This is a genomic window from Bartonella sp. 11B, from assembly GCF_002022625.1.
Lineage (GTDB): Bacteria > Pseudomonadota > Alphaproteobacteria > Rhizobiales > Rhizobiaceae > Bartonella > Bartonella rochalimae.
Map to the genome: position 1 here is coordinate 887,571 of NZ_CP019783.1, position 230,686 is coordinate 1,118,256.

The following is a 230,686-nucleotide window of genomic DNA, read 5'->3' on the forward strand; positions in this document are numbered from 1 at the left end:
ATAGTTGTAATAAATGCTTCACGTATTTCTTCAGAAAACAGCTTTTCATGAGAACTCAAAGAGGGAAAGCTACGTTTTTTCCTAACAGCAATAGCAGCTAATGCAAGCGCTAAAGGAAATTGCGCTTCTCGCATATAGCCAAATAATGTCGTAATACCACGGTAAAATATATTAGCATCGTCAAGAGCGCTTTGTTCTGCTCTTGTGGCGTTATGACAACCTGAGGCTGCTGAAATTGTAAATGAAGCTTCAGCCTTTACTGTTTTTAACATTGACGTAATTGTATCTTTAAGGGAATTTTTTGTCCTATTTGTTTGATTCGTAATCATTTGACTAATTTCAGCATAAACACGTGCATTGCGTTTTTGAGCTTGTTCACCATTTTCAAGAACAAGAAAAACACCACCAGAGCCAGTAATTAATCCACCACCAGGGCATTTTTTACGGGACCAAACTGGTGTCCATTCACCACGTGTTAAAAGTCCTCCAAGCTCATGAGCTAACAGCATATCGTAGCTTTGTGCATTATAAGAGCCACCTACCAGTACGTGTGTGCTTTGTCCTGAGCGAATACGTGCAGCAGCAATTTGAATAGCAGAAAGTCCACTTCCTTCTTCACCCATAAATGTACGAGAAGAACCGGTTATTTTATGAACAATCGAAATATTCCCAGCTAGAAGATTTGATAGCTGCGATAAAAATAAAGTTGGCCGAAGCTCAGTCGAAAGGGCTAAATTTAACATAGGCTCATAATGAGTGATTGTACGGGCTTTTGCAAGAATTTGCGTATCAACAGTAATGTCACGTTCTCCTCCACTCGCTGCAACGATCATATCCATTGTTGATGTTAACTGGTGATCATTTTTCATATCTGCATCATCAAGAGCAAGACCAGCTGCATAGGTACCAAGGCGTTGCCATATTCCCATTTGTCGTTGGTCACTTCGCTTTGGGATTTGCAGATTCCAATCGACTTCTGTCAATTGATGAACAGCATAGGGTGCGAAAGTTGTACAATCAAGGTTCGGTTTAATTGCGGGGTTATTTAATTGATTCCAATGATGAACAACTCCTTCACCTAAAGAGCTTATAATTCCTATACCAGTAATGAATACAGCATGATTCTGCATAGCAAAAAATTAGTTAGCTTGTTTTAAAGCAATGAGTTCATCAATTTTTGTGCAAAGGTTTTTAAGAACAAAGTACTCTTCAGTTGCGACTGAACCTTCATTGATTTCTTGTGTCCACTGTTCTAGTGGGATTTTAATTCCGAAGGCTTTATCAATGGCAAAAACAATATCAAGAAAATCAAGACTATCAATTCCTAAATCATCAATTGTATGACTTTCGGGTGTAATCGTGCTCCGATCAATTTCACTGATTTCTGCAATAATATCAGCGACTTTGTCAAAAGTATAAGACAATGTATGATTCCTTATTATGTTAGTAGCTTTATAAAAGACTTCAGTTACGATTCTATCTAACCTTTTTTATCTTAAAAAAAAAGGCTTAATCCAAAATAGAATTGCCTTTTCAATATTGAAAATGAATTTACAATAAATTTAGCTTGGTTTCTAAAGTGTTTCTACAGGAGACTTTTAAGTTTTATCTACATGAGAATCTTTTGTTTTCATTTGTTTTATTGTAAGATTTTTTCTATTTGCAGCAAGGACTGCTAGAGCTGTCATGTTGACAACACCCCGTGAAGTTACTGAAGGTGTTAGAATGTGTGCGGGACGTGCAGCTCCAATCAAAATAGGGCCTACATGCAGTGCATTTGTTAAATTTTTTGCGATATTAAGCGTGATATTGGCTGCATCAAGTGTTGGAAAGACTAGCAAATTAGCTTCGCTTGTAAGGCGTGAAGCAGGGAAAACACGATCACGAAGAATTTTGGAAAGTGCAGAGTCACCATGCATTTCCCCATCTGCTTCCAAATTTGGATATAATTCAGCAAGGATTTCGGTAGCACGACGCATTTTGCGCGCGCTTGCTGTATTTTTGGAACCAAAATTTGAGTGTGATAATAAAGCTGCTTTTGGTTTTATACCAAATGCTTCAATTTCTTGCGCTGCTAGGATTGTCATTTCTGCTACTTCTTCCGCAGAAGGATTTTCATTAACGTAAGTATCCGTTAGAAAAAGAGTACCACGTGTAGAGATAAGGAGACTAACGGCAGAAAAATGATTAACATTTGGATTAAGCCCAATGATTTGTTCAATTAATTCAAGATTACGTTCGAAACGTCCTTCTAGACCACAAATCATTGCATCAGCTTCACCACGCATAACTGCAAGAGCTGCAATAGCTGTAGTTGATGTTCTTACGATTGTTTTCGCAACTTCAGGTGAAACTCCACATCTGCCTGTATAATGTAGAAATAAATTGACATAGTCACGAAAACGTGGATCATTTTCTGGATTTGTGATTTCAAAATCTATGCCGGGACGAATTTTTAAACCAAAGCGTTTTAATCTTGTTTCTACCACATGTGGACGACCAATAAGAAGAGGAATAGCTGTTTGTTCTTCAAGAACAATTTGTGCGGCACGAAGAACACGTTCATCTTCACCGTCAGCATAGATTACACGTTTACATCTTGCTGTTTTGGCTGCTGCAAAAACAGGCTTCATTATAAGACCAGAACGGAATACAAAACGATTAAGAGTATCATTATAGACCTCCATGTCTTCAATCGGCCGTACTGCCACACCCGATTCCATTGCTGCTTTGGCGACAGCAGGGGCAATGCGTAGTATTAAACGCGGATCGAAAGGCGAAGGAATGAGGTATTCAGGCCCAAAACTAGGTGGCTTTTTTGAATATGCACATGCTGCGACATCTGAAGATTCTTCACGGGCGAGGGCAGCAATCGCATGAACTGCGGCCATTTTCATTTCTTCATTAATTGCAGTTGCACCAACATCTAATGCACCACGAAAAATATAAGGAAAACAAAGGACATTATTAACCTGATTAGGATAATCGGAACGTCCTGTGCAGATCATCGCATCGGGTCGTACTGCACTTGCTTCTTCTGGCATAATTTCCGGTTTTGGGTTGGCAAGTGCTAGAATTAAAGGCTTTGAAGCCATCTTTTTTAAATATTCAGGTTTCAAAACTCCAGCTGCTGAAAGGCCTAAAAAGATATCTGCATTCTCTATGATGTCGGCTAGAGTTCTCGCATCAGTTTTTTGTGCGTAGTTAATTTTCCAACGATCCATAAGTGTTTTGCGACCCTTGTACACGACACCATCTAAATCGCTAAGCCAAATATTTTCTACTTTTGCTCCAAGACGGACTAAAAGGTTAATACAAGCCAAGGCAGCTGCGCCTGCACCTGAGGAAACTATTTTTGCATTTTCAATTTTTTTGTTAGCAAGACTTAAAGCGTTTAACACCGCTGCACAAACAATAATAGCAGTTCCATGTTGATCATCATGGAAAACCGGAATATTCATTTTAGCACGAAGTTGTTCTTCAATTTCAAAGCATTCTGGAGCTTTAATATCTTCAAGATTAATTCCACCAAATGTCGGTTCTAATGCAGATACAGTTTCTATCATTTTTGTGATATCGGGTGCATCAAGTTCGATATCAAAAACATCAATATTTGCAAATTTTTTAAATAGAACAGCTTTTCCTTCCATAACCGGTTTAGAGGCGAGTGGGCCAATATTTCCTAAGCCAAGAACGGCAGTTCCATTTGTTATAACAGCGACTAAGTTAGAACGAGAAGTATACTGAGATGCAAGTTTTGGATCATCGTAAATCGCAAGACATGGCGCAGCAACACCTGGAGAATAAGCAAGCGCTAGATCACGTTGATTATCTAAAGGCTTTGTTGCTTGTATCTCTAGTTTTCCAGGTTTCGTATGTTGGTGATAAAAAAGTGCTGCGCTTTCAAGTTCAGTTTGTTGCAGACGAGTATTGCTATTTTGTTTTTTAGACATTTTGATAATATCCGAGTTAGTCTATATTTATAGAAGCGTTGCTATTTATAATCAGTTTTATCCATTACAGGTTCTGATTTCTTTTCATATCACAAGGTAAGGGTAGGTTAATTTTTCCAGATTACGAAACCACTTTCTGAGAGTATATTAATTAATAGGTTCACTAATATTAGTAGTATTATTTTGTCCTTCTGACAGAATTTCTATAATTTTTACAATTTTAAATAGATTATGCTTTCAGTAAAAGTATAATATAATTATATATAATAGATAAAATTAAAAAGAAAAAAGGCGAAAAAGAAAAACTTTTTCACCTTTCTTTTTATTTTATTGAATTCGTCCACTTACATGAGCAAGCATAGTATAAACTTTTCCAGTATCTGATGTTAAATATTGGCGGGCTAAATGGGTATTTCCAGAATTGCGAGATATATCACGTAATAATTTTTCAAACTCTGAAATATACTGATTAACTGAATCTTTAAAATCTATATCATTTAGATATTTTTTTCTAATTGTTTCAAATATTATTTTTCCATTCGGTGTATAAAGATGTTCAGCTATGATATTTTTTTGTCCACGTTTATAACGATTCCATAACTCGACAGCAGCATTATGATTAATGGTTTGAACAATACTATTTACTAGTGAGTTCAGGGATTCATTCATAGAATCAGACTTTTCTTTTTCTGGTGAGGAAGAGAAATTATTATCTTTTTCTGAGTATAATATTTCTTCACGTGAGACTCTTTCTAAAAGGTCTGATACCCATTTGTTTTGTTTTGTTTTGTGTTGTCCTGATTGTACAATAGGCTGTGGTGGCACTATTTTTTTATTGACTCTAGAAGTTGCACTATTTGACATTAACGATGGGGATATTGTTGGTGTTGATTGTTCTTTTTCAGTATTGTACATAATATTCGTTAAGTCTTTTAGTGCTACAATTTGTTCACTTAAGGCATGTCGAATTGTCTGTGTTGTTTCTTTCGCTTTTTCTGGTAATTTTTGAATACTTTCATTAAAATCATTATTAACTTTTGAAAGTTCTGAGCGAATTTCATTGGCTGAAAAGCGTATATTTTCTGCAGCATCTGAAAAACGTGTTGAAGCTTCATTAATCAATTCATGAAGTGTTCGTTGCATTAAATGTGTCGAGTTACGTGTATTTTCATCAGCACGTTCAAATGTTAAGCTAAGAACATTTTCGTAATGTTTTATAAGTTGATTAACCTCATCAGATTTCGAAATAAGGGCATTGCTTAATACGGAAAGTGCATTTTGCTTTTCTTGGAGTGTTATATTAAGTGTGTTTTCTGATTGCTCAAGAACGCGAATAGCTTCAGAAAGCGTTTTAGCATGTTCACCAAAATTGTTTGTTATATGACTAATTTGTTCAAATGTATTTTGAGAAAGTCCTTGTAACGTCTCTACATTGCTATTGAGCTCTTGATTTGACGTTGATAAGTATTCTGCTACTTGATTGGTATTATGGAAGAAATTATTAGCAGTTTCATTCAACTGACCGTCAAGGCTTTGAACCGTTGATATCAAAATGTTACTGTTTTCATGAATATTATAAATGGATTGGTTCAATTGCTCGATGACACCTGACACATTCTTAATAAGATCTTCTTGTACAGTAGCCATAGTTTGAATAGTTTCGGAATTTTTTTGTGTAAGAGTATTCACTAAGGATTCATTTTGTGCATAAATTCTTTGTTCAACTTCTTGTGTTGAAAGCGAGAGCTGTTCACCAATTTGCTGGGTTAAGTTACTAACCGTTTCAGTTGTATTGTATACTGTTTGATTCAAATAATCTGTTAATTCTGTTAATTGTTCCATATGTCCTGAAATTTTCGCGGATGTTTCATCTTTTGCTTCTTCTAAGCGATTGTTTACATTAGCTAATTGATGACTTAAATTATTTTGAAAATCTAACATCGATTGATGAAGAACATTAGAACGTTCACTGAGTAATTGATTAACTGCTTCTGCTGAAGCATGAATTGTTTCATTAATCAATGCTTGCGCATTATTACTTACTGTTGTGAAGGCATTTGCAGTGTGAGCTGTCTGCTCAGTTAGAGCAGAAATGACTTTCTCACTAGTTTCATTGACCGTTTGTTCAACATTCAATGCAATACGGTTACTAGATTCTGAGATAATATTTGTTGCTTTGATAACAACATCAGCAAAAGATGAAATAAATTGATTACCAGCAGTAGCAAGAGAAGCCTCTGACTTTTCTGTTTCATTAGCTATTATTGATACTAATTTTTCAGAAATATTGGTAAACTTCTCTTGTACGTTATCTGTAACTGTATCAACAGAATTTTCTAATGAGAGACGTATGTTATCTGCGCTTTCTTCTAGTGCTTTTTGGATTGCTTGATTATGTTCATTATTAAGGACTATAGATTTTTTTAGGTTATTGGATCGTTCTTCAAAAGTAGATGTTTGCATGTCGATGGTTTCACATACTTTCTCAAGTTTTTCGGATAACGTTTCTTCCAATGTAGCGGCACGTTCAAAAACTTGACGTGCACGACTTTCCAAATTTTCGTCGAATAATCCTACGCGTGTCTGAAGAGTATCAAGGAATACATCATGTGATTGAGAAAGAGTGTTCTTAAGGAGATCAGTATGTCCTTCAAGATTTTTTATATGGTTTTGAACGGTTTCAGTAACGGCTTTGTTATTATTAGTAATTGCATTTTCGACTAAGTCTGCTTGTTGTTTTAATGCCATATCAACATGTATATCGCTTTTAGCGATGATATTATGAATTGTTTCCATACGTTGCTCAAGTGTGCGCGCTTGATCTGCAAGGACTTCATTAAGAGCAAAACTATTGATAGCTAAGGAATCACGAAGAGCATCGGCACGTATATCAATATTTTTAATTTGTTCTTCTAAAGCATTTTTAGTTGTATCACAGCTTTGTGTGATGGATTCTTGTAGTTTTTCTGTACACTGAATTATGTTATTAGCATGATCTTTAGCATGTTGATCAACAATTTGAATATTTTGACTCAACGTCTTTTCAACATCTGAAACATTTTTGGTCAATACATCAATTTGATCTTTTAATGTGTCAGCAATTTTATTGTTTTCGCTGTCCAACATGCTCGCCATGACATCTCTTTGATTAGCGATTTGTGTTTTGAAGTCTTGCGAGCGCTCATTTATTATGTCTATAATTGCATTATCGACATTTTTGATTTCTTCTTGTAAAACTTTTTTGCTTGCATCAACTGCAGAAAAAATCTGATCATGTCCGTTTGTAAATACATTACTAATATCAGTAGTTATTTCTTTAAGATTTACGTTGATTTGAGAGGCATGAGCTTCCAGAAAGTTACCAAGCTTTTCAGCGTTGTTTTCTAATTCTTTACTACGTGCAACGAAGGATTCGATAATGGTATCACTGTGTTCTTTAAGAGATAAGTCAACGTTTACTAGGCGATTTCCAAACGCTTCAATTGCTTCTGAGGTGATATTATCAAATTTAGAAGAGAGTTTATATGCTTGTTGATCAAGCTGCTTAATTTTTTCATCAAAATCTTGTAATGATTGATTATTACGGTCAATAATTGCTTCATCTAATGTTTTAAATTTCTCATCAACACTATATAAAGTTTGGTCTGTTGCAGTTTGTATACGCGTTGCAAGCTTAGCAATATGCAATTCAGCTTTAGCAGCTGTTTCATCGAAAGTTTTTTCTAATTGTTTTTCATTATTATCAAAACGCTCTGCAAAAGTATCAAAGGTTTTTCCTAATACATGAAAAAATTCTGTATTTTTCTGCTGAACTTGTAATGTTGTTTCATTAAATTGTTCAAAGAGTTGATTTGTTACACCATCACCTGCGTAAGAGAGCTTTTTAACAAGATCTTCCCCTTGTTGTTGTAAGGTTTGGGTAAGAGTTTGCGCAAGTTTCTCAACATTGGTTGCAATTTTGGAAGTAGCTAAGTCAAATTCATCACTCAGTTGCTCTTGTGTTCCTTTGATTACTGTTTGTACGCGATCAGCATGATTCAAGATTGCTGTACGTTCATTATTTAACTCCTTAATTAAGGTATAAATACGTGATTCATTTTCAGAATAGGCTCGTTCAAGATTATGAACTTCACTTTGAATGATAGCTTCGAGTTCAACAGCACGGCCGAGGGTGCGTTCGATTCCTTCATTCATCGCAGCTACTTCTTTACGAAGAGTTTGACTTATAGCAATTGCTTGTTTTTCAGAAATGTTCTGTGGTTCGCTAAGGCGTTGTGCAGCATTGGTCATAAGAATGGCAATATTACGCAATTCATTTGAACGTTTTATAAGTTGGGTAACTCCCCAAGACATAAGGATAGGAATTGTAGTTCCTGCCGCTACAGCTAATCCGAGGGGGGATGTAATAAAAGTAATTATATTTGCTAAAGAGCTTAGACCAGAAGGAGCTAGTTTATGAGCAATAAAAGCACCACCTGTTGCCCATAGAGCACTGAGAGCTGTCGTGCTCCAATAAATTCGAGAAGCACCATTTTGTTTTAATGATTTGAAATTGAAAGGTACTGTTATATCATCATTAGCAGGGAGAGGTTGTGTAGGTAATAGTGTATCACGTACAGTTCCACCTGAAAGCTCATGAATCGGTTTTTGACCAAAAAGTAATTCAGCAACTGATTCATCAACAACAGCATTATCATGAATATTAGATGAGGTGAGAACTGAAGTTTCATTTTCAGAAAGGATTTCTTCTTCTGAAGTTGCAATTTTTTGAATCAAATCATCTACATTAATTAGATTTTCAGAGTCACTTGATATTATTTCTTCGATCTCTGCGTTATCAAAGTCAAAGTTCATTGCTTTTTCAAGAGCTTCTTCGACTTCGATTTCAAATGTTTGCAATTTGGTTCTGCGTGCCATACTCGCCTCATACTCTTACAGATGGAAAAGGAATACGCCCTTATCCAGATATTTCTATATACTAACCGTTAATTGTTTAGAAAGGAATATGTTTAAGGAAAAATTTAAAAACTTATCAAGATAAAGTTAACGCGGCTTTTGTTTTATGCTCAAAAACAATAAAAAACATATTAAAAACAATATCATATAAAATTATAACTGTAATGGAACTATCTATAGATAATTTAAATTGATAGAAAATATTACAAATTTAGCGCATTTAATTGGGAGCAATTTAATAGAAATTGTATTTAAAATAATGTTCTAGAGATTGTTGCAAAATGTAATGAGTATGTCGATATACAAAAAATAATATTATAATGCGATATTTGTATTGAGGAGAAATTTCTGAAGCACATTAATTTCTTTTATAATAAGAAGACATAATCAAAGTACTATATTTCTAAATTAGATAGTCTAATCGTTTATTCCTTATAAAATAAACATGGTTGTTATTCTTTCAGTTAAAAAATATCGTATTTTTACTGAAAATTTTATTGAAAAATAGTAAAGTGAATCTTTAAATAATATTTATTAACGCCAAGTAAGTGCTAAAAAGTTATCATACTTTGTATCTGAATTTGCTAATATTTATGCTCATAATTCATAAATATTATATTCGATGTAATATAAGATAATATCTTATAAAATTTTTAGTACCGATACATTGACAAGTTAGTACTTTCAGTCAATATATATTAAAAAATATTGTGATAAATATTTATGCATTTCACAACACAAGGTGTAAAAATAATGGCAGAACGATCACAACACCTGCAAGATATTTTTTTAAATACAGTTTGTAAGCAAAAAATTTCTCTTACAATTTTTCTTGTAAATGGTGTTAAGCTGACAGGTATTGTTGCATCATTTGACAGCTTTTGTATCCTTCTACGCCGTGATGGGCATGTGCAGTTAGTCTATAAACATGCTATTTCTACAATTATGCCCGGGCAATCTGTACAGCTGTTCGAAAATGAAGATGATCAGTAAACAGCCTACAGTATTGTATATCTTTTATCCTTTTTATAATTTTTAAGTTGTCATGATATGTAAAAATAAGAAATCTGGGAAGTTTATTTCACAGATTGAGCAGCAGATGCGTGTTGCTATTTTTGTACCGATCTGTTCTGATGGATACAAGCAGAAAAAGACTTTCAATGAACGCTCAGTAGATTCTCGAATAAGAGAAGCGTTAGGATTAGCACGTGCTATTAAATTGAATGTTGTTCATTATGAAATTATCAATATTGCTAAGCCATGTTCTTCAACTTTGTTTAGGATAGGTAAGGCGAATGAATTTGCTCATTATATAAATGAGCATCATATTATGCTTTCGATTGTTGATCATTTTCTAACACCAGTGCAGCAGCGTAATTTGGAAAAATTATGGAATTGTAAGGTTATTGATAGAACAGCTTTGATTCTTGAAATTTTTGGTGATCGGGCGCGAACAAAGGAAGGGGTCCTACAAGTAGAATTGGCTCATTTATCTTATCAAAAAAGTAGGCTTGTTCGTAGTTGGACACATTTGGAGAGGCAACGTGGTGGTACTGGCTTTTTGGGTGGTCCTGGTGAAACTCAAATTGAAGCAGATAGACGTCTTTTGCAAAATAAAATTATTAGTATTCGTCGCGAATTAGAAACTGTTGTTAAAACACGTGCTCTTCACAGAGCTAAAAGAAAAAGGATACCTCATCCTGTTATTGCTTTGGTAGGATACACAAATGCGGGGAAGTCAACACTTTTTAACCATTTAAGTGATTCTAATGTATTGGCAGAGGATATGCTATTTGCAACTCTTGATCCCACTTTACGTAAAATTGTTCTACCTCATGGGCAAACAGTTCTTTTATCCGATACTGTAGGTTTTATATCTAATTTACCAACACATTTAATTGCAGCTTTTAGAGCAACCCTTGAAGAAGTGATAGAAGCTGATTTAATTCTTCATGTAAGAGATGTATCCGATCCTGATCATTACGCTCACGCTCAAGATGTTTTTGAAATACTTTCAGATCTTGGTGTTGATATTAATGACACGGATCATATCGTGGAAATTTGGAATAAAATTGATACGTTGGATCAACACGCATTGGGCGTTTTGCAGACAAATTCAAAAAAAATGTTAAATTCTGCACTGATGATATCAGCCCTTACTGGTAAAGGTTTAAGTCAATTGTTAGCACTTATTGAAAAGAAGATTTTTGGGGATATACAGAGTGTTGAGTTGATTTTAAAGCCTGATGAAATGAGGATTATTGATTGGTTCTATAAGAACTCTGGTCAAATAGAACAAAAAAGCAACGATGATGGCTCTATTACTATTAAAGCAATGCTTACTGCTGAGGCAAGAAAACGATTGAATTATATAAAACAAAATATGTACTAAAGTTATCGTAAATAAAAAGTTTTTATATTTTCTTATCTTGAACGAATATAGGCTGTAGTTAAGAGGAGTGTTCCTATTATCTCTTAAATAAAAGAGAGTAATATATTTTTCTGGTTAAAATAAAAATGAATCTTTAAATACGATAAAAAATTGTTAGTGCGCATAATGTAGCAAAAAACTCTTATTGCTTTTTTAATAACGATACATTGTGTATTGTGAATTTTGTTTATCCAAAACCTTACCAAGCAATATTAACATTTATATTATGCGCTTCTGATAGAATACTATTATCGATTATCGACTGATAAACAAAATAATATTATCCCATTACTATTTTCTCAACCGGTTTTTCTAAATTATTCAAGTTCTGATAGAATAATTTTCTATGATATAGACGTGAAAGAGTTTATAAAAATATCCAATTATTACGCGAAGGTGATTTTATTGATCTTTCTTTTGAAGCAAAACTGTTGAAGATACCTGACAGGGCTTAGAAACCTGATTTTCTAACTTTTCTGAAAAAATCATGAAGCGAGATCAAATACGATAAAAATACACTTTTCATATCTTAAAGACATTTCATTCATCTATTGTTTCTATTAAAATCATGTATCAACAAGAACAATCTCTATTATCTTTAATTTATAATGGATAATTCTGTTGTTATAGCTATAAAGACTAAACTTGATTTTTGAATACATAAGAAGCTCATATGGCTTTACAATTAGGCTTAATGGCTGCGTCAAATCAAGGTAATGATTGGTAGAAATAGAGGAACTTTTTGCTCAGTTAGAAAGTAAAATTTCCCAGATTGTTGATCAAATTCATTGGGATGGGATCATTGCAGAAAGCTTTAAAACACAGTTAAGAGAGAAAATTAATACTTTTGTGAAGGAGCAATCTCAATCCTTATCACTTGTGGAGAAGGGCTATTACTGCAAAAATATTCTGTAACAAAAAACACTTAGAGAAAGAAAGTTTTAAAAGCAATGGTAGTACCTTCTGATTTAAGGCAAAAAGAAGCTCTTAAATTTTGAGTGCAATAAAAAAATTATCAGTTTGCTTAAATTATGTGTTTCAACAGTTTTTTCAATCATCTGACCAGAAGTTGCAAGAATAGCAGAAAAACTATCTCTTCTTATCAAGGAATATAAAATAATCTTGTTGGTAGATATTTCTTGGCAACAAATAGAAAAAGCGATGAGCTCATGTTCAGGGGTGATGTTTTAAAAGAATGTCAGCAATTGCATGATGTTATTTATCGTGATTATGATACGGGAGTTGATATTTTTCCGTGGGGGACAATGAATTGCTGAGCGCGCAAAAAAAATTCAAATGCTACCCTTAATTATATTACAAGAACTTAAAAAAGATTATGATTTTATTATTTTAGAGATGACTGTTGAGCCTCAATATAGATTTGAAGAAATTGCAGAATTGACAGATTATTATGTTTGTGGTGTTCTACTTTGTAAACATAATTGGATAGTGCAGACGATATATAAATTCTCAAAGAATATTTATTGTATCAATTCATAGTTGTAATGTGCAAAAACAGCGCTAATTATATCTTATAGCAGGGCTTTGGTGTTTTATAGGGCATTTTTGTAGTTGTAGATAAACTGGAGATAATCAGAAATGACAATAAAAAGGTTGAATGACGTAGTTTTGACGCCACTACAAAAACAAAATCGAAAACAAATACAGATATGGCTTTATGCTATTTTATTGCTTTGTTTAGCGATTGTTTTAATAGGCGGAGCTACTCGTTTGACAGGATCTGGGTTATCAATAACTGAATGGAAGCCGATTTATGGTGTAATTCCACCGATTAGTGTAGAACAATGGCAGGAAGAGTTCTTAAAATATCAACAGATAGCACAGTATAAAGTACTCAATCGTGATATGACTTTAAATGCATTTAAAGTGATTTTTTGGTGGGAATGGGGTCATCGTTTTCTTGGTCGTTTGGTTGGTCTTTTAGCTTTGTGCGGTTTAATTTGGTTTTGGGCAACTAAGCGTATCGAAAAAAATATTCTTCTTCAGCTTGTATCCGTACCAGTTCTTATTGCTGTTCAAGGTGTTATTGGCTGGTGGATGGTAGCTTCTGGTTTAGGGTCAAGTAATTTAACAAGCGTTAGTCAATATCGTTTAGCGATTCATCTAATAACGGCATGCTTTGTGATTATTTTTGTTACTTATTTATCTCGAGGTCTTACAGAATATTCAGAACAACCGGCAGATCAAACTGTACAACGTTTTGCAGGTTGGCTTGTTTTTTGCATTTTAGTTGAGATTTATTTTGGTGCTTTAGTTGCAGGTCTTCATGCAGGCAAGGTTTATAATACATGGCCATTAATGGATGGACAAATTATACCTGATGGATTGCTGAACTATAGTCCCGTTTGGCTCAGTTTATTTGAAAATCCTTTAACAGTGCAATTTGTACATCGTTTTTTTGCTTATTTTTTATTTATTATGGCGATTATTCACGTTTTGTATGTAAGCAAAAGAAATCCTCACTCAACGCATGCTCGTCGTGCATTTTTGTTATTTGTTATCATAGTTTTTCAGGCATTTTTGGGTATTATTACATTGTTAAATGAAGTGCCAATTAGTTGGGGCCTTATTCATCAAAGTATTGCTTTAGCAGTATTGTGTTTTTCAGTTGTTCATTGGCGGGCTACAAAGGGGCCATATCTTGTTCTTAAATAAGAACTTTTAAAAAAAATTTCAGCCTGAAAGCATTAAATCAAGATTTTGAACAGCAGATCCGGATGCTCCTTTTCCGAGATTATCAAATATAGAGCAAAGATTGAAAATACCGTCATTGTCATTGCCAAAAACAAAAAGTTTCATACTATCTTTATGTGCTAAGGATTCTGGGTTTAGTTTGGTTAGTATTTCGGTTTCTTCTTGTGATGCAATAGATATTGTATTTTGTTTATTGTAATGAACATGAAAAATTTCACGAAGATCAGAACAGTTAACTGATTTTGTAAATAAGGTGCGATGTAGGGGAATATTAACAATCATTCCTTGAGGAAAACGGCCAACACTTGGCACAAAAATAGGTGTTTGGCTAATTTGCCCATGAATTTTGATTTCGGGAATATGTTTATGATTAAGATTTAGACCATAAATAAAATAGTTTTCTTTCAGAGAATCTTTTTTAGATTGATCTTCCATTTGAGCAATTAATTGTTTGCCACCGCCTGTGTAGCCAGATATAGCATTAATTGATATTGGGTAATCAGAGTCTATTAAACCTGCTTCACGTAATGGCCGAATCAAACTAATTGCGCCGGTTGGATAACATCCAGGATTTGCAACATAGTGCGCTTCTTGGATACGTTTTTTTTGTCCTGTTGTCATTTCAGGAAAGCCATAAACCCAGTCTGCAGCAGTGCGATGCGCTGTTGAGCTATCAATAATTCTAATTTTTTTATTATTTTTAAGGAGGTTAACAGTTTCCTGTGCGGCTTCATCTGGAAGGCATAAAATAACAATGTCAGCTTGATTAAGGTAGTCTTTTCGAGAATCAAGCTTATGGCGATCTTTGTGAGGGATAGATAGCAATTCTAAATCAGAACGTTTCGCCAATCGCTTTTGTATTTGCAGTCCGGTTGTTCCATGTTCACCATCAATAAAAATTTTTGTTGCCATCTATTATCCTTAAATTTAATTTTTACTGTTAGATCCCATTTTTAATATTCTATTCAATTAAATAATTGGATATTTTAGAACTGCAAGCTTATTATTTTCTTGTTTGAAAAGAGTATAATAACATTACGTAATATAAGTTTTAGAATGTAATTTGTTTGTCATTTATTTTTTTGAAGATAGGATTTTATTATTACAAAAATAAAGATATAGACTGAACTTTTGCTGTATTTACAGTTTTTGAAATTAAATTTAAAAGATTTTATCTATAAGATTTGCTGTGTTACCTTCTATTACTTTAATTTCTAATATTAGGACATGTTTATGACCAAGCAAGCAAATGATCTGCGGAAGTGTTTTTTTAATGATAGTTTACAAGTTACTGATTCTGTGGTTTTTGATGCAATCAGTGGTGAGCTTGGACGGCAGCGCCATGAGATTGAATTGATCGCCTCAGAAAATATTGTTTCAAGGGCAGTTCTTGAAGCTCAGGGATCAATTTTAACCAATAAGTATGCAGAAGGTTATCCAGGAAAGCGTTATTATGGTGGTTGTCATTTTGTTGATTTAGTTGAAGAATTAGCAATTGAGCGAGCAAAAAAGCTTTTTGGTGCAGCTTTTGTAAATGTGCAGCCTAATTCTGGTAGCCAAATGAATCAGGCTGTATTTTTAGCTCTGCTCCAGCCTGGTGATACATTTATGGGGCTGGATTTGAATTCTGGTGGCCATCTCACCCATGGTTCATCTGTTAATATGTCAGGCAAATGGTTTAATGTTGTTTCTTATGGTGTTCGTCAAGAAGATCAGCTTCTGGATATGGAGGAAATAGGGCGTTTAGCAAAAAAGCATAAACCAAAGCTTATTTTAGCAGGTGGCACAGCCTATTCACGCTTATGGAATTGGAAATTGTTCCGTGAAATTGCAGATGAAATTGGAGCGTATTTGATGGTTGATATGGCTCATATTGCAGGTTTAGTTGCTGGAAATGCTCATCCTTCACCTGTACCATATGCTCATGTTGTCACTACAACAACGCATAAATCGTTGCGTGGTCCCCGTGGTGGTATGATATTGACAAATGATGAAGCCTTAGCCAAAAAAATTAACATGGCAGTTTTTCCAGGTCTTCAAGGTGGCCCTTTAATGCATGTTATTGCAGCTAAGGCTGTTGCATTGGGAGAGGCTTTGCAACCTGCTTTTAAAGACTATATTGCTAATGTAGTTATTAATGCTAAAACTTTAGCAGAAAGCTTAAAAAATAATGGTTTTAATATTGTTTCTGGTGGTACAGATAATCATTTATTTTTAGTCGATTTGCGTTCTAAAAATATAACAGGAAAGAGTGCAGAACAAGCTTTGGGCCGTGCTAATATTATTTGCAACAAAAATAGTATTCCCTTTGATCCCGAGAAACCATCAATAACTTCAGGGATTCGTTTGGGTACACCTGCTGCAACAACACGTGGTTTTTCAGAACGTGAGTTTACTCAGATTGGAAATTTTATTGCAGAGGTTCTTGATAATCTTAGCTTGGCACGAAATGATGGAGAGAATACTTCAGTTGAAAGAGCTGTCAAAAAGAAGGTACATGATATGACAAGTGAATTTCCTCTTTATTCTTATTTGAGTTCTTGTTGAGGTATAAAAAAGATGCGGTGCCCTTATTGCCAATGTGAAAATACACAGGTTAAGGATTCACGTCCTACGGAAGAGGCAACAGTCATCCGTCGTCGGCGTGTATGTTCCGTTTGTGGTGGTCGTTTTACAACTTTTGAACGTGTCCAGCTACGTGAGCTTTTTGTTCTCAAAAAAAGTGGTCGGTGTGAGTTGTTCGATCGTGATAAATTAATGCGGTCGGTTAATCTAGCAATACGTAAACGTGATATTGATTCTGAGCATATTGAACAGGCAATTTCCGGTATCGTGCGACAGCTTGAGAGTTTAGGAGAACCTGAGATTTCTTCAGAAAAAATTGGTCATCTTGTACTGGAATCTTTAAAAGGTATTGATGATATCGCTTATATTCGTTTCGCTTCTGTATATCGTGATTTCCGTAACGCAAGTGATTTTCATAATGTGATAGATGAATTATCAAAAGACGCAACAGATATAGAATCTGGTTTTGATGAATAAAGCAGAACAAGATAAGCGATTTATGGCTGCTGCTATTCGTTTGGCAGAACGTCATATTGGTCTTACGGGTGAAAATCCTTCTGTCGGTGCGTTAATTGTACAAAATAAAGGGGCAGGTGCGTCTATTGTTGGTTATGGCGTAACTGCTATTCAGGGGAGACCTCATGCTGAAGTGCAAGCTTTACTTATGGCAGGCCCTTTGGCTTGTGGCGCGACTGCTTACGTTACTTTAGAGCCATGTTCACACTATGGAGAAACTTCACCATGTGTTAATGCACTTATTAATTCAGGTATTACTCGAGTTGTCATTGCTCTTTCTGATCCGGATCAGCGAGTTTATGGTTGTGGTATTGCTCTCTTACGTGCAGCAGGTATTGAAGTTGTTGAAGGGGTTTTAGCTGAAGAGGCTTTTGAAACATTAAGTGCTTATTTATGTGTAAAGAAGTTGCAGCGCTGTGAAGTTACTTTGAAAATGGCTATTTCTGCAGATAATGGCATAGGCAAAAAAGGGCAAGGGAGTGTAAGGGTTAGTGGAGAAATTTCTCGTACACAAACTCATATTTTGCGTGCCCAAAATAATGTTATTATGGTTGGTATTGGCACTATATTAGCAGATGATCCACAATTAGATTGTCGTTTGCCAGGACTTGAAATGCGTTCACCTATACGTGTTATTTTGGATAAAGATTTACGCATTCCTCTTGATGCGAAAGTCGTTCAAACAGCAGCGAATATCCCTACATGGGTTATTTGTAATACAGGTTCTTTGAAAAAAAGAAAAAAAATAGCTTTAGAACAATGTGGTATAACCATATGTTCAGTGGATACTAACAATAATTTGTTATCACCTTTTGCTATTTTACAGTTACTTTATCAGCGTAAAATCAATAGTGTTTTACTTGAGGGAGGAGCAAAGACAGGAAAAATATTTTTAGATGCCGGTTGTGTAGATTGTTTAATATGTTTTTATGCGCCGATTATTTTAGGGAAAGATCGAATTAAGGCTCCTCATTTTCAATCTTATCTTTCAGAATTTAATAAAGTTGAAATGAGAATGTTGGGGAATGATCGTTTGTATAAATGGAGACGTAAGATATTATGTTCACAGGGATCGTAACGGATGTTGGTTGCATTGAAGATATTCAACCTTTAAAACAGGGAATGCGTTTAAATATTTCTACTCATTATGATGTGGAGAGTTTAGAAATAGGTGCATCAATTGCATGTTCAGGTATTTGTTTAACAATTGTTGAACGCGCATTAAAACCTACAGATTCTCATTGGTTTATTGTTGAAGCATGGGAAGAGGCATTGCGTTTAACTAATCTTGCACAATGGACAAAAGGAACTCTTATTAATTTAGAGCGCTCACTACGACTTGGTGACGAAATGGGAGGACATTTAGTTTTTGGCCATATCGATGGCCTGGCTGAGATTATTGAGAAAAAAAATGAAGGTGGTGCAACTCGTTTTCGTTTGCAGGTTCCAATGCAATTAGCTTCATTTATTGCAGAAAAAGGTTCTATTGCACTTAACGGAACATCATTGACTGTTAATTATGTTGAAAATAATATTTTTGATGTTCTTATTATTCGTCATACACTTGAAATGACAACTTGGGGGCAAGCTGATGTTGGAGATCAGGTGAACTTGGAAGTTGATCAATTGGCTCGTTATGTAGCTAGACTTTCAGATTTTAAAATGAATAAGTCGTAAAATTGTTTTGTTTTTTTTTAAAACTTGAGATTACAATAATTTCAAGTTCCTTTGTTTTTCTGATAGGAGCCACATGACAAGAAATAGGCATAAAAAGTTGCGTGTTTTAATTGTTGAAGCGCGTTTTTATGATGAAATTTCCGATTCTCTTCTTGCGGGTGCGGTGAGTGTTTTGCAAAAAGCTGAAGTGAGTTATGATATCATAACAGTTCCTGGCGCATTAGAAATTCCTTGTGCAATAACTCTAGCTGAAAAAAATAATGAAATATACTACGATGGTTATATAGCGCTTGGTTGTGTTATTCGGGGAGAAACATATCATTTTGAAATCGTAGCTGATAATTCTTGTCGCGCATTGATGGATTTAACCGTTTATCAACAATTAGCTATTGGCAATGGAATTTTGACTGTTGAAAATGAATTACAAGCATGGGAACGTGTAAGAAATGATGAAAAAAATAAAGGTGGTTTTGCTGCTAAAGCCGCTTTATGTATGATTGCTCTAAAGAAAAAATTTGGAGATAATCATTAAATATGGATGATGTAAAAGGCAAGGACTCTCTACGCTTAGCTAATAAACGAGGGGCAGCAAGACTCGCTGCTGTACAAGCGCTTTATCAAATGGATATGGTTGGCATTGGTGCTATGGAAGTAATAGCTGAATATAAGGCTTATCGTTTAGGAAAAGATATTGACGGTAACCAATATCTTGATGCTGATTTTCAATGGTTTCGCTCTATTATTGTTGGAGTTGTAAGAGATCAAAAGCAACTTGATCCTATGCTTCATCAACAACTTTCTGAAGAATGGGCGCTTTCACGTCTTGATTCTACATTACGAGCAATTTTGCGTGCGGGTTTATGGGAATTAATCAACCGCAAAGGTGTGCCTATTGCTGTCATTCTGAATGAATATATTGATATAGCTAAGGCTTTCTTTGACAATGATGAACCAAGGCTTGTAAACGCAGTCCTTGACAGTATAGCAAAGGAAATGTGCCAATAAACTTGTCAAAAAATCCCGATATTATCGGGATTTTAATTGAACATTAAAAACTAGCGGTTAATAACTGGATCATCAGTAGGGTCTGGAGCACCCTTGATAAGTTGAATTAAAAATGGTTGATCATTACCACCAGTTGGTGTTGTTTGTGTGATAAAATCAAAAATTTTCCCATCTTGTAAACCGTAGTTAGCTATTTTTGTAACTTGACGATCTTTGTTAAAGTAGATTGCCAAAACTTTGCGATCAGTAATTTTGGTTTTCATAAATTGCATTTTTCGGTATCGAGTTTGTGAAATATAATAGAAAACTTCATTATTATATTGCGTTTTCAGAGAAGGAGATCCTAAAGCTAAAAGAACTTGCTCTTGACTTGAGCCAATAGAGATAGAATCAAGAGCATTTTGATCAAGAATATAACCTTCTTTATATATTTGGCTTGAATTAAGGGAATTATATATTTGACTTGAGTTTAAATAACTAAGTGGATTGCAACCTGCTATTCCCATTATACTTACTATTGAGAGGCTCATCAGTAATTTGCGTTTAGTGTTTACTATGTGGGGTATTTGAAACAATGATATCTCCATTTTACACTTAGTAATATATGATGAAAAGGTGATCTCAAGTCTTTCTTAAATTTTTGATTTAATGATTATTCACCATATCTTACGATGACTTTTCTTGATTATAATGCCATATAGAGTTTCTTTAGAAAAGAAAAAAATTCATAAAATATAATCTGGTCAAACAGAAGGTGCAGTATAATATATTCTTTTTTATATTTTGGAGTCGCTAATGACTATTTCAAATATTTCTCAAATGGAATTTGCTTTAACTTATCCAGTATCAGTGCGCTCATTACCTACAAAACTTACAAAAGGAATAAAAGTTCATATTTGTGCAGATCAGCAGGAATGTGCATCTTTAGCTAAGAATCACGGTTTAGTTGATGTAAAATTTTTTGAGGGAGAATTTTGTATTTTACCATGGAAAAAACGTGGAGTACGTGTAAAAGGTTTATTACAAGCACATATAATACAATCGTGCGTTATTACATTAGAGCCGCTAGAAGATATTATTCGTGAAAATATTAACATTGTTTTTGTTCCTGAAGACTCAAATTTAGTTAAGCCTAAAATATCAGAGGGTACGGGTGAATTATTTTTAGATGTGGAAGGATCAGATATACCAGAAGTGTTTTGTGGAGATAAAATTGATATTGGTGCAGTTATGGAAGAATTTTTAGAATTATCAATTAATCAATATCCACGTAAAAAAGGCGTTAATCTAGATACGATCAAAAATTTAGAAAAAATTAAACAAAATTCGTCACCATTTTTTGTTTTAAAAGAGTGGAAGTGATTGTAAACATATAAATTATCTGTTGTATACTTGTATAAAAACAGTATCTTCTGGAAAGAAATTGTAGCGATGATTTTTATAATTGTTAATAGCAAACCGTCGCAATTTAAATTTAAAGATATAGGGTAAACAAGCGTGATTAAAATTGCTGTGGATGTAATGGGTGGTGATTATGGTCCAGAAATTACTCTTGCAGGAGCTGCAATTGCTCAGAAATATTTGCCAAATATTCATTTTTTGTTTTATGGGATAGATAAAGTTGTTGAACCGATTTTAAAAAAATACCCTCATTTGGTTGCTGTGTCCTGTTTTTATCCTACGGAAGGTTATACGCGTATGGATGAAAAACCTAGCCAAGCACTTCGTAATGGGCGTGGGAAATCATCAATGTGGCATGCGATTGAGTCCGTAAAAAATGGCAAAGCTGATTCTTGCGTTTCTGCTGGTAATACTGGTGCTCTCATGGCAATGTCTTATTTTTGTTTAAAAATGATGGCAAAAGCTGAACGTCCTGGTATTGCTGGTATTTGGCCAACTCTTCGTAGTGAAAGTATTGTTTTGGACATTGGCGCAACAATTGGAGCATCTGCTAGTCAATTGGTTGATTTAGCAGTTATGGGTGCTGGAATGTTCCGTGCTTTATATCATATTGAAAAGCCAAGCGTTGGTTTATTAAATGTGGGGGTTGAAGAAGTCAAAGGCTTGGATGCAATAAAAAAAGCGGGGATGATGTTACGTAAAGTACAATTAGATAGTTTAGAATATAAGGGATTTGTTGAAGGAAATGATATTGGAAAAGGAATCGTTGATGTTGTTGTCACTGAGGGATTTTCCGGTAATATTGCTTTAAAAGTTGCAGAAGGAACTGCTCGGCAGATGGCTGAAACCTTAAATATTGCTATGCGTAGTTCTATTTTTTCATATATTGGGTATTTTTTATCACGAAGTGCTTTTCGTAAATTAAAACATAAAATGGATCCAAATAGGTTTAATGGTGGTGTCCTTTTAGGTTTAAATGGTGTTGTTATCAAAAGCCATGGTAGTGCTAATGCTAATGGTTTCGCTTCTGCTATTCGTGTTTGTTATGAAATGGTAAGTAATGGGCTCTTAAAAGAAATAGCTACGGATTTACGCCTCTTTCATGAAAGCAAAGAATTATTTTTAGGTAATGAAGGTGAAGCTGGGACAAATATGGAGGTAGTATGATAGATATTTGCAGTATAGAGGAGAAGGTTAAGGCAACATGATTCGATCAGTTCTGTGTAGTGTGGGAAGTGCCTTACCAAAAAAAAACGTATCGAATGATGAGATTACAAAGTTGGTTGAAACATCTGATTCGTGGATTGTTCAACGCACAGGAATTCGTCAACGTTATATTGCTGATAGTAATGAAACTACTGTTTCTTTAGGAGTACAAGCTGCACAAGACGCTTTGAAAAATGCTGGTATGACGGTGAAGGATATTGATTGTATTATTTTAGCAACTTCAACACCTAACCGTACTTTTCCTGCTTCTGCTGTTGAAATTCAGCATGCTTTGGGAATGAAACATGGCTTTGCTTTTGATATTCAAGCTGTTTGTTCTGGTTTTATTTTTGCATTGGTAACGGGAGATGCTTATTTGCGCTGTGGAGTAGCAAAAAGGATTTTGGTGATTGGATCTGACACATTTTCTCGAATTTTAGATTGGCAAGATCGTACAACATGTGTTTTATTTGGCGATGGTTCAGGTGCAGCTATTTTAGAAGCGCAAGAATTTGAAGGCACTTCCGCTGATTCTGGTATATTATCGGCTAAATTGCGTTCTGATGGTGAATATGTAGATAAGTTGTATGTTGATGGTGGCCCTTCAACAACACAAACAACAGGTTATTTACGCATGGATGGACGGGAAGTTTTTAAACATGCAGTTAGTATGATAACTGATGTAGTTGATGATTGTTTTGCAGCAGTTGGGATGAAACCTTCTCAATTAGATTGGTTTGTACCTCATCAAGCTAATAGACGTATTATTGAAGCATCAGCTAAAAAGCTAGGAATCACCAAAGATCAGATTGTTATTACTATTGATCAGCATGGTAATACATCTGCAGGATCGGTACCGTTAGCTTTAGCGACTGCTGTTCAAGATGGAAGGATTAAAAAAGGAGATCTTATTATGCTAGAGGCTATGGGTGGAGGTTTTACATGGGGAGCAATTCTTATCCGCTGGTAAGCTATAGCAGCTTGACGATATTTAAATGAAATGTATAAATTTCTTTGTAATTTTTAATATTTAATAGGTGAATAATGACAAGTAAGACAGTAACACGTGCAGATTTGGCTGGCGCGGTTTGCAGAAAAGTGGGCTTGTCACATACTGAATCAGCCGATTTAGTTGAGTTAGTCTTGGATGAAATATGCAATTCACTCGTCAGAGGTGAAATGGTTAAATTATCTTCTTTTGCAACTTTTCAAGTTCGTGATAAAAGTGAACGAGTTGGACGCAATCCAAAAACAGGCGTTGAAGCATCGATTCCACCACGGCGTGTGGTAACATTCAAGGCCGCAAATGTGCTCAAGAAAAGAATTTTGGATACGCATCGCGCAAAGAAAAAATAATTTTATATTAATAGACAATATTAAGATGTTTGTTCTTTGTTAAAGAGTTTTACATTTATTTAGACTCTTTTCTCTTATATTTTAAGCGAAGAGTTTCTTATTGGAGAGATTTTATATTGTGATTAGTCTCAGTATGAAGTTGATCAGTAACTGTAAAATATTGATATAATTTTAGGTGAGGTATTATAAAATGGATAAAAGCCCCGATGCTTTTCGCACAATTAGTGAAGTAGCTGATTTATTGGGGATTCCACAGCATGTATTAAGATTCTGGGAAACAAGGTTTCCTCAGATTAAACCATTGAAGCGTGGGGGGGGGCGTCGTTATTATCGCCCTAATGATATCGATTTGCTCAATGGTATAAAACAATTACTTTACGGACAAGGTTATACTATAAAAGGTGTGCAACGTATTTTAAAAGAGAAGGGGGCTTCTTTTGTTGTTGACCTTGGCAAAGGTGATCTTAATGCTATGAATATTTTAATAGAAAAAAAATGTGCAGAACAAGAATCTGAATCTGTGCCAGCTAAGCCAAAAAAAATAGCATTTGGGCTTTTGGGTTTTATGAAGAATGAGGGAGAATCTACTTTGGGGACTATAAATAATTATCGAGATAAAACTGATAAAGCCTTATTACAGGAAGTGCTCTTTGAGTTAATTGAGTGCAAACGTATTCTTGACAAAGCTCGATAATAACAACCTATTATATAGTATTTTTATTTTATGATATTAAGCGTTGATTAACAACGTAAATCTGGTGGTGTTGCTTCATCTAGCAATTGCGCAAATACTTTTTCTATAGGTAAAAAGGTTTGCTCTATACTTCCTAAACGGCGCATATTAACACTATTTGTTTGAGCTTCCTGTTTGCCACATACCAAAATTACAGGAACTTTTTGTAAAGAGTGTTCGCGTATTTTGTAGTTAATTTTCTCGTTGCGGGAATCTAGTTTTACTGAAAGACCAAGAGCTTTGAGTTTTTCTGTTATTTTTTTTGCATATTCATTCGCATCGGACGTAATCGTCGCCACAACAATCTGTTGAGGTGCAAGCCAGAATGGTATGTGACCAGCAAAGTTCTCAATTAATATACCTAGAAAACGCTCCATTGAACCAAAAATAGCTCGGTGGATCATAACAGGTTGGCGTTTTTCTGAATCCTTATCAATGTAAAATGCTCCAAAGCGTTCAGGTAGATTAAAATCTACTTGTGTCGTTCCACATTGCCACTCGCGGCCAATAGCATCTGTTAGTGTATATTCAAATTTGGGTCCATAAAATGCACCTTCACCAGGAAGAATGCTTATTTTAACACATCCTGAAGATTTTTCTTCAATAGTTTTAAGAACAGATGTCATGATATTTTCAGCATGGTCCCATAATTCATCTGAGCCAACACGTTTTTCTGGTCGCGTTGAGAGCTTAAGACTGATTTCTTTAAAACCAAAATCTGCGTAGGTTGATAAAATCAAATCATTGATACTAAGGCATTCATCAGCTAATTGTTCTTCAGTACAAAAAATATGTGCATCATCTTGTGTAAAACTACGTACTCGCATAAGTCCATGTAAAGAACCTGAAGGCTCGTAACGATGAACAAGGCCAAACTCAGCTAGTCTAACGGGTAAATCACGATAGGATTTTAAACCGTGTTTAAAGATCTGTACATGGCCGGGACAATTCATTGGTTTTAGAGCGTAAGTATATTCATCATTCCAGTCATCGGCAGCTGGAATTGTTTTAAACATATTTTCTTTATACCATCCCCAGTGACCTGATATTTCCCAGAGTGACTTATCAAGAACTTGTGGTGCCTGAACTTCAGCATATTTATGATTGTCGAGACGACGACGCATGTAACTGATCAAATTTTGGAACATTTTCCAACCTTTTGGGTGCCAAAAAATCATTCCTGGGCTTTCTTCCTGAAAGTGGAATAAATCCATTTCTCGTCCTAAACGGCGATGATCCCGTTTTTCGGCTTCTTCTAGCATATGAAGATAGGCTTTTAAGTCATTTTCATTAGTAAATGCTGTACCATAAATTCTCGTTAACATAGGATTATTGGCATCACCACGCCAATAAGCGCCTGCAACTTTCATCAATTTAAATGCATTACCAATTTGGCCAGTAGATTGCATATGGGGGCCACGGCAAAGATCAAACCAGTCGCCCTGATAATAGACTTTCAAATCTTGATCATCAGGGATAGCATCAATAAGCTCGACTTTATAGAGTTCATTTTTTTCAGAAAAGATCTTTTTAGCTTTTTCACGAGACCAAATTTCTTTTCTAAAAGGTTTATTGCGTTGAATAATTTCACGCATTTTTTTTTCAATAGTAGTCAGATCATCTAATGTAAAAGGTTGCTTACGTGCAAAATCATAATAAAAACCATTTTCAATAACAGGGCCGATTGTCACTTGTGTTTCCGGAAAAAGCTCTTGTACTGCTTCAGCTAAAACATGCGCGCAATCGTGGCGTATCAATTCAAGTGCGCGTGGATCATCGCGGGTGATGATTTCTACTTGTCCAGATTGTTCTAATGGGTCTGAAAGATCTCTAATAACTCCATTAAGACTATAAGCAACTGCTTTTTTTGCAAGAGACTTAGAAATAGATTCAGCTAATTCTAAACCAGTTGTTTCTGTTTGGTAATCGCGCTTTGAGCCATCAGGAAAAGAAAGAGAAATAGAGCGAGACATAAAGAACCCTTTTAATCCAATTCTGCTAACGAATGCAGATGGTTTCGTGAACATTTAGCAATAATCAATTAAAGCTAATAAGCTGATTTATCAATTCTTTTTTATGCATTATGCGTTAAAAAAGAAAGAATTATTTATTACGTTTAATAGAAATTTTCCAATAGTACCAAGGCTTGTAGGAATTTTCAATAGAGGTTGGTACTGGATCAAAGCCAGTTGTTCCAAAAGGACAACAACGTATAAGACGAAAAAGTCCCATCCATGCGCCTGCCCATAAACCATGGCGCGCAATTGCTTCGTAGGTATATTCTGAACAGGTTGGTCTGTGACGACAATGAATACCTATAAAGCTAGATAGAGTTATTTGGTAAAAACGTATGAGTCCAATACCAAGTAATCGTCCAGGTGTTTTCTGCCAAGGTCCTGTATAGTTTCTTGTGTGTTTTTTATTTGTTTTGACGTGTTGTTTAGCCATTCATTTTTTCTTCAATTTGTTTAATACAATCTATAACTGCATCAAAAGTAAGCATTACCGATGCATGACGTGTTTGATAGTTTTTAATAGGTTTTAAACAGGCAAATTCCTCAAATGGAGGTGAAGGGGGAGGGCCATCCTTTATTAACATATGCTGAATAATTTCATATAATATTTTAAGATCTTGCGTTTTTTGACCAATGATATGATTTGCGAGAATAGAAGATGAAGCTTGTCCAAGTACACATGCGCATATCTCATGAGAAAAATCTATGATGGTGCTATTTTCTACTTTTAGGTCTACGGTAACAGTCGATCCACAAAAGCGTGCATATTTTTTTGATGTTGCATCTGGATTGTTAAGGCGACCAATTCTGCTTATATGTGCAGCATGTTCAAGTATTTTATTACTATATATGTTGTCAATCATAAGCTATTATCTGACTTTCAAGAGTTATTGCTATTTAAACTTTTAATTCATTTATATAAAGATTATAAAAATACATATGTACATATATATGTCTTACTACGTAATAAGTTGGAGTTTTTAAATGTGTGATATCATAAAAGGAGGAGCAACTAATTCATTTTTCTCTGAGCAAAAAAAGCCTAGTGTTGAAGAAGTGGAAATGGCAATTCACACATTACTGTTATGGATAGGAGAAAATCCAAATCGAGAAGGGCTATTAGATACTCCAAGTCGTGTTGCTAAAGCATATCGTGAACTTTTTAGTGGTTATAACGAATCAGTTAAAGAAATTTTGGCTACAGTTTTTGAAGAAGTCTCAGGATATAGTGAACCAGTTATATTGAAGAATATCTCTTTTTATTCACATTGTGAACACCATATGCTTCCAATTATTGGTAAAGCTCATGTTGCTTATCTTCCTGATAAAAAAGTTGTTGGGCTTTCAAAAATTGCGCGTATTGTAGATGTTTTTTCTCGTCGTTTACAAACACAAGAAACCATGACAGCTCAAATAGTTGATGCTTTAAAGACACATCTAAAGCCTCGTGGTATTGCTGTAGTGATTGAGGCTGAACATATGTGCATGGGTATGAGAGGAATACGAAAGCAAGGTGCTACGACTATTACAACAAGTTTTCATGGGTATTATCAAACTAATCAAATGGCACAAGATAGTTTTATGTCATTGATACGCTAGGTAATATAGAAAATATGCATTTTAAGGATTTGCATTGTTAAATTGAAGTAGTGTAAAATAAATTACGGTGATATAAAAATAAACTTGTACCCTATTGTATGATTTGTTAAATGCGAAGACTGATGTATTTTCTTCTGTCGTGTGCGGTCGTGGCGGAATTGGTAGACGCGCAGCGTTGAGGTCGCTGTGGGGCAACTCGTGGAAGTTCGAGTCTTCTCGACCGCACCATTTATATTTTTTATGATTGGTATTTAAAGTAAGATAAAAGCTGTAATAGTAGGCATTCAATGCTTGTTTGCACATTTTAAAAATGTTTTATATAATAATTCCCTTTTTGCAGGTTATTAGAAACTGTATCTTATGTTATCATTATAGGTACGAAATATGAGTTCTTGTTTATCTGATAAGATTAGGTAGTGTTGCAGTGAGAAGTATGTTACTGTTGAGGCATTTAGTTCTTTTTATTTGTGCTATTTTGTTGGTTGCATGCGGTAGCTCGCGTGCTGTCCTTTGGCATGGAATACATGCGACACCGTCTATGGTTGCTACACAGCGAAAGGTTGAAGGGCAAATTCTTCCGAAAGCTATTATCCCAGTGTACGTTGCTACAAGTCGTATGATGCAGGATAATTATTCTCAACCTTATGGAGCAGAACGATCAAATACAGTACATTACAATCGTGTTGATGTAGGAATTCCTCAACAACATGTGAAAGGTATGGTTGAAACAAATGCCTATAAGCCTAGTCATGATAAATATTTTGCAGCAGTCGCTTTGCAAAAATATGATAATAAAGAACAGTTTAAACAGCAATTAAATGTTGCGTTAGCAAAAAAAGCAAAAGGAAAAAAAGAAATTTTCCTTTTTATCCATGGTTACAATAACAATTTTGCGGATGGCACATTCCGTACTGCTCAATTTGCTTACGATTATTCCTTGAATGTTGTTAATGTGCACTATTCATGGCCTTCGGCTGGTGCAATACCTCTTTATATTTATGATCGTGATAGCGCTAATTTTGCGCGTGATGGACTGATAGAACTTTTGATTACTATCAGTGAAACAGATGCTGAGAAGATTTCAATTATAGCTCACTCTATGGGTAATTTCGTTACGATGGAAGCATTTAGAACTCTAGCGTTACAAGGAAAATATAAAATAATTCAACGTAATACGAGTTTTTTAATGGCAGCACCTGATATTGACCTTGATGTATTTGAGCGTCAACTTAATGATATTAAAATATTACCTCAGCCAACAGCCATTTTGGTATCTCGTAAGGATAAAGCTCTTGCTGTTTCAAGTCGTCTTACAGGTGGACATCCTCGTGTAGGAGATGGTTCAAATATTGAAATATTGCGGAAGAATGGAATAGCTATTCTTGATTTATCTAATGTTGATGGTGGGACGCATAATGTATTTGCATCTTCTCCAACATTAATGGCTCTATCTCGAGAAGGATCTTTAGCTTCAACAATTATGCAAGAAACAGAATTATCACCTAGTGAGGCGATTCTTGCTGGTGGTAACAATATTTTAAAGAAAACAGCAAGTTTTATTCTTTATACGCCTATACGCCTCGTATCTCCATTAACTAATTATTAAATATAAAAAATCAAATATAATAATTTAATATTAATAAATTAGAAAAGAGATTTTTTTAGCACTTTTTTTAGAATAACTCTATAGGATTTGAAATGAATAGTGGAATAAATGTATACAACTAATCATTAGGTAGAGTTATAATGGTTCAACGAAAATACTATACTAAAACACTTACATTAGTTGATTATTTATCTTATTCTGCTGTTAGACTATTAAATATTTATGCTATGCTTTTGAAAATAAAAAAAGCTAATATAAATGGAGCACCGGATTTATTGCATAAAATTGATTCCACTAAACAGCAGTTAGATGAAATAAGTTATGCTCTTGTTTTAGAATATCGCAAACGTCAAGAAAACGAGCATTTTTTAAAACAAATTTTAATGTCAATTTCCGATCAAATTTTTTCACTTAATAATGGTTTTAAAGAAACTAGTCGCCTTTTATTTCAAGAAATACGAACGATTCAATCACAAATTCAGTATTTTTATGAAGGTGCAGAAAAACAAAATTCATTAACTGATAATCAGGAGATATCTTATTCTTCATCCAAAATTGATGATATTATTCAACGATTACAAAAAGCACGGCAGAATCTTGCTTTTGAGAGTCCGCATCTCTTTGAAAAATAATAATGCAGTTCAAAATACAAGCTAAAATTATGGTAATTTATAAATTTTATAAGTGGATTAAATTAGATAACATCACTAAAAAAAGAGACATAGATTTTCTGTACTTATTGTTAAATAATTTCATAAAAAAGAAAGAACATTTCATTTAACAAAAATAAGTATTAGGAGTTGATATTGTCGAAAAAATAATTCTAAAAAGATATTATTACCTTCTATTATATTTAAAGGTATTTTAATTTGATTCTTTAATTATAAAAATTTGAGGAAAAATTTATTGGATCCTAGACGAAATCATTAATATGGCTAAAAGTCTAATTTAGGATTGATTATGAAATCCAACTAAAATTTATATATTGGCTATTTTATATATTTAAAAGCTAAAAATATATTCAGTTTTTCTCTTTCTTTAAAATTCGCTTTAAGGCTAAATGAAATTCTTTATAATCATAAAGGATAAAAGGATTAGAAAAAAGCTTTTATCTATTCCTTTTATTTATTCTAAATTAGCAATATAAATAAGTTGTGATACTCATAAAAATATTAAAGTATATCACTTTAATCATTAAAGCTAATAATTCTATGAAGGCAAAAAATCTTCTGTAACAATCACATATATTTTAATTTAAACTAAGCTAAATTATTTTGATGGGAAATATTTTTCTACCAATGCGTAAATAATTGCTGCGGTCTCAATATCCAAAAGTCCATTATAGTTTTCTTGACGAAAATGGAGCTGAAACGCCATAATCAAATTTTTATACCCACTTTCAGTATTTGCACCTGAAGTATCGTATCCATACTTTTTCAGTTTAGCTACAACTTCTTCTTTTGCTTTTGCGAAAAATGAAGGATCTCTAGTAAACTCTTCTTGATAAAAATCTTTTTGTACGGCATCGTACCACGCTCCTATACCTGAATCATAAAGTTTTTTCCACGGAAAAGCTGCACCTGGATCCATTTTTCTCCCAGGAGCAATATCACTATGGCCAACAACATTAGTTGGTGAAATATCTGGATAACGTTGAAGAATGTTAAATGCAAGTTCTTTAATTGCATCAATTTGCTTTGGATGAAAAGGCGGGAATGTAAACTTCCCGTTGTTATCGGTTGCTAGATTAACTGTTTCAATTCCAATAGCTGTATCATTTAAATTATTACGTCCAGCCCATGAACTAATGCCAGCATGCCAGGCTCGCTCATTTTCATCAACCAAATTAAAAATGCGCATATCTTTAAAACCTGCATCAATGTATGTCTGTTCTGAAGGATCAGGAACAAGATAATGGGCGCTGACTGAAGGTCCTGTGAGAGTTATGACAGATGATTTAAAGTTGGCTGCAGTGTAATGCATTACTAGAAAGCGAACCCGACGATTAAAACCATTTACGGTACGATAGCTATTATAATCGATTTTATGCATAATACCCCCCCTTTATTTAATTTTTAATTATAGTATAACGATATTATATATTATTACAATAATTAATTTTATTTATTATAAAAAATAATAACTAAGACATATTATCTAATTAATAGAAAAAAGAAGAATACGATAGAAGTAATTTAATAATTATTTTTTAAAATATACCTATAATTGTCCAATATAATTATTAAAAATAAATCTTTTTTATTGCTATTATATACATTAAAAATCCATATGATAATATAGTTCATATTCATTTTGAGATCTAGAAAGTTCAGTTATTCTCTTTAGCAATATGTGTTTTAATTAGGAGGAGATCAAAAATAAGAATATTTATGGTACTGATATTGTTTGTATTTGATTTGGGAGTTATCTATAGAAGTCAACAGGTTGTTCACTTTCGAGATATTTGCGGATTAGGGATATTGGATGTAACAGGAGATATAGCCTTAAACGCTTATACCTTGTTTGTTAACTAACGTAAGGCTTTATAGTGGTTAACATATAAGTATAAGCTAATTTATTGAGACTAAATATTTCTGGTAAATTGCATTGTAATATTTAAGTTATATAAAATTAATAATTATTTTTATTGTAAATTATTACTACATATTATTCTTGATATCGCTTAATAAAACAAGATTTTAGATCATTTCAATAGAATATAAATTTCACTGATACAATAATCACTTCTTTTTCTAAAAGCTTTATAAATACTCTTATCATAAAATTACAAGATATATATAATACTCTAATTTATCAGCAGTTATTTTTACACTAGCTGCTATAAGTACCGTAATGAGAAACGCTATCGAAGTGATCAATGAGATTTGAAATTAGAATAAATTGAATGATACAAGTTATTATAGAAATATTTAATTATAAAAATTTTTTATAAGATCATCAAAATTCAGGTATAAAATTTTATATAATCTAAAGAGAGATATTCTTTAATCCATTTTCTTTTTTACCTTCTATATATTTAGCAAGAGTATCAGTTTCTTGTTTAGTAAAAAAAAGGCCAAGTTTTGAACGGCGCCATAATATGTCTTCACATGTTTTTGCCCATTCTTTTTCCATTAACCATTTCACTTCTATTTCATAAAGCCCATGTCCAAAATATTTCCCTTTATCCACATTCCCATTCGCAAATATTATAAATGTTTCTGAACCATAGGAACGAGCAAGCCTACGGCAAGTAAAAGCATCTAGATCTGGAAGTAAAACAGAAATTCTGTTTTCAATCATATCTAATCTATTATATGGAAAATCGCCTCCAGGAAGAACAGAGTTCAGTGTCCATGGTCCTTTCTTAGGACCAAGCGCTTTTTCAATAAATTTCATTACATCTTCAGCCAATGTGCGATAAGTCGTTATTTTTCCACCATACAGATTAAGAATTTTAGGTGTATTCTCTATTCCTATTTCTTTGAGGACATAATCACGTGTTATTTCTTGAGCCATTGAAGTACCATCATCATAAAGAGGACGAACACCCGAATAAGTCCATATAATGTTTTCACGCAATATCGGTTGTGTGAAATATTCGTTTGCTACTGCGCAAATATAATCGATTTCTTCATCACTAATAGATACATCAGTAGGATTACCTTGATAATCACAATCTGTTGTTCCGATTAATGTAAATTCTTCCTGATATGGAATAGCGAAAATAATACGATTATCGTTATTTTGTAAAATATAAGCGCGATTATGCATATCAAGTTTTGGAATCAAAATATGGGATCCCTTAACAAGCCGCATTGGAGGAAGTTCTGTAGAGTTTAAAACATTTTTTAAAACATGATTAATCCAAGGACCAACCATATTCGCAATATAAGAAGCGGTAACGCAGTATTTTTTATCATTTAATTTATCATGAAGAGTAATAAGCCATTTGCTCCCTTCTATTTTTAAGGATAGAACTTCTGTTCGTACTTTTATATCGGCTCCCCATTTTTCTGCATCTCGCGCATTAGCAATGACCAAGCGAGCATCATCTACTATCGCATCAGAATATTCGAAACCTTTATGATAATTTTTTTTAAGAGAAGTACAAAAATTTTTTGAAAAATTAATCATTTTGGTACGCTGAAATATTTGATTCCAACCGCCAAGATAATCATAAATAAAAAGTCCTAAACGTAATATCCAAGAAGACCGTAATTTTTTATGATAAGGTAGGATAAAGCGCATAGGATGTACAATGTGCGGAGCCATACGCCAAATAATTTCACGTTCTTTCAATGCTTTACGAACTAATCTAAATTCATAGTGTTCAAGATAACGAAGACCACCATGGATAAGCTTTGTTGATGCACTTGATGTACCGGATGCAAGATCATTCATTTCAGCTAAGCCAACATTAAATCCACGACCAGCTGCATCTCTGGCTACTCCGCACCCATTTATTCCACCACCAATAATAAATAGATCATAATGCACCATGGCTTTCATTGTTTTTTCTTTTTTCATATTAAGTTGGCCTACAGGAGTTAATGATGCCAATATTTGAGCGATTAAGGTAAATGCTTTATATCAAATATTTTGATATTTCTTTTAACAAAAAAATACGAAAATATGCATGAAAATATTCTGTTTATCAGATAATAGAGAACAGGTTATCTCCATAATTCGCTAAATTATATATTATAATTTAATTGGTTTGTTGCATAAATATGATACTTTATCATATAAGTTTATAAATACTTAAGCTAAATACAAAGACAGATAAATGATCGATCAAGCTCAACATTTAAAATTACCATTCATGAAAATTTTTTTAATGGCGTTTATTTTGAGCGTTTTTATGTATTTGTTTTTGTCATACGCGCAAACAAAAGAACAAACATCAAACCATCTAACCATAGAAAATCTTAAAATACAACTTTTAGAAGATTCTGATTTTTTGTCGAAGTTTAGCGAAAAAAGCACAAAAAGCATCAGTGATGATTATATTCGACAGATTATAAGAGACTATCTCCTTAATAATCCGGAGATTATGATTGAAATGCAATTTATCCTTCAAGAAAAATTTGAACAACGCCGTCAGCAGGAAGCTCAAAAGCAATCTGAAATCATTAAGTTATTAGAAAAGGAAATTTTTCAATCTCCTCATGATGCTATTTTAGGAAATCCAAATGGAAAAATAGTGCTTGTTGAATTTTTTGATTATAATTGTAGGTATTGTAAACGTTCCTATTCAGATTTAATAAGTCTAATACAAGAATATCCAGATCTACGAATAGTTATCAAAGATTTACCAATTTTAGGGCCTGATTCCGTAGAAACACATATTATTGCTTATGTTTTTAGAAAACTCTTTCCAGAGAAATATTTTCAGTTTCATAAAAAACTCTTAATGAGCCAAGGCCGTGCAAATGAAGCTAAAGCTATAAAAGTAGCAGTTTCTTTAGGAGCCAATGAAAAAGAGCTACGGAATGCAATCCAAAGCTCAAACTTACAGAAATTCTTTCAAGAAAATCTTAAAATCGCTTCTGCCTTGAATATTCTTGGTGCCCCCGCTTATATCATTGGAGATAAAATATTTAGTGGAGCTGTAGAAAAAAGTATTTTGCAAGCAGCAATAGAAGATGCACAATGAACTTCTCTTTTCTCAATGAGATTATTGAGAAATACACCAATATATTGATTCTTTGATTTTTTTGTTAACAGATTTATAAATGTGGATTTGTATTGCAGTTTAATTTAATGACAATGTGAACACAATGATTAGGGGAAACTTCATTAAAATTTAAAAGATATTTAGTCATAAGGATAGTAAGTATTAGAAATTTTATCGGTCAAGGAGTTAGGAATAAAATGGCAATAAAAAAAACAGATACTCAGCAGTGTACTGGGATTGATACAGCAATTATCCGCGACCTTGCTGAAATTTTGAATGATACAAATTTGACCAATATTGAAATTGAACAAGACGGATTTCGCATTTGTGTAGCGCGCCAAAACACTTCTTCTTCTGCACAAACAATTTATGCACCTATGTCTGGCTCTACAGTAGGTCCTTCTTCACTTCCGACAACTGAAGATTCTATAAAAAAAGAAAAATCAAAAAATGAGGTAGTATCTCCAATGGTTGGTACAGCATATCTTGCTCCTGCGCCAGGTGCACAACCTTTTGTAAAAGTAGGGCAAAATGTTTCTAAAGGCCAAACTTTACTGATTATTGAAGCAATGAAAACGATGAATCAAATTTTATCACCGCATTCAGGTACTGTGACTGCTATTTTAGTTACAGATGGTCAGCCAGTTGAATTTGATGAACCACTTATTATAGTGGAATAAAACGAGGGGCAGTCATGATACAAAAAATCCTCATTGCTAATCGAGGAGAAATTGCTCTTCGCATTTTGCGAGCGTGTAAAGAACTTGGAATTAAAACTGTAGCTATTCATTCAACTGCTGATGCTGATGCTATGCATGTTCGGCTTGCTGATGAAAGTGTGTGTATTGGTCCTCCACATTCTCGCGATTCTTATTTAAATATTTATCAAATTATTTCGGCGTGTGAAATTACAGGAGCGGATGCTGTTCATCCAGGTTATGGATTTCTCTCTGAAAATGCAAAGTTTGCAGATGTATTGGAAGCTCATAATATTACATTTATTGGTCCAACAGCAGCACATATTCGTATTATGGGTGATAAAATAGAAGCTAAAAAAACTGCTAAAAGCCTTGGTATTCCTGTTGTCCCAGGTTTTGATAACGCTATAGTTGAAGAAAAAGAAGCTCTGCGCATTGCTAATGAAATTGGCTATCCAGTTATTATTAAGGCTTCTGCAGGTGGTGGTGGACGGGGTATGAAAGTTGCTCATTCTGAGCAAAAACTTTTAGCAGCTTTCAAAACAGCACGTTCAGAAGCTAGTGCTGCTTTTAATGATGATTCAGTTTATATTGAAAAATATCTAGAAAAACCACGTCATATTGAAATTCAGATCATAGGTGATGGAGCTGGTAATGCTATACACTTAGGAGAACGTGATTGTTCACTTCAACGGCGCCACCAAAAAGTATGGGAAGAAGCGCATTCTCCTGTACTTAATGAAGCTGAGCGGAAAAAAATTGGTAATATTGTTGCAAATGCCTGTGCAAAACTTGGATACCGTGGGGCGGGTACCATTGAGTTTCTTTACGAAAATGGTGAATTCTATTTTATCGAGATGAATACACGTTTACAAGTTGAGCATCCTGTAACTGAAGCAATTACAGGTATAGATTTAGTTCATGAACAAATTCATATTGCATCTGGTTTAGGGCTTTCAGTTGCCCAAAAAGATATCCACTTTTCTGGCCATGCTATTGAATGCCGCATTAATGCTGAAGACCCAATTAGTTTTACACCATCTCCAGGACTTATTACCCATTTTCATACACCTGGAGGGCTAGGAGTTCGTGTTGATTCAGGGGCTTATTCAGGCTATCGTATTCCTTCCTATTATGATAGCTTAATCGGAAAACTGATTGTTCATGGTCGTACACGTTTGGAATGTATGATGCGTTTACGGCGTGCTTTAAGTGAGTTTGTGGTTGATGGTATCAAAACTACATTACCTTTATTTTGTGATCTTATTGACAATAAAGATATTGCTAATGGTGATTATGATATTCATTGGTTGGAAAAATATCTTTCTGATAAATCAGTCTCTTTCGATTTATAAGGAGTAAATTTATAAACAATACTTGTTTATCAATATAGGCATATTATAATACACATCCGATTAATTTGGCTTAGATATATCTTTCAATAGTAAATCACATTCATAATTTTTTATTTGCCTTTTTGTAAGTTTATGCTATTTCCAATATAATGTGCCCTTATAGCTCAGTTGGTAGAGCACCTGATTTGTAATCAGGGGGTCGGGAGTTCGAGTCTCTCTGGGGGCACCGTTTTTTGTATTTAACATATTGAAATATAATATTTTTCTTTGGAATGAATGCTAGAATTTTTTTTCCACACTACTTTATTTAATCTATATAGTTTTGATAATATCCTTTGAAGCATTGTGTTAGATATAAAAAGGCTTTTCATCAGCATAATTCTGGTTTTCATTTTGTATTCTATGATTTTACCTACCGTGCCAGTAAGCATATGAAAAAGTGATATTGGTGTGGTGGTGCTCTTTACATATTTTATATAAATAAAATTTTATGCATTATTAGATGTATCAAATTATAGATGTTTTCCAAAAAGTTAGATAGATTCTATTGAAAATAGTATTCTCAATTTTCACTTACAAAATCTTATAAATTAGAGATATTTTAAAATACTATATATTTTATGAAATATGTTGAATCATAACATTGAATTTTACTATTTAAGATATATTAGTTGATTAATGAGAAAAACTAGATATGCGGATATATATAGATTCAAAAATTATTTTAGAAAAAAGATAAATCATCAAATAAGAAGTTATATGTTTTATTTTTTCAGCAATGAGAGAGAATAAAATATCTATATGAGGAGGAGAGGAAGGGGAGGTTATTTGTTTGCTTAATAAGATAATAATAGAGATATATGAATAATATTCCTATGACATTTTATCATTCTCCACCATTAGTAAAATTTGCTGTGGCACCAATGTTGGGTTGGACAGATCGGCATTGCAGATTTTTTTATCGTCTTTTGACGAAAAAGGCGTTGCTTTATACTGAAATGTTCGTAGCTGATACTGTGATTTACGGTATCCGTAAAAAATTATTGGCTTTCAGTGATGAAGAACATCCAATTGCAATACAATTAGGAGGATCAGATCCAAAAAAATTGGCAGAAGCTGCACGTATTGCCGAAGACTTTGGTTATGACGAAATTAACTTAAATGTTGGTTGTCCATCAGATCGTGTTCAGGCAGGTATATTTGGTGCTTGTTTAATGTTGCATCCTGATATTGTAGCGCGAGCTGTAGAAGAGATGAAACGAACTGTTACTATAGCTGTGACTGTTAAATGTCGTATTGGTGTAGATGATCAGGATGAAAAATTGGCTTTAGACTTTTTAGCTGATCGTGTATGGAATGCTGGCTGTGATGCGCTATGGGTACATGCACGCAAAGCGTGGTTAAAAGGATTAAGTCCAAAAGAAAATCGTGATATTCCACCACTTAATTATAAAAGGGTTTATAATTTAAAGCGTAAATATAAAAATAATTTTATTGGATTAAATGGCGGAATAAAATCAATTAGTGAAATTAAAGAGCACTTAAGATCATGTGATGCCGCTATGGTTGGACGACAAGTTTATCATAATCCTATTTGGCTGAACCTTATTGATTCTGAAATATATGGTGAACCGCAGAATAATCTTAGTGATTATGATCTTATTAATGCTATGTGTGATTACACCGCCAAACATATAGCTTCAGGAGGACGTCTTTCTCATATTACACGACATATGATTGGTTTGTTTCAAGGGCGTGATGGTGCACGACGATGGCGACAAATATTATCACATAATGCAACAAAGACGGATGCTAATGTGCGTATTTTAAAAGAAGCTTTTGCTGCTATCAGTTAAGATAATTTGATCAATATTTTAATATTATATAATAAATTAAGTTATAATTTATGAATAATTATTAGAAAATTGCAGTTCTTCAAGAAAGAGATAAAATAAATATCTTAGTTGATCAGAGTTAATCTTTGTTAAAGGTTAAAAAATGTAAAAGTTTACTGCAATAATTGTATACAGCGATATATCAGTTTCATCTTTTAAAAGAGTTTCAACATTTGCTCTCTATCATCCTAGATACTTATTAAGTGGCGCATCTTACATTTGTAATATGAAAAAAAACAATAAATTATTTATATCCTATCTGTAAAAAAGTTCTAATTATATATTGTAGATTCGAAAAGGTATTTTCATGATTGCTAGGCCATTTGATGATTTTCGTGCTTTATTAATAAATTTACCTATTGCTGATGAATTTACAATAACTTTAGCAAAAAAACGGCAGGCACAATTAGTGAAAACAAAGGGTGCACTAGGAAAATTGGAAGATATTGCAGTTTGGTATGCGGGTTGGAGAGGAGAAGAAAAACCAATTATAATGAAGCCTCTAGTTGCTATTTTTTCTGGCAATCATGGGGTTACTGATGAGGGTGTTACACCATTTCCACAATCTATGACACAACAGATAGTACAAAATTTTACAACAGGTTGTGCTGCGATCAATCAGATTTGTGTAGCTTATGATCTTGGATTGAAAATATATGATTTGGCATTAGAATATCCAACAATGAATATTACAAAAGATGCGGCAATGGATGAGCGCAGTGCAGCCGCAACAATGGCATTTGGAATGGAATCAATAGCCGGAGGAACAGATCTCTTATGTGTTGGAGAGATGGGAATAGGCAATACGACTATAGCTTCAGCTTTATGTCTTGCTTTGTTTGGTGGAGAAGCTGAGGAATGGGTCGGATCTGGTATGGGAGCTGTAGGAGAATTTTATCAGCGCAAGGTTATGGCTGTAAAAACAGCAGTCTCTTTACACAAGAACTATTTAAATGATCCTTTTGAAATTATGCGTCGCTTAGGAGGGCGTGAGATTGCTGCTATGGTAGGGGCTATTTTAGCTGCAAGAATGGAAAAAATTCCAGTTATTTTAGATGGGTTTATAGCGACAGCAGCAGCAGCAGTGCTGTATAAAATAAATCCAAGTTCTCTTGATCATACACTTGTTGGGCATGTTTCTTCTGAAACAGCTCATCGTAAACTTTTAGAAAAAATTGGGAAAGAACCACTTTTGGATTTAGACATGTGTCTTGGTGAGGGAACAGGTGCAGCTATAGCAGCTGGTATTGTTAAAGCGGCCGTCTTAGTTCATACGCAAATGGGACCGTCTGAGTAGAAAAACTGAGTATTAAAAAGTAAGAATGTGATCATAAATATTAAACAACTTTAAAAATATAATTTTCTAGAAAATAAAAACTTTATTAAACTATAAAATTCAAGTTTCCTAAAATCGTTCATTTTTTCGCATAATATTTTGATGGTATAATTTTTAAAAATCGATATCTCAGATTACTTTTTTCATTTGAGTTAGTTGATTTGATATTTTTCAGTTTTTAAAAAGGATATCAAGACTGAATTGCAGATTTTATGATATCTAAACTTAGAACGTATCAGTTGGAGTTTTAGTGATTATTAATTATTTCAACATATGCTGAGTATATTAGCTTTACTAGTGGCTATTAATACAATTAGGTAATAATCTTATAGGTTATAAATTTCAAATCTTCTTTTAGTGAATTCATATTTAAGATTAGATGCTATTCAAATTAAATAATAGCATTTTAGTTAAGTAGAGCTTTTATTAACAATTTCACTGGGATATTAGATGTTACAATATTAGATAAAGAATGCTGCTTTATGCATGGTGAACTCAGCTCTATATTATAAAGCTATCATGATTAATTTATTATATTTGATATTGATAATTCCTTACATTGTTTATAGGGGCTATAAACTTTATTAAAGTTAACTAATTTGATAAAAAATTAATATACTATCAAATTCATAAGAATTTACGGACTAAACAGCGAAGATGTACAATAAGCTCATCATTAAACCATGGGTGTTTTTTTAACCAAAAAGTATTTCGCCATGATGGGTGGGGTAAAGGCATAACATTATATCCTCGAGGTTGACGTATGGATAGTATGTTTTTCCAATCACTGACGGTTTCCGAGACAGTTTTATATTTTAGGTTTGTGATATGCCATTTGTGCGCATAACTTCCAACAGCAAGAACAAGTTTTATTTGCGGCATAGCCTGAAATACTTTTTCATGCCATATTTCTTGACATTCATTTCTTGGAGGCAAATCAGATTTATTTGGGGCATAGCCAGGAAAACAAAATCCCATAGGAACAATAGCAAATAGAGATCTATTGTAAAATTCATCACTGGTTACACCGAGCCAATTACGTAATCTTACGCCAGAACGATCATTGAAAGGGATCAAACTTTCATGCACACGCAATCCTGGTGCTTGACCTGCAATTGCAATAGAAGCAGTATTAGATAAATAGACAACAGGCCTTGGTTCATGGGGAAGGGGAGGAAGATAATGTGGATGTTTGATACAAACACGGCAAGAATGAATATCTTTTTCTAATTTTATAATATGCTCACATTGTTTTTTATTCATAATAAATAAGAAATTAAAAAGATATTTTTATGGAATAAAGAGATTACTTTATTTTTTTATGCGGGGATGAGTTTTACGCCATTCTTGCGGATTTTGAAAACTTGACTGCCATATTCCTTTTTTTTGTCTTTTAGCTTTTTGTTCTTCTTTAGGATAGTTATAAAAACTGACAGCCCAACCATTGCGTACCATTGCTGCGTTAATGTTATTAACTTTTTTTGTTCTACATATGGCAAGAATACGATGATAGTTGTCTTTTTTAGACCAGTAACATGTAACAGATTGATGAGCTATAAGTTTTTCTAATTTTTTTTTTGCTTGCAAGCCGCATGCGTAGCGTTCTTTTTTTATGCCGCAAAATTGATTGAGTTCAGGAGCATCGATTCCTGCAAGTCGAATTATGTTATCAGAAATCTTAATTGAATCACCATCAATGACCAATGCCTTACCTTTTATAGATTTTTGGGGAACAGAAATTATGTTATTGATTTGTGCTGCAGTACATCTCGAATAAATTGTTCCATGAATAAGAACAATATTTATTATAACAATACTGAAAATAATAAGTTTTTTGCTAAAAATATTCGGATTAGAAGGAGAATTATTTATTTTCATGAGATAAAAATTGTAACAATATATTTATGGGATGAGTTAAGATAAAATACTGGTAATTTGTAATAACTGTTTCATTTTGAAAAATATTCATTATGCTCTATCTATAAATAAATATATACAATAGCAAGATGGTAGGGAAGACAGGCTGCTGTTTCTCATCTATGAATTTTATCCTATAGAAAGTTAATTAAATGATTATGTGATAGTAAAGGTGGAGTATTTGATAAAGTTTTATTTGTAGATCCAGCTCCTTTAAGCATAAATAAAAACTTATATAAGTCTTCTCTTGGGCATAAATATCAATCTGATCAGGTAGATTATTTATGTATTTTTGTTCATCGAACAAAGAGAAACAATTTGCGAATAGCGCAAATTTTACGTATATAGGCGCTTAAAATTCCTTCTGATAAAAGATCTAATATCATTTCCATCAGTCCATATACAATGTCCTTTTTTACCTATGATGATTGCTATTCTGATATATTGACACATAGAAAGAACTTCTTGAGAATATATTTGCCTTTAAGCAACAAATTTATCATTATAGGTAGCTTGAGGGTCTGAAAGAATACTTGCTAATTATTTTATATGACTAACACGTGGAAGATGATTGATATCGGAAAATGCAGCGTCAGTGAGAAGATTAAATAATTATTTTCCAATAATAATTAATTATGAGTACTTAGGTTTGTATTGATCAAGATAGTTTATATAACTAATGCACTTAGTAATATATCACTCTTTGAGACTGCTGTGAGTAATGAATTTTTGCAAAATAAAGGTTGAGACTTTAGCTAGAAAAGCTAGACATTTATCTTAAAAGAATACAATCACGTTCCCCTTTTTTATTAGGGGGTTAATAATAAAAGAGCTTTTGTAAAAAAGCCAAATTATCAAGAACACTGCAATATATTCTGCGTTTTTATTTACACGGCATTCTTAATTTTAATAATTTAAACGAAAGACTAATTATTTAATTTTTGTTTCTTTAAAATCAACATGCTTTTTAACAATTGGGTCATATTTGCGTTTACTCATTTTATCTGTCATTGTGCGGCTATTTTTCTTTGTTACATAGAAAAAGCCAGTATCTGCAGTTGATAAAAGCTTAATCTTAATAGTTGCTGCCTTAGCCATAATAAGAGTCCTATTATAGTAAAATAATATTACTTCGCTATCAAAATTTATTTTTGATGCAATTACATTTTATATATGACACTACGGATGTTCTACAAAAAGTCAAGAGTTGTTTGATTTTCTCATTAATTGAATAAGCACTAAAATAATATATAAGCTAAAAAAACAGGCAATTGCCAAAGAAAAACCAAATGGTTTTAAAATATCCATTGTTTGACCAATAATAGCTGGTCCAATCAGTATACCAATTCCATAGCAAAAAATAAAAGCAGAATTAGCTGCAGCAAGCTCTTGTCCTTTAAGGCATTCACCAAGTTGTGCTAGGCCAATTGTATAAAGACCTGCTGGTATTCCACCAAGGAAGAAAAGATCAATCATCAAAATCAGTTTATGTTCTGCTATCTGCGGTATAATGAGAGTTCCAATCAATCCTAAAATAGCGCATCCTATAAGAGAATAGCGCTTATCTTTTAAATAATCACTTATGAGGCTGATAGGAATTAAAAGGAGAATATTACCAAGAGCAAGAATTTCCATAAAATGTATGGTTTCATTTGTATTATATCCAATTGATAAGCTAAAAGGTGTTATAAGTGTTAACGTTCCCATTTGTATAGCGCCATAAATAAGTGCTGCTATTGTTGAGGTGGGAATACGTAAAATATGTGAAAAAAACGCCGTATTTTCCTTACTCTGAAATTTGGGGCTCAATTTCCAGGCAAAGAGAAGGGGTATGATAGCAATTATAATAAGAAGGCAGCCGGCACCAAAAGGTATAAAATTTTGTGTTCCTATTTTTTCTAGCAGCATTGGGCCTAAAATAAATCCAAGACCTAAAGTAATAGCATAGATAGAAATTACTAAACTGCGTCTGTGAGGTGGAGATGCATTATTAATCCAGAATTCTGATAGAATAAATATAATTGTCATAGCGAAATGTAGTGTAAATCGCAAAATAAACCAAATCCATATTGATTCAAAAAAATAGAATCCTAAAAAACTTAGAGAACCAATAATCATCATAAGCAATATTGATTCGACGACACCGAAATGTAAGGCGATTCGGGCAGTTAGAGCAGCTGCAATAATTGTTGCAATTCCTCCGACTCCTCCACTATAACCGATGATACTATTTGATAATCCTTTTTCAGTCATTAGCAACGAAATAAGTTGTGTTCCCATTCCTAATGCTACACCGACAGTACCGATGGTCGTAATCGAGGCAATAATTGCACGCAAAGAACTATTTGGGAAGTTGAAGGTTTTGTTCATCATGAGGGGAGTTTAATTAAAATTATAGTGTTATATTTGGATCATATGATTAGTAATAAATTTTGTTGAAAATAGAAAAAGAAAATTGCGATTAAAAAAATAGCATTTACAGCGTAGCACATAGTCTGTGGGGTAATTGTGTAGATTTTTAGATGATAAAAGGTAGATAAGTCTATATGTTGCATATTTTATGATATATTTAATGTAAAATTTTTTGACCTTTTCTTAATCAAAAGAGAATCATAGAAATTTATTATATAGAGCTAAAAAAAGAAATAGTATGCATCAAATAATAATAAAATGACAAGAGATTTTTAAATAATCCATTACTTTAAAAATGTTGGCTATATAGTTCTTCTTAAATTAAGACATCTTTTTAAAAAGATATTAAAAATGAAGATTTTTCTTAAATAACTTTTTGTATAATAAGCTTAAAATATTTGATACTAATGTTATCAACAATCAATTAGTTTTTAAAATTAAATATTATTATGGATTTATCATGGCTTTTAATCTTTGTGTGCAGAGATATAATTCTAATTTTGCGATCTTTTATTGAAGGTTATCTTTTTTTATCAGAAACATAATTGCGTTTTTTCACTATAGATTTATTTTTGTGGTAGGAGATAGGTAAAGAAGTTATGAGACGAGGTTTTGTTAACATTTCAAAACATAAAGCACCAGAAAAAGGTTGGACTTCTAAAATTTTTACTTCGACTACATCACCAAGTTGATAACATTTACGGCTACGTTTTCCTATAAGGGTATGCTGTACTTCGTCAAAATAGTAATAATCACTTTTAAGTGTAGAAATAGGCACAAAACCATCTGCATTTAATTTATCAAGTGCGATAAAAAGACCTGCTTTTGTAACTCCTGAAATACGGGCTGTAAATGAGTGTCCAATTTTATTAGCTAAATAATGTGCAACAAGTCGATCAACAGTTTCTCGTTCTGCCATCATTGCGCGGCGTTCGTATAAAGAAATTTGAGTGGCGATTTTTGCAAAATTTTTCTCTTGTTCATCTGTGAGCCCATCATTACCCAATTTCAGAGCTTTTATAAGCGCTCGATGAATAATTAAATCAGCATAACGGCGAATTGGTGAGGTAAAATGTGTATAGTTAGGCAGATTTAAACCAAAGTGGCCTATATTTTTAGGACTATATTCGGCTTGAGATTGTGAGCGCAAAATAATCTGATTTACTAACTCCTCTTGTTGCGTATTCATAGTTTTTGTAAGAATATTATTAAGCTGTGCTGATGTAAGTTCAGCTCCTCGTGCAAGTGAAATTCCTAGACTTTGAAGAAAGTTCTGGAGCATTTCCTGTTGTGCAAGAGATGGCTTACTATGAATACGATAAATGAGAGGTTGATGATGTCCTTTTAATGTTTCAGCAGCTGCAACATTCGCTTGTATCATGAACTCTTCAATTAATCGATGTGCTTCTAGATGAGATAACATCACAACATCTTGAATGTATCCATTTTGATCAAGAATAATCTTTTTGTCTGGTATTTCTAATTCTAATGGTTGTCGGTGATTGCGCGCAATTTTAAGGCAGGAATAAGCACCCCATAATGGTTGTAAAATGTTTTCAAGTAAGGGAGCTGTTTTTTTATTTGTCTTTCCTTCAATTGCACATTGTACTTCTTGATAGGATAATTTGGCTGCCGTACGCATTACAATACGATGGAAACTATGTTTACGTTTGTTTCCATTCGCATCAAAAATCATACGAACAGCTAGTGCAGGTCTATCTTTTCCTTCGTGCAATGAACAGCGATCATTAGAAATACATTCTGGAAGCATTGGTACGACACGATCAGGAAAATAAACAGAGTTTCCTCGTTTTAATGCTTCCTGATCTAGAATACTTCCTGTTTGTATATAGCAAGAAACATCCGCAATTGCGACAATGATAATCCAACCTCCGCTATTGGCAGGGCTTTCATCCTTTATTGCATAAACTGCATCATCATGGTCTTTTGCATCTGGGGGGTCAATTGTAATAAACGGTAATTGTCGCCAATCTTCGCGGTTAACAGCGTTATCAGGTTTTATATTTTCAGCTTGTTCAAGGACATCTGAGGGAAAAATATGAGGAATTTCTTTTGATATAAGGGCAATCATTGAAAGATTTGTTTCATTATCAATGTGCCCTAAAATATTTCTTACTTTTGCTTGTTTGAATCTGTAGTTAGTACTATTTTTAATTTCAATTTCGACAAGATCACCAGCTTTAATATCTATGTTCGTAGAAATATCAATAATAAGCTCGTTATTTTTACGTTCTATGGGATCTATATGCCATTCGCCATTTTCTAATTCTCTCACTATACCAAGCATATTTCTTTTTTTCTTATCAATCTTGCGGATGATTCGTCCTGTATAAGAAAGATTTTGCAAAACTTTATTTCGAAAAATTTTTACAAGGATGTGATCTCCAATACTAATGCTTGCTCCTCTTATGCGATGAGAAGAAGAAATTTGAATATTAGGCTTTGGATCATTGGGCCATTCAAGAGGTTCTGCAATAAAGTCACCATCTTTATCAAGAGCACTAACTTTGACTAAAGTAATTGATGGTAATCCCTTTTTGATGCTTAAATTTTTACGTTTTTTTGGTATTACATAGTTATCTTTTAAGTTACGCAATATATCTTTTAACCACATATGAGAATCACTATTCAAGTTAAAAGCTTTAGCAACTTTTCGTTTACTCGATTGGTTCGGATTATGAGTAATAAAGGATAAAATTTCTGATTTACTAGGTAGCTTCTTAGTATTAGATAGTTGAAAATATTTTGTTTTTTTCTCGCTTTTAGCCAAAATTTATGCTTTCTTTTTGCGGGGTGAGGATTTTTTTGGTGTTGCCTTCTTTTTTGAAGTAGCTTTTTGTTTTGTTTTTTTTATCGATGCTTTAGCTAATATAAGTTCTAATGCTTCTGCAAGTGTGACTGTAGCTGGATCTTTATCCTTTGGTAAGGTAGCATTAATTTTATTCCAGTTAACATATGGACCATAAAGACCATTACGTATAGTAATTAGTCCACCTTCTGGGTGATCTCCTAGTGTTGCCAGCGTAGCAGGTGTTATTTTACGTCGGTTTGTTGTACTCTCTTTTTTTTCAGCAAGTATTGTAACAGCGCGATTAATGCCGATATCAAAGACTTCATCTGTACTAAAAAGATTTGTGTATTGTCCATCATGAGCAAGATAAGGACCATATCGTCCAATTGCGGCTGTAATTATTTTTCCTGTTTCAGGATGAATGCCAACTTCACGAGGTAAAGACAGCAAAGCTAAAGCTTTATCAAAATCAATATTTTCTATGTGCCACCCTTTAGGCAAACTTGCACGCTTAATTTCTTTACCTTCGCCAAGTTGAATATATGGACCAAAGCGGCCATGACGAAGGGAAATATCTTTCCCTGTTTCAGGATCAATACCGAGCATAACAGGTTCATCATTGTGCACCGCTTTGCTTTGTTCTTCTGTATCTGAACCTAATTGGCATGTATATTTACATTCAGGATAATTAGAGCAACCAACGAATGCACCATAGCGCCCTAATTTTAATGATAATTGGCCATTTGTACAAAGGGGACAAGAGCGGCAATCACTTCCGTCTTCACGTGTCGGGAAAGCAAGAGGAGCTAACGTTACGTTTAAAACATCAAGAACGTTCATTATGCGGAGTTCTTGGATACTCGTAATAGATGCATTAAATTCATCCCAAAAATCGCGTAAAACATCTTTCCAGGAAAGTTTTCCATCGGATATAAGATCTAATTTTTCTTCAAGAGCTGCTGTAAAACCATATTCTACATAGCGATTAAAAAAATTTTCAAGAAAGGCTGTAACAATACGTCCTTTAACATCAGGGATAAGTTTGCGTTTATCGGTTATGATATATCCACGATCACAAAGTGTGCTTAATGTAGATGCATAAGTTGAAGGCCTACCAATTCCCAATTCTTCAAGTTTTTTAATTAATGCAGATTCAGAATAACGAGGAGGTGGTTCTGTCGTATGTTTGACCGATTCAACTTTTTCTTTTGTAAGTGATTCTCCAACATTAATCTGCGGAAGACGTGTTGATTCATCCTCATCACTATTTTCTTCTTCTTTTGGATCCGTATAAGCAGAAATGAAGCCATCAAAACGAATAACAGAGCCTGTTGCGCGTAAATGAGCGTGATTTTCTTCTTGAGATGCTTCAATTTCGACAGTTGTACGTTCAATTTCAGCAGAACACATTTGGCTGGCAATTGCGCGTTTCCATATTAATTCATAGAGTTTTGCTTGATCACTATCGAGAAAATTGCACACTTGATTAGGATGACGTGTAAAATCTGTAGGACGAATAGCTTCATGTGCTTCTTGTGCATTCTTAGCTTTTGTTGAATAAAAACGTGGTTTTTCAGGAAGATAATTTCTTCCAAAAGAATCAATAATCGCTTTTCGTGCTGCATCAATAGCTTCTGAAGCCATTTGCACTCCATCAGTACGCATATAAGTAATAAGTCCTGCTGTTTCACCATTGATTTCAACACCTTCATAAAGCTTTTGAGCAACTTGCATTGTGCGAGAAGCTGAAAAACCCAATTTTGAAGAAGCAGCTTGTTGTAATGTAGATGTTGTAAAGGGTGGAGAAGGATTCCTTTTTATAGGCTTGGCTTCAATACTTAACGTGCGATAATTTGCTTTTTCCAACATAGAGAGAATTTGATCAGCTTGTTCTTGGGATTGAATATCAAGCTTACCAAGTTTGTTATGGTTAAATTCTATTAACCGTGCATGAAAAATATTATTTTGGAGTGTTTTCAAGTATGTTGTAATTGACCAGTAGTCTTCTTTAATGAATTGCTCAATCTCTGATTCGCGATTGCAAATGATACGTAAAGCAACTGATTGAACACGACCAGCAGAACGAGCACCAGGTAATTTGCGCCATAAAACAGGTGAGAGAGTAAACCCAACCAGGTAGTCGAGAGCTCGACGTGCAAGATAGGCATCTACAAGCGATATATCAATATCGCGTGGATTTTTCATGGCATCAAGAACGGATTTTTTCGTGATTGCATTAAAAACAACTCGTTTAACACGTTGATCGTTTAAAACTTTTTTTTGTTTTAGAACATCAAGGATATGCCATGAAATAGCTTCTCCTTCACGATCAGGGTCTGTTGCTAAGATAAGGCTATCGGCTTCTTTGACTGCTTTTGCTATTTCATTCAAACGTTTTGCTGAAGCAGTATCAATATCCCACTTCATAGCAAAATCTTTATCAGGAAGAACAGAGCCATCTTTTGCAGATAAATCACGTACATGCCCAAATGATGCTATGACTTTGTATTGAGATCCAAGGTATTTATTGATTGTTTTTGCTTTTGCTGGAGATTCAACGATAACAATATCCATAATTTTATCCGAATGTTGAAACAAAATTCTCTTTATAAACTTCTTTCAAATGAATAGCTAATGACAATTGGTCAAGAGCACATAAAAAAAAACTATATTATACAACTTTTGATTGTTATTATTAAAAATACATCTTATAAAAGAAATCGTATAACTTATTTTCCACAGCCAATATAAAAAGCATACGGCAAAATACTAAGATAACATCTATTGAGAGGTGGGGAGAATGCTCAAGGATAAAAGATTATGTTTATAAATCACTTAAAGATTATCCACTATATTACAGATATGTCAAAACAAATGAGCCAGATGGCACGTCAAGCTCATAGTCCACTTTTAGCATTGCTTTTGGATATGGCAGCTGAAGAGGGGCAAAGCATTATTAATAGTTCTGAGGCTCTTGGAGAAGATCCTAAGTCGACAATGATACGTAACCGCCAGAGTGCCGAATAAGCTTTCCAGCAAGATCCAGTTCAATTAACAAGAGGTAGAGTTTTTGTAACGAAACACCTGAATAAATGCTGAGTGTATCTAAATCAATTGGAGTGCTTGATAGAGCCGAAAGGACAGCTTCACGTTCTATATCATCTCCAATCAAAGAAGTCTCATTCGTTATTTGCTTAGGGGGACTAGTATTTTCTTGTGGAAATTGAATTGAATATGTTTCTTCAAAAAAGCTAAGTTGAGGATCGGTTGTATTCGATGTTAATGGTGTGAGTGTTTCTATAATATCAGAGGGATGTGTAACCAGCAAAGCACCTTCTTTAATAAGATTATTTGTACCAATTGCTCTTGGATCAAGTGGAGAACCTGGAATAGCGAAAATCAATCGTCCCATTTCAACAGCTTGGCGTGCTGTAATTAAGGAGCCTGATCGCATGGCCGCTTCTACCACTAAAAGACCAAGCGATAGAGCTGCAATAATACGATTTCTTCTTGAGAAGTCGATAGCACGGGCTTTCCAACCAATGGGCATTTCACTAATAATTGCTCCACCATTAGCAAGAATATCATCATAGAGTTTTTGATTTTCGGGAGGGTAAATGTGATCAATACCACCAGCCATAACTGCAACTGTGCCTGTTAGCAAACTTGCTTGATGAGCAGTGCTATCAATTCCACGTGCAAGTCCAGAAATAATCGTAAAACCAGCATTACCAATAAAATGAGCAAACTGATTAGTTAATTTTTTGCCGACTGCAGAGGCATTTCGAGAACCAACAATCCCAACAGAAGGTTTTTGAAAAATCGAGCAATCACCTTTTATGGCAATAAGTGGAGGTGATGCTTCTACTATTTTGAGAAATGGTGGATAATCTGGTTCTCCTATACCGATAAACCTAATACCTTGTTTTTCAGCTTGTTGCATTTCTTTTTCGGCATCATCTAATGTCGCGATTCGAATAGGTTTACGAAGCCCTCCATTTTTACTAAGCTCAGGAAGCATAGCAAGAGCATTTTCTGCTGTTTTATAATGGTCAATCAAATTACGAAAAGTAACTGCTCCAATATTTTCGCTGCGTAATAACCGCAACCAATTTAATCGTTGCTGATCAGTAAGCAAAATTCCTTTATTTATTCCTATTTGTGGTATCAATTTTATTTTCTTCCCCTGCTAATAATCTGCGAATATTAGTATGATGTTTTATAATAACGAGTATGCTCATTATTATTACTATGCAAGCAACATAGAAAGAAGGGGAATGATAGTAAATAAAAATTGGAGTAATAATTACAGCCGCAAGTGCAGAAAATGAAGAATAGCGCGTTAATATAAACGCTCCTATCCAGACAATAATAAAAATAAGAGCTGCTAACCAATCAAAACCTAAGCAGACACCTAGATAAGTTGCAACTCCTTTACCTCCTTTGAATTTAAGCCATATGGGATAAATATGCCCTAAGAAAGCTAAAAATCCAGCCAGAAGAGCAATTTCTACAGTAGGAAATAGAAATTTTGTCACCCAAATAACAAAAGTGCCTTTTAATATATCGCATAGAAGAGTAAGAGTTGCGATTTTTTCATTTCCTGTTCGTAAAACATTTGTCGCTCCGATATTTCCAGAACCAATTGTTCTTATATCGCCAAGTTTATAAAATTTTGTAAAAAGTAATCCAAATGGTACAGAACCAATGAGATAAGATATCAGGAAAATAAGACATGTATTGAATTGCAAAAGTGTTTCTACTTCACTCATTAAGAATCTCATTTGCTTTGCTGATTAATTTTAAATACTGATTGTCCCTTTACAAAAGTTTGAAGAACACGTCCCTGAAAACGAGCATTTTCGAAGGGAGTATTTTTTGAACGTGAATGTAGCGTATCTACAGATAAGACCCATGGCTCATCTAAATCAACCAAAATAAGATCTGCATGAGCGCCTTTCATAAGCGTTCCAGCATTGAGACCAAAGAGTTTTGCAGGTGCTGTTGATAAAAGTTCAACTAATCGTACAAGAGGTACAGTTTCATTGTGATAAAGGCGTAAAGCCGCACTTAATAAAGTTTCCATGCCAATAGCACCTGGCGCAGCCTCTTGAAATGGCAAGCGTTTTCTATCAATGCTTTGAGGATTGTGAGAAGAAGAAATAATATCTATTGTCCTATCTTTTATTGCTTTAATCATTGCTATACGATCTTCTTCTGCACGTAATGGGGGCATTAAGCGGAAAAAAGTACGATATTCACCAATATCATTTTCATTTAAAGATAAGTGATTAATAGATACACCAGCTGAAATTTTTTCACTATTTTGTTTTGCTAAACGAATAGCGTCAGCAGACATAGCTGTCGATATCTGTGCTGCGTGGTAACGTGTTTGTGTTAGAATAGCTAGCCGTAAGTCTCTTTCGAGTGGAATGACTTCTGCCTCACGCGGAATTCCAGAAAAACCAAGCCAACTCGCTAATAAACCTTCATTCATAACGCCTTGATCAGAAAGATCGTGGTCTTGTGTTTCATGAATCAATGCAATATTGAAATCACGTGCATAAATCATTGCCCGCCGCATCACAGCTGAATTTTGGAGTGTCTTTTTTCCTTCACTAAAGGCAACTGCTCCTGCATCTTTCAATAAACCAAATTCAGTGATTTTTTGTCCTTGCAGACCTTGCGTGATAGCAGCAACTGGATAAATATTAACTAATGACGTTTCATGCGCTGTGCATGTAATAAATTTAATAAGAGCTACATTATCAATTATCGTCTGTGTATCAGGCATCATAAGAAATGAGGTAATACCACCGGCTGCTGCAGATTGGCTTGCTGAAGCAATAGTTTCAGGGTATTCAGCTCCTGGTTCTCCGATAAAGACTTGAGCATCAACAAGTCCAGGAAGAATTGCTTTATCTTGTGCATCAATGGTTTCTGCTCCTTCTGGTATTCCTTGATTCAAAGCTTCTTTTCCAGCGGCTACAATCAGTCCATTTTCAATGATAACTGTACCGATTTCATCAATTGCGCGTGAAGGATCAACAATGCGGGCGTTTTGAAAAACTATTGGTTTTGTCATTTCTTTTCTTTACTCCAGTTATGGCGCAAATCTAATAAAGCCTCCATGACCGCCATGCGCACAGCAATACCCATTTCTACTTGTGTGTGAATCATACTTTGTGTACTATCTGCTATATCAGAAGCAATTTCTACACCACGGTTTATTGGGCCAGGGTGCATGATAATGCAATCATTTTTAGCATACGCTAAATTTTCTTTATGCAAACCAAAATAATGGAAATATTCACGAATAGAAGGGATAAAAGCACTTGTCATACGCTCGCGTTGTAAGCGTAGCATCACGATAACATCAGCACCTTTTAGACCTTCTTTCATTGTATTAAATACTTCAACACTCATATTTGAGATTCCAGGAGGGAGAAGTGTTGATGGGGCAACAGCACGAACACGAGCTCCTAAAGCATTGAGGCTGATAATATTAGAACGGGCGACGCGTGAATGTAAAATATCACCACAAATTGCGACAGTTAATCCTTCAATATGACCTTTTATTCTTCTAATGGTTAGAGCATCTAATAAAGCTTGTGTTGGGTGTTCATGTGCACCATCACCTGCATTAACTACGCAACAATCAACTTTTTGTGCTAAAAGCGCTGCAGTTCCAGCACAGCTATGGCGAACAACGAGTATATCAGGTTTCATAGCATTAAGAGTTGTGGCTGTGTCAATTAATGTTTCTCCTTTTTTTACAGACGAATTACTAATAGCCATGTTCATCACGTCTGCCCCTAATCGTTTGCCAGCTAATTCAAACGAAGATTGAGTTCTTGTGGAAGCTTCAAAGAAGAGATTAATTTGTGTATACCCATGCAATATAGATTGTTTTTTATTAATTTTCTTGGAAAGAAGTACGTTCTCATCTGCGCGATCAAGTAATATATTAAGGTCTTGTACAGTGAGGTGTTTAATCCCTAAAAGATGTCGGTGAGGAAAAATTGGAAAAGTAGTATTATGAGTCATAGTATTCTTTTCTATAGATCTCTAAAGAGCGTAAATCAGCATTTGTTTAAATATAATAAATGTTTTTAGCTGTAAAAAGGCAAATAGTCTATGATGTGAGTGATTCTAATAATAGGAATATACTATATGAATGTTGTATTCACGCAGAATTTACAGCGAAAAAATGCATTTCTTAGTGATACGCTTATGTTTCGTATTGCGTCTACTTTACCTACTTCCTTGTTGGCAAGCTTTGAGGAAATAGGAACTTTTGTGGCTAGTGATGAGGCGTGGGATCTTGCACGTTTAGCTAACAGCCACCGGCCCCGGTTGCACTATAATAATCGATGGAAACAGTCAAAAGAAGAATTAGATATTCATCCTTCTTATCATACTCTTCAGAGGTATTCTAGACAAGCAGGTTTAGTTTCTTCGCTTTGGGAAAGTGCGACTTCAGAGAATGGAGTACGTTATCAGGCGCGTGCTATTCGCTTGGCTTTATTGGCCGGTTTGGAAACAGGACATTTGAATGAGATCACTGTAGCAAGTGCTGCTATTGCAGTTTTAATTGGTGATATTGAACTATTTAAAAAATGGCAAGATGCACTTTTATCACGTCAGTATGATTTATCTTCTAAGCCTATTGATAATAAAACAGGCGCCTCACTGACTTGTGCTTTTGATAATATTGAGGAAAATGAGAAATATACTTTCAATTTTCCAGCTGTTCAAAGGATTTCTTTTGATGAGAAAATGGGGCGTGATCTATACCGTTTAAACATTATAAAAACCAATGTTGTTAATCCGATGGCTGATGGATATATTGTAAGCGCAGAGATAGATGGCCTTTTAAGCTGCTTTTTAATTCCACGGTTGCAAGAAAATGGCTTATTAAATGGTACTATATTAATTCGTTATTTAATTCAGCGATCTGGAGAATGTTCAGCTCCAGAGGGAGTTATTGAATTCCGAGGTTGTTGTGGTTGGCTTTTGGGTAACGTAGGAGAAGGGGCTAAGGTGATTAAGGATATCGAAACGATGATGCGTTTCGATCAAGCTATAATATCTGCAGGTGTTTTGCGGTCTGCACTTCAATTTAGTATAGATTTTCTTCGGAAGAAAATGCCAAATCAACCCTTTCCACCATTAACAGAGCGTATTTTTGCTGATATTGCACTTGATATAGCTGCTTCGCAAGCATTGGTTATGCGTTTAGCCCGAGCATTTGATAATGCTGTAGATAATCGTTCTGAGGCAGCTTTTGCAAGAATTATGACACCTATTATTGCTTGTCATGTTAGTCAATTAGTGATTCCAATTGTTGGTGAAATTATTGCGCAGGTTGGTATAGAGAGTTTTACGGATAGTAATCCCTTGTTGCAAATATTGCGTGATAGTCCTGCACGAATAGTTAAAAATAGTGGTATGAATCAATTGGTAAGGGATGCAATTCTTATAGGAGATAAAGCACCTGGATTATTTCAGCAATTATTAGAAAAAATTGCAGCTGATATTGGACAAGCTGGTCCACGAGCGATTGAGATTATTAAATCCGCTGTGAATATGGCTTCAACGAATGAGGGAGCTGGTAGGTTTTTTGTTGAGCAGATGGCATATGCATCTGCTAGTGCTGCGTTACGTTATACAGAAGTAGAATATATTGTAAATGCTTACATGGAAAGCCGTCTTGGAGGACAATGGAGATCATCTTATGGTATGTTGATTGCACGATATAATCCAACGCAATTATTAGATATTCTCTATCCTACTGTTTGATGGCAGAGTCTTAATTCTATCGAGAGCACCTTGTAAAATGAAAGCAGCAGCAGCTGAATCAATACGTGATTTTCTCTTAGAGCGTGACATATCCATTTCTAAAAGAAGACGTTCTGCAGCGATTGTTGATAATCGTTCATCCCAAAAAGCAAAAGGAATTTCTGTATATGTTGCCATATTACTAACAAAAGTTTTAGTTGCTTGAACACGTGGGCCATTGCTTCCATTCATATTAAGAGGTAAGCCAATGATAATAGCCCCTACATTTTCATTGTTAAAAATCTGTATAAGCGTGAGAGCATCTAATGTGAATTTTTTTCGATAAATAACAGGTCGCGGATTTGAAAATGTTAAACTAATATCAGAAATAGCAATTCCAATTGTTTTGGTACCCAAATCTAAGCTTGCTATTGTCTGCCCAAGTGAAAGATGTGTCATAACTTCATTTATGCTGATAATGGCCATGTTTATATACTTAGAGTATCATAATATTTTCGTTAGTTGCTATAAAAATTGGGGTGTAAATATCAATATTCTTGTGCTTATAGATGTAGACTTGTATAGCCAAAAAATGAATAGGCTAATAATATTAGAGTAAATCAAGTAGGAAGGTATAATATGTCTGTTGAGAGTAAAACAGTCAAGCGGGTGGCAAAATTAGCACGTATTGCTATCCATAATGATGAAGTTGAACGTATAACAGAGGAGTTTAATACCGTTTTAGATTTTGTAAAACAACTTGACGAAGTTGATGTTGATGGAGTTGAGCCACTAACATCAGTAATTCCAATGACGTTACGAAAACGTGAGGATGAGGTTACGGATGGTAATAAGGTTGTGGATATTATAGCAAATGCGCCTTTAGCAGAAGAAAATTTTTTTCTTGTTCCAAAAGTAGTCGAATAATTTTTTATATTTTAAAACTCGAGAATCAACATGACCGATTTGATAACCTTAACAATTGCACAAGCTCGTGATGCTTTAAAAAAGGGAGACTTGAAAGCAATTGAACTAACAGAAGCTTATTTGAAAGCAATTGAATTGGCTAATCCAATTCTGAATGCTTATGTAGCAATAACTGCAGAACAAGCAACAAAAATGGCAGTTGAATCCGATATCCGTTTAGCGAAAGGAAAGGCTGGCATTTTAGAAGGTATTCCACTGGGAATTAAGGATCTCTTTGCAACACAAGATATACATACTCAGGCTTGTTCATATATTTTAGACGGTTTTAAACCAAAATATGAATCAACTGTAACTGCTAATTTATGGAAAGATGGAGCAGTTATGTTAGGTAAGCTGAATATGGATGAGTTTGCTATGGGATCATCTAATAAAACATCATGTTATGGCCCAACTATTAATCCATGGCGAAAAAAAGAATCAGATGAGAAGCTTGTGCCTGGTGGTTCATCAGGAGGTTCTGCTGCTGCTGTGGCAGCTCATCTTTGTGCGGGAGCAACAGCAACTGATACTGGTGGATCAATACGTCAGCCAGCAGCTTTTACTGGCACTGTAGGGATAAAACCAACTTATGGTCGGTGTTCGCGTTGGGGGATGATAGCTTATGCCTCATCACTGGATCAAGCGGGACCTATTGGACGAGATGTGCGTGATTGTGCAATTATGTTAAAATCAATGGCTTCCTTTGATAGTAAGGATTCAACTTCAGTTGATTTACCAGTACCTGATTATGAAAGCTATCTTGGTCAATCGATCAAAGGAATGAAAATTGGTATCCCAAAAGAATATTATATTGAAGGGATGTCTGAAGAAATTGTTGATCTTTGGCAAAAAGGAATGAATTGGCTAAAAGATGCAGGAGCAGAGATTATTGATATTTCTTTACCTCATACAAAGTATGCTTTGCCTACTTATTATATTTTAGCTCCTGCTGAAGCATCTTCTAATTTAGCACGTTATGATGGTGTTCGTTTTGGGCTTCGTATACCAGGAAAAGATGTCATTGAAATGTATGAAAATACCCGTTCAGCTGGCTTTGGTGATGAAGTCAGACGGCGTATTTTGATTGGAACTTATGTTCTCTCTGCGGGGTATTATGATGCTTATTATCTTAAAGCTCAGAAAGTACGAACTTTAATTAAACGTGATTTTGATCATTGTTTTGGGCTTGGTATTGATGCTATCCTAACTCCTGCAACGCCAACATCCGCTTTTAGTATTGCAGATGAAAAAATAAAGAATGATACAATAGCCATGTATCTTAATGATATTTTTACTGTGCCAGTTAATATGGCTGGCTTACCAGGGATTTCTGTTCCTGCAGGTTTATCATTAGATGGTTTGCCTCTAGGATTACAATTAATAGGTAGATCTTTTTCTGAGGAAGTGATTTTTAAAATAGCATATATTATAGAACAAGCAGCAGGAACATTAAATGCTGAAAAATGGTGGACATAAAAGATATAGTTTATAATTTTAATGCTAATAAAACTAATTATAAATAACAATTAAATATATGAAACTTATTCGTTTTAAAGCTATTTCTAATGAGTTATGAACAAAAAGAAGCTTTTAATTAACTTCATAATCATTAGAGTTAAATAATAAGGAATAGGCACTGTAATTTTTAATTGCCAAGATATGCATCTTTGACACGTGGATCGGAAAGCAAAGCTTTAGCTTCATCGTGAAATAATATTTTTCCTACTTCTAAAATATAAGCATAATTAGCAATGGAAAGTGCTGCAGATGCATTTTGTTCAATAAGAAGAACAGTTTTCCCCATATCATTAATTTTCTTTATAATCGAAAAGATTTCACGTACGAGAAGGGGCGCTAAACCGAGAGATGGCTCATCTAATATAACTATATCGGGATTACTCATAAGGGTGCGACCTACGGCTAACATTTGTTGTTCACCGCCTGACATTGTACCGCTCAGTTGCTGAGATCTTTCACGCAAGCGTGGAAATAAATCAAATATCCATTCGATATTGCGAGTAACAACAGTTTTATCATTACAGATATAAGCGCCTAGCTGAAGATTTTCTAAAACAGTAAAGTGAGGTATAATACGTCTTCCTTCAGGCGTTAAGGCAATACCTAATCGTAAAATTTCTTCCGGTTGTTTTTTTATGATAGATTTGCCTTTATATATAATTTCTCCGTGAATCGATCGATTGAGGCCTACAATAGAATGTACAGTGCTGCTTTTACCAGCTCCATTCGCTCCAATTAGAGTAACTATACTGCCTTTTTTTATAGACATAGAAAGGTCTTGAACAGCTTTAATTGCACCATAATGAACATGAAGATTTTTTATTTCAAGAATATTCATGATATATCTTCACCGAGATAAGCTTTAATAACTCTAGGATTATTGCGTATTTCATTGGGTGTGCCATTAGCAATACAACGACCATATTCTAATACACAAATATATTGACAAAGCTTCATAACAACTTTCATATCATGTTCAATCAAAAGGATTGTAAGATCAAATTCTTTTTTGATTTTTTCTATAAATTGCCTTAATTCATCGCTTTCTTGTGGATTCATACCGGCTGCGGGTTCATCAAGAAGAAGCAGTTTTGGTTTTGTTGCTAAAGCTCGAGCAATTTCTAAGCGTCGTTGTGCTCCATAGGAGAGGGTGGTTGCTTTTTGATGAGCGAGATGATCAAGCTGAAGCTTTTTAAGAAGTTCCATTGCATTGTTATGAATTTGTCTTTTCTCTTTAAGCGCACTTGGTAATAATAAAGCTGCATTAAACCATGGTTGTTTCTGTCGAATATGAGCACCTACCATAATATTTTGTAAGACTGTTAATCCTGAAAAAAGGCGTATGTTTTGAAACGTTCGTGCAATATGGAGCTTGCAGATAGTATAAGGTGGGAGGCCACAGATTTTTTTATTATCTAAAAGAATTTCTCCATTTGTTGGCGCATAAAAACCAGAAATCATATTAAAAATAGTTGTTTTTCCGGCACCATTTGGACCAATTAATCCAGTAATTGTTCCTCGTTTAATAGCCATATTAACATTGTTTACAGCAATTAATCCACCGAAATGCATTGTAAGATTATTGAGTGAGAGAATCGTACTATTCATGATTTTTTCTCATTTTGAAAAGATTTCTTCTTATTAAAAGATTGGAAATCCAATTCCATGAAAGTTCACGTTGGCCTAATAACCCTTTTTGCCAGTATAAGATAATTGCCAGCAATATAATTGAAAAAATAACCATTCGTAGGCCTGGTAATCCCGGAATATTTATAAAGCCTAGATTTAATGGATTTTCAACGATACGAAGCCACTCAAGCATTATTGTAATAATAATGCTGCTTATAACGCTTCCTGTAATAGAACCAAGACCACCAGCCACAACAATCATTAAAATATTAAAGGTTAGGATAAAATTGAACATTTTGGGATCGATAGTTGAAATAAGAGCGGCGGTTAATGCACCACCAATACCTGCAAAAAATGCACCAACCGTAAAAGAAAAACAGCGATAGAAAAAAGTATTTACTCCCATTATTTTCGCAGCGATTTCATCATCGCGAATAGCACGTAAAACATTACCTGTATTGCTTTGTAATAAAAGAGTAATGAAAATTGTTGTAAATGCTAACCACCCAAAATTCCACCATAACGTAGCATATTGAGGTATTCCTTTGATTCCTAATGAACCATTTGTTAAAGGTGTAGCATTGATAATGACAACACGAATAATTTCTGCAAAGCCTAGTGTTGCAATTCCAAGATAATCACCACCAAGGCGTAAAATAGGGAAAGCGATTAGCAAACCTATAATTGCAGCAGATAATCCGCTTATAATCACAGAAACAAAAAACGATAGTTGCAAATTTTTTAAGGGTTCAGCTATCGGTTCTAAAATCCACATCATTTCTTTTTGTTCAGGAGAGAGAAGAAAAATTGCGCATACATAAGCACCAATAGCCATAAAACCAGCATGTCCTAGGGAAAACATCCCTGTAAATCCATAAGTCAAATTGAGTGAAATTGCTAATATTGCATTGATAGCGATAAGATTAATAATACGCAGTGTATAGTCATTAAAATAGTTATCAGCATAAAATAAAAAGCTAATAAAAATTATAATGCTAACAAATGATAGAAAAATGTTTAATGATTTTGTCATTAAATTTTCTCCTGGTTTTTCTTACCCATTAAACCAGTTGGCATTATTAATAAGATAAGAATCAAGAGGATAAAAGCAAAGGCATCTCTATATCCAGATAAAGTTGGAGAGAAGGCAACAACCATAATTTCAATAAATCCTAATAGTAAGCCTCCAAGCATTGCTCCTGGAATTGAGCCTATACCTCCAATAACAGCTGCAATAAAAGCTTTTAATCCAGGAAGCAAACCCATATAAGGATGAATTTGAGGATAACGTAAAGACCACATAATACCCGCTATGGCACCTAATGCAGAACCTATACAAAATGTAAATGCAATAATCTTATTAACAGAAACACCCATTAAACGAGTTGTTTCAATATCATATGATATTGCACGCATAGCAAGACCAGGCTTTGTTTTGTTGATTATCCATAATAAAATAATAACAAGAATGAATGAAACAATAGGAACGATGAGAGACATGGGAGCAATTCGAATGATACTCTTTGCATCCTGTCCGAAAGACCATAAGATTGGTGTTACAAGAAAATCTGGTTGTTTTACAGCTTTTGGAATGCTGCTAAAAAACATGATTGCAAGACTTTCAATAAGAAAAGAAATGCCAATCGCGCTGATAAGCACTGAAATACGTGGAGCGTTACGCAAAGGTTTATAGGCTAACTGATCAACAAAAATTCCCACTGCACCGGTAATAAAAATGGAAAAACAAATAGCTAAAATCCAAACGGGTTTAAAATCTTGCAGAGAAATTTGTGAGTAATAAATAAGTCCTGAAACAAGAATAAAAAAGATAGAAATCCAATAAACTTTTTGTTGTTTCTGAAATCCAATAAAGATTGAATAATAAATAAAAACTGAGAACAATATAAGTAAAATAGCAACCCATGTAGGCATAAAGCTAATTGTAGAAAAGGAAAAAAAATATGCTCCCAACATTATGAGATCACCATGAGCAAAATTAATCAACCTCAGAACACCATAAACCATGGTATAACCGATTGCAATAAGCCCATAAAGTGATCCTAATGTCAGCGCATTAAAGAGATATTGAATGAACATTTCAGTGCTCATCTCTTATTCCTTATGTATTAATATGAAATATGATAGCTCTAAATAATTTAATCTTGGAATACATTAACTAAGCTTATAATTTTAATTGAGCAATTTATTAGTTTGCATTGTTTTTTGTAAGTCAGTAAACTGTATTTCGTGTAAATAAATACGCTTTCCATTTTTTATTTCAATTATACCAATAGAAGCTTGAGGATTATGATTTTCATCTATGGATATAGTTCCAAAAGGGGTTTGAAAATCTTTTAATTTACTCAATTCAGCTGTAATTTGCTCACGATCAGCACTGCCAGCATTTTCAATGGCTTGCATAAACATCATATATGCTGTGTACCCCAAAACTGAATTGATATTTGGTTGTTTATTGGGATAAGCAGTTTTCCATTGATTTGTAAATTCTTGTGCGGCTTTTGACATGTTTGGTATAGCTTCATTGTAAGGAAGTGTTGTATGCAAAAATCCTTCTGCAGCTAGTCCTGCAATGGCAATAGTTTCTGGATTATCCATAGCATCTCCACCCATAATGCGAAATTTTGCCCCCAATTCACGTGCTTGCTTTATAATTATGGCACCTTCAGCAAAATAAGATGGGATGAATAAGATATCAGGTTTTTGTGCTATGATTTGTATAAGAGCGGCTGAGAAATCTTGGTCTCCAGAGTTATAATTTAAATTTGAGATAATTTCACCGCCTAACTTTTTGAATGAACTGGTAAAGTAACGTGCAAGACCAATTGCATAATCGTTAGATATATCTTTTAAGATAGCTGCCTTTTTGGCATGTAAAATTTGGGTTGCATAAGTTGCAGCACCTATAGCTTGATAAGAGTCAGTGAAGCATGCACGAAAATAATACTTTTTGCCTTGTGTAACCAGTGCATTTGTTGATGAAGTTGCGATAGTAGGTGTTTTTGCTTTTTCAGATACTTCTCCACCTGCTAATGACAGTGAAGAACCATAGGTTCCAATGATTCCATTAACTTTGTCATTAGCGGTTAAATGCGCGACAGCATTGACTGATTCTACTTTATCAGATTTATTATCAATAACAATCAGCTCAACTTTGCGTCCTAGTATTTCTGGATTTTTTTTATGTGCTAATTGTATACCATCGAGTTCAAGTTTTCCTCCAAACGCATTTTGTCCAGTTAATGGAAGATAAACACCAATTTTAATAGGATTTTCTGCAGAGGCATTTGTCAGAAATGCACTTATTATAAAAGCTACGGTAAGGATCTTTCTCAATTGCATTACGCACTTTTCCTTATTGTCAGTTATAATTTTTATTATAAATTGTATACATTATCTTGAACTTTATTATCATGCAAGTTATACATCTTATAAAATTGATCAGTGTGTACGAGTGTGTGCAAAAAGTCTTCGAGATTACCATTATATTTATTTATGTGTGTAAACCTTCTTGGATGAAATTTTATGATTTATGAGCTGACATTACGAAGTAGATACGACAATATGGGGAAATCTTATCTTTGGTCTTGCTTGTTAATGTAACTACAATGTTTACTTACGCAGAAGAATCAATTTGTAGAATTCAAACCTACAGGATCACGTTTGGTTATGACAAGTAAGGATACATTAAAAGATTATTCTCCATCTGAAGATGGTCTCGATATTTGTGGTGAAATTATTGAAATTAGTGGTGTCATTAAATGGTTTGATGGCAGCAAGGGATACGGATTTATTATTCCTGATCTTCCCGGTCTTCCTGATATATTATTGCATGTGACAGTGATGCGGCGAGATGGTTTTCAAACAGCTTTAGAAGGAGCTAAAGTTATTTGTGTTGTAAAACAAACAGAGAGAGGGCTAAAATGTATCCAAGTTAAGTCTATTGACTGCTCATCAGCTACTCATCCTTCAGAAATTCCAGTGCGTACACATGTTGTGGTAACTCCTGAAAGTGGTTTAGAGCGTGCAATTGTTAAGTGGTTTAATCGCGAAAAAGGATTTGGTTTTCTTAGCCGGGGGCAAGGAACAGAGGATATTTTCATTCATATGGAGACATTACGTCGTTTTGGTTTAGCGGAACTCCGTTCTGGTCAGGTTGTCCTTGTGCGTTTTGGTAAGGGGGAAAAGGGCTTGATGACAGCAGAAATTTATCCTGATATAGCGCTTCCATTTGTTACAAATTAAATTTCTAATGTTATTAAGGAAAAATATCATCTCTGTTTTTTAAGTTGTGTAATTTATCTTAAAGAAAAATAGTAATGATGTAGGATAAGAGTTTTGAAATTCTTAAAGAGGAAACAAATTATTCAATTTATTCTATTTTTATGCGCTAATATTTCAAGTGCTGTTATAGCAGGAAAGCCTATAGAGATTCCTACTGATCCAAATTTTTTAATAATTAATACGGAACAGAATGCGATTTTTTATGAGGTAGAGATTGCATTTTTACAAACTCAAGCGAGCGCTGGTTTGATGTATCGTACTGATTTTCCTCGTAATCGTGCTATGTTATTCAAGAATTTTCTTGGTAGTATGCCAGAAGATAAACAAGAAATGTTTATGTGGATGTCTCATACATCTTTACCTTTAGATATAATTTTTTTAAATTCAAAGGGAGTTATTGTTTCAATTGTTGAAAATACTCTTCCATTTTCAAAAAATATAATTTCGTCAAAAGTACCTGCAGCTTTTGCTATAGAACTTAATGCCGGTGAGGTCGCTGATAAAAAGATACAGCAGGGTCAATGTGTGATGCATCCTGTTATTTATGAGAAATGTGAAAGTGATAAACTATGACAGCAGAAGAGATTCGCTTTTTTGAACATGATGGTTTGCGTTTTGCTTACTGTGAAGAAGGACAGGGTGCTCCTATTTTATTGATTCATGGTTTTGGATCTTCTGCGCGTATAAATTGGTATGCAACAGGTTGGTTTCGTACTCTCATTGCGGCAGGCTATCGTGTTATTGCTTTTGATAATCGTGGACATGGTGATTCGGATAAGATCTATGATCCTTTATTTTATACACCTCAAGCTATGGCTAGTGATGCGGTTAAATTGCTTCAACATTTAGAGTTATCCAAGGCCCATGTTATGGGATATTCTATGGGAGCTCGAATTAGCGCATTTATGGCTCTTTTGTATCCGACATATGTGCATAGTGTTATTTTTGGTGGTTTAGGAATTGGTATGGTAACGGGGGCAGGTGATTGGGAGCCTGTTGCTCAAGCTCTTTTAGAAAAAGATGTTTCAGCAATTACTGATCCTCGTGGTTTGATGTTCCGTAAATTTGCAGAACAAACTAAGAGCGATAGACGTGCTCTTGCTGCTTGCATCATGACATCAAAACAAGAATTAACAGAGCATGAAATTTATAAAATTAAGCAGCCTGCACTCGTTGCAGTTGGTTCATTAGATGAAATTAGTGGTGAAGCTGAGCCATTGGTGGCTTTATTGCCACATGGTGAGGCACTACAAATTCCTGGGCGTGATCATATGCTTGCTGTTGGAGATAAAGTTTATAAAAAAGGTGTTATCGATTTTCTTGCTCGTCATCCTATTGTTTAATTATTGTTTAAAAGATATTCGAGATATTAAAGAAATAATCTATTATTTTAAAAGTGCAGGTATTTTACGTGGAGAAAGAGTTGATAAGTTACTTGCAATATGCCTATCTAAATATTGTCCACATCGTTCAATAAGTTCTTCATTATATCCACTAAAAAAGTGGTTAGCTCCTTTTAGGATTTCTTGTGTAATAGTAATTCCTTTTTGCATTTTTAGTTTATCGACAAGATTTTGAACATCTTTCGAAGGCGCGACTTTGTCGATATCACCGTGAATGATTAAGCCGGATGAAGGACAAGGAGCAAGAAATGAAAAATCATAAATATTTGGTTGTGGAGCAACTGATATGAAGCTCTCAATTTCAGGTCTGCGCATGAGAAGTTGCATTCCAATCCAAGCACCAAACGAATAACCAGCTACCCAACAGTTTTTAGAATTAGGATGCTGTGTTTGCACCCAATCAAGAGCAGCGGCAGCATCTGAAAGTTCGCCTATACCATAATCAAATTCTCCTTGACTTCGACCAATGCCACGAAAATTGAAACGCAGTGTAGTAAAACCACGTTGTTGAAACATATAAAATAAATCATAAACAATTTTATTATTCATTGTTCCACCGAATTGAGGATGAGGATGTAGAACAATCGCAATTGGTGCATTTTTTTGTTGAGAAGGTTGATAACGTCCTTCAAGACGACCTGTGGGACCATTAAAAATGATTTCTGGCATTAAATGCTCCTTAAAAGCTATGAATGTTTTCATTGACCTTGGTCGAATTTTACAATAAAATCCACCTTGTTTAGGTATTTCCTTTAATTAATTACTAGATATCCTTTTTTGAAGGCGTTTTTCAAGAAAATTGCATTATTTTTTTTAAATCAATTTGTGGGATAGATAATTAGGATTTAAAATGGCTGTAAAACGCCGGTATCTTGATCATAATGCAACGACACCGCTCACAAAAATGGCACGAATGGCATTATTAGAATCTTTAGAGATATTTGGTAATCCATCATCTGTTCATACGGAAGGGCGTGCTGCTAAAGCACTTTTACAGAAATCCCGTAGACAAATTGCTGATAGACTTAAGGCAAATCCAGATAATGTTGTATTTACATCTGGTGCTAGTGAAGCAGCGATGACTCTGTTGACACCTTTTTATCATATTGGAAGGTCTGAAGTGCAGTTTTCGCATCTGTACATTGGTGCGAGTGAGCACCCGTCCATTGCAGAGGGAGGGCGTTTTTCTAAAGAATTGATTAGTATAATTGATGTTGATCAGCATGGTTTGATCCAGCAGGATAAGTTAAAATCTTTATTAATAGAACATGATAAAGCGAAAGGTTTACCGCTTATCGCTATTCAAGCTGCTAATAGCGAAACTGGTGTTATCCAAAACATTCAAGAAATAGCGTCTATTGTTCGGGATGCTGGAGGTACTCTCATTGTTGATTTAGTTCAATATATAGATAAATATCCCATTGATATTAATCATTTTGGAGGTGACTTTTTTATACTATCAGCTCATAAAATTGGAGGACCTAAAGGGGTTGGTGCATTTGTTTCATGTGGAGATCTTCTTATGCCTTCTCCTCTTATTACTGCTGGTGGACAAGAAAAAGGACACCGTGGAGGGACAGAAGCTTTACCGCTTATTGCTTCTTTTGGAGCAGCAATGGAAAATTGTTTTACTCAAGAAGAAATAAAAAAATTAATCTATTTACGTAACAAATTGGAAGATGGTTTACTAAAAATTAGTCATGATGTTATAATTTTTGGTAAGAACGTTCAACGTTTGCCAAATACTACTTATTTTACTGTACGGGGTATAAAAGCTGAAACAATGCAAATTGGTCTTGATTTAGCGGGATTTTCTGTATCAGCAGGTTCTGCTTGTTCTTCAGGAAAAGTAAAACAAAGCAAAGTTTTGGAAGCAATGGGATATCATATATCAAATGGTGCGATCCGTGTTTCAACAGGACGTTGTACAACTTCTAAAGATATTGATGATTTTTTATTGATTTTTGCTCAAATTATAGGTAACAAAAGGCAGCATTAATCAATTAAGAAATTAAGCATTATTCTTAAAAAATGGAGTAAGCTTGATTGGAATTTTCCTATTTTGCATATTAAAGTCACCTATTTTTATTTTGTGAAGTAAATAAGATATTTACCATTTATCACCGGTTTTTGACACCGAAAAAAATGGAGAAAACCGATGCCGGCAGTGCAGGAAACAATACGCCAGGTAAGTGAAATAGACGTTGATCAATATAAATATGGTTTTGAAACGAATATTGAAGTAGATAAGGCTCCAAAAGGGCTAAATGAAGATATTATTCGATTTATTTCCGCTAAAAAATGTGAACCTGAATGGATGTTGACATGGCGTTTGAAAGCTTTTCGCCGGTGGTCTAAAATGGAAGTACCTCGTTGGGCACGAATTAAATATCCAAAAATTAATTTTCAAGAACTTTATTATTACGCTGCTCCTAAAAATCATACGGGACCAAAATCTTTAGATGAGGTTGATCCTGAGTTATTAGCAACTTATGAAAAACTTGGTATTTCCTTAAAAGAGCAGGAAATTTTAGCTGGAGTAAAAAAACAGACGGATCTTTCTACATCTGATGATAATATCTACGCATCAGGACAAGTAGCTGTTGATGCTGTTTTTGATTCTGTTTCAGTTGTAACAACATTTAAAGAAGAATTAGCACGTGCCGGCGTCATTTTTTGTTCTATTTCAGAGGCTATCACTGAGCATCCTGCTTTTATTCAGGAATATTTAGGAGCAGTTGTACCAGCTGGTGATAATTATTACGCTGCCTTAAATGCTGCTGTCTTCACGGATGGCTCATTTGTTTATATTCCCAAAGGAGTGCGTTGTCCTATGGAACTCTCAACCTATTTTAGGATTAATGAACGCAATACAGGACAATTTGAGCGAACATTGATTATTGCAGATGAAGATTCGTATGTCTCTTATTTGGAAGGGTGTACTGCGCCCCAGCGTGATGAAAATCAGTTGCATGCAGCTGTTGTCGAGCTTATCGCTCTAAAAAATGCAGAAATTAAATATTCAACAGTACAAAATTGGTATCCTGGTGATAAGGAAGGAAAGGGGGGAATTTATAATTTTGTAACTAAACGAGGGGATTGTAGAGGAGATAATTCCAAAATTTCGTGGACACAAATTGAAACAGGTTCTGCGATTACTTGGAAATATCCATCTTGTTTATTACGGGGTAATAATTCACGCGGAGAGTTTTATTCTATTGCTGTTGCAAATGGTCACCAGCAAATTGATTCCGGTACAAAAATGATCCATTTAGGAGAAAATACATCAAGTCGTATTATCTCAAAGGGTATTTCTGCTGGTTTTTCGAATAATACTTATCGTGGACAAGTTACTGCACATAAAAAAGCTAAGAATGCACGTAATTTTACTCAATGCGATAGTTTGTTAATTGGTAATGATTGCGGTGCTCACACAGTACCTTATATTGAAGCAAAAAATGCAACAGCTCAGTTTGAACATGAGGCAACGACATCAAAGATCTCTGACGATCAACTTTTTTATGTTATGCAACGGGGGATTCCTGAGGAAGAAGCAATTGCATTAATCGTTAATGGATTTGTAAAAGAAGTTATTCAAAAATTACCAATGGAATTTGCTGTTGAAGCGCAGAAACTAATTGGCATTAGTTTAGAAGGCAGCGTAGGCTAATTGCGCATTGCATAAAATACAGCAAAAACAGGATTAAGCTATGTTAGAAATAAAAAATTTGCACGCCCGTATTTCTGAAACTAATACAGAAATCATTTGTGGTTTAAATTTGACCATTCAAGATGGTGAAGTCGCTGCTATTATGGGGCAAAATGGAGCAGGAAAATCTACTTTATCTTATTTGCTTTCTGGTCGTGATGACTATGAAGTAACAGAAGGTGATATTCTTTATAATGGACAATCAATTTTAGGAATGAGTCCAACAGAGCGTGCAGTAAGCGGTATTTTTTTAGCATTTCAATATCCAATGGAAATACCTGGTGTTGCAACAATGGAATTTTTAAAAGTTGCAATAAATTCTCAACGTAAAACTCGAGGTGACAAAGAACTTAAAATTTCTGAATTTATTCAGTATGTTAAGAAAACCGCTTCTGAACTTGAAATAGATATGGCTATGCTTAAACGTTCACTGAATGTTGGTTTTTCAGGTGGAGAAAAAAAGCGTACTGAAATTCTTCAAATGGCTCTGCTTGAACCAAAACTTTGCATTTTAGATGAAACGGATTCTGGTTTAGATATTGATGCTTTAAAAATTGTTGCAGATGGTGTTAACAAATTGCGTAATCAAGAACGTTCATTTTTGGTTATTACTCATTATCAACGTCTGCTTGATTATATTACGCCTGATACAGTGCATGTTCTTTATAAAGGTCGTATTATTAAAAGTGGCGATAAATCTTTAGCATTGTATTTAGAGCAAAATGGGTATGCTGATATTATCAGTAAAACTGCTTGAGGTTATTGAATATGAGCATAAACTCACAACAAAAATTGATTGCAGTTGAAGAAGATATTATCAGTAATTTTAATCAACGCATTGATCATTTACCCGGCGATGAAGCAGTGCAAGTTATCCGTAAGAAGGCGATTGAATTATTTCAAAAAACGCGTCTTCCTTCGCGCAAAGTAGAATATTGGCATTATACTGATTTACGCGTTTTATTAAAATCTGTCAGTGAGTTTTCAGAATTTAATGATGAACAAACGATTGATAAATTACTTCCAGAAAATATTGTTTTTTCTATTGAAAATGGTAAAGCGCTTACCTCAAATAAAATAGAGGGTGTTGAAGTAGAGAATCTTGTAACGGCATTAGATAAAAATAGTGCTAAACTAAATTCAATTATTTCTGATGAAAATTTTATTGGACAATTAAATACAGCCTTCGTTACAGATGGGTGGTTTTTCAAGATTTCTGATAATATTCAATTGGATGTGCCAATTGAATTGCAAAATATTCAAATGGGAGGGCAATCACATACTTTTTCAAGCATCAAAGTCGGAAAGAATAGTCAGGCTGTAATTATTGAACGCCAGATAGGCAATGATAAAGATACTTTCGTTAGTTCAGTCTTTTCATTAGATCTTGCTGCTAACAGTAATATAACATGGATTCTTATCCGTGATAGGGGAGAAAGTGCTACACAATTTAGCCAATTTCGTGCTGTGCTTGCTGAAAACGCTGAATTAACACTTTATGTGATTAATATAGGTAGTCAACTTAATCGTCAAGAAATTGATATTGAGTTGTTGGGAAAAGAGGCTAATTTTCAATTACGAGCAATAAATTTATTGTCTGGAAAAATGCACAGTGATCTTACGATGACTGTACGTCACGTTGAAGAAAAATCAATTTCGAAAGAAATTATACGTAATGTTATCACAGATAAAGCACGTGGTGCTTTTCAAGGGGTAATACGCGTTGCACAGAAAGCGCAAAAAACAGATGCCCGTATGGCTTGCAATAGCCTTATTCTTTCAGATGATGCAGAATTTGATGTAAAGCCTGAACTAGAAATTTTTGCAGATGATGTTGCTTGCGCCCATGGAGCAACAGTTGCTAAAATTAATCATGATCATCTTTTTTATCTAATGGCACGCGGTATCTCTTTTAAAACTGCCTGCGAACTTTTGGTAAAAGGGTTTATCTCAGAACTTATTGATGACATTAAGCAAGATAACATGCACACTCTTTTGAGTACTATCATTAATAAATGGTTAGTAACGAACATCTAAGGCAAAAAAATGGAAAATAAGGTAAAAACATTAAATTATAATGTAGAAGAAATTCGCCGTGATTTTCCTATTTTGCAAAATAGTATTTATGGTAAACGATTAGCTTATCTTGATAGCGGAGCATCTGCTCAAAAGCCGCTATCTGTCCTTAATATCATGGATAATTTTTACCGATATCATTATGCTAATGTGCATCGAGGAATGCATTTTTTATCAAATACAGCAACACAATTTTATGAAGATGCTCGTGAAACAGTTCGGGCTTTTTTAAACGCTCAAGTAGTTGAAGAAATTGTTTTTACGAAAAGTGCAACAGAAGCTATTAACACTGTAGCTTATGGTTGGGGGATGCCTAAATTAAAAGAAGGTGATGAAATTATTCTCACTATTATGGAGCATCATTCAAATATTATTCCTTGGCATTTTATTCGTGAACAAAAAGGTGTGAAACTTATTTTTGTACCAGTTGATAAAGATGGTGTTTTACATATTGAATCTTTTCAAAACGCTTTAAGTGATAGAACCCGTCTTGTTGCTATTACACATATGTCCAATATATTGGGAAGCATATCTCCTATAAAAGAAATTGTTAAGTTAGCACATCAAAATGCTATTCCTGTTTTGGTTGATGGTTCTCAAGGAGCGGCACATTTAACGGTGGATGTACAAGATCTCGATTGTGATTGGTATGTTTTTACTGGTCATAAAGTTTATGGTCCTACAGGTATTGGTGTTCTTTATGGTAAAAAGTGTCGGTTGGAAGAAATGCGTCCTTTTCAGGGCGGAGGACAAATGCTTGAAGAGGTGACACTTGATAAGGTTTCTTATAATTCTCCTCCATATCGTTTTGAAGCTGGTACACCTCCTATAGTTGAAGCTATTGGATTAGCGGCAGCTATTGATTATATACAAGAAAAGGATAGAAATGCGATTTATACACATGAAATGGCGCTTTTAAATTACGCTCATGAAAGACTTGAAACAGTTCAGTCATTACATATTTATGGACGTGCTTTGAATAAAGGTGCTATTATATCCTTTGAGCTTGAAGGTATCCATGCACATGATGTTGCTATGTTTGTTGATCGACAGGGAGTTGCTATACGTGCGGGAACACATTGTGCACAGCCTTTATTACAACATTTTGGTTTAACATCTATCTGTCGTGCGTCATTAGCAATGTATAGTAATCGGGAAGATATCGATCAATTGGTTGAAGCATTAGAAAAAGCAAGGATATTTTTTAATGGTTAGATTAATTAAAAAATGCTCTTCAGCTGAGCCTGTTGGTTTAGAAAGTGATAAGCAAGAGTCTTGTTTACCAGCAATTCCAGAATCTGAGATTAATCGTCTGACAAACGATATTATTGCTGCTCTTAAAACAGTCTACGATCCGGAAATACCTGCTGATATTTATGAGCTAGGATTGATTTATCGGATTGATATTGAAGATGATCGTTCGGTAAAAATTGAAATGACACTTACAGCTCCTGGATGTCCTGTCGCAGGTGAGATGCCAGGTTGGGTAGAAAATGCTGTAAGTGCAGTTGAAGGTGTTTTAAGTGTTGAAGTAATTATGACATTTGATCCTCCGTGGACACCTGAGTGTATGTCAGAAGAAGCACAAATTGCTGTTGGATGGTATTAAAAATAAAACAATAATAAAATATTGATTTTATTATTGTTTTATCTTATTTATCACTTTTTTGAGCTTTTTTATTGTTTCGATAAACTAGCTTTTTGCGATCAGCGTTCTTTGTATAAAGAACTGCTATGTTAGCAGCTAAAAATTTCTTTGAGTTGAAATACTATTGCATCTAAGTTTGCAGTTTTTGTTGCAGCTACTTTTCTTAAGCCATCAGTTAATTTCTAGTACTAGCAACAGTAATGGCAATAGAAGCTATCATTGATAAGATAGAACTGGAGATGGGGCTTTAGACAATAGCAAGACTGGGATTGATAATCATGAAAGTAGAGTTGGCTGTGAAAGTGATTTTTGTGGTTGTTGTGCACGCTTAAGAACAAAGAAAAAGTTTCTTGGAAAGAGTATGGTTAGTATTAGAAAAGGTGTTTATGTCCTTAGTCCTTATGCGGTTAGTGCCTATTGCTAAACGCTTGCAAGAGCAATGTTTGTGATCTTGTTGAGGAAAGAAATATTTTGTGGTGGTGATAGTGGTTTTAGAAGCTTTTTTGTAGCCTGAGTGAGGGCTCTTCGTTTTGGTAAGAAGACTAAACGGCAAAAATAAACAGCGACTATCATTAAGAGAGCAATAATATAGCTAGGGTTGTATTAGTTAGTATTGAATATATTTGGAGAAAAGCGATTTCATGGTCATTATCCCAAATTTAGTAAGGAAAATCTTTACAGCATAACAAACAAGGTGCTCATAATATGTAGGTGGAAAAGTGCATAAAAAATCGAATCGTAAAGAGAAGCTCAATGCTTTTGATACTTAACACAAACTAAAAATCACCTTGAAAGCAAGTTTTGATTTTTAATGCGTATAAAGGAAAATATAAAGTGCTATTCCCTAACCTTTATTTATCCCTAACCTTAAAAAAGATAAATAAAATCAGTATGTTACATTTGTCTATAAGAAACATGGTGGGCGATGAGAGACTCGAACTCCCGACATCCTCGGTGTAAACGAGGCGCTCTACCAGCTGAGCTAATCGCCCAATTTAATAATTCACAATTGGATGAGCACTTTATTAAGGAAAAAAAAAATTAAAGGCAAGAATAAAAAATGTTATTTATTAATGTTTTTTAGAGAATTGGATGAGTTTTTATTGTTTATTTAATTTTTTTTTTTAAATGTTTCATTTTTCTTGACAGAACCGAATGAACATCTTACACGACGATTGATACCATATTAATTGGTTCCAAGAAGTGCGCGGGTGTAGCTCAGTTGGTTAGAGTGCTGGCCTGTCACGCCGGAGGTCGCGGGTTCGAGCCCCGTCACTCGCGCCATTTCGATTTTTTATTTCCTAATTTCCTTAGCATGTGGTTTTTTGTGGGTTATAATAATTATAGCGCATCCTATAGAATTTTTAGCTGATGTTTAATTTTTCCTTTTTTATATAGTTTTATGAGAATAAGGGCTTGCGTCTTTCTTTTCTCTGCGGTACCTATAATAAAATAAATACTGCGCGGCATGCCCTTTAAGCTGTACGAGCGGAATTAGCGTGATGAGTGTTGTAATTTTATCTAGACAATATTAGATGATTACGCTAATTCAGAACCTCATTAAGGCGGAAAAGGATTATGATCCATTTATTGAACTCTTATTTACCGGTATTGATTTTCATTATTGTTTCAGTAATTATTGCTGGAGTTCTTTTAATCATACCTTATATTGTGGCTTATCGTGCTCCTGATCCTGAAAAACTATCGGCTTATGAATGTGGATTTAATTCATTTGATGATGCTCGAATGAAGTTTGATGTTCGATTTTATCTCGTTTCAATTTTATTCATTATTTTCGATCTTGAAGTTGCTTTTCTTTTTCCTTGGGCTGTTTCGTTTTCTTCAATAGGTATATTTGGTTTTTGGTCGATGATTGTATTCTTAGCGATCTTGACGATTGGATTTATATATGAATGGAAAAAGGGAGCTCTTGAATGGAATTAGCGTTTAATAATTCAACGGTTGTTGCTCCAAAAGCAAAAGGAATCATTGATCCAAATACAGGTAAGTTGGTAGGTTCTAATGATAAGTTTTTTAGTGATATTAATGCCGAATTAGGGGACAAGGGTTTTTTAGTAACTTCAGTAGATGCTTTGATCACTTGGGCCCGTACCGGTTCATTGATGTGGATGAGCTTTGGTTTGGCTTGTTGTGCTGTTGAGATGATACAATGCTCAATGCCTCATTATGATAATGAACGTTTTGGATATGCGCCGCGCGCTTCACCCCGTCAATCAGATGTCATGGTAGTTGCTGGTACTTTAACAAATAAAATGGCACCTGCTTTACGCAAAGTTTACGATCAGATGCCTGAACCGCGTTATGTGATTTCTATGGGTTCCTGTGCAAATGGTGGGGGGTATTATCATTATTCTTATTCCGTTGTGCGTGGATGTGATCGTATTGTCCCAGTGGATATTTATATTCCAGGATGTCCTCCTACAGCAGAGGCGTTGCTATATGGTATCTTACTATTGCAGAAAAAAATCCGTCGTACTGGGTCTATAGAGCGATAGGGACTTTAATAATAATGAGTGAAACATTAAGCGAGCTTTCTAGCTATTTGAAAGATAAATTGGGGGATAAGATAGAAGAAAGTATCCTTGCATTTGGCGAATTGACAGTTGTATCACGTCTTGATGCAATTACTGATGTTTTAATGTTTGTTCGCGATGACTCTCGTTGTCAATTTATTAGTATTACAGATATTAGTGGTGTAGATTATCCTTTTCGTGAAAAACGTTTTGATGTGTCTTATCAGTTATTATCTCCGCGACATAATTTACGTTTACGTGTAAAAGTGCGTACTGATGAGAATGTTGCTGTTGCTTCTGCTTGTTCGATTTATCCTGGAGCAGAATGGTATGAGCGTGAAGCCTACGATATGTATGGCATTTTATTTTCAGGGCACCCGGATTTACGACGTATTTTAACAGATTATGGATTTGAAGGGCACCCTTTGCGCAAAGATTTTCCTGTAACAGGGTTTGTCGAATGTCGTTATGATAATGAAGTCAAACGAGTTATTTATGAGCCTGTTGTTTTGCGACAGGAAATGCGTAATTTTGATTTTCTTTCGCCTTGGGAAGGTAATGAACATATTTCGCTATGTGGTAAAAAATCACATGTTGAAAAATAATACTATAATTGAAGATGTGGTAAAGATTGTAAGTTTTTAAAAATAATTAAGCCTTTTTAGTAAGAATAGTGTATAGAAAGTTGTAATTGTATATGAGTTAATTTTATTCGCAGTAAATAGTTATTTTGTGTCGTGCATCATAATAGCATAGCATTCTTTGTGTTCAGTTTTTAGGATGCATTGAGAGAAGTAAGGGGTTAATAGTGGCTGAGGTCAATGTCCGAAATTTTAATATTAATTTTGGTCCACAACATCCTGCTGCGCATGGTGTTCTGCGTATGGTTTTAGAATTGGATGGTGAAGTTGTTGAACGTGTGGATCCACATATTGGATTACTGCACCGCGGCACAGAAAAGTTAATGGAAACAAAAACTTATCTTCAGGCAGGACCTTATCTTGATCGTTTAGATTATGTTGCTCCTATGAATCAAGAGCATGCTTTTGTGCTTGCCATTGAAAAATTGTTGGGTGTTGAAGTTCCTAAACGAGGACAGTTAATTCGCGTTCTATTTTCTGAAATTGGGCGTATTCTTAATCATTTGCTTAATGTAACCACACAAGCAATGGATGTTGGTGCCTTAACACCGCCGCTTTGGGGATTTGAACAGCGTGAAAAATTGATGATTTTTTATGAGCGTGCATGTGGCGCGCGTCTTCATGCAAATTATTTCCGTCCTGGTGGTGTGCATCAGGATTTACCAGAAACTTTGATTGAAGATATTGGTAATTTTATTGACCCATTTCTTATTGCTCTTGATAAACTTGATGCACTTATAACACCTAATCGAATTTTTAAACAGCGGAATGTAGATATTGGTGTGGTAAATATTAACGAAGCTTGGGCTCGTGCTTTTTCTGGAGTGATGATTCGTGGAGCTGGTGTGCCGTGGGATCTGCGTAAAAGCCAACCTTATGAATGTTATGATGAAATGGAATTTGATATTCCTGTAGGTAAAAATAGCGATTGTTATGATCGTTACCTCATTCGTATGGAAGAAATGAGGCAATCAACAAAAATTATGCGGCAATGTGTGGACCGTTTGCTTTCTTCTGAAAAAAATGGACCAGTTTCAAGTTTGGATCGTAAGGTTGTGCCACCAAAACGCAGTGAAATGAAAAGTTCGATGGAAGCGCTGATTCATCATTTTAAACTTTATACAGAAGGTTTTCATACTCCTCCTGGTGAAGTTTATGTCGCTGTAGAAGCCCCAAAAGGTGAGTTTGGTGTTTACCTAGTTTCTGATGGAACCAATAAGCCTTATCGTATTAAATTACGTGCTCCTGGTTTTGCTCATCTTCAAGCTATGGACTTTCTAACTCGAGGTCATATGCTAGCAGATGCAACAGCTATTTTGGGTTCAATTGATATTGTTTTTGGGGAGATTGATCGTTAATGTCTGTACGTCGTCTTGCCGATGCTATCCATCAACCAGCAGAATTTTCTTTTACAAAAGAGAATCAAGTATGGGTGCAAAATACCATAAAGAAATATCCTGTAGGGCGTGAACAATCTGCTGTTATTCCCTTATTGATGCGTGCTCAAGAGCAGGAAGGTTGGGTAACGCGTGCTGCAATTGAACATATTGCTGAAATACTTTCTATGGCTTATATTCGAGTTTTAGAGGTTGCAACTTTTTATACTCAATTTCAACTAAAACCAGTTGGAACAAAGGCGCATATTCAGGTTTGTGGTACCACTCCTTGTATGCTACGTGGTTCTGGAGAATTGATCAAAGTTTGTCAAAAAAAGATTCATGATAAGCCTTTTGTTACTAATCAAAGTGGTACATTGTCATGGGAAGAAGTTGAGTGTCTTGGTGCTTGTGTTAATGCTCCGATGGTTATGATTTTCAAAGATACTTATGAAGATCTTACAGCTGAACGTCTTGAAGAAATTATTGATGCATTTGAAGCAGGTAAAGGTTCTAATATAGCTGTGGGACCACAAAATAATCGTAAATCATCAGAGCCTATTAGTGGTTTAACATCTTTAGTTGATGAAAATAAAAATAAAATGAAATCATTTAAATCTTCAAAGAAAAAGAGAAATGAAGGTGTGGAAGTTGAATGAATATTTCTTTGAGTTGAATAAAACATCTTAATATAAAAGAGAAGTTTTGGGAAAAATATTAAAAAATTGAATTAGGAAAATGCTAAAAATGCATTCAGTTATAGAAAAAAAGGTGGGGTATGCTGGCTGATAAGGATCGCATTTTCACCAATATTTATGGTTTTAAAGATAAATCATTGAAAGCTGCGGTATTGCGTGGACATTGGGATGGTACCAAAGCGATTATTGAAAAAGGCCGTGATTGGATTATTGATGAAATGAAAGCTTCAGGCTTACGTGGCCGTGGGGGTGCTGGCTTTCCTACTGGTATGAAATGGTCCTTTATGCCAAAACAAAGCGATGGTCGGCCTCATTATTTGGTTGTAAATGCAGATGAGTCGGAACCAGGAACATGCAAAGACCGTGATATTTTAAGACATGATCCTCATACTTTAATTGAAGGATGTGTTATTGCCACTTTTGCAATGGGAGCAAATATTGCTTTTATTTATGTTCGTGGTGAATATATTCGTGAGCGTGAAGCGCTTCAAGCTGCAATTGATGAGTGCTATGAAGCAGGGTTGCTTGGTAAAAAGACTAAATATGGTCATGCTTGTGATATTATTGTTCACCATGGTGCTGGGGCTTACATTTGCGGTGAAGAGACAGCTCTTCTTGAGAGCCTTGAGGGAAAAAAAGGTCAACCTCGATTAAAACCTCCATTCCCTGCAAATATGGGTGTTTATGGTTGTCCAACAACCGTTAACAATGTGGAATCTATTGCAGTTGTTCCTACGATTTTACGTCGAGGTGCTTCGTGGTTTTCATCGATTGGTCGGGCAAACAATGTTGGGACAAAATTGTTTATGGTTTCTGGACATGTTAATGCGCCTTGTACATTTGAAGATGCTCTAGGTGTTTCTTTTCGTGAATTGATTGAAAAACATACAGGTGGTATTCGCGGTGGATGGAATAATCTTTTAGCCGTTATTCCAGGGGGAGCTTCTTGTCCGATTGTTCGTGGAGAAGATATGATAAATGCCATTATGGATTTCGATGGGATGCGAGATGTTGGCTCTTCTTTTGGGACGGGTGGTATGATTGTTATGGATAAATCAACCGATATCATTAAGGCAATTTGGCGTATAGCAGCTTTTTTTAAACATGAAAGTTGCGGTCAATGTACGCCGTGTCGTGAAGGGACTGGGTGGATGATGCGTCTTTTGGGTCGTATGGTTGAAGGAAGGGCACAAAAACGCGAAATTGATCTTCTATTTGAAGTTTCTAAACAAGTTGAAGGGCATACTATTTGTGCACTTGGAGATGCTGCGGCATGGCCTATACAAGGATTAATCCGTAATTTTCGTTCAGAGATTGAACGAAGAATTGATGATTATACGCGAAGTGCAGTTCAAAGTAAAAATATTGCTTTGGAAACAATAAAATAAAGAGTTTTGTTTTTAAAAATAATGAAATACAAATGAGAAGTAGGTTATTCGCGAGCTGGATTGGTGATGATAAGTATTAAAGTTGATGGTAAAGAAATTGAAGTTCCTGACTATTACACATTGCTTCAAGCTGCTGAGGCTGCGGGTGCTGAGGTTCCACGTTTTTGTTTTCACGAAGCTTTATCAATTGCTGGGAATTGTCGTATGTGTTTGGTAGAGGTCAAAGGTGGGCCTCCAAAACCACAAGCTTCTTGTGCTATGGGAGTACGTGATTTACGATCAGGGCCAAATGGTGAAATGCCTGAAATATTTGTCAATACGGAAATGGTCAAAAAAGCCCGTGAAGGCGTTATGGAGTTTCTCCTCATTAACCATCCATTAGATTGTCCTGTATGTGATCAAGGTGGTGAATGTGATCTTCAAGATCAAGCAATTTTTTATGGGCGTGATTGTTCTCGTTATACAGAAGATAAACGTGCTGTTGAAGATAAGTATATTGGACCTCTTGTAAAAACTGTGATGACACGGTGTATTCATTGCACACGTTGTGTTCGTTTTACAACAGAGATTGCAGGTGTTTCAGATCTTGGTTTAATTGGCCGTGGTGAAGATGCTGAAATCACGACATATCTTGAAAGAGCAATGACATCTGAATTGCAAGGCAATGTTATTGATCTCTGTCCAGTAGGTGCTTTAACTTCAAGACCTTATGCGTTTTGTGCGCGTCCATGGGAATTAATTAAAACAGAGTCGATTGATGTGATGGATGCTCTTGGTAGTGCTATTCGCATTGACAGCCGAGGGCGCGAAGTTATGCGAATTATACCACGCGTTAATAAAGATATAAATGAGGAATGGATTTCAGATAAGACACGTTTTATTTGGGATGGATTGCGTACTCAAAGACTTAATAAACCGTATGTTCGAAAAGATGGAAAACTTCAGCCTGTAAGTTGGTCGGAAGCTTTTGAAAAAATTAAAACAGTTATATCTGAAACTTCAGCAAAAAAAATTGGAGCAATTGCTGGAGATCTTGTTTCTGTTGAGGAAATGTACGCTCTTAAATTATTATTGCTTTCATTGGGCTCAAAGGCATTTGACTGTCGTCAAAGGGGTATGGTTCTATCTGCTGAATTAGGCCGTTCGAGTTATATTTTTAATCCTACTATTGCAGGTATCGAACGTGCTGATGCAATATTAATTGTAGGATCTAATCCGCGTGTTGAGGCTGCTGTTTTAAATGCACGTATTTTAAAACATCAACGAGTAGGAAGAATTCCAATTGCATTAATTGGAGAACAGGTCGATTTGCGTTATCCGTATTCTTATCTTGGGGCTGGTACTGATTCATTAAATAAACTTATTAGTGGAGAGAATGCATTTTTTGATGTACTAAAAAAAGCTGAGAGACCGCTTATTCTTATTGGAGAAGGTGCTATTTCAGGTAAGGAAGGTTTATCTGTTTTAAAGAGTCTTGCAAAATTAGCGGACCTTGTTGGAGCTCTTAATGAAGAATGGAATGGATTTGGCATCCTTCATACTGCTGCATCAACTGTTGGAGGACTAGATATTGGTTTTACCCATAAATTGGGAGTTGAAAATATTGTAAAAACCTGTGAGGTTCTATTTTTGCTGAGCGCTGATGAAGTAGAATTAACCAATAACAAAGCCTTCGTAATTTATATTGGAAGCCACGGTGATAATGGTGCGCATGCTGCTGATGTGATTCTACCGGCATCTACTTATACTGAAAAATCAGGGCTTTATGTTAATACAGAAGGTCGTGTTCAGATGACAAATCGAGCTGGTTTTGCTCCAGGTGAAGCAAAAGAAGATTGGGCTATTTTACGTGCTTTATCCGATGTTTTAAATAAAAAGCTTCCTTTTGATTCATTATCTCAATTGAGACAAAGTTTATTTAATGATTTTCCACATCTTTGTGCCATTGATAATATAACGCCTTCATGTATTAGTGATCTTAAAACTCTGAGTTCACAAGTAATTGTTCTGAAGCCACACAAATTTACTTCTATGATTAAAGACTTTTATTTAACAAATCCAATAGCGCGTGCTTCTGCAATTATGGCAGAATGTTCGTCTCTTGCAAAAAGTCATGCTGCAGAAGCTATGAAGTAAGAACAAAGGGGAAAAGGAACAGTTATGTACGATTTCTTTATGGCTTGGCTATTGCCATTATTAATTATAGTGGGTAAAACACTTATTCTGTTAGTTGTTCTTTTGGTTTTAATTGCTTATTTGCTTTATGCAGACAGGAAAATTTGGGCAGCTGTCCAATTACGTCGTGGACCGAATGTTGTTGGTCCATGGGGGTTGTTGCAGTCTTTTGCAGACTTGATAAAATTTGCTGTTAAAGAACCGATTATCCCTGCTGGAGCTAATAAAGGTGTTTTTCTTCTTGCTCCTTTTGTTTCAGCGGCACTTGCATTATCGGCATGGGCAGTTGTTCCAGTTAATGAAGGCTGGGAAATTGCAAGTATTAATGTTGGTTTACTATATATACTGGCTATTTCATCTCTTGAAGTTTATGGTGTTATCATGGGAGGATGGGCCTCAAACTCGAAATATCCTTTTTTAGGAGCTCTTCGTTCAGCGGCACAAATGGTTTCTTATGAAGTTTCAATTGGTCTTGTTCTTGTTACAGTTGTTTTAGTAAGTGGTTCACTAGATCTTACAGCAATTGTTCTTAAACAGAATAGTGGTTTTGGAAAGAATATTGGCTTGCCATTCAGTAGTTTTCTTGATTGGAATTGGTTAGTTCTTTTTCCAATGTTTATTATATTTTTTATTTCTGCGCTTGCAGAGACAAATCGTCCTCCTTTTGATTTGGTAGAGGCAGAATCTGAGCTTGTTGCTGGACATATGGTTGAATATTCTTCAACTCCTTATATGCTTTTTTTTCTTGGTGAATACGTTGCAATTGTTTTAATGTGTGCATTAACAACTATTTTGTTTTTGGGTGGCTGGTTACCTCCTTTTGATGTATGGTGGCTTAATTGGATTCCTGGTGTCATTTGGTTTGTTCTGAAGGTTTGTTTTGTATTTTTTGGATTTGCTATGGTTAAAGCATTTGTACCCCGATATCGCTATGATCAGTTAATGCGCCTTGGTTGGAAGGTATTTCTTCCTATTTCATTGGCAATGGTTGTGATGACTGCTGCTGTTCTGCAATACACTGGTTTAGCTTAAGAGGAAAGCTTATATGTCAAGTCTTATTCAAGCAGCAAAATCACTTCTTTTATTAGAATTCATAAGTGCCTTTTTTTTAGCAATGCGTCAGTTTTTTTCTCCAAAACCTACAATTAATTATCCCTATGAAAAAGGTTGTGTTTCTCCACGTTTTCGTGGTGAACATGCTTTGCGTCGCTATCCAAATGGAGAAGAACGGTGTATCGCATGTAAATTATGTGAAGCAATTTGTCCCGCACAGGCTATTACGATTGAAGCTGGGCCTCGACGTAATGATGGTACACGTAGAACTATTCGCTATGATATTGATATGGTGAAGTGTATCTATTGTGGTTTTTGTCAAGAGGCTTGTCCAGTTGATGCTATTGTGGAAGGTCCGAATTTTGAGTTTGCAACAGAAATGCGTGAAGAACTCTATTATGATAAAGAAAAGCTTTTAAATAATGGAGATCGTTGGGAGCGGGAAATTGCTCGTAATATATTAATAGATTCACCTTATCGTTAGGTGTATTATTAAATGGAAAGTAGTTGGATAATGTATCCGATAAGGATAGTCTGGTATGAAAATTCATACCTATTGATTGATTGAGGGGAAGTCTATGCTAACAGGTCTAGCAGCGGCATTTTTCTATATTTTTGCTTTCATTATGCTTATAAGTGCGGTCATTGTTGTTGTCGCACGTAATCCTGTTCATTCAGTCTTATTTTTAATACTGGCATTTTTTAATGCCGCGGCTTTGTTTTTGCTTGCAGGAGCAGAATTTTTAGGACTTATCTTATTGGTTGTCTATGTTGGTGCTGTAGCAGTTTTATTTTTATTTGTAGTTATGATGCTTGATGTTGACTTTGCTGAATTAAAAAGTGGTACACTCAAATATGCTCCTATTGGTGCTTTTATTGGTATTATAATCGCTATAGAGCTTATTTTTGTTTTTATTAGCAACAGTTTTTTTCCAGTTTCAGGAGTTCATGCTACACAACCAACGCCAGATTTAACACAGCGAACAAATACTCAAGCACTAGGAGACATTCTCTATACAGATTATGTTTTCTACTTTCAAATCTCAGGATTAATTTTATTAGTTGCAATGATTGGCGCTATTGTTCTGACACTCCGTCACAGATCAGGAGTTAAACGACAGTCGATTGCAGTTCAAGTTGCGAGAACACCAGAAAGTGCAATTGAAATTAAAAAAGTTGAATCAGGTAAAGGTATTTAGCGGAAAGATTATTATGTACATTGATATTGTTCATTATCTCACTGTTTCTGTATTGATATTTACAATTGGCATTCTTGGTATTTTTTTAAATAGAAAGAATGTAATTGTTATTCTTATGTCAATTGAGCTTATATTGCTCTCGGTCAATCTTAATTTTGTTGCGTTTTCAGCTTTTCTTCATGATTTAGTTGGGCAAGTATTTTCTTTATTTATCTTGACAGTAGCAGCTGCTGAAGCAGCAATTGGTCTAGCAATTCTTGTTGTGTTTTTTCGTAATCGTGGTTCTATTGCGGTTGAAGATGTTAATGTGATGAAGGGCTGATACGTGATGTATTATATGATCGTTTTTCTTCCGCTTTTAGGTTTTTTAATTGCTGCAATAGGTGGAAAGACTATAGCTCCTCGTGCTAGTGAGCTGGTAACATCTAGCTTTATGATGATTGTTGCTGGGTTATCATGGATATCTTTTTTAAGTATGGCTTTTAATAATGCTTCAACAGTTGATATACCGCTATTGCAATGGGTAGTTATTGATAAATTAGTGTTTAATTGGTCTTTGCATGTCGATACATTGACAGCTGTTATGCTTGTTGTAGTGAATAGTGTCTCGGCATTAGTTCATATTTATTCAATTGGTTATATGCATCATGATCCTTCAAGGCCTCGTTTTTTTGCTTATCTTTCTTTATTTACATTTATGATGTTGATGTTGGTGACAGCCAATAATCTAATTCAAATGTTTTTTGGATGGGAAGGTGTTGGCCTTGTATCTTATTTGTTGATTGGTTTTTGGTTTCAGCGGGATTCTGCTAATAAGGCAGCAATGAAAGCTTTTGTAGTTAATCGTGTTGGGGATTTTGGTTTTCTATTAGGAATATTCAACATTTTTGTTTTATTTCAGTCAGTTAATTTTGTAGATATTTTTACAAAAGCTGCAGATAATAATTTTATAAAGGGTATGACGTTTTTAGGTGGTCATTTTGGGGGACAAACAGTAATTACTATTACATGTCTTCTTTTATTTGTTGGCGCTATGGGTAAATCAGCACAATTTCTTTTACATACGTGGCTTCCTGATGCGATGGAAGGACCAACTCCAGTATCTGCGCTCATTCATGCAGCTACAATGGTAACGGCTGGTGTTTTTATGATTGCGCGTATGTCACCGATTTTTGAACTTTCTCCGAATGCTTTAACAGTAATCATTATTATTGGGGCAACGACAGCATTTTTTGCTGCAACTGTGGGAGTCGTACAAAATGATATCAAGCGCGTTATTGCTTATTCTACTTGTTCACAGCTTGGTTATATGTTTGTTGGGTTAGGGGTTGGAGCATATGGAGCAGCCATTTTCCATCTTTTTACGCACGCTTTTTTTAAAGCCTTATTATTTCTCGGAGCAGGATCTGTAATTCATGCTGTTTCTGATGAACAAGATATGCGAAAAATGGGTGGATTATATAAACATATAAAAACAACTTATTGGATGATGTTTATAGGAACTATTGCCTTAACAGGCTTTGGAATTCCTGGAACTTTTTTTGGAACTGCAGGATTTTTTTCAAAAGATGCTATTATAGAATCTGCCTTTGCATCGCATAATATTGCGTCAGAATATGCTTTTTGGCTTCTTATTTTATCTGCTTTATTAACGAGTTTTTATTCTTGGCGGCTTATATTTATGACATTTCATGGCAAGACACGTGCAACCGTTGATGTTATGCATCATGTGCATGAATCAGCTCCAGTGATGTTAGTTCCATTATTTATTTTATCTATCGGAGCATTGTTTGCTGGTGTAATTTTCCAGCCTTATTTTTTTGGTGACTTTTATGATGCTTTTTGGAAAGGTGCATTATTTACGGGAAGTCATAATCATATTCTTCATGAAGCACACAATGTACCTGACTGGGTAAAATGGTCGCCATTTACAGCGATGATTCTTGGTTTTACCTTAGCGTATTTATTTTATATTCTAGTTCCTTCAATTCCTAAAAGAATTGCTGAATTTTTACCTATATTACACCGATTTCTTTATAATAAATGGTATTTTGATGAAGTTTATAATATTTTATTTGTTCGTTCTGCCTTGGGAATTGGTAACTTTTTTTGGAAAATAGGTGACAATAAGGTTATTGATGGTTTAGGCCCAAATGGCATTGCAGCACGTATTATTAACATCACAAATAAAGTTATTCGCATGCAAACAGGATATCTTTATCATTATGCATTTGCAATGCTGATTGGCGTGGCAACACTCATCACATGGATGATGATTAGGAGCTTAAATTGATGACCGACTGGCCTATTCTTTCTACTGTTACTTTTTTGCCGCTTGTTGGTGTGTTCCTGATTTTATTAATCAAGGATGATAGTGAAGCAGCAAAACGCAATATACGTAATGTAGCGTTTTTTACGACTGTGTTTGTTTTTATTATTTCTTTAGTTATTTGGGCAGGATTTGATACTACAAACTCTGATTTTCAGATGGTTGAGAAATTCCACTGGTTAGGTAGTGATATTAGTTATCATGTAGGTATCGATGGTATTTCTGTTCTTTTTGTTGTTCTTTCAGCTTTTCTTTTACCTTTCTGTATTTTAGCAAGTTGGAATACTATTCAAGATAGATTAAAAGATTACATGATTGCTTTTCTTCTTCTCGAAGTTGCAATTATTGGAGTTTTTTGTGCTCTTGATGCAATCTTATTCTATATCTTTTTTGAAGGTAGCCTTATTCCAATGTTTATTATTATTGGTGTTTGGGGTGGGGCGCGTCGTATTTATGCAAGTATGAAATTTTTCTTATATACTTTGCTTGGCTCAGTGCTCATGCTGGTTGCTATCATGGTTATGTATTGGGAAGCAGGAACACTTGATATACCAACTTTGTTAACCTACCAGTTTAATACACATATGCAGACGTGGTTGTGGCTTGCATTTTTTGCTTCTTTTGCTGTTAAAATGCCAATGTGGCCAGTTCATACATGGTTGCCTGATGCTCATGTGGAAGCACCAACAGCAGGCTCTGTTATTTTAGCTGGCGTATTACTTAAATTGGGCGGTTATGGTTTTATTCGTTTTTCATTACCAATGTTTCCTATTGCTTCAGCTGATTTTTCTTCTTTAGTTTTCACATTATCGCTAATTGCGATTATTTACACATCTTTAGTTGCACTTGTTCAAAGTGATATAAAGAAACTGATTGCTTATTCATCGGTGGCGCATATGGGATATGTAACGATGGGTATTTTTTCTGCTAATGAGCAAGGCATTCAAGGTGCTATTTATCAGATGCTATCGCATGGAATTGTTTCAGCGGCTTTATTTCTTTGTGTTGGAGTGATCTATAACCGCTTACATACACGTGAAATTTCAGCGTTTGGCGGTTTAGTAAATAATATGCCTAAATATGCTGTTGTTTTCTTGATTTTTACTATGGCAAATATTGGGTTACCTGGAAGTTCAGGATTTATCGGCGAGTTTTTAACTCTAATAGGTGTTTTCCAAGTTAATAAATTGGTTGCTGTTTTTGCTACAACTGGCGTTATTTTATCAGCAGCTTATGCACTTTATCTTTATCGGCGCATTGTTTTTGGCTCTTTAGAAAAAGAAAACTTGAAAGTTCTTCTTGATCTATCACCAATAGAGAAATTCACCCTTTATCCAATGGTTATTCTCACAATATTTTTTGGTGTTTATCCAACACCAATTTTTAAAACAACAATGTCTGCGGTAGAATCTTTGATCAACCAGCTGCACTAAATAAAAGATGAACGCTCATGCAAACTGAAATAATAACTCAATTAGTGTTAATTCTTCCTGAGATTTTAATTGCCTTGGGAGGAATAGCACTGCTCTTAATCGGCGTTTATTCTAGAGCGCATTCATATTTAACTGTTACAGGTTTAGCGATTGCTCTTCTTATTGCAACTATTATTATCGTGATGATCTTTCCAAAAAGCGGTTTTTTTTGCACAGATGCGCTCATCATTGATTCTTTTAGCCGCTATATGAAAATTTTAACGCTTATTGGCGCATTATTTGCTCTCATTATGTCTGTTTCTTTTACCTGTGCTCAAAAATTTGATATATTTGAATTTCCAGTATTGGTTCTGTTTGCAACCCTTGGTATGATGTTCATGATTTCAGCAGGTAATATGCTGTCTCTTTATATGGGGTTAGAGCTACAATCTTTATCTTTATATGTTTTAGCTGCTATTAATCGTAATAATGTTAAATCTTCTGAAGCAGGATTAAAATATTTTGTTTTAGGTGCATTGTCTTCAGGATTACTTCTTTATGGTATTTCATTACTTTATGGTTTTACTGGCCAAATTAGCTTTCATGAAATTGCATTGGCTTTAAAAGGTGAGGTTTTGCAGTTAGGTGTTATTTTTGGAATTGTGTTTATTTTAGCTGGTTTGGCTTTCAAAATTTCTGCAGTTCCATTTCATATGTGGACACCTGATGTTTACGAAGGCGCGCCAACACCTATTACAGCGTTTTTTGCTGGTGCCCCTAAAGTTGCAGCAATGGCGTTAATTATTCGTATAATTGTTGTTGCTTTTATTCCATTTGATAACGCTGATAACCTTATGCCTGCATGGCAGCAAATTATAGTATTTATAGCGATTGCATCAATGATATTAGGTGCATTTGCTGCAATTGGTCAAAGTAATATTAAGCGTCTAATGGCTTATTCATCGATTAGTCATATGGGATATGCTCTTGTTGGGTTAGCTGCAGGAAATGTACTTGGGGTAAAAGGTGTTATCATTTATATGACCATTTATCTTGTTATGACACTTGGTTCGTTTTCTTTCATTCTTAGTATGCGGTCGCATGATGGAAATGTTGAAAATATTTATGATCTTGCAGGATTGGCAAAAACAAATCCGTTTATGGCTATTATTATGACAATACATCTTTTTTCGTTAGCAAGTATACCACCTATGGCAGGTTTTTTTGGAAAGTGGTATACATTTTCTGCAGCTGTTCATGCAGGTCTTATTCCGCTTGCTGTCGTTGGTGTATTGGCTTCTGTGGTTAGTGCTTTTTATTATTTGCGTGTCATCAAAATTATGTGGTTTGATGATGCAAAAGCTGGCTTTATTTCTTTATCAAGCGAACTTAAGTTTTGTCTTACTTTTTCTGCATTGTTCATTTTATTTTATGTGTTTTTTGGAATTGTATTTTCTGAATTGGCAGAACAAGCAGCTGCAGCATTGTTTTAGTGAATATGGTTTATGTGTTGTCAGACTTTGCAAAAAAACAAGGGTATGATATTGAATCATATGAAAGTGTTGACTCAACAAATCTTGTTGCACAGCAAAAGGCACATTCTGGACATCACGGGTATCTTTGGATTGTTGCGAATGAACAAACACAAGGAAGAGCTAGAAGAGGAAGAATATGGAGTAGTCCAAAAGGAAATCTTTATTCTAGCCTTTTATTAATTGATGATATTATCCATCAGACTGCTGCTCAACTTAGTTTTGTTGCTGGAGTAAGTATGTTAGAGGCTGTCAAACAATTTATAAAGAATGAAAAGCAAGCTAACGACATTATTAGTTTAAAATGGCCGAATGATATTTTACTTAAAGGAGCTAAAAGCTGTGGGATTTTACTTGAACTTTTCAAACTAACTCCGCAAAAATATGCATTAGTTATTGGTATTGGTATGAATGTAGAATACCATTATGAAGATGCGCCGTATCCAACCTCAAGTATAAAGAATATTGGTTTAAATATTGATAAAGAACAATTGTTTACCGCTCTGACGCAATATTTTGCTGAAAATTATCTTCTTTGGAAACAACCCTATGGATGTGATACAATTCGTAAAAAATGGCTTTTATATTGTTCTCATCTTGGACAACACATTACAGTAAATAGCGATGAAAGGATCATTGAAGGTATTTTTGATGGTCTTGATTGTGATTTTAACTGTATTGTAAAACAAAAAAATGGTCAGCGGGCAATCATAACATCTGGAGATGTTCATTTTGGTTTAGCTGCTTCTGCTGATGTAGATTGTAATTGACTTATAAAGTTTTATTTCAGCATGAGTTATCTTAATAATTTAGGAGACATTTATGACTGTTGCCAATAAGAATGAATTGGTTTTTTTACCTTTAGGAGGAGTTGGAGAAATAGGAATGAATCTAGCTGCCTATGGATTTGGTCCTAAAGATTGTCGTGAATGGTTACTTGTTGATATGGGAGTTAGTTTTGCAGGTCCTGAATTACCTGGAGTAGATCTTATTTTGCCAGATATTCGTTTTTTAGAAAATGAAAAACATAATGTCTGTGGTCTTATTTTAACACATGCTCATGAAGATCATTATGGTGCTGTTCTTGATTTATGGCCAAAGCTTAAAATTCCAATTTATTGCACTTGTTTTACAGCTGGATTATTAGAGAGTAAAAGACAGTCAGATTTTGAATTTCATGAAATTCCAGTTAATATTTTTCAATCTGGCGATTGCTTTCAGGTTGGACCATTTTCAATCGAAGCTATTTCTGTTAATCATTCGATTCCAGAAGCAGTTTCTTTAGCTATTACAACATCTTTAGGAAATGTGATTCATACTGGGGATTGGAAAATTGATCATACGCCTTCACTTGGGCCTATAACAGATGAAGAACGGTTTCGGACTTTGGGGAATAAAGGTGTATTAGCCTTATTATGTGATTCCACTAATGCACTTCAAGATGGTATATCACCATCGGAACAACAAGTTCAGGAAAGTATTTCTGAAATTATTTTGAAAGCTAAAGGTCGAATTGCTATTACAACTTTTGCCTCTAATATTGGCCGTATACGCTCAATTGCTCTTGCTGCAGAATCTGTTGGACGTCAAGTTCTTTTGGTAGGACGTTCTTTAAAGCGTAGTGTTATGGTCGCACAAGAGCTTGGTTATATGGATGATATAGCACCATTTATAACAGAAGAAGATTATAGCCATATTCCACCCCAAAATATTGTTTTGGTAGTAACTGGTAGTCAAGGTGAACCACGTGCTGCATTAGCAAAACTCTCACGAAATGAAATGAAAAATATCACTCTCTCTCCTGGTGATACAATTATTTATTCATCACGTAATATTCCAGGTAATGAAAAAGCTATTATTGATATACAAAATCGTTTTATTGATCAGGGTATTAACATTATTACCAATCGAGATGCTCTTGTACATGTTTCAGGTCATCCCCGTCGTTCAGAACTTTTACAAATGTATGATTGGACAAAACCACAGATCCTTATTCCTGTACATGGTGAAGCGATACATCTTACAGCTCAAGAAACTTTAGCACAACAAGTTGGCATAAAAACTGTTGCTGGAATTAGAAATGGTGATATATTTCGTCTTGCACCAGAACCAGTAGAAATTATTGATCAAGTCGCTGTTGGTCGTATTTATAAAGATGGTTTTCTGCTTGGTAATGAAGATGAATTAGGAATTCGTGAGCGTTGCAAGTTAAGTTATGTTGGTCATGTTTCTGTTTCTCTTCACATGAATAGTAAGCATGATTTAATTGATGATATTGGTCTTATAATGTTTGGTCTTCCTAAAAGCGATAGGGCAGGGGAATTATTAGAAGATATTCTTCTAAATGTTATTGAAAATGCCATTAATAATATTCCGCGTGCAAAAAGAAAAGATAATGAACTTATCCGAGAAGCTGCGAGGCGTGCAGTAAGAGCAGCTGTTAATAAGATTTGGGGGAAAAAGCCTATTTGTGTAGTTTTTTTACATCGTTCAAAATAAAAGTATTTTAATATTCGATTATTTTTTATAAAAAGAAGATAAAACTATTTCAATTAGCTCATTGTACAAATACGGACTTCACACTTTTTATGTAAGTGCAGTTAAAGAAAAGATAGAAGATAATATTTCAATATTATTATCATATTTGCAAGCCTTCAGAATATAGCTATAAATACCACTTGTAAATTGCTGTAATTTGATAAGTCTAATTAGGAGTAATAGTTTTAATGCGTCTTTCTCAATATTTTCTGCCTATTTTAAAAGAGAGTCCTAAGGAAGCAGAAGTTATTTCACATCGATTTATGTTGCGAGCTGGTATGGTACGTCAACAGACATCAGGAATTTATTCTTGGTTACCATTAGGTAAAAAAGTTCTTGACAAGATTTGTAAGATTATTCGTGAAGAACAAGAACGAGCTGGAGCTTTAGAAATATTGATGCCAACGATTCAATCTGCTGATCTTTGGCGTGAAAGTGAGCGTTATAATGATTATGGTCTTGAAATGTTACGCATTAGAGATCGTCAAGATCGTGATTTACTCTATGGTCCGACTAATGAAGAGATGGTAACAGATATTTTCCGTTCATACGTTCGTTCTTATAAAGATCTTCCACTAAATCTCTATCATATTCAATGGAAATTTCGTGATGAAATTCGTCCACGTTTTGGTGTGATGCGCGCACGCGAATTCTTGATGAAAGATGCTTATTCTTTTGACCTTGATTATGCGAGTGCAAAAATATCCTATAATCGTATGTTTGTTGCTTATTTACGCACTTTTTCTCGTGTTGGCTTAAAAGCAATTCCTATGCGTGCTGATACAGGTCCAATTGGCGGTGAGCTTAGTCATGAATTTATTATTTTAGCCAAAACAGGTGAAAGTTCTATATTTTGTGACAAAAGATTTCTTGAATTTACAGTTCCATCTGTTTCAATTGATTTTACCGATAAGGATGTTTTAGCTGATATTGTTAGACAATGGACATCTTTATATGCTGCAACAGAAGAAATGCATAATGAAGAAGAGTGGAGTAAAGTCTCTGACAGTAATAAGCTCTCAGCGCGTGGTATTGAGGTAGGACATATTTTTCATTTTGGTACAAAATACTCTGCTCCAATGGGGGCAAAAGTTATGGGACAAGATGGAAAAGAGCACTTTGTTTCTATGGGATCTTATGGGATTGGACCTTCGCGTCTTGTAGCGGCAGTCATTGAGTCTTCTCATGATGAACATGGTATTATTTGGCCAAAATCAATCGCACCATTTGATTTTGGTATCATCAATATGAAACCAGATGATGAAAAATGTAGTTATATATGTGAAACTCTTTATCAGGGGCTTATACGTAGTGGTTTTGATCCACTGTTAGATGATACGAGTGAGCGTCCTGGATCGAAATTTGCAACAATGGATTTGATTGGTTTGCCGGTACAAATGATTATTGGTCCTAAAAATGCTACACAAAATGAAGTTGAAATTAAAGATCGAAAAACAGGTCTTAGAGAAGTTTTAACGGTTGAAGCTGTGCTAAACCGATTTTCGGTAATTTGATGGGCAATATCATGACTGTTTTGAGGAATAAAGGATTTTCATCTTATGAATGGATGATTGCTTTCCGTTATATGATTCCTAATAAAAAACATATGTTTACATCTATTATTTCAATTATTTCTTTAATTGGAATTATGTTAGGAGTTTTTGCTTTAGTTGTTGTTATGGCAGTTATGAATGGTTTTCGGACAGAACTCCTCAATCGTATTTTAGGAATGAATGGGCATCTTATTGTACAAACCATTGATTCCAATTTTACTGATTATAATACTCTTATTTCTTCTCTGGAATCTATCAAGGATATAAAATTAGTTCTTCCGATTATTGAAGGACAAGCTCTTGTCCAGGGTAATGTCGAAAGAGGAACTGGTGCTTTAGTTCGTGGTGTACGTCAAAAAGATTTGATGAAACTGAAAACAGTCGCTCAAAATATTATCTCAGGTACACTCGCTCAATTTGATAAAGAAGAAGGCATTGCAATTGGAAGTGGTTTGGCAGAAAAATTGGGTCTTACAGTTGGAAGTCATCTGCGCATCATTACACCAGATGGTGATGATACGCCCTTTGGAGTTACGCCACGTGTCAAAGCTTATAAAGTCGTTGCTATCTTTGAAGTTGGCATGTCAGAATATGATTCAATATTTGTTTTTATGCCTCTTCATGAAGCACAAATTTTCTTTAACTTAGAGGAAAAAATTCAATCTTTAGAGTTATTTCTTAATGATCCTGATGCTATTGATCAAGTAAAACCGGTGATAGAAAAAACAGTTAATCAACAAATTCATTTAATTGATTGGCGTACGCAAAATCAGTCTTTTTTTTCAGCATTACAAGTTGAACGAAATGTTATGTTTTTTATTCTCTCTCTTATTATTCTCGTTGCGGCTTTGAATATTATTTCAGGCTTAATAATGCTTGTAAAAGATAAAAGCCATGATATTGCAATTCTGCGTACAATGGGAGCGGATCAAAGTGCGATTATGCATATATTTATTACCACTGGCATGGTAATTGGACTTATTGGAACGATATTGGGTTTAATTTTAGGAATTATAGTTACTATAAATATTAATCATATTCAGGACTTTATATCTTGGCTGTTTAATGTCGATGTTTTTAATCCCCAGCTTTATTTTTTAGCAAAGTTGCCCGCTCGAATTGAGTGGGGACAGATTGCTATGGTAGTTATGATGTCTTTGTTTTTATCTTTTCTTGCGACTCTTATTCCAGCATGGCGTGCTGCTAAATTAGATCCTATACAAGCGTTAAGGTATGAATGATGTCTACTGTTTTAGAACTTGTTGAGATTGAGAAACATTTTGTTGATAATAACAAACCTTTAGTTATTTTGAATAAAGCCAATTTTGTTCTAAAACGTGGAGAAATTGTAGCACTTGTAGCACCATCTGGTTCTGGAAAATCAACATTTCTTCATATCGCAGGATTATTAGAAAGACCAACAGCTGGCGATATTTTGTTACGAGGTATTTCTTGTGCAAAACGTTCTGATGGTGAACGCACAGCAATCAGACGAAATGATATTGGTTTTGTCTATCAATTTCATCATTTACTACCAGAATTTACGGCTTTAGAAAATGTTATGATTCCTCAAATGATTGCAGGATTGAAAAAATCTATTGCAGAAGATCGTGCCTTTAAATTATTAAGCTATCTTCGCGTTGCTCACCGCGCTAAACACCGTCCATCAGAACTATCGGGGGGGGAGCAACAACGTGTTGCAATTGCGCGTGCTGTAGCAAATGCGCCTTCTGTACTTTTAGCTGATGAGCCTACAGGAAACCTTGATCCTACAACTTCAGCATATGTATTTCAAGCTCTATCAGTACTTGTGCGCCAATCTGGTCTTGCTGCCCTTGTTGCCACACACAATTATGGTTTAGCCAAACAGATGCATCGTCGAATTACAATTAAAGAAAAAAAAATTATTGAACTTCCTTAATATTGAGATACAAATTTATTCTAAAAAAATAACAGTGTAGTGTATGTTTATTTTTGTCTGTTAGGAGATTTTTATGACAAATTTAGCCATTGATGAAAATCGATTGGATTCACGTCGTCGCCGATTGATTTTTCGTGCATGGCACCGAGGTATTCGTGAAGTAGACTTGATTTTGGGCCAATATGTTGATGCACATATTGCCAAGATGAGTGATCAAACAGTTTCTGAACTTGAATATATTATGTCTTTTGAAGATCGTGATTTATTAGGGTGGATTACAAGAGAAGTTTCTATACCACCTGAGGTAGATAGTGCACTTTTTCGCGATATTATAAATTATTGCTCTCGTATAAATTTTAATTAAATCAAAATGGCTATATTAAAAAAAATTGTTATTCCTCCAAATACGCCTAGTGGTATGATTTTTGATGGTGTTGTTGATGGATTTGAAGCTTTTGCACTTGCTAAATTAAGTGCAGAAATTGCTCAAGATAAACCACTTGTTTATGTTGTTCGTGATGGAACAAAAATGGCTTATTTACAGCAAGCTTTAAATTTCATTGAACCTAATTTATCTGTTTTTCAGTTTCCGGCATGGGATTGTTTACCTTATGATCGCGTATCACCTGGAATAGCTATTACTGCACGTCGTCTTTCAGCTTTGGCTCATATGTCAGATCTGCGTAAAAATCCACGGTTTTCAATCATATTAACAACAGCTAATACAGTTATTCAAAAACTACCACCTTGTGCAATGATTGATGATCAAATTATCCATGTGCGTATTGGTCAATGTATGGATATGACATATTTAATTCATTATTTAGAACATAATGGCTTTGAACGTGTTGCAACTGTACGTGATATTGGTGAATTTGCTGTAAGGGGAGGAATTATTGATATTTTTTCTCCTAGTTATACGGAACCTTTTCGTCTTGATTTTTTTGGCCAAACTTTAGAAACCATTCGCGTATTTGATCCAGAGACGCAACGAACAATAGCGAATAAAACAGAATTATTTTTACAGCCGATGAGTGAAATTACTCTCACTCCTGAGTTTATTAGCCGATTTAAAAGCAATTATATTCGTTCTTTTGGGGTACCCAAAAAAAGTGACATGCTTTATGAGGCTATTTCTCAAGGGAGGCGTTTTTCAGGTATGGAGCATTGGCTCCCATTGTTTTATGAAAATCTCAATAGTTTTTTTGATCACTGTGGTAATCTGCCTGTTGTTTTTGAGCATCTCATAGAAGAAGCTCTCATTGAACGATATCGTCTTATTGTAGATTATTATAATGCGCGCAAAGAACGCGAAAATAATCAAGAGAATGATGTTTCTTATCATCCAATAGAGCCTAATCTTCTTTATTGGACACCCGAACAAGTTTTAACATGTGTAGAGCAGTGTGGTTTGCGTATTGATTTTACACCTTTTAATATTTCACGAACACTGAAACAGACAGTTATTCATACAAATGCTACACAGGGCTATGATTTTATAAAAGAACGTAATGCTCCAGATAAAAATGTTTTTTCAAGTGTAGTTGATCACATTGCTTCATTGCGATCTTCTGGTAAGAAAGTACTTTTGGCTTTTTGGAGTGAAGGATCTATGGATCGTTTACTGCAAGTTCTTGATGAACACGGTTTACAAAAAGTAGAAATTGCAAAATCATTGCAAACCGTAAAAGCAACACCGCGTGATCGGATTTTAGCTGCTGTTTTAATGATAGAGCATGGCTTTGAAATTGAAGATTTTGTTGTCATAGCGGAACAAGATATCCTTGGTGATCGATTAGTAAGATCACCAAAAAAGCGTAAAAGTAATGCGCATTTTATTTCTGAAATTGCTTCCTTAAATTCTGGTGATATCGTTGTACATGTTGATCATGGTATTGGACAGTTTATTGGTCTCAAAACTATCATGACAACAGGGATTTTACGTGATTGTTTAGAAATCAATTATGCTGGAGACGATCGGCTATTTTTACCCATTGAGAATATTGAACTTTTATCTCGTTATGGATCAGAAAGTACAAATGTCACGTTGGATAAATTAGGAAGTGTTGGATGGCAAACACGTAAAGCACGCCTTAAAAAGCATTTATTAAAAATTGCTGGTCAATTGATCTGTATAGCTGCAGAACGTGCGACGCGTTCAGCACCTACTCTAACTCCACCAGTAGGGCTCTTTGATGAATTTGTTGCATGCTTTCCTTATGAGGAAACAGATGATCAAATGGATGCTATTAATGCTGTTTTAGATGACTTAGCATCAGGAAAACCAATGGATCGTTTAATCTGTGGTGATGTAGGTTTTGGCAAAACAGAAGTTGCTATTCGCAGTGCTTTTGTTGCAGCATTAAATGGTTATCAAGTTGCTGTTGTTGTGCCTACAACTTTACTTTCACGACAACATTACAAAACTTTTCTTGCTCGTTTTCAAGGGCTACCGGTTAAGATTGCTCATTTGTCAAGGCTTGTAAAAGCGAGAGAATTGGCGCAAATTAAAAAAGGTATTTCAGAGGGTACGATCGACATTGTTATTGGAACACATGCATTACTCAATGATTCAGTGAGTTTTTCACGATTAGGACTTCTTATCATTGATGAAGAACAGCACTTTGGAGTAAAACATAAAGAGCGTCTAAAAGAATTAAAAAGTGATATTCATGTTCTTACACTTTCAGCGACTCCTATACCAAGAACATTAAGTCTTGCTTTATCGGGGCTACGTGAACTTTCATTAATTACAACCCCACCTATCGATAGAATGGCTGTACGTACTTTTATTTCACCTTTTGATTTGATGGTTATACGCGAAACATTATTACGTGAATATTATCGAGGTGGACAGAGTTTTTATGTGTGCCCGCGTATTTCTGATCTTTCTTATGTAGAAGAATATCTCAAAACGCATGTGCCTGAAATTAAATTTGTTATAGCACATGGACAAATGCCAGCTGGACAACTTGATGATATTATGAATGCGTTTTATGATGGGCAATATGATGTATTACTTTCAACTACTATCATTGAATCAGGTCTCGATATTCCAACAGCCAATACATTAATTGTACATCGTGCTGAAATGTTTGGTCTTTCTGCACTCTATCAGTTGCGTGGTAGAGTAGGGCGTTCAAAACAACGTGCTTATGCACTTTTTACTTTCCCTTCTGGTAAAGTTTTACTTCCTGCAGCAGATCGTCGTCTTAAAGTTTTGCAGTCCCTTGATACATTAGGTGCAGGTTTTCAACTGGCTAGTCATGATATGGACATTCGAGGTTCAGGTAATTTATTAGGTGAAGAACAATCAGGACACATCAAAGAAGTTGGGTTTGAACTCTACCAAAAAATGCTTGAAGAAGCCGTTGCTGAATTAAAAGATGGCCAACATGAGAGAGATAATCAGTGGTCACCTCAAATTTCTCTTGGTACAGCAGTGATCATACCAGAAAATTTTGTACCTGATTTATCATTGCGTATGGGGCTTTATCGTCGTTTAACAGAACTTGATAATATAGAACAAATTGATGAATTTGGAGCTGAATTAATTGATCGCTTTGGTCCTTTGCCACTTGAGGTTCAACACCTACTTAAAGTTTTTTACATCAAAATATTATGTCGAAAAGCACATGTGGAAAAAATAGATGCTGGACCAAAGGGGATTGTTATACAATTTCGCAATAATTACTTTGAAAATGGTATTGCTCTTGTTCAATGGGTTGAGAAACAAGGATCAATGGCAAAAATTCGACCAGATCAAAGCATTGTTTTTATTCGTGATTGGACTAAAGTAAATGAAAGACTTGTTGGTGTAGCAAATATTATGACACAGCTTGCAGAAATGGCAACAAAATGTTCTGCTTAATTTAAATTAAAAATTTTTTTATACTCATTTTACTTTACATATTATTCTAATAATATATTTATTATTTATATTGATGCTCTCATCAAGAGTTAAACCAGAAAGGGATTGCTTTAGGGATTGTTTTAGCGATTCTTTACTTAAAATAGCCTCAGCATAAGCATACTTTACTCTAAATATTATACTGAGTAACAAAAGAGCTATAATTAATAATTTTTTTGTAATAATCATATTATATTTATTTCTTTTTAAATTATTTAAGGAAATTATTACAATATTAAGAGATTCAAATATCTTATAGAGCAACAGAAAATTATTCAGAATGAAAATGATTCTCTTCAAAAAGAAAATGACTTTTTACGAATATAATTCGTGAAAAGAGAGCTAAAAATTCTCCTATACCTGAACATATTTTTGATGACAAAAATAAAGTTTTAAATAAAATAACTAATCTTTTATCAGAAAGTATGGTGATTTTTCATGAAATAGAGATTGTGCGCTCACTGTTAGAAAAGCGTGTTATAGCAAAAGAATATGTAACAGGAGAATATGAAGAAAAACAGATTAAAGCACTAAAATATTGGAACAAATTTCAGTCAGAAAAGATGACACAGGCGTTTTCTTATTTGGAGCTGTATCAGTCTGCCCTTGTGTGCAAAACACAAGAAGATGTATTAAAAAAAGTGATATAGGGCCTGTACTGCGTGAAAATTTCTCTTGGAAAGACGAAGACTTTAGTTGGGCAAAAGATGCGATCGCTTTAAGTCCCGCATTAAAAAATGAATTCAGGACTCTATATGAAGGTTTTCTTTCCTCTGATTTTAAAAAAGAAGTGCTGAGTACTATAAAAAAGTTCACTACAGGTGATGAATCTTGGTATTTTCAACACCTAAAAGAAATTCCTTCAGAGTGTAAAGCTTACAAAGAGATACACAATATAATGCTTCCAAACAAGAGAAAAAGTATTATACATCGCATATACTTTTATATTGATACTTTTATTTTGCAATATTTTTCATAGGCCGTTTTCATTTATATTTTTTTACTCACGCCACCAAGTTTGAAGACGATAGCCATATAATGATGTATAAGTAGGATGTTTAAGATATGACCATCTTGCTACCCATTGTTCAGGTAAATGATAAAGCGGTATATAATAACTGCCAGAAATCAAAATTCTATCTAAAGCACGTACAGCTGCAATAAATTCAGCATCTGAGCGTGCATCAAGTATTGCTGTTATCATAACATCTATAGCAGGATCAGAAGTTCCTGCAAAATTAAAACTTCCTTTCAAATTTCGAGAAATAGAAGCCCACCGATTTATTTGTTCATTGCCTGGCGACAGAGAATTTTTTAATTTGCCAATAATCATATCATAATCAAATGTTCCTAAGCGATTTTGATACTGACTATCATCAACAGTTCTTATCTCAACATCAATACCAAGCCGCGATAAAGTACTCTGAAATGCAAGGGCGACTTTCTCTTCTTCAAATGTTTGAGTCATAATCTCAAATTTAAAAGGTAAACCATCAGGAGTAATAGCTTTATTGTTTTTTCTAGTAAAACCTGCTTCTTGTAGAAGCGCCCAGGCTTTTTGAGCAGATTGACGCTCCATGCCTGATCCATCTGTTTTAGGAATATGCCAATGTCCGTTCATGACTTCAGGAAGAACAGCATCAGGGTAAGGTGCTAAAAGTTCTTTTTCTTTTTCACTTGCTGGTTTTCCAACAGATGAAAGAACAGACCCATCCCAATAACCTTCTGTTCTGGCATAGATATTATTAAAAAGGCGATTATTAATCCATTCAAAATCAAAAAGCATTGAAAGTGCTTGTCGTACTTTTCTATCTTTAAAAATGGAACGGCGTGTATTAAAAACAAAACCAATAAGATCGGCAGGTGTACCTTTCGAAAAATTTTCTTTTATAACTCGCCCTTCGCGAACAGCTGGAAAATTGTAAGAAAGCTGCCAGCGATTTGGATTGGTTTCAATGAAAATATCAATGAGACCTTTTTTAAAAGCTTCAAAGTGTGCAGTATCATTGCGGAAATACTCTATTTGAATGGTATCAAAATTATTTAGTCCTTTATTAACAGGAAGATCTTTGCCCCAATAGTCAGGATTGCGTTTGTAAATAATTCGTTCACCTGGATCAACATGCTCAATAATATAAGGGCCACTTCCAGGAATTTTAACTAAACCGTTTTTTTCAAAATCATCAACATTAATAGCGTGTTTTGGTAATATTGGCATTACACTTGCCAAAAGAAGTGGAAATTCACGATCTTTAGAGTTTGGAAAACGCATTTTAATACCATGAGAACCAATTTTTTCTATAGATTCTATGCGTTTCATATATCGATCAAAAGGTGGTCTTCCTTTATCTTTAAGCAGATTAACTGTGAATAAAACATCTTCGACTGTTATAGATTTTCCATCTGAAAAACGAGCTTTTGGATTAAGAAAGAAAGTAATTTCAGTACGTTCATCATTTAATTCAACTTTTTCTGCAAGAAGACTATATAGCGTAAAGGCCTCATCACGGGAACGTACCATCATTGTTTCATAGATAAGACCAGAAAATTGTTCATTAGCCACAAGACCTTGTGCAGTTGTACGAAAACTACGAATGACGAATGGATTTAGTCCATTAAATGTTCCAACAACTCCATAGGTAATTTTTCCTTTTTTATTTGCATTAGGATTAGCATAAGGAAAATAGTCAAAATTATCAGATAGTTTTGGTAATCCATGCATAGCAATACCATGTGCTATAGCATTATGACAACAAAAGAACATTACAAAGGTAAGAAAAAATTTAAGATAATGAGCGCTATAGCACGACATAGAATTTTATTTTCATTATAATTTAGCGATGATTCTTTAATATATTTCAAAGATTAGGATATTTTGTGTATTACTGTGAAAAAAAAGCCAATAAGATAAAAAATATGCTATATATAGTATATAAAAAGTTAATTAGTTATTCAATGAGCTTTACTTATTCTATATTTTAGTTTTTTCTTTGTGCTAAAGTAAGAAAATAGAGAAATACCATTCTATAATTTAATTATACTTTATTGAAAATTATATTTAATGTCCTATCTGGAAGTTATTATATTTTAGAAATTGTTCTGAAAGCGTATTGAAAGGATTAACTTAATCATGTCGCATAAAAATACTTACTTTTCTGTTTCAGTATTAGCTGGAGCTGTTGCTTTTTTTCTTACCATCCATACTCCAGCAAATGCACAGAGTTTATCCCAAGGATGGTATAAAGTTTGCAATAAACAGCATGATGTTGATATTTGTAATACGATGAATACAGTTGTAGCAGATACTGGTCAGCCTTTAACAGCTATTAATTTAGTTGAAATAAAAGGCAAACAAAATGAACGACGCATAGGCCTTCAAATACCTACAGGGCGTTTGTTACCAGAAGGCGTTCATATTCAAATTGGAAATGATTTCTCTAAAAAAATTCCTTATGTTGTTTGTAATTCAACCAGCTGTATTGCCAACGATGCTTTAGATGATAAGCTTATTTCTGCTATGAAATCTGGTTCAAAAATGGTTATAACTACTGTTAATGTGCGTGGAGCAGCTAATCCTGTAGAATTTTCTCTTAAGGGTTTTACTGCAGCATATACAGGCCCTGGTATGGATGAAAAAGCTTTCCAAGAAGAACAAGTAAAATTGCAGAAAGCTATTCAATCAAAGCAAAAAGAGATTGAAGATCGTATGAGAGCTGAACAAGAAAAAGCAAAAAAAACAGCGAACTAAAGAAGAAATTTTAAGTTATCTTTTAATATTTATCTGTTTAAACCGCTATAAAATATTTTATAGCGGTTTTTAATTAATTATTTTTTTGAGAAAAAACCTTTACGTTTCCACCAACCTACACGCTCAGTTTTTTTATTAGTTTCAACTTCTGATGATGTCACAACAGGCTCAGTGGGTGTTGTTACAACTGAAGAAGAAATATGTTCAACAATTTTTTCAATTACAGGTTCTTGTTCTGTCATTTCAGTTGTTTGCACAGATTTCTTAGTTGCTATTTTCTTTCGTATTTTCAGTGCTAACTTTTTTGTATTTGTAGAAATCACTTCATTTGCGATTTCACTTATTTCTTTTATTTTAGTTTTTCGATTAGACTTGGTAACTAATTTTTCCTCAACAAGTTCTGGTTTTGGTATTGTTACGTTTTTGTCATTTGTAAGGACTTGTTTATTTTGTAAAATTTCTGAAGTTTTTACATTACGCTTCTTAGATTTAATAGCAGTATGGGCCTCTCTAGTTTTATTTTTCTGTATACCGCTTAAATCGTTTTTATAATAGCTATCTTTACTAAATCCAACAGTTTCAGCAGCTGGAACATTATAATGCTGGCGATGTTCTGCTTTAATTTCTTCTAAAGCTTTCTTAGCAAAATCTCCAACAGGCTCTGCATAGGAGATACGAAACTGAGAGTTATTGCTCTGATTAGACCGACCTCCACGACGTCCACGACGACGCCCGCGGCGACGAGTATCTTCAGCATTGGGAGTATCATTTTTATGAGTAGCAGGAAAAATACTACCATTATTAGATTCCATCTGTTGATTTTTATGCTGACGTTGTTTGTTGTTGTCAACGGTTTTGCTTTTTATTAAGATAGAATTTTCAGTTTCTTTTGTATCATTATCCTCAATAACTGTTGAAGAAAGGGGGGCCTCTTTTGCTATTGAGCCTTTAGAAATAGTGAAATGTTGTGTTCCAACACTATCATCGGCTTCAATGTTAATACTGAGCCCAAAACGTGTTTCTAAATTAACAAGAATATGGCGTTTATGATTTAGTACATAGAGTGCTATTGTTACAGGAGTGCGTACAATAATATTATATTGCGAATTGTGGAGAAGATATTCTTCAATCGAACGCATCACATGTAAAGCGATCGATGATTCAGAGCGTATATTTCCAGTTCCAGCACAATGCGGGCAAGGTTGTGTAGTGCTTTCTAGAACGGATACACGAATCCGTTGACGACTCATTTCCATAAGGCCGAAATGTGAGATATGACCAACCTGAATACGAGCGCGATCGTGTTTTAAACAATCTTTTAACTTTTTTTCAACAAGCTTAATATTACGATTTTCTAGCATATCAATGAAATCAATTACAATTAAACCCGCAAGATCACGCAACCGCAATTGGCGTGCTACCTCTTCTGCAGCTTCAAGATTAGTTTGTAATGCTGTTTTTTCAACAGAATGCTCTTTAGTAGAACGACCAGAATTTACATCAATAGCGACAAGCGCTTCTGTTTGGTTAATAACCAAATAACCTCCAGATTTTAAACTAACCTGCGGGTGCAACATTTTATCAAGCTGAATTTCGATATCATTATGCGTAAAAATAGGAGTAGGATTACGATAAGGTTGAACAACTTTCGCATGACTTGGTATAAGCATGCGCATAAAATCTTTAGCTTCACGATATCCTTGATCTCCCGAAACAAGAATTTCATTAATATTTTTATTATAAAGATCACGAATAGAACGCTTTATAAGGTTACTTTCTTCGTGAATTAAACACGGGGCCGTTGATTTAAGTGTTAATGTGCGAATAGTATCCCATAGACGCATGAGGTATTCATAATCACGCTTAATTTCAGCTTTTGTTCTATTTGCTCCAGCTGTTCGTAAAATAACTCCCATGCCTTTTGGAACGTCTAGTTCTTTTACAATATCTTTAAGACGTTTGCGATCTTGTATATTGGTAATCTTTCGTGAAATACCGCCACCTCGAGCTGTATTAGGCATTAAAACAGAATAGCGACCCGCTAGAGATAAATAAGTCGTGAGTGCTGCACCTTTATTACCACGCTCCTCTTTAATTACTTGAACTAATAAAATTTGACGACGTTTAATGACTTCCTGAATTTTATATTTACGCCCCTGTTTACGGGGGTAGGCAGGTAATTCTTCAAGTACATCTTCTGCTCCAACCATTTCTATGTCATTATTAGAAAAGTCAAGTATTTCTCCAACATCATCAGCTATAACATCATTTTCAATATTCGTTGCTATAACATTATTACTTTTATTTTTTTTTAAGGATTTTTTATTTGAAGTTGTTTCCTCAATGGGAGCATCTTCATAATTTTCGTTAATAGCGGCTTTCTCCTCTTCAAGGAGAGCAAGTCGATCAGCAATAGGAATTTGGTAATAGTCGGGATGAATTTCTGCGAAGGTTAAAAAACCATGGCGATTACCACCATACTCAATAAAAGCAGCTTGAAGTGATGGTTCTATACGCGTAATACGCGCTAAATAAATATTACCTTTAAGTTGTTTTTTGTGTTCTGACTCAAAGTCAAGTTCTTCAATTTTATTGCCATGAACGACAACAACACGTGTTTCCTCTGGATGAGAGGCATCGATAAGCATTTTGTTTGACATAAGTTAAAATCCTGAAGGCGACATGTGTAACTTTATTAAAAAAAACAGTATAACTATTTGCAAAAATAAAGGACTGTCTGCCATAAAAAAGGGGGGCCGATATAACAAAACAGACTGCTATACGTAAACACATTATAGCATTTACTGTCATTACTCTTGTCTGTTTTATATGACTCATATTTTGAAGTCTCCGGCAAAACAATTTCGAAAACAGTTCGGATAACCAAACCAATGAATCTTAAATTACGTAATCCTACTGTATTGAGGAATAAAGACTTTTTACTTATAAAAAGCGCAAACGCATAATACGTGATAAACCTTTTAAAGACAACTTAATATGGATTATCAATAATTTTCTAATACCAGATGGTTACATTACCTAAGAATCTTAATATGCTCTTTTATGTTGATATTATGCTTTTGGCAAGTAATAATGTAACTTCTGAATATATAATACAATATAATAACTGTCTTGAGTTTGATTTTTTTGACATTTGTGGCTAAAAGATTCAACGCTTAAATTGGAAAATATAAATATATACTTTAAAATTAATAGCGAATACAAAAAAGCATTTCACTTATGATTAGACGATTTTTTAATAAAAAGCCAAAAATTGGTGGTTATGGGAATGTTTTTTTGCATTTTGCATGCTATTTACTATTTTTTTTAATGTTTCAGCCTCATATTAAAGCCGCTCATGCATTAAAATTTATTAATTTGCAAACCGTTAATATTAACTCATCTACACGTATTATTGCAGTTTTTAATGCTAAACCAAATTTTCATTTAGAGATTTTAAACAAACCCACACGTTTGGTGATTAATTTACCTATAGTTGATTTTTCAACGCAAAATAAATCTCCAAGCAAAAAAAATATTTTATCGGATATGCTATTAGATGTACATTATGATTTTTCTGATACGCAGGCTTCACGTATTATTCTTACGAGTAAAACTACTTTTTCTATAAAAAATAGTAGGGTGGAAAAATTAAATAATGGCTTATGGCAAATATTAATTGATATTACTCAAAGTTCACAAAAAGATTTTAACGAAGCACTGAAAAATCAACAAAAAATTCATCATGGTATAAAAACACGAATAAATCCAGAAAATCATTTTCGCGTTGTTCTTGATCCTGGTCATGGGGGAGTTGATAGTGGCGCACGAGGTATTACTGGAATTTTAGAAAAAAATATAACACTTATTTTTGCTCGTGCATTACGAGATGAATTAGAAAAAGACTCCAATATTCATGTTATCTTAACACGTGATTCTGACGAATTTTTAAGATTAAGCGAAAGAGTTAAAAAAACACAAGATTTTAATGCTGATCTTTTTATATCCATTCATGCAGATAGTATTAAGATTCGTTCTCTTCGTGGTGCTACAGTATATACTCTTTCTGAGAAAGCTTCTGATACAATTGCAAAGTCTTTAGCTGATCATGAAAACAAAGTAGATTTTCTTGATGGATTAATAGCAGAAGAAATACCTGAGGTTACAGATATTTTAATTGATCTTACTCGACGTGAAACTCAAATGTTCTCGATTGATTTCGCTGATCGTGTTATTTTAAACTTATTAAAAAGTAAAATCAATTTGATAAATAATCCTCATCGATATGCTGATTTTTTAGTTTTAAAAGCTTCAGATATTCCTTCTATTTTAATAGAAATAGGTTACTTATCTAATAAAGAGGATGAAAAATTATTAAATGATTCTCAATGGAGAGAAAAAATGGTTATTGCCATTGCAAATTCCATTCGCCAATTTGCGGCAGATCGACAGAAAACTATACAGTCTCTTTAAATATATGGAGAGATAGAGTAAACAACATTATTATCTTAACATGATTATCTTAACATGAAAAATAAATAATAGTCTTACATTTGTCTCACTATTAGTGAAAATAACATTTCATTAGTGATAAATAAGGTATATTCTGTCTAATAAATTCTAAAGAAAGTGATACCCATTTCAATGATAATTTTTTTTAGATATTTTTTGAGTTTTTCTAAAGTTATTGGACTTTGTGGAGTTATGATGTGGGTAATAATAACTCCTAATCAAGCTAAAGGGCTTCCTGATTATGAAGTTCTTTCATTATATGAACCACCTGTGATGAGTCGTGTTCACGCTGCAAATGGCCGTCTTATGGCCGAATTTGCTACCAAACATCGCCTTTATTTACCTATCAAATCAATACCAAAAATTCTTAAAGAAGCTTTTATTTCAGCTGAAGATAAAAATTTTTATCATCATTTTGGCTTAGATCCTGCAGGGCTCTCTAGAGCTTTAATCAAAAACATTATGAATATTGGTTCTGGCCAACGTCCAGAAGGAGCTTCAACTATTACACAGCAGGTTGCTAAAAACTTCTTTTTAAGTTCGGACGCAACACTTGAGCGTAAATTAAAAGAAGCCATCTTAGCAATGCGTATTGAGAAAACTTATTCAAAAGACCATATTCTTGAACTTTATCTCAATGAAATTTATCTTGGTCGAGGTACTTATGGTGTTGCAGCAGCTTCGTTGACCTATTTCAATAAACCTGTGAGTGAGCTTACTTTAGAAGAATGTGCTTATTTGGCTGCTCTTCCTAAAGGTCCAGCAAATTATGATCCATTCAAACATATACAACGCGCCGTTGATCGGAGAAATTGGGTTATAGATAGAATGGTTGCAAATGGATATATAACATCAGAACGGGGTAAGAAAGCTAAAGAAACGCCTTTGAAAGCAGTCATGCGTGGTCGTGATAGCTATGTTTTTGCTGCTGATTATTTTACTGAAGAAATACGCCGTCATTTAATGAATCTTTATGGAGCTACAACACTTTATGAGGGTGGGCTTTCAGTTCGTGCAACACTTGATCCAAATTTTCAGCTTATTGCGCAACGTTCTTTGAGAAATGGTTTAATTAGATTTGATCATTCGCAAGGATGGCGTGGACCTTATAAACATATCAATATCAAAGATGATTGGGATATTATGCTCAGAGATATTCCTGGATTAAGTGATGTACCTGAGTGGCGTTTAGCAGTTGTTCTTTCTGCAGAGATGAATACAGTAGAGATTGGTTTACAACCACAGCGTCAAAATTCAGGTTCACTATCACAAAAAAAAGAAATTGCGACATTATCCGAAGCTGAATCAAAATGGGCTTTGAATATTATTGACAAAAATGGTCATCGGAAAACTGTTCAGAATTTATCAAATGTTTTGCAAGTTGGAGATGTTATTTTTGTTGAAAGAGTATCAAATAAGAATGATACTTATCGTTTACAACAAATTCCTAAAATTGAAGGGGCTATTGTTGCCATGGAACCTCATACAGGACGGGTTCTTGCAATGGTAGGAGGATTTTCTTTTTCTGAATCTCAATTTAATCGAGCAACGCAAGCTTATCGCCAAACGGGTTCTGCTTTTAAACCCTTTGTTTATTCTGCAGCGCTTGATAATGGATATACACCAGCATCAGTCATTTTAGACGGTCCCGTTGAAATACGTCAAACTAATGGGCAAATTTGGCGACCTAAAAATTATGGTGGTACATTTGCAGGACCTTCTACATTACGTTATGGAATTGAGCACTCTCGTAATCTTATGACTGTACGGCTTGCCAATGATATGGGCATGTCTCTTGTTGCTGAATATGCAGAACGTTTTGGTCTTACAGATAAAATGCAACCTTATCTTCCCATGGCTTTAGGAGCTGGAGAAACAACACTTTTACGGATGGTAACAGCTTATTCAATTATTGCTAATGGTGGACGTTCTATTGAACCTTCTCTTATAGATCGAATTCAAGATCGTTACGGCAGAACTATTTACCGTCATGATAATCGTCTATGTGAAAATTGTAATGTTCAATCGTGGGATGATCAAAGCGAACCAACATTAATCGATGAACGAGATCAAGTTCTTGACTCTATGACAGCTTATCAAATTACATCGATGATGGAGGGGGCTGTTCAACGTGGTACAGCTACGCGTTTACGTTATCTTAATCGGCATATCGCTGGTAAAACCGGTACAACCAATAATTCTAAAGATATATGGTTCATAGGATTTACACCTGACCTTGTTGTTGGTGTTTTCATGGGATATGATCAGCCGGCTTCATTGGGGCATAACGGAACAGGAAGTTCATTAGGAATACCAATTTTTAGTGAATTTATACAAGCTGCTTTGCAAGGTAAACCAGATGTGCCATTTAAAGTACCAGAAGATATGATTTTAATACCAATTAATCGCAAAACAGGTATGTTTGCTCAAGCAGGAGATAATGATGTTATTATAGAAGCATTTAAACCAGGAACTGGCCCTGCTGATATATATCAAGTGATTGGTGGAACAGACTTTTTTCAAGAAGGAATTCCAACAGTTACTACTTCTCCACAAGTTAATAAAGCTCTTCAAGATGGTGGCGGTGGATTATATTAATTGAAAAGAAATTCTTCTGATAGGATAAACAAATATAAATAATATTTTCCAGGTTATTCATAATTGAGATTTAATAAATAACTTTGTAAAATTATTAGAATAAAAATTCAAAAAAATTATTATTTAAAATAATGGCTCAGGTATTAAATTATGCGAGTAGAAATAGAAACATTAGTTAATGAAATTCAGCAGGCGATTAGTTTGCTAAGGAGGCATCTTTAACTGGGATCAGTCATTAAAACGTCTTGAGTATCTCAATCAAAAAGCAGAAGATCCATCGCTTTGGAATGATGCACAAAAAGCACAAGATATGATGCGTGAACGTCAAAATCTTGAAGATTCGATGAATAGCACTCAGTTATTCACACAAATGCTTGAAGAATGTATTGAGCTAATAGCAATGGGTGAAGAAGAAAATGACGTGGAAATTATTACTGAAGCTGAAAATACAATACGTCAACTTAAAAGCGAAATAGACAAGAAACAAATTGAGACGCTCCTTTCGGGAGAAGCAGATTCAAACGATACTTATTTAGAAGTTCATGCTGGAGCAGGGGGAACAGAAAGCCAAGATTGGGCTTCTATGCTTTTGCGTATGTACACTCGTTGGGCTGAACAACACAAAATGAAAGTTGAAATATTAGAAACTCATGATGGTGAAGAAGCAGGTATAAAATCAGCTACTATTCTTGTAAAAGGGTATAATGCTTATGGTTTGCTAAAAACTGAATCAGGTGTTCATCGTTTAGTTCGTATTTCGCCATATGATTCAAATGCAAGACGACATACTTCCTTTGCAAGTATTTGGGTTTACCCGGTTGTTGATGAAAATATTGAAGTTGATCTATCAGAATCAGATGTTCGTATTGACACGTATCGTGCATCAGGGGCTGGAGGGCAACATGTTAATACAACAGATTCCGCAGTACGTATTACGCATATAAAAACTGGTATTGTTGTTCAATGTCAAACGGAGCGTTCTCAACATAAAAATAAGGCAACAGCGTGGTCGATGTTACGTGCACGCCTTTATGAAGAAGAATTAAAAAAACGAGAGGAAGCAACTAACGCGGCTGAGGCGTTTAAAACAGAAATTGGCTGGGGACATCAAATTAGATCTTATGTTCTTCAACCCTATCAGCTTGTTAAAGATTTACGTACAGGAGTTGAAAATGCTGATCCACAAACTGTACTCAATGGTGATCTAGATACATTCATAGAAGCAGCGCTTGCTCAACGTGTTCATGGAAAAAACAAGAACTGAAAGATATTAATTAATTGTAGCATTATTGTACAACACGCAGAGCACGTGCAGCAGCTAAAACATTTTCAGCATGTCCAGATACACAAACTTTACGCCATTCTTCAGCGATTTTTCCAGCTGAATCAATTAGAAAAGTACTCCGTTCAACACCCATATATTTACGTCCATACATGCTTTTTTCAACCCAAACACCATAAGCATCAAGTGTAGTTTTTTCTTCATCTGAAACAAGGATAATATCAAGTTTATGCTTTGCTTTGAATTTATCATGTTTAGCAATATTATCTGGAGATATACCAATAATTGCGACTCCGATTTCATCAAACTTCTCTTTCAATCGGGTAAAATCAATTGCTTCATTTGTGCATCCACTCGTGTCATCTTTTGGATAAAAATATAAAACAACTGATTTTCCTTTAAAATCGGAAAGGCATAATTGACCTCCACCATCACGCGGCAAATTAAAATTAGGAGCGGTATCGCCTTTCATTAACTTTGTCATTACATTATCTCTATCTGTTACATAAAGCCATTTTATAAGATGTGAACATTAGGATGAATTGCTCAAAAAAATTTCTCTATCATAATATAGTGTACTAATATAATCAAAAAATGAATTAGAGATATTCATCTTAAAATATAAACTTTTTCATTTATCAATCTAGAAAATTATCTCATATAACTAAAATAGTTATAAATAATTATATTGGCTTAACTAAAACATGTTTTTTCTTACCAAAAGACAGCTTAATTACTTCATCTGCATTGACATCTTTTTCAACAATAAGGTGTGTTTCATTTTCAATAATTTGGTCATTTACACGTATACCACCACCTTGAACATATCGACGTGCTTCACTATTTGATTTAGCGAGCCCTGCTTGTACTAAGAGAGTAAGCAATCCAATGCCTACTTTTAACTCTGTAGCATTGATTTTAATACTTGGAAGATTTTCTCCAAATGTTTTTTCTTCAAAGGTTTTACGTGCTGTTTCTAACGCTTCATTTGCGAGAGTACGGCCATGTAGCATTGCTGTAATTTCCGTTGCAAGAATCTTTTTCGCTTCATTAATTTCAGTACCTTTTAATGCAGAAAGTTTGGCAATTTCAGTCATTGGTAATGTAGTATAAAGCTTCAAAAATCGTGTAACATCAAGATCTTCCGTATTACGCCAATATTGCCAAAATTGATAAGGAGAAAGCATATCTGCATTGAGCCATATAGCACCATTGAGTGACTTACCCATTTTCGCCCCAGAAGAAGTTGTAAGCAATGGTGAAGTTAATGCGTATAATTGCGGTGTTCCTAAGCGATGTCCTAATTCAATACCATTTACAATATTACCCCATTGATCGGAACCACCCATTTGTACCCGTAAGCCATAGCGTTTATTAAGCTCTACAAAATCATAAGCTTGCAAAATCATATAATTGAACTCAAGAAATGATAAAGAGTGTTCCCGTTCGAGTCTCAGTCGTACAGAATCAAATGATAACATGCGATTAACTGAAAAATATTTCCCCACATTGCGCAAAAACTCTAGATAGCTCAAATTGCATAGCCATTCAGCATTATTCACAATACATGCATCAGTTTTGTTATCACCGAATGTTAAGTAGCTCGTAAATATTTTTTTAATGCTCATGATATTTTGAGCAATATCATTGTGTGTTAAAAGACGCCGAGCTTCATCTTTAAAGGAAGGATCACCAATTAAGCCTGTTCCACCACCCATCAATACAATAGGGCGATGACCGGTTTTTTGGAACCAATGAAGCATCATGATTTGAAGAAGACTTCCAGCATGTAGGCTTGAAGCTGTAGGATCAAACCCAATATAAGCGGTTACAGTTTCCTTTAAAAAAAGGTCATCTAAGCCTTTTTCATCTGAAATTTGATGGATGAATCCCCGTTCGCTTATAATACGCAAAAACTCAGATTTAAAAGCATACATGGATCTCATTCCCTATAACTATATATTACTTATATATTATGCACTTAATACAATTTTTATTATCAAATAATACACAATCCACAAGAAACGGGAAATTTCAGCGAATGTGTAATGACAGACTGATAAAAGAAGAAAATATATAAATGATATATATTTTTATTCTTTTGAATCCTTATCAAAGTCTTATATTTTAATGCACAATGTAATTGCTCGCTTTTAATAAAAGGCAATATACGAGCTTTTATAAAAAAATTACAATAATCACAATTATGAGATTTACAAATAGTTATAATAATTAAAATTTATGATACTGGACTTAAAATGAATTTATAATCTTAACTTTAGGATATCAATAATACTAATTTATTGAATAAATTATATTTTTTTAGTTTTTATATTGAAATGAGTAAAAATCTCAACAAAAATTTTTCGTAAGACTTTATAAAAAATAAATAACAATACGTGATATTTTTATAAAATATGTAATCTATCATAACCAGTTCTAAAAGATTATAATAAGTACTTGGCTTTTATTTATACATAGGAGGAAGAGCCTTTCTGCTATGTGTTTATCGAATAAATTTTAGCATTACAAATTTTGTGTAAAGGTCATTTAATGAAGTTTATAAAAAGTAATCTTTCTTATATATGGATTACTGATTGAGGATTTAGACTAAATCTTTTATCTTTATAAATGGTAATAAAAGCAGCTTATTGATACAATAATGCATTAAGTTGATCATCTCAAAATAGAGGAGAGTGCAGTGAATGTTGATGAGATCAAAAAACTTGATAGTTATTTTAAAACCAAATTTCAAAATTCGTCCTTACAAATAAAGGCTCGGCCTAAAAAAAATGATTCTTGCGAAGTTTATATTGGAGATGAATTTCTAGGTGTCATTTATCGCGATGAAGATGACGGTGAAGTATCTTACAATTTTTCTATGGCTATATTAAGTATCGACTTAGATAATTAATACATAATTGTGATTAAATGAAATTTCTCTCTAAGTGAATTTTATATAAGCTTCAGCTCTTTAAAACTTGTATAATTATTACGGGCAATAATAATGTGATCATGAATAGTAATTTCTAATGCATTTGCAGCATCTTTTAATCTATATGTCATTGATATATCTGCTTTAGAAGGTGAAGCATTACCTGAAGGATGGTTATGAATTAAGATCAATCCTGATGCCGATAATTCCAAAGCTCGAGAAATTACTTCACGAGGATAAACGGGAGTATGATCAATAGTTCCAGTTTGTTGTACTTCATCAGAAATCAAACCGTTCCTTTTATCAAGAAATAACACACGGAATTGTTCACGCGTTTCATGAGCCATCACAGCTTTGCAATAAGCTAATACTTTATCCCATGAAGAAAAAATATCACGTTTATATAATTGTGCACGCGCTAAGCGTCCTGCTACATCTGAAATAATTTTTAGATCAACAGCAGTAGCCGGACCACATCCTTCAATTTCTTGAAGACGATGAATATCAGCTTTTAATACATCAGCTAATGAACCAAAACTCGCTAATAAATTTTTAGCTATCGGTTTTATATCGGCTCGAAGGATAGTGCGAGAAAGCAATAGTTCAAGATATTCATAATCTTCAATTGCATTACCCTTCGTCTTTAAATAGCGTTTACGAAGACGCTCACGATGTCCTTGATAATGTTTATTTATCTTTGAATTTTTCTTAATTTTTTTATTATTCGTTTGTGATACTGGATGAGATGGAACACTTGATGTTAGTTCAAAGAGACTGTTTTTGGCGCTTACATTTTTATAGGTCTTTTTTGCCATGGTATTTCTATATTTATTTAATTATTTGAATTTAAAGTATAAAAAATATTTTTAGGAGACTCAGTGAATATTTCACATCCCTCACTTGTTACGCCAATTGTATGTTCGTATTGTGCTGTCAGAGAACGGTCGCGGGTAACTGCAGTCCAACCATCGGATAAAACCTTAATTTCTGGTTTGCCAAGATTAATCATAGGTTCAATAGTAAAGATCATGCCTTGTTTAAGCTCTACGCCTTCACCTGGTTTTCCATAATGTAAAATATTTGGCGCATCATGAAAAAGTTGGCCAATTCCATGTCCACAAAAATCTCTTACAACGGAGCAGCGTTCAGATTCTGCATAATGTTGAATGGCAGCACCAATATCACCTGTAGTTGCTCCAGGTTTTACTACAGCTATTCCTCTCATAAGGCTTTCATGCGTTACTTGTATTAAGCGTTCTGCAGCACGCTTGATTTGTCCAACGGGATACATACGACTCGAATCTCCGTGCCAACCATTAAGAATAAATGTGACGTCAACATTGACAATATCACCTTCTTGCAAGGGTTTTTCATTTGGTATGCCATGGCAAACAACATGATTAATGGATGTACAACATGCATGCTCATATCCGTGATAATTCAAATCAGCGGGTAAAACACCTCGCTCAGCCCCAAAAACAAAAACAAAGTTATCAATTTCTCGTGTTGTAATACCAGGCTTAATAATATTGGTGAGAGCATCCAGACATTCTGCGGCAATACGACCAATTTTACGCATTTGAGAAAAAGCGTAATCATCGAAAATACGGATTTGTCCATTAAATCTTAAGGGAGCTTTATTATATTCAACATAACTAACCATTTTTTTTTCTATTTTCTATCTTTACTTGATGAATCGGAAAAATACCCTCAACACTTACGTGACATTTTATAGCATAAAATTCTACCCCTGATTTTAATGCTAAATCAAATTTACATCCATAAATGGGATCAAGGTCATGACAAACTGTAAAAGCTGAACAATCTTCTCGTTGAATTACATAGAGCATAGCAGCTCGTTTTCCTTGTTGCACAATTTTTATGAGTTCTTCAAGATGACGTGCACCACGTTTCGTTATGGTATCGGGAAATTCTGCTAAACCTTTTTGTCGTATGAAATGGACATTTTTTACTTCTAAATAACATTCAGATAAATCATTATTACGTAAGAGAAAATCAATACGTGATTGCCCATAGCATTGTTCGCTTAAAATTGTTTTATAATCACTAAATTCAGGCAATAACCCATTTTGAATTGCTTCCAGAGCAAGTTTATTTGCTAAAGTTGCATTAATACCAACTAAGGTATTATCTGCCTCAACAATTTCTAATCGATATGGGTATTTCCGTTTTGGGGTATCACTATATGAAAGCCAAACATTAGAATCAGAAGTTGTTAATCCAAGCATCGAACCAGTATTAGGAACAGAAACCGTAAAGATGTGTTGATCACTTTTTTTGACATCAGCAAGGAAGCGTTTATAACGACAAATGAGTTTTGCAGGATGAAGTTTAGAAACAAAGAGCATACAGCCTTTATTAAAGTGTATGATCTTTTAATTCAACTCAGATAATAATTGAAGAATTATACTAATGTTATCTTAGTGTTTAAATAACGCCTTTGTAATTAAGGTATTATTGTTATAAATATTTTAGTTATTTTTCTTTAAAAATTCATTATTTCTATTGATTATTCAATCAATAGAATAGCATCATTTGCAAAAATAAATTAGTTATGGTTGCCTTCAATAAGGTTATTTCATGAAATATTTATTTAAAAATAATGAAGGCATAATTTATGGAAACTGGTGAAGTGAATGGCTGGAACAAATAGAAAAGGTCAAAATGTAATGAATGGCCCAATTATTGTTTTAGTTGAGCCACAATTATCAGAAAATATTGGGATGGTAGCGAGAGCAATGGCTAATTTTGGTTTATCGAAGCTTCGACTTGTTAAACCACGAGAAATATTTCCAAATGAAAAAGCTAGAGCGACAGCCAGCAAAGCAGATCATATCATTAATGATACACTAATATTTGATACATTATGCGATGCAATTGCAGATTTAAATTATGTTTACGCTACAACAGCACGTGAAAGATGTGGTTTTAAAACTGTTAAAAGTGCCGTGGAAGCTGCAAATATTTTGCGTTATTATGAGAATATTGGCCATAAGACAGGTATTTTATTTGGAAGAGAAAGGTGGGGATTGGAAAATAATGAAATTAGCCTTGCTGACGAGATCATTACTTTTCCAGTTAATCCTGCTTTCGCATCACTTAATATAGCTCAAGCTGTTTTATTAATAGCTTACGAATGGATGAAATCAGGTTTGGAAGATTCGAATGATACAGCTTTTCGTGCAGTAGAGCTCAAACCAGCTGATAAAGCAACACTTCATGGTTTTTTGTCACAGTTGGAAGATGCTCTGGATGTTCGTGGATATTTTAGACCTCAAGAACGTAAAGAAGTAATGGTTACCAATATACGCTCTGTTTTTACACGCGCAAATTTTAGTGAGTCTGAAATTCAGCTCCTACGAGGTGTTATATCTTCACTGGATCATTTTTCTCCTAAATTTCCACGAGGGAGTGGAGCCCCCGAAGGGCGTGACCGCAAAAAATTAAAACAAATGTGAATACCTAATGAGTAAACAATCTCTTCTTTTTTTTGATAGTGGTATTGGTGGATTAACGATATTAAGAGAAGTACGCCTTTTTGTCTCCGAATACCAATTTATCTATATTGCTGATAATGCAGGATTTCCCTATGGAATTTGGGAAGAAGAGATTTTAAAACGCCGTATTTTAAAGATTTTTACATATCTTTTAGAACTTTATAATCCTGCTTTATGTGTGATTGCGTGTAATACAGCTTCTACATTAATGATAAAAGATTTACGACGAGCATTTCCAAATATTCGTTTTGTAGGAACTGTCCCTGCAATTAAATTAGCAGCTGAACAAACAAAATCTGGTGTTATTTCAGTATTAGCAACTCCTAGCACAGTTAGATGTGCATATACACATGAATTAATCAATTCTTTTGCTGATCAATGTCATGTACAGCTTGTCGGAAGTGAAAAGCTGGCAGGATTTGCCGAAAATTATTTACATGGTTATCCTGTCAATCATGAAGAATTACGCCATGAAATTTTGCCATGTTTTATTGAAAAAAATAGTAAACTAACTGATACTATTGTATTAGCCTGCACGCATTACCCTTTTCTGATTAACTTATTTCGTGAACAAGCTTTATGGCCCGTTGATTGGATCGATCCAGCTAAAGCTATAGCTAAACATATAAGATCATTATTACCAATCAATGTCCAAAACAAGAATATGAAGAAACATACAGATTTCGCTTTGTTTACATCACAAAATATAAGTCCTGCAACTGAGAATTTATTGCAAAAATTTCACTTAAAAGTAATGAAGGGAGTTGACTTTAAATTGTAAGATAAGTAGAAATCAAAGTGTTTTTTCTGAGAACAATCACTAATTAACGTGTCCCGTGGGTGATTTTGCAATTAATGCATGAGTTATCCTGTCAGTTTTCTTTTTTGAAAACAGAGGAGGGTGCGTTTCCTTAAGATTTAATTTTTTATTTAAAGGAAATGCGATGAGTAAACGCGAAACAACAAAACATAAAATTGACCGCCGTATGGGAGAAAATATCTGGGGGCGTCCAAAATCTCCAGTGAATCGTCGTGAATATGGTCCTGGGCAACATGGTCAACGTCGTAAAGGAAAACTTTCTGATTATGGGGTTCAATTGCGCGCTAAGCAAAAACTAAAAGGATTTTACGGTGATATTTCAGAAAAGCAATTTCGTAAAACTTATGAAGAGGCCGCTCGTCGCCGTGGTGACACGGGTGAAAATCTTATAGGTCTTCTAGAGTCACGTTTGGATGCTGTTGTTTATCGTGCAAAGTTTGTGCCTACCATTTTTGCTTCTCGTCAATTTATTAATCATGGTCATGTTAATGTAAATGGTCGTCGTACAAATATTCAGTCATACCGTTGTAAACCAGGTGATGTGATTGAAGTTCGTGAAAAATCAAAACAGCTTGTCTTAGTTTTGGAATCTATACAATTAGCTGAGCGTGATGTACCTGAATATATTGATGTAGATCATAACAAGATGAAAGCAACCTTTACCCGTATACCCGCTTTTGCAGATGTTCCGTATGCTGTTCATATGGAACCGAATTTGGTTGTTGAGTTTTACTCTCGTTAGGCTTTAATATAGAGATCATTGTTTTAATTTTCGCTATATATTAAAAATTGTTATGCTATTTTTTATTTATTAGCAGCAGCAATGTTTTCAATACTATAAGCTAAGTGTGATTTATTCTTATTTTCTATAGCAATGCGTTTTAGTGTTTTTTATTTGTATAATTCAAACGTACAAATTGATTAACATAGACTTAGACTATGTTATGTCTACTACTGCATTATGATTTATCATTGGAGGATTAAGCCATTATATTATACAGAGTTATGATATTATAAATTAAACCTTAATCAAATTTTGTGTAATGAAAAAAAATATGGATACAAGCGATCCTTCGGAAGAAAAAACTGATGATTGTCATCCGATGTTCCGGGTTGCACCTTCAACTGTACAATTTAATAAATTACGTAAACGGCTTTTGCGCCATATACGGCAGGCGTTAGATGATTTTGCTATGCTTTCTTCAGGAAAAAAATGGCTTATTGCGTTATCAGGTGGAAAAGATTCTTATGGTTTACTAGCACTTTTACTTGATCTAAAATGGCGAGGTCTTCTACCTGTTGACATTTTAGCTTGTAATCTTGATCAAGGTCAGCCAGGTTTTCCAAAGCATATTCTTCCTGATTTTTTAAATTATTATCAGATTCCATTCCGCATTGAGTATCAAGATACTTACTCAATTGTTACAGATAAATTAGCACAAACACAAACATATTGTTCACTTTGTTCTCGGTTACGACGTGGACATTTGTATCGTATTGCACGTGAAGAGGGATGTTCTGCTTTGGTGCTTGGGCATCACCGTGATGATGTTTTAGAAACATTCCTCATGAATTTATTCCATGGTGGACGATTAGCAGCTATGCCTGGAAAACTTATAAATGACGAGAGAGATCTTTTTGTTTTACGTCCTCTTATCTATGCTGCTGAAGAAGATATGGAGAAATTTTCCCAAGCGATGCAATTCCCTATCATTCCTTGTAATTTTTGTGGGAGTCAAGATGGTTTACAGCGCAATGCAATGAAAAAAATGCTTAATGATATTGAAAGAAAAATGCCCGGGCGTAAAGACACCATGATTCGCGCCTTGACCAATGTTCGTCCTAGTCATTTGCTTGATAAAAAACTTTTTTCTTTTAAAAATTTATTATAATTATAAGTACTAATAAAATAAGTTTAAATTGTTAATATTTTTAAATTACGTTGCCATAAAGATCATAAGAATCTGATTGCTCGATTTTAACAGTAACAAACTCACCTATACGCAGTGGTTTTCGAGATGATATATGCACAACGCCATCTATTTCTGGAGAATCATATTTACTACGGCCTTTAGCGATTTTACCTTGTGTTTCATCGATCAGAACTTGAAGTCTTTTTCCAATTTTTTTCTTTAAAAGATATGCGGAAATTTTTTGTTGTTTTGTCATAAAACGATGCCAACGCTTTTCTTTCACTTCTTCTGCAATATTTTCTAATCCAAGATTATTTGCTACAGCACCTTTTACTGATTCATATTTGAAACAGCCAGCACGTTCAATTTTTGCTTCTTCTAACCATTCAAGAAGCATATTAAAATCTTCATTAGTTTCTCCTGGAAAGCCAACAATAAATGTTGAACGTAACGTTAAATCTGGACAAATTTCTCGCCATCTTTCAATTCTACAGCTTATTTTTTCGACATGAGCAGGACGTTTCATATTACGTAAAACATTTGGTGATGCATGCTGAAAAGGAATATCTAGATAAGGAAGAATTTTTCCTGCAGCCATGAGCTCAATAGCTTCATCAATATGAGGGTAAGGATATACATAGTGCATTCTCACCCAAATCCCCATTTCTCCTAATTCGCGACAAAGATCTAAAAATTTTGTTTTTATAACGCGATTTTGCCAAACACTTTCAGCGTATTTAAGATCAATCCCGTATGCGCCAGTATCTTGAGAAATCACCAAAAGCTCTTTTACACCTGCTAGTACAAGTTTTTCTGCTTCGCGAAGAACATCGCTTATAGGACGTGAGATGAGATTACCACGCAGAGTAGGGATAATACAAAAGCTACACCGATTAGAACATCCTTCAGAAATTTTTAAATAAGCGTAATGGCGAGGTGTTAAACGAATACCTTGCAGAGGTACTAAATCTAAAAAAGGATCATGAACTGGAGGTATTACTGTATGAACTGCTCGTATAACACTTTCATAATCTTGTGGTCCAGTAATAGCTAATACATTAGGATGTGCTTGAAGAATAATATTAGGTTCAGCACCAAGGCATCCCGTTACAATAACTTTTCCATTATTTTTGATAGCTTCATCGATATTGGCTAATGATTCCTTTCGAGCAGAATCAATAAAACCACAGGTATTAACAATAACTAAATCAGCTCCTTTATGTTTATTTGAGATTTCGTAACCTTCAGAACGAAGGCGTGTAATAATGCGCTCAGAATCTACAAGTGCTTTTGGACAACCGAGAGAAACAAAACTAATACGAGGCGCTACCATAATAATTCCTGCAAATTCTCTAATGAAGATCTCATTTGATTCATTATTTCTGCTATTTTAGCCAAAAAAGAAATTAAATATTTAAAGGCTTTAGAATTTTTTATAAAGTTATTTAAAACTTTTTTATGATAATTTTATAATATAAATTTATAATCTTTTTCCCGTTAGTGATAAATATTTTCCTTATTAATTAATTACAATGAAATTTACTTTAGAATATTTTGATATGATAAATAATACATATTTAAGCTATTTTCCTAGCAATTAATATAATATTATAATTTATCTTCTAAATTAAAAGAGAATGAAAAAAGTTTATAAGAAATAAATAGAATTTTAATAAATAAAATTAGAAAATAATATTTTTTTAATAAAGTATTGACCAAATGAAGAGTCAATCGTATGTTCAGTCCAATTTCCATAAGCAAGGTTAACTTGTTTGGGGAGCGCGTAGCTCAGCTGGTAGAGCAACTGACTTTTAATCAGTAGGTCCAGGGTTCGAATCCCTGCGCGCTCACCATATTTAAATAAAATCAACAGGTTATCTAAAAGTTAGGGATTTTTGGTTCCATTGATTTTATTATGTTTTTTCTATTTCATCCCGAAGTTTTTTATTGATTCTATTGCTAGGTGTTTTCTATCCGCTATTTGGGTATAGAGGGAAGGCATGTTATGTCTGGATACCCGTATTGCTGCCCTGGTACGTTATACCTCAACGGCTAAAACAACAGCGCTTCAGTGCTTACCAGAAAAAAGAAAACTGGTTACGCTTGTTGCATTCTTCTACTGTATGGAGGTGACGGTGTAGGATGATGCACTTAAATGACTTGAAACACACTCTGGGGTCTGTTCAATGAAGCGATCCAGGTAAATAAACGGAACCACCAATGAACACTTAAAGATCTGGATCGTGCAGCAGAAATACTGGCAAAAGCATGTCGGATGATCCTTGACGACAAGTTACCTGATACTGATATTCGTGATAATATCTTCAATACCATTTCCGAATATGTACTGAAACATGCTGTAAATAATGTGACATCACTTGTTCAATCTGCTAATAACGTTTAACTTTTAATGAGTAAGAAATGGGAAGCTCTGCGTCCAATAATCTGCCGCTCTCTGGGATTATCATCAGCACCTAGTGCCACTCTGTCGGCTCATCGCAACAGAACTGGATTCAACATATCGTGATGTGCAGGACCGACTACCGGAAAACTCGACAGTCAGATTTGCAGAGAATGGCAATAAAGCTGAGCTGATCTTGAGTCTTCTGAATGCCATTGAAGAAACAGCATCACTGATCGTATTGCGGCAGCGAATGGCCGATATGTTGCCACGCGTTGATTTTCCTGAACTTATACTGGAAATCGATGCCCGAATCCATTTTGCCGGTACCTTTACCTATTTATCAGAGCAAAGCTCCCGCGTCTCGGACTGAATATCAGCATTTGTGCAATGCTGATGGCTGAAGCCTGTAACACCGGTCCGGAGCCATTTATTACGTAATGATGTCGCGGCACTAGAGCGTGACCGCCTGACCTGGACAGACAGCAATTATATCAGAGACGAAACGATTCGAGAAGCAAACGCCATTCTGGTCGCAGCACAAAATAGCGTTCCACTGGTAAATATCTGGGGTGATGGTGAGATGGCGTCAATAAAAAGAACAAAAAACGAGATTGATTCGTAATAGATTTTAGAAGAAAATATGAGATCCTATTCCCTAACCTTTATTTAAGAATCCTGCACCTTAAAAAAACACATGTAAAATCAGTATGTTATAGCACGATAAAAGTGCTATGGCGGAGGGGGTGGGATTCGAACCCACGGTACAGTTCCCTGCACGCCGGTTTTCAAGACCGGTGCCTTAAACCACTCGACCACCCCTCCAAAGTAAATACAACCTTGTTCAAAGAGCAATATACTTTTTACAAGGTTCTTTTAAAAGGTCAATGACCTAAATTTATTTCTAAACATTTTAATTAAATTGTTTTAAATATTTTTATCAAAATGAATAAGCATCATCAATATAATAATACTTTTGAATCTTAATTGTAAATTTGGATATTAGAAAACAGGAAAGGGGAGGAGAGTTGTTAATATTTTATAACATTTGCTACGAGAAAATACAAAAAACGCATAATGCCTTAATAAATATCAATTAACATGTTTGTAATATATAATGAGATAACTTATTAAAATAAAAATCTATAATGATGAAATAAAATGATAATATAAAGAAAAGAATTAATTCATATATAATATAAATAATTAAATTTTTATCATCACAAAACTTAAAAAAAATAATTATTGAAAAGTATTACAATTATTTAAAAACTTAAAAATAATACTAATAATGATACCTATTACTGATCCTATTGTAACACCAATTATTATTCCGGCGGGAAGTGTTAGGCGTATACCTATTGCGATAATTGGACCAAATCCTGGAAGAGAAATATAGCCATAATTCGCAAGAATTGCTGCAACTGCTCCTGATAAACTACCATTGAGGGCTCCAATCAATGCTAAATCTTTAATATAATAATAAATTCTTTTCAAAAAACTTCTTCCATAATTTTCTGAATTAATATCACTACAAGCTTTTAAATTAATCATATTTTTTTCTTTCATTTTGAATGCTTATTGTTCCAGAATAATCAATAGATATAAGAAAATAACAGTTTTTAAATTCTGCTAAAGCACGCCAAACACCTTTATCATCTAAACGTAACCGTTTAATATTTCTAAAACCATTTTTTGTAAGATAATTTCTGATTTGTGAAGCGGTAAAAGAGTTTTTTCCTACTTTGCTTGTTTTTTGAAAGACAATATATTTGGATGTTAGATAACAGGGATCGTAGTAAATATTTATTGGTAAAGCGATAACAGTGGGTGAGATACAAACAATTACCATAAAAAGAATAGTTAATCTCAAACTTTTATTTAATTTCATTGTTTATGTACCATTGATGGGAAAAATTTCCTCAAATATTCACATTTATCTAACTTAACCCTTTTATTCTTAATGAGTTCCCTAATATTTTATTTTCAATACTATTTTATAGAAAATAGTAAGATTTTTTTCGTTTTAACAAATTGTATGAGCGTTTATTTTAATGCGCGCGCATTTATATATTAGTTTTTATTTATGAAAAAAACTTTTTAAATATTTTCTAGCTCTTAAAGCTTATATTAATAATGAGAAAAAATTAAAGATTTTCATTTTTATATGGTTAGACTTGTATTTAGAAGAGTAAAATATATTTCTTCATTACTCAATAATCTAATTATTAATTGACTTGGTTGTGAACATATTCATAATTGTTTTAGAGCCATAACCATAATCCATTCCTTCTCTCATAAATAAATGACGTAATGGTGAGCAATTACGTAATAATTCAAGCCCAGCACTGCGTAAAATATGAACAGGTAACATATTGGAGAGTAAGGCATAGCTAAGTGTATGAACGAAACCACTTCGAATAAATATATCAGATTTACGATGTTGATTATAATTCGCAGTAATTTCTTTTAAAGCAGCAGTAGATACTTCATCGGGTATGAGATCAACCAAAGTTTGAATATCACGTATCCCTAAATTAAATCCCTGTGCACCAATGGGAGGAAAAACATGAGCTGCTTCACCAACTAAAATTATTCTATTAGCAGCAAAAAGATCAGGAATAAGACCTAAAAGAGGCCATGTTTGAATCTTAGTTTCTATTTTTATTTCACCAAGAATTGCTTGCATTTGATTTTCAATCATTGTTGCAACCTCTTCTAATTCCATATTCAAAAGCTCTTTAGCACGAGAAAGGCTACCAATCCATACAAGACTAGATTTATTACCTGGTAAAGGAACTTGCGTAAAAAGACCATCTTTTGTATAAAATTCAGTTGATATATTTTGATGAGGTAAATTATGTAAAAAATTAAAAACAAGTGCTATTTGTGGGTAATTCCATTGTTTGATATTAATTCCAGCCGCTGCTCTTGTCGGAGAAGAACGTCCATCAGCAGCAACAACAAGTGGTGCTTTAATAACTTCTTCATCTTCAAGAATAATGCAAATATGATCTTTTTGATGACTAAAATCTTTTACTAAAGAAAAAAACCTTGTAATATTTGGTGTGTGTTTAATAGTATTGGTTAAAGCGTCATTTAATTTTAAATTAGGTATATTATAACCGAAAGCTTTTTCACCAATTTCAATGGAGTGAAAGTTTACAGTAGGGGCTCGTATAATCTGAGATGTTATATCAATAATTCTAATTGAAGATAAAGCTGCTGCATGACATTTAAGAGTATCCCAAATATTGAGGGTTTGCAGCATATGAATTGTAGGCATCATAAGAGCAGTTGTTCGTAATTCATCTCTTTTAGCAGGTGGACCAATCAAAGATACAGAATGCCCTTTACGAGCAAGATTAAGTGCTGCCAACATACCGATTTGGCCAGCACCAATGACAGCAATATTTTGATGCATATTTTTTTTAGATATCAAGATTGTTTAAGCCTTTTTAATATTAATTGTTATAACATCTTCACATAAATTATATCTTATTATATTACCTAAATAAATATAAAGTAGTTATCTTGTACTCTTTTTAGATATCAGTCATAAAATAAACAGAGATAGCATTTTAAAAAATAAATAAAGGCTCTAATTAGGATAGAAAACCTTGAAACCTAAGACTAAAATCAATAGGGATAGCTTATATCCAAAAATAATAACAATATTGCAAGTAAAAGCATTTTCTGTTCATTTATTAACAGCCTCAGGCTCATTTTTGGCGTTTCTCTCTCTAATATCTGCATCCGAAAAAGAATGGGTCTCTATGTTTTTCTGGCTTGGACTCGCTCTTTTTGTTGATGGTATTGATGGGCCAATTGCACGTAAATTAGACATAAAATGTGTACTTCCAACCTGGTCTGGTGAAATACTAGACAATATTATTGATTATATAACTTATGTTTTAATTCCAGCATTTGCGCTTTATCAAAGTGGTTTTATGAATCCTAGACTATCATTTATATTAAGCGCCATTATCATCATTTCATCAGCTATTTATTACGCAGATACTGGAATGAAAACTGAAGAAAATTTTTTTAAAGGATTTCCTGTAGTTTGGAATATGATAGTGTTTATGCTTTTTGTACTAAGACCGGGGGAATATGTTACTTTCATTATTATTTCTTTATCGGCAATTATATCTTTTTTACCTATTTATTTTATCCATCCAGTGAGAGTTATCCGATTACGTGTGCTTAATTTTCTAATTTTTCTTATATGGTGCTGTTTTGGTATAGCTGCACTTTTTCACCAGCTAAATGCTCCAAATTGGATTAAAATTGGAATTTCAATCTCTGGTTTTTACATTTATTGTATTGGTGCTGTTATGCAATTTTTTCCAAAATTAGGTGTAAAAAATAAGAAAAAATAAGAAAGCAATTATTCTTATATTAATTTTAATGAATTAAAGTTCCATAATATATATTATGCGATAATTTATAAAATATCTATCTTATAGTACATTTGTTTCAAAAGTAAGTCCTTGATACGCTGGCTCAACATGTGCTGGGACATAATTTACAACATCATTATAATCAAGCGAGTTATCCATATGTGTTAATATAGCCCGTTTTGGTTTTAAATATTTTATCCAATATAATGCTTGATCAACTGAAAAATGGCTTGGATGAGGCTTAAATTGAAGAGCATCAATAATTAAAACATCTAAATTCATAAGGCCTGATAGTGTTTCTTCAGGAAATTCGCTAACATCTGTGCAATAAGCAACATTACCAATACGAAAACCCAAAGAATGAGTGGCGCCATGAATTTGTAAATGTGCCTTTAAAATAATGTCTCCACCCTCCCCTTGGATTCTAAACTCACTTTTTTCACATATAAGATTTTCTTTTAAAATAGGTAAATAATGTGATCCTTTTGGCGTTTGAAAACAATAACCAAAAGCTTTATTAAGGTGTTTTAACGTAAAAGCATCTGCATAAATATCTATTAAACATTTTTGTGCAAGAGCATAGCTGCGTAAATCATCAATACCGTGAGTATGATCTGCATGGAAATGCGTATAAACAGCAGCATTAAGATGGCTAACACGCGCATTAATCATTTGTGAACGAAAATCTGGACCAGTATCAATAATGGCTGTTGTTTTCATTCCTAATTTATGAATTCGTTCAACTAATAAAGAAGTTCTATAGCGTTTATTTTTAGAATTATTTGAATCACAAGCTCCCCAATAACCATTAGGACGTGGTACTCCTGGTGATGAACCGCAACCCAATATTGTAAAACGATATCGATGACACATTTTTTGCTCTATTTCATTTTACTAAACAAACGAAAAGCATTCTGCGTTGTTATTTGTATTGCTTCTTCAATGCTTAAATTAATAGTTTTAGCAAGAACAGTAGCTGTATGATACAAAAAAGATGGCTCATTTGTTTTACCACGATAAGGAACAGGTGCTAAAAACGGAGCATCTGTTTCAATCAATAAGCGCTTATGAGGAATAATCTTTGCTATTTCACGAATTTCAGAAGCATTCTTGAAAGTAAGAATACCTGAAAAAGATATATAGCCACCAAGTTCAATACCGGCATGAGCAAGCTGCATTCCAGAAGAATAACAATGAAGAATAAATGGAAAACATTTTTCTTTTATTTTCTCACGTAATATTTGTTCCATATCTAAATCAGCATTACGCGAATGAATCACAAGAGGTAATTGTGTTTCTTGAGAAGCAATAATATGCTTTATAAAATTTTTCTTTTGCTCTTGAGGCGAAGAATAATTGTAATGATAATCAAGTCCAGATTCACCAAATGCAACGATTTTAGGATGCCTTGATAAATGAATAAGATTTTCAACTTGAATATTTTGTTCTTCATGTACATAGTTAGGATGAGTTCCAACAGAACAAAAGACTTGATCATAAGTTTGTGTAATTTCTAAAAGCTTATCGAGCTTATGAGAATGTGTCGAAATTGTTATCATGCGTCCAACATTAGCAGCTAGAGCTCGCTGAATAATTCCACTCAAGTCTTGTGAAAAATCCTCAAAATCAAGATGGCAGTGCGTATCAATTAACATTGTTAATATCAGCTTTCTTTAGAAATATAACGAGGGAAAATTGGTACTGGTGGTGGAAGTACTGTCTCCTCTTTAATTTTTAAATCACTAATATGATGCAATAATCGATCCTCTTCAGCAATTGCAAGACTATCAAGAAGTTTAGTTGCTGATTGTGGAATGAAAGGTAAAAGCATGATCCCTATTCGCCGCAAAACCTCTAAAGTTATATAGAGAACTGTAAAAAACCTTTCTGGATTATTTTTACGCAAACTCCAAGGCTCTTCATTAGCAAAATAACGATTGGCATCTGCTACAACTGAAAAAATAGCCGAAAGTGCTAAATGTGGGGCCTGATTTGACATAGTTTGGCGGACAACTTCAAGCACTTGAAGAGATTGTTTCAACAGTTGTTCATCTTGAATTAGAAATGCAGCTGGCGTAGGAACTTTCATATTACAATTTTTTTCAACCATAGATAAAGAACGTTGCGCTAAATTACCAAGATCATTAGCAAGATCAGCATTAATGCGATTTACAAAATTATCATGATTGTAACTACCATCTTGTCCAAATGGTACTTCACGAAGAAAAAAATAACGTACTTGATCAAGTCCATAACAATCAACCATTTCAAAAGGATCAACTACATTTCCAATAGACTTTGACATTTTAGCACCGCGATTAAGTAAAAATCCGTGTGCGAAAATTCGTTTAGGTAATTCAATTTCAGCAGACATTAAAAATGCTGGCCAATAAATTGCATGAAAACGAGTAATGTCTTTACCAATAATATGGACATCTGCAGGCCAAAAATTACGTTTTTTCGAAGTCTCATTGAAAAAATCAATTCCAGTAAGATAATTTGTTAGTGCATCAACCCAAACGTACATTACATGTTTTGGATTTCCCGGAACACGAATGCCCCAATCAAAAGTTGTTCGTGAAATGGAAATGTCTTTCAGGCCTGATTTAACAAAACTTATAATTTCATTGCGTCGCTCATTAGGCCCAATAAAATCAGGATATTTTTCATAATGTTGAAGAAGTGCTTTTTCATAACGTGAAAGTCTGAAAAAATAACTTTCTTCTTCATTCCATTCAACTGGAGATCCTAACTCTTTCTCACGACGAACTCCTTCTTGATCAACTTCGGTATCTTTCTCTTCATAGTAAGATTCTTGACGAACTGAATACCAACCAGCATAACAACCAAGATAAATATCACCTTTAGCTTCCATTTTTTTCCAAAGTTCTTGACAAGCTTTATGATGCCGTTCTTCCGTTGTGCGAATAAAATCATTATTAGAGCAATTAAGCACTGCAAGCATTTTTTGAAAAACAGCACTGTTGCGATCTGCAAGTTGTTGAGGTGTTATATTTAACATTTCTGCTGTTTGTTGCATCTTTAGACCATGTTCATCCGTACCAGATAGAAAAAATACATTTTTTCCATCAGCTTTTTGAAAACGAGCCAAAGTATCACTTACAATTGCGTTATAGGCATGTCCAATATGCGGAGCACTATTGGGATAAAAAATTGGAGTCGTTATATAGTATATGTCACGCATAATTATACTCATTGTAAAATATAACCAAAGAATATAGTGACATAATGTTTGTTCATAACATTGTCACGGAAAAAACTTATTTTCATAAACAATCCCATGAATTTTAAAAAGAAGATTAATCACAAATTGCTTTTTATCAAGATTAAATGATTGCATTTCTATCATTGCTTGAAAAATATTTTGCCACATTTGCGCATACTTTTTTGATAAATGAATAGCTCCCTCTTCTACTAACTTAAGAGCTTTTTTGTGAATTATATCAAGAATTTCATTACAAAACTGTTGAAATTGTATCTCCGCATCAGATGATGAAAGCGCTTGAGCAAAATTATGCACAATAACAGGATTACAAATAGATTGCTCTAAGAGCTGATTAATAGTTTGAATAACTTCAAGCCCATCATAACAAAGAAGTAATGCTGCTTTTCGAAGACTTCCCCGAGATTTGTGAATAATTGTTTCAATATTTTGCGGATTAGTTAATACCTGATTGGAAAAAAAATGTGAAATAGCTTTTTGCATTTCATCATTATGTAAAGGTCTTAGGGAGATTTTTTGACAACGTGAACGAATTGTTGGAAGCAATTTGCCTAAAGAATGCGAAATAATAATAAATAAAGTTTTTGTTGGAGGCTCTTCAAGCATTTTAAGAATAGCGTTTGTAGCATTTTTATTCATATCATCTGCAGAATCAATAATGATAATGCGCCATAAGCTATCTTGAGACGTTTGATTTAAAAAATGCTTGATATCGCGGATATCATCAACTGTGATACCTGTTTTGAACTTTTTTGTTTTTGTATTAAAACGACGTGAGACATGTATAATACTGGGATGACTACCCTGCTTAATTTGGCGCCATATAATTGAATCTTGTTCTGGTTGTAAAAATTTATCTTTTTGAGAATTTAAAATATTCCAAGCAAAGTGAAATGCTAACGTTGCTTTTCCTATCCCACGTTCTCCTTCAAATAATAGCGCATGATGCAGCCGCCCTTCTCTAAGCATTTGTTCTAAAAAATGACGAGCCTCTTCATGGCCAATGAGAATATTATTCTGTGAAGGTGATAAAATGCCGTCAATATCATCATATTGACATAAAAAATTTATATCATTCATGGAAAAGCCGGTAGTAACTGATGACAAATATCTTTTATCTGATCCGCAATTACTTCAACTGCGCATGTACCATCAATAACTTGAAATCTATAGGGTTCATGTTTCGCTAATTCAAGAAAAGCTTGGCGTCTTTGCTCTTGAATAGCGAGATCATCTTTTTCAAAATAATCAATTTTTTCTATTTTTTTTCTTCGTAAGTTTACACGCTCTATACCAAGTTTTGCGGGTATATCTAATAAAAACGTTAAATCAGGTTTTATTCCCTTCATACCAATATGTTCTAAAATAGAAAAAATATGTGCATCCACTTTATTATTTATCCCTTTATTTATCCCTTGATAAACACGTGTAGAATCAATAAATCGATCACATAAAACAATTTTTCCAGCTTGCAAAGAAGGCATAATGATTTCAGAAACATGATCGGCACGTGCTGCTGTAAATAAAAACGTTTCAATAAATGGCCCATATTGTGCTACACTACCTGATAATAAAATATAGCGTATTGCTTCTGCACCTGCTGTTCCTCCAGGTTCACGTGTTATAATAACATCATAACCTTTTCTACCTAAATATTGAGCAAGCAAAGAAATTTGAGTTGTTTTTCCTACACCTTCTCCTCCTTCAAATGTAATAAAGTAGCCTGACATGTATGAATCTCTTAATTCCTTATTTTTGTGCATGTTTGCTCATTATAAATATTTTCGTAACCATCCAATTGTTATTTCATGAAATGCATCTTTTACTTTTACAAAAAAATTTCCTTTTTGAACATCTGCTCCAGCCCAAATTAATTTTTCAACAAGAAGTTGTTTATCTGAAAAAATTTGAATAATACCAACTTTTTGTCCTGTAGTGACGGGAGCTTTTAATGGGCCATGATACTGAATTATTGCGTTAACATCATTAAAATTTTTTTGCTTTAAAAGCATAAAACTTATCGGCTCTTTAACAATAAGCGGAACAGAATTTTGTGCTCCACCATAAACAGAAGCATAACCAACCACCTCATCTCTTGTAAAAACTGTTTTAAGATCAAAAGCTGTCATAGCCCATTCAAGAATGCGCTTTACTTCTTTTGTACGCTCTTGTTTATTTTGCAGACCGTTAATTGCAAGAAAAATACGTTGCTGATTATTATAAGCAGAAATAACAGTTGAAAAACCTACTTCTTCACTATAACCAAAACCTAGCCCTTCTATTTTTACATCATTTTCTTGAAAAATAAGGGAATTTTTATTACGCTGAGTGATCTTATTCCAAGTAAAATTAGGCTCACGATAAAGAGCATAATAATCAGGATATTCATGAGCAATATGGCGTACTAATGTAATTATATCACGTAAGGTTGTAAATTGTCCTTTTTCAGGCAGCCCTGTTGCATTAACAAAATGGCTGTGTAGCAATCCAAGCGTTTTAGCTCTTTTATTCATCAATTTTGCAAAATTAGCCTCATTACCGGCTATTCCTTCAGCCAGAATAACAGCTGCATCATTTCCATTAACAATAACAAGGCCATGCAAAAGATCAAAAATACTAATTTCCGTTTTTTCCTTTGCAAACATAGTGGTTGTACCGGAAGGCGCCCCTCCTTTTCGCCAAGCATTTTCACTAACTTTAAATTTTTGTGTTTTATTTAAAAATCCTTTTTTGAGTTGATAAAAAACCACTTCAGCTGTCATTAATTTTGCTAATGAAGCAGGAAAAAAAACAATATCACTTTGTTTTTCAAAAAGTATTGTATCTGTATTGTCATCCAATATCAGCAATTGCAATGCAGATGTTTGAAACTTTTTTGTTTGTCCTTGTTCATTGAATATTAATATCCAAATTAAGGAAAATAAAACCTTCAATAACAGATACACGCTGATTCTCCCTCTCTTTTAGAATCAACATAAGGCGGTTTATTACATAAGAAAAGGTTTCTTCTCTTTTTAAATTAAAGTGTTTACAGATTATAAAAATGCTTTAAACACCATTTAATTTACTACGTCTATTTTTAATAGAAGCAACGTGATAGAATGATGTAGGCTTATCAATCAAAACTGGACCAATTTCCGGCAATCTTATTGAAATAGTTTCATTTTTTTCCTTCTGATTACTCGCATTATAATCATTCGCATTAAAAGTAAACAATGTAATATCTTTTTGTGCTGCTGCGGTATCTAAGGTATCTGAAGTATCTGAAAATGCCATAATCATAGGTGGATTATAATTGCCAGGATTATAAGAAGCCATTAAATATTCACTATCATAATTATTAATAGGCGCTTCAGAAATATATTCCACTTTAACATCCGCCGTGCCTTGATTTAAATAACCGAGCATTATTGCAGCTTGTTTTGATAGATCAATAATTCTATTCTTCATGTAAGGACCACGATCATTTACTCTAACGATGATAGAGGACCCATTTTTCAAATTAGTAACACGAGCATAGCTAGGTAATGGCATAGTAGGATGTGCTGCAGTTAAAAGATTCATATCATAGACTTCACCATTTGCAGTTGGGCGTCCATGAAAATATGAACCATACCACGATGCCTGCCCAACACGCTGATACGTTGGGTCAGATTCTGGATAGTACCACTTTCCTTTTATTTGGTAAGGCTTACCAATAACAACTCCTTTTGCAACTTTGTTTTTTAATTTATTCTGTTTCTGTCCATTTAAAATTCTTTCAGGCACAGAAATAGCTTTAGCCTTTACAACTTTATTATTATCAACATTTTTTGTTGAAAGCTGCATTATTGGATTTGCACAAGCTGTTAACAATTGAGTGAAAACTACTATAAAAATAAATCGAAATATTAATTTAACAGTGAAAATAAATTTTTCTTTGCTATCTAAAAGCATTTATCAACCCGCTTATTTCTATTTTACATCATGTACACAAACAAAACTCTGCATATGAGTTAAGGGAATTAATGCTATGAAAATTCTTATTCCCAAGTGAGTATATATGATATTATTAAAGTTCACTTTTTATCAAGAGGTTAACAGAACGTTAAAAATATTTATTATTGTATTAGAATAGTAAATACCATTTTAAAAAGATAAAATAGTCATTAAAATTTAATAAAATCAATTTATTATAATAGAATTTTGAACAAACTAATCACGATATAATTTATAAAATAAACAGCATATATTTATGTGAATAACTTATAAGTAGTTCTTAATTAAGAGTGCAGACAGACATACTTAACGAATCGGCTTGACAATTTCTTATTAATTTATACATAGAGTCTATTGAAAAACATTATTGATTAAGCGCACAAGAATTCGAGTTGTGGAATTATATGCTATAATGAAATCCATTTACTCATGTTTTTAAAAGCCTGAACTATTTAAGGAAGAATTTTTGATGCGTCTCTAAAATGAGCAATATCGGTAACAAACATTAAAGATATTAATATTAATGAGTCAGTTTCAAAACTCAAAATGCTTTGCCGTATATAAAATATACCCTATTATAAAATATACCCTATATACGTGAACAAGTTTTCGGAGATATTTTATGCTAGATGTACTAACTACACAACGAACTATAGCTATCTATCCTCAATTAAAAATATTAAAATCATTTTTTATTATTGTTTTTTTAGCGTTTTTAATACCATTTTTAAGCGGATGTGGATTTAATATAATACCAACAAATGAAGAAAAAGCACATGCAGCATGGAGTGAAGTTTTAAACCAATATCAACGCCGTGCAGATCTCGTTCCTAATCTTGTAGAAACTGTTAAAGGTTATGCATCACATGAGAAAAACGTACTTTCTGATGTTATCGAAGCACGTGCAAAAGCAACGCAAACAACTATCAATGCTGATATGTTAAATAACCCAGAAATTATGCAACAATATCTCAATAATCAAGCAAATTTATCAAGTGCTCTTTCACGTCTGATGGCTATTGTTGAAAATTATCCTGATCTTAAAGCAAATCAAAATTTTTTAGCTCTTCAATCACAATTAGAGGGAACTGAAAATCGTATTTCTATCGCCCGCCGTGATTATATTGAAGCAGTACGCGTGTACAATACTGCACTCAAAACAATGCCAACAATGATTTGGGCAAAGTTATGGTTTCGCGATGCAAAATCTATGCAAACATTTACAATTGATAGTAATGCTCAACAAACACCGCAGGTTAATTTCAATTAAATGATACCATTTCGATATTCTATTCAACGTAGTATTATTTTAGTTTTTTTAGCTTGTACAAGTTTTTTATATTTAATTATTACGTTGAATGATATTGCCTATTCGCAAATCTCATTTCCTCATTTAACTGGTCACGTTAATGACACAGCTCACTTACTTGACCATACAACAATAAAAAATTTGACAACAAAACTCTCTGCTTTAGAAGAGCAAACAGGTGATCAAATTGTTATTGTAACTGTTCCTACTCTTTCTGGAATTGATATCGAAACCTATAGTAATTTACTTTTCCGTAAGTGGGCCCTAGGTCAAAAGAAGATGAATAATGGTGTCTTACTTGTTATTGCTCCAAACGAACGTGAAGTACGTATTGAAGTAGGCTATGGTTTAGAAGGAGAATTAACAGACGCGGTTTCTTCAGTCATTATTAATAATTTTATTCTTCCTAATTTTCGTAATAAGAATTATCAACAAGGTATCATCGAAGCAATCAACGCAATAACCAAAATTATTATAGAAAATGATTCTGATTTTATTTCCCGAATCAAGGAAAAAGCTAAAGCCGTTGAAATACAGCGTAAACAAGAAAAACAAGAAGAAATGATATTTAATACAATTATATTTTTAATTTTTTTTATAGTGATTGGTTTACCTATTTTAGCAATGATTTTTGGACAAAAAGTAGGTCCACAAAAATATCGTTGGATGGGAATCATTTTTACTCTTTGGTTTATCAATTTGAGTATTGATGGTAAACGCTCTGATAATATATTCAGAAGACATTCAAATAGGGGCGGTTTTAAAGGTGGAGGAGGCTCATCAGGTGGAGGTGGTGCATCAGGAAGATGGTAAAGTATCTTTAATACAGATTAATCACTTCTATATTAAATAGAATAACTTTTTAAAAACAATAATATAACAAAAAATGATAAATTAAATTATGAATTAAAAAGTTCTTAGTCATTTTAAGATTTTATTAGACTATAATAATTCAAAATAATAGAGTTTATTTTTATGACTTTAAGAAAAAATATCTACACCGTCCATTTTTCATTTTCATTTTAATAAACAAACCTATATCGTATCTTGTTACTTACTAATAAAAAACCAAATAACTTCAGATATATTTTTTAATGATATCTAAATTGAAACATACTGATCGCAATTATTTATTACATCATTTTAAAGCAACTCACAATGCTTCACCAGTTGAGTGGAAAATAAGTGATAGCTTAATCGAATATCCTGAAGCATTACGCTATATGCAAGAACGCGTAGAGAATATTTCCGCAAAAACTGCATATGAGCAAGTTTGGCTTCTTGAACACCCTCCCCTTTATACAGCAGGAACAAGTGCTCAACAAAAAGATTTATTAGCTCCTCATTCTCTTCCTGTATATGAAGCTGGTCGTGGTGGTGAATTTACATATCATGGTCCAGGACAACGTGTTGCTTATGTTATGCTTGATCTTAAACGTCGAAAACAAGATATACGTGCTTTTATTAGTGCACTAGAACAGTGGATCATACAAACACTTGCACAATTTAATATTAAAGGAGAACGTCGCGAAGATCGAGTTGGTGTTTGGGTTATTCGGCCTGATCGCCCACTGACACTAAACGGAACGTTTGCTGAAGATAAAATTGCTGCTATTGGTATTCGTATACGTAGATGGGTAAGCTTTCATGGCATTTGTATTAATATCGATCCCGATTTATCTCACTATACAGGAATTGTTCCCTGTGGAATTGCAAATCACGGTGTAACAAGTTTACTGGACCTAGGTTTACCTATAACAATGCATGATGTTGATATTGCTATGAAACAAGCTTTTGAACAAATTTTTGGTCCGACAATTGATATTTCCTAAGTGCATTGATTTTTAACTAAAAAACGGGCATAAAATTTAATTCTGATTAAAGGTTTATTTATACAATTTAAATTTAGATAGACGATCGAGTGATATGAGCGATAATAATAAAGATCTTTTTAGTATTTTAAATAATGCTCAGTCCCGCATAGAAGCAAAAGAGAAAAATAAGCCAATTTCAGTAACCCCACAAGAAACATCTCGGTCAATTTCTACCTCTGCTTCTAAAAATGATATAAAAAAAGATGAGTATAACGCCTTATCTATCCGAGTACTCGAAGGTTTAGAGCCTGTACGCTTACGACCTGGGATGTATATTGGTGGAACAGATAGCAAAGCGCTTCATCATTTATTTTCTGAAATTATCGACAACGCAATGGATGAAGCTGTCGCTGGTTATGCCGATTTAATTGATGTCTCATTGGATGAGCAAGGTTATTTAACAGTTACAGATAATGGACGTGGAATCCCTGTTGAAAATCATCCTCAAATGCCAGATAAATCTACTCTTGAAGTCATTATGACACAACTTCATTCAGGCGCAAAATTTGATGGGAAAGCTTATCAAACCTCTGGTGGATTACATGGAGTAGGTATTTCTGTTGTTAATGCTCTTTCTGATGATATGGAAGTTGAAGTAGCACGAGATCGTAAACTTTATCGTCAACGTTTTTCACGCGGTATTCCTCAATCTGGCTTAGAAAATCTAGGTGATGTTTATAATCGTCGCGGTACGCGCGTCCGCTTTCATCCCGATAGTAAAATTTTTGGTGAGAAAGTAGCCTTTGAACCAGAAAAAATCTATAAGATGGCGCGCTCTAAAGCCTATCTTTTTGGTGGAGTAAAAATTCGCTGGAATTGTGATTCTAAAATGCTTGAAGGTATAAAAAATATTCCTGAAAAAGCTGTTTTTCACTTTCCTGATGGATTAAAAGATTATTTATTATCCTCATTGAAAAATGAATATCGTGTAACATCTGAGGTTTTTTCTGGTAAAACAAAACAGCATGGAGCTCATGGTTCAGTTGAATGGGCTATCGCTTGGTATGGTGGTGATGCTTGCGTACACTCTTATTGTAACACTATTCCAACGGGAGAAGGTGGGACACATGAAGCAGGATTACGACAAGCTCTCTTGCGTAGTCTAAAAGCCTATGCTGAATTAATAGGCAATAAACGTTCTGCTATTATTACTTCCGATGACGTAATGATTTCAGCAATTGCAATCCTTTCAGTTTTCATCAGAGAGCCTGAGTTTGTTGGACAAACTAAAGATCGATTAGCAACAATTGAAGCGCAACGTATTGTTGAAAATGCAATACGCGATCCTTTTGACCATTGGCTTGCTAATTCTCCACAAGAGGCTACAAAACTTCTTGATTGGATTATTGAGCGTGCTGAAGAGCGTGTAAAACGGCGCCAAGATAAAGAAATAAATCGAAAAACGGCTGTACGTAAATTGCGATTACCTGGAAAATTAGCAGATTGTAGTCAAAACTCCGCTGTTGGAGCTGAATTATTCATTGTTGAAGGAGATTCTGCTGGTGGTTCTGCTAAACAAGCACGAAATAGAGTTAATCAAGCAATTTTACCTCTTCGTGGAAAAATATTAAATGTAGCGAGTGCAGCTCGTGAAAAAATGAGTGCAAGCCAAGCAATTAATGATCTTATCCTCGCGCTAGGATGTGGAATACGTTCTAAATATCGTGAAGATGATCTAAGATACGAACGTATCATTATTATGACAGATGCAGATGTTGATGGTGCTCATATTGCATCACTTTTGATTACCTTTTTCTTTCAAGAAATGCCTGATCTTATTCGTCAAGGGCATTTATATCTTGCTGTGCCCCCTCTCTATAGAATATCACAAGGAGGAAAAGTTGCTTATGCGCGTGATGATAACCATAAAGATGAATTATTAAAAACTGAATTTACTGGAAAAGCTAAAATTGAAATTGGACGTTTTAAAGGCCTTGGAGAAATGCGAGCCGAACAACTTAAAGAAACAACTATGGATCCCAAAAAACGCACACTTTTACGTATTGCTATCGATGCAGTTGATATGCAAGAAACCAAAAATACAGTAGAAAGTTTGATGGGAACTAAGCCAGAAGCACGGTTTCGCTTCATCCAAGAAAATTCTACTTTTGCAGATAATTTAGATATTTGATCTTCAAAATATATTGATCAAACCACTGCAGCTGCATCAATAACACGCAATTGTGGGCTGATATTTCCTCTCCAGTGATTTAAACTAAGATTACCAGCTAAATGAATTGTTTTACCAATATTTTCAGAAAGAAACTTACCAAGAGCTGTTCCTACTGCACCAAAAGCTATTCCTTGCAATTTTTCGCCTTCAATATTAGAAATAATAAGACGCAAATGGCCTTTTCCAACTTCATATAAATTAACTAACCGGTGAGAAGGAAAAACAAAAACAGGTGTAGCATTTCCTGAGCCAAAAGGACCAGCTTTTTCAATCATATCAAAAAGATCTTTATTAGCACCAGAAGCAGAAAGAAAACCATCTATACTAAGAGACTTCTCGGCACGTAATTGCGAAACTATTAAAGATATTTTTTCTTCTAACCATTCACGAAAAGCTTCAATTTTGTCTGATTGAATTGTAAATCCTGCAGCCATACTGTGTCCCCCACCCTTTTCTAATAAATTTAGTGCAACGGCTTCATGCACAAGCGCTCCCAAATCTATACCACTAATCGAACGACCTGATCCAATACCACTACCATCTTCCTTCAAAGCTATTATCAAAACAGGACAGAAAAAACGTTCTTTTAAACGGGCTGCAAGAATACCAATGATACCCGGATGCCATCCTTTATGAGCAATTACAAATGATGATGGTATTGTCCTTTCTTGATAAATGGAATCAATATAAGCTTCGGCTTGAGCTAATTGAGATATCTCCATTTCTTGGCGTTCTTTATTAAGTTGGTCTAGTTGTTGCGCTATTCTATCTGCCTCATCTCTATCGTTACAGCTGAGTAAATATGCCCCTAAGGCCTGATTTCCTATACGTCCTCCTGCATTAATCCTAGGCCCCAATAAAAAACCCAAATGAAAACTATTAAGTGGTTCTCCTATACGTGCAACTTTTGCTAAAGCAGCTATTCCAGGATTATGCATAGAACGAGCCACCTGAAGCCCTTTAACCACAAAAGCACGATTAACGCCTTGTAATGGAACAACATCACATATGGTAGCTAATGCAACAAGATCAAGCATACTTAAAAGATCAGGTAGCGCCCCTTTCCACTTTTTCTCCCGCAATAAACGATTAACCCACATTAATGTAATAAATACAACACCAGCAGCGCATAAATGTCCTTGCTCAGAAAAATCATCAGGACGATTAGGATTAACAAGGGCAACTGCTTCTTCATGAATATTTTCCATTTGATGATGATCTAAAACAATAACATCAGCACCCGCAAGCCTCGCCGCTCTTATAGCATTGGGACTATTCGCACCACAATCAACTGTAATAATTAAACTCGCTCCTTCTTGTACTAATCCTTTCATTGCCTGTTCATTTGGACCATACCCTTCAATAATACGATCAGGAATATAGATTTTTACTATTATACCAAAACAATGTAAAAAACGTGCTAAAAGCGCTGCTGAACAAGCACCATCAACGTCATAATCACCAAAAACAGTAATTTTTTCTTGGTTTATAATAGCTCTAACTAAACGCTCTGCTGCACAATCCATATCTGTAAATTTTTTTGGATTAGGCATTAAAGCGCGCAGTGTAGGATTAATAAAAACCACAGCTTCTGATTCATCAACATTTCTTGCTGCAAGAACCCGAGCAAGCTGGTCTGGTAAACCAAACTTTTGAGAAATGGCACGAGCGTTATTAGTCCTATCCATATCAAGCGCATCAATCCAAGCTTGATTACAAGCAGAAGATTGAATATTAAGTAAATAACGAAATCGTCCCATTACTGCTGATAATACTCCAATAAATAACAAAAATATAATAATGAGTAAATCATTATTGGCACAGTTATTATAACAGCACATTTATATAAGTTTTATTTTCTCTTGACGCAAATCATCAGACATTATATCAAATAAATAGCATATTTGCAGTGTATTTTGTTGTGATAATAATACACAACGCCAAGCAACAAAAAATGCCCTTACTTTCTAAAGGGATTCTTATAAAGGATACTTCTATGGCAACTTTTTCACAAAAGCCAGCTGAAGTGGTGAAAAAATGGGTTATTATTAACGCAGAAAACCTCGTTTTAGGTCGTCTTGCCACGCTCGTTGCTAACCGCTTACGTGGAAAACACAAAGCTACTTTTACTCCGCATGTCGATGATGGAGATAATGTTATTGTTATAAACGCAGATAAAGTAGTTCTTACCGGAAAAAAATATACCGATAAAAAATATTATTGGCATACCGGTTATATCGGCGGCATCAAAGAACGTACAGCTCGTCAAATTCTTGAAGGGCGTTTTCCCGAACGAGTTATTGAAAAAGCCGTAGAACGTATGATCCCTCGTGGCCCTCTTGGTCGTCGTCAAATGAAAAATTTGCGTGTTTATGCTGGTAGTGAACATCCACATGTAGCACAGCAGCCTGAAATTCTTAATGTAGGTGCTTTAAATTGCAAAAATAAAAGGATTGCTTAGATATGGCTGAACTTAATTCCCTTTCTCAACTTAGTACCGCAACAGGTATTGTAGAATCTAATGAAAATGTTGCTCCCATTCACGTACAAAAACTTGACTCACAAGGACGTGCTTATGCAACAGGCAAACGTAAAGATGCTATTGCTCGTGTATGGATCAAACCAGGGTCTGGGAAAATTACTATTAACAATAAAGAATTCGACAAATATTTTGCTCGTCCTGTTCTTAGAATGATTCTTCGTCAACCGATTGTTGCAACCAAAAGGGATACTCAATTTGATGTTGTTGCAACTGTCGCTGGAGGAGGCCTTTCGGGTCAAGCAGGTGCAGTACGGCATGGACTTTCAAAAGCGCTAACTTATTACGAGCCTGCACTCCGCGCTATTTTAAAAAAAGGAGGATTTCTTACGCGTGATAGCCGTGTTGTTGAACGTAAGAAATATGGTAAAGCAAAAGCGCGACGCTCTTTCCAATTTTCAAAACGTTAATTTTTATAATGGTAGATTGAGTTCTTGTTTTCAATCAGGATTTTTTTATTTAAAACAAATAACTAAAATTATTTATCAAACAGTATTTTTTATTGTTATTATCTAAAATGAGGCTCTTAGTTTAAAAAGGACTTTACCATTGTAATAAAGTGAGGAACAGAAATGGGTTTTGACATGTATTCTTCACACCCACTTGCGCGAATTCGTTCTTCATCTCCTTTCATAGCAAAAGCGGTTACAGCAATAACGGGAATAGATTTGAGTTCTTCATCTTCTTTCAATTGCTTAATAATATCAATCCCTGATACTTCAGGCAATTGAATATCCATGAGAATAAGCGAAGGTTTTGAGGAACGAGCTAGATCTAGCGCAATAAGGCCATTACGCGTTTCAACGGTTTCATAACCACATGCTTCTATAAGATCACGAAATAATTTCATATTAAGTTCGTTATCTTCTACGATCATGACTTTTTTTAACATTCGTATAACTCTCCTACCCTTTCCACATAAAAGGCTATTATATACTAAAATATATTATCACTAAGCAAAGATGATGAAAAACTGTAAACTTTGAGAAATCTAAGTAAATCATGATAGAAGCATTTTTTCATTATCTAGTGTATCACTTATGATACTTTTCTAAACACTAAAAATCTATAATGTTTCTACAATTGCATTATTGTCAGCATTTGCCAAGCCATCTCAGTCACCGATTCGGTCTCATCAACCCAACAAAGCAAAATCCGACCCATTGATTTGATACTCGCTATATTCCGGTCTAATCCAGAAAACTGAAAAACTATACGACCATCACGCGACTTAATCGATGCCTCTCCGACCTATTATCTGTATTAAAAGTGAAAGAGGTAGCACCTGTATTCTACGTTGGATTGGTGCTATACAGACTGTAAGAGGAAGAGCAGGCATTAAAATGATTAGCGCTAGCAAATAAGGAGAAAAAGAGTCAGGAAGACATACAAAAACGACTAATATGAGACATATAATAATGAAAGTGCCTGCTGCTGCACGGAAGAAAACAATTCTATTGTGTTTGGCAAATTGATTTTTTTCTTAATTGTTATGCGTTTTCTAAGTTTTTCTCGTTTCTCGATTAATTCTTTCCATTTGCTTTTATCTTTTGTAAAGGCATAGCTAATTGTTTCTACCATTGGTAATGTTATTATATATAGTGTTACCGGTGTTACAATTATTATTGCCCATATTATAGCTAATGCTACTCCCAGAATTCCGCTAATAACGTAAAATGCTAATACAGTGATACCAATTAATAGTGGGATTATTATGTAAATAGTTATTACAACTTGTATGATAAACCACATTTTCTCCCTTCATTTGTTAGTTTTCAGTCGTGTAATCGATTCCTTCAGATGATACAACGATATCTTATTTGTTACTAAAAACACTAGATTTAGATAAAGGAAACAAAAAAACACAAAATATAGATTTTTTGAGTTGACAAAGTGTTTTGTTTAGTGTTTAATGATGCTATTGTACTTAGTCGACTTGTATCTAAAATTGAGATGTATTTTTCTGTATACCCCGCAAATGCGGGGTTTTTTGTTATTTAGAGGGCGTATTTAATGACATCAGCAAAGATCACTCAGCCTTCACCAACAGTCAAGAGGCGTCTTCCTCCAAGAGCAGGGAGTGGCCGTGTTAAAGGCGTTCCGAATAAAATGACGCGTATTTTGAAAGAAGCAGTGCTTAAAGCCGCTGAGAATGCCGGAAATAAAATAGGGAATGATGGTTTGGTTTCGTATTTAGAAAAGCAAGCTGTCAACTGTCCAGCGGCTTATTTGGCATTGCTTGGTAAAGTTTTACCGTTACAGGTTACGGGTGAGAATGGTGGAGCAATTCAGATGATAGGGCGCGTAGAAATAGCGCCTTTGGTTCATGACAGTAAGACAGATTAGGATTGTCCCGAAGCTTATACCGATTTTTTCAGGAGATTCTTTTGTAAGAGCGGCATGGGGCGGACGAGGATCAGGGAAGACCAGGTCCTTTGCTTTGATGGCCGCTTTAAAGGGGTATCAATTTGGTATGGCCGGTATATCAGAGATGCTTCTTTGTGCACGACAGTTTCAGAATTCGCTTGCAGAGAGTTCATTAGAAGAGATTAAGTATGATTTTTTACAGGACTATTATAACTTTTCTGGTTTCAATTCTACGGCAACTACACAGATAAAAAGACTGTAATCTACGTCGTATTTTTTAAAATATTCATGTATACATTATTTAGCTTTTTTCACATAAGATTCACAGCTTCAAAGATCAGAAGAGCAATCCGTAATAAACTTGAACTGCTTGATCTTCTATAAGATATCTGATCTGAAAACTGGCTCCTACATATAATTGGTTAACTAAAGATCGTCACGACCTTCGCCAATACCTCATTCATAATAGCTGTTGGCAAACTTTCTACTTTGATTTAATTTTCATGCTTTGATTGGATTTCATCCTATCCGTTACACTATCCATGTTAATGGACCATGGTGTATTACATTCGAATTTGAGGCATATAATGCCTATCGTGTTGATCTTGAACAATATCATTGAGGAAAAATTATGAATGATTTTCCAGCAAAACGCCATAAAAACCGCTGCCCCTCTCATCCAGGTGATTTATTAGCAGAAATTATTCCAAAAACCGGCAAAAAAATCTATTTCGCCTTCTGTTTCGGCACGTCTAGGAAAAATGTTTGGTGATGGAGCTGCTGTTTGGTTACGTATGCAAGCAGCTTATGATGCTTGGCACGCTGAACGTGAAACAGATGTCAGTGAAATTCCAACATTCTGTAGCATTTAAAAATAATCTTAAGTGTATTTATCAAATTTAAGCAGTTATAGCGTTGATCAAATTTATTTGGACAATGCTCTGACAATCAAAATATTTTCTGAAAGATTTTCCTTAACCTTTATATATATTTTTTCTATGTCCAACAGCCAAGACTAACACGACAAGCTCTTTATCATAAAGATCACAGAGTATCCTGTAATCTCCTACACGATACCTCCATAAACCTGATAATTGGCCTCTTAAGGGCTTACCTATTGCACGCACATCTTCAAGAGAAGTGACATGCTGATCTAAAAAATCAACAATCCGATGTGCTTCTTTTTTATCGCATTTTTTTAAAAAACTGAGAGCTTTTTTTCATATCAAATGAATCTTTTACATGACTTTTTCCCCCGTCTCAAAGAATGGTGTTTTACGGCACAACAAGATAAAGATTTAAACCAACTACGTCAGAAATGTCGCTAGCTTAGCAAGGACTTCATTCATAATCATAGGTGGAACTGTTTCCAGTTTCTTCCCTTGACGCGCTCCAATATCAAGAGCACGTGGTTGATCACAACGTATTACGCCCGTTGTATGCAATCCCGCTCCCATTAATGATACAGCAAAACCTGCTGTTCTAGCAAAATTTCTTCCGCTTGTAATAGGCAAGACAATAGGTGTTTTCGTTACACGATTAAATGCCTCCAGTGATACAATTAGTACAGGACGCGTTCCTTTTTGCTCATAGCCTGAAGATGGGTCAAGAGATACAAACCAAATTTCTCCCCGCTTCATCACAACAGCTCTTTACCAACAGGTTGAGCACCAAACCACTCCATATCTTCATCTGCAAAATCATCTGAGGAATTACATTGGGCTAATAATTCATCAAGAGTATAACTAGGGAATGTCTGTGGTTTCACAATCAATTGTCCATTATCAACAGCCAAACCAACTTGCGTATTTTCTGTAAGATGAAGAACATCAAGTAATGCTGGCGGTATGGAAAGCATCACTGATCCTCCAACTTTACGTAATTTTGTTGTATGCATAAAACACTCTCTCAAATATTATATAAATATATAACATTCTGAAAACTATTTCAAGAACTCAAGAGCTTTTAATGCTTTTATAAAAATACCAGTAAAACATTTAACATTTAGTTTTTCTGACAAAATATTTCTGGAGAGCATTCAGAGCAAATCGCAATGAAGACACAAGATACGGTAATGTTTGATCTTCTACGACAAGATATTGTAATGCGGAATGCAGGTTATATTGTTTATAGCGGCATTGTACTTCTCTTACTATCTTTTGCATACTTGAAAATTGTTCTGTTGCCAACTGAACCCATTTATCTCTTTCCTTCTCATCAGAAGAGGAAGGCATTTCATCATAAATAGCACAAGGAAAACCTTTTGCACAAAGGTAATTGTTTCTTATCTGTAGATATTTTTGTGCTGCATCATATTGCTCTTGAGTGAGCTCACCTTTCAAATAAAGCCACCCTATGTAAGTACTCGAAAGCGGATTTTTTTCCTGTTCTATGGTCAAACCAAAATGCTTAGTTTGCCATAAATTATAATTTTTTTGCATATCCAACCAAAATTTAGCTTTACTAAAACCAGCTAATTCTAATTTAATTGCAAGCTCTGTACGCATAGAAGCATGACCATTAATCACTCTTGAGAGAGAAGCTCTTGTCATATGGAGATGGTCAGCTAATTTTTGTATTGATAGCCCCATTTCTTCCAAGAAAGCCACTTTTAGAACTTCACCCGGATGTGCAGGATTATGCATCACTTTTTGTTCCTTTCATCAATGATAGTCTTGATAATCAACAAGCTCCACATCTGTTCCTATAAAGCGAAAAGTAACACGCCAATTTCCATTCACCCATAGAGAATAATATCCTGTAAGTTCACCTTTAAGAGAAGGCATTTTAAAGGCAGGTGCTTTCAAGATTTCGGACGTAGTAGCACTTGTTAAAGCCGTTAAGATAACGCATAACTTTTTTACGTGATCTGCTTCTAATAGCTTTTGTAGACCCTGTTGTATAAAATAATTTTAAGCCCTTATGTTTGAAACTCACAATTGCTATTGCAGCCCCTTATTGTATAGCATCACTATACGATTAATAAAAATAAGGGTTAAGTTTTATACAACCAAATTTAGTTTTATATTTGGATAAAATGATTGAGAATAAGCTATAAAAAGGTTCGGAATAGAACAGAAAAAACATAATAAAATCAATAACTATAAAATTCCCTTACCTTTATATAACTTATTGATTTTATTGATATTTGGCGATCCCGACAGGATTCGAACCTGTGACCTGCGGCTTAGAAGGCCGTTGCTCTATCCAACTGAGCTACGGGACCAAACAAGAAACATCTTAATTAAGCAACATCCTCGTTAATGTGTCCAAGGCTGTTGTCGACTACTATGAAAATTATCAGAATAAGAAATAGCGCGTCGTAAAGCTTTATGCAAATTTTCTACACGATAAGGAATAGCATTTTTTATAGCAAAATTTATTGCTTCTTCTTTTGTTTGAAACCGAATTTTTATCTGACTATTTATATCAGAGGTCGCTGTATAACCCATAAGAGGTTCAATCATTTTTGCCTGTACTGGCTCATATTGAAGAATCCAAAAACCAGTATTTGCTTTGCCTGATTGCATTGGTGTTTTTGCAGGACTATAAATACGTGCAACCATAGATCTTCTTTTTCCCTTAGATAAAGCAATAGCTAAATAATAACTTTACTGCATACCATCCAATTTGTAATATTATCCTTAATCGAATAAGAATGGTCGGAGCGATAGGATTCGAACCTACGACCCCCTGATCCCAAATCAGGTGCGCTACCAGACTGCGCTACGCTCCGTCATTTATATTTAATTTACCTTCCCTAAAATTTTCATAGCAGAAGTGCAAGAGCAAAACACACTTTTTTAATTTTTCTATTCCTTAACATATAATAATTCTTTTAAACACTTTTTTATTAAATAATAAACTATAGAAATCAAAAAACACTCTATAAAAATAAAACCCATAGCAGACAGAATAAAAATATTCTTAACATAGATTTTCAACAAACTGAATAATAATTCATTATAGCAATAACCGACTGTTATAATGATTGCAAAAGATAATATACATAAAAAATTGAAAAACTGCTTATTTTAGATGAGTTATTTTTTATTTTAATGACTTATTTAAATAAGTATGTTGTTTATAGAATAAAATAAAAATAGCCTACTAATATTAGGCCTCTAAATTTTTATTATTTGCTAAAAAATTAGGAAATATAACCACACTAAAAACTACAAATGAAATTATTGCTTGAAAAACAAACATTATAGCTAAAAAAATGAAGGGGCATTTTTCTTTCCCATAGAGAATATTAAGCTAAAAAAGCATTAGAATATATCAAAAATTATTTACTGAATTTGCATATTAATAACTTCGCTAATAATAGAGCGTGTTACTTTACTTTTTCTTTGTAAAGCTAATCGATCAACAGAATCAATAACACGCTTTAATGAGAATAAAGAACGCTCACAATGGTTTATAAGATAGTGAATAACACTCGGATGAACTGTAATTTGCCGATCAGAAAATAGCTTAAAAGCAATAGCCGTTAATAATGCATCATCAGGTTGCTTTAATACAACGAGCATCACTGAGTTAAGGCGACTTTTCAAATCATCCAATTGCAAATTCCATGTAGATGGTAATGTACGTGCAGTCATCAATAAAGTAGCTTGATTTATTCCGAGATTTGCTTGTTTAATGCTATTAATCAAATGAAAAAGACCAGTTTCACTGATTTCACCTGAATCAACATCCTCAATTAAAAATGATTTACCTGAAGAAGCCATGGCGATAACCTGATCAATTTCATCATGACAAACATTTAAGGCATTAGCTTTTTGAGCCCATACACTAGAAAAATGCGTCTTACCAGATCCTTTATCCCCGATTAAGACCGCAATAGGAGGCACCCAATTTGGCCAATGATTAATCAATTGAAAAGCCATGCGATTGCTATCTGTCATTACCAAATCATCAAATTGAAAAACTGATTTATGAGAAAAATCCAATGGTAACTGCGTTTCATACTTATTCATTCTATTGACTCCAAATTCTCATTTTGAGCATACATCTGAGAATTCAGATAAATATGAAGAACAAAACGAACAAGAACGCCAATAATAGCAGCTGCAGGAACAGCAACAAGCATACCTGTAAAGCCAAATAATGAACCAAAAGCAAAAAGTGCAAACATCAACCAAACTGGATGAAGGCCAACTGATGGACCAACAAGCTTCGGTTGCAAAATATAACCTTCAATAAATTGCCCAATAAAAAAAACTATCATTACAATAATAACCCAGCCCCAATTATCTGGATAAAATTGAACCCATGCAACACCAATAGATAATATAAAACCAATCATTGTACCAATGTAAGGAATAAAACTTATGAGACCAACAAACATACCAATTAAAAGAGCAAAATTCAGTCCTGTAATAGTTAAGCCAATAGCATAATATCCTGCCAGAATTAAACAAACAGTTCCTTGTCCCCGTACAAAGCCTGCAACAGCTCTATCCATTTCATGAAAAAGACTGCGGACAGTTGTAAGATGACTGCGTGGTATCCAAGAATCAACGACCTCAACCATATGTGGCCAATCTAATAAAATATAAAATGTTACTACTGGCGTTACTACAAATAGACTAATAATATTAACAATAGATTTTCCTGACTTCAAAAGCGAATTCAATAGAGATGTAATAAAGTCGGAGCTTTGTCCTAAAAGCACTTTAATATTAGTATGTAACTCATTCGGATCACTATCAAAATAACGCCTTACCCAACTAAAATTATGCTCAACAAAAAAAGTTTGAATACGATTGACATAAATCGGTAAACCATTGCTTATAAATTGTTGTATTTGTCCACTAATAATAGGAATCAAAATTATTAAAGAAACCACAAAAAAAATAATAATAAACAAAGTAATTAGTGTAGTGCCAAAAACACGATGAATTCCAATTTTTTCAAATATTTGTACAATTGGATTAAGAAAATAAGCTAATACAATCCCTGCTATAAAAGGAAATAAAATTGATCCCAAAATAAACATAAAAACAATGAAAAAAATCAATGTACCTAGCCAGAAAAAAATTTGCTTTTTCATACTATTTGGTAATGGTACTTGGGCATAAGCAGGTATATAAGCCGTATAATAGTCATGAGACTTGTTTTTTTTATTCATTTTCTTATTCATTGGCAGTGAAGAGTTCTTTTAACTAATTGATATCCATTTAATAAATATCATTGAAATTCTCTTAAAAGATTATGGAATTTCTTTTGCTTGAGTCAAGTAAACAATAATTGTATTTTAAATAATAAATCCAATAACTCTTGCAGAGATAACTTTATCATGGCATTATATAAATATCAAAATCTGATTTCCTATAAGGAAAACTCGAATGAGCAATCAACAACTAGTCAATAAAAAAACTAATAAGAGTCTTACCTATGCAGATAGTGGCGTTGATATTAACATAGCCAATACAATGGTAGAAAAAATTAAGCCTTATGTGCACTCAACAAAACGAATAGGCGCAGATACAAAGATTGGTGGCTTTGGTGGTCTATTTGATTTAAAAGCAGCAGGTTTTATAGATCCCATTCTCGTAGCGTCTAATGATGGTGTAGGCACAAAACTAAAAATTGCTATTGAAACAGGTATTCATAATACTGTTGGCATTGATCTCGTAGCCATGTGCGTTAATGATTTAATTGTACAAGGTGCAGAGCCTCTATTTTTCCTAGATTATTTTGCGACTGGAAAACTGGATGCAAAACAAGGAATAGAAATTGTTTCTGGTATCGCAGCAGGATGTCAACAAGCAGGAGCTGCTCTTATCGGAGGAGAAACTGCAGAAATGCCTGGTATGTATGCAAAAGGAGATTATGACCTAGCAGGTTTTGCCGTAGGAGCGACTGAACGAAATTCATTGTTACCTTCAAAAGACCTTGCAGAAGGAGATATCATCTTAGGTCTTAGCTCATCTGGAGTACATTCAAATGGCTTCTCTCTCATAAGACAAATTATTAAACAAAATAATCTAAAATGGAATTCCCCTGCCCCTTTTAATTCTGAAATAACTCTTGGTGAAGCACTTCTAATACCAACTCGTATTTATGTAAAATCTCTTCTGCCAGTTATACAGAATAACAAAGGAATTAAAGCTCTCGCACATATTACAGGAGGTGGGTTTCCTGAAAATATTCCGCGTGTTCTACCATCTTCTCTTTGCGCTGAAATTAACCTCTCTGCAATTCCTATTACACCAGTATTCTTATGGATTGCCCAACAAGGTAAAATAGAAGAAACAGAAATGCTTCGGACTTTTAATTGTGGTATTGGCATGATTGTTATTGTAGCACAAAATTCAGCTACAACTGTTACGAAAGCACTTGAAGCTCAAGGGGAAACCGTTACTCCACTTGGTATTTTAACAAAATATCAAAATAAAAAAGTTACTTATAAAGGTAAACTTAATTTATGAAAAAACAAATAATTGTTTTTATTTCCGGTAACGGATCTAATATGGTTTCGCTTATTAAGGCTAGCCAACAAACAGAATATCCTGCTAAAATCGTTGCAGTTATTTGTAATAATCCTCAAGCTGCTGGCATTAAAAAGGCACATGATAATAATATACCTATTCACGTCGTTGATCGCAAAAATTATTCAACGAAAAAAACACATGAAGAAGCCATCCTCACTATTTTATCTCAATATCAACCAGACCTGATCTGTTTTGCTGGTTATATGCAGCTTGTCTCATCATATTTTATCAAACTTTATAAAGAGCGAATACTTAACATCCATCCCTCTCTTCTTCCTTTATTTAAAGGCTTAAATACCCATGAAAAAGCTTTAGCAGCAGGAGTGAAAATTACTGGTTGTACTGTTCATCTAGTTACAGAAGAAATGGATGCAGGAAAAATTCTGGCTCAAGCTGCAGTTCCAATACACCCTAATGATACTATAGAAAGTTTAGCAGAGAGAGTTTTGAAAGCTGAACATAAACTCTATCCAGAAGCCTTAAAAGCATTTATTCAAGGAAATAATAAAACAACAGATTACCAACAACAGCTTTTTTCTTTTTAAACTAAAATTTTCTATCAAGAATCTTAAGATAAAAATATAAAACTGCTAAAAGAATATCTGAAATAGGAACACATGCAACATTTACTCAATTTCAATATTTTTTGTTTTATTTGACTTAAATGTATAGCTTGAAATAAAAAAATTAATAATATAGTTACTGAAATATCTTTGTTATTTAAGCTCTAACACATTAGAAATGTTGAAGTTTTATGGCTTTAAAAGCTAAAAATGTGTATTCTATTATGCCAATGTTTCTTTAACTGCTAGCGCTAACTGTTTAAGTGTGAATGGTTTAGATAAAAACCCAAAAACAGTATCTTCTGGAAGATTTTTAGTAAAAGCATCTTTTGTATATCCAGAAACAAAAATGATTTTTATATCAGGATAATTTTTACGTGCTTCTATGAGTAAAGTAGGTCCATCCATCTCTGGCATAACTACATCAGAAACAATAATATCAACAGCACCTTTATTTTTTTCAAGTATAGCAAGCGCTTCCACTCCGCTTGCAGCTTCTAAAACTGTATATCCTCTCATTTGAAGAGCTCTTACACTACTCATTCTGACAGAATATTCATCTTCAACTAATAAAACAGTGGCAGAACCTGTCAAATCTGCATTTTTTTCCTGTTCTTCTACTTTTTCAATCTGTTGAGAAATCTCTCTACCCATATCAGAAATATAACGTGGTAGAAAAATATGAAATGTTGTGCCTTCTCCTTCTTGGCTATCACAGTAAATATATCCCCCTGTCTGTTTGATAATACCGTAAACCATTGATAAACCAAGCCCTGTGCCTTTACCAACTTCTTTTGTCGTAAAAAATGGTTCAAACATTTTTTCTTGTATAACAGCAGGTATACCAGTTCCTGTATCTGAAATAGTCAACTGCACATATTCATCAACAACAAAACCAGCATAATCAAATTCTGCACTTTGCTGTTTTGTAATATTATTTGTCGTAATTGTTACTATTCCTCCATCAAGCATGGCATCGCGTGCATTGATAACTAAATTCATAATAACGCGTTGAAAAGATGCTTGATCAACTTTGACATCCCATAGATCTTTTCCATGAATGATTTTTAATTGAATATTATTCCCTAAAAGAGGTAAAATAAGATTACGTATATCTGATAAAAGCTCTGTAAAATCAACTTTTTGAGGTCGAAGCGTTTGCTTTCTGGAAAAAGCTAATAATTGTTGTACAAGTGCAGCTGCACGGTTAGCATTATTTTTGATGTTGATAAGATCAGCGTATGCAGGATCAGAACTGCGATGTGTATTTAAAAGAAAATCACATGACATTAAAATTGCTGTTAAAACATTATTAAAATCATGAGCAATACCACCAGCTAACTGTCCAACAGCTTGCATTTTTTGGCTTTGTATCATTTTATCTTCAAATATTTTTTGTTCTGTTATTTCTGTTCCAGATACAATGACCAAATCTTGTAATGCATTATCATATTCTAATGTTACAAGCATAGTATAAAGACGCAAATAGCGTTTTTGATCACCTTCTAATACCGTTTCTATTGGAATTGAATTGTTTCTATTTGCTGTAATCTGCTGAAATACACGCTCTAATTGAACATGATCACAGGGAGATATAATATCATAAAGACTAACGACTTTACTAGATTTCCCCGTAAGTAACAGAAAAGCATTATTGATGTATATAAATTGTCCTTTTTGAGTAACGACTGCTATTGCAAAAGGGCTTACATTAAAATATTTGGTTAATATACTTGGCAATTTTGATTGGTTATTACTTTCATTCTCTTCTATCTGCTGTGGTATCATAATAATCCGATAAATAGCCTCATCCTCTACAAGAGAAGAAGCATACATAAAACAATTCAATATTCTTTTATTACCAGTTTCAGAAATAGAATATAAAGAGAACGTATAGGGTATCGTGCCATTTAAATTTTGGTATTTATTATTGTTTCGACGAATATCACTCCATGTGCTATTATTTCTAACAGAATGAAATAATTGATCAAAACTATATTGACCAACAGTAAAATTCGTTAAATCGATTAAAAACCATTTAGCAAAAACAGTATTCAAATAGATAACTATTCCTTGTGCATTCACAGATAAAAATCCAATAGGAGATTCATCTAAATGACCAATAACTTCCTGTGAATTTAAGAAAAAGGTTTCATTATACTGATGATATTGCTGCAAATGAGAAACATCTGTAATACGCCAAAATAAAAGCTTTTTTCCCCTATGAACCGTAGGATGAATAGAAATATTATACCAAATAACATCTTTCTGTTGTGAATTAATAAAAATCGATCGATCTGTTCTCAAGACCTCTTGGGCTGCAGAACCAGCTAATATTGCTACTTTTAAGCGGTATAAGAGTGCACCAGTATTTGGAAGATCAGAAATAACGACATAACAAGAAACTTCAGGCTTATAAGTAAAAATTTTTTGATAACTTTGATTGGAGTAATAAACAAAACCAGATAAATCAGAGACTATAATTACATCATCTATCTCATTAAAAATGTTAAAATCTAAATCTTTATGTAATTGCATAACACTACATTTGAAAATGTTCACCCCTAATAAAAAAAGTGCTATAATACCTATTATTGCTAAAACAAAAAGAAATATCAAAGCAGTCTTATAGACATAGCTTTGCGGATAAAAAAAACCTATTAATCCAATAATGAATAAAAAAATTATTGTAAAAATAGTAACTCCAATTGTAACTTCCCAGCGTACGAAAGTAGACAATAATTTATTAATACTTTCAAAATTTTTATCCATTTTTTCCTCAATTATGACTATTTTTATGTCACAAATTGCCTTTACGGTCTCTATAAATTATTGATATAAAAATACTATGTTTCACACTGTAATTTTTAAAGTCTAAATTTTTGTAATATTATAAATAAAAATAACAGATCTATTATTAATATTTAGGAGGGATAATATGAAAGGTTGGTTATCAGATTATATAAACGTGCCGATAACACAAGTGATGATCAACTTTTTGTATCTCATAATAATAATTGTAGCAATCACTATAGTTATTAAGCTTTTAACTAACTTAAATAAAATACAATTTAGAACTACCAGCAAGTCCCAGCCACGATTAGCTATATGCGGTACAGTCGCTATTGATCGTACACATCGTCTTGTTTTAATACGCCGAGACAATACAGAACATTTGGTTCTCATCGGTGGACCAACAGCTACTATTATAGAATCAAATATTACAAGTGTAGAATCAGATGTTGTTAAAAAATATACAGCATAAAATATCTCATACAAATCACCACAAGATAGCTAGTTAATATGGATACAGCAGACATCAATATTTATTCTATGCCTATAAATTCTAGAAAGAAAATCCTCTTCCATAAATTTTGATACTTCTTTATAGTTAGTATTGTCTTCCTCTTTATCGTTATATTAAAATTTAAATGGTAATTTTAATCGATTTATTCTCTCCCAAACAGCTGTTTTTTAAATCCTCACGATAGATTTATTTTCGTTTTTCGTAGCATTCTTGTGTTGCTAACACCACACTTCAATTCGTCTAACTTCAAAAATGCTTTATACTTTAGGATCTTTATTTCTTCCACAAAATCTATAAATACCATCATCAATACGTTGCAAAACTATATCTATTTTTGCAATAGATTTTCACCAATCAAAAAAATGTAATTCAATTATATCACTCAAATTATATTCAAAATATATGCTTAAGCTTTATATATAGAAGTTTTACGGAATGAATGATAATAAATATTGTGCTAGCAAAAGTGATTTTTTCATAAATGAGCAGTAAAAAGCATATTTTTACATCAAATTAAATTTTTTGAAAAAATGTATATATAAAGGAAAACATGTAAAGCTTTAGAAAAAGTGCAAAAAAGTGTTAATCAACCTAATTTAACTGATTGATCATCTTGCAAGACAAAATATGCCTATATTTTAAATATCAGTATGATTTAGCAAAGATTTTTTGCCCTAGAATAAGCTAATCAGAAAATTAAATACACTAATAAGTAAATTACTAATATTTGAAAAAACACACTTACAAAGGCAAAGATAAGGTCTGATAGTCACGATTAAAATACATTAAAGCATCTTTTTCTTGATTCCGGTTTATTGCAACAACTTCACCAATTAAAATATAGTGTGTTGGATGTTCATGACAACAAATCAAATTACAGTCAAACGAAGCCAAAGCATTTAATAAACTAGGAGCACCGGTCTGCAAGATACCCCATTCAGCTGCAGCAAAACGTTCATTTTGTGTGAAACGATGGCGTCCAGAAAAAACATCGGCTAATAAACGATGTTTTCCTGTTAAACTATTAACACAAAAATTTCCGTTTTCCATAAACAGCTTATTTTCAGTCTTATAACGCATTAAACAGACAAGAAGTGTTGGAGGATTGTCTGATAAGGAACAACAAGATGAAATTGTCACCCCACGCTTACCCTTAATACCATCTGTTGTTACAATATGCACAGCTCCTGCAAAATGACTCATTGTATCCCGATATTCTTGAGATGAAACAGGAACTATTGATTGAGATTTCGATGTTAAATGTATTTTATGCTTAGACATAATTTTTTACTTATATAGCTGTTAAAATTTCAGAATATATTTCAATATTTTCTTTTATTATACACTATCACTCTCTTAATATCATATACGAACAATAAAAATGTATATTTTATCATATAAAATTACATGCTAAAAAAGATCAACTAAGGAGATCTTTAATGTCCCGTTCCCATCTTATCGCCCCTTCACTCTTAGCTTCTGATTTTTCTAAACTCGGTCAAGAACTATCAGATGTTCTTGATGCTGGCGCAGATTGGATTCACCTTGATATCATGGATGGCCATTTTGTTCCTAATATCACCTTTGGGCCAGATGTTGTTAAAGCTTTACGTCCACAAACAAAAGCAGTCTTTGACGTTCACCTTATGATAAAACCTGTAGATCCTTATCTTGAATCTTTTGCAAAAGCGGGTTCAGATATTATAACCATTCATGCAGAATCAAGTACTCATCTTCATCGTTCATTACAAATGATCAAAGCAATGGGTAAAAAAGCGGGCATTGCAATAAATCCAAGCACATCAGAACATGTACTTGAATATTTGCTAGATCAATTAGATCTCATCCTTATCATGACAGTTAACCCTGGATTTGGTGGGCAAAATTTTATTCCAGACATGGAAGATAAAATAAAACGAGTAAAAAATATGATTGCTAATCGTCCTATCGACCTTGAAGTTGATGGTGGTATTACCATTGATACAATTGGAAAAACTGCAAAAGCAGGTGCAAATGTATTTGTAGCAGGCTCTGCAATTTATAAAAATGGTAACAAAGAGCTTTACAAAACACGTATTAATGCACTGCGCCAAGCTGCAATCCTCTCACAATAAGGAAAAATCATGATCACACGTTATTCTCGTCCTGAAATGGTGGCAATCTGGTCACCAGAAACAAAATATCGTATTTGGTTTGAAATTGAAGCACATGCTTGTGATGCAATGGCCCAGCTTGGTATTATTCCTAAAGAAGCAGCTAAAACCATCTGGGAAAAAGGTGCAATTGCCAAATTTGATGTGAATCGTATTAATGAAATTGAAGCAATTACTAAGCATGATGTTATAGCATTCTTAACTCATTTGGCTGAGTTTATTGGACCAGAGGCTCGTTTTATTCATCAGGGCATGACGTCATCAGATATATTAGATACAACACTCAATGTCCAATTGATGCGCGCTACTGATATTCTTCTACAAGATATAGACCATCTTCTTACTGCATTGAAAAAACGTGCTTTTGAACATAAAGATACAATTACTATTGGACGTAGTCATGGTATTCATGCTGAACCTACAACATTTGGAGTCAAATTTGCTTTCGCATACGCTGAATTTTCTCGTTGTCATAAACGTTTGCTCGCCGCGCGAGAAGAAATTTCTACCTGTGCTATCTCTGGAGCAGTTGGAACTTTCGCTAATATTGATCCACGTGTTGAAAAATATGTAGCAAAAGCATTAGGTATGCATAGTGAAACTATTTCTACTCAGGTTATACCACGTGATCGTCACGCTATGTTTTTTGCAACACTTGGTATTATCGCTTCATCTATTGAAAGATTAGCCATAGAAATACGCCATTTGCAACGAACAGAAGTTCTTGAAGTAGAAGAATATTTTTCCTCTGGTCAGAAAGGATCATCGGCAATGCCTCACAAACGTAATCCAGTTTTAACAGAAAATTTAACTGGATTAGCTCGTATGGTGCGCGCATTTGTAGTTCCTGCGATGGAAAATGTAGCACTTTGGCACGAACGTGATATTTCTCATTCATCTGTTGAGCGTTATATTGGCCCTGATGCTACTATTACACTCGATTTTGCTCTTGCCCGATTAACATCTGTAATTGAAAACTTAATTATTTATCCAGAAAATATGAAAAAAAATCTCAATAAATTTTGTGGCCTTATTTATTCACAGCGTGTACTTTTAGCACTTACACAAGCTGGTACTAGTCGTGAAAATGCGTACCAAATTGTACAACGTAATGCAATGAAAGTCTGGGAACAAGGGAAAGATTTTTTAGAAGAATTACTAAAAGATCAAGATATCTCAAAGATTTTAAGTGAAGCAGAACTTCGTGAAAAATTTGATCTTTCTTATCACACTAAACATGTTGATACAATTTTTAAACAAGTTTTTGGATAAAAAAGCTCATGAAAGCAAATCAACTCGATATTCTTATTATCCCCGGCTATAAAGGATCTGGTCCTGACCATTGGCAAACACGCTGGGAACAAAAATTATCTACGGCTCGCCGCGTACAACAAATCCAATGGTCAAAACCTATCCGCGAAGAATGGGTTAATGCTGTTGAAATTGCTATTGGACAGGCTAATAAACCTATTGCTATTATTGCTCATTCATTAGGAGTTCCAACAGCTATTCACGCAATTGCACATAATCCAGAAAAAATTCGTGGTGCTTTCTTTGTTGCTCCACCAGATGTAGAAAATGAAAAGATACGTCCCAAATATTTAATGACATTTGGTCCATATCATCGTAAAAATTTACCTTTTCCTTCAGTGGTTATAGCTAGCCATAACGATGAATTTTGCCAATTTTCAGTAGCAAAAAAACTTGCTCATGATTGGGGAGCACTTTTCGTTGATGCTGGACAGTCTGGTCATATTAATGCAGATTCTGGACATGGACCTTGGCCAGAAGGATTAATAATTCTTTCTCACTTCTTTGCAAAACTCTAAGTCAATTATAAACTCTCTTTTACATACTTTAAATAATAAAAACTGTAGTAAATATCATAGCAATCATTGAGAATTCTTACTAATTAGGATAATGTTTTCCTTTATAGCAACATTTAACACCTCTAAACGAATAGAGAAATATGATGAATCGTCGCCACCGCATTTACGAGGGAAAGGCCAAAATCCTATACGAAGGGCCTGAACCAGGAACTTATATCCAATTTTTTAAAGATGATGCAACTGCGTTTAATGCAAAAAAGCATGAAATCATCGATGGCAAAGGAGTCTTAAATAACCGTATTTCAGAATATATTTTCACTCAGCTTAGTCGTTTAGGAATTCCAACACATTTTATTAAACGCATTAATATGCGCGAACAACTTATTAAAGCGGTTGAGATTATCCCATTAGAGGTTGTTGTGCGTAATATCGTCGCAGGTTCCCTTTCTAAGCGTTTAGGATTAGAAGAAGGAACAGCTCTTCCACAATCTATCATTGAGTTTTACTATAAAAATGATGCTCTTGATGATCCAATGGTAACAGAAGAACATATCGTTGCTTTTGGGTGGGCTGCCCCACAAGAAGTAGAAGATATTATGCAGCTTTCATTTCGTATTAATGATTTTCTCTCTGGTTTGTTTGCAGGCGTCGGTATCCAGTTAGTTGATTTTAAAGTGGAATTTGGTCGTTTATGGACAGGCGAAACAATGCGTGTTGTTCTCGCAGATGAAATTTCACCTGATTCTTCTCGCTTATGGGATATTCAAACAAAAGAAAAACTTGATAAAGATCGTTTTCGACGTGATATGGGTGGACTTATTGATGCCTATCAAGATGTTGCAAGACGTCTTGGTATCATGAATGAAAATGAACCTCCACGACCTAGTGGTCCAGTTTTAGTCAAATAAAAAGAAAAATAGTGCAATCTCAACTTACTTAACAAAAATACTATTCTTCAAAAAAGAGTTATTTAAATAATAGGAAAAAAATGAAGGCACGTGTCACAGTTACTTTAAAAAACAGCGTCCTCGATCCACAAGGGGAAGCAATAGTTAATGCCTTAAATAGCTTAGCCTTTACAAATATTCAATCTATCCGCCAAGGGAAAGTTTTTGACATTATCCTTAATGATATGCCTATTGAATCTGCAAAACAAACACTTGAACAAATGTGTGAACAATTGCTTGCGAATACTGTTATTGAAAATTATACAATAGAACTTCTTTAAGTGAATTAGCCATGAAAACTGCTATCATTCAATTACCCGGATTAAATCGTGATCAAGATATGATTGCAGCATTGTATGACATAACAGGTGTTCAGCCATTAAAAATTTGGCAAACAGAAACAACAATTCCCAATGTGGATATGATTGTTATTCCTGGTGGTTTTTCCTATGGTGATTATTTAAGATGTGGTGCTATTGGAGCAAGAACACCAGTATTACGAGCTGTTTGCGAAAAAGCACAACAGGGTGTAGCAATTATAGGAATATGTAACGGTTTTCAAATTTTGTTAGAAGCAGGATTATTGCCAGGTGCTCTGATGCGTAACACTTCATTGAAATTTGTTTGCCGTGAAGTAAAACTTGAAGTAACCAATGCTGAAACGAAATTTTCTCGACTTTATAAAAAAGGGCAAATTATTCGCTGCCCTGTTGCTCATCATGATGGTAATTACTTTGTTGATAATGATGTATTGAAACAAATGGAAGATAACAAACAGATTGTTTTCCGCTATGCAAAAGGTGAAAACCCTAATGGTTCAATAAATGATATAGCTGGCATTATCAATAAAGTTGGTAATGTGCTTGGTATGATGCCTCATCCTGAAAACTTTATTGAAGCAGCACATGGTGGCACTGATGGGCGCTTACTTTTTCAAAGTGTTTTAGAATTAGTATCATGATCACAAAAAAATATTTTTTGGAATTCTCAAATATTTTCGCATTAACTTTCTATACAGAATAGCTAGTAATACAAAAATATATAAAGTAAATTTTATCAGTTATGTTTCCTCACCCATCATAATAAAATATATTATTCTATATACACATTGTTGTTGATCTAAAAATAAAAAAATTAATAATCCAGATTACTGGATTAAAGACAGTAATAAATATTAATTTTGATTAATTTAACGGAATGAAAACTAATGACTCTTTGCAATGATATTGCCATTACACCAGAATTAATTGCAAACCATGGCTTAAAAACTGATGAGTATCAACGTATTTTGGAGTTAATTGGTAGAGAACCAACATTTACAGAGCTTGGAATTTTTTCTGCTATGTGGAATGAGCATTGTTCTTATAAGTCATCGAAAAAATGGCTCAAAACCTTACCAACAAAAGGGAAATGTGTCATTCAAGGTCCTGGAGAAAATGCAGGAGTCATTGACATTGGTAATGGCGAATGCGTTGTTTTTAAAATGGAAAGTCATAACCACCCTTCTTATATTGAACCTTATCAAGGTGCTGCAACAGGTGTTGGGGGCATTCTGCGTGATGTTTTTACGATGGGTGCTCGCCCTATTGCGACTATGAATGCATTACGATTTGGCTCTCCTGACCATCCTCGAACACGTCATCTTGTTTCTGGTGTTGTTTCTGGAATTGGTGGTTACAGTAATGCTTTTGGTGTACCCACTGTTGGTGGAGAAGTTAATTTTGATAAACGCTACAATGGTAATATCCTTGTTAACGCCTTTGCAGCTGGTATTGCAAAAATAGATTCTATTTTTTATTCCAAAGCGCAAGGTATAGGACTTCCCGTTGTTTATCTTGGTGCTAAAACGGGTCGTGATGGTGTTGGGGGAGCAACAATGGCTTCCGCCGAATTTGATAATACAATTGATGAAAAACGCCCAACTGTTCAAGTAGGTGATCCTTTTACTGAAAAATGCCTTCTTGAAGCTTGTTTAGAATTAATGGCATTAGGAGCTGTTATTGCTATTCAAGATATGGGAGCGGCAGGGCTGACTTCTTCTGCAGTGGAAATGGGAGCAAAAGGAGATCTAGGTATAGAACTTAATCTTGATCAAGTACCAGTTCGTGAAGATAATATGACGGCCTATGAAATGATGCTTTCTGAAAGCCAAGAGCGTATGCTTATGGTACTTAAGCCAGAATTAGAAGAACAAGCTGCAGAAATTTTTCACAAATGGGGACTTCATTTCTCTGTTATCGGAAAGACTACTGATGATTTACGTTTCCGTGTACTACATCAAGAAAAAGAAGTAGCAAACCTCCCAATCAAAGAACTGGGTAATGAAGCACCTATCTATGATCGTCCTTGGACAGAACCCTTAAAAAAGCCTACTCTAAAAGTAGAAGAAGTTGAAAAAGTTGATAATCTTGGTAACGTACTTCTTACACTTTTGAATTCTGCGAATCAAAGCTCACGACGCTGGGTTTATGAACAATATGATACCCTGATCCAAGGGAACAGTCTTGTTAGACCAGGAGGTGACGCGGGTGTTATTCGTGTAAGCAATAATGATAAACGTGCTCTTGCTTTTTCTACTGATGTAACACCACGCTATTGCGAAGCTGATCCCTATGAAGGGGGAAAGCAAGCCGTTGCAGAATGCTGGCGCAATATAAGTACCACAGGTGCAATACCACTTGCAGCTACAGATAATCTCAATTTTGGTAATCCTGAAAAACCTGAAATTATGGGGCAGCTTGTTTTAGCACTCAAAGGTATAGGTGAAGCCTGCAAAATACTTGATTTTCCAATCGTTTCAGGAAATGTCTCTCTTTATAATGAAACTAATGGAAAGGCAATTCTTCCTACACCAACAATAGCTGGTGTTGGGCTCCTTGATGATTGGTCAAAAATGGCTACGATCAATGGTATGCAGAATGAAGATATTATTGTTTTAGTTGGTTCTTGCGGATCACATCTAGGTCAATCAGTCTATATGCATAATATTTTAAATATTGAGGCAGGAGCTCCACCTTGTGTCGATTTACATCTTGAAAAAAAACATGGTGAATTTGTTCGTAATGTTATCCATAGTGGTTTTGTTCATGCCGCTCATGATATCTCTGATGGAGGCTTAGCCATCGCTCTTGCGGAAATGGTAATTAAAGCAGATAAAGGAATCAAAGTAGAATTAAGTAATCAAACACCACATCATGCTGAACTTTTTGGTGAAGATCAAGGACGTTACCTTTTAGCAGTCAAGCCTGATGCACTAGATAATCTTAAAATGCTTGCACAAACAAATACAATTCCCTTAATAGAGCTTGGTACAGTTGAAGATGATACACTTGATATAAAAGATGTATTCACACTTTCAATAACTGAACTTACACAGGCTTATGAAAATTGGTTTCCAAAATTTATGGACAAAGGTAAATAATATTCACTTCTACTAATTATAGATTAATTCTCATAAAAATAGACAAATCGAGGAGAATGTCCATGGCAATGAGTGCAGATGAAATTGAAGCCCTTATTCGTGAAAGCATTCCTAATGCAAAAATAACAATTCGTGATCTTGCTGGAGATGGCGAACATTACGCAGCTGAAGTTATTTCAGAAAATTTTCGAGGAAAAAGCCGTGTTCAACAGCATAAAATGGTCTATGATGCTCTTAAAGGAAATATGGGAAACGTTCTTCATGCTTTAAGTCTGCAAACAAGTGTTCCTAAATAATCTCAAAATTTTCTCTTGCATTCATTCTGTGAATACGATTAAAAAATGACATGGGTATAAATGTGTGTTTTTCTAAATCCACAATCTTGAGGAATGATAATGACTACTGTTCATAATTTTATTGATAATGAAATTAAAACAAACGAAGTTGTTTTATTCATGAAAGGGACCCCTAGTTCTCCTCAATGTGGATTTTCTGGACAAGTTGTTCAAATTCTTAACTATTTAGGGGTAAATTATAAAGGAGTTAATATTTTAACTTCTAATGAATTACGTCAAGGAATAAAAGATTATTCAAATTGGCCAACAATTCCACAACTCTATATTAAAGGTGAATTTATTGGTGGCTGTGATATTGTCAAAGAAATGTTTCAAAACAATGAGTTACAAGAACTTTTGAAAGAGAGAAGCATAACTTTTACCAAATCGTAAATATCTCTAATTTATTCGGATTCTTTTAAGTATTGTTCAGTCGCAATTTTTTATTTTAAGGATACATATGTCATATTCTGCCGACGAACAAAAGCACATAGATACAATTAAAAAAAAAATTGGATATAAAGAATTCGTTATCCTCATTGCAGCACTTATGGCAATCAACTCGATAGCAATTGATATCATGCTGCCCGCTATGCCTGATATTTTAAACAGCTTGCATGCTACTCATGAAAATGACCAGCATTATATCATTTCTTGTTATCTTATTAGCTATGGTGCTACGCAAATATTTTTTGGCCCAATAAGTGATCGTTATGGACGGCATAAACTCACCCTTATAGGCCTTGCTTGTTACTCATTTGCAGCAATTGGATGTATATTTGTATCCAGTTTTCACATATTACTTATTCTACGTATCTTGCAAGGTGTTGGAGGAGCAGCCATGCGTGTGCTCACAATATCCATTATACGCGACCTCTACGATGGTCGAAAAATGGCAGAAGTCATGTCCATAGTCATGATGATTTTTCTTCTTGCAACAATGATTGGGCCAGCAATAGGGCAAATTATTTTGTTATTTGGACAATGGCAATTAATTTTTATATTCATGGCAATTGTTGGTTTTGGATTGATGATTTGGATTCAAATACGCTTGCCTGAAACCCTTTATACACCACGATCTCTTTCTTTTTCTTCCGTCAAAAATAACTTACGGCTTATCATTACTAACCGCTCAACACTTTGCTATACACTCGCAACTTCTATTATTTTAGGTTGCATTTTTACTGCTATTAATACATCGCAACAAGTTTATGAAGGAATCTATAATTTAGGCATGTGGTTTCCTGCTGCCTTTGCTCTTGGCGCTGCATTTCAAGCTGTATCATCTTTCCTCAATTCTCGTCTCGTTGGGCACTTTGGAATGCGACGGATTTCTCATACAATGCTTCTACTGTTTGCTAGTATTTCATGTATTTGGTTTTTTGGGTCAGTTTTAAAAGACGGCGTTATATCTTTTCCATTCTTTATGATATTATACTGTATGTTAATGTTTACATGTGGTGGTATTATGGCTAATTTTAATACACTTGCCCTTGAACCTCTAGGAAAAATCGCTGGAACTGCGTCTTCTGTATCTGGTTTTCTTCAAACATCCATTGGTACAGGCCTTGGCTTTTTCATAGCACAATGCTTTGATGAAACAACAATTCCTAATTCAGCAGGATTTTTCTTTCTCAGTCTCACAGCTATTCTTCTTGTCTTGTGGGCTGAACATGGGCGTTTTTTTACGCAACATAATTCTGAATCAATCTAGTTAATAAAATAAAGTTTTTTGCTATAATAAAATCTTTAATATTTTTTACGACACTTTTATAAGCAAGCAATCAAACACACTACATCGTACTAACTAAAAAATTTACCTGATTTTGGAAATCCCTTCGGAACTAAACGCCCGGTTCCCGCGCGCGTTCCCATCCACTCAACGAGTTCATTAGCCTGGCGATTAAAACTACGCTCAGCTGTATCTTGCCAACTCAAACCTTCTGATAAAGTAAAAGTTTTGGCATCGACAATACCACCATCTTTATAACGTTGTAAGCGAACACCCTTACCACGACTCATTTCTGGTATTTGTTCAATAGAAAAAATAAGCATTTTTCGATTTTCTCCAACTATTGCAATGTAATCGCCTTCTACTGGAATGCAAAGCTTCAAACTATCAAGAGATTTTACATTCATCACTTGCTTTCCTTTTCGTGTATTAGCAATAATATCAGTTTCAGAAACAATAAAGCCATTGCCATAGGATGAAATTAAAAGTCTTTTGCCCTGCACATTGTGTACAAAAGCTGTGAGAATATCGTGCTCATTATTCATATCTACTAAAATACGAATTGGTTCGCCATGACCTCTTCCTCCAGGCAAAGTATTGGCACTAATAGTAAAAAACTTTCCGCCAGTGCTTATCACTATGATTTTATCTGTAGTGAATGCTGGAAATGCTAGCTTCAAACCATCGCCTTCTTTGAAAGAAAGAGTTTTATAATCGTTCAAATGGCCCTTTAAAGCACGCACCCAACCTTTTTCGGAAATAACAATAGTAACGGGTTCTTTTTCAATCATCGCTTGATGAATATCATTTTCATCATGCCTTGGTGCATCTTCAAATGTTGTACGCCTTTTTCCCAAGAAAGTTTCAGGACCAAAAATTTTACGAACTCTTGTAATCTCCTCAGCAATAACTTTCCATTGCTTGATGTTGGAATTTAATAAATTCTGTAATTTTTCCTTTTCAATCTTAAGAGAATCAAACTCTTTACGAAGTTGAAATTCTTCAAGCTTACGCAAAGAACGCAATCGCATATTTAAAATAGATTCAGCCTGATTCTCGGTTAATTTAAAGCGCAAAATCAATTCTTTTTTCGGTTCATCATGTTCACGAATGATTTGTATCACCTCATTAAGATTCAAATATGCAATAAGATACCCCTGCAGAATCTCTAATCGACAATCAATTTCATTCAGTCGATAATTTGAACGGCGAATAAGCACTTCTTTACGATGTTGAAGCCACTGCTGCAAACTCTCACGTAAAGAAAGGACATTAGGCACTTTTCCTAAAGTTAATACATTAAGATTAAGAGGAAACCTCACTTCAAAATCCGTTAACTTAAAAAGTGACTCCATCAAAAGTTCTGGATCAATTGTGCGATTTTTTGGAACTAGTACAATCCGAATATCTTCTGCTGATTCATCATGAATATCTTCAAGCATCGGTAACCGCCGAGCAAGCAATAACTCTGCTGTTTTTTCAATAAGGCGTGATTTTTGTACTTGATATGGAATTTCTGTAACAACAATCATATAAGAACCTCGATTCCCCTCTTCTTGATGCCAACGTGAACGCAATCGAAATAATCCACGCCCTGTACGATAAGAATCCTCAATACTTTTTTTAGGTTCAACCAAAATACCGCCTGTTGGAAAATCAGGCCCAAGCACAAATTGACTTAAATCTTTATGATCTGCATGGGGATTAGCAATCAAATATAATGCGGCATCACAAAGTTCTGCAACGTTATGTGGCGGAATAGACGTTGCCATACCAACAGCAATACCTGCTGAACCATTAGCTAAAAGATTAGGAAACGCTCCTGGTAAAACGATAGGCTCTTCATCTTCTTCATTATAGGTTAAACGAAAATCAATCGCATTTTCATTAATTCCTTCAAGAAGTAATATTGCCACTTCAGTCATACGTGCTTCTGTATAACGCATGGCTGCAGCATTATCTCCATCAATATTACCAAAATTACCCTGTCCATCAATTAATGGATAGCGAACAGAAAAGCTCTGAGCTAAACGTACCAATGCGTCATAAATAGATGCATCGCCATGAGGATGAAATTTTCCCATTACATCACCTACAATCCGGGCACACTTAGCATAAGCTTGTCCAGGATTAAGTCTGAGTAAGCGCATCGCATGGATAATACGTCGATGAACAGGCTTTAACCCATCACGTACATCAGGCAAAGCACGGTGTGTAATAGTAGAAAGTGCATAAGCCAAATAGCGTTCTTGCAAAGCAGATCGCAATTCTATTGGCTCAATATGCTCCTTATCAAAGGATCGAATCATCTCATCAGACATAATGTAAGGTAGCAATTTTAAAAATAAGGAACAAGTCTTCTATAAAACCGCTCAAATTTGCTATTAGCATAGCGTAACAAATCATCACCAATGAAATTGCGCTCTGTATCAGTAATTAATAATATATCACCACTGCGGCCAATACTGCGTAAATTATTAGAAAAATCCAGTTGCACATTATTCAATGTTTGAAATAATAATGTCTTTTCTATTTCTTTTTTATATCCATCTCTTATCAAAAAAAATTCTTCAAATTATTAGAAATGGTGACCTCCTATCACAACGCCTTTATCTAGCCAGTCTGAATCATATTCTTCATCTGCACTCTTGGTAGAAAAACCCATATCACGAATAAACTGTGCACCACGCCATTTTCTAAGACATAAAAGAGAGTGCGCTGGATACTCAATCATTGCTAACCACTCCCATTTTGTTTGGCCGTCATTAGCTTTTTCTGCTGCTTCTGCTTCAAGTATATAAATACAATTTTGAGATAACCCACTTGCTTGCAATTTTTTGCGTTCAGCATCAGTTATATAACTCTTAGGCATTTTTTCATAAGAAACTCCTTATGTTATATATTCCTAATTTTTAATTTAAAAATGAAATAAGAACAATAGAAAATATATGTACCTTTAATTAAAAATATTTGATGTAAAATTTTGGCTATTTTGAATAGTTAAAAATAACCTAGTCAAATAGACCTCACTGATTTTATTTTTAGCTAAATGCTGCAACTTCGTCGTTTATATCAGCTTTGCTCAAGCTATTTTCCCAGAATTGATTTTCTTGGCTCTCTTCTTTGTCTTTGGGCTCCATGCTTTCACGGATAGATTGAGCGATTTTTCCACCTGTCGTCTCTTTAATTCGTTCTTGTAATCCTTTTTTTATTTGTGAGCCAATGCCTTTGGCCAATTCTGAAGTGGTTCCTGTGGCCAATTTAGCGGCTTGAACCACTGTGTCAAAACCTCTAATATTTGAAGAACTATCCATATTGGCATAACCGGCAGCTTGGGCATATAGTGAACTGCTCATAGTGGCCACTTCCTGATCCTTATCACTGTTTTTTCTTTGTTTAAGTACATCACCAATTCTTGGCGTATCATTACTAAAATTCATAGAAGATGCTGCTTTTTGGTATGCGGCTTTAAGAGCAGACACACCACCAGCTACTTCGGAAACAGCTCCTGCTACCGCTTTACCGGTCATCACTGCCCCTGTGGCTGCTGCCGCAGTGGCGCTTATTGCTGTGCCGACACCCACTGTGTTACCGATTGCACCTAAATTGGCACCTGTCATAATTCCAGAAATCATTAGAGGAACCTTATTGACTAAGGATAACAAGATTAAAGAAATAACCAATATAACAGCCAATTCTTGCAAAGATATGCCTTTACTTATTTGTGTATAATAGTGATTAAGAAAAGTCTGGCCAATTGCAATCAATAGTATCATTGACATGAATTGAACAGCAATGCTCAACACTGTTTTGTAGTAGTTGATAGCTATATCAGAAGTCCAACGGCTTCCACCAAAACCGAGAAAAAACACCAGCATATAGTAGAATCCAAGCTGACACCATGACAAGAAGTAGATTGATCATAACTAATGCTACAATAATCAAAATGCTAGCAGCCAATAAAAAAGCACCCAATGAACTAAATGGACTCATCCACGAAACATTCAATATAGTATTATGAAATATCTGAAATCCTACATCAATAACGCTGGATAGTGTAAAGGCTTTCATATGTAAGTTACTTGCTTGAGCGCCTAGAGTTTGTAATGATTTTATTATAGTGCCTGCAATGTTCATGCCAATAGAGGCATTTGTCAAAAGCCACCAATAAAAACCAATGAACATGGTGAAACGAACAAATTCTGCAAAAAATTCACCAATGTTGGCTTTTCACAAAGCCATCATGCCAAATGTCCAGACCATTGAAATCGTAGTTAATGCCTAAAATAACCGAGATGCTGCCGCTATAACTACTACTTCCCATGTAGAAGCTGCGTTATGAAAACGATTCAATACGTCATCCATTATTCCATTACTGGTAAGCTGTTCCGCCATTGCTGAATCAACAAATATTACTGTTCCAACTGTTATTAAGAGACCTAAAGTAAGTTTATATCTCATACTAATCACTTACTAATCACTTGTTGTTTCATAATCATAGTCTGTTGTTCCAAAATCATAGTCGAGCCAATTTTTTGGAGCACTTGGTACAAACTTCCATTCAGTCCGACGGCGATGTTCATTGAATGCATCACATTCTGCTTTAAAAGCATCTCGATTCCTGTTACTTTGAAGACTATTATATGCTTTTTCAAATGCTTCTGGTGCACAGTTTTCTGCGTTTGGGTATGGCCTTTCTTCTCCGCATCCTGTTAATGCTATTGCTGTTAGTATTGTCATGATTAGAATGAGTAAATTTGATTTCATTTTATTCCCCTCTAAAATCTACGCTTCCTCAATCTTTTGGAAAACTTGGTACAAACTCCTAGGTAGTCTATTGTTTTACTCTAGTATCAGTACGTGCTTTTTCATCCAGTTCAGCTGCCATTTTCACCGTTTGAGCTATTTGTTGAGCAGTTAATAGGGCACGGGTTTGTAAAAGTTGGTTAGATTATAGATATTTTTATCCAAAGTTACATACATAAATAGTGTAATTCAGCTCCCTTACTTATTTTTAACTGTTGGGGTAATTCGAATTCCTAGATCACTTAACTGCACAGCAGACACATCGGATGGAGCACTCATTAAAAGATCAAGCGCTTGCTGATTCATTGGAAATAAAGAAACTTCGCGTAAATTTTTTACACCTTGCAAAAGCATAACGATGCGATCAACACCTGCTGCCATACCGCCATGTGGTGGCGCACCATAATGAAATGCACGATAAAGACCACCAAAGCGCTCTTCTACAACCTCTTGAGAAAGGCCTGCAAGATTAAAAACTTTAAGCATCATTTCCGGTGAATGATTACGAATTCCACCTGATGCAATTTCATAACCATTGCAAACAAGATCATACTGAAAAGCTTTCAAAGAAAGAGGATCTTGAGAATCAAGAGCATTTTTTCCACCTTGAGGCATTGAAAAAGGATTATGCGCAAAATCAAGTTTTTTTTCGTCTTCATTCCATTCAAAAAATGGAAAGTCAATAATCCAAGCAAAAGAAAAACATTCTCGATCAATAAGCCCCAATTCCTCTCCTATCCGTGTACGTGCTGCTCCAGAAAAAGATGCAAATTTCTTTGGATCTCCTGCAACAAAAAAACAAGCATCACCACTTTCAAGTCCAAGTTGCACACGAATAGCTTCGGATCTTTGCTCACCAATGTTTTTAGCAATAGGGCCGGCTCCTTCAAAATTTCCATTTTCTTCACGCCAAAAAATGTAACCAAGACCTGGTTGTCCCTCACCCTGAGCCCATGCATTCATGCGGTCACAAAAAGCACGGCTACCTCCATTTTTTGCAGGAATAGCCCAAATACATGCATTCTGATCACTCGCTAAAATCTGAGAGAAAACCTTAAAACCAGAATCCCGGAAATGCTGAGAAACATCTTCCATAATAATTGGATTACGCAAATCAGGTTTATCTGAACCATACTTCTGCATTGCTTCATCATATGAAATACGAGGAAAATTTTGCGTTACAGATTTCCCATCTGCAAATTCCTCAAAAATAGAGCGTATAATTGGCTCCATAGTTACAAGAATATCTTCCTGTTCAACAAAACTCATTTCAATATCTAATTGGTAAAACTCACCTGGTAAACGATCTGCTCGTGGATCTTCATCTCTAAAACATGGAGCTATTTGAAAATAACGATCAAAACCAGACATCATCAACAACTGCTTATATTGTTGAGGTGCCTGAGGTAATGCATAAAATTTTCCCTGATGAATACGGCTTGGAACCAAAAAATCACGTGCTCCTTCTGGAGATGAAGCTGTTAAAATTGGTGTAGTAAATTCTGTAAAAGCACAATCTTGCATATGCCGCCTTATGGAAGCAATAATCTCAGTACGACGCATTATATTTTTGTGCATAGTCTCTCGACGTAAATCAAGAAAACGATACTTTAGTCGAATATCCTCAGGATAATCAGGCTCGCCAAAAACTGGTAAAGGAAGTTCATCAGCTTTTGAAAGAATTTCAACCTCTTTCGCAAAAATTTCAATTTCACCCGTTGGGAGAGCTGCATTAATAACTTCATCAGCACGAGCACGTACTTCTCCATCTACACGAATGACCCATTCAGAACGCACCTTTTCTATAATTGTAAATGCTGGTGAATTAGGATCAACAACAATTTGTGTAATTCCAAAATGATCTCGTAGATCAATAAAAAGAATTCCACCATGATCACGGACACGATGAACCCACCCAGAAAGGCGAACCTGCCTTCCCATATCGCATTTACGAAGAGCAGCGCAATTATGACTGCGGTAACGGTGCATATTTTTTCCTTTGGTTGTAATTTACCTTACATACGTTACAAACGCCTTTTAACAATCATTTGTCAAGGTATGATTAAAAAGACTAAAAAAAATACAATAAAAGACAAATTTAATCTACTTAGCTATAATAAAATAATGGAACTTATTACAAACACTATAGATCTTGAAATTTCTATTGCCGCTTTGCGCAAATCTAATTTTGTAACAGTAGACACTGAATTTATACGTAAAACAACCTTCTGGCCTCAGCTATGCCTGATTCAGGTTGCATCACCAGATATTACAATACTTATTGATCCAATGGCGCAAGATATTAATCTACAACCATTTTTTGATCTAATGATTGATAAAAAAGTTGTTAAAGTTTTTCACGCTGCACGCCAAGATATCGAAATTATTTATCATCTCGGAGGAATTATTCCCTCTCCCCTCTTTGATACGCAAGTAGCAGGATCAATCTGTGGATTTGGTGATTCTATTTCCTATGATCAAATTGTACAACGTTGCACTGGACATCATCTTGATAAATCATCTCGTTTTACAGACTGGAGCTGTCGCCCCCTTTCTGAAAAGCAACTGCTCTACGCAGTTTCTGATGTTACTTATCTAAGAGACGTCTATCTTGCACTAAAAAAACAATTAGAGGAAAAAAAACGTACTCATTGGATGCATGATGAAATGGCACTCCTCTTAACACCGACGACATATGATATACCAGAAAATGAAGCTTGGAAAAAAGTAAAAGGAAGAATCACAAAAAAACGCGAACTTGCCGTATTGCAAAAAATAGCAGCTTGGCGTGAACGTGAAGCACGCCAATATAATGTCCCTCGTCGCCATATAATGAAAGATGAATGTCTTATTGAAATTGCAATCCAACAACCAAAGGATGAAGCTGCTCTGTATCGTTTACGTAGCATTAACAAAAGCTGGCATCATTCACCAGCTGTGCATACATTAATCGAAGCCATACACCAAGGCTTAAAAGCTGATCTTGCTACTTTACCTGCCCTTCCCAAGTATAATGCTATTGATGATAAAACAGCTGTTACAATTGATCTTCTTAAAGTACTATTAAAGCTTGTTGCAAACGAAAATAATATTGCACCTCAAATTATTGCAACATCCAGTGATTTAGAAAAAATTTCTAATGGCAATATTATTCATAATATCGCTGCTATGAATGGTTGGCGTTATGAAATTTTTGGTCAAAAAGCGGAACAAATGTTAAAAGGTCAAATAGCATTTTATTATAACAACGGAGAAGTAACGATCAAAAAACTTTAGTTTATAAATATGAAAATATTATAATAAATATTTTGATATTTCACCTTGCAAAGGAATCAAAAAACTTCAAAAACTAAGGGAAATTTAGTTATTTTTGATAATTGCTGTAAGCGTTTATAAGGCCGTTCGCTTATTAAATTTGCATAGCGCGCTGGAATATGTAATACAATATTGTCTAGCTTTTTTTGCCATGATAAATTAGGTAAGATTCCTGCAGTAGAGGCACTAAAAAGATTAGCGATACGCATAATTCCGCCAAGGATTCTTGCTTTTTCAACAATATCGCTAGTTGCTAATTTAAGAATCTCAGGAGCTTCCTTATCAAATGATAAGCCTGTATTACGGAAAAAGACTGCTAATGCAGCATAAATACGTCCCTTATGTGAAATTCCTGGATAAGATCCTAATGCTATCTGGTTAGCTGCTTCATTACCGCGATGATCTGGATGTATACGCCAACCGATATCAGAAAGAAGACAAGCAGCTTTACGATAACGACATTCATTTTCAGTTTCTAAAATTTCAAAAGCTTCAAATGCACCTGTGGTAAAATCAATCAGTTCACTTGCTTGTTTTGGTGAGCGTGCTCTTAAGATAGCCATTTCTAAACATGCTGTAATTAATGGATCAGAAACACGATCTTCTCGTGGTAATTTTGAATAAAGAAAACCTTCGCGAACCCCTGCTCCAGAAAAAACTATTTTTTTTAAATTCATGCATTGAATCAGTTCAATAAGAACAATCGCTCCATACGCTAAAAGCTGACGACGTTTTTTGGGAATAACTGAAATTTCTCTTATTTTTTCAATACCACCATTGATAACAAGAAGCAAAAATTCCTCCATCTCTTGCGCATCAACCTCATAGCCATGCATAACAGGTAATCGATAATTTTTGATGACCATATATAATTTTGCAAGATTACGCCAAGTTCCCCCTACTGCATAAAAGCAACGAGATATATCTTTACGCATAACAATGGAAGATTTACAAAGTTGCTCATGAACAATTTTTTTTGCCAAAATAAAATCATTATTTGACAAATATTGCAGTCGTAAACTACCTAATGGCAACGTTATCCCTTCACATACATTAGAATCATGAATATCAATAAGTTCAAGACTTCCACCGCCAAGATCACCAGACATACCATTTGGCTGATAAAAAGTAGAAATAACTCCGTAAGCTGAATAAATAGCTTCTTCACTTCCCGAAAGAACATGTATTTTATTTTGTAAAATATTTTCAGCGCTTTGAATAAAAGCTAATCCATTTTTTGCCTCTCGTACTGCTGCTGTTGCTAAAGTATAGATTTCATCTGCACCAACCTGTTGACAAACAGCATAAAATCGTTTCAGTGCTCGTAGTGCCATCTCGATTGATTTTTCTTCCAAAACTCCAGTTTTTGCAACACCTTGACCAAGACCACAAAAAACTTTTTCATTAAATAAAACTGCTGGTGAACGTACGAGGCCTTCATAAACAACAAGTCGAACAGAATTTGAACCAATGTCGATAACTGCAACGGGTTTATACCCTTTCAGCCAACCTTGAGTATTTATATATGTCATTGGATATTTCAGTCTTTAAGTGTTTTCATTTGTTACTGAAGCAACTCAATCAAAGGTGAAGTAGAAGTCTGAAAAAAGTTTTCATACTCGAAAAAAAGCACATTGCTCATAAAATACTCCTGTGCATTAAATAGCTTTTCATCTTTTTGCGGCTTTCTACGTCTTGATGTTCCATCGGCCAATATATCAAAGCTTTGTTGGTTATCAATAATATTAGCCAACATAATTTTTGAAAGAACTTGTTGATGAACTATTTTATTTAAAATTGGAACCAATACTTCAACACGATGATCCAGATTACGAGGCATCATATCAGCTGAGCCCAAATAAACAATAGCATTCTTATTTGGCAAATTCTCACCATTACCAAAACAGAAAATGCGACTATGCTCAAGAAATCGTCCTACTATTGATTTCACACGAATATTATCTGAGATCCCTGGAATACCAGGACGTAAACAACATATACCCCGCACAACCAAATCAATCTGTACCCCCATTTGACTAGCATGGTATAAAGCATCAATAATTTCAGGATCAACCAATGAGTTTACCTTCATCCAGATAGCAGCTATCCGCCCTTGTTGTGCATTGGTAATTTCCTTTTTGATATGTTCAAGAATACGGCTACGCAATGTTAATGGTGAAAATGCTATTTTCATTGGTTTATTTGGCTGTGCGTATTTGGTAAGATAATTAAAAAGCAGTCCAACATCATGAGCAATGTCATCATCAGTTGTAAAAAAGGAAAGATCGGTATACATTTTAGCGGTAATTGGATGATAATTCCCAGTTCCAAGGTGAACATAAAAACGACGACAGTTCTCTTCACATCTTATCACTAAAGACATTTTAGCATGTGTTTTTAATTCAACAAAACCAAAAATTACTTGAACTCCTGCACATTCAAGATCACGTGCCCAACGAATATTAGCCTCTTCATCAAAACGGGCTTTTAATTCTACTAATGCTGTCACCGTCTTACCTCGCTCAGCAGCATGAATAAGAGCACTAACAATCGGACTATCATTTGATGTACGATAAAGAGTTTGCTTGATTTCAATTACATTAGGATCAGCGGCAGCTTGACGTAAAAATTGTATAACAACATCAAATGTTTCGTAAGGATGATGAATAACAATATCTCTTTCACGAATAGCTGCAAAACAATCACCACCATGCTCACGAATACACTCTGGAATACGAGGACTATGAGAAATAAATTTTAAATCATCGCGCGGAATAGAAGCAATTTCTGAAATCATATTTAGTGCTAACAAACCATTGATAACACTCACACAATTACTAGGTACTCTAAGTGCATCCGTTATGAATTGGCGTAAATTTTCAGGCATTTTCATATTAAATTCAATTCGAATAACTTCTCCACGACGACGTTTTTTTAACGCAGTTTCAAAAAAATGAACAAGATCTTCTGCTTCTTCTTCTACTTCAATATCGCTATCGCGGATAATTCTAAATGTTCCAGCCCCATTGTTATCATAACCAGGGAATAAACGATCAATAAAAAGACAGACAAGATCTTCCAATAAAATAAAACGAAAATTATTTTCCTCTTGAGGAAGAAGAATAAAACGCTTCAAAGTATTAGGAACAGGTAAAAACACCATTATAGAATGCTGATCAACGCGCCGTAATAATTGGAACGCAAGAGAAAAACCTAAATTAGGAATAAAAGGAAAAGAATGTATAGAATCAATAAGAGAAGGTGCTAAAACAGGAAAAACTTCCTTTAAAAAATACCTTTCAACCCACAATTTTTCAACTTTGGAAAGCTTGTCAGAACAGACAATTTCAATATTATTTTGTTTTAGCTCATAACGTAAGGTACGTAATTCTTGTTGCTGATTAGCTTGCAAATATGCAATCTCAGTTAATACAAAATCCAGCTGTTCCTGCGGTGTAAGTCCGTCTGCACTACATTCTGTAATCCCAGAACGAATTTGAGCAGCAAGGCCAGCAACACGAACCATGAAGAACTCATCAAGATTAGTTGCTGAAATTGAAAGAAACTGTACCCGTTCCAATAAAGGATTCTTAGAATTTGCAGCTTCCATTAAAACACGATTATTAAATTGTAACCATGAAAACTCACGATTAACAAATCGCGCTGGATTATCCATCGTTATATCCCGCATAGTAATTTGATCTGTCAGCGTTTGTTTCATATATTCAGTTAAAATTCTTTATATTTTATAGAAACCTTTACAAAATAAAAATCGCGCTCTTATGAAGATAAGATCCTAATTTTATCTATTTTTTATCAAATTTTGTAAACTGCAAAAATTTCAAAAGTCCTGACTCAATCATAATATTCAATCATAATATAATGACTAACTCTCTCCATATTAACTATATGAATATTTTAAAAACAATTGAATCTACCCTCATTTATAAGTTATCTGAAAAAGCATCTTGCATTATAGTATATCGTATTACAAATTAATAATTAAAACACATGATTTAAATCATACCTTATTAAGATAATTTATCTGGAGTTTACGCATTATGGCTGATTATAATATTCCGTATTTTCAAAATGATAATGGATACAAAACAATCGAAATTGGTGTAAAAGAATTTATGTGTATAGGGGCTACGCAACCATTCGATCATCCCCATATTTTTCTTGAAATGGGAGCAGCTGATGAAAAAATTTGCCCCTATTGTTCAACACTTTATCGCTATAATCATACACTACCACATAATCAGACAAATCCTACAGGATGTACGTATCATCTCAAAGATTCTTTATAAAAGATTCTCTTTTTCTTTGATATGAAACAGCTAAAAGATCAATCTCTAATTATCATTGGAGCAGGCATTGCGGGATTAAGCTCTGCTTTAGCACTTGCTCATAAAGGAATTGCAAGTACTATTATTGAGAAGCGGAAGCAGCTTGATAGTATTGGTTCTGGTATTCAACTTACTCCAAATGCAACACGCATTCTTGACCGTTGGGGAATGCTTAATACACTTATTAAATTAGGTATTAAACCGCGTTTTCTTGAATTAAAAGATGGTATATCTTTGAAAACGCATTTACATGCAGACCTTATTAACTTATCTGAAAAGCGCTGGAAATCTCCTTATATTACAATTCATCGAGCTGATTTACAGAACGTTTTATATAATGCTGTTATTAAGAACCCTCTTATTAAATACAAAATGGGAGAAAGCATCATATCATCTACCCAATCTACAGGGGATAATATTAAAATAAAAACAATCACAATAGAAGAAAAAACTGGAATACAACGATATCAATTTTATTCAACACCACTTCTCATTGGATGTGATGGTGTTTGGTCAACATTGCGACAGTTTTCCCCCTTTCATGAAAAAGCTAGTTTCACTAACTTCATCGCATGGCGAGCAACAAAATCATTTGAGAGTCTTTCTCCAAAATTTTGTTCTTTATTACAAAATATAAAAACAATTACTGCTTGGATGGGACCTAAAAATCACCTTGTTGCCTATCCTATTGAGTCAATAAAAACATTCAATTTCGTAGCCATCACTCATGGAGAAAATCCAGGAAAAAGATGGAAGCAAACAGGAAATAAAGAGAAACTCAAATCTCTTTTTAATGATTGGAATCCAAAAATTCTGCAAATTTTTAATCACATTGATGAGTGGAGCTATTGGCCATTATTTCAAATGAATCATAATCGTTTTTTAGGTTTACAACAGCAAGTCTTTGTAGGTGATTGTGCGCATGCATTTTTACCCTTCGCAGCACAAGGTGCTGCTATGGCAATAGAGGATGCCGCCACATTAGCAGAAGTACTCTCTCTGGATAATCTCTCACTCGCTGAAGCCACTGCACTTTATGAAAAAATACGCAAACCACGTATTACTGCTGTAAAAAAACGTGGAGATTTTAATAGATTTGTCTATCATGCAACTGGGCCGATAGCAATTGCACGTAATTTCTTTATGAAAATTCATACACCAGAAAATATTATGTCTCGCCTTGATTGGCTATACTCTTATGACGCCATGGACTTGACAAAAAATAATATTAAAAAGCATTGAGTAGAAAATTTATAAAAATTATAGTCTCATTGCCTTAAACAACCAAAATTACAATTCTATTTTCATTGTAAATATAAAAAAATTTTAAACGTTAATAATACAATTTGTAAAGCAAATAAAGCGTTTATTTTGCAAATGTCAATTTGCTAATACTAATTTACTTTAATCTTTCAAGCTGACTTAAAATATAATTTTCATAACACTAAAGAAATATAATACTACTTGCTTAAAAAAATAATCTTTATCCTATAAACTTTAGCTTAACTCGACATCAACTACACCAGAAAGAACTTTTATAGCATTGACTACATGGGCATTCACTTTATACCTTTCTGGAAGAGCTATCTCAACTTCTCGAAGTCCGTCCTCTTGAATTAGTACAAGTGCTACCTCTCCTTTGCCTTCAGAATTCAAATTCTGCTCAATTTGTGGTAGCATATCTATTGTTTTTAGGAAAATGCGCATCATTTTATGACATTGCAGTGCTTGTTCTTCTAAGGACTGAATTGTTTCAATACGCAAACTAATTCCTTCAGAGCGATCCTCCGCAACAACTGTAATGATAAAAGATTTTCCAGGCTCCAGCATATCTCCGTATACAGAAAGTCCTTCAGAAAATATAACTGCTTCATATTGCCCACTCGTATCAGAAAACTGAATCACTCCCATTTTCTTACCAGATTTTGTTTTACGAATTTGTTTTGCTACAACAGTTCCAGCAAGCCGGGCAGCAGTAGCTCCCCCTTTAACTGAAGCAGCAAAATTGTTCCAAGTCTGAACACGTTTTTTAATAAGAACATCTTGATACTCACTCAAAGGATGAGCAGAAAAATAAAAACCTATTACCTGAAATTCATAATGAAGTTTCTCAGCAACAGACCAAGGAGATGCTTGAGATAAAATCAAAGGCTCTTTTAACCCACCTACCATCTCAAATATATCAACTTGCCCACTAGAATTATTATCAAGAATACGAAGAGCACGTGCGTTAAGAGTTACCAGGCTTGCTAGTAGAACTTCACGAGCAACATTAAAACAATCAAAGGCGCCAGCGTAAATCAAACTCTCCATAGCGCGCTTATTCACAATACGAGGATCAATACGTTCACAAAAATCTTCTAAATCCCTAAAAGGCTTGTCTCCACGACAAGCCACGATATGATCAACGACCATATCTCCCACCCCTTTAACAGCAGAAAGGGAATAATAAATACAATTCTCACCAACTTCAAAAATGCGGTGTGATGTTTGCACACAGGGCGCAATAACCTCAATTCCTAATCTTAATGCCTCACGTCGAAAATCATTGAGCTTATCTGTATTTGTCATATCATATGTCATAGATGCAGCCAAAAACTCTACAGGATGGTGTGCTTTCATATAAGCTGTATGATAAGAAACAATCGCATAAGCGGTAGCATGCGACTTATTAAAACCGTAATCCGCAAATTTTGCTAAAAGATCAAAGATTACATTAGCCTGCTCCTTATCAAGGCCACCATCAACGGCCCCACTTACAAAGCGTGCACGTTGTTCTTGCATTTCTTTATGAATTTTTTTACCCATAGCTCTACGCAATAAATCTGCTTCTCCGAGTGAGTAGCCAGCAAGCTCCTGAGCAATCTGCATCACTTGTTCTTGATAAACAATAACACCTTGCGTTTCTTTAACTAAATGGTCTATTTTAGGATGAATAGAGGTAATTTCTTCTTCTTTATGTTTGCGTATATTATATGTCGAAATATTCTCCATCGGACCAGGACGATAAAGCGCTACAAGAGCAATAATATCTTCAATACAATCTGGCCTCATACCAATAAGTGCTTTACGCATACCAGCACTTTCAACTTGAAACACGCCAACTGTTTCACCACGTGACATCATAGCATAAGTTGCTTCATCATTAAGGGGAATATGCGATAAATCTACCTTCGTGCCTTTTCGTGCGACAAAATCAACAGCCATCTTTAAAACAGTAAGCGTTTTTAAACCTAAAAAATCAAATTTTACCAATCCAGATTGTTCAACATATTTCATATTAAATTGAGTTACAGGCATATCAGAGCGTGGATCACGATACATCGGTACAAGCTCTGATAATGGACGATCACCAATAACAATCCCTGCAGCATGAGTAGAGGCATGACGATAGAGTCCTTCTAGCTGAAGTGCTATATCTAACATACGCCCAATAACAGGGTCCTTTTTCTTTTCTTCTTCAAATTTTGGTTCATCTATAATAGCTTGTGCTAACTCAATATTACTACCAGGAGTAGCAGGAACTAATTTTGTCAGATAGTCTACCAGACGATAAGGTACCTCTAAAACACGACCAACATCACGCAATACTGCACGTGCTTGCAATTTACCGAATGTAATAATCTGAGCGACTTGATCGCAGCCATATTTTTGCTGAACATAACGAATAACCTCTTCGCGTCGTTCTTGACAAAAATCGATATCAAAATCTGGCATAGAAACACGATCTGGATTAAGAAAACGTTCAAATAAAAGAGAAAAACGTAAAGGATCAACATCAGTGATCGTTAGTGCATAGGCAACAAGGGACCCAGCACCAGAACCACGCCCTGGACCGACAGGAATATCATGAGCTTTTGCCCATTTGATAAAATCCGAAACAATGAGAAAATAACCAGAGAATTGCATCCGCGTAATAACTGAAATTTCATAATTAAGCCGCTGCTCATAATCTGCAATTGTATAGCCTTCTGCTAAACCAATTGTCTCAAGACGCATTTTTAAACCGGCTTTGGCTTGATCTAATAATTCCTTAGCTTCTGCTTCTAAAACAGAGGATGTATCTGTAGATCGCTCTATAAAACCAGGCAAAATCGGTTTTCTAATTGGTGCATAAGCATGACAGCGTAAAGCAATTTCAACACTATTTTCCAAAGCCTCCGGAAGATCAGAAAACAGTGAAACCATTTCATCTTGTGACTTTAAATAATGATCTGATGTCACACGTTTACGATTTGGATTAGAAACAACTTGCCCTTCCGCAACAGCCATGAGCGCATCATGAGCAGCATATCCTTCTTTATTGAGAAAAAATGCCTCATTAGTAGCAACAAGAGGAATCTCATAGGTGTAAGCTAGTTCAATAAGCGCTTCTTCCACTTTCCGATCATAAGAACCATGCCGTTGTAATTCAACATAAAGACGATCACCAAAAATTTTCTTCAAATAAGTTAAACGCTCAATAGCTCGTTCTTTTTTATCTTCAGTTAAAGCCGAATTAATAGGCCCTCCTGGTCCACCAGTTAAAGCAATAATTCCTTCATGGTGTCTTAAGAGAAAATCAGCTTTAATATGCGGAAGATCCGTATCATTCTTATCAAGATATGCACGACTAACAAGCCGAACCAAATGCGAATAACCTGTTTCACTCGCAGCAAATAATACAATGGAAGAATAATCAGAAGAATGATGCAATTTAGTTAAAGGTGAATTACAATTTTCATCACCAAAATCAATAGCAAGCTGACAACCAATAATAGGTTGAATACCATCAGAAAAACAGTATTGTGAAAACTCTAAAGCACCAAATAAATTATTTGTATCCGTAATAGCTATGGCAGGCATACGATCAGAAATGGCGTGCTGAATGATTTGTTTGACTTTTAAAGCACCTTCAAGAAGTGAATAAGCTGAGTGTACCCTCAAGTGAATAAAGCGAGGGAGAGAGTTTTTATTATCGGGTGTTTTTCTTTTTTTTCCTGACACTTGCACTATTTCCCATTAAAATAGATACCAAATTGCAATTTTTATTTTTGTAAACGATCTTTGACTTACACCAAAGCCACAATCCTAGCACTCTAGAATATCCAAAAGACATACTAATTTCATTGATATCGATAAATGACCATCAAACAAATAGCTATAGCCACAATAAAAAAATATATAAATAAAATAGAGTAGCATATAAAATGATTAATGTTGATTATCTTTTTATCATGTTCTTATTTTCTTCATTATCGGACTATTTAATTCCATAACCCACATCTTAAGAAAACAATAATGCAACTATTTTTATATACTGAGTGATTTATCTTCAAAAAGTTCTTTCTAAATACTAGAAAAAAACAAAGAGAGTTAAATTTTCGTATGCGTCCAAGCCTTCTGAATCCCCTTTTTACCTCTATTAACACCCTCGCTGGAGTTAATACAAAAATATGTTCTTTATTTGCTAAAGTTTTAAATATTAATCTTGTGCAACGCGAACCTACTCTTATTGATCTTCTTCGATTGATGCCTCATTCTGTTATAGACCGCAGAAAACAACCCAATATTTCTTTCGCACAAGAAGGAGATATTGTTACTCTTGAAATTATTATCGATCAACATATACCACCAACGAATCACAGTCGAGCACCTTATCGTGTCATTGGTTATGATCGAACAGGTACAATAAATTTAATATTTTTTCACGCCCAACGCTCTTGGCTAGAGAAGCAATTGCCAAAAGGGAAAAAAGTAATCGTATCAGGTAAAGTAGAACGGTTTAAAGGGCAGCTTTCAATGATTCACCCTGATCATATACTTTTTTATGAACAACTCGATCAGATGCCATTTATTGAACCGATTTATCCCTCTACTGCAGGGCTTTCCACAAAGACACTAAGACGAGCAACGAAAAAAGCCCTTGATTTTATTCCTTCTTTGCCAGAATGGATAGAAGAAAGTATAAAAAAGGAGCATAACTTTTCTTCTTTTGCTGTTTCTTTACGCCGCATTCACGACCCTATCAATCCTGATGATCTTACCCTAGAAAGTACAGCGCGTAAGCGTCTTGCTTATGATGAATTTTTTGCTAATCAAATAGCTCTTGGCCTTGTACGCCTAGAGACTAAATCACTTTCAGGTACTTCTCGCCCACCTACAGGTGCTTATACTAAAAAACTACTTGAAATCCTACCCTTTCAGCTTACAAATGGACAAATAAAAGCAATTAAAGATATCGAAAATGATTTAGCTTCACCTGAACCCATGTTAAGGCTTCTTCAAGGTGATGTGGGAACAGGAAAAACCGTAGTTGCACTGATGGCAATAGCTCAAATTGCTGAAAATTCAGGGCAATCAGCCTTAATGGTTCCAACAGAAGTTCTTGCTCGACAACATTTTGCTACAATCGCTCCCCTTGCTGAAAAAATCGGTTTACAAACAGCCCTATTAACTGGGCGAGAAAAAGGAAAAGTGCGCGCAAAAATTCTTGATACTATTTTATCAAGAGAAGCTTCTATCATTATCGGTACCCATGCTTTGATACAGGAGCATGTCACTTATAATAACCTTGCTCTGGCTATTATTGATGAACAACATCGTTTTGGTGTACACCAACGTCTTACCCTTACTGCAAAAGGCAATAAGCCTGACATGCTTGTTATGACAGCAACTCCTATTCCACGTACGTTGATACTAACATCTTATGGTGATATGGACGCATCAAAAATTACAGATAAACCAATTGGGCGGAATCCTATCACAACTGCAACAATTCCTTCAGAACGGATAAATGAACTTATAGAACGAATTGCTACTGCAGTACAAAAAGAAGAAAAAATTTATTGGATCTGTCCTCTTGTGGAAGAATCCAAAACTCTTCAGCTTACTTCTATTGAAAATCGCTTTGCGAGCTTACAAAAACGGTTTGGAACTCGTGTCGGTATGATACATGGAAAAATGTCTACTGATGAAAAAGAAACCGTAATGGCATCCTTTAAAAATGCTAATATATGCATTTTAGTTGCAACTACAGTCATTGAAGTAGGAGTTGATATTCCTGATGCTTCAATTATTGTTATCGAGCATGCGGAGCATTTTGGTCTTGCACAACTACACCAATTACGTGGACGTGTTGGACGAGGAAATAAAAAATCCTCCTGTATTTTACTCTATAAGGGCCCTCTCACCAAAACAGCTGAAGCACGTCTCAATATCATGCGAAATACAGAAGATGGTTTTACAATTGCTGAAGAAGATTTGCGTCTACGAGGTGAAGGCGAATTATTAGGAACACGACAATCTGGTATGCCTGAATTCTATATAGCAAACCTTGCAGTCCATCGTAATCTTTTATTTATAGCAAAAAAGAATGCGAATTTATTATTACAACGCGATCCTAATCTTTCTTCAGAACAGGGATATGCTGTGCGCTTACTTCTTTATCTTTTTGGACGCGATGATGCTCTTCAGCTATTACGTGCAGGTTAGTTTTTTAATAATTTTATCAACACAACCAACAAAAAATCAACTGTTAAACAAGATTTTCACCCACTTCAAAAAGAGAGCATATCCTCCTGTAAAGATCAAAAAGCTTATTAAAACACTCTGGTCATTGTTGATGATATATTTAAAAGTCATTTTGATAAAATAAAATGTTTTTATATATCAGTTGCAGATACTGATTTATCATTTCTATAATTCTTAAAAAATAAATCATTTTTTACTCAACGGTCACTGATTTTGCTAAATTACGTGGTTGATCAACATCTGTCCCCAACAAAACAGCTGTATGATAAGCAATTAACTGAACAGGCAAAGCATAAATAATAGGAGCAATAAACTCTGGAACATCTGGTAAAATAATAGTCGATAAGGAAGAAAAATGAGTTGCTGCTGCTTCTCCTCTTTTATCCGTTATCAAAATAATATGGCCATTACGCGCAGCAACCTCTTGCATATTAGAGAATGTTTTTCCAAACCATCTATCATAAGGGGCTACAACAATAACTGGTATTTTTTCATCAATCAGCGCAATCGGCCCATGTTTTAATTCACCAGCAGCATAACCTTCAGCATGAATATAAGAAAGTTCTTTCAGTTTGAGCGCTCCCTCTAAAGCAATTGGATAAGAAGTGCCTCGCCCAAGATAGAGTACACCTTTTGCATTTACTAAACTACGACATAATTGTTCAATTTTTTCATCCAGCTTTAAAACTTCATTTAAAATCCTAGGAACTTCTGCTAATTGCTGAACCAATTGCTGTTCTGTTGTTTTTGAAAGATATCCACGCTGTTTAGCTGCACTAAGTGCCATTGCAGCAAGAGTGGATAATTGACAAGTAAAAGCTTTTGTCGAAGCAACACCAATTTCTGGTCCTGCGAAGGTTGGTAAAACAAAATCAGCTTCTCTTGCCATCGTTGATTGCATAACATTCACAACTGTTGCTGTTTTTACACCAAGATTTCGGCAGTAGCGTAAAGACGCTAAAGTATCAGCCGTTTCACCAGACTGGGAAACAAATACCGATAACACATCAGATGTTATCGGTGGTTCACGATAACGGAATTCAGAAGCTACATCATTATCGATACTTAAAGCAGCAAAATTTTCAAACCAGTAACGCGCAACTAAAGTTGAATAGTAAGCTGTCCCACAACTAGCGAATAATACTCGATTAATCTTGCTCCAATCGATCAAACTTTCAAGCAGAATACCTTGTCTAAAATCAAGATAGTGCGTCAAATTATGTGAAATAACTTCAGGCTGTTCAAACATTTCTTTACGCATAAAATGACGATGACGACCTTTAGAAACGAGCAAAGACCCTTCAAATAAAGTCGTAATAGGGCGCTCTACTTGCCGATTATCCGTATTGTAAATTTTTATTCCTTCACGTTTGATAACTGCATAATCTCCATCTTCCAGATAGCTTATACGATTTGTAAATGGCGCTAAAGCAATCGCATCAGACCCCACAAAAAACGCATCTTTACCATAACCAATCACTAATGGTGGTCCAGAGCGAACAGCAATCATAAGATTGTCTTCACCTTCAAAAATAAGAGAAAAAGCAAAAGCACCCTGGAGTTTTTTCCAGCCTGTGTACGTTGCTTCTTGTGGAGAAAGACCATTTTTCAATTCGCGTGTAATCAAATGAGCAATAACCTCCGTATCCGTTTCTGTTTCGAAGGTATAACCGTCCTCAACGAGTTCCTTTTGTAGTTCTACAAAATTTTCAATAATGCCATTATGAACAACTGCAAGTCTCTCAGTCATATGAGGATGAGCATTTCGTTCTACAGCAATCCCATGCGTAGCCCAGCGAGTATGACCAATTCCTAAATTACCTTCCAGAGGTTTTTTTCCTAATTTTTCTTCTAAATGAACTAATTTACCTTCAGCTCGAACACGATGAAGACGCCCATTATGCACTGTCGCTAAACCAGATGAGTCATATCCTCTATACTCAAGACGCTTCAAGCCATCAATCAAATGGGATGCAACAGATTTATTTCCAAGAATTCCAATAATTCCACACATTAAAAAGCTCCAATTTACACCCCAAATTGATAATAAACATTATAAAAAATCAAACGATCTACATTCTAAATCTAAACAGCCTATAAATTATATAAATTGATATGGCATGGTCATAAATAAGAACAAGTGTCTCCATAATTATTAGATCACTATTAAAACTGAGAAATAAATAAAAACAATTAACTCTTTTTTTTATTTGCTGATAAACGCTCACGTAATTTTTCTGCACGATCCTCTTTTATAATCTGCCGTGCACGCCCCAAAGCCATACTGTCAGCGGGAACATTTTCAGTGATAACACTTCCTGAAGCGATATAGGCTCCTTCCCCTATGATCAAAGGAGAAACAAGTGCTGAATTAGAACCAATAAAAGCATTGTCTCCAATCACAATTTTATGTTTGTTAAAACCATCATAATTACAAGTAATTGTACCAGCTCCAATATTAGTATGCTTCCCAATTTCTGCATCCCCGATATAACTCAAATGGTTAATCTTGGAACACTCTCCTATTTTTGCTTGCTTAATTTCACAAAAATTTCCAATCTTAACCGATCGTTCTAACTCTGTTCCTGGTCGCAAACGCGCATAAGGTCCAATCTCTGCATCCATACCAATCACAACACCTTCTAGATAACTAAATGCGTGAATAACTGCACCAGATTGCACTTTTACTCCTGATCCGAAATAAACATTTGGTTCAATCACAACATCTGATTCAACTTCTGTATCATAAGAAAAATAAACACTTTCTGGCTTTAATATTCGAACACCAGATAACATGAGATCGCGCGCTTTACGTTTTTGCCATAAAACATCAACCTCAAAAAGCTCAAAACAATTATTAATTCCTACAACATTATCAAAAGGCACTTCCACAACCTGAATGTTTAACCCCTCACAAGCTGCAATAGAAACAATATCTGTTAGATAATATTCTCCTTTCAAATTGTTATTATTAACTTTATCTAGAAGAGAAAGAGCATACTTTCCCTTAATGGCCATTATTCCACCATTACAAAAAGAGATTTTTTTCTCTTCATCGCTTGCATCTTGTTCTTCTACAATCGCAATAATCTTACCATCTTTATTGAAAAGACGACCATAACCTGTTGGATTAGAAGTATAAAAACCAGTGACAACAACATCTGCTCCCTTAGAAAGTTGTTCACGAATTTTGACCAATGTATTTTGCTCAATTAAAGGAGTATCTCCAAAAACAATGAGAACATCATCCACTTCTTTTTCCAAAGCAATTCGTGCAGATAAAACTGCATGAGCAGTACCTAGTCGCTCTTTTTGCTCAAAAATCATCGCATTTTTTACAAATGATTGTACAGTTTTAGTAACATCTTCTGCACCAACCCCTACAACCACTGCTAATTGTGAAGAATTTAATAATTCTATTTGTCTTATCACGTGACACACAAGTGGTAACCCAGCCACTTTATGGAGGACCTTAGGAAGAGACGATTTCATACGCGTCCCTTCACCTGCTGCGAGAACAATAGAAAGACAACTTCTAACCATAAAAGCACATATAATTAACGAAAAAATCCAAATAAATTTATAATATCATGCCAACTAATCGTTTCAATATTACCTAACGAAGGATAATTTTCTAAAAGCCAAAAAGATAAATTTTGCATAGAACCTGTCAAAAATAAAATACCTGTAATAATCAGAAAAATACCTATAATTTTTTCAACTTTTCCTAAATGAACACGAAAAGCCCCTAAAAATCCCATGAAGCTACTTGAAAACAAAGCTGCTAACAGAAAAGGTACTCCAAGACCCAATGCATAAACACCCAAAAGCATAGCGCCTTCACTTACGGTTTCTTTCGTTCCTGCAAGCGTTATAATAGGCCCTAAAATTGGACCAATACATGGTGTCCAACCAAATGCAAAAGCTAACCCAATAATATAAGCTCCTAAAGGTCCAGCAGGCGTTTTTCGTGTTTGAAAGCGCGCTTCACGCAATAATAAACCAATCTTGAAAAGCCCTAAAAAATTTAAACCAAAAATAATAATGATAATTCCAGATGCAATAGCAAACCAATCACGATAGTAACCGATGAATTTGCCAAGTGTACTTGCACTTGCACCCAAGAGAACAAAAACAGTTGTAAACCCAAAAACAAAAGCAATAACAGAAGACAAAAGTACTAAGCGTACAGATGCTCTTCTATCTTGTTTTTCTGATCGAAAATCGTCAATGCTAACACCTGCCATATAGCACAAATAAGGAGGAACTAATGGCAAAACACATGGTGATAAAAAAGATAATGCACCAGCAAAAAAAACACTTAATGTTGAAAATTCTATAACCAAAACTTTAAATATCCCCTTTAACAATTACAATTAACATCCAAGTACAATTAACATCCAAGATAATGAATCACTCCATTGATTCATCAAATTGCTGTACATTTTGCGAATTTGCTATAACATTTACATCTTTATCTTGACCAGAAACTACCGAAAAAACCTTTCGATAAATTTTGTCTTTATTTTTAGCAATAGCAATATAATCACCCTCTACTAAAACAAGCAAAACATAAGCACCAACTGTTTCATAAATAATATCACCAGAGTCATTAGTGATAGACCAGCTTGTATCTGCCAGTGCTTCTCCTCCCTCTTGACGTACTAACTTTAAAATAATTTGAGCAGCTTGATGTTCAAGGGTTACTTCAGTAATTTTACCAGCTTCTACCTGAATATCTGAACGTATAATGGCATTAACTGAACCATAATGAGAAACAACACGATAATGACCAGCTTTTAAACGCACCATCGATTGTGGTTTAACATTTGCTAAGATTACACCCGTATCATCATTTTCTCTTTCATCCTCATATATAGTAAAACGCAATTCTTTTTCATTGATTATGCCATTAAATAATGTGCTATTTAAAATAATACCACCCGCATCAAGATTAAAATTTTTAACAAGGTGTTGTCTATTCTCTAAACTTACACGTTGCACAACACTTGCATGACCAAATGAAACATGAACAAGATAGCTCCCTGGTTTTAAATCAAAACGTGCGGAACCACCTTCATAAGTTGCAACCAATGGCAATTTATTGTCGCTTCCCAAAATAGGCGCATAAACACGCCACACTAATCCGCTCATAATATTTTCACTCTTATTTGTTAGTTGAGCGTGTAATATAAGCTGCGAGTATGAATCACCCTCTTCATGATCATGAGAATCCATAATAGAAGTAACTAATTCTTCTCCTTGATTCCTTTGAAATTCTCCTTCTTCAGAAAAGGTGACATTACTCCAAGTCAACAAGATAAATGTTATTATCAACCACAAAATCTGGTATGATTTTTTTATAAAAATTTCCATTTTCACATTGTTGATCAAATTGGTAATCTTTTCAAGGAGTAATATAGAAAAGCAATTATTCTAAATTGAAAAGCTCACACCACAACCACATGATGAAGTAGCGTTAGGATTATGAATTTGAAAAGATTGCCCCATAAGATCATCGACAAAATCAATTTCAGCTCCCTCCATGAAAGGAAAAGATATTGAATCAATAAATACAACCGCTCCATCTTTTTTAATAACAAAATCATCTTCTTTAATTTCAGAGACCAAATCATACTTATAAGAAAAGCCAGAACATCCTCCCCCTTCAACAGAAATACGTAAAGCTGTTTTTCCAGGTTGCTCTGCAAGTATCTGTGCAATTTGTTTGGCAGCAATATCTGAAATATTTACACTCATACGCTACTAGATCCTTGAATTAGTGAACTCAATTGTAAAGAAAGAGTATCCAAAATACATAGAATTTTGTTAATAATAAATGATTCTAAATTTAAGGTGAGAACGGATAACTTGCAATGGATATAAACAATATCAATTACAATTATCAATCTCGAGCGGTATATAGCACGAATCCTCAAAAAAGCCGTGGCAGACTATTTTATGAGGCAGAAAGTACGATACGTACACCTTTTCAACGTGATCGTGATCGTATTATTCACTCCAATACATTTCGACGTCTTAAGCATAAAACTCAAGTTTTTATTGCTGATGAAAGTGATCATTATCGGACACGTTTGACCCATTCAATCGAAGTTTCTCAAATTGCACGTACATTAGCCCGTGCACTAAATCTTGATGAAGATCTCGCAGAAGCAATTGCCCTTGTGCATGATTTTGGGCATACACCTTTTGGCCATGCAGGAGAAGATGCTCTGAATGAAGCAATGGCACCTTATGGAGGTTTTGATCATAACGCACAAACACTACGGATTGTTACAAAACTAGAACAGCGTTATGCAGATTTTGGCGGATTAAACCTTACCTGGGAAACACTTGAAGGACTTGTGAAACATAATGGTCCTCTTTTAGGTCCTCATTCTAACAATAAAAATGTTTCTATCGATATTTTACACTATAACGCACAACACAATCTTGAGCTTAATTGCTATGCTGGACTAGAAGCGCAATGCGCAGCAGTTGCTGATGATATTGCTTACAACGCTCATGATATCGATGATGGTCTACGTTCGCACTTTTTAACAATTGATCAGTTCGAGCAAGTTTCCTTGACTGCTTCATTATTAAAAGATATCGAAAAAAAATATCCTAAACTTGACCAAACTCGACGTGGATATGAATTAGTACGTCGACAAATAACAATCATGGTTGAAGATGTAATCGAACAATCACAAAGAAATTTATCTTTTATCAAACCAAAGAGCACAAATGATGTTTATCAAGCGAAACAAACTATTATTACCTTTTCTCCAAGAATGGCTACTCAAGAAAAGCAATTAAAGGATTTTCTCTTTCAAAATCTTTATTATCACAATAAAGTTCTTGTACGTCGCAACATAGCGAAATCTATTGTACAAAAATTATTCAACTGTTATTATGAAAATCCAAACTTATTGCCTGAAAATTGGTACATTAAAATAACTAATTTAACCGATCAAGAGTTAGCGCGGCTTATTGCTGATTTTTTATCAGGTATGACCGATCATTATGCTTTGCGTGAATACCATCGGTTATTTAAGCATACAGATGATTTCGATTCACTATTTCGAATACAACATGGAATTTGAACATGAATGTTTTTAAGAATTTCGAAAATAAAATTAAAAAATTAATCGAATTATCTGATATAAAAGGAAAAAATGGTGAAATCTTAGATTTATCAAAAATCGTTGCTGACCCTCCACGTGATGCTTTACATGGCGATTTATCAACAAATGCTGCTATGGTACTTGCTAAATCTGTTGGACTAAATCCACGTGCTCTTGCTGAAAAAATTATAAAGCTCCTCAATAGTGATCAATCTGTTAGCGACATTGATTACATCGATATAGCCGGTCCTGGATTTATTAATATAAAATTTAAACAATCATTTTGGCAAAATGCCTTAAAGTTAATGATTGAAAAAGGAATATCCTATGGTCAAATTGAAATAGGACAAGGAAAAAAAATCAATATCGAATATGTTTCTGCAAATCCAACCGGGCCTATGCATGTTGGGCATTGCCGGGGTGCTGTTATTGGAGATGTTCTTGCTAATTTGCTTCAGTTTGCTGGTTATGAAGTTACTAAAGAATATTACATCAATGATGCTGGTGAACAAATAAAAGTACTCGCCCGTTCTGTAATGTTGCGTTATCGTGAAGCACTTGGACAAACAATCAGTGAAATTCCAGAAGGGCTTTATCCAGGTGAATATCTCATACCATTGGGGCAATCTCTTGCTAAAAAATTTGGTGACAAATTATTAATTATAGATCAAGAAGAAGCTTTATCTACAATACAGGAACACGCAATTGATGCAATGATGGCAATGATTCGCAAAGATCTAGCCGCTCTTAATATTTATCATGATGTCTTTTTCTCGGAACGCACGCTTTACGAAAATAACGCGCAAGCCATCCGTAGTACTATTACTGATCTTACTTTAAGTGGTTATATCTATAAGGGTATACTGCCACCACCAAAAGGGAAAAACGTAGAGGATTGGGAACCACGCGAACAGACCTTATTTCGTTCAACTGACATTGGTGACGACCAAGATCGTGCTCTAATTAAATCAGATAATTCTTATACTTATTTTGCAACTGACGTTGCTTATTTTCGTGATAAATTTAATCGCCACTTTGATGAAATGATTTACATTCTAGGCGCTGATCACACTGGTTATGTAAAGCGATTAGAAGCTGTAGCAAAAGCAATTTCTGGAAATAAAGCCAAACTAACTGTTCTCTTGTGTCAGTTAGTGAAACTTTTTCGCGATGGTCAACCCGTACGCATGTCCAAAAGAGCTGGATCCTTTGTTACTCTTCGTGATGTTGTAGAAGAAGTTGGCCGTGACCCAGTTCGTTTTATGATGCTTTATCGTAAATGCGAAGCACCTCTTGATTTTGATTTCGCAAAAGTAACAGAACAATCGAAAGATAACCCGGTTTTTTATGTACAATATGCACATGCACGTTGTCATTCAGTCTTTCGTCAAGCGCAAGAAGTCTTCCGTACTGAAAATCCTTCAAACAGTACAATGATTGCGCATCTTGACCAATTAGTCGATGAGAATGAAATATTGTTAATACGCAAACTCACCGAATATCCACGGATCATTGAACAAGCCGTCATTTACAAAGAACCACATCGATTAGCGTTTTATCTTTATGACCTTGCATCAAACTTCCATGGACATTGGAATAAGGGCAATGACAATCCTAATTTACGTTTTATTAAACCTGATAATAAAGAATTATCACTAGCCAGACTTGGATTAATTCAAGCTATTATTAATATTTTATCATCAGGGCTCACAATTATTGGAGTAAAAGCACTAACAGAAATGCGTTGAAAAAGTTCTATAAATATATAAAATGAGTATTTGATTTAGAATATTTTTTGTATATTCTTTAATTGGTAAAAACTTAAATTTAATATACAGTAAATTAGTTTAATATACAATGGAATGGAATTAATAGTTGTACATAAAAAAATGCAGATTTTCATGCGAGAAAACCTATGAGCGATAATGATCGCAAAAATCCAGAGGAAATGAAACAAGATCATGAGCATTATGATCCGGTGGAAAGGCTTACGCAAATTTTCAATTCAAATTTAGAAAATAAAAAAAAGAATGCTCAGAATCCTGATTCTTCATTAAAATCGGAACATTTGGAATCTGAAAATTCTGGAGACTCTTCTTCATTTGATTTGCCTTTTCTGGAAGAAATTACTGAAAATAATTTAGCTGGCGAATTACCATTTGATGACAATGAACAATGGGCTCCACAATTAGATACCGACAACCAAAACTATAGGAATGTAGCCGAATATTCTCCTCATAATGAAGAACAAATTTTAAATACACTTTCTCCATTACCTATCCCAAGCTCTCAGACAACACAAAACACCTCAGAGACTGTCAATATTAACTCTTCTTTTGAAACCAATAATTTCAATGCACAAATACAAAATTCTTTTCCTGATGAAGTGAGTACACAAAGTAGATATATATCTTCTAATGCAGCTCTTTATAAAGAGGCTAAGACTCCTTTACAAATGCAAGACCAACAGTCAGATATTTATAGTGTCAAGCCAAAGTATGCTTATCAGAAAAATACTTACAATACATCTGTAAATTACTCATATGAAAGACCAACTACTCAACAAAATTTTGTTGAAGATCGTCAAGTTAATGTACCAATTTCCTCCATGGATACGCGTATATTTTCTTCATCTGTTAATACAGTTTCAAATATAAACAGCGCTACAATGGATAAATCAACGAATGTTTCATCTATGATGGATTCATCACCCACTGATAAATCCGTTAGTTTAGAAGACTTTTCACAAGAACAGCATATCATTAATCATAATGAAACAGAACCTTTAAAAGAAGATAATGAAACAAAATATTCATTATATAATAATGCTCAAATTCAATATACTAAAAATGATAATCATAGTATTAAAAATAACTCTCAAAATAATGAACAAAGAGAGCAACATAACCAAAACAATTTAAATTATACACAATCCTCATTAAAGACTTTTAATATTGCACAAACTAATAGTTTTCCTATAGAAAGCTCTTCGCATAGCGATAATTCTCCTCCTAATGTTGATACCTATAAATTTGCAGAGGAAATAGTAGAACAGACTGAACCAATTATGGTCTCAGAAGTTTCATATGAAGAACCAAAATACGATGTATCTAATGATGGTTTAGAAAAAGAATTTACTGATGTATTCGGCGTAGGTAGCACTATAACCAAAAATTTTTCTCAAAAACAGCAAAGTGAAGTTTTTTATCCTGCTAAAAAAAATCTAACAGCGAATTTACATATAAATACTCAAGAACCAAATACCAACTATTCTTCTCCTGAGAATGGGAAACATTATTACTCTTCTTTTCCTGAAGATTCACAATATGGATATGCAAATGAGATACCTGCTAATACATTAGAAAATTCTTCCCCAAAAAGTTTTTCTATTGTAGGAATTCTCTCTAAAAGTCTTGCTTTTCTTATTTTGGCTGCAATTGGTCTTGTCAGTTATGTTCACTTTTTTATGTTATCAGACACGAATGAAAGTCCAAATATTATTCGTGCTGATAATACGCCTTTTAAAGTCAAACCAGAAATAACCGAATCTGAAAGTAATATTACGCAGAATTTAGATCTTTACAAACAGATAACCGAAAAAAATGAGAAGCAAGAAAATGCGCAGCAATTTCTTTTTGATAATTCTGAAGCACCTGAAGATTTAATAGTGTTAAACAAGAAAGGATCCGAAAATCCTACAGCTTCTTCTCTTAATGAAGCACCATCAGAAGATTTAACAGTGTTAAATAAAAAAGAACCTGAAAATCCTACAACTTCTCCCCTTAATGAAGCTTATGTTGAAGATGCAATTACTGCAGCGCTTAATCATACTGTTCCGACACATGAAGTTAAAACTGTTGTTGTAAAACCAGATGGTACAATTGTAGTAAATCCAGTTCACTACAAAAATGAAGAGCCTTTTGCTCAATCTGAAGTGACTAAAAAAACTGTATCTGAACAATCTCAAAAACAATCATCTGTTTCTTCACAATTACCTGATGTAAAGAACAATGAAAACAATCAAGAAAAAACGCAACATACTCCTACAACTGATATTGACCACATTATCACAGAAAGTAATGCTATCTCTACTATTCAAGAAAAAACTCGAAATTCACTTATACCAATTCCTTCACCTGCCCAATTGAATTCAAAGATTCCAATGCCAACTTCCGCTCATTCAAATTCTTCAGGACAAACAGCAGTACAAAATGGTGAAAAATATTATGTGCAACTTTCATCCCAACCCACTCCTGAATTAGCACAAAATTCTTTGAGAAAAATAAAATCTAAATTTGGATCTATTATTGGTTCTTGGCCATTAAATATTCAATCTGCCCTCATATCAGGGAAAGGTACCTACTACCGTGTTCGAATTCAAACACAAAACCGTAATGAAGCTGTAAGCCTTTGTGAAAATATCAAACAATCTGGGGGAAGCTGTTTTATCACAAACTAAACAAATGTAATGACAGCCTAAACAACTGTCATTCTATTTTATTCGTTCTCTTCTCTTTCTCTAGATGTTATAGTTAATATCAAAATTATTCTTTAGGATGCTTCATTTTCTTTATTTGTGTCAATCTCATTTTTTATCTATACAGAATCTACTTTATAAAATGATAAAGTATCGTTCTTTTTAAGGTATCGGAGGCACTATTGAATTTTGTGTTGGATTCGTTGTTGTCTGATTTACTCCTGTCTTATTCCTGTTAGGGATATGTTCTGATGATTTATTCCAAAAAGACCCTAAAAAAGCGACAATAAGCCAAATAAAGAGAAGAGAAAGAATAATAGTAAAAATACTTTTACCAATTGAATTAGACCATTTACAGTTTCTTTTTTCTACAGCTTTCTGCTGATCATATATTGGATATTTTTTTTCAATCATAGCGAATTCCTTTACTTGTTAATCATAATTCAATGATAAAAATATTTACAGTATCTCGAAAAACGCTGTGTATATATAAAAGTTCCAAACTCCTTGATACGAATTATAATCAAAATTCTAATAATAGAATATCTATTAATAGTTGCTAGAGTCTATATTATATGATGAAAATATTGACATAAGAAAATTGCCAATAATAATATTATAGAAACTTTTTATTATCTTGCCAAAAGATATAGAAATAAAATCTTGTTTCAGAAAGTTTAACTTATGAATTCTCCTAAATCATCATTTTTGTTTAAAATAGATAAACATCCTTCACCTTTATCAGATAAAAAGCGTGAAGAAATTCTGAAAAGCCCTGGTTTTGGTCAATTTTTTACAGACCATATGGCTCTTATTAAATGGACTAAAGATAAAGGTTGGCATGATGCTATTATTTCTCAATACAAACCTTTAGAAATTAGTCCATCAAGTGTCATTTTGCATTATGCGCAGGGAATCTTTGAAGGCTTAAAAGCATATCGAGCAAAGGATGGACGTATTTTACTATTTCGCCCTGAGGCTAATGCACAACGTTTTATGGAATCAGCAAAACGATTAGCTATGCCTGAATTACCAAAGGGTATCTTTTTGGATGCAGTGAACCAATTAGTAAAAATTGATCAAAAATGGGTTTCTAATCATCCAAATGCTAGCCTCTATTTACGCCCTTTTATGTTTGGCAACGACAGCCTATTGAAAGTTCATCCTTCTCTAGAATATATCTTTTGTGTCATAGCATCTCCAGCTGAATCATATTTTACAGGACAAAAAACAACTATTAGCGTATGGCTCGAAACAGACTACAGCCGTGCTGGCCCTGGTGGTACAGGAACTGCTAAATGTGGCGGAAACTATGCAGCAAGCTTAATCGCACAAAACAATGCAACTCAAAATAATTGTAGTCAGGTACTTTTTCTTGATATGGTTGAACGAAAATGGATTGAAGAACTTGGTGGAATGAATATTTGCTTTATTATGGCTAATAATATACTTGTAACACCTGCACTCAACGGTACTATTCTAGCAGGAATAACGCGTCATTCAATTTTGAAGTTAGCACAACAAATGGGTTTAACAATAGAAGAACGCCCTTATTCTTTTGATTCACTGAAAGAAGATGTGCAAAATGGTCACCTTAAAGAAGCTTTTGCATGTGGCACAGCTGCTGTTATAACAGCAATCGGACGTATTAAATATAAAGGTGGAGAATGTATCATCGGAAATGAAGTATATGGTGAGATTACAGAAAAACTTCGTGCACAACTTATCGATATACAAAAAGGAAATATAGAAGATAAAAACGGCTGGGTACGCTCTGTGCAATTATCATAGTATCTATAATAAAAAACAAAAATATCTTCAAAAATTTATAAAGATATATTTCTCTAATCAATGCGTCCTTATTTTTATGCAATATCAGCTAAAAATCATCAGCCAAATTTCAACTGATTTCTATGTTGTGTTCTAATATTTCGAATTGTACCAGTATGTGAACGCATCACAAGACTATCTGTTTGAATATAATCACGAGTAAATTTAACACCAGACAACATATTACCATCAGTTACACCTGTTGCTGCAAATAAAACATCACCCTTGGCCATTTCTTCCATTGTATAAACCTTATTAGGATTCTTAATCCCCATCTTGGCAGCACGAGCAATTTGTTCTTCTGTATTAAATTGTAAACGTCCTTGCATTTGTCCACCAGTACAACGTAAAGCTGCCGCAGCTAATACACCTTCTGGTGCTCCACCAATACCCATATAAATATCAATACCTGTTGCCTCTGAATCAGTTGTATGAATAACAGCAGCAACATCTCCATCACTAATTAAACGAATTGCTGCACCAGTCATACGCACTTTATTAATCAATTCTGCATGACGAGGCCGATCCATAATGCAGACAGTAATTTGATTAACATCTATTCCTTTGGCTTTTGCAAGAGCATGAATATTATCGGCAGGATTCGCATCTATATCAACCACTCCCTTTGGATAACCAGGACCGATAGCTATTTTTTCCATATAAACATCAGGAGCATAAAGTAAATTCCCTTTTTGGGCAATTGCAATCACAGCAAGTGAATTAGCAAGATTTTTTGCACAAATAGTTGTTCCTTCAAGTGGATCAAGAGCGATGTCAACAGCTACTCCATTTTGAAGTCCTACTTTTTCTCCAATATAAAGCATAGGAGCTTCATCACGCTCTCCCTCACCAATTACAACCATGCCATCAATAGGTAAACAATTAAGTTCTCGACGCATCGCATCCACAGCAGCTTGATCGGCTGCTTTTTCATCACCACGTCCTCGCCAACGCGCAGCTGCAACAGCGGCATACTCAGTCACACGTACTAATTCAAGGGTTAAAATACGATCGAGTCGATTTAAGATCTTTTGAGTTGATTGGGTCATATAAAAAATCCTATTGAATTAGTATTCACAAAACGACATTAGCATTTTATTCTTAAATATCAAGAATACAGCTTTTGCAAAGATGAAAGATTTTCACAAGAAAAAAACTATAATCTAATTCCTCTTAGTACTCATTAACTAACCTAGGAATCTTTATATAGGATTGTAGCTTGTAAATATTTATCTGCTTTAATGAACTCTTTTCACTTTATATACATTATTTTCAGCTTCGCGATGCGTATTTTCTTCCAGCTTATTTACATTATATAAACAGTAGCTTGTGATTGTTTTATTAATGGATCAGTAAACATATAATCGCCATACTTCAGTCAATTGTTCTATAAACAATTTTCATTTTTATTAAAAAATGCAGATGCAGATCTTCTTGAAATGACTTTTTATGTTAATAATGCTTTTTTATGAATCAATCTACAATAACGAATAAAATAATACTCAAAAGTATATTACATTATAAAATCCCTAACTTGATCATCTTCATCTATTTTTTTATTGGAAAAAATAAAAGTATTACTATTGTTGTATACTAAAATGTATTACCGATTGTTATCAGATATTGTATCATTTAAAATCTTGTAAAATAAGCCTAGATTATATAATCTCCTAGGCATATCTCAAAAAAATAATTCAATAAAATGCATTTTTTTAAAAAAAAATCACTTATAGGACTTGCGAAGTAAAAAGATCCTCTCTATAAGCCTCATCATTGGTCTGCGCCCATCGTCTAGCGGTTAGGACATCGCCCTTTCACGGCGGAAACAGGGGTTCGATTCCCCTTGGGCGTACCAGTTTCTTTCCTTCACATAATCTGTTTGTTTTATTAATCTTTTTAAAAGATGAAGAAGTAGGAGCTTATATTTTCCTTTTTAGCTCATTATAAATTGAAAGTTCTTTCCGAGCTATTTTTTGTTTTGATAAATCCAATACTGACTGAACAAAAAATTATGGTACCTCAGATTATTACAATCGAGATAAATACAAACTTTACACAAATGCTTTGCCCCCATGAATATAAAAAAATAAAAAATGTAAATCTTATATTTGTAATAGATTATGCTCCATTTTTTTCGATTCATGAGCTCTGCTTCTAGTTAGCTGACATACTTTTTGAGCTTTCTTAATAATTTCTGTGACTTTCTGTGCTCTACTGAATGATATACCGACACTTTTAGCGAGCTTCTTATAATCTCTATCATCAAGGGTTTGATACTCCCAAAATGTAAGACGATCTTTGACTTTATCCACAAGACCTGTAATTTCTCCGCAAAGTGAGGGATTGGCATTTAAAGCTTTGATCTGATCTTCTTCAGACATAGAAAGGATATTTTGCACTGCTTGACTAGGCATTTTTATCGCTTGCTGACAACGTTCTTGTTTTTCTTGGTGCTCTTGAAGAATGTGCTCTCTAAGAGAAACTACAATACTTATATAATTATCAAACTCCTGAGTGAGATTAAAGTAATCTTTCTTAGCTTGTTTGCGCTGTGGACTGTCAATACCCAATATTTCCGTACCTGCCAATTTAGACATATATTTAAAAAGACTCATATTCTGTCTGATATACTGTTCACCGAAACCTGAATCTATATTAACAAGATTGATATCAGCATCCAATATTTTCGAGCTTTTATAGACAGATTTTGATAAAGTTTTGATTTTTTGTCGACTCTTTTGAACGAAAATATTACCTGCAATTCTTGCAACAATTTCTTTTTCCGTCAAAGGAGCTACTTTTTCTTCTGGAATAAGAATATTCTCAAAGTTTTCTGGCACAGAAGCTCTAAAAGTAAGTTTGTCACCAAGCCGTAATGCTGTTAATGTTTCTGGTGCAAAATAATCTTTTTTGCATATAACATACTTATCATTTATCATGAGCATGATGGAATCTGGGCTATAACCTTTACAAATACCCGTATAGGTAGAACCTTCATTTGGCACTACAATAACCCTATTTATCACCTTTGCATACTCATCAAAAGATCCCGCATTCCTTATGGCATTCATGAATTCTCTTAAAACATCCACTTTTTCTGGATTGGAGATATCTTCAAATAGATGACACATAGGAGTGATATTGCCTACAGCTCTGCCATCACGTGGTAACGCAGCATTATTAGCAGATCGCATGCGTTGTTCTGTTACAACCGAGAAGTCAAGCCTATACCCTGCTGCTTCGGCTATTTGTTCCATAAATATCCGTTGTGCGCATCCATTTCCAACTGCAAAAGGTCTTAAATTACTAAACAAAGCAAATATCATCGATGCTTCATAAACAAACTCTTTATGTGATAAACCTTTCAAATTATTCTTTTCGGCTAGTATTTGATCGATTCTCTCTAAACCGTCTTTAATTTTATTATTGACTGGCACCGTGGTAACTGTGCCATCTAAAAATGTAAATGGAATATCACAGGTATGCCCAGCCCATTCGAACGTTTTCTCAAACAAACATTTATGAAGATATTTTAGATAAGATGAATCAAACTTTTCTGGTAGCGGTTCTTTTTTAAGCCTGTACTCTGCTTCTAATACATCATAGGCACATATATCTTGAAACTCTATGCCCTGCAATTCATATTTATTTTTCAGCGTTAAACTATTAGCATAGATATAGCCATTTAGCAAAACCTCATCCACCGGAATATTAAATTTCTTCCGTGTAAGATCTCTGAATAACAAATAATCTCTAAGTAAAAAATCTTTAAGTGAAAAATCACTAGATGAGAGATCATCGCGTAAAAAACTATCAGCTGCAGTCACATACCTCTTTATAAAGGCAAACTCCTTAGGAAGAATGTAAAGCCCATTAATCATATATACGTTGATAGACATCTCTACAGACTTTCGTAGTTCCTTTTGAGAAATATCTATCGACTCTGTACTCGATTTATTGTCTATACTAATCACTCTGTTTTCGTACTTCTGTGATGTAAAAGCTTTAGAACTAGGAGATTTTTCCATGCACACCTCAAACGATCAGTGCACACCTTTCAGCTTTTTTAAAACTTAACGATTATTATTTACAGTAATAAATACAAAGTATTTTTCACTTATTGTCAATATGTTTTTTATTATAAAAAATATTAATTATATGTTTTAAAATAACAATATGAATGATTATTATTTCTATAAAAATGTTGGAATAAAAATTAAACGATAAAAAGCCACAAAAAGGGGAAGAATAGTGAAAAAACGTAAACAAAACCAACAATATAAAACCCCTCACCTTGATAAGAAAGTGAAGTATTGATTTTATCATTTTTTTATTTGGCCAATGTAATCTCTAAATAATCTTGTGAATTTTTATCATGTAATAAAATAAATCTTTGTACTTATTAATGCAAACAAGCCAATTAATGCAAACAAGCCAATATTCTTAAAACTATATAGCTTAATGGTGATATTCAATAAATAATAGAAAAACGAAGAGATCCTATAGAGCCTGTAAATATTTGCTTACCTTCCTGTTGAAACTGTTGGATTAACTGATCATCAATCATACGGCGATCCCACATTGTACCAAACACATTACCTTGTTTCCAATTGACTGACTTTCCAATAAGATTTTCTATATCTGATTGATTATATATTCTAGCAGTATCGTGTTCTAAAGCTGTAAATAAAGCTTGTGGTGCCCCAAGTAATTTCCCTTCTCTTGCTAAAGAATGCACCAGATTTTTCAATTGATTACTGTCCATTATTAAAGGAACATAAACCTGAAAACGACCATTTGGAACGCCATCATAATCTTGAAATTGTGATGCATCAACTTCAAAAGTGTTCCATAAAGAAAGAGAATAAGTACTATCAATTAAAGAAGGTAAGATTTCTGTAAATTGAATTTTATTATTAGAATTATCGGGCAACTCTTGAAGACGTGATAATGTATCATGAAAAACTGAAGGAATAATATTTTTATTACTGATATGCGCAGATGGCACCTGAATAGTATCCTGAAGTATCTGACTTAAATTCTGCTCTTTATGTGAGCTATGTTTTTGGTAGCTATCAATTCCTGGATTTACTTGAAACGAGTTAATAGAAACCATTATTTCCCCCATTTAAATGATACACCCCAATAATACCCTATATTGTAATTAATATAACACAAATAAAAAGATTTCAAAATAAAAAGGAAGAATTAAAAGAACAAATATTTAAAATAAAAACTGAGTTATATATACAAAAAGCTTTTTCTAGATTTCTGTTTTTAATTTCCATCATGGATCTGAAAGTGCTATAGGAAAAATATTATTTCAATACAATAAAGGGACTCCTAATGGCAAAGATTAAAGTGACAAACCCCATTGTCGAAATCGACGGTGATGAAATGACTCGTATTATCTGGAAATATATTAAAGATAAACTCATTCATCCCTATCTCGATATTGATCTTAAATATTATGATCTTTCCATTGAAAATAGAGAAGCAACTAGCGATCAAATAACAATTGATTCTGCTCATGCAATCAAAAAATATGGAGTCGGTGTGAAATGTGCAACCATTACTCCTGATGAAGCACGTGTTAAAGAATTTAATTTAACAAAAATGTGGAAATCACCAAATGGAACAATTCGCAATATTTTAGGAGGTGTTATTTTTCGTGAGCCTATTATCTGCAAAAATATTCCACGTCTCGTTCCAGGTTGGACAAAACCAATTATTGTCGGACGTCATGCTTTTGGCGACCAATATAAAGCAACAGATTTCAAATTTCCGAATAAAGGAAAATTAAGTATTAAATTTGTTAGCGATGATGGCCAAATTATTGAACATGATGTCTTTAATGCTCCAAGTGCAGGAGTTGCAATGGCAATGTATAATCTTGATGAATCAATTCGCGACTTCGCCCGCGCGTCCTTTCATTACGGACTTCAACGCAATGTCCCTGTCTATCTTTCGACCAAGAATACTATTTTAAAAGCCTATGATGGTCGTTTTAAAGATATCTTTCAAGAAATATTTGACTCAGAATTTAAAACCGAATTTGAAAATCGTAAATTATATTATGAGCATCGTCTCATCGATGACATGGTGGCTTCTGCGCTTAAATGGTCAGGTGGTTACGTTTGGGCATGTAAAAATTATGATGGTGATGTTCAATCAGATATCGTTGCTCAAGGATTTGGTTCTCTTGGTCTAATGACTTCTGTTCTGATGACACCAGATGGTAAAACTGTTGAAGCAGAAGCTGCTCATGGTACAGTAACGCGTCATTACCGTCAGCACCAAAATAATAAAGAAACATCAACAAATTCTATTGCTTCTATTTTTGCTTGGACACGTGGACTAACACATCGTGCTAAGCTTGATAATAATGAAAAATTAAAAAACTTTGCTACTACATTGGAAAGAGTTTGTATTAATACTGTTGAAGAAGGTTTCATGACAAAAGATCTCGCTATTTTAATCGGTCCCGAAAAAAAATGGCTATCCACAACAGGATTTCTTGATAAAATTAATGAAAACCTAAAAAAAGAAATGACTCACTAGCATCATTCCACACTCAAAGTTTTCTAAATAGAAAACTTTGAGTTTTTTCTATAAATTATTAAATCGTTCACATACAAATTCTATGATTCGCTCTAACAGCAATCTTTCTCTATATGAATACTTTTTATTATCTGTGCCGTGTTATTTTTTATCGAAGTCACTACTATGCTGCTCTCTTTTGATGATTCCTACGCTTATATATAAGAGGCTAAAATAACTTTAAAAATCTTTTCAACTTTACTTAGGAAAATACTGATTATATTTTTCCATGTGCCACAAAAAACAGAACATCAGCAATCCACACAAAGTTAAAATACCTCCAAGGATAGCTGTGTGTTCATAACTATAGCCTAATTTCAAAATACATGCTCCAAATTCCGCTCCAATAGCATTCGCAATATTAAAAGCAGATTGCATCAAAGCGCTTGCTAACATCTGTGCAGGCGTAGCAATATCGATGATTTTTGCTTGTATAGAAGGCATAGATGCAAAAGAAGTCCCAATAAGAAAACATCCTAATGCTGCTGTTAGCGGAGTATATGATAAAAAGAAAAAAAGAAAAAAAACGAATGTACTCCAAAGCATAGCAAAAAATATCGTTGCTGAAGAACCAATCTTAACTGCAAATTTAGGACCTAAAATATTACCCACAACCATTCCCAATCCCATCAATGGCATAATAAATGGTACCCATTCAAGAGAAACATTAGAAATATAAAGCAATGTTGACTTAATATACGTAAAAACAGAAAATAATCCTGATGCACCAATTGAAACCATCGCCAAAAGAAACCATACTTCTTTTTTCTTTAATGCACTTAATTCGTTTAAAATGCTTGTTTTAGTAATGTTAGAAACAGAAGGTAAAAATTTCCAAATAAGAAAACAACACATCAAAGAAATAATACCTACAAGAAGAAATGCAAACTGCCAACCAACAAGTTGACCAATCCAAGTTGCACTCGGTGCTCCAATAACTGTTGCAATTGTCAAACCAAGCATAACACTACCAACAGCTTTTGATCGTTCATTTCTTTCTACCATTGAAGAGGCGACCATAGTTGCAATACCGAAATAAATGCCATGTGGAAGACCACTGATAAATCGTAAGATTACCAATACGTTAAAGACAGAAAAAAATGAACTAATAATATTCGCTAAAGCATAACAAAACATCAACCCTATCAAAACAGCCTTATGTGGCAGCTTAGCTGTTACGATAGCTAAAATAGGTGCTCCAATCACAACTCCTAAAGCATAAGAAGAAATATATTGTCCGGCTGTAGCAATACTAACATGTGAGCTACGCGCCATCTCCGGTTGTAAACCCATTGCAACAAACTCAGCAGTACCAATAGCAAAGCTTCCTACTGCAAGAGCTAAAATGCCAAAATGCTTGGTTTTAAAATCAATTCTAAAAGACATGAAAGAATTTTATCCTTAGAAAATCTTTGTCTTATTATTTTTACACTAAATATTATTCTATTAAATATGCTGTAAAATGAGCAAATAATACGTTTTTAATATCAAAAGCAATTTCTTGAAACAAAAAGAATATACAACTTTTACGTTTTACTTTCATGATGTTTTATAAAAATAAACAAAAAGCATATTAAAAAGGTAATTTTCATACTTCTTTAAGGATTTACTAACTTAGAATTAACATTGTTAATTTAGATAGTGATTAGAAACAGAAAACAAACTGCTTCTCTCCGGATCAGGTAGTGCGTGCCGGAGCAATAATTTTTATTCAATAGAGTATATCATAGAGAAATAAATAACCACAGCGCATATTTACCTTAAGGTAGCTATTTATATTCCCTAAAAGAGCTATATGAATACTTTTTTTAATACAATTTTCTTTACGGACCTTATCGTCCTTGCATCCATAAGGCTACTGTATCGGAGCAAAAGTCGGCGTAACGTCCTGCTTGAATAGCATCACGAATACCTTGCATAAGTTGCTGATAATAAAAAAGATTATTCCAAGTCAACAACATGCCTCCAAGAGATTCACCAGATTTGATTAAATGATGCAAATAAGCGCAACTATAATCACGTGCAGCAGAACAAGGCGACTGTGGATCAAGAGGATTTGGATCTTCTGCATAACGTGCATTTCGCAAATTAATTCTTCCAAAACGAGTAAAAGCTAAGCCATGACGGCCTGCACGTGTTGGCATAACACAATCAAACATATCTACCCCTCGAGCTACACTTTTTAAGATATCATCTGGCGTCCCTACACCCATGAGATAACGAGGCTTATCCTCCGGTAAAATTGAACAAGTAACATCTAGAACAGCGGTCATAACATCCTGAGGCTCACCAACCGCAAGCCCTCCAATAGCATAGCCTTTCAAGTCCATTTCTTTTAATGCTTGAGCAGAGCGTTCACGTAATTTCATATTATCTCCGCCTTGAACAATACCAAACATTGCTTTTTCTGGTTGATCACCAAAAACTTTTTTACAACGCTGTGCCCAACGCAATGAAAGTTCCATAGCAGCTTCTATTTCTCTCTCTGATGCCGGTAATGCAATACACTGATCAAGCTGCATTTGAATATCAGAATCAAGAAGACCTTGGATTTCGATAGAACGTTCTGGACTCATATCGTAATAGGCCCCATTAATATGAGAGCGAAAAATAACACCCTGCTCCGTAATCTTACATATCCCCGAAAGAGACATAACCTGAAAACCACCAGAATCCGTTAAAATAGGCTCAGACCAACGAATAAATTTGTGCAATCCTCCTAAACGCGCAACACGCTCAGCTCCCGGTCGTAACATCAAATGATACGTATTACCTAAAATAATATCTGCACCAAGAGCATGTAATTGGTCCATATACATAGCCTTAACGGTTCCAACCGTTCCAACTGGCATAAATGCAGGTGTGCGAATACGTCCTCGTCCTGTTATAATTTCGCCTTGGCGAGCATATCCATCTTGAGATTTTTTTTCATAGTGAAATGCTTTTATCATCATTTTTATCTTTTTAATTTCAGGATCCCATATCACTACTAAAATAAAAGCAATGGCTTCTTTACTGCAGCTACAAATTATGGATCTCTTTTATTCACTAACACTAAAACTAGTCAAAAAAAATTCAAAAAAATCAGCTATTAAACGATTAATAAAATAAAAAAATTATTGAGTGCAATAAAAAATATCTAATATTTTATGATACTAGCCAATAACCCTCTTTTAATTGAAAATCTTTAGAAAATGATAAAAATCTTATGAAAAATATATTTTCACCTAGATAAAAAAGTTTCTAGTACAATTTTCTATTTTGAAATCTCAACATTCAAAACTCTTTCTGCACGAAAAGACGTTATTTATATGCAGCCTTCATGCTGTAAAATTGCAAAAAATGTTACATAACATCTCTATTATTTGGCATCTGCAGCAATTGTAGCTTTAATAATTGCATCTGGATCTACAACAGGCTCACCGCGCTTAATTTTATCAATATTTTCCATACCTTTAAGCACTTGTCCCCATATAGAATATTGACGATTAAGCCAAGGAGCATCTGCGAGACAAATAAAAAACTGCGAATTAGCCGAATTTGGATTCTGGCTACGTGCCATAGAAACTATCCCACGTTTATGAGGAAGATTTGAAAACTCTGCTTTTAAGTCGGGTTTATCTGAACCACCCATACCAACACGTGACAAATTAAATTTCTGATCATTTTTTTTGCCAAACTGAACATCACCAGTTTGAGCCATGAAATCGTCAATAACACGATGAAAAACAACATTATCGTAGGCACCCTCACGCACAAGTTCTTTGATACGTGTAACATGAGCAGGAGCTAAATCAGGGAAAAGCTCAATTACTACTTCTCCTTTTGTTGTTTCAAGAATTAAAGTATTTTCTGGATCTTTAGGCTCGACCATAGTGTCATTCCTTTATTTCTACTTCCACTTTTTTCTCAATTTGTAAATAAGCAGCATTAATAACATCAGGATCTGTTACAGACCCATTATTATCTGCAGTTCCTTTTTTAATTTTATCAACAACTTCCATTCCTTTTACAACTTCTCCAACAACAGTATATTGACCGTTTAAAAAAGTAGCATCATCAAAACAAATAAAAAATTGAGAATTTGCTGAATTTAAATCTTGTGAACGAGCCATACCAACAGCACCACGTTTAAAAGGTTGCTTTGAAAACTCTGCTGGTAAATTAGAATAGTCTGAACCACCTTTACCAACATTTTTCAGATCAAAATCAACACTATCTTTTTTTCCAAATTTCACATCACCAGTTTGAGCCATAAAACCAGGAATAACGCGATGAAATACGACATTATTATAAGCACCTTCTTCTGTTAGTTTCTTAATTCGAGCAACATGTTTTGGTGCAAGATCTGGTCGCAACTGAATAATTACATCACCATTTTTAAGAGATAAAACAAGAATATTATGCTCATCTGCAGCAGCACTAAATGAAAATAAGTAAAAAAAACATGTTAAAAAAGTAAAAATTCTAAAAAACACAATCATTCTTCCCTTTGAGATTTAAATTTTGAATACAAAGCTTGTGCAACATTTGGAGGAACAAAAGGCGTAATATCTCCTCCCATAGTGACAATTTGACGCACCAATGTAGAGCTTATCATACGGCTAGAAATACTTGCTGGTAAAAAAATCGTTTGCAACTCAGGAGCCATCATTTCATTTATTCCCGCCATCTGCATTTCATAATCAAAATCAGTACCATCACGCAATCCACGAATAAGAAATGAAGCACCAATTTCACGCGCTTTATCAATAAGGAGATTGTCAAATGAAATAACTTGTAACCGATCAGAACCTATATTCAATATATCTTTTCTCACTTGTGCAATTAAATCAACACGCTCTTCAAAACTAAAAAATGGCTTTTTTATAGCTTGTATACCAATAGCCATCACCACTTTATTAGCTAAAACTAAACTACTTCGCAAAATATCAAGGTGACCATTTGTAATAGGATCAAAAGATCCTGCATAAAGAGCAACTGTCATCTATTTTTTCCGATGATTTTAGAGTTATTTATCTTAATTAATATCAACCATACCAGAATGTTTTTCACTGTCATCATCTAATTGATTGGCATCATCCTCAGGATCAGAAATGCGCTCAACCGATACAACTTTTTCACCCTTTGCTGTATTAAAAATTGTTACTCCTTTTGTAGAACGACCAGCTATACGAATCCCCTCAATAGGAACTCGAATAAGTTGTCCTCCATTTGAAACCAGCATTATTTGATCTTGCGCTTCTACTGGAAAGGCTGCTACTAGCTTACCAATTTCAACAGTTTTATTTGGATCAGTTGCGCGAATCCCCTTTCCACCGCGCCCTGAAATACGAAATTCGTAGGAAGAAGATCGCTTTCCATATCCAAACTCACTAACTGTTAAAAGCATTTGTTCACGAGCAGCAAGCTCTGCATAACGCTCATCTGTTAGTTCTGTTTCATCTCCATCTTCATCTTCATCAACAATTACAACATCTTCCGTATCCGCACCAGCAGAACGTCGCTCATTAATTGCACGTTTAATATAAGCAGAACGCTCCACTGACGTTGCCTCAACATGCTCTAAAATAGTCATAGAAATAACCTTATCACCATCAACCATATTGATACCACGTACCCCTACCGAATTACGTCCCACAAAAACACGAACATCAATGACTGGAAAACGAATACATTGTCCATTGGCTGTTGTCAGAACAACATCATCACGCTCTGTACAAGTTTCTACAGACAAAATTTCATCTTCGTCATCAAGTTTCATGGCAATTTTACCATTACGATTTACCTGAATAAAATCCGATAATTTATTGCGGCGTACTGTTCCACGAGTTGTTGCAAACATAACATCTAATTCACTCCAACTTGCTTCATCTTCTGGCAATGGCATAATTGTTGTTATACGCTCTCCTTCCTGTAAAGGAAGCATATTGACCAACGCGCGCCCACGCGACTGCGGTGTACCAATAGGCAAACGCCAAACCTTTTCTTTATAAACGATCCCTCGTGATGAAAAGAAAAGAACGGGTGTATGTGTATTACTCACAAATAAGCGCGTTACAAAATCCTCATCCTTTGTGGACATACCAGAACGCCCTTTACCCCCACGACGCTGAGCACGATATGTATTGAGAGGTACACGTTTAATATAACCACTATGGCTAACCGTTACCACCATATCCTCTGGCACAATTAGATCTTCATTGTCCATCTCAGCATTACCAAAACCAAAGACAGTGCGCCGGGGAGTCACAAATTCCTCGCGAAGAGTGCTTAGTTCATCCTTCACAATGCCCATAATCCGTAAACGTGATGACAAAATATGAAGATAATCTGTAATATCTACCCCAATTTTATTTAACTCATCAGCAATTTCATCACGTCCAAGTGCAGTAAGCCTCTGTAAACGTAACTCCAGAATAGCTCTAGCTTGTTCTTCAGATAAATTATATGTGTTATCCTCATGGATAATATGACGAGGATCATCAATAAGCTTAATTAAAGATGCTACATCAGCTGCCAACCAACGCCGCTCCATTAACTGTACACGCGCCGTCTGAGGATCAGGTGCTGTGCGAATTAATGCTATAATTTCATCAATATTTGCAACCGCAATAGCAAGGCCAACTAAAACATGCGCACGCTCACGCGCCTTACGCAAAAGATATTTTGTGCGCCGACTGACCACCTCTTCACGAAAAGAAACAAAAGCACGAAGCATATCAAGCAACGTCATTTGCTCAGGCTTTCCCCCATTCAGCGCGACCATATTACAGCCAAAAGAAGTTTGTAATGGCGTATAGCGGTATAGTTGATTCAAAACAATATCCGCAACAGCTTCTCTCTTAAGTTCAATAACAACCCTATATCCATCACGATCAGACTCATCACGCAGATCAGAGATTCCTTCGATGCGCTTATCGCGTACTAATTCAGCTATCTTCTCAATCATCGTTGCTTTATTAATCTGATAAGGAATTTCGCTTACAATAATTGCCTGTCGGTTATTGCGAATTTCTTCAATATCAACCTTAGCACGCATAATAATTGAACCACGTCCCGTTTCATAAGCTGAACGAACACCTGAACGACCGAGAATAATACCACCTGTAGGAAAATCCGGACCAGGAATAATTTCAATTATTTCATCAAGCGTTATATTAGGATTGTCAATTAAAGCAATACATCCATCAATGACTTCACCAAGATTATGTGGAGGAATATTGGTTGCCATTCCTACAGCAATCCCACCTGATCCATTAACTAAAAGATTAGGAAAACGTGCTGGTAAAACTATAGGTTCACGCTCACGTCCATCGTAATTATCTTGAAAATCAACCGTCTCTTTATCGATATCAGCTAAAAGTTCTTCTGCAACTTTTTCTAAACGACACTCTGTATAACGCATTGCAGCAGGAGGATCACCATCCACAGAACCGAAATTTCCTTGTCCATCAATTAATGGATTTCGTAAAGAAAAATCCTGTGCCATACGCACCAATGCATCATAAATTGAAGCATCACCATGGGGATGAAACTTCCCCATAACTTCCCCAACGACACCTGCTGACTTACGATAAGATTTATTAAAAGAAAGCCCCATTTCATTCATCGCATGAAGAATACGCCGATGAACAGGCTTAAGACCATCGCGCACATCAGGTAATGCACGCGATACAATAACGCTCATCGCATAATCGAGATAAGAGCGTTGCATTTCTTCAATAATACTAACTGGTTCAATACCGGTCAGGACATCATGTTCTGATTGTGTAGTAAGATCGGTCACAACTTCAATACTTTCAAAAAAGAATCATTTTGATCTTTTATATCGAAAAAAATTGCAAAATGCTAATTCAGCTCTTTACAAAAAGTAAACATTTAATGATAATTTTCAATACGTTATTTTCTTTTATTAAAAATCGTATATGCAATGAATAACGCGCACGCTGCTCAATAAAAAGTAAAATAAACATATATGATAAAATATACAAATACTTCTGAAATAGAATATCACTACTAAAGGTATCAAAAAGGAATATCATCATCCAATTGATGTGAAAAATTTCCTTCTAATTGAGTATTTTTCTGATCAAAATCATCTCTTTGATCAAAACCACTGCTTGACTGATTCACATTGGATATTTGCTCTCCACTCCCTACCCCACGGCTATCAAGCATTTGTAGTTCACCACGGTATTTTTGTAAAACAATCTCCGTTGTATAACGATCATTTCCATTTTGATCTTGCCATTTACGTGTCTGCAACTGACCTTCAATATAAATTTTACTTCCCTTTTTTAAATATTGCTCAACAACTTTAATCAGATTTTCATTAAAAATAACGATATTGTGCCATTCTGTCCGCTCTTTACGTTCATTCGTATTGCGATCACGCCAACTCTCTGAAGTAGCAATACGTAAATTTGCTACCTGATCACCAGAGTTCAATCGACGAATTTCAGGGTCTGCACCAAGATTACCGATTAAAATAACTTTATTAAGGCTCCCAGCCATTGTATAAACTCCACAATTTCAAACCATTTATATTATAACAAAATCGAACATCAACGTATAGTTTATTTTACATAAAACACAAAAAACTACTACCTTAACTTTCTTCATTTACCAAAGTCTGTATTCTTTTCTAAATGCAGCAATTGAACACATTGTAATTTTCAAAAAATAATCTTATTTCATATTCATGATTTAAGTTTTGCTAATATGTGCCAAGGATTAATATGTCTCATCAAAAATATATCTCTATTCGCGGCGCACGTGAACATAACCTAAAAAATATTAATCTTGACCTCCCCCGTGATAAACTCATTGTCATAACGGGTCTCTCCGGTTCAGGGAAATCATCTTTAGCCTTTGATACAATTTACGCTGAAGGCCAACGTCGTTATGTTGAAAGCCTTTCCACTTATGCACGCCAGTTTTTGGAAATGATGCACAAACCAGATGTCGATCAAATAGATGGACTTTCCCCTGCTATCTCCATTGAACAAAAAACAACCACCCGCAATCCTCGTTCAACAGTTGGTACTGTCACTGAAATCTACGATTATATGCGCCTGCTCTTTGCTCGTATTGGTATCCCTTATTCACCTGTTACGGGCCTCCCTATTGAGAGCCAAACAGTGAGTCAAATAGTTGACCAAATTATGACACTTCCAGAAGGTACTCGCATTTTTATTATGGCGCCTTTAATTAGAGGAAGAAAAGGTGAATATAAAAAAGAACTAACAGAACTTTTACAAAAAGGATTTCAACGTGCAAAAGTTGATGGAAAATTTTATGAAATAACTGATATACCTCCTCTTAATAAAAAATATAAACATGATATAGATGTAGTAGTAGACCGCATTATCGTGCGTAATGATATTACTGCTCGACTAGCTGATAGTATAGAAACTTGCTTACAATTAGCAGATGGGCTTGTAATTGCTGAAATGGCAGATCAGCTTTTAACAGAAAATGAAACTGTAAAAGGATCTTTCAATAAATCAACAAATGAAACCCACAAACGACTCATTTTTTCAGAAAGGTTTGCTTGTCCTATATCTGGTTTCTCAATTCCTGAAATTGAACCACGCTTGTTTTCATTCAACAGTCCTTTTGGCGCTTGCCCTGCTTGTGATGGACTTGGTACAAAAAAAGTAATCGATCCGATAAAAATCATACCAAATGAAAATCTTACTTTAAAAGCTGGAGCTATTGCTCCTTGGTCCCAATCATCCTCATCTTATCATCATAAAACTTTAGAAGCATTAGGAAGGGTTTATGGGTTTAAACTCACAGATAAGTGGTCCACGCTCTCAAATGAAGCACAACACGCTATTTTATATGGAACAAAAAAAGAGATCTCCTTTTTCTATGAAGATGATGTACAGTCTTACACTACAAAAAAAACCTTCGAAGGTGTTATTCCAAACATGGAGCAACAATGGAAAAAAACAGATTCTACACATTTTCATGAAGACATTGAACCTTATATATCTTCTTCACTCTGCCCAACTTGTAATGGTTACCGTTTAAAACCAGAAGCACTTGCTATCAAAATCCATGGAATGCATATTGGGCAAATATCAGAACTTTCCATTTTAAAAGCAAGTCATTGGTTTTCCAACGTTCATCAATATCTCAATGAAAAACAGCGCAATATATCAGCACGAATTTTAAAAGAAATCTGTGAGCGCTTAACATTTTTGAACCGTGTGGGACTCGAATATCTTACCTTATCCAGAGCTTCAAGTACACTTTCAGGTGGAGAAAGTCAGCGTATTAGACTAGCCTCGCAAATTGGCTCTGGTCTCACAGGAGTTTTATACGTATTAGATGAACCATCCATTGGCTTACATCAACGTGATAATGAACGTCTTTTAAAGACGCTATGTCATCTACGCAATCTTGGCAATACAATCATTGTTGTTGAGCATGACGAAGATGCTATTCTCACCGCGGATCATATTGTCGATATTGGTCCTGCTGCAGGCGTCCATGGTGGAGAAATCATAGCTCAAGGCCCCCCACAAAAAATTATAAACAATCCATCTTCACTTACAGGTCAATATCTCTCAGGAAAAATGACAATTAATTTTCCTACTCAACGACGCAAAATATCAAAATCAAAAACACTTAAAGTAATTGGAGCCAGAGGTAATAATTTGAAAAATATCAATGTAAATATTCCTCTCGGAACTTTTACTTGCATAACTGGTGTTTCTGGTGGGGGAAAATCAACATTTCTTATTGAAACCCTCTTCAAAGCGGCATCACGTCATATCATGGGAAGCCATCAAATCCCAGCAAGCTACGATAAAATTGAAGGACTAGAGTTTCTTGATAAGGTAATTGATATCAACCAATCACCTATTGGACGTACCCCACGCTCCAACCCAGCAACTTATACTGGCATTTTCACTCAAATTCGCGATTGGTTCGCAGAACTCCCGGAATCAAAAGCTCGCGGTTATCAAGCTGGACGTTTCTCATTTAATGTTAAAGGAGGACGTTGTGAAGCATGTCAAGGAGATGGTGTTATCAAAATCGAAATGCATTTCTTACCTGATGTCTATGTTACTTGCGATGTATGCCAAGGAAAACGCTACAATAGAGAAACACTTGAAGTGAAATTTAAAAGTAAATCCATTGCTGATATACTTGACATGACAGTTGAAAAAGCAGAAGATTTTTTTCAAGCTATTCCTTCTATTCACAACAAACTCGGCATCCTTGTTAAAGCTGGTCTTGGTTATATTAAAATCGGGCAACAAGCCACAACACTTTCTGGTGGTGAAGCTCAGCGTGTAAAACTCGCTAAAGAACTTTCACGCAAAACAACCGGGCGCACACTTTACATCTTAGACGAACCAACAACTGGTTTACATTTTCACGATATTTCCAAGCTTCTTGAAGTACTCCATGAACTAGTCGAGCAAGGTAATACAGTTATAGTCATTGAACATAATCTTGAAGTCATAAAAACAGCTGATTGGATTATTGATCTGGGGCCAGAAGGTGGAGATAATGGAGGTGAGATTGTTGCTGTCGGCCGCCCTGAAGACATTATTAATGTCCCTTGTTCTTATACTGGTAAATTTCTAAAAGAACTCTTGCTACGTCGACCTTTACATAATTTAAAATTTTAAAATAAATCACAAAATTATCAATTATCTAATAAAGCACTAATAAAAAATAACGCCTTAATTTACACCATTATTATCTTTTATAAATTTTATATTTTTTATCCTATAAAACAATAGCGCTACATTTTATAATGCAATATAGTTATTTCTAATAAGAATAAAATGCCTTATTTTTGATTTTTTCGTGAAAAAGTACTTTTTTGATACATCTCATTATCGTAATCGTAAATATAGTATAATGATATATAAATTAATAAAATAAAATCATTGGAGATAATCTCAGTATGAAAAAAATTGAAGCCATCATAAAACCTTTTAAGCTTGATGCAGTAAAAGAAGCGCTTCAAGAAATTGGTCTACAAGGTATCACAATAACGGAGGCAAAAGGTTTTGGTTGCCAAAAAGAACAGACAGAGCTTTACCGAGGTGCAAAATATATTATTGATTTTTTACCTAAAGTCAAAGTTGAAGTGGTTGTTCCTGATGAAATCCTAGAGAAAGCAATTGAAGCAATCCGTAAAGCAGCTCAAACAAAAAACATAGGAGATGGAAAAATATTTGTTTTACCTATCGATGACGTCATTCGTATTCGAACTGGTGAAACTGGCATTGATGCTCTTTAAATATCTATAAAATTTTTATATTTTCTATTCACCTCAATCCAATAAGGAAATTGAATATGACAACCGTTTCAGACATTCTTAAACAAATTGTAGATAATGATATACGCTTTGTTGATTTACGTTTTACTGATCCAAAAGGCAAATTGCATCATGTTACAATGGATATTGCTGAAATTTGCGAAGATACATTCACCGACGGTGTTATGTTTGATGGTTCTTCAATTGCTGGTTGGAAAGCAATTAATGAATCCGATATGGTCTTAATGCCAGATGCAGAAACAGCTCACATTGATCCTTTTTTTGCTCAATCGACTTTGATCATATTATGTGATGTACTTGATCCTGTTTCAGGAGAGTTCTATCATAGAGATCCACGTTCTATTGCTAAAAGAGCTGAAGCTTATATGAAATCTTTAGGGATCGGTGATACAATTTATATAGGACCAGAAGCTGAATTTTTTATTTTTGATGACGTACGCTATAAAATTGATCCTTACAATACAGGTTTTAAACTTGATTCAAGTGAAAATCCGTCAAATGATGATACTGAATATGAAATGGGCAATCTTGGTCATCGCCCACGCATGGGAGGTGGTTATTTTCCAGTCCCTCCTATTGATTCTTGCCAAGATATGCGTTCTGAAATGCTTACTGCGTTAAAGGATATGGGTGTACATGTTGAAAAACATCATCATGAAGTAGCTGCAGCTCAGCATGAATTAGGTATTCGATTTGATACACTGGTTCGTGAAGCTGATAAAATGCAAATTTTTAAATATGCCGTACATCAAATCGCCAATAGTTATGGAAAAACAGCAACCTTTATGCCCAAACCAATTCTAGGTGATAACGGTTCAGGTATGCATGTCCACATATCAATTTGGAAAGATAAACAACCAATATTTGCAGGTAATGAATATGCTGGGCTATCAGAGACTTGTTTATTTTTTATTGGTGGTATTATCAAGCATGCAAAAGCACTCAATGCTTTCACAAACCCATCAACTAATTCTTATAAACGCTTAGTTCCTGGGTATGAAGCCCCTGTCCTTCTTGCCTATTCTGCACGCAATCGTTCTGCAGCATGTCGTATTCCATTTGGTGCTTCACCGCATTCAAAACGTGTAGAAATTCGTTTTCCGGATGCATCATCGAATCCATATTTGGCCTTTTCAGCGCTTATTATGGCTGGTCTAGATGGTATAAAGAATAAGATACATCCTGGTCCAGCTATGGATAAAGATCTTTATGATCTGCCACCGAAAGAGCTCAAAGACATTCCTACAGTTTCTAGAAGCCTAGGCGAAGCACTTGAATTTCTTGATAAAGATCGCGATTTTCTTAAATCTGGCGATGTTTTTGATGATGACCAAATTAATTCCTTTATTGAATTAAAGCTGAAAGAAGTTCTGCGCTATGAAACAACCCCTCATCCTGTTGAATTTGATATGTATTATTCTGTTTAATGTAAGAATGAAAATTTTTGTTTGATTGTGATGGAATGCTAGAGCATTCTCATTAGAGGATTATCCTTCTATCAAATAGATTTTTATAAGGCATGTTTATTAGGAGATCATTTGAAACTAGCGATGAGAAGATTATTATCATTACGCGTTTTAGACTATTTTTCAAAAATTATGTTTGGTTTATTTTTGTATTTTGAAGTTTAATGGAATATTTCTGCATTTTATTTTGATTCAGACATGAACTGATGGTGGTTATCGAAAGGGTTATAGGTTCCATACTTTTTGCGCCACTGTATAGGCTCAGTAAAGTTGCTAGACCAAAGGCCAATTTTATTGTTATAGGCGTTTTGTTCAGCACTTAAATATGTTGTTGGAACTGAATATTTATTGTCTTTTGATAGGATCAGCATGCCTTCTGCAAGCCCTATTTCTGCTAGATCGACTCCTTGCACAAAGCACTGAGCATAGTGAGTTTCTTTTTCTATAACAGCTTGTTTACAAGATAAGTTATGTCCTAGAGTTTTTGTGACCAGCCATGCTGTTGTGACAGCTCCACATGGCCATTCTTGATTATCTAATTTTGCTTTTTGACGGGGTGCACATGTATCTACACCATATAAGTGAATATTTCGGACGATAGGTTTATGCTGAGGTTGTTCAGCAGGAATTATTAATTTAAATGTGACACCACTAGTCACAGATGCGATACCATTAAACACACCTTCATGATTATTTGAATCGCTATTGATCCAATTGAGATCTGGGTCATTTTCTTCTAATTTTTTTGGCACACTTGTTTCATAGTGCTTATTTTGTTCGATCTTGATCTCCATTGTATCTTGGTTTTCTTGCATTTTTAATGGTTCGAGAATATCTAGATCTGTTTTGTAATGGTTTTGGCTTATTATCCATATTCCTATAGAGCAGATAATGTAGACAAGAATAATCGATTTAAATCGCATTTGCCCAATCCTTATTGTTTCTATATCCTACAATTTTTTATGCATCTCTGCTTTTTTTCTAGATCTTAAAGAAAGCGTCTCAACAGCATTTGTTGCAAATTAAACACATTTTGCAAAGAAAAACATTATTTTACGCTCTTGATATTGTCATTTTGATAAAATAACAATATCCACATTAGCCTTTTTGGTTATAGATTTGATTAATTTCTGTCTCTCAGTCGGAGAATTCTAGTAAAGAATTTTTGTGATAGTTTGGTAGAACACTTGCGATTAAAGAATCTTAAAGTTGTAGGCCTGTAGTTTTAAAGTTTTTAAATTTGTAAAAGTAATATGATGTCAGTTTGTAATCAATATTCTTTCTGAAGAGGAGATTAAATGCCAAACATTATATCTAAGCATATTTATTATATCGCTTTTGCGCTACTTTTATCAATGTTTGCAGTGTTAACCCCTGCGTATGCTAATTCTGCTACTGCCAGTATGGGAAATCTTGATACGGTTTTGCGGAATATTGTTACAATGATGACAGGGACAACAGCGAAGCTCATTGCAACGATCTGTGTTGCCGCTGTGGGTATTGGTTGGATGTATGGTGTTATTGATTTACGCAAAGCAGCATATTGTGTTCTTGGTATTGGTATTGTTTTTGGTGCTTCGGCTCTTGTTACGTTATTAATGGGGAGTTCATCATAAATGAATGAAGATACTCTTTTTCTTGCTTGCACACGACCAGCGATGTTTGCAGGTGTTACCGTAGAAGCAATGGCCTTAAATGTCATGGCAACATCTACTCTTTTTATCATAACAAGCAGCTTTTCAATGATCGGTCTTGGAGTTGGTTTGCATTTTATTTTACGCGAAATCACAAAACGCGATCATAACCAATTTCGTGTTTTATTCGCGTGGCTCAATACTCGAGGGAAACAAAAAAACCTGACAAGATGGGGTGGAGGATCTACGTCTCCTCTCCGTCTTGTCCGTACATACAAGGAGCTAAAATAAGTGAGACAACTGTCAGTGATGAAACGGGAATCTCTACCTGAGGAATTTATCCCTTATGTTCGTCATGTCAATCAGCATGTGATTGCATTAGACTCCCGTTGCTTGATGACAGTGATTTCTATCGAAGGAATCAATTTTGATACTGCAGATATCCAAAGGATATTCTTAATTTTCAATATAATTAGTTCTGAGTAATATGAGAAAAAAATCTTTAAGAGTAATTTTAAAGCCTTTAAAAAGAAAAGATTTGCCTTCTTTTGGTTGTGATTACACTTATCCTAACAGTGATGTATTAATCAATAAATATGGAATAAAGAATTCTCAAGCTCTTCATGAAAAGAGCGCGTATCATTCAGAGCAAGCGATTATTCGTTTGCGTCAAGAAGCTCTGCCAAATAAGTTTAATTCCTCTTATTTGAAACATATTCATAAATGTTTATTTGAAAACACGTTCGAATGGGCTGGCTATACGCGTGATCTTACATTTAAATTTAAAAATGGCGTAACTGCTAACATCTCAAAGATGCAAATACCAAATTCAGATGCTTTTTTTAAAGAGAGTAAAGCAGTTTCAAAAAGTTTACATAAATTTGATCAAGTGCTTTCGAAAAAAAATAATTTACAAGGCTTATCGCGTGAAGAATTTGTTGATGAAGCAACGAAGCTTTTTTCCTTTCTCAACTATATACATCCATTTAGAGATGGGAATGGGCTTGCACAACGAGTCTTTTTTGAAAGACTTGCTGAAGCTGCAGGCCATAAACTTGATTTTTCAGTTGTGACTCAAAAACGCATGATACATGCTTGTAATGATGCGATACCTGTAGAAGGTAATGTAAATTATGAAACGATGCAACATTTGTTCGAAGATATCTCTAATCCAGAAAAAAGACGCATTTTGAAGGATTATTTAAATGCTGTGTCTAATAATAAGCATGCATGTAATTTTTTGGATGATCAAATTATCATAACACCACGTGAAGGTGTGACTTATACAGGTTTTTATAAGGCTAGTAATGCGGATTCTATTATAGTTGAAACAGTAGACTTTTATATGGTATGCTACAAAGATTATTTTACACCAGAACAGCTTAAGGCATTAAAACCTAATGATGAGATTACTTTTACAGTTTCAATAAATAAAGATTTAGATCAAATTCTCATCCCAGCAGAAAAAATACCTCCTTTAACGTCAGAAAAAATTCTTCAAAAAATTGAGAATCATATTAAACTTCAAAACAATCGAAAAGAAATTGAGAATTTATCACAAATTGTTTATGGAAATTCAAAAGCGTTAGATCCAAGTATTGATATAATTAATAAAGGACGAGAAGTAAGTAAAAAAATTCCTGAACAAATTTTAAATGATCCTGAATCTATTGCTAAGCTAGCTGGTTTTAAAATATTGGGTATAAGAACTCCAGGACGCAGAATAGCTGAAAGGAATCTTGCACCACTTAGTCAAAAAATTAAAAATTATATGTCTGCTGTAGAAGTTACTAAAAATATAATCATTAGAAATCATGTAATAGAACAAAAACGCCTTTTACAAGAAGTAAGACTGCCTAGTAAGCTAATGCAAGATATCCTTAGCGTGGTTCAAAATGAGAAATCACAAGCCTTAAATGTAGAAAATTGTGTTAAGATCCAAAAAGAGCTTATTTCCTTTTTGACTAAATTTGAATCTCGTCTTTCAGAGACAGAATCTCAAGCATTCAGAGAAGGTGATTATAAACAAATCGCTGAAAGTATTGGTATGTCAGAACATAAAGCAAAAATACTTATAAGCACTGTTAATGAAGCAAAAAAAATGTATCGACAACTTCAACAATTGAAAGTGAATAAGTCTATACAGATGGCCGTAGCCGTTTAAAATACAAGCTTTTTTATAACAAAATTATAACATATTTTTGTTTTATAATTTATAAAAGGGGTTGTAATATGGCGTAGGTCAAAAAAAATATAAATTATGATACAATAGTTAATTTTAGGACTACAGTAAAAAATGACTGATATATCTTTAGCTCGTAATTATATTTATCCTCACATGAAAGTATTAAAGAATAAACATAATATAATGAGTACTAAAAAACTTGCATACGAATGTAAGCGTTATGCAAAAAAAGTAATGATCAATTTAAATAAGGAACCATTGCCCCAAGAATTTGATTCCTCTTACTTAAAATATATCCATCAACGCTTATTCAAGAGCACATTTGAATGGGCTGGATATACTCGTGATCTTTCGTTTACGTTTGATGATGGCACTGTTGCTGAAATGCCAATGATGAAAGTTCCAGACTCAGATATTTTTTATGTACAGGGTAAGAACATTCAAGAAAGCTTAAAGAAATTTGATCAACTACTTGCTTCAAAGAATAATTTGCAAGGTTTATCTCGTGAAGAGTTTATTGATGAAGCTGCGAAACTTTTTGCTTTTCTCAACTCTATAGCTCCTTTCAGAGCTGGTAATGAGCCTACACAACGAATATTTTTTGAAAAACTTGCTAAGGCTGCAGGTCATCAACTAGATTTTTCAGTTGCGACAGAGAAACGTATAATGCGTGCCTGTATTGATTCAATGACTCTAGAGGGTGATGGGGCTCATAAAGAGATGAAACTTCTGTTTGAAGATATCTCTGATCCCCCAAAAATAATTGTTTTAAAGGATTTTATTCGACGCATACCTAGATTGGAGCGCGAGCGTTTGAATGATGAATATGTTATAATGCCAAAGGAAGGTATTACTTATACAGGTATTTATAAAATAGGTACTGTAAATTCCGTTATAATCGAAACAGCGGATTCTCATGTTCTATGCGTTAAAGATTATTTTCCACCGGAACAACTTAAGACATTAAAACCTGGTGATGTGTGTACCGTTACAGTTCCAATAGATATAGATCAAATTCTCATTCCAGCAGAAAAAATGGCTCCTTTAAAGGAAGAAGAAATAATCAGAAAAGTTTCACGTACTAATTGTATTAAAGAAAGCCAAAAGGAAATTGATTATCTTTTAAAGTTTGTTTATAGAGACATAACAGTATTAGACGAACAGATAATGTGTATTCGTAAATATCCTGAAACAAGTAAACAGCTTTCCGAACAGATTAGAAAATCTCCTCAAGCTTTTGGTAAGCTAGCTGGTTTTAAAGTATTTGGTATAAGGAGTCCAAAACGTAGGATAGCTGAAAGAAATATTGAAAAACTCACTTCGGAGATTGAAAAACATGGGGAAATTGTGAAAAATGTTAAAGATGAAATTTTTCTAGAATTTGAAAAAGATCAAAAGCGTGTTGGGCAAGTGGTGAAAAAAGCTAGTAAAAAAATACAAGATATTCTTAATTTGCCAAAGGATGAGCAAAAAAATGCCTTAGAGGCCTCTCCTCTTCTTTACGAAGAGCTTCGCAGCTTTCTGAATGAAGTCAATTCTCGTCTTTCAGCAAGAGAGAAAGATTACATCTGTGACTATCATGATAAAAAACTTGCCGAAAGCATTGGTGTATCAGAAATGCACGCAATGACAATTATAAAAACTGTTAACAAAAGCGCAAAATTGTGTAAACAATTTGAAAAGATCAAAGAAAAAATTAAAAAAGTTGATTGTTCAGAAATAATGGCTATGGCCGTTTGAAAATACAGGTTTTTTACTTCTATTTTTGTATGGATAGGAAAAAATTCTGTGATAATGACTATTTTATAAATAAAGAAAAATTGTTTTTAACGAGTGTATAATATCAAAAGAATATAAAAATCAAAAGCATTCTTCTATTTTACAAAAATTAATAAAAAAGATAAACTATGTACTCTGGTTATTATTATCCTAATACTGAAGTATTAAAAAACAAATACGGAATAACAAATAATAGAGAATTACGCAAACAGTATTCTTGTGATATAAAAAAAATAATGATTGCTCTGCGCCAGGAGCCATCACCCGAGGAATTTAATTCTTCTTATCTAAAATATCTTCATGAACGCTTATTTGAGAACGCATTCGAGTGGGCTGGGTGTATTCGGGGTCGTGTATTTAAATTTGCAGATGGCACAACTGCCAAACAGCACATAGTAAAAACATCAGATTATAAAGATACGTTTTTAACTGGTTACAAAATTGAAAAAAGCTTTCAAGAATTTGATAAAATGCTTTCTGAAAAAAATAATTTACGGGGCTTATCGCGTGAAGAATTCGTCGATGAAGCAACAAAGCTTTTTTCCTTTCTTAACTATATACATCCGTTCAAAGATGGAAATGGACATGCGCAACGAATATTTTTTGAAAAACTCGCAGAAGCTGCAGGCCATAAGCTTGATTTTTCAGTTGTGACCAAACAACGCATGATACATGCTTGTAGTAATGCAATGCCTAAGAATGCAAATTATGAAGCGATGCGGCATTTATTCGAAGATATCTCCAATCCAGAAAAAGTATATCTTTTACAAGAAGCTATCTACCCCCAATCTGGGAGTAGACGCGAAAGTCTGGATAATAAAATTGTGATGATAGCACATGAAGATGTTGCTTATACCGGTATTTACAGAAACAGTTATTTGAACTCTATTACGATCGAAACGGTGGATTCATATATCTTATGCTGTAAAGATTATTTTGCACCAGAACAACTTAAGGCATTAAAACCTAATGATGAGCTTACCTTTATAGCTTCAATAAATAACAATTTAGGTCAATTTCTCATCCCAGCAGAACAATTACCTCCTTTAAAGGAAGAAGAGGTAATTGAAAAAATTGAAAATGATGCTTGTATTCAAAAAAGCTTAGAAAAAATTAGAGCGTTATCAAAATTAATTTACAATAATCCCGAAATACTAGAACAAGATATAAGTCATATTAATGCAAATCCTAAAATGGGCAGAGAGCTTTCTGAACGGATTATAAATTCTCCTAAATCTATTGGTCGGCTCAAGGGTAGAAAAATTGGGTATATCAAAAGTCAAAAATATAAAATCTCTGAACAAAATGCTAAAATACTTAGTAATGAAATATTTAATTATGCAGATAAAGTATCAAATATTAGATGTACAATTATGAGAGAACATAAAGCAAAAGGAAGACGTCTTTTACAAACAGTAAAGATGCCTAGCAAAAAATTACAAGATATACTTAGTTTGTCTGTAAATTTGCAATTAAATGCTTTGCGTTCCTCTCCTGAAACTTATATAGAAATGAATCATTTCATACGTCAAATTACTTTGCGTTTATCAAAAAAAGAACATCAAAAGATGTATAATTCTAATTATCAAGAACTTTCTGCAAGTATTGGTATATCAGTAAATAAAGCGAAAATTCTTATAGAAACTGTTAATAAAGTCAATAAAATTTTGAACATATTGCAACCTAAAAATCCACAAATGCAATTTATGACCTTCTAAAAATGTAAGGTTTCGTTTAATATTCATAAATTAAGAGTTATTTATAATAATATTATAACTTTTAAGATACCATTCACATTATATGTTCAGTTAATAAGTGTGATTTTGTGGCATAATAAAAACAAAAGTAGGGTGTAATGAGATATACTAAAACGGGATTATTTCTTATTTTAATGCCAATAATTTTAGGCAGTTTAACAATATTTTTTGTTCCTTACATGTTATTATTTGCAACGAACGGATTACAAGATTATGAGAAATATTGGTATATCCGTTCAGAACCATTATTAGTGCAGCTGCTTGTTGTTGCTGTATCATTTGTTTACACCATATCGCAAAAACTGTATCTACGCAAAGCGATTACAATTGTTACAGCGTTTTTTTTTACGGGTGTTTCTCTTTACTATCTTAATTGCGAAATTAAACGCTTAAGTCCTTATATCGGCCAACAAGGAATAACGTGGAGTTATGCTCTGCAATTTATTGATGTCATGGTCATCTTTGGCATAATTGGTGGTATTTTTCTTTTAGCAGCCCAATTCTTAATAACTGCTCCGCTTAAAAATAAAAAAGGAGTAAAGCGTGCCAAAAAAGGAATTTTTGGTGATGCATCATGGATGAATTTAAGTGAGGCAAAAAAAATTTTTCCTGCGAATGGTCAAATTGTTATTGGTGAAAGATACCGTGTTGACGAAGATAGTGTGTACAACATTCCCTTTTCCCCTGGAAACAAGGCAACGTGGGGGAAAGGTGGAACATCGCCCTTATTAACCTTTAATCTTGATTTTGGTTCAACTCATATGATTTTTTTCGCTGGTTCTGGTGGATATAAAACAACAAGTACAGTGATCCCAGTATGTTTAAAATATCCAGGTTCTATTATTTGTCTTGACCCTTCAACAGAAGTTGCACCAATGGTTCAATTGACGCGTAAAAAGATGGACAATAGAAATGTTATTGTTCTTGATCCAACTTCAATATCAACGAAAACTTTTAATGTTCTCGATTGGCTTTTAGACAATAGTGTACCGCGAACACAACGTGAAGCTAATATCGTAGGTTTTTCTAAACTGCTACTCACTGACAAAAAATCAGAAAATTCTTCAGCAGAGTACTTTTCAACACAAGCGCATAATCTTTTAACTGCTCTTCTTGCGCATGTCATATTTTCTGATGAATATGACGACTGTGAACGTAATCTAAAAACATTGCGAAAAATCCTTTCTCAATCAGAAACAGCAGTTGTTAATCAATTACGCCATATTCAAGATATATCGCCTTCTCCTTTTATTCGCGAAATGGTTGGTATTTTTACAGAAATGGCAGATCAAACCTTTTCAGGTGTTTATACAACTGCCTCAAAAGATACTCAGTGGCTTTCTTTGTCTAATTATGCAGATCTTGTTTGTGGTGATGATTTTGCATCTTCAGATATAGCGGATGGGAATACAGATATTTTTCTGAATCTTCCGGCAAGTATTTTAAATAGCTATCCAGGAATTGGGCGTGTGATTATTGGTGCTTTTTTAAATGCAATGGTTATAGCTGATGGAAACTATAAAAAGCGCGTTTTGTTTGTTTTAGATGAAGTTGATTTGCTTGGCTATATGAATATTTTGGAAGAAGCGCGTGACCGTGGACGCAAATATGGCATATCCTTAATGTTATTTTATCAGTCCTCCGGTCAGTTGGTAAATCACTTTGGAAAATCAGGAGCGCAATCATGGTTTGAGAGTTGTTCGTTTGTGAGTTATGCTGCTATTAAAGATTTACAAACAGCTAAAGATATTTCAGAACGTTGTGGTCAAATGACTATAGAAGTGACTGGAGCAAGCAAATCTAAAGGACAATTTTTAAAAGGTTCTAAAAATATAAATTATCAACAAAGAGCGCTAATTTTACCTCATGAAATTATTCAAAAGATGCGACAAGATGAACAAATCATTCTTATGCAAGGGCAACCACCTTTGCGATGTGGACGAGCAATTTACTTTAGAAGAAAAGAGATGCTAGCTACTACTGAACAGAATCGTTTTGCTCCC

General features: G+C 34.4%; 191 protein-coding genes, 9 tRNA genes and 9 pseudogenes (2 of these 209 only partly in view). 116 read left to right on the top strand and 93 right to left on the bottom strand.

What is annotated here, in order from left to right; genetic code table 11:
* The 4 genes from Bho11B_RS03780 to Bho11B_RS03795 form a co-directional block, all read right to left on the bottom strand.
* Positions 1–1,130 carry the 5' portion of a beta-ketoacyl-ACP synthase gene (locus Bho11B_RS03780; RefSeq protein WP_078673704.1) on the bottom strand. It extends 46 nt beyond the left edge of the window, so only the first 1,130 of its 1,176 coding nucleotides appear in the window; the start codon lies at positions 1,128–1,130; its stop codon lies beyond the left edge, outside the window.
* A gap of 9 nt (positions 1,131–1,139) precedes the next feature.
* Complete coding sequence (locus Bho11B_RS03785; protein ID WP_035005956.1) at positions 1,140–1,424, bottom strand: acyl carrier protein; 285 nt, start codon at positions 1,422–1,424, stop codon at positions 1,140–1,142.
* Between the two features lie 174 nt (positions 1,425–1,598).
* Entirely contained in the window at positions 1,599–3,953 is a 2,355-nt protein-coding gene (locus tag Bho11B_RS03790; protein ID WP_035005955.1) for an NADP-dependent malic enzyme, read from the bottom strand.
* A 327-nt stretch (positions 3,954–4,280) separates the two neighbouring features.
* Complete coding sequence (locus Bho11B_RS03795) at positions 4,281–8,870, bottom strand: hypothetical protein (protein ID WP_078673705.1); 4,590 nt, start codon at positions 8,868–8,870, stop codon at positions 4,281–4,283.
* 792 nt (positions 8,871–9,662) lie between these two features.
* Here Bho11B_RS03795 and hfq point away from each other — a divergent pair.
* The 3 genes from hfq to Bho11B_RS03820 all read left to right on the top strand — a co-directional run bounded on the left by hfq (position 9,663) and on the right by Bho11B_RS03820 (position 14,016).
* Positions 9,663–9,902 carry an RNA chaperone Hfq gene (hfq, locus tag Bho11B_RS03800; RefSeq protein ID WP_035005952.1) on the top strand — a complete coding sequence of 80 codons (240 nt, stop codon included), beginning with the start codon at positions 9,663–9,665 and terminating at the stop codon, positions 9,900–9,902.
* A gap of 52 nt (positions 9,903–9,954) precedes the next feature.
* Positions 9,955–11,301, top strand: a complete 1,347-nt coding sequence (gene hflX / locus Bho11B_RS03805) for a GTPase HflX (protein WP_035005951.1) — start codon at positions 9,955–9,957, stop codon at positions 11,299–11,301.
* Between the two features lie 1,638 nt (positions 11,302–12,939).
* A complete protein-coding gene (locus Bho11B_RS03820) occupies positions 12,940–14,016 on the top strand; it encodes a COX15/CtaA family protein (RefSeq protein WP_078673706.1) in 1,077 nt (358 codons plus the stop codon).
* A gap of 18 nt (positions 14,017–14,034) precedes the next feature.
* Here the strand turns inward: Bho11B_RS03820 and argC are convergent, their stop codons facing one another.
* Complete coding sequence (gene argC, locus Bho11B_RS03825) at positions 14,035–14,967, bottom strand: N-acetyl-gamma-glutamyl-phosphate reductase (protein ID WP_035005944.1); 933 nt, start codon at positions 14,965–14,967, stop codon at positions 14,035–14,037.
* 321 nt (positions 14,968–15,288) lie between these two features.
* Here argC and glyA point away from each other — a divergent pair, with 321 nt between their 5' ends.
* The 6 genes from glyA to nusB all read left to right on the top strand — a co-directional run bounded on the left by glyA (position 15,289) and on the right by nusB (position 19,818).
* On the top strand, positions 15,289–16,602 hold the full coding sequence (gene glyA, locus Bho11B_RS03830; protein WP_078673707.1) for a serine hydroxymethyltransferase: 1,314 nt from the start codon (positions 15,289–15,291) through the stop codon (positions 16,600–16,602).
* A 12-nt stretch (positions 16,603–16,614) separates the two neighbouring features.
* Complete coding sequence (gene nrdR / locus Bho11B_RS03835; RefSeq protein ID WP_035005941.1) at positions 16,615–17,097, top strand: transcriptional regulator NrdR; 483 nt, start codon at positions 16,615–16,617, stop codon at positions 17,095–17,097.
* Positions 17,090–18,214, top strand: coding sequence for a bifunctional diaminohydroxyphosphoribosylaminopyrimidine deaminase/5-amino-6-(5-phosphoribosylamino)uracil reductase RibD (ribD, locus tag Bho11B_RS03840; protein ID WP_078673708.1), 1,125 nt, complete (start codon positions 17,090–17,092; stop codon positions 18,212–18,214). Before nrdR ends, ribD begins: the two co-directional genes overlap by 8 nt.
* Positions 18,196–18,813, top strand: a complete 618-nt coding sequence (locus Bho11B_RS03845) for a riboflavin synthase (RefSeq protein ID WP_078673709.1) — start codon at positions 18,196–18,198, stop codon at positions 18,811–18,813. The genes ribD and Bho11B_RS03845 overlap by 19 nt, the downstream gene beginning before the upstream one ends.
* Positions 18,814–18,886: 73 nt before the next feature.
* The gene (locus Bho11B_RS03850; protein ID WP_035005936.1) at positions 18,887–19,345 is read left to right on the top strand and encodes a 6,7-dimethyl-8-ribityllumazine synthase; all 459 of its coding nucleotides are present in this window, start codon (positions 18,887–18,889) and stop codon (positions 19,343–19,345) included.
* Positions 19,346–19,347: 2 nt separating this feature from the next.
* Complete coding sequence (gene nusB / locus Bho11B_RS03855; RefSeq protein WP_078673710.1) at positions 19,348–19,818, top strand: transcription antitermination factor NusB; 471 nt, start codon at positions 19,348–19,350, stop codon at positions 19,816–19,818.
* A gap of 50 nt (positions 19,819–19,868) precedes the next feature.
* On the opposite strand, the gene Bho11B_RS03860 is transcribed toward nusB, so the two are convergent.
* On the bottom strand, positions 19,869–20,384 hold the full coding sequence (locus tag Bho11B_RS03860) for an outer membrane protein assembly factor BamE (protein WP_035006680.1): 516 nt from the start codon (positions 20,382–20,384) through the stop codon (positions 19,869–19,871).
* Between the two features lie 229 nt (positions 20,385–20,613).
* Between Bho11B_RS03860 and Bho11B_RS03865 the strand changes: the two genes are divergently transcribed.
* The 5 genes from Bho11B_RS03865 to Bho11B_RS03885 all read left to right on the top strand — a co-directional run bounded on the left by Bho11B_RS03865 (position 20,614) and on the right by Bho11B_RS03885 (position 24,475).
* Positions 20,614–21,180 carry a DUF177 domain-containing protein gene (locus Bho11B_RS03865; protein WP_035005933.1) on the top strand — a complete coding sequence of 189 codons (567 nt, stop codon included), beginning with the start codon at positions 20,614–20,616 and terminating at the stop codon, positions 21,178–21,180.
* A gap of 135 nt (positions 21,181–21,315) precedes the next feature.
* Complete coding sequence (plsX, locus tag Bho11B_RS03870) at positions 21,316–22,386, top strand: phosphate acyltransferase PlsX (protein ID WP_078673711.1); 1,071 nt, start codon at positions 21,316–21,318, stop codon at positions 22,384–22,386.
* Between the two features lie 37 nt (positions 22,387–22,423).
* Positions 22,424–23,395: a beta-ketoacyl-ACP synthase III gene (locus Bho11B_RS03875; protein WP_035005929.1), complete on the top strand. Its 972-nt coding sequence runs from the start codon at positions 22,424–22,426 to the stop codon at positions 23,393–23,395.
* A gap of 74 nt (positions 23,396–23,469) precedes the next feature.
* Positions 23,470–23,781: an integration host factor subunit alpha gene (locus tag Bho11B_RS03880; protein ID WP_035005927.1), complete on the top strand. Its 312-nt coding sequence runs from the start codon at positions 23,470–23,472 to the stop codon at positions 23,779–23,781.
* 190 nt (positions 23,782–23,971) lie between these two features.
* The gene (locus Bho11B_RS03885) at positions 23,972–24,475 is read left to right on the top strand and encodes a MerR family transcriptional regulator (protein ID WP_035005926.1); all 504 of its coding nucleotides are present in this window, start codon (positions 23,972–23,974) and stop codon (positions 24,473–24,475) included.
* Positions 24,476–24,522: 47 nt separating this feature from the next.
* Here the strand turns inward: Bho11B_RS03885 and thrS are convergent, their stop codons facing one another.
* The 3 genes from thrS to Bho11B_RS03900 form a co-directional block, all read right to left on the bottom strand.
* Entirely contained in the window at positions 24,523–26,487 is a 1,965-nt protein-coding gene (gene thrS, locus Bho11B_RS03890; RefSeq protein ID WP_078673712.1) for a threonine--tRNA ligase, read from the bottom strand.
* A 130-nt stretch (positions 26,488–26,617) separates the two neighbouring features.
* Positions 26,618–26,962, bottom strand: coding sequence for a membrane protein insertion efficiency factor YidD (yidD, locus tag Bho11B_RS03895; protein ID WP_035005923.1), 345 nt, complete (start codon positions 26,960–26,962; stop codon positions 26,618–26,620).
* Positions 26,955–27,392 (bottom strand): iron-sulfur cluster assembly scaffold protein, encoded by a 438-nt coding sequence (locus Bho11B_RS03900; protein ID WP_035005921.1) that lies wholly within the window; start codon positions 27,390–27,392, stop codon positions 26,955–26,957. Before Bho11B_RS03900 ends, yidD begins: the two co-directional genes overlap by 8 nt.
* A gap of 121 nt (positions 27,393–27,513) precedes the next feature.
* Between Bho11B_RS03900 and folE the strand changes: the two genes are divergently transcribed.
* The 4 genes from folE to Bho11B_RS03920 all read left to right on the top strand — a co-directional run bounded on the left by folE (position 27,514) and on the right by Bho11B_RS03920 (position 30,366).
* On the top strand, positions 27,514–28,128 hold the full coding sequence (gene folE / locus Bho11B_RS03905) for a GTP cyclohydrolase I FolE (protein WP_035005920.1): 615 nt from the start codon (positions 27,514–27,516) through the stop codon (positions 28,126–28,128).
* Positions 28,129–28,271: 143 nt separating this feature from the next.
* Positions 28,272–28,356 (top strand) — tRNA-Leu (locus tag Bho11B_RS03910).
* Between the two features lie 205 nt (positions 28,357–28,561).
* Positions 28,562–29,734 (top strand): alpha/beta hydrolase, encoded by a 1,173-nt coding sequence (locus tag Bho11B_RS03915; RefSeq protein WP_371454972.1) that lies wholly within the window; start codon positions 28,562–28,564, stop codon positions 29,732–29,734.
* 140 nt (positions 29,735–29,874) lie between these two features.
* A complete protein-coding gene (locus Bho11B_RS03920) occupies positions 29,875–30,366 on the top strand; it encodes a hypothetical protein (protein ID WP_078673714.1) in 492 nt (163 codons plus the stop codon).
* Between the two features lie 637 nt (positions 30,367–31,003).
* On the opposite strand, the gene Bho11B_RS03925 is transcribed toward Bho11B_RS03920, so the two are convergent.
* Positions 31,004–31,786 carry an N-acetylmuramoyl-L-alanine amidase gene (locus Bho11B_RS03925; RefSeq protein ID WP_078673715.1) on the bottom strand — a complete coding sequence of 261 codons (783 nt, stop codon included), beginning with the start codon at positions 31,784–31,786 and terminating at the stop codon, positions 31,004–31,006.
* A 936-nt stretch (positions 31,787–32,722) separates the two neighbouring features.
* Complete coding sequence (glpD, locus tag Bho11B_RS03930; protein WP_078674092.1) at positions 32,723–34,264, bottom strand: glycerol-3-phosphate dehydrogenase; 1,542 nt, start codon at positions 34,262–34,264, stop codon at positions 32,723–32,725.
* A gap of 259 nt (positions 34,265–34,523) precedes the next feature.
* Between glpD and Bho11B_RS03935 the strand changes: the two genes are divergently transcribed.
* The 6 genes from Bho11B_RS03935 to cobT all read left to right on the top strand — a co-directional run bounded on the left by Bho11B_RS03935 (position 34,524) and on the right by cobT (position 40,659).
* Positions 34,524–35,393, top strand: coding sequence for a DsbA family protein (locus Bho11B_RS03935; RefSeq protein WP_035005914.1), 870 nt, complete (start codon positions 34,524–34,526; stop codon positions 35,391–35,393).
* A gap of 218 nt (positions 35,394–35,611) precedes the next feature.
* Positions 35,612–36,094 (top strand): acetyl-CoA carboxylase biotin carboxyl carrier protein, encoded by a 483-nt coding sequence (gene accB / locus Bho11B_RS03940; protein WP_035005912.1) that lies wholly within the window; start codon positions 35,612–35,614, stop codon positions 36,092–36,094.
* Between the two features lie 14 nt (positions 36,095–36,108).
* Positions 36,109–37,467: an acetyl-CoA carboxylase biotin carboxylase subunit gene (gene accC / locus Bho11B_RS03945; RefSeq protein WP_078673716.1), complete on the top strand. Its 1,359-nt coding sequence runs from the start codon at positions 36,109–36,111 to the stop codon at positions 37,465–37,467.
* A gap of 153 nt (positions 37,468–37,620) precedes the next feature.
* Positions 37,621–37,693, top strand: a tRNA-Thr gene (locus Bho11B_RS03950).
* A 649-nt stretch (positions 37,694–38,342) separates the two neighbouring features.
* Positions 38,343–39,323 carry a tRNA dihydrouridine(20/20a) synthase DusA gene (dusA, locus tag Bho11B_RS03960; protein ID WP_078674093.1) on the top strand — a complete coding sequence of 327 codons (981 nt, stop codon included), beginning with the start codon at positions 38,343–38,345 and terminating at the stop codon, positions 39,321–39,323.
* Between the two features lie 346 nt (positions 39,324–39,669).
* Positions 39,670–40,659 (top strand): nicotinate-nucleotide--dimethylbenzimidazole phosphoribosyltransferase, encoded by a 990-nt coding sequence (cobT, locus tag Bho11B_RS03965; protein ID WP_078673718.1) that lies wholly within the window; start codon positions 39,670–39,672, stop codon positions 40,657–40,659.
* Positions 40,660–41,325: 666 nt separating this feature from the next.
* Here the strand turns inward: cobT and Bho11B_RS03970 are convergent.
* The 6 genes from Bho11B_RS03970 to topA form a co-directional block, all read right to left on the bottom strand.
* Positions 41,326–41,961 (bottom strand): uracil-DNA glycosylase family protein, encoded by a 636-nt coding sequence (locus Bho11B_RS03970; protein ID WP_078673719.1) that lies wholly within the window; start codon positions 41,959–41,961, stop codon positions 41,326–41,328.
* 48 nt (positions 41,962–42,009) lie between these two features.
* Positions 42,010–42,576 carry a thermonuclease family protein gene (locus Bho11B_RS03975; RefSeq protein WP_035005906.1) on the bottom strand — a complete coding sequence of 189 codons (567 nt, stop codon included), beginning with the start codon at positions 42,574–42,576 and terminating at the stop codon, positions 42,010–42,012.
* Positions 42,577–43,545: 969 nt separating this feature from the next.
* Positions 43,546–43,713, bottom strand: coding sequence for a 50S ribosomal protein L33 (rpmG, locus tag Bho11B_RS03980; protein ID WP_035005904.1), 168 nt, complete (start codon positions 43,711–43,713; stop codon positions 43,546–43,548).
* A 102-nt stretch (positions 43,714–43,815) separates the two neighbouring features.
* Positions 43,816–44,988, bottom strand: a complete 1,173-nt coding sequence (locus tag Bho11B_RS03985; protein ID WP_035005902.1) for an MFS transporter — start codon at positions 44,986–44,988, stop codon at positions 43,816–43,818.
* Positions 44,989–45,547: 559 nt separating this feature from the next.
* Positions 45,548–47,818, bottom strand: coding sequence for a ribonuclease R (gene rnr, locus Bho11B_RS03990; RefSeq protein WP_078673720.1), 2,271 nt, complete (start codon positions 47,816–47,818; stop codon positions 45,548–45,550).
* Between the two features lie 3 nt (positions 47,819–47,821).
* The gene (gene topA / locus Bho11B_RS03995) at positions 47,822–50,413 is read right to left on the bottom strand and encodes a type I DNA topoisomerase (RefSeq protein ID WP_078673721.1); all 2,592 of its coding nucleotides are present in this window, start codon (positions 50,411–50,413) and stop codon (positions 47,822–47,824) included.
* Positions 50,414–50,659: 246 nt separating this feature from the next.
* Between topA and Bho11B_RS04000 the strand changes: the two genes are divergently transcribed.
* Positions 50,660–50,866, top strand: a complete 207-nt coding sequence (locus Bho11B_RS04000) for a hypothetical protein (protein WP_035005898.1) — start codon at positions 50,660–50,662, stop codon at positions 50,864–50,866.
* Here Bho11B_RS04000 and dprA read toward each other — a convergent pair.
* The 4 genes from dprA to Bho11B_RS04020 are packed head-to-tail and all read right to left on the bottom strand — an operon-like array spanning position 50,826 to position 54,886.
* Positions 50,826–52,007, bottom strand: coding sequence for a DNA-processing protein DprA (dprA, locus tag Bho11B_RS04005; protein WP_371441552.1), 1,182 nt, complete (start codon positions 52,005–52,007; stop codon positions 50,826–50,828). The genes Bho11B_RS04000 and dprA overlap by 41 nt on opposite strands.
* Positions 51,985–52,611, bottom strand: a complete 627-nt coding sequence (plsY, locus tag Bho11B_RS04010; protein WP_078673722.1) for a glycerol-3-phosphate 1-O-acyltransferase PlsY — start codon at positions 52,609–52,611, stop codon at positions 51,985–51,987. The genes dprA and plsY overlap by 23 nt, the downstream gene beginning before the upstream one ends.
* Positions 52,612–52,619: 8 nt before the next feature.
* Entirely contained in the window at positions 52,620–53,924 is a 1,305-nt protein-coding gene (locus Bho11B_RS04015; protein WP_078673723.1) for a dihydroorotase, read from the bottom strand.
* Positions 53,921–54,886, bottom strand: coding sequence for an aspartate carbamoyltransferase catalytic subunit (locus tag Bho11B_RS04020; protein ID WP_078673724.1), 966 nt, complete (start codon positions 54,884–54,886; stop codon positions 53,921–53,923). Before Bho11B_RS04020 ends, Bho11B_RS04015 begins: the two co-directional genes overlap by 4 nt.
* Positions 54,887–55,012: 126 nt before the next feature.
* On the opposite strand from Bho11B_RS04020, the gene Bho11B_RS04025 reads away from it, so the two are divergent.
* Positions 55,013–56,641 carry an acyl-CoA dehydrogenase family protein gene (locus Bho11B_RS04025; RefSeq protein WP_078673725.1) on the top strand — a complete coding sequence of 543 codons (1,629 nt, stop codon included), beginning with the start codon at positions 55,013–55,015 and terminating at the stop codon, positions 56,639–56,641.
* On the opposite strand, the gene ruvX is transcribed toward Bho11B_RS04025, so the two are convergent.
* Positions 56,615–57,106, bottom strand: a complete 492-nt coding sequence (gene ruvX, locus Bho11B_RS04030) for a Holliday junction resolvase RuvX (protein ID WP_078673726.1) — start codon at positions 57,104–57,106, stop codon at positions 56,615–56,617. The two genes, Bho11B_RS04025 and ruvX, sit on opposite strands and share 27 nt — an antisense overlap.
* Positions 57,107–57,259: 153 nt before the next feature.
* Here ruvX and gatC point away from each other — a divergent pair, with 153 nt between their 5' ends.
* Together gatC and gatA are read left to right on the top strand one after the other, a co-directional pair.
* On the top strand, positions 57,260–57,547 hold the full coding sequence (gene gatC, locus Bho11B_RS04035; protein WP_078673727.1) for an Asp-tRNA(Asn)/Glu-tRNA(Gln) amidotransferase subunit GatC: 288 nt from the start codon (positions 57,260–57,262) through the stop codon (positions 57,545–57,547).
* A 30-nt stretch (positions 57,548–57,577) separates the two neighbouring features.
* Entirely contained in the window at positions 57,578–59,062 is a 1,485-nt protein-coding gene (gene gatA, locus Bho11B_RS04040) for an Asp-tRNA(Asn)/Glu-tRNA(Gln) amidotransferase subunit GatA (protein ID WP_035005886.1), read from the top strand.
* Positions 59,063–59,231: 169 nt separating this feature from the next.
* Here gatA and Bho11B_RS04045 read toward each other — a convergent pair whose 3' ends face one another.
* The 5 genes from Bho11B_RS04045 to Bho11B_RS04065 all read right to left on the bottom strand — a co-directional run bounded on the left by Bho11B_RS04045 (position 59,232) and on the right by Bho11B_RS04065 (position 64,093).
* Positions 59,232–59,942 carry an ABC transporter ATP-binding protein gene (locus Bho11B_RS04045; protein ID WP_035005884.1) on the bottom strand — a complete coding sequence of 237 codons (711 nt, stop codon included), beginning with the start codon at positions 59,940–59,942 and terminating at the stop codon, positions 59,232–59,234.
* On the bottom strand, positions 59,939–60,712 hold the full coding sequence (locus Bho11B_RS04050) for an ABC transporter ATP-binding protein (protein WP_035005883.1): 774 nt from the start codon (positions 60,710–60,712) through the stop codon (positions 59,939–59,941). The genes Bho11B_RS04045 and Bho11B_RS04050 overlap by 4 nt, the downstream gene beginning before the upstream one ends.
* Positions 60,705–61,766 (bottom strand): branched-chain amino acid ABC transporter permease, encoded by a 1,062-nt coding sequence (locus Bho11B_RS04055; RefSeq protein WP_078673728.1) that lies wholly within the window; start codon positions 61,764–61,766, stop codon positions 60,705–60,707. Before Bho11B_RS04055 ends, Bho11B_RS04050 begins: the two co-directional genes overlap by 8 nt.
* The gene (locus Bho11B_RS04060) at positions 61,766–62,842 is read right to left on the bottom strand and encodes a branched-chain amino acid ABC transporter permease (RefSeq protein ID WP_035005881.1); all 1,077 of its coding nucleotides are present in this window, start codon (positions 62,840–62,842) and stop codon (positions 61,766–61,768) included. The genes Bho11B_RS04055 and Bho11B_RS04060 overlap by 1 nt, the downstream gene beginning before the upstream one ends.
* An 81-nt stretch (positions 62,843–62,923) precedes the next feature.
* Positions 62,924–64,093, bottom strand: a complete 1,170-nt coding sequence (locus Bho11B_RS04065; protein ID WP_078673729.1) for an ABC transporter substrate-binding protein — start codon at positions 64,091–64,093, stop codon at positions 62,924–62,926.
* Between the two features lie 327 nt (positions 64,094–64,420).
* Here Bho11B_RS04065 and Bho11B_RS04070 point away from each other — a divergent pair, with 327 nt between their 5' ends.
* From Bho11B_RS04070 to Bho11B_RS04080, 3 genes are all read left to right on the top strand, one after another.
* Positions 64,421–64,996 carry a cold-shock protein gene (locus Bho11B_RS04070; RefSeq protein WP_035005879.1) on the top strand — a complete coding sequence of 192 codons (576 nt, stop codon included), beginning with the start codon at positions 64,421–64,423 and terminating at the stop codon, positions 64,994–64,996.
* Positions 64,997–65,089: 93 nt separating this feature from the next.
* Positions 65,090–65,608: a DUF192 domain-containing protein gene (locus tag Bho11B_RS04075; RefSeq protein ID WP_236829070.1), complete on the top strand. Its 519-nt coding sequence runs from the start codon at positions 65,090–65,092 to the stop codon at positions 65,606–65,608.
* Positions 65,605–66,378 (top strand): alpha/beta fold hydrolase, encoded by a 774-nt coding sequence (locus tag Bho11B_RS04080; RefSeq protein WP_035005876.1) that lies wholly within the window; start codon positions 65,605–65,607, stop codon positions 66,376–66,378. Before Bho11B_RS04075 ends, Bho11B_RS04080 begins: the two co-directional genes overlap by 4 nt.
* 42 nt (positions 66,379–66,420) lie before the next feature.
* Here the strand turns inward: Bho11B_RS04080 and Bho11B_RS04085 are convergent, their stop codons facing one another.
* Positions 66,421–67,107 carry an alpha/beta hydrolase gene (locus Bho11B_RS04085; RefSeq protein ID WP_078673730.1) on the bottom strand — a complete coding sequence of 229 codons (687 nt, stop codon included), beginning with the start codon at positions 67,105–67,107 and terminating at the stop codon, positions 66,421–66,423.
* 181 nt (positions 67,108–67,288) lie between these two features.
* Between Bho11B_RS04085 and Bho11B_RS04090 the strand changes: the two genes are divergently transcribed.
* The 6 genes from Bho11B_RS04090 (at position 67,289) to Bho11B_RS04115 (ending at position 73,832) form a co-directional block, all read left to right on the top strand.
* A complete protein-coding gene (locus Bho11B_RS04090) occupies positions 67,289–68,437 on the top strand; it encodes a cysteine desulfurase family protein (protein WP_078673731.1) in 1,149 nt (382 codons plus the stop codon).
* Between the two features lie 159 nt (positions 68,438–68,596).
* On the top strand, positions 68,597–70,108 hold the full coding sequence (gene sufB, locus Bho11B_RS04095) for a Fe-S cluster assembly protein SufB (protein WP_078673732.1): 1,512 nt from the start codon (positions 68,597–68,599) through the stop codon (positions 70,106–70,108).
* Between the two features lie 40 nt (positions 70,109–70,148).
* Positions 70,149–70,904 carry a Fe-S cluster assembly ATPase SufC gene (gene sufC, locus Bho11B_RS04100; RefSeq protein ID WP_078673733.1) on the top strand — a complete coding sequence of 252 codons (756 nt, stop codon included), beginning with the start codon at positions 70,149–70,151 and terminating at the stop codon, positions 70,902–70,904.
* An 11-nt stretch (positions 70,905–70,915) separates the two neighbouring features.
* Complete coding sequence (sufD, locus tag Bho11B_RS04105) at positions 70,916–72,184, top strand: Fe-S cluster assembly protein SufD (protein ID WP_078673734.1); 1,269 nt, start codon at positions 70,916–70,918, stop codon at positions 72,182–72,184.
* Between the two features lie 9 nt (positions 72,185–72,193).
* A complete protein-coding gene (locus tag Bho11B_RS04110) occupies positions 72,194–73,438 on the top strand; it encodes a cysteine desulfurase (protein ID WP_078673735.1) in 1,245 nt (414 codons plus the stop codon).
* The gene (locus Bho11B_RS04115) at positions 73,431–73,832 is read left to right on the top strand and encodes an SUF system Fe-S cluster assembly protein (RefSeq protein WP_078673736.1); all 402 of its coding nucleotides are present in this window, start codon (positions 73,431–73,433) and stop codon (positions 73,830–73,832) included. Before Bho11B_RS04110 ends, Bho11B_RS04115 begins: the two co-directional genes overlap by 8 nt.
* A gap of 955 nt (positions 73,833–74,787) precedes the next feature.
* Here Bho11B_RS04115 and Bho11B_RS04120 read toward each other — a convergent pair.
* Positions 74,788–74,863: transfer RNA gene (locus Bho11B_RS04120), tRNA-Val, on the bottom strand.
* Positions 74,864–75,078: 215 nt separating this feature from the next.
* On the opposite strand from Bho11B_RS04120, the gene Bho11B_RS04125 reads away from it, so the two are divergent.
* The 22 genes from Bho11B_RS04125 (at position 75,079) to mfd (ending at position 100,091) form a co-directional block, all read left to right on the top strand.
* Positions 75,079–75,155: transfer RNA gene (locus Bho11B_RS04125), tRNA-Asp, on the top strand.
* Between the two features lie 294 nt (positions 75,156–75,449).
* A complete protein-coding gene (locus Bho11B_RS04130) occupies positions 75,450–75,815 on the top strand; it encodes an NADH-quinone oxidoreductase subunit A (protein ID WP_035005864.1) in 366 nt (121 codons plus the stop codon).
* Positions 75,806–76,387, top strand: a complete 582-nt coding sequence (locus Bho11B_RS04135) for an NADH-quinone oxidoreductase subunit B family protein (protein WP_035005863.1) — start codon at positions 75,806–75,808, stop codon at positions 76,385–76,387. The genes Bho11B_RS04130 and Bho11B_RS04135 overlap by 10 nt, the downstream gene beginning before the upstream one ends.
* A 14-nt stretch (positions 76,388–76,401) precedes the next feature.
* A complete protein-coding gene (locus Bho11B_RS04140) occupies positions 76,402–77,010 on the top strand; it encodes an NADH-quinone oxidoreductase subunit C (RefSeq protein ID WP_078673737.1) in 609 nt (202 codons plus the stop codon).
* A 203-nt stretch (positions 77,011–77,213) separates the two neighbouring features.
* On the top strand, positions 77,214–78,404 hold the full coding sequence (locus Bho11B_RS04145) for an NADH-quinone oxidoreductase subunit D (RefSeq protein WP_035005859.1): 1,191 nt from the start codon (positions 77,214–77,216) through the stop codon (positions 78,402–78,404).
* Positions 78,404–79,081, top strand: a complete 678-nt coding sequence (nuoE, locus tag Bho11B_RS04150) for an NADH-quinone oxidoreductase subunit NuoE (RefSeq protein WP_035005857.1) — start codon at positions 78,404–78,406, stop codon at positions 79,079–79,081. The genes Bho11B_RS04145 and nuoE overlap by 1 nt, the downstream gene beginning before the upstream one ends.
* 119 nt (positions 79,082–79,200) lie before the next feature.
* The gene (gene nuoF / locus Bho11B_RS04155; protein WP_035005856.1) at positions 79,201–80,508 is read left to right on the top strand and encodes an NADH-quinone oxidoreductase subunit NuoF; all 1,308 of its coding nucleotides are present in this window, start codon (positions 79,201–79,203) and stop codon (positions 80,506–80,508) included.
* A gap of 66 nt (positions 80,509–80,574) precedes the next feature.
* Entirely contained in the window at positions 80,575–82,644 is a 2,070-nt protein-coding gene (gene nuoG, locus Bho11B_RS04160; protein WP_078673738.1) for an NADH-quinone oxidoreductase subunit NuoG, read from the top strand.
* Between the two features lie 24 nt (positions 82,645–82,668).
* Complete coding sequence (gene nuoH, locus Bho11B_RS04165; RefSeq protein WP_078673739.1) at positions 82,669–83,715, top strand: NADH-quinone oxidoreductase subunit NuoH; 1,047 nt, start codon at positions 82,669–82,671, stop codon at positions 83,713–83,715.
* Positions 83,716–83,728: 13 nt separating this feature from the next.
* Entirely contained in the window at positions 83,729–84,220 is a 492-nt protein-coding gene (gene nuoI, locus Bho11B_RS04170) for an NADH-quinone oxidoreductase subunit NuoI (protein ID WP_078673740.1), read from the top strand.
* 94 nt (positions 84,221–84,314) lie between these two features.
* Complete coding sequence (locus tag Bho11B_RS04175; RefSeq protein ID WP_035005849.1) at positions 84,315–84,935, top strand: NADH-quinone oxidoreductase subunit J; 621 nt, start codon at positions 84,315–84,317, stop codon at positions 84,933–84,935.
* Positions 84,936–84,948: 13 nt separating this feature from the next.
* Entirely contained in the window at positions 84,949–85,257 is a 309-nt protein-coding gene (gene nuoK / locus Bho11B_RS04180) for an NADH-quinone oxidoreductase subunit NuoK (RefSeq protein ID WP_035005845.1), read from the top strand.
* Between the two features lie 6 nt (positions 85,258–85,263).
* Positions 85,264–87,228, top strand: coding sequence for an NADH-quinone oxidoreductase subunit L (gene nuoL, locus Bho11B_RS04185; protein ID WP_035005844.1), 1,965 nt, complete (start codon positions 85,264–85,266; stop codon positions 87,226–87,228).
* Complete coding sequence (locus tag Bho11B_RS04190) at positions 87,228–88,697, top strand: NADH-quinone oxidoreductase subunit M (protein ID WP_035005843.1); 1,470 nt, start codon at positions 87,228–87,230, stop codon at positions 88,695–88,697. The genes nuoL and Bho11B_RS04190 overlap by 1 nt, the downstream gene beginning before the upstream one ends.
* 17 nt (positions 88,698–88,714) lie before the next feature.
* Positions 88,715–90,169, top strand: coding sequence for an NADH-quinone oxidoreductase subunit NuoN (gene nuoN, locus Bho11B_RS04195; RefSeq protein WP_035005842.1), 1,455 nt, complete (start codon positions 88,715–88,717; stop codon positions 90,167–90,169).
* The gene (locus Bho11B_RS04200; RefSeq protein ID WP_035005841.1) at positions 90,169–90,978 is read left to right on the top strand and encodes a biotin--[acetyl-CoA-carboxylase] ligase; all 810 of its coding nucleotides are present in this window, start codon (positions 90,169–90,171) and stop codon (positions 90,976–90,978) included. The genes nuoN and Bho11B_RS04200 overlap by 1 nt, the downstream gene beginning before the upstream one ends.
* Before the next feature lie 52 nt (positions 90,979–91,030).
* Positions 91,031–92,707 carry a ribonuclease J gene (locus Bho11B_RS04205; RefSeq protein WP_078673741.1) on the top strand — a complete coding sequence of 559 codons (1,677 nt, stop codon included), beginning with the start codon at positions 91,031–91,033 and terminating at the stop codon, positions 92,705–92,707.
* A gap of 227 nt (positions 92,708–92,934) precedes the next feature.
* Positions 92,935–94,260 (top strand): proline--tRNA ligase, encoded by a 1,326-nt coding sequence (gene proS, locus Bho11B_RS04210; RefSeq protein WP_035005838.1) that lies wholly within the window; start codon positions 92,935–92,937, stop codon positions 94,258–94,260.
* Positions 94,261–94,271: 11 nt separating this feature from the next.
* Entirely contained in the window at positions 94,272–95,540 is a 1,269-nt protein-coding gene (locus Bho11B_RS04215) for a lipoprotein-releasing ABC transporter permease subunit (RefSeq protein WP_035005836.1), read from the top strand.
* Entirely contained in the window at positions 95,540–96,220 is a 681-nt protein-coding gene (locus Bho11B_RS04220; RefSeq protein ID WP_035005834.1) for an ABC transporter ATP-binding protein, read from the top strand. Before Bho11B_RS04215 ends, Bho11B_RS04220 begins: the two co-directional genes overlap by 1 nt.
* Before the next feature lie 73 nt (positions 96,221–96,293).
* Positions 96,294–96,584: a succinate dehydrogenase assembly factor 2 gene (locus Bho11B_RS04225; protein ID WP_078673742.1), complete on the top strand. Its 291-nt coding sequence runs from the start codon at positions 96,294–96,296 to the stop codon at positions 96,582–96,584.
* Between the two features lie 6 nt (positions 96,585–96,590).
* Entirely contained in the window at positions 96,591–100,091 is a 3,501-nt protein-coding gene (gene mfd / locus Bho11B_RS04230) for a transcription-repair coupling factor (protein WP_078673743.1), read from the top strand.
* 24 nt (positions 100,092–100,115) lie between these two features.
* Here the strand turns inward: mfd and Bho11B_RS04235 are convergent, their stop codons facing one another.
* Entirely contained in the window at positions 100,116–100,319 is a 204-nt protein-coding gene (locus Bho11B_RS04235) for a hypothetical protein (protein WP_078673744.1), read from the bottom strand.
* Between the two features lie 349 nt (positions 100,320–100,668).
* Between Bho11B_RS04235 and Bho11B_RS04245 the strand changes: the two genes are divergently transcribed.
* A complete protein-coding gene (locus Bho11B_RS04245) occupies positions 100,669–101,109 on the top strand; it encodes a hypothetical protein (RefSeq protein WP_153300955.1) in 441 nt (146 codons plus the stop codon).
* 21 nt (positions 101,110–101,130) lie between these two features.
* On the opposite strand, the gene Bho11B_RS04250 is transcribed toward Bho11B_RS04245, so the two are convergent.
* Positions 101,131–102,894, bottom strand: a complete 1,764-nt coding sequence (locus tag Bho11B_RS04250; RefSeq protein ID WP_245289467.1) for an extracellular solute-binding protein — start codon at positions 102,892–102,894, stop codon at positions 101,131–101,133.
* A gap of 366 nt (positions 102,895–103,260) precedes the next feature.
* Between Bho11B_RS04250 and Bho11B_RS04255 the strand changes: the two genes are divergently transcribed.
* Positions 103,261–103,878 carry an invasion associated locus B family protein gene (locus tag Bho11B_RS04255; RefSeq protein ID WP_035005823.1) on the top strand — a complete coding sequence of 206 codons (618 nt, stop codon included), beginning with the start codon at positions 103,261–103,263 and terminating at the stop codon, positions 103,876–103,878.
* Between the two features lie 77 nt (positions 103,879–103,955).
* Here the strand turns inward: Bho11B_RS04255 and Bho11B_RS04260 are convergent, their stop codons facing one another.
* The gene (locus Bho11B_RS04260; protein ID WP_078673747.1) at positions 103,956–106,538 is read right to left on the bottom strand and encodes a ribonuclease E/G; all 2,583 of its coding nucleotides are present in this window, start codon (positions 106,536–106,538) and stop codon (positions 103,956–103,958) included.
* Between the two features lie 580 nt (positions 106,539–107,118).
* Here Bho11B_RS04260 and Bho11B_RS04270 point away from each other — a divergent pair.
* The 3 genes from Bho11B_RS04270 (at position 107,119) to prfB (ending at position 112,252) form a co-directional block, all read left to right on the top strand.
* Positions 107,119–108,351: an N-acetylmuramoyl-L-alanine amidase gene (locus tag Bho11B_RS04270; protein ID WP_078673749.1), complete on the top strand. Its 1,233-nt coding sequence runs from the start codon at positions 107,119–107,121 to the stop codon at positions 108,349–108,351.
* Between the two features lie 171 nt (positions 108,352–108,522).
* On the top strand, positions 108,523–110,988 hold the full coding sequence (locus tag Bho11B_RS04275) for a penicillin-binding protein 1A (RefSeq protein ID WP_078673750.1): 2,466 nt from the start codon (positions 108,523–108,525) through the stop codon (positions 110,986–110,988).
* Between the two features lie 150 nt (positions 110,989–111,138).
* Positions 111,139–112,252, top strand: a protein-coding gene (gene prfB, locus Bho11B_RS04280) for a peptide chain release factor 2 (RefSeq protein WP_153300820.1) whose coding sequence is annotated in 2 segments (ribosomal slippage) — positions 111,139–111,207 and positions 111,209–112,252 — 1,113 coding nt in all. Because the reading frame shifts where the segments join, the coding sequence is not laid out codon by codon here.
* Between the two features lie 22 nt (positions 112,253–112,274).
* Here the strand turns inward: prfB and Bho11B_RS04285 are convergent.
* Together Bho11B_RS04285 and tyrS are read right to left on the bottom strand one after the other, a co-directional pair.
* The gene (locus Bho11B_RS04285; RefSeq protein WP_035005816.1) at positions 112,275–112,754 is read right to left on the bottom strand and encodes a peroxiredoxin; all 480 of its coding nucleotides are present in this window, start codon (positions 112,752–112,754) and stop codon (positions 112,275–112,277) included.
* A gap of 199 nt (positions 112,755–112,953) precedes the next feature.
* Entirely contained in the window at positions 112,954–114,207 is a 1,254-nt protein-coding gene (gene tyrS / locus Bho11B_RS04290) for a tyrosine--tRNA ligase (protein ID WP_035005814.1), read from the bottom strand.
* A gap of 764 nt (positions 114,208–114,971) precedes the next feature.
* On the opposite strand from tyrS, the gene Bho11B_RS04295 reads away from it, so the two are divergent.
* Entirely contained in the window at positions 114,972–115,184 is a 213-nt protein-coding gene (locus Bho11B_RS04295; protein WP_078673752.1) for a DUF3126 family protein, read from the top strand.
* A 41-nt stretch (positions 115,185–115,225) separates the two neighbouring features.
* On the opposite strand, the gene radC is transcribed toward Bho11B_RS04295, so the two are convergent.
* Genes radC through sfsA form a run of 3 tightly spaced genes read right to left on the bottom strand, consistent with a single transcriptional unit; the run spans position 115,226 to position 117,574 of the window.
* Positions 115,226–116,020 carry a DNA repair protein RadC gene (gene radC, locus Bho11B_RS04300; RefSeq protein ID WP_078673753.1) on the bottom strand — a complete coding sequence of 265 codons (795 nt, stop codon included), beginning with the start codon at positions 116,018–116,020 and terminating at the stop codon, positions 115,226–115,228.
* A gap of 17 nt (positions 116,021–116,037) precedes the next feature.
* Positions 116,038–116,868, bottom strand: coding sequence for a type I methionyl aminopeptidase (map, locus tag Bho11B_RS04305; protein ID WP_078673754.1), 831 nt, complete (start codon positions 116,866–116,868; stop codon positions 116,038–116,040).
* Positions 116,861–117,574, bottom strand: coding sequence for a DNA/RNA nuclease SfsA (gene sfsA, locus Bho11B_RS04310; RefSeq protein ID WP_078673755.1), 714 nt, complete (start codon positions 117,572–117,574; stop codon positions 116,861–116,863). Before sfsA ends, map begins: the two co-directional genes overlap by 8 nt.
* Positions 117,575–117,862: 288 nt before the next feature.
* On the opposite strand from sfsA, the gene Bho11B_RS04315 reads away from it, so the two are divergent.
* From Bho11B_RS04315 to ttcA, 4 genes are all read left to right on the top strand, one after another.
* Positions 117,863–118,684 carry an RNA methyltransferase gene (locus tag Bho11B_RS04315; RefSeq protein WP_035005807.1) on the top strand — a complete coding sequence of 274 codons (822 nt, stop codon included), beginning with the start codon at positions 117,863–117,865 and terminating at the stop codon, positions 118,682–118,684.
* 7 nt (positions 118,685–118,691) lie between these two features.
* Positions 118,692–119,504, top strand: a complete 813-nt coding sequence (murI, locus tag Bho11B_RS04320; RefSeq protein ID WP_035005806.1) for a glutamate racemase — start codon at positions 118,692–118,694, stop codon at positions 119,502–119,504.
* 163 nt (positions 119,505–119,667) lie between these two features.
* Entirely contained in the window at positions 119,668–120,285 is a 618-nt protein-coding gene (rpsD, locus tag Bho11B_RS04325; RefSeq protein WP_078673756.1) for a 30S ribosomal protein S4, read from the top strand.
* Positions 120,286–120,586: 301 nt separating this feature from the next.
* Positions 120,587–121,435: a tRNA 2-thiocytidine(32) synthetase TtcA gene (gene ttcA / locus Bho11B_RS04330; RefSeq protein WP_035005802.1), complete on the top strand. Its 849-nt coding sequence runs from the start codon at positions 120,587–120,589 to the stop codon at positions 121,433–121,435.
* Positions 121,436–121,475: 40 nt separating this feature from the next.
* Here ttcA and rimO read toward each other — a convergent pair whose 3' ends face one another.
* Complete coding sequence (gene rimO, locus Bho11B_RS04335) at positions 121,476–122,789, bottom strand: 30S ribosomal protein S12 methylthiotransferase RimO (protein ID WP_078673757.1); 1,314 nt, start codon at positions 122,787–122,789, stop codon at positions 121,476–121,478.
* Between the two features lie 444 nt (positions 122,790–123,233).
* Between rimO and Bho11B_RS04340 the strand changes: the two genes are divergently transcribed.
* From Bho11B_RS04340 to Bho11B_RS07370, 3 genes are all read left to right on the top strand, one after another.
* Positions 123,234–123,309, top strand: a tRNA-Lys gene (locus Bho11B_RS04340).
* Positions 123,310–123,731: 422 nt separating this feature from the next.
* A complete protein-coding gene (locus Bho11B_RS07335; RefSeq protein ID WP_256363462.1) occupies positions 123,732–123,860 on the top strand; it encodes a hypothetical protein in 129 nt (42 codons plus the stop codon).
* 397 nt (positions 123,861–124,257) lie between these two features.
* Positions 124,258–124,482 (top strand): Tn3 family transposase, encoded by a 225-nt coding sequence (locus Bho11B_RS07370; RefSeq protein ID WP_078674095.1) that lies wholly within the window; start codon positions 124,258–124,260, stop codon positions 124,480–124,482.
* 110 nt (positions 124,483–124,592) lie between these two features.
* Here the strand turns inward: Bho11B_RS07370 and Bho11B_RS04350 are convergent.
* From Bho11B_RS04350 to Bho11B_RS04365, 4 genes are all read right to left on the bottom strand, one after another.
* A tRNA-Ser gene (locus Bho11B_RS04350) sits at positions 124,593–124,682 on the bottom strand.
* A gap of 417 nt (positions 124,683–125,099) precedes the next feature.
* Positions 125,100–125,426, bottom strand: a complete 327-nt coding sequence (locus tag Bho11B_RS04355) for a hypothetical protein (protein ID WP_078673758.1) — start codon at positions 125,424–125,426, stop codon at positions 125,100–125,102.
* The gene (locus Bho11B_RS04360; protein WP_035005797.1) at positions 125,404–125,748 is read right to left on the bottom strand and encodes a hypothetical protein; all 345 of its coding nucleotides are present in this window, start codon (positions 125,746–125,748) and stop codon (positions 125,404–125,406) included. Before Bho11B_RS04360 ends, Bho11B_RS04355 begins: the two co-directional genes overlap by 23 nt.
* A gap of 330 nt (positions 125,749–126,078) precedes the next feature.
* Positions 126,079–127,299, bottom strand: coding sequence for a UbiH/UbiF family hydroxylase (locus tag Bho11B_RS04365; RefSeq protein WP_153300855.1), 1,221 nt, complete (start codon positions 127,297–127,299; stop codon positions 126,079–126,081).
* Between the two features lie 178 nt (positions 127,300–127,477).
* Here Bho11B_RS04365 and pcsA point away from each other — a divergent pair, with 178 nt between their 5' ends.
* Complete coding sequence (gene pcsA / locus Bho11B_RS04370) at positions 127,478–128,239, top strand: phosphatidylcholine synthase (RefSeq protein ID WP_078673760.1); 762 nt, start codon at positions 127,478–127,480, stop codon at positions 128,237–128,239.
* Positions 128,240–128,320: 81 nt separating this feature from the next.
* Here pcsA and Bho11B_RS04375 read toward each other — a convergent pair whose 3' ends face one another.
* The 7 genes from Bho11B_RS04375 to Bho11B_RS04405 all read right to left on the bottom strand — a co-directional run bounded on the left by Bho11B_RS04375 (position 128,321) and on the right by Bho11B_RS04405 (position 135,440).
* Positions 128,321–129,133 carry an MBL fold metallo-hydrolase gene (locus tag Bho11B_RS04375; RefSeq protein ID WP_035005794.1) on the bottom strand — a complete coding sequence of 271 codons (813 nt, stop codon included), beginning with the start codon at positions 129,131–129,133 and terminating at the stop codon, positions 128,321–128,323.
* Positions 129,134–129,141: 8 nt separating this feature from the next.
* A complete protein-coding gene (locus Bho11B_RS04380) occupies positions 129,142–129,915 on the bottom strand; it encodes a TatD family hydrolase (protein WP_035005792.1) in 774 nt (257 codons plus the stop codon).
* Positions 129,916–129,923: 8 nt separating this feature from the next.
* Positions 129,924–131,465, bottom strand: coding sequence for a methionine--tRNA ligase (metG, locus tag Bho11B_RS04385; protein WP_153300819.1), 1,542 nt, complete (start codon positions 131,463–131,465; stop codon positions 129,924–129,926).
* Between the two features lie 63 nt (positions 131,466–131,528).
* The gene (locus tag Bho11B_RS04390; protein WP_078673761.1) at positions 131,529–132,584 is read right to left on the bottom strand and encodes a DNA polymerase III subunit delta'; all 1,056 of its coding nucleotides are present in this window, start codon (positions 132,582–132,584) and stop codon (positions 131,529–131,531) included.
* Positions 132,581–133,234, bottom strand: a complete 654-nt coding sequence (tmk, locus tag Bho11B_RS04395) for a dTMP kinase (protein WP_078673762.1) — start codon at positions 133,232–133,234, stop codon at positions 132,581–132,583. The genes Bho11B_RS04390 and tmk overlap by 4 nt, the downstream gene beginning before the upstream one ends.
* A 42-nt stretch (positions 133,235–133,276) precedes the next feature.
* Positions 133,277–134,449: a D-alanyl-D-alanine carboxypeptidase family protein gene (locus Bho11B_RS04400; protein ID WP_078673763.1), complete on the bottom strand. Its 1,173-nt coding sequence runs from the start codon at positions 134,447–134,449 to the stop codon at positions 133,277–133,279.
* A gap of 103 nt (positions 134,450–134,552) precedes the next feature.
* Positions 134,553–135,440, bottom strand: coding sequence for a septal ring lytic transglycosylase RlpA family protein (locus Bho11B_RS04405; RefSeq protein WP_035005785.1), 888 nt, complete (start codon positions 135,438–135,440; stop codon positions 134,553–134,555).
* 664 nt (positions 135,441–136,104) lie between these two features.
* On the opposite strand from Bho11B_RS04405, the gene Bho11B_RS04410 reads away from it, so the two are divergent.
* The 4 genes from Bho11B_RS04410 (at position 136,105) to parE (ending at position 140,796) form a co-directional block, all read left to right on the top strand.
* Positions 136,105–136,752, top strand: a complete 648-nt coding sequence (locus Bho11B_RS04410; protein WP_078673764.1) for a LemA family protein — start codon at positions 136,105–136,107, stop codon at positions 136,750–136,752.
* Positions 136,753–137,604 (top strand): YgcG family protein, encoded by an 852-nt coding sequence (locus tag Bho11B_RS04415; protein ID WP_035005781.1) that lies wholly within the window; start codon positions 136,753–136,755, stop codon positions 137,602–137,604.
* Positions 137,605–137,885: 281 nt separating this feature from the next.
* Positions 137,886–138,623, top strand: coding sequence for a lipoyl(octanoyl) transferase LipB (gene lipB / locus Bho11B_RS04420; RefSeq protein WP_035005779.1), 738 nt, complete (start codon positions 137,886–137,888; stop codon positions 138,621–138,623).
* Positions 138,624–138,717: 94 nt separating this feature from the next.
* Positions 138,718–140,796: a DNA topoisomerase IV subunit B gene (gene parE, locus Bho11B_RS04425; RefSeq protein WP_078673765.1), complete on the top strand. Its 2,079-nt coding sequence runs from the start codon at positions 138,718–138,720 to the stop codon at positions 140,794–140,796.
* Positions 140,797–140,813: 17 nt separating this feature from the next.
* Here the strand turns inward: parE and recJ are convergent, their stop codons facing one another.
* A complete protein-coding gene (gene recJ / locus Bho11B_RS04430) occupies positions 140,814–142,598 on the bottom strand; it encodes a single-stranded-DNA-specific exonuclease RecJ (protein ID WP_078673766.1) in 1,785 nt (594 codons plus the stop codon).
* A gap of 236 nt (positions 142,599–142,834) precedes the next feature.
* Here recJ and rplM point away from each other — a divergent pair, with 236 nt between their 5' ends.
* Together rplM and rpsI are read left to right on the top strand one after the other, a co-directional pair.
* The gene (gene rplM / locus Bho11B_RS04435; RefSeq protein ID WP_035006670.1) at positions 142,835–143,299 is read left to right on the top strand and encodes a 50S ribosomal protein L13; all 465 of its coding nucleotides are present in this window, start codon (positions 142,835–142,837) and stop codon (positions 143,297–143,299) included.
* 2 nt (positions 143,300–143,301) lie between these two features.
* Entirely contained in the window at positions 143,302–143,787 is a 486-nt protein-coding gene (rpsI, locus tag Bho11B_RS04440) for a 30S ribosomal protein S9 (protein ID WP_035005774.1), read from the top strand.
* Positions 143,788–143,903: 116 nt separating this feature from the next.
* On the opposite strand, the gene Bho11B_RS04445 is transcribed toward rpsI, so the two are convergent.
* The 3 genes and pseudogenes from Bho11B_RS04445 to Bho11B_RS04450 form a co-directional block, all read right to left on the bottom strand.
* Positions 143,904–144,269, bottom strand: a complete 366-nt coding sequence (locus Bho11B_RS04445; protein ID WP_035005772.1) for a response regulator — start codon at positions 144,267–144,269, stop codon at positions 143,904–143,906.
* 203 nt (positions 144,270–144,472) lie between these two features.
* A pseudogene (locus Bho11B_RS07245) lies at positions 144,473–144,628 on the bottom strand (PBSX family phage terminase large subunit); the annotation flags it as partial.
* A 147-nt stretch (positions 144,629–144,775) separates the two neighbouring features.
* Positions 144,776–145,129 (bottom strand): hypothetical protein, encoded by a 354-nt coding sequence (locus Bho11B_RS04450; protein WP_035005768.1) that lies wholly within the window; start codon positions 145,127–145,129, stop codon positions 144,776–144,778.
* A gap of 261 nt (positions 145,130–145,390) precedes the next feature.
* On the opposite strand from Bho11B_RS04450, the gene Bho11B_RS04455 reads away from it, so the two are divergent.
* From Bho11B_RS04455 to Bho11B_RS04470, 4 genes and pseudogenes are all read left to right on the top strand, one after another.
* Positions 145,391–145,723 (top strand): hypothetical protein, encoded by a 333-nt coding sequence (locus Bho11B_RS04455; protein ID WP_035005770.1) that lies wholly within the window; start codon positions 145,391–145,393, stop codon positions 145,721–145,723.
* Positions 145,704–145,955, top strand: a pseudogene (locus tag Bho11B_RS04460) (PBSX family phage terminase large subunit); the annotation flags it as partial. The gene Bho11B_RS04455 and the pseudogene Bho11B_RS04460, both read left to right, overlap by 20 nt.
* 282 nt (positions 145,956–146,237) lie before the next feature.
* Positions 146,238–146,366, top strand: a pseudogene (locus Bho11B_RS07250) (plasmid maintenance system killer); the annotation flags it as partial.
* A gap of 9 nt (positions 146,367–146,375) precedes the next feature.
* A pseudogene (locus tag Bho11B_RS04470) lies at positions 146,376–146,616 on the top strand (transcriptional regulator).
* A 102-nt stretch (positions 146,617–146,718) separates the two neighbouring features.
* On the opposite strand, the pseudogene Bho11B_RS04475 reads toward Bho11B_RS04470, so the two are convergent.
* From Bho11B_RS04475 to Bho11B_RS04520, 11 genes and pseudogenes are all read right to left on the bottom strand, one after another.
* A pseudogene (locus Bho11B_RS04475) lies at positions 146,719–146,964 on the bottom strand (type II toxin-antitoxin system RelE/ParE family toxin); the annotation flags it as partial.
* An 87-nt stretch (positions 146,965–147,051) separates the two neighbouring features.
* Positions 147,052–147,384 carry a type II toxin-antitoxin system PemK/MazF family toxin gene (locus Bho11B_RS04480; RefSeq protein WP_035005765.1) on the bottom strand — a complete coding sequence of 111 codons (333 nt, stop codon included), beginning with the start codon at positions 147,382–147,384 and terminating at the stop codon, positions 147,052–147,054.
* The gene (locus Bho11B_RS04485) at positions 147,384–147,641 is read right to left on the bottom strand and encodes an AbrB/MazE/SpoVT family DNA-binding domain-containing protein (RefSeq protein WP_035005764.1); all 258 of its coding nucleotides are present in this window, start codon (positions 147,639–147,641) and stop codon (positions 147,384–147,386) included. Before Bho11B_RS04485 ends, Bho11B_RS04480 begins: the two co-directional genes overlap by 1 nt.
* Before the next feature lie 100 nt (positions 147,642–147,741).
* Positions 147,742–148,185: a hypothetical protein gene (locus Bho11B_RS07255; protein WP_172802091.1), complete on the bottom strand. Its 444-nt coding sequence runs from the start codon at positions 148,183–148,185 to the stop codon at positions 147,742–147,744.
* A pseudogene (locus Bho11B_RS07375) lies at positions 148,162–148,389 on the bottom strand (HigA family addiction module antitoxin); the annotation flags it as partial. The pseudogene Bho11B_RS07375 and the gene Bho11B_RS07255, both read right to left, overlap by 24 nt.
* Positions 148,390–148,407: 18 nt before the next feature.
* A pseudogene (locus tag Bho11B_RS07380) lies at positions 148,408–148,690 on the bottom strand (type II toxin-antitoxin system RelE/ParE family toxin).
* 203 nt (positions 148,691–148,893) lie between these two features.
* Positions 148,894–148,970, bottom strand: a tRNA-Arg gene (locus tag Bho11B_RS04500).
* Positions 148,971–149,004: 34 nt separating this feature from the next.
* On the bottom strand, positions 149,005–149,310 hold the full coding sequence (locus tag Bho11B_RS04505; protein WP_035005762.1) for an ETC complex I subunit: 306 nt from the start codon (positions 149,308–149,310) through the stop codon (positions 149,005–149,007).
* Positions 149,311–149,403: 93 nt separating this feature from the next.
* Positions 149,404–149,480: transfer RNA gene (locus Bho11B_RS04510), tRNA-Pro, on the bottom strand.
* A 556-nt stretch (positions 149,481–150,036) separates the two neighbouring features.
* Positions 150,037–150,726 carry a DnaA regulatory inactivator HdaA gene (hdaA, locus tag Bho11B_RS04515; RefSeq protein WP_035005761.1) on the bottom strand — a complete coding sequence of 230 codons (690 nt, stop codon included), beginning with the start codon at positions 150,724–150,726 and terminating at the stop codon, positions 150,037–150,039.
* Positions 150,723–151,880 carry an AI-2E family transporter gene (locus Bho11B_RS04520; protein ID WP_172802078.1) on the bottom strand — a complete coding sequence of 386 codons (1,158 nt, stop codon included), beginning with the start codon at positions 151,878–151,880 and terminating at the stop codon, positions 150,723–150,725. The genes hdaA and Bho11B_RS04520 overlap by 4 nt, the downstream gene beginning before the upstream one ends.
* 217 nt (positions 151,881–152,097) lie before the next feature.
* On the opposite strand from Bho11B_RS04520, the gene purM reads away from it, so the two are divergent.
* Positions 152,098–153,183, top strand: coding sequence for a phosphoribosylformylglycinamidine cyclo-ligase (gene purM / locus Bho11B_RS04525; protein ID WP_078673768.1), 1,086 nt, complete (start codon positions 152,098–152,100; stop codon positions 153,181–153,183).
* On the top strand, positions 153,180–153,791 hold the full coding sequence (gene purN / locus Bho11B_RS04530) for a phosphoribosylglycinamide formyltransferase (protein WP_078673769.1): 612 nt from the start codon (positions 153,180–153,182) through the stop codon (positions 153,789–153,791). The genes purM and purN overlap by 4 nt, the downstream gene beginning before the upstream one ends.
* A gap of 240 nt (positions 153,792–154,031) precedes the next feature.
* Here the strand turns inward: purN and Bho11B_RS04535 are convergent, their stop codons facing one another.
* Positions 154,032–156,581 carry a PAS domain-containing sensor histidine kinase gene (locus Bho11B_RS04535; RefSeq protein WP_078673770.1) on the bottom strand — a complete coding sequence of 850 codons (2,550 nt, stop codon included), beginning with the start codon at positions 156,579–156,581 and terminating at the stop codon, positions 154,032–154,034.
* Positions 156,582–156,747: 166 nt separating this feature from the next.
* On the opposite strand from Bho11B_RS04535, the gene Bho11B_RS04540 reads away from it, so the two are divergent.
* The gene (locus Bho11B_RS04540; RefSeq protein WP_051668838.1) at positions 156,748–157,074 is read left to right on the top strand and encodes a flagellar biosynthetic protein FliO; all 327 of its coding nucleotides are present in this window, start codon (positions 156,748–156,750) and stop codon (positions 157,072–157,074) included.
* Between the two features lie 783 nt (positions 157,075–157,857).
* Here the strand turns inward: Bho11B_RS04540 and Bho11B_RS04545 are convergent.
* A complete protein-coding gene (locus tag Bho11B_RS04545) occupies positions 157,858–158,397 on the bottom strand; it encodes a flavin reductase (protein WP_035005753.1) in 540 nt (179 codons plus the stop codon).
* Positions 158,398–158,555: 158 nt separating this feature from the next.
* Here Bho11B_RS04545 and rpe point away from each other — a divergent pair, with 158 nt between their 5' ends.
* From rpe to Bho11B_RS04595, 10 genes are all read left to right on the top strand, one after another.
* A complete protein-coding gene (rpe, locus tag Bho11B_RS04550) occupies positions 158,556–159,230 on the top strand; it encodes a ribulose-phosphate 3-epimerase (RefSeq protein ID WP_035005751.1) in 675 nt (224 codons plus the stop codon).
* 9 nt (positions 159,231–159,239) lie between these two features.
* Positions 159,240–160,541, top strand: coding sequence for an adenylosuccinate lyase (purB, locus tag Bho11B_RS04555; RefSeq protein WP_035005750.1), 1,302 nt, complete (start codon positions 159,240–159,242; stop codon positions 160,539–160,541).
* 8 nt (positions 160,542–160,549) lie between these two features.
* Positions 160,550–161,098, top strand: coding sequence for an alpha/beta hydrolase (locus Bho11B_RS04560; RefSeq protein ID WP_078673771.1), 549 nt, complete (start codon positions 160,550–160,552; stop codon positions 161,096–161,098).
* Between the two features lie 143 nt (positions 161,099–161,241).
* On the top strand, positions 161,242–162,006 hold the full coding sequence (gene purC / locus Bho11B_RS04565) for a phosphoribosylaminoimidazolesuccinocarboxamide synthase (protein WP_078673772.1): 765 nt from the start codon (positions 161,242–161,244) through the stop codon (positions 162,004–162,006).
* Positions 162,007–162,086: 80 nt separating this feature from the next.
* A complete protein-coding gene (gene purS, locus Bho11B_RS04570; RefSeq protein WP_035005745.1) occupies positions 162,087–162,326 on the top strand; it encodes a phosphoribosylformylglycinamidine synthase subunit PurS in 240 nt (79 codons plus the stop codon).
* Positions 162,327–162,337: 11 nt separating this feature from the next.
* Complete coding sequence (purQ, locus tag Bho11B_RS04575) at positions 162,338–163,006, top strand: phosphoribosylformylglycinamidine synthase subunit PurQ (RefSeq protein WP_078673773.1); 669 nt, start codon at positions 162,338–162,340, stop codon at positions 163,004–163,006.
* A gap of 246 nt (positions 163,007–163,252) precedes the next feature.
* Entirely contained in the window at positions 163,253–165,466 is a 2,214-nt protein-coding gene (purL, locus tag Bho11B_RS04580) for a phosphoribosylformylglycinamidine synthase subunit PurL (protein ID WP_035005742.1), read from the top strand.
* 62 nt (positions 165,467–165,528) lie between these two features.
* Positions 165,529–165,762, top strand: a complete 234-nt coding sequence (locus Bho11B_RS04585) for a BolA/IbaG family iron-sulfur metabolism protein (RefSeq protein WP_035005741.1) — start codon at positions 165,529–165,531, stop codon at positions 165,760–165,762.
* A 99-nt stretch (positions 165,763–165,861) separates the two neighbouring features.
* The gene (gene grxD, locus Bho11B_RS04590; RefSeq protein ID WP_078673774.1) at positions 165,862–166,194 is read left to right on the top strand and encodes a Grx4 family monothiol glutaredoxin; all 333 of its coding nucleotides are present in this window, start codon (positions 165,862–165,864) and stop codon (positions 166,192–166,194) included.
* A 67-nt stretch (positions 166,195–166,261) separates the two neighbouring features.
* Positions 166,262–167,515: a multidrug effflux MFS transporter gene (locus Bho11B_RS04595; RefSeq protein WP_035005738.1), complete on the top strand. Its 1,254-nt coding sequence runs from the start codon at positions 166,262–166,264 to the stop codon at positions 167,513–167,515.
* A gap of 89 nt (positions 167,516–167,604) precedes the next feature.
* Here Bho11B_RS04595 and parC read toward each other — a convergent pair whose 3' ends face one another.
* The 7 genes and pseudogenes from parC to aspS form a co-directional block, all read right to left on the bottom strand.
* Complete coding sequence (gene parC, locus Bho11B_RS04600) at positions 167,605–169,854, bottom strand: DNA topoisomerase IV subunit A (protein ID WP_078673775.1); 2,250 nt, start codon at positions 169,852–169,854, stop codon at positions 167,605–167,607.
* A gap of 17 nt (positions 169,855–169,871) precedes the next feature.
* A complete protein-coding gene (locus tag Bho11B_RS04605) occupies positions 169,872–170,093 on the bottom strand; it encodes a hypothetical protein (protein ID WP_078673776.1) in 222 nt (73 codons plus the stop codon).
* An 18-nt stretch (positions 170,094–170,111) separates the two neighbouring features.
* Positions 170,112–170,405 (bottom strand): hypothetical protein, encoded by a 294-nt coding sequence (locus tag Bho11B_RS04610; RefSeq protein ID WP_078673777.1) that lies wholly within the window; start codon positions 170,403–170,405, stop codon positions 170,112–170,114.
* Positions 170,406–170,574: 169 nt separating this feature from the next.
* Positions 170,575–171,718 (bottom strand): annotated as a pseudogene (gene trbL, locus Bho11B_RS07270) (P-type conjugative transfer protein TrbL).
* A gap of 96 nt (positions 171,719–171,814) precedes the next feature.
* The gene (locus tag Bho11B_RS07280) at positions 171,815–171,994 is read right to left on the bottom strand and encodes a hypothetical protein (protein WP_235692183.1); all 180 of its coding nucleotides are present in this window, start codon (positions 171,992–171,994) and stop codon (positions 171,815–171,817) included.
* Between the two features lie 12 nt (positions 171,995–172,006).
* On the bottom strand, positions 172,007–172,300 hold the full coding sequence (gene trbK, locus Bho11B_RS04620) for an entry exclusion lipoprotein TrbK (protein ID WP_236829073.1): 294 nt from the start codon (positions 172,298–172,300) through the stop codon (positions 172,007–172,009).
* A 237-nt stretch (positions 172,301–172,537) separates the two neighbouring features.
* Positions 172,538–174,328: an aspartate--tRNA ligase gene (gene aspS / locus Bho11B_RS04625; RefSeq protein ID WP_035005731.1), complete on the bottom strand. Its 1,791-nt coding sequence runs from the start codon at positions 174,326–174,328 to the stop codon at positions 172,538–172,540.
* 132 nt (positions 174,329–174,460) lie between these two features.
* On the opposite strand from aspS, the gene rnd reads away from it, so the two are divergent.
* Positions 174,461–175,615 (top strand): ribonuclease D, encoded by a 1,155-nt coding sequence (gene rnd, locus Bho11B_RS04630; protein WP_035006660.1) that lies wholly within the window; start codon positions 174,461–174,463, stop codon positions 175,613–175,615.
* Positions 175,616–175,671: 56 nt separating this feature from the next.
* Here rnd and Bho11B_RS04635 read toward each other — a convergent pair whose 3' ends face one another.
* The gene (locus Bho11B_RS04635; RefSeq protein ID WP_035005729.1) at positions 175,672–177,186 is read right to left on the bottom strand and encodes a Ppx/GppA family phosphatase; all 1,515 of its coding nucleotides are present in this window, start codon (positions 177,184–177,186) and stop codon (positions 175,672–175,674) included.
* A 32-nt stretch (positions 177,187–177,218) separates the two neighbouring features.
* Positions 177,219–179,375, bottom strand: a complete 2,157-nt coding sequence (locus tag Bho11B_RS04640) for an RNA degradosome polyphosphate kinase (RefSeq protein ID WP_078673778.1) — start codon at positions 179,373–179,375, stop codon at positions 177,219–177,221.
* A 340-nt stretch (positions 179,376–179,715) separates the two neighbouring features.
* On the opposite strand from Bho11B_RS04640, the gene Bho11B_RS04645 reads away from it, so the two are divergent.
* Both Bho11B_RS04645 and Bho11B_RS04650 read left to right on the top strand, forming a co-directional pair.
* Positions 179,716–179,964 carry a zinc-finger domain-containing protein gene (locus Bho11B_RS04645; protein ID WP_035005726.1) on the top strand — a complete coding sequence of 83 codons (249 nt, stop codon included), beginning with the start codon at positions 179,716–179,718 and terminating at the stop codon, positions 179,962–179,964.
* A gap of 21 nt (positions 179,965–179,985) precedes the next feature.
* The gene (locus tag Bho11B_RS04650; RefSeq protein ID WP_035005724.1) at positions 179,986–181,245 is read left to right on the top strand and encodes an FAD-binding protein; all 1,260 of its coding nucleotides are present in this window, start codon (positions 179,986–179,988) and stop codon (positions 181,243–181,245) included.
* A 255-nt stretch (positions 181,246–181,500) separates the two neighbouring features.
* Here the strand turns inward: Bho11B_RS04650 and dnaE are convergent, their stop codons facing one another.
* The gene (gene dnaE, locus Bho11B_RS04655) at positions 181,501–184,989 is read right to left on the bottom strand and encodes a DNA polymerase III subunit alpha (RefSeq protein ID WP_078674097.1); all 3,489 of its coding nucleotides are present in this window, start codon (positions 184,987–184,989) and stop codon (positions 181,501–181,503) included.
* A gap of 381 nt (positions 184,990–185,370) precedes the next feature.
* On the opposite strand from dnaE, the gene recG reads away from it, so the two are divergent.
* Entirely contained in the window at positions 185,371–187,476 is a 2,106-nt protein-coding gene (gene recG, locus Bho11B_RS04660) for an ATP-dependent DNA helicase RecG (RefSeq protein ID WP_078673779.1), read from the top strand.
* A 232-nt stretch (positions 187,477–187,708) separates the two neighbouring features.
* Here recG and glmS read toward each other — a convergent pair whose 3' ends face one another.
* The 5 genes from glmS to erpA form a co-directional block, all read right to left on the bottom strand.
* Positions 187,709–189,529: a glutamine--fructose-6-phosphate transaminase (isomerizing) gene (gene glmS, locus Bho11B_RS04665; protein WP_078673780.1), complete on the bottom strand. Its 1,821-nt coding sequence runs from the start codon at positions 189,527–189,529 to the stop codon at positions 187,709–187,711.
* A 179-nt stretch (positions 189,530–189,708) separates the two neighbouring features.
* Positions 189,709–191,058, bottom strand: coding sequence for a bifunctional UDP-N-acetylglucosamine diphosphorylase/glucosamine-1-phosphate N-acetyltransferase GlmU (gene glmU, locus Bho11B_RS04670; RefSeq protein WP_078673781.1), 1,350 nt, complete (start codon positions 191,056–191,058; stop codon positions 189,709–189,711).
* Positions 191,059–191,072: 14 nt separating this feature from the next.
* Positions 191,073–191,861, bottom strand: a complete 789-nt coding sequence (locus tag Bho11B_RS04675; RefSeq protein ID WP_078673782.1) for a cytochrome c biogenesis CcdA family protein — start codon at positions 191,859–191,861, stop codon at positions 191,073–191,075.
* Positions 191,862–191,928: 67 nt separating this feature from the next.
* Positions 191,929–192,891 (bottom strand): hypothetical protein, encoded by a 963-nt coding sequence (locus tag Bho11B_RS04680; RefSeq protein WP_078673783.1) that lies wholly within the window; start codon positions 192,889–192,891, stop codon positions 191,929–191,931.
* A gap of 60 nt (positions 192,892–192,951) precedes the next feature.
* Complete coding sequence (gene erpA / locus Bho11B_RS04685; RefSeq protein ID WP_078673784.1) at positions 192,952–193,275, bottom strand: iron-sulfur cluster insertion protein ErpA; 324 nt, start codon at positions 193,273–193,275, stop codon at positions 192,952–192,954.
* Between the two features lie 116 nt (positions 193,276–193,391).
* Here erpA and Bho11B_RS04690 point away from each other — a divergent pair, with 116 nt between their 5' ends.
* The 3 genes from Bho11B_RS04690 (at position 193,392) to Bho11B_RS04700 (ending at position 199,101) form a co-directional block, all read left to right on the top strand.
* Positions 193,392–194,621, top strand: coding sequence for a deoxyguanosinetriphosphate triphosphohydrolase (locus Bho11B_RS04690; RefSeq protein WP_078673785.1), 1,230 nt, complete (start codon positions 193,392–193,394; stop codon positions 194,619–194,621).
* 2 nt (positions 194,622–194,623) lie between these two features.
* On the top strand, positions 194,624–196,390 hold the full coding sequence (gene argS / locus Bho11B_RS04695; protein ID WP_078673786.1) for an arginine--tRNA ligase: 1,767 nt from the start codon (positions 194,624–194,626) through the stop codon (positions 196,388–196,390).
* 167 nt (positions 196,391–196,557) lie between these two features.
* Positions 196,558–199,101, top strand: a complete 2,544-nt coding sequence (locus Bho11B_RS04700) for an SPOR domain-containing protein (RefSeq protein ID WP_078673787.1) — start codon at positions 196,558–196,560, stop codon at positions 199,099–199,101.
* Between the two features lie 180 nt (positions 199,102–199,281).
* Here the strand turns inward: Bho11B_RS04700 and Bho11B_RS04705 are convergent, their stop codons facing one another.
* On the bottom strand, positions 199,282–199,533 hold the full coding sequence (locus Bho11B_RS04705; protein ID WP_035005708.1) for a hypothetical protein: 252 nt from the start codon (positions 199,531–199,533) through the stop codon (positions 199,282–199,284).
* Between the two features lie 270 nt (positions 199,534–199,803).
* Between Bho11B_RS04705 and Bho11B_RS04710 the strand changes: the two genes are divergently transcribed.
* A complete protein-coding gene (locus Bho11B_RS04710; RefSeq protein WP_078673788.1) occupies positions 199,804–200,910 on the top strand; it encodes a branched-chain amino acid aminotransferase in 1,107 nt (368 codons plus the stop codon).
* A gap of 98 nt (positions 200,911–201,008) precedes the next feature.
* Here the strand turns inward: Bho11B_RS04710 and glpX are convergent, their stop codons facing one another.
* On the bottom strand, positions 201,009–201,998 hold the full coding sequence (gene glpX / locus Bho11B_RS04715; protein WP_078673789.1) for a class II fructose-bisphosphatase: 990 nt from the start codon (positions 201,996–201,998) through the stop codon (positions 201,009–201,011).
* Between the two features lie 731 nt (positions 201,999–202,729).
* Between glpX and Bho11B_RS04720 the strand changes: the two genes are divergently transcribed.
* Positions 202,730–202,804 (top strand) — tRNA-Glu (locus Bho11B_RS04720).
* 247 nt (positions 202,805–203,051) lie between these two features.
* Here Bho11B_RS04720 and Bho11B_RS04725 read toward each other — a convergent pair.
* On the bottom strand, positions 203,052–204,977 hold the full coding sequence (locus Bho11B_RS04725; protein ID WP_153300818.1) for a BID domain-containing T4SS effector: 1,926 nt from the start codon (positions 204,975–204,977) through the stop codon (positions 203,052–203,054).
* A gap of 443 nt (positions 204,978–205,420) precedes the next feature.
* Positions 205,421–206,065 (bottom strand): hypothetical protein, encoded by a 645-nt coding sequence (locus Bho11B_RS04730; RefSeq protein ID WP_078673790.1) that lies wholly within the window; start codon positions 206,063–206,065, stop codon positions 205,421–205,423.
* Between the two features lie 230 nt (positions 206,066–206,295).
* Between Bho11B_RS04730 and Bho11B_RS04735 the strand changes: the two genes are divergently transcribed.
* Entirely contained in the window at positions 206,296–207,510 is a 1,215-nt protein-coding gene (locus Bho11B_RS04735) for an NADP-dependent isocitrate dehydrogenase (protein WP_078673791.1), read from the top strand.
* A gap of 237 nt (positions 207,511–207,747) precedes the next feature.
* Here the strand turns inward: Bho11B_RS04735 and Bho11B_RS04740 are convergent, their stop codons facing one another.
* The 7 genes from Bho11B_RS04740 to ssb form a co-directional block, all read right to left on the bottom strand.
* Positions 207,748–208,935: an MFS transporter gene (locus Bho11B_RS04740; protein WP_035006328.1), complete on the bottom strand. Its 1,188-nt coding sequence runs from the start codon at positions 208,933–208,935 to the stop codon at positions 207,748–207,750.
* A 446-nt stretch (positions 208,936–209,381) separates the two neighbouring features.
* Positions 209,382–210,500 (bottom strand): tRNA guanosine(34) transglycosylase Tgt, encoded by a 1,119-nt coding sequence (tgt, locus tag Bho11B_RS04745; protein WP_078674099.1) that lies wholly within the window; start codon positions 210,498–210,500, stop codon positions 209,382–209,384.
* Positions 210,501–210,910: 410 nt separating this feature from the next.
* Positions 210,911–211,423 (bottom strand): peptidylprolyl isomerase, encoded by a 513-nt coding sequence (locus Bho11B_RS04750; RefSeq protein ID WP_078673792.1) that lies wholly within the window; start codon positions 211,421–211,423, stop codon positions 210,911–210,913.
* 4 nt (positions 211,424–211,427) lie between these two features.
* Positions 211,428–212,033, bottom strand: coding sequence for a peptidylprolyl isomerase (locus Bho11B_RS04755; RefSeq protein WP_174377792.1), 606 nt, complete (start codon positions 212,031–212,033; stop codon positions 211,428–211,430).
* Positions 212,030–212,536 carry a pantetheine-phosphate adenylyltransferase gene (gene coaD / locus Bho11B_RS04760; RefSeq protein WP_035006330.1) on the bottom strand — a complete coding sequence of 169 codons (507 nt, stop codon included), beginning with the start codon at positions 212,534–212,536 and terminating at the stop codon, positions 212,030–212,032. The genes Bho11B_RS04755 and coaD overlap by 4 nt, the downstream gene beginning before the upstream one ends.
* 33 nt (positions 212,537–212,569) lie before the next feature.
* Positions 212,570–215,338, bottom strand: a complete 2,769-nt coding sequence (gene gyrA / locus Bho11B_RS04765) for a DNA gyrase subunit A (protein ID WP_078673793.1) — start codon at positions 215,336–215,338, stop codon at positions 212,570–212,572.
* Between the two features lie 239 nt (positions 215,339–215,577).
* Positions 215,578–216,066: a single-stranded DNA-binding protein gene (gene ssb, locus Bho11B_RS04775; protein ID WP_035006333.1), complete on the bottom strand. Its 489-nt coding sequence runs from the start codon at positions 216,064–216,066 to the stop codon at positions 215,578–215,580.
* A gap of 224 nt (positions 216,067–216,290) precedes the next feature.
* Here ssb and uvrA point away from each other — a divergent pair, with 224 nt between their 5' ends.
* The 3 genes from uvrA to glnA all read left to right on the top strand — a co-directional run bounded on the left by uvrA (position 216,291) and on the right by glnA (position 221,289).
* The gene (gene uvrA / locus Bho11B_RS04780; RefSeq protein WP_078673795.1) at positions 216,291–219,203 is read left to right on the top strand and encodes an excinuclease ABC subunit UvrA; all 2,913 of its coding nucleotides are present in this window, start codon (positions 216,291–216,293) and stop codon (positions 219,201–219,203) included.
* A 281-nt stretch (positions 219,204–219,484) separates the two neighbouring features.
* On the top strand, positions 219,485–219,823 hold the full coding sequence (locus tag Bho11B_RS04785; protein WP_078673796.1) for a P-II family nitrogen regulator: 339 nt from the start codon (positions 219,485–219,487) through the stop codon (positions 219,821–219,823).
* Between the two features lie 56 nt (positions 219,824–219,879).
* Positions 219,880–221,289: a type I glutamate--ammonia ligase gene (gene glnA / locus Bho11B_RS04790; protein WP_078673797.1), complete on the top strand. Its 1,410-nt coding sequence runs from the start codon at positions 219,880–219,882 to the stop codon at positions 221,287–221,289.
* A 221-nt stretch (positions 221,290–221,510) separates the two neighbouring features.
* Here the strand turns inward: glnA and Bho11B_RS04795 are convergent, their stop codons facing one another.
* The gene (locus tag Bho11B_RS04795) at positions 221,511–222,251 is read right to left on the bottom strand and encodes a hypothetical protein (protein ID WP_035006338.1); all 741 of its coding nucleotides are present in this window, start codon (positions 222,249–222,251) and stop codon (positions 221,511–221,513) included.
* A gap of 375 nt (positions 222,252–222,626) precedes the next feature.
* On the opposite strand from Bho11B_RS04795, the gene Bho11B_RS04800 reads away from it, so the two are divergent.
* From Bho11B_RS04800 to traG, 7 genes and pseudogenes are all read left to right on the top strand, one after another.
* On the top strand, positions 222,627–222,944 hold the full coding sequence (locus Bho11B_RS04800; RefSeq protein ID WP_078673474.1) for a TrbC/VirB2 family protein: 318 nt from the start codon (positions 222,627–222,629) through the stop codon (positions 222,942–222,944).
* On the top strand, positions 222,945–223,253 hold the full coding sequence (locus Bho11B_RS04805) for a type IV secretion system protein VirB3 (RefSeq protein ID WP_035006340.1): 309 nt from the start codon (positions 222,945–222,947) through the stop codon (positions 223,251–223,253).
* 9 nt (positions 223,254–223,262) lie between these two features.
* Positions 223,263–223,442: pseudogene (locus Bho11B_RS07385) on the top strand (hypothetical protein); the annotation flags it as partial.
* A 7-nt stretch (positions 223,443–223,449) separates the two neighbouring features.
* Positions 223,450–225,126 carry a BID domain-containing T4SS effector gene (locus Bho11B_RS04815; RefSeq protein ID WP_078674151.1) on the top strand — a complete coding sequence of 559 codons (1,677 nt, stop codon included), beginning with the start codon at positions 223,450–223,452 and terminating at the stop codon, positions 225,124–225,126.
* A gap of 132 nt (positions 225,127–225,258) precedes the next feature.
* Complete coding sequence (locus Bho11B_RS04820; protein WP_078673803.1) at positions 225,259–226,887, top strand: BID domain-containing T4SS effector; 1,629 nt, start codon at positions 225,259–225,261, stop codon at positions 226,885–226,887.
* Positions 226,888–227,054: 167 nt separating this feature from the next.
* Positions 227,055–228,644 carry a BID domain-containing T4SS effector gene (locus Bho11B_RS04825; RefSeq protein ID WP_078673802.1) on the top strand — a complete coding sequence of 530 codons (1,590 nt, stop codon included), beginning with the start codon at positions 227,055–227,057 and terminating at the stop codon, positions 228,642–228,644.
* Positions 228,645–228,781: 137 nt separating this feature from the next.
* Positions 228,782–230,686, top strand: partial view of a Ti-type conjugative transfer system protein TraG gene (gene traG, locus Bho11B_RS04830; protein ID WP_078673801.1) — the 5' portion only. Its footprint extends 18 nt past the window's final position; only the first 1,905 of its 1,923 coding nucleotides appear in the window; it begins with the start codon at positions 228,782–228,784; its stop codon lies beyond the right edge, outside the window.

Coding starts and splice junctions, on each gene's coding strand:
- Bho11B_RS04220 (WP_035005834.1), top strand. CDS start 95,540: ATGTCTACTGTTTTAGAACTTGTTGAGATTGAGAAACATTTTGTTGAT.
- Bho11B_RS04085 (WP_078673730.1), bottom strand. CDS start 67,107: ATGCCAGAAATCATTTTTAATGGTCCCACAGGTCGTCTTGAAGGACGT.
- Bho11B_RS04805 (WP_035006340.1), top strand. CDS start 222,945: ATGAATGAAGATACTCTTTTTCTTGCTTGCACACGACCAGCGATGTTT.
- Bho11B_RS04355 (WP_078673758.1), bottom strand. CDS start 125,426: ATGAAAGAAAAAAATATGATTAATTTAAAAGCTTGTAGTGATATTAAT.
- Bho11B_RS04205 (WP_078673741.1), top strand. CDS start 91,031: ATGACTGTTGCCAATAAGAATGAATTGGTTTTTTTACCTTTAGGAGGA.
- ttcA (WP_035005802.1), top strand. CDS start 120,587: ATGAAAAAAAATATGGATACAAGCGATCCTTCGGAAGAAAAAACTGAT.
- Bho11B_RS04740 (WP_035006328.1), bottom strand. CDS start 208,935: ATGTCTTTTAGAATTGATTTTAAAACCAAGCATTTTGGCATTTTAGCT.
- Bho11B_RS04375 (WP_035005794.1), bottom strand. CDS start 129,133: ATGTGTCATCGATATCGTTTTACAATATTGGGTTGCGGTTCATCACCA.
- rpe (WP_035005751.1), top strand. CDS start 158,556: ATGTCCCGTTCCCATCTTATCGCCCCTTCACTCTTAGCTTCTGATTTT.
- Bho11B_RS04520 (WP_172802078.1), bottom strand. CDS start 151,880: ATGAATAAAAAAAACAAGTCTCATGACTATTATACGGCTTATATACCT.
- sufC (WP_078673733.1), top strand. CDS start 70,149: ATGTTAGAAATAAAAAATTTGCACGCCCGTATTTCTGAAACTAATACA.
- Bho11B_RS04070 (WP_035005879.1), top strand. CDS start 64,421: ATGACAAGTAAGGATACATTAAAAGATTATTCTCCATCTGAAGATGGT.
- Bho11B_RS04190 (WP_035005843.1), top strand. CDS start 87,228: ATGACCGACTGGCCTATTCTTTCTACTGTTACTTTTTTGCCGCTTGTT.
- Bho11B_RS04110 (WP_078673735.1), top strand. CDS start 72,194: ATGGAAAATAAGGTAAAAACATTAAATTATAATGTAGAAGAAATTCGC.
- Bho11B_RS04055 (WP_078673728.1), bottom strand. CDS start 61,766: ATGACAAAATCATTAAACATTTTTCTATCATTTGTTAGCATTATAATT.
- purM (WP_078673768.1), top strand. CDS start 152,098: ATGAGCAATCAACAACTAGTCAATAAAAAAACTAATAAGAGTCTTACC.
- Bho11B_RS03920 (WP_078673714.1), top strand. CDS start 29,875: ATGGTTCAACGAAAATACTATACTAAAACACTTACATTAGTTGATTAT.
- purQ (WP_078673773.1), top strand. CDS start 162,338: ATGAAAACTGCTATCATTCAATTACCCGGATTAAATCGTGATCAAGAT.
- Bho11B_RS04000 (WP_035005898.1), top strand. CDS start 50,660: ATGTTTATAAATCACTTAAAGATTATCCACTATATTACAGATATGTCA.
- Bho11B_RS03975 (WP_035005906.1), bottom strand. CDS start 42,576: ATGAAAATAAATAATTCTCCTTCTAATCCGAATATTTTTAGCAAAAAA.
- Bho11B_RS04815 (WP_078674151.1), top strand. CDS start 223,450: ATGAGAAAAAAATCTTTAAGAGTAATTTTAAAGCCTTTAAAAAGAAAA.
- hfq (WP_035005952.1), top strand. CDS start 9,663: ATGGCAGAACGATCACAACACCTGCAAGATATTTTTTTAAATACAGTT.
- accB (WP_035005912.1), top strand. CDS start 35,612: ATGGCAATAAAAAAAACAGATACTCAGCAGTGTACTGGGATTGATACA.
- metG (WP_153300819.1), bottom strand. CDS start 131,465: ATGCGTGACATATACTATATAACGACTCCAATTTTTTATCCCAATAGT.
- purL (WP_035005742.1), top strand. CDS start 163,253: ATGACTCTTTGCAATGATATTGCCATTACACCAGAATTAATTGCAAAC.
- purB (WP_035005750.1), top strand. CDS start 159,240: ATGATCACACGTTATTCTCGTCCTGAAATGGTGGCAATCTGGTCACCA.
- Bho11B_RS04215 (WP_035005836.1), top strand. CDS start 94,272: ATGACTGTTTTGAGGAATAAAGGATTTTCATCTTATGAATGGATGATT.
- dusA (WP_078674093.1), top strand. CDS start 38,343: ATGACATTTTATCATTCTCCACCATTAGTAAAATTTGCTGTGGCACCA.
- Bho11B_RS04255 (WP_035005823.1), top strand. CDS start 103,261: ATGTCGCATAAAAATACTTACTTTTCTGTTTCAGTATTAGCTGGAGCT.
- purC (WP_078673772.1), top strand. CDS start 161,242: ATGAATCGTCGCCACCGCATTTACGAGGGAAAGGCCAAAATCCTATAC.
- nuoE (WP_035005857.1), top strand. CDS start 78,404: ATGTCTGTACGTCGTCTTGCCGATGCTATCCATCAACCAGCAGAATTT.
- glpD (WP_078674092.1), bottom strand. CDS start 34,264: ATGAAAAAAGAAAAAACAATGAAAGCCATGGTGCATTATGATCTATTT.
- Bho11B_RS03925 (WP_078673715.1), bottom strand. CDS start 31,786: ATGCATAAAATCGATTATAATAGCTATCGTACCGTAAATGGTTTTAAT.
- glyA (WP_078673707.1), top strand. CDS start 15,289: ATGACCAAGCAAGCAAATGATCTGCGGAAGTGTTTTTTTAATGATAGT.
- Bho11B_RS04175 (WP_035005849.1), top strand. CDS start 84,315: ATGCTAACAGGTCTAGCAGCGGCATTTTTCTATATTTTTGCTTTCATT.
- Bho11B_RS03900 (WP_035005921.1), bottom strand. CDS start 27,392: ATGATTGACAACATATATAGTAATAAAATACTTGAACATGCTGCACAT.
- Bho11B_RS04380 (WP_035005792.1), bottom strand. CDS start 129,915: ATGTTAATTGATACGCACTGCCATCTTGATTTTGAGGATTTTTCACAA.
- parC (WP_078673775.1), bottom strand. CDS start 169,854: ATGTCTGATGAGATGATTCGATCCTTTGATAAGGAGCATATTGAGCCA.
- Bho11B_RS04535 (WP_078673770.1), bottom strand. CDS start 156,581: ATGGATAAAAATTTTGAAAGTATTAATAAATTATTGTCTACTTTCGTA.
- Bho11B_RS04130 (WP_035005864.1), top strand. CDS start 75,450: ATGATCCATTTATTGAACTCTTATTTACCGGTATTGATTTTCATTATT.
- rplM (WP_035006670.1), top strand. CDS start 142,835: ATGGCAACTTTTTCACAAAAGCCAGCTGAAGTGGTGAAAAAATGGGTT.
- Bho11B_RS04485 (WP_035005764.1), bottom strand. CDS start 147,641: ATGCATACAACAAAATTACGTAAAGTTGGAGGATCAGTGATGCTTTCC.
- Bho11B_RS04140 (WP_078673737.1), top strand. CDS start 76,402: ATGAGTGAAACATTAAGCGAGCTTTCTAGCTATTTGAAAGATAAATTG.
- Bho11B_RS04015 (WP_078673723.1), bottom strand. CDS start 53,924: ATGACAAAACCAATAGTTTTTCAAAACGCCCGCATTGTTGATCCTTCA.
- Bho11B_RS04825 (WP_078673802.1), top strand. CDS start 227,055: ATGTACTCTGGTTATTATTATCCTAATACTGAAGTATTAAAAAACAAA.
- cobT (WP_078673718.1), top strand. CDS start 39,670: ATGATTGCTAGGCCATTTGATGATTTTCGTGCTTTATTAATAAATTTA.
- Bho11B_RS04260 (WP_078673747.1), bottom strand. CDS start 106,538: ATGTCAAACAAAATGCTTATCGATGCCTCTCATCCAGAGGAAACACGT.
- Bho11B_RS04560 (WP_078673771.1), top strand. CDS start 160,550: ATGAAAGCAAATCAACTCGATATTCTTATTATCCCCGGCTATAAAGGA.
- Bho11B_RS04235 (WP_078673744.1), bottom strand. CDS start 100,319: ATGATTATTACAAAAAAATTATTAATTATAGCTCTTTTGTTACTCAGT.
- proS (WP_035005838.1), top strand. CDS start 92,935: ATGCGTCTTTCTCAATATTTTCTGCCTATTTTAAAAGAGAGTCCTAAG.
- gatA (WP_035005886.1), top strand. CDS start 57,578: ATGACCGATTTGATAACCTTAACAATTGCACAAGCTCGTGATGCTTTA.
- mfd (WP_078673743.1), top strand. CDS start 96,591: ATGGCTATATTAAAAAAAATTGTTATTCCTCCAAATACGCCTAGTGGT.
- sufB (WP_078673732.1), top strand. CDS start 68,597: ATGCCGGCAGTGCAGGAAACAATACGCCAGGTAAGTGAAATAGACGTT.
- rpmG (WP_035005904.1), bottom strand. CDS start 43,713: ATGGCTAAGGCAGCAACTATTAAGATTAAGCTTTTATCAACTGCAGAT.
- Bho11B_RS03875 (WP_035005929.1), top strand. CDS start 22,424: ATGATTCGATCAGTTCTGTGTAGTGTGGGAAGTGCCTTACCAAAAAAA.
- Bho11B_RS04785 (WP_078673796.1), top strand. CDS start 219,485: ATGAAAAAAATTGAAGCCATCATAAAACCTTTTAAGCTTGATGCAGTA.
- nusB (WP_078673710.1), top strand. CDS start 19,348: ATGGATGATGTAAAAGGCAAGGACTCTCTACGCTTAGCTAATAAACGA.
- ruvX (WP_078673726.1), bottom strand. CDS start 57,106: ATGGCCATTATCAGCATAAATGAAGTTATGACACATCTTTCACTTGGG.
- nuoG (WP_078673738.1), top strand. CDS start 80,575: ATGATAAGTATTAAAGTTGATGGTAAAGAAATTGAAGTTCCTGACTAT.
- Bho11B_RS04505 (WP_035005762.1), bottom strand. CDS start 149,310: ATGGTTGCACGTATTTATAGTCCTGCAAAAACACCAATGCAATCAGGC.
- Bho11B_RS04250 (WP_245289467.1), bottom strand. CDS start 102,894: ATGTTCTTTTGTTGTCATAATGCTATAGCACATGGTATTGCTATGCAT.
- nrdR (WP_035005941.1), top strand. CDS start 16,615: ATGCGGTGCCCTTATTGCCAATGTGAAAATACACAGGTTAAGGATTCA.
- Bho11B_RS04640 (WP_078673778.1), bottom strand. CDS start 179,375: ATGAAACAAACGCTGACAGATCAAATTACTATGCGGGATATAACGATG.
- Bho11B_RS03865 (WP_035005933.1), top strand. CDS start 20,614: ATGACTATTTCAAATATTTCTCAAATGGAATTTGCTTTAACTTATCCA.
- nuoL (WP_035005844.1), top strand. CDS start 85,264: ATGTATTATATGATCGTTTTTCTTCCGCTTTTAGGTTTTTTAATTGCT.
- Bho11B_RS04285 (WP_035005816.1), bottom strand. CDS start 112,754: ATGACAAAGTTAATGAAAGGCGATACCGCTCCTAATTTTAATTTGCCG.
- argS (WP_078673786.1), top strand. CDS start 194,624: ATGAATGTTTTTAAGAATTTCGAAAATAAAATTAAAAAATTAATCGAA.
- rpsD (WP_078673756.1), top strand. CDS start 119,668: ATGAGTAAACGCGAAACAACAAAACATAAAATTGACCGCCGTATGGGA.
- Bho11B_RS04725 (WP_153300818.1), bottom strand. CDS start 204,977: ATGGAAAAATCTCCTAGTTCTAAAGCTTTTACATCACAGAAGTACGAA.
- Bho11B_RS04060 (WP_035005881.1), bottom strand. CDS start 62,842: ATGAGCACTGAAATGTTCATTCAATATCTCTTTAATGCGCTGACATTA.
- Bho11B_RS04270 (WP_078673749.1), top strand. CDS start 107,119: ATGATTAGACGATTTTTTAATAAAAAGCCAAAAATTGGTGGTTATGGG.
- accC (WP_078673716.1), top strand. CDS start 36,109: ATGATACAAAAAATCCTCATTGCTAATCGAGGAGAAATTGCTCTTCGC.
- nuoI (WP_078673740.1), top strand. CDS start 83,729: ATGTCAAGTCTTATTCAAGCAGCAAAATCACTTCTTTTATTAGAATTC.
- hflX (WP_035005951.1), top strand. CDS start 9,955: ATGATATGTAAAAATAAGAAATCTGGGAAGTTTATTTCACAGATTGAG.
- Bho11B_RS03880 (WP_035005927.1), top strand. CDS start 23,470: ATGACAAGTAAGACAGTAACACGTGCAGATTTGGCTGGCGCGGTTTGC.
- Bho11B_RS03795 (WP_078673705.1), bottom strand. CDS start 8,870: ATGGCACGCAGAACCAAATTGCAAACATTTGAAATCGAAGTCGAAGAA.
- Bho11B_RS04650 (WP_035005724.1), top strand. CDS start 179,986: ATGAAACAGCTAAAAGATCAATCTCTAATTATCATTGGAGCAGGCATT.
- Bho11B_RS04820 (WP_078673803.1), top strand. CDS start 225,259: ATGACTGATATATCTTTAGCTCGTAATTATATTTATCCTCACATGAAA.
- Bho11B_RS04710 (WP_078673788.1), top strand. CDS start 199,804: ATGAATTCTCCTAAATCATCATTTTTGTTTAAAATAGATAAACATCCT.
- Bho11B_RS04065 (WP_078673729.1), bottom strand. CDS start 64,093: ATGCAATTGAGAAAGATCCTTACCGTAGCTTTTATAATAAGTGCATTT.
- Bho11B_RS04680 (WP_078673783.1), bottom strand. CDS start 192,891: ATGGAAATTTTTATAAAAAAATCATACCAGATTTTGTGGTTGATAATA.
- Bho11B_RS04705 (WP_035005708.1), bottom strand. CDS start 199,533: ATGATTGAAAAAAAATATCCAATATATGATCAGCAGAAAGCTGTAGAA.
- Bho11B_RS07255 (WP_172802091.1), bottom strand. CDS start 148,185: ATGCAAAAAAATTATAATTTATGGCAAACTAAGCATTTTGGTTTGACC.
- Bho11B_RS04480 (WP_035005765.1), bottom strand. CDS start 147,384: ATGAAGCGGGGAGAAATTTGGTTTGTATCTCTTGACCCATCTTCAGGC.
- coaD (WP_035006330.1), bottom strand. CDS start 212,536: ATGACAGTTGCTCTTTATGCAGGATCTTTTGATCCTATTACAAATGGT.
- Bho11B_RS03970 (WP_078673719.1), bottom strand. CDS start 41,961: ATGAATAAAAAACAATGTGAGCATATTATAAAATTAGAAAAAGATATT.
- purS (WP_035005745.1), top strand. CDS start 162,087: ATGAAGGCACGTGTCACAGTTACTTTAAAAAACAGCGTCCTCGATCCA.
- glpX (WP_078673789.1), bottom strand. CDS start 201,998: ATGACCCAATCAACTCAAAAGATCTTAAATCGACTCGATCGTATTTTA.
- Bho11B_RS04735 (WP_078673791.1), top strand. CDS start 206,296: ATGGCAAAGATTAAAGTGACAAACCCCATTGTCGAAATCGACGGTGAT.
- Bho11B_RS04800 (WP_078673474.1), top strand. CDS start 222,627: ATGCCAAACATTATATCTAAGCATATTTATTATATCGCTTTTGCGCTA.
- rimO (WP_078673757.1), bottom strand. CDS start 122,789: ATGGTAGCGCCTCGTATTAGTTTTGTTTCTCTCGGTTGTCCAAAAGCA.
- Bho11B_RS04225 (WP_078673742.1), top strand. CDS start 96,294: ATGACAAATTTAGCCATTGATGAAAATCGATTGGATTCACGTCGTCGC.
- Bho11B_RS04595 (WP_035005738.1), top strand. CDS start 166,262: ATGTCATATTCTGCCGACGAACAAAAGCACATAGATACAATTAAAAAA.
- Bho11B_RS04540 (WP_051668838.1), top strand. CDS start 156,748: ATGAAAGGTTGGTTATCAGATTATATAAACGTGCCGATAACACAAGTG.
- Bho11B_RS04275 (WP_078673750.1), top strand. CDS start 108,523: ATGATAATTTTTTTTAGATATTTTTTGAGTTTTTCTAAAGTTATTGGA.
- Bho11B_RS04645 (WP_035005726.1), top strand. CDS start 179,716: ATGGCTGATTATAATATTCCGTATTTTCAAAATGATAATGGATACAAA.
- Bho11B_RS04050 (WP_035005883.1), bottom strand. CDS start 60,712: ATGAATAGTACGATTCTCTCACTCAATAATCTTACAATGCATTTCGGT.
- glmS (WP_078673780.1), bottom strand. CDS start 189,529: ATGTGTGGAATTATTGGAATTCTTGGAAATAAATCTGTTGCATCCCAT.
- Bho11B_RS04360 (WP_035005797.1), bottom strand. CDS start 125,748: ATGAAATTAAATAAAAGTTTGAGATTAACTATTCTTTTTATGGTAATT.
- Bho11B_RS03845 (WP_078673709.1), top strand. CDS start 18,196: ATGTTCACAGGGATCGTAACGGATGTTGGTTGCATTGAAGATATTCAA.
- Bho11B_RS04545 (WP_035005753.1), bottom strand. CDS start 158,397: ATGTCTAAGCATAAAATACATTTAACATCGAAATCTCAATCAATAGTT.
- Bho11B_RS04750 (WP_078673792.1), bottom strand. CDS start 211,423: ATGGTCGAGCCTAAAGATCCAGAAAATACTTTAATTCTTGAAACAACA.
- Bho11B_RS03985 (WP_035005902.1), bottom strand. CDS start 44,988: ATGATGAACAAAACCTTCAACTTCCCAAATAGTTCTTTGCGTGCAATT.
- ribD (WP_078673708.1), top strand. CDS start 17,090: ATGAATAAAGCAGAACAAGATAAGCGATTTATGGCTGCTGCTATTCGT.
- topA (WP_078673721.1), bottom strand. CDS start 50,413: ATGGATATTGTTATCGTTGAATCTCCAGCAAAAGCAAAAACAATCAAT.
- Bho11B_RS03790 (WP_035005955.1), bottom strand. CDS start 3,953: ATGTCTAAAAAACAAAATAGCAATACTCGTCTGCAACAAACTGAACTT.
- folE (WP_035005920.1), top strand. CDS start 27,514: ATGTGTGATATCATAAAAGGAGGAGCAACTAATTCATTTTTCTCTGAG.
- tyrS (WP_035005814.1), bottom strand. CDS start 114,207: ATGTATGCTTTTAAATCTGAGTTTTTGCGTATTATAAGCGAACGGGGA.
- tmk (WP_078673762.1), bottom strand. CDS start 133,234: ATGTCAGGCTACTTTATTACATTTGAAGGAGGAGAAGGTGTAGGAAAA.
- Bho11B_RS03820 (WP_078673706.1), top strand. CDS start 12,940: ATGACAATAAAAAGGTTGAATGACGTAGTTTTGACGCCACTACAAAAA.
- lipB (WP_035005779.1), top strand. CDS start 137,886: ATGATATCTAAATTGAAACATACTGATCGCAATTATTTATTACATCAT.
- Bho11B_RS07280 (WP_235692183.1), bottom strand. CDS start 171,994: ATGAGATATAAACTTACTTTAGGTCTCTTAATAACAGTTGGAACAGTA.
- Bho11B_RS04635 (WP_035005729.1), bottom strand. CDS start 177,186: ATGACATATATAAATACTCAAGGTTGGCTGAAAGGGTATAAACCCGTT.
- radC (WP_078673753.1), bottom strand. CDS start 116,020: ATGGCAAAAAAGACCTATAAAAATGTAAGCGCCAAAAACAGTCTCTTT.
- Bho11B_RS04450 (WP_035005768.1), bottom strand. CDS start 145,129: ATGTGGTTTATCATACAAGTTGTAATAACTATTTACATAATAATCCCA.
- glnA (WP_078673797.1), top strand. CDS start 219,880: ATGACAACCGTTTCAGACATTCTTAAACAAATTGTAGATAATGATATA.
- glmU (WP_078673781.1), bottom strand. CDS start 191,058: ATGGTTAGAAGTTGTCTTTCTATTGTTCTCGCAGCAGGTGAAGGGACG.
- thrS (WP_078673712.1), bottom strand. CDS start 26,487: ATGTCTCGCTCTATTTCTCTTTCTTTTCCTGATGGCTCAAAGCGCGAT.
- Bho11B_RS04690 (WP_078673785.1), top strand. CDS start 193,392: ATGGATATAAACAATATCAATTACAATTATCAATCTCGAGCGGTATAT.
- Bho11B_RS04025 (WP_078673725.1), top strand. CDS start 55,013: ATGAATGTTGTATTCACGCAGAATTTACAGCGAAAAAATGCATTTCTT.
- murI (WP_035005806.1), top strand. CDS start 118,692: ATGAGTAAACAATCTCTTCTTTTTTTTGATAGTGGTATTGGTGGATTA.
- erpA (WP_078673784.1), bottom strand. CDS start 193,275: ATGAGTGTAAATATTTCAGATATTGCTGCCAAACAAATTGCACAGATA.
- Bho11B_RS04315 (WP_035005807.1), top strand. CDS start 117,863: ATGGCTGGAACAAATAGAAAAGGTCAAAATGTAATGAATGGCCCAATT.
- Bho11B_RS04755 (WP_174377792.1), bottom strand. CDS start 212,033: ATGATTGTGTTTTTTAGAATTTTTACTTTTTTAACATGTTTTTTTTAC.
- tgt (WP_078674099.1), bottom strand. CDS start 210,500: ATGATAAAAGCATTTCACTATGAAAAAAAATCTCAAGATGGATATGCT.
- Bho11B_RS04410 (WP_078673764.1), top strand. CDS start 136,105: ATGCTAGATGTACTAACTACACAACGAACTATAGCTATCTATCCTCAA.
- Bho11B_RS04700 (WP_078673787.1), top strand. CDS start 196,558: ATGAGCGATAATGATCGCAAAAATCCAGAGGAAATGAAACAAGATCAT.
- Bho11B_RS04585 (WP_035005741.1), top strand. CDS start 165,529: ATGGCAATGAGTGCAGATGAAATTGAAGCCCTTATTCGTGAAAGCATT.
- Bho11B_RS04445 (WP_035005772.1), bottom strand. CDS start 144,269: ATGTTAAAAAAAGTCATGATCGTAGAAGATAACGAACTTAATATGAAA.
- Bho11B_RS04730 (WP_078673790.1), bottom strand. CDS start 206,065: ATGGTTTCTATTAACTCGTTTCAAGTAAATCCAGGAATTGATAGCTAC.
- Bho11B_RS07335 (WP_256363462.1), top strand. CDS start 123,732: ATGATCCTTGACGACAAGTTACCTGATACTGATATTCGTGATAATATC.
- purN (WP_078673769.1), top strand. CDS start 153,180: ATGAAAAAACAAATAATTGTTTTTATTTCCGGTAACGGATCTAATATG.
- Bho11B_RS04045 (WP_035005884.1), bottom strand. CDS start 59,942: ATGAATATTCTTGAAATAAAAAATCTTCATGTTCATTATGGTGCAATT.
- argC (WP_035005944.1), bottom strand. CDS start 14,967: ATGGCAACAAAAATTTTTATTGATGGTGAACATGGAACAACCGGACTG.
- parE (WP_078673765.1), top strand. CDS start 138,718: ATGAGCGATAATAATAAAGATCTTTTTAGTATTTTAAATAATGCTCAG.
- Bho11B_RS03885 (WP_035005926.1), top strand. CDS start 23,972: ATGGATAAAAGCCCCGATGCTTTTCGCACAATTAGTGAAGTAGCTGAT.
- nuoK (WP_035005845.1), top strand. CDS start 84,949: ATGTACATTGATATTGTTCATTATCTCACTGTTTCTGTATTGATATTT.
- Bho11B_RS04390 (WP_078673761.1), bottom strand. CDS start 132,584: ATGAATGATATAAATTTTTTATGTCAATATGATGATATTGACGGCATT.
- Bho11B_RS04455 (WP_035005770.1), top strand. CDS start 145,391: ATGACATCAGCAAAGATCACTCAGCCTTCACCAACAGTCAAGAGGCGT.
- sfsA (WP_078673755.1), bottom strand. CDS start 117,574: ATGCTCTTTGTTTCTAAACTTCATCCTGCAAAACTCATTTGTCGTTAT.
- grxD (WP_078673774.1), top strand. CDS start 165,862: ATGACTACTGTTCATAATTTTATTGATAATGAAATTAAAACAAACGAA.
- map (WP_078673754.1), bottom strand. CDS start 116,868: ATGGTTAGTTATGTTGAATATAATAAAGCTCCCTTAAGATTTAATGGA.
- Bho11B_RS03850 (WP_035005936.1), top strand. CDS start 18,887: ATGACAAGAAATAGGCATAAAAAGTTGCGTGTTTTAATTGTTGAAGCG.
- sufD (WP_078673734.1), top strand. CDS start 70,916: ATGAGCATAAACTCACAACAAAAATTGATTGCAGTTGAAGAAGATATT.
- recG (WP_078673779.1), top strand. CDS start 185,371: ATGCGTCCAAGCCTTCTGAATCCCCTTTTTACCTCTATTAACACCCTC.
- Bho11B_RS04405 (WP_035005785.1), bottom strand. CDS start 135,440: ATGCTTTTAGATAGCAAAGAAAAATTTATTTTCACTGTTAAATTAATA.
- Bho11B_RS04795 (WP_035006338.1), bottom strand. CDS start 222,251: ATGCGATTTAAATCGATTATTCTTGTCTACATTATCTGCTCTATAGGA.
- yidD (WP_035005923.1), bottom strand. CDS start 26,962: ATGGCTAAACAACACGTCAAAACAAATAAAAAACACACAAGAAACTAT.
- uvrA (WP_078673795.1), top strand. CDS start 216,291: ATGTCTCATCAAAAATATATCTCTATTCGCGGCGCACGTGAACATAAC.
- Bho11B_RS04135 (WP_035005863.1), top strand. CDS start 75,806: ATGGAATTAGCGTTTAATAATTCAACGGTTGTTGCTCCAAAAGCAAAA.
- ssb (WP_035006333.1), bottom strand. CDS start 216,066: ATGGCTGGGAGCCTTAATAAAGTTATTTTAATCGGTAATCTTGGTGCA.
- Bho11B_RS04415 (WP_035005781.1), top strand. CDS start 136,753: ATGATACCATTTCGATATTCTATTCAACGTAGTATTATTTTAGTTTTT.
- trbK (WP_236829073.1), bottom strand. CDS start 172,300: ATGAAATCAAATTTACTCATTCTAATCATGACAATACTAACAGCAATA.
- gatC (WP_078673727.1), top strand. CDS start 57,260: ATGTCTGTTGAGAGTAAAACAGTCAAGCGGGTGGCAAAATTAGCACGT.
- Bho11B_RS04115 (WP_078673736.1), top strand. CDS start 73,431: ATGGTTAGATTAATTAAAAAATGCTCTTCAGCTGAGCCTGTTGGTTTA.
- hdaA (WP_035005761.1), bottom strand. CDS start 150,726: ATGAATAAGTATGAAACGCAGTTACCATTGGATTTTTCTCATAAATCA.
- plsY (WP_078673722.1), bottom strand. CDS start 52,611: ATGAGTGAAGTAGAAACACTTTTGCAATTCAATACATGTCTTATTTTC.
- Bho11B_RS04080 (WP_035005876.1), top strand. CDS start 65,605: ATGACAGCAGAAGAGATTCGCTTTTTTGAACATGATGGTTTGCGTTTT.
- rpsI (WP_035005774.1), top strand. CDS start 143,302: ATGGCTGAACTTAATTCCCTTTCTCAACTTAGTACCGCAACAGGTATT.
- recJ (WP_078673766.1), bottom strand. CDS start 142,598: ATGGGACGATTTCGTTATTTACTTAATATTCAATCTTCTGCTTGTAAT.
- nuoF (WP_035005856.1), top strand. CDS start 79,201: ATGCTGGCTGATAAGGATCGCATTTTCACCAATATTTATGGTTTTAAA.
- aspS (WP_035005731.1), bottom strand. CDS start 174,328: ATGCACCGTTACCGCAGTCATAATTGCGCTGCTCTTCGTAAATGCGAT.
- Bho11B_RS04090 (WP_078673731.1), top strand. CDS start 67,289: ATGGCTGTAAAACGCCGGTATCTTGATCATAATGCAACGACACCGCTC.
- Bho11B_RS04020 (WP_078673724.1), bottom strand. CDS start 54,886: ATGACTCATAATACTACTTTTCCAATTTTTCCTCACCGACATCTTTTA.
- Bho11B_RS04610 (WP_078673777.1), bottom strand. CDS start 170,405: ATGCCTAAGAGTTATATAACTGATGCTGAACGCAAAAAATTGCAAGCA.
- Bho11B_RS03935 (WP_035005914.1), top strand. CDS start 34,524: ATGATCGATCAAGCTCAACATTTAAAATTACCATTCATGAAAATTTTT.
- nuoH (WP_078673739.1), top strand. CDS start 82,669: ATGTACGATTTCTTTATGGCTTGGCTATTGCCATTATTAATTATAGTG.
- Bho11B_RS03915 (WP_371454972.1), top strand. CDS start 28,562: ATGTTACTGTTGAGGCATTTAGTTCTTTTTATTTGTGCTATTTTGTTG.
- nuoN (WP_035005842.1), top strand. CDS start 88,715: ATGCAAACTGAAATAATAACTCAATTAGTGTTAATTCTTCCTGAGATT.